We start from the raw sequence: 220789 nt of genomic DNA, 5'->3' as shown, positions 1-220789 counted from the left end.
GTACGGGTAGCTCCCGTGGTCGACGTCGATGAGCGTTCCCTGCGCGCCCTCGAACATGACGGAGTTTCCGGCGTCGCGCTGCCGGTGGAGGAAGTCGCTGCAGTTCACGGTCATCTCCTCCTCGCGGAGCCGTTCGCCGATGGCGGCGAACTCCTCGTGGAGCGCGTCGACGTCGCACTCCTCGCCCGCTTCGAGGCCGTACACCTCCTCGATGAGCGCGCGCTTCTGCGGGACGACGTACTCCAGCCGGTCGCGGAGCACGTCCGGGTCGAGCAGGTCGCCGACGCGGACGCCGCGGCGACCGGCCTTGTCCTGGTAGGTCGGGCCGATGCCGCGGCCGGTCGTGCCGACCTCCATGTCGGAGTCCGCCTTCGCCTCCTCCTCGATGCCGTCGAGCCGGCGGTGGTACGGAAGGATGACGTGCGCGCGGCGTGCGACGCGGACGTCCGGGTCGAGTCCGCGGTCGCGGAGCGTGTCGAGTTCGTCGAACAGCGTTCGCGGATTGACGACGCAGCCGTTGCCGAGCACGCCGACGTTGCCGCGGACGGCGCCGGACGGAACGAGCGAGAGCGCGTACTCCTCGCCGCCTTCGACGACGGTGTGGCCGGCGTTGTCGCCGCCCTGATACCGGACGACGACGTCGGCGTCCCCGCCCCAGAGGTCGACGAGCGCGCCCTTGCCCTCGTCGCCGAGTTGGGAGCCGACGATGGTGACAGTCATACCGTCGCTCCCTTCCGCTCCCCCCGGTAAACCGGTTACGGTCCGCCGCCGACAGATGGGCACGGATACGCACACATACCGCGTCTCCCCTCGCGGTGAATCCGCGTGCGTGTATCAAACCGCGGTCAGTGCCGACCGAAGCGCTGCCTCCCTCCGGCGGCAGGGTGTCGAGCCGCGGCGGCGCCCGGCCCCCGTGCCGGCTGGCCGTGAGCGGAACCGTTAACCTTTCTCATGCTGTACACCGTGACAGCACTCTTCGGCGCTCCGCGTCGGCGGTCTGGCGTGACAGCGCGCTGACCGACCGCCGGGCGGAGGGGAACGTTTAAACCCTGTACGCACGAGTTAACATGTGGCATGATAGATCGACTTGAGAAGGAGGTGGATATGCTCGAACGGCACCTCCAGGTCCTCCGGATGGTCATCGAGAACGAACCCATCGGCATCGTGAAGATGTCGAACGAAACCGGCTACCCCCACCACAAGGTGCGGTACTCGCTGCGCGTCCTCGAAGAGGAGAACCTCATCGAGCCGTCCAGCCAGGGAGCCATCACGACAGAGCGCACCGGCGAGTTCGTCGACGAACTCGACGACAAACTCGACGAGATCATCGACAAGATCACCGGGATGCGCATCGAGTCCGCGCCGGAAGCCGAGAACTGATCGACCACCCGGAGCGGCCCGTTCTCTCCGCAGTCTCTCCTCGCGGACGCAGCCCCGATTCCGACCGAAAATGACGCGTGCCGGCCGGCTTACAGCTCCGGCACGGTGACGTGGAACTCGCTCTCGCGGGACTCCACGAGACAGAGGTGGAAGCCGCGCTTCCGCGCGAGCTTCACGAAGCTCTTGCGTTTGCTCCGGCTGAGCAGGCCGCCGCCGGTCGCGTCCGCGGCGGCTTCGAGCGCGCCCGGCTCGAAGAACGACGCCGTGACGTAAAACGCGGCGCCGAGGTCGTCCTCCTGGTCTGCGACGTCGCTCGCGTCGCCGACGAGGCCGTCGAGGTCCGACTCGGTCGTCGCCTCGCGCGAGTCCGTGACGTCGGCGACGACGAGCGGGTTGCCCATGCGGTCGCGGAGCACGACGTCGAACTCGCGGCTGCCGGCCTTCTTCCCCTCGTCGTCGGTGAGCGTCACCGCGCCGTGCAGCTCCGCGCGGTCGACGTCCGGGATGGCGTCGAACAGGTCGCGCATCGACCCCTCGTTCCCGGTGTCTTGAATCTCGTAGAGGAGCCGCCGGACGACCCACTCGACGAAGCTGTACTCGATGGTGCCTTCGAGGAACGCCGTGAACGGTTCGCCGTCGACGACGACGCCGTCGGCGTCGAACTCGGTGTGCTGCTCCAGCCGGAGGTTGTCGTTGACGTCGCCGCGGTCGGCGCCGCCGGCGTGCGCCTTCTCCAGGGTGGCGCCGCCGCGGGAGTCGTACCGGACGAACAGGTTCGTGCCGGCCAGCACCTCCTCGGGCGACAGCGACCGGCCGCTCGGCGCGTCGGGCGCCCGGCTCCGCGCCTCCGCGAGCTCCGTCTCCAGCTCCTCGACGCGCTCGCGGAGCCGTTCGGCCTCGTCGCGGAGCTCCGCCGCCTCGGACTCCGCGGATTCGAGCTCCGCCGCCTTCGACTCCAGCTTCTCGCGCGCCTCGTCGCGCTCGCGTTCGGCCGCGGCGAGTTCCTCGCGGAGCGACTCGACCGCCTGCGGCGACTCGTCGGCGGACGGCTCCGCCTGCTGCGGGTCGGCCGCGGGCTCGGCGGACTGCGCCGACTGCGGCTGCGTCCGTGTCTGCTCGGCGCTCGCCGCGCGGCCGTCCGCGTCGGTCGACGACCCTGAGTCGGACGTGCTCGCCTGTGCGCGTCGGCGTTCCGCCCGGTTCCGTTCGGCGCGCTGCCGCCCGGCCGACGACGACGTCGAGGACGCAGAATCGGCGGAGCCGGCCTCGCCGTTCGTGCTCGTCCGGTCCGGGTCGAGCGACGGAATCGACCGCGTCTCCCGCCACTGCTGCTCGGCGGAGAACGGGTCGCCGTCCTGCGACGCCGCCGCGTCTGCCGAGGTTCGGTCCGCCCGCGGGCCGTTCGAATCGTCGGCGGAGCCAGCGCCCGGCGCGTCGGCCCCGGCCGGTTCGGCGTCGTCGACAGCGCCGGGCGCGGCGTCGACGGCGCTCGGCCGCTCGGACTCGTCGACGTCGGCCGGCTCCGCCGCGTCGGCGTCGGCCACGACGTCGCTCGCGGTCTCCGTATCCGCGTCCGTCGCCGCTTCGTCGTCGTCCGCCGCGTCGACCGACTCCGTCGCGGCCGCGTCCGCGTCGGTGGACCGCGACGCCGACGCCGACTCCTCGTCGGCGATGTCGCCGGCAGCGTCCGCGTCCGCGACCCGGTCCGACGAGCCGATGGTGATGCTGTCCGGCGACTGCTCGCCGGCAGCGGCGTGCCGGTCGTCAGCGGCGTCAGTATCCGCGTCGGCGGCGGTCGCAGCGTCGGATTCCGCGTCAGCGTCGGCCGCGGCCGACGCGGTTCCGGCGGCGGTCGCCTCGGTTTCTGCGTCCCCGGTGTCGTCGGCGTCGCGGTCCGCCGAAGCGACCTCCGACGCGGCGCTCGCAGCGCCGGCGGCTCCGGCGCCGCCGAACCCGGCCGAACCGCCGACGGCGTCGTCGCTTCCGGCGTCGTCGCCGCGGTCGTCGCGGTCGCCGCGGTCGTCGCCCGCGTCGCCCGTCGGTTCCGGTTCGTCCGGTTCGGACGGCTCCGGGACGTCGACGACGTCGATGTCGACGTCGTTGACCTCGTAGATGCCGACCTCGTCGTCGGCGCGGTCGAACGCCTCGTCGCCGGTGAGCGTCTCGCGGCTGTTGCCGACGAACGCGCACGGCAGCGCCCGGCCGCCGTAGTAGACGACGTAGTAGTCGCCCGAGAGGACGTTCTCCGAGAGTTCGACGTAGCCGGTGAAGTTCCCGGCCGAGAGCTTCTCGTTCGCCGCCGACAGCGGCGTGTCGTTCGTGTAGTACTTCGCGCGGGTCTCGCCGCCGGCCGCCTGCATCGCGAAAAGCAGCGGGAGCGACGGGTCCGGAGCCGTGTACGCGGTCCCGTCTGCGTCCTCGAACGACTCGATGGAGCCGTCCGCGGCGCCGACGACGCGGCCGTTCAACACGAACAGCCACGCCGCCCCGTCGGTGACCGCGCCCGTGAAGCCGCGGTCCGCGAGCGACCGGAGCCCCGCGTACCCGCCCGAGAACGGCTCGGACTCCCACCCGGTCACCGTCTCGACTGTCTCGCTGTCCATTGCCGGTATCTCACTGCGTGCCACGCAAATACTTTCCGCTCGGTGTGACGGGCGTCTTGCGCCGCGAGCGACACGAACGGCCGCCGTCGCCGCCGGTCGGCGCGCCCGGCGCGTCAGTCGCGTCGGTCGGTCAGTCGCCGTCGGTCGGGTCGGCACGCCGAACGCGGCGCGCACAGCGAGGCGCCGCCGCGACGACGAGCAGCAGCGACGAGGCGGCGTCGGCGGATTCGCCGCCGAGGCCGCTGAGCGCGTACAGGAACAGGAACCCGAAGTACAGCAGGACGAGCAGCCCGAGCCCGACGATGCGGAACCGCCGGAGGTCGTCGGCTTCCGCGGCGGCAGCGTCGTCGTAGGCGGCGCGTTCGGCGTCGCCGAGGTGGTCCGGGTGCGCGAGTCCGCGGTGGAGGTCGCGCGGCCGTTCGCGCGCGAACACGTCGCCGCAGTACGGGCAGTCGTACCGGTCGGCGTCCGACGGAACGACGTGGTCCACGCCGCGGACCGCCGACGCGTCGTCGCCCGCGCCGTCGGCTGCGCGGTCTGGGGCGTCGTCTCGAGTCGCGGTGTCAGTTCGGGTCATCGGTGGTGCGGTGGTCAGATGAACGGCGGGGCGCCGGCGGGCCGGGTGACGATCCAGAGGCTCACCATCGTGTACGCCACCATCGCGGCGGTGACGCCGTACTGGCTCCGAATCGCCTGCAGCCGGTCCGGGAACAGGTCGTAGGCGGTGGCGTGGGCGACCCAGACGGCGAGCAGGTGCCCGGCGAGCACCGCGGCGATGCCGACGCCGCCGAACCACGCCGGTACGACGAGTTGCGGCAGCGTCGCCGGCGGCGACAGCGGCGCGGTCAGCGCGACGAGCAGCGTCGGGGCCAGCGCGACCGCGGTGGCGGCGTTGTGCGCGAGGTGGTAGCCGGCGGCGATGGCGAGCAGCGACGGCGCGAACCGCCGCGCCAGCGTCGCCGCGGAGACGAAGGTGTCTGCGGTTCGGCGCGCCGACCGCGCGGCCGCGAGGTACAGCGCGAGGAAGGCGGCGTAGCCGACGAGCAGCGCGCCGAGGTACGCGACGCGCGGCGGGACGCCGGCGTCGACGACGGGCGTCGCGACGGTCCGCCAGAGGCCGGTTCCGACGAAGCCGTCGTACGTCGTCACGAACACGACGGCGACGACGAAGCCGACGTCGCTTCGGTCGCGCACCCAGTCCGTCTCCGTCAGCCCCATCCCGGGGACGCGAAGCCGGAGCCGCCGGGCGTCGTCGCCCCGGTCGCCGTCGACGGCGGTAATCGGCGCGACGCGGCCGTAGGCGGCGAGCAGCCGGGACACCGGGTCGGCGTTGCCGAACCAGTCGTCGGCGCCGAAGACGGCGCTGCCGGCGACGGACACCGCGAGGTAGGCGGCGACGACGCCGGCGAGCAGCCGCGGGTCGTCGGCGAGCGGCGTCACGACTTCGAGGAACACGAGCGCGAGCAGCCCGGCGACCGCCGGCCACCGGGCGAGCCCGTCCGGGTAGGGCCGGTTCAGCGACGGCACGGCGGCGGCGACGGCTCTGAACGGGTTCACGGCCGGCCACGCGTCGCCGACGAGGTAAGCGGTCGCGACGAACGCGCCCCACCAGCCGACCCAGACCAGCATGACGGCGGCGTTTCGGCCGGCGCGCTCCGGGCCGGCGACGCCGACGACGATGACGGCCGCGAGGCCGGCGACGCCGAGGACGCGGCCGGCGAGCACCGCGGCGCGGCCCGGCGACGGCAGCGGTCGTCGCCACGCGTCGACGGCGCGGATGAACGCGCGGTCCGTGACGAACGACGCGAGCAGGAACGACGCGCCGATGACGGCGCCGCCGGTGGCGAGAAACAGCCACGTCGGCACCGCGAGCGACTGCTCGGCCGCGCTCCGGATACCGCCGGCGTGAGCGGCTGCGACGCCCGAGAACGCGAGTATCGTCGCGGCCGCGGTGACGGCGGCAGCGACGCTGCGGGTCGACCGGCGGAAGGCGGTGATCGGGCGGTCGGGGCCGCGGCGCCAACGACTCATCGGTCGGGGTTCGGCGAGGCGCCGCCTGTACCTTGCGGAACGTCGCCGCGGACGCGGTCCGCCGAATCAGCCAGTCAGTCAGGACGGATCGAGGGCGTGAGAAACCGTCCGGGGGCAGCGGGAGCGGCGGCGTCAGCGTTCGAGGTACTCCCGGAGCGTCGTGCGGTGACAGCGCTTCTTCGCGGTGTTCTCGTAGCAGACGAGCGCGACGTCCTCGTCGCGGTCGAGCGCCGCCCGCAGGTCCGACAGCGCCGCGGCCGCATCCGGCGACGAGTCGAGGTGGTCGCGGTAGCGGTCGTCGAAGTCCACCTCCTCGAAGGCGGCGTTGTGCGCCTCCTCCTCGCACATCCCGGCCATCTTCAGGTCGTCTTCGGTCCGCTGGGCGTCGTCGAGCAGGTCGTCGGGCGGGGCGAGCGCCGGCCGGTTCTCGTCGACCGCGGCCGAGAACCACGACGTCGGCCGGCGGACGACGCCGACGAGCCGCGCGTCGTCGGGGAGGTCTGCCAGCCCGTGCTGGAGGGCGGCGACGTAGGTGTCGAACAGCGCCATTACTCCGAATGCGGGCCGAGCCAGCAAAAAGTCGGTGCCGAGTTCAGACCCGCTTCGACCGCGCTTCCCGGACGCTCGACCCGTCGCGAACCATGTCCTCACACGACGGGCAGACGCGGACGTCGCTCATTCCTTCCGGTGCGAACACGGCCACGTATCGTTCGGTGACGAACGAGCTGCAGTTCCGACACTCCGGCATACGGTGCCACCTCGTGACCGGATTGCCCTATGTTTGTCGGCCGACCCCATGTCAACGATTGCCGGCCGGCCCGGCGCAGTTGGGAGGATTTTTGGTGCCCGGCCGGTTATCCGCGGCCATGGCTACCGAAACGGACGACGCCCACGACGACGGGCACCACCTCCCGGCGGTGCAAGACTGGCCGCGTGGCTTCGGGGAGGCCTCGTGGTGGCCCTTCGTCACGGCGCTCGGCGCCGCGGGCATCTACGTCGGCGCGGCGCTGTTCTTGATGGGCCACGGCGACACGAACATCGTTCCGGCGATCACCGGCCCGGCCGTCGTGGTCGGCAGCATCGCCCTGTTCCTCGTCGGGCTGTACGGCTGGCTGTACCACGCGTTCGTCGCGCACTTCTGGGAGCGCGGCACGGACGAACACAGCGCGAACAAGCTCCGGTGGGGGATGCTCGGCTTCCTCGGCTCCGAAATCGCGACGTTCAGCGCCGGCTTCGCCTACTTCTTCTTCATCCGGACGAACTGGCCGCCGACCGGTGCCGAAATCCCGGACCTGCTCGGGTCGCTCGTCATCGTCAACACGGCGCTGCTGCTCGCGTCGTCGGTGACGCTGCACTTCGCACACGAGGCGATTCGGGAGGGCGACCGGAACCGGTTCATCGGGCTGCTCACCGCGACGCTGCTGCTCGGCGTCGTGTTCATCGGCGGCCAGGTGTTCGAGTACTACGAGTTCATCGTCCACCACGGCTTCACGCTCACGTCCGGCGTGTTCGCGTCCGCGTTCTACGGGCTCACCGGGCTGCACGGGCTGCACGTCTCGATGGGCGCGGTGCTGCTCGCCATCGTCCTGTTCCGCGCCTTCCAGGGGCAGTACTCCGCCGACCGCCACGTCTCCGTGACGACGGTGTCGATGTACTGGCACTTCGTCGACGCGGTCTGGGTGTTCCTCGTCATCGTCCTGTACGTCGGCGCCGACCTCGGCACCCCGGGCGGCGTCCTGTAACCGGCGGCGACCGCGACACGACCCGCCCCAGTATTCCGGCTGCTCTGACCGCACTCTGACCGTACCCCGACCGTACTCCGACGGCGGTTTTGCTGCTGGAGACGCTCGCGGGAAGCGACGTCGGCGAGCCGTCGGGCTTTAACTCGGCGCAGCCGCTACAGCGGATATGACTTCGGCGAGCCGACGCGCGGCCCAGTACCTCCTCGGGGCGCTCGGCGTGATGCTGGCGCTCGGCTTCGTCTACCAGTGGGGGTTCGAGACGTTCGAGGGGCGGCAGGTCGACTACGTCCACTCGCTGTACGTCGTCGTCGAGACGTTCACGACCACCGGGTTCGGGCTGCACGCCGGCGAGTGGACGAGCGACCGGATGCTGCTGTTGATGATCGTGATGCAGCTCGTCGGCGTCGGCCTCATCTTCCTCGCGCTGCCCGCCGTCGTCGTCCCGCTGGTCGGCGACGCGCTGTCGGCGTCGCTGCCGACGGAGACGTCGCTGACCGACCACGTCGTCATCTGTTCGTTCACGCCGCGCGGCGAGACGCTCGTCGACGAACTGAAGGCGCGCGGCCAGCCGTACGTCGTCGTCGAGCCGGAGCGCGACCGCGCCGAGGCGCTCGCCGACGAGCACGACGTGGTGTACGGCGACCCGGAGGAGGTGGAGACGCTTCTGGCGGCGAACGCCGACGAGGCGGCGGGGCTGGTCGCCGACGCCGACGACGAGACGAACGCCAGCATCGTGCTGTCCGCGCGGGAGGTGTCCGAGGAGCTGTACGTCGTCAGCCTCGTCGAAGACGAGTCCACGGAAGACTACCACCGGTACGCCGGCGCCGACGAGGTGGTGTCGCCGCGGCGTACCCTCGGCGAGAGCCTCGGCGCGAAGGCGACGACGACCGTCTCGGACGAGCTCGGCGAGAGCATCGAAATCGGCGAGGACTTCCAGCTCGCCGAGCTGCTCGTCCACCACGGCAGCCCGCTCGCCGGCCGGACCGTCGCCGCGAGCCGCGTCACCGAACGCACCGGCGCGAACATCCTCGGCGTCTGGAGCGGCGGCGAGTTCGAGTCGCCGCCCGCGCCCGACCGCCGCATCGACGAACACACCGTGTTGCTGGTCGCCGGCCGCGAATCGCAGCTCGAAGAGCTGAAGGAGCTGACGCTGTCCGAGACCCGCGAACACCGCCGCGGCCGCGTCATCGTCGCGGGCTACGGCGTCGTCGGCCAGGCCGCCGCGGCGGAACTCGCCGCCAGCGAGGACACGCTCGTCGTCGACGCCGAGGACAAGCCCGGCGTCGACATGGTCGGCGACGCCACGGACAGCGTCACGCTCGAAGAGGCGAACGTCTCCGACGCCCGCGCGGTCGTGCTCGCGCTCGACTCGGACACGACGACGATTTTCGCGGCGCTCGCCGTCCGGAACGTCGCGCCGAACGTCGAAATCATCGCCCGCGCGAACGACGCCGACTCCGTCCAGAAACTGTACCGCGCCGGCGCCGAGTACGTCCTGGCGCTGTCGACGGTGTCCGGCCGGATGCTGGCGTCGCATCTGCTCGACGAGCAGGTGCTGCGCGCGGAGACACAGATCGAACTGGTCCGGATGGAGGCGCCGAAACTGGCCGGCCGGACGCTCGCCGACGCGGACGTCCGCGCCCGCACCGGCTGTACGGTCGTCGCGGTGCAGCGGAACGGCCACCTCATCACCGACCTCGACCCGGACACGGCGGTCCGCGACGGCGACACCCTCGTCGTCGTCGGCACCGACGACGCCGTCAACCGGTTCACCGAGCAGTTCGGCTGAACCGCCGTTCGCGGCGTTCGTCAGTTCGACCTCGGCCGGCCGCTCTACCCGTCGAGCGGCGCGACGGGGGAGAGCGTGACGACCCAGACGAGCAGCGCGACGGAGCCGACGAGTTCCGGGATGGCGAGGCCGGGGCCGAGCCTGACGCCGGCGCCCCACAGCAGCCAGTAGCCGAGGTGGACGACCGCGAGCGCCGCGGACACCCGGCCGGTGGGCGTGTCGCGTCGGAGCGCGCCGTCGACGGCGAGCGTCGCCGTGATTCCGAGGAACGCGCCGATGGCGACGGGGGCGTGCAGCGCCGTGTCGGCCGGGAACGCGCCGACCCCGGCGAGCAGCAGCGCGGTGGCGGCGAAGCCGACCGGGACCGCCCGGTCCGCGCCGTCCGCGGCGTCCCACAGCGCCCAGGCGTACGGCAGCGACGCGACGCCGCCGACGAGCAGCGCGCCGTTGAACAGCGCCGCGCTGCCGGCGGTGACGCCGAGGTCCGACAGCGCGTTCGCCCGCCACGAGAACCACGGCGCCAGCATCGCCGCTGTGACCACGCCGACGAACGTCGCGACCGTCGCCGCCGTCCCGACACCGACCGCGACCGACCGCGCGTCTCGGCTCATCGTTCGTTCGTGTACCGTCCGTGATAAAATAGTCGCGGTCACGGGTCGACGGAATCGTACGGCGAGGGCGGGGAGGCGGGAGGGCGGTGGCGGGGAAACGGAGCCAGAGGCGGTGGCGGGGAAACGGAGCCAGAGGCGGTTGCGGGGAAACGGAGCCAGAGGCGGTGGCGGAGAGGCGGCGACGGCCGCCGAAACCGTCGAGCGCGTCGCCGCACCGACCGCCGAGCGCGTGGGCTGTGCGGCTCGTTTCACCGCGTCGTTCGGTGTGCTTAACATCGCGCCGTGCGGACGGTCGGCCATGACGAGTCGACGGGCGTATCTCGCAGCGGTCGGCGGGGCAACGGCGTCGCTGACGGGCTGTCTCGGTCTCGGCGGCGACGGGAGTAGTTACAGCTGTTCGGGGAGCGACCCGGACACGGTCGAGGAGCTTCCGCAGCCGACGATGGGGAACCCCGACGCCGACGTCGTGGTGAAGGCGTGGGAGGACTTCTCGTGTCCGCACTGCCGGACGTTCAGCCTCCAGGTGCTGCCGAAACTGAAGTCGGAGTACGCCGACCCCGGCACCATCCTGTTCGAGCACCACGACTGGCCGATTCCGGTGCGCGAGTGGGCGTGGGAGGCCGCCAGCGCCGCGCGGAGCGTCCAGGACGCCGCTGACGACGCGGCGTTCTTCGACTTCGCCCACCAGTTGTTCGAGAACCAGGACAGCTACTCGACGGACCTGCTCGGCTCCGCCGCCGAAGCGGTCGACCTGGAGCCGTGTACCGTGATTCAAGACGGCACCAGCGGGACGTACCGGCCGGTGGTGGAAGCCGACAAGCAGCGCGGCACCGAGGCGGGCGTGCAGGGAACGCCGTGGGTGTTGGTGAACGGCGAGTACGTCTCGCCGACGTACGAGAAGATCAGCGCGAAAATCGAGTCTGCGCTGTAAGCCGCGGGTTTTTGCCGGCGCCGCCCCCAGTTCGTGCCATGACTGGTCTCGACCTGCCGCCGCTCGGCCTCGGCACCTCCGGCAACGACGACTTCGAGCAGTGCGCGGACACCGTCGCCGCGGCGCTCGACGTCGGCTACCGGTTCGTGGACACGGCGCAGATGTACGACAACGAGGAGGCGGTCGGCGAGGGAATCCGGCGGAGCAGCGTCGACCGCGACGACGTCGTCGTCGCGACGAAGATTCACCCGGAGAACCTCGCGTACGACGACGCCAAGCGCACCGCGAACGCCTCGCTTGACAGGCTCGGCGTCGACTCCGTCGACCTGCTGTACGTCCACTGGCCGACCGGTGCGTACGACCCGGACGGGACGCTCCGCGCGATGGACGAACTGTACGACGACGGCGTCACCGACCACGTCGGCCTGTCGAACTTCACGCCGCGGCTGCTCGACGAGGCGCTCGACCGGCTGGACGCGCCGGTCGCCGCCCACCAGGTGGAGTGTCACCCGCGGTTCCGGCAGGGTGAACTCCGGCGGTACGCCCGTCAGCACGGCCACGCGCTCGTCTGCTACTCGCCGCTCGGCCAGGGCGACCTGCTCGACGACCCGGTCATCGTCGACGTCGCCGACGAACACGACGCCTCGCCCGCCGCCGTCTGTCTCGCGTGGGCGTTCGCACAGGAGACGCTCGTCCCCATCCCGAAGGGGACCGGCGACCACGTCGGCGCGAACTACGAAGCCCAGTCGCTCACCCTCGACGACGACGCGCTCGCCCGCATCGACGACCTCGACGAGAACCGCCTCATCGACCCGGATTCGGCCGCCTGGAACCAGTAGGACCCGCCGTCGCCGGGGCGAGCGCGGTCCGAGTACAGCCCGAAACCGACCGGACCCCGAGTGCATTTACGCGGGGGCCGCGAAGCGGACGGCGTGTACCGGAAGGGCCACCTGGGAGTGTCGCTGCTGCTGTTCGCGCCGGTCGGCTACTGGCTCGTGACGGCGGGCTACGGCGCGCTCGCGTTCCTCACCGGGGCGACGATGCTGTACCTCGCGATGCTGCCGGACGTCGACCACCGCGTCCCGGGCGTTCCGCACCGCGGCCCGACGCACTCGCTGCTGTTCGCCGCCGCGGTCGGCGCCGCGTTCGGCTACGCCGCGACGCTGCTCGAACCGGTGTTCTCGGTGGCGGTGCCGGCGGGGCTGTCGATGCCGGCGTTCGGGTTCCTGCTCGGCTTCGGGTCGGTGACGGCGCACCTCGCCGGCGACGTCATCACGCCTTCCGGCGTGAACTTCCTGTGGCCGTACCCGTACGAGTGGTCGCTGAATCTGACGCGCGCGGACAGCACCGCCTGGAACCTCGGGCTGTTCGGCCTCGGCGTGTTCGCCGTCGCCGCCGCGGCCGCGCTCGCCTTCGGCGTCGTGTAGACGGCTGCCGGCCGACTCGGCCGGCCGTCCGGAGCCGAGTTTTATGCTGTCCGTCGGCGAACGCGGAGTCGTGACAGACTCCCAGTCGCCGACCCTGAACGACGACGCGCAGCGCCGATTCCCGGTGCCGGACTACGACGACCTGCCGGCGGACCTCCGTGACCGAATCGCCGAGGAGGCGGACCGCGCCGGGTTCACGCCGAACGTGTTCGCGGCGCTCGCGTACAGGCCGAGCCACTTCCGGGCGTTCGTGGCGTACCACGACGCGCTCGTCGACGACACCGCCCTCGACCGCGAGGAGGTCGAAATGATAATCGTCGCCGTCTCCGGGCGGAACCACTGCCTCTACTGCAACGTCGCCCACGGGGCGCTCGTCCGGATTTACGCGAAGGACCCCAAGCTCGCAGACCAACTGGTGTCGAACCACCGCACCGCCGACGTCAGCGACGAGCGGATGGCGATGCTGGAGGTCGCGGTGAAGCTGACGGAGGAGCCGGACGCCGTCACCGACGACGACCTCGACATGCTGGTCGAGGCGGGCTACTCGCGGGAGGAGGTGTGGGATATCGGCGCCGTCGCCGCCTTCTTCAACCTCAGCAACAGGCTGGCGACGTTCGCGGACTGGCGGCCGAACGAGGAGTTCTACACGATGGGGCGCTGACCGGCGCGAGCGGCCAGAGCTCGCAAAATCGGCCGACTCCGCCGAATCGGCCGGGTCAGCAGAATCGGCCGACTCAGCAGAACCAGCGGAATCAGCGGAGTCAGCCGAGCGGGGCGGTGGCGTTACTGCGTCGATTCGACTTCGTACGGCTCCGGGACGGCGGCGACGAGGTCGAGCGGGTCGGCGTCGCCCTCGACGGTCGCCGAGTCGGCTTCGTGGTCCGCGGACACCGACGTGACGCCGTCGACCTCGCTGAGCGCCGTCTCGACGGAGTCCTCACAGCCGCCGCAGGTCATGCCGCTGATGGTGAGTGTCGTCGACATAGCCGTTCGTTGGAGCCGCGGCTTGATGCCCGTTACGGTCCCGGTTCTCTGCGCGCCGCCCGGTTTGGATTCGAAGAAATTTCTCAGTATCACCCCTGGATTCCGAAGTCGAACCGCGGGTTCACTGAATCGGAACAGTGGAAAGCCGCTTGAACGGGGAGCACGTATCTGTTCGTAATGATCGACACGCACAGAGTGACAGTCGAGGTGCGCGGGATGACCTGCGCGAACTGCTCGGCCACCATCGAGGACGCGCTGGAGGGGCTCGACGGCGTCTCGGCAGACGCGAACTACGCCACCGACGAGGCCACCGTCGAGTACGACCCGGAACGGGCGTCGCTCGCCGACGTCTACGACGCCATCGAGTCCGCCGGCTACGACCCGGTTGCGGAGTCCGTCACGGTCGGCGTCACCGGGATGACCTGCGCGAACTGCTCTGCCACCATCGAGGACGCGGTCGGGTCGCTGCCGGGCGTGATTTCGGTGGACGCGAACTTCGCGACGGACGAGGCGACCGTCCGGTACGACCCGGCGGCGACCCGGCTGTCGTCGGTGTACGACGCCATCGAGGACGCCGGCTACGAGCCGATTCGTGAGGGCGGCGACGGGGACGCGGACGAGCGCCGGGACGCCGCCCGCGAGGCGGAGTTGGCGCGGCAGCGCCGGCTGACGCTGTTCGGCGCCGCGCTGGCGACGCCGCTGGTCGCGATGCTGCTGCTCGAACTGTTCGCGGCGGGGACGCTCCCGGAGCACGTCCCGGGGACGGCGCTGCCGTTCGGCTGGGTCGCGTTCGCGCTGGCGACGCCGGTACAGTACGCGCTCGGCCGCGAGTTCTACGAGAACGCGTACAAGGCGGTCGTCGTGAACGGCCGCGCCAACATGGACGTCCTCATCGCGCTCGGGTCGTCGACGGCGTACGGCTACTCCGTGCTCGCGCTCGTCGGCGCGCTCCCGCAGGCCGGCCTCTACTTCGACACCGCGGCGCTCATCCTCGTGTTCATCACGCTCGGGAACTACCTCGAAGCCCGCTCGAAGAGCCAGGCGAGCGCCGCGCTCCGCTCGCTGCTCGAAATGGAGGCGGACACCGCGACCGTGGTCCGCGACGACGGGACGGAGGAGGAAGTGCCGCTCGAAGACGTCGCCGTCGGCGACCGGCTGAAGGTGACGCCGGGCGAGAAAATCCCGACGGACGGCGTCGTCCGCGAGGGCGAATCCGCCGTGAACGAGTCGATGGTGACCGGCGAGTCCGTCCCGGTGACGAAAGAGCCGGGCGACGAGGTCATCGGCTCCACGGTGAACGAAAACGGCGTGCTGGTCGTCGAGGCGACGAAGGTCGGCGAGGAGACCGCCATCCAGCAGATCGTCCAGCGCGTGAAGGAGGCGCAGTCGCGCCAGCCCGAGATTCAGAACCTCGCGGACCGCATCTCGGCGTACTTCGTCCCGGCCGTCATCGGCAACGCGCTGCTGTGGGGCGCCGTCTGGTTCCTCGCGCCCGAGGCGCTCGCGTCGTTCGTCGGCGGCCTGCCGCTGTGGGGGCTCGCCGCGGGCGGCCCGGCGGCGGTCGGCGCCACCGAGTTCGCGGTGCTCGTGTTCGCCTCCGCCGTCCTCATCGCCTGCCCGTGCGCGCTCGGCCTGGCGACGCCGGCGGCGACGATGGTCGGCACCAGCATCGGCGCCCAGCACGGCGTCCTGTTCGAGGGCGGCGACGTGCTCGAACGCGTCAAGGACGTCGACGCGGTCGTCTTCGACAAGACCGGGACGCTGACGAAAGGCGAGATGACGCTGACCGACGCCCGCGTCGTCGCGCCGGCGACCGACGGCGCCGCGGCGACGACCGACGACGCCGCGGACGGCGCGTCGGCCGGCCAGGACCGCGACCGCAACGTCGACGGCGACGGTGACGCCGCGGCCGCCGGAGCCGTCACCGAGGAGTTCCTGCTCGCCGTCGCCGCGACCGCCGAGAGCGGCAGCGAACACCCGATCGGGGAGGCGGTCGTCGCCGGCGCACGCGACCGCGGCGTCGACGCTGGCGACCTCGACGTCCTCCAGAACGTCTCCGGGAAGGGCATCCGCGCCCGGACGGAGCACGGCACCGTCGTCGTCGGGAAGCCCGAGTTGCTCCGCGCGGACGACGTCGACCCGGCGCCGGCGCTCGACGCGATGGCGGAACTGGAGTCGGAGGGGAAGACGGCGATGCTGGTCGCGCTCGACGGCGAACTGCTCGGCGTGCTCGCGGTCGCGGACGAGGTGAAGCCGAGCGCCCGCGACGCCGTCGCCGCGCTCCGCGACCGCGGCGTCGACGTCCACATGATTACCGGCGACAACGAACGCACCGCCCGCGCCGTCGCGGAGTCGGTCGGCGTCGACGAGGAGAACGTCCGCGCCGGCGTGCTGCCGTCGGACAAAGCCGACGCCGTCGAGGCGATTCAGGCGGACGGGTCGCGCGCCATGATGGTCGGCGACGGCGTCAACGACGCGCCGGCGCTCGCCGCGGCGTTCGTCGGCGTCGCCATCGGCTCCGGCACCGACGTCGCCATCGAGGCGGCCGACGTGACGCTGATGCGGTCGGACCCGCTCGACGTCGTGAAGGCCATCAACGTCTCGGAGGGGACGCTCGCGAAGATCAAGCAGAACCTGTTCTGGGCGCTCGGCTACAACACCGCGATGATTCCGCTGGCGTCGCTCGGCCTGCTCCAGCCGGTGCTCGCCGCCGCGGCGATGGCGTTCTCGTCGGTGTCGGTGCTGGCGAACAGCCTGCTGTTCCGGCGGTACGACCCGGACGACCGGTACCGGCTGTTCGGCTGGCTCCGGTGACGGCGCGTCGTCGGACGGCGCGTCGCCGGACGCCTCAGAGCACGCCGAGCAGGAAGCCGACGCCCATGGCGACGAGGACGACCGCCGACACCGTGGGGAAGTGCTCGGAGTAGCGGTCCATCCGGTCTTCGAAGCGCGTGTAGCCGGCGACGAGCAGGAGCGTGAGCGCGGTGATGACGCCGACGACGGTGCCGGCGTACGCCAGCATCAGCCCGAGACAGTGCTGTGACCCGGCGCAGATGGCGATGATTTCGAACTCCTCCTCGTGGGCGAAGCCGAGCACGAACGCGGAGACCGCGATGCCGTACAGGCCGTCGTCCGCCGACAGCGCGTCGTGGTCGTGGCCGTGGCTGGAATCGCTCTCGTCGCCGCCGACGAACGGGAGCGCCGCGGTCAGCCGCCCGAACACGCCGCCGTCTCCGTGCGAGTGGTCGTGGTGGCTGTGGTCGTCGTGGGTGTGGCCATGGTCGTCGTGGTCGTGGGTATGGTGGCCGGAGTCGTCGCCGTGGCCGCCGTCACCGTGGCCGTCGTGGCTGTGCGAGTGAGCGACGTCGACGTCGCGGTGCAGGCGGCCGGGGCCGTCCGCCGGCTGCTCGTCCGCCGACGCGTCGCCGTGTGAATGGTTCTGGCCGTCTCCGTGGCCGTGCGAGTGGCCGTGTGAGTGCTGGTCGTCGTGGCCGTGCGAGTGCCCGCCGCCGCGGTACTCGCGGACGCCGAGCAGGACGAGGAGGACGCCGGCGAAGACGCCGATCGGGGACCCGATGGCGACGCCGAGCACGTGCAGCGGGTCGGAGAGGCCGTCCATCGGTATCTGCGTCTTGAGGAGGAAGAAGACGCCGACGACCGCGAGACTGGAGACGAGGTGGCCGACGCCGATGACGAGGCCGGCGGCGAGCCCGGAGAGCCAGCTGTTCGTGCGGTCGAAGGCGTACGCGGCGGCGACGGGCCAGCCGTGGCCCGGTTCGGCGCCGTGGACCGCGCCGAGCGCCAGCGCGCCGACGAGTAAGCCGGGAGCGACGTCGTGAATCACGACGGACCGTCGGCGGCACCGACGGAAAACGGCTGTTATGACCGAATCGCCGGGTCGGTAATACCGAAACGCCGAACCGGCGGCGGCACGGAGGAGGAGGCATGCGGACCAGCCTGAACGTCCCGGACGACGTGCTCGCGGCGTTCGACGACGTCGCCGACGCGGAGGGGTTCGACTCGCGGTCGCGCGCCGTCCGCGAAGCGATGCAGGAGTACGTCGAGCGCCACACGCGGCTCGAAGACGCCGCCGGCGACGTCACCGCCGTCGTCGCCTACGACTACCTCCACGACGACGTGGTCGGCCAACTCCACCGCGTCCAGCACGACTACCAGGACGTCATCACGACGACGAGCCACGTCCACCGGGAGGGCTGGTGTCTCGAAACCGCCTTCTGCGCCGGCGACGCCGCCCGCGTCCGCGAACTCGTCTACCGGCTCCGCGACTTCGACGAGGTGCAGCGCGTCCGCGTCCTCTCGCTCGTCGCCGACGGCAGCCAGAACGGCGACGACGAAAGCCACGACGACGACGGCCACAGCGACGAGAGTGACGGCCACGGACACAGCCATGGCGACGACGGCGACGACGGCCACAGCCACGGCCGAAGCGACGCTTAGAGGTCGCCGTTCGCGGCGTCGGCCCTGACGTCGGCGGCGCGGTCGCGGATGGCGCGCCACTCAGCGTCGTCTTTGTCGTCGACGTGGTGATAGACGAGCCCCATCCGGCCGGTGCCGCGCAGCGTTTCCTCGTGTTCGCGCAGGAAGTCCCAGTAGAGGCTGTTGAACGGGCAGGCGTCCTCGCCGGTCGTCTCGTCCGGGTCGTACGGGCAGGACGCGCAGTGGTCGCTCATCCGGTTCACGTAGTTCGCGGACGCCGCGTACGGCTTCGAGGAGACCAGGTCCGTCCCGAAACTCCCCATGCCGACGACGTTCGGCGTCGTCACCCAGTGGAACGCGTCGACGAAGCCGAGGTGGAACCACCTGTTGAGCGCCGCCGGGTCGACGCCGTACAGCAGCGCGAAGTTCGACAGCACCATCAGCCGCTCGATGTGGTGAGCGTAGCCGCGCCGCCGCACGTGCCCGACGGCCGCGGAGAGACACGCCATGTCGGTGTCGCCGGTCCAGTACAGCGGCGGGAGGTCGCGCTCCTGGCCGAGCTGGTTCGCGTCGGCGAGCCCCGGCATCGCCTCCCGGTAGGCGTGCCGCATGAACTCGCGCCAGCCGAGTAGCTGCCGGACGAACCCCTCGACGGACTGCAGCGGGACGTCCGCGTCGCCGTCGCGGTAGGCGGCCGTCGCGGCGTCGACCACCTCCCGCGGGTGGAGCAGGCCGAGGTTGAGCGCCGGCGACAGCAGCGAGTGCGCGAGCGCCCACTCCCCCTGCAGCATCGCGTCCTGGTACGGCCCGAACGCGGGGAGCCGCGTCTCGACGAACTGGTCGAGCGCGGCGAGCGCCTCCGACCGGGTGACGGGCCACGGGAAGCCGTCGAGGTCGGCGTCGCCCCAGTGGTCGCCGTACCGCTCGGTGACGAACGCGTGGACCTCGCGGGTGAGGTCGTCGGGCTCGAACGTCGGCAGCGGCGGCGCGTCCCAGTCGTCCGGCGGCGTCTCGCGGTTCTGTTCGTCGTAGTTCCAGTCGCCGCCGACCGGGTCGTCGCCGTCCATCAGCACGCCCGTCTCCCGGCGGACGTGCCGGTACCACTGCTCCTGGCGGTAGCCGTCGCCGCGGCCGTCGGTCCACCGGTCCCACTCCGCCGGCGTCGTCACGAACAGGTCCGAGGCGACGACCGAGAGGCTGCCGCCGCGCGACTCGACGAGTTCGCGGAGCCGGTCTGCGGCGCCGTGGCTGGACGGCCGCATCACGGTCAGCGACGCGCCCGGGTTCGCCGCGAAGTAGTCGTCGAGCGCGTCGCCGAACGTCGCCGCCCGCAGGTACGTCACGTCGACGCCGCGGTCCCGCAGGTCGTCGCGGGCGTGCCGCATCGCGGCGAACAGCAGCGTCAGCTTCTGCGGGTGGTACGCCAGCCGGTCGGCGAACTCGTGCGCCTCCACCAGCAGGACGGAGTCGTGTCGCTGGAGCGGGGCGGCCTCCGGGTACAACTGGTCGCCGAGGAGCCAGAGCGTCATTCGCGTCGACCGGCCGTCGAAGCCATTACTCCCGCGTCGGACGCCGCCCTCAAAACCGTTGAGGGTGACCCGGGACCGAGTGCGCGTGGCCGGGTCGCCGCCGGGGCCGCGCGAACCTCGCTCGGCAGCGCCGTCAGCGGTCGGTTCGGTCGTCGTCGACGTCGCGCCGGGCGGCGCGCTCGGCCGACTCGCGGTCCGAAACGGTCTCCGCGTCGCGTCGGCGTTCCTCGCGGACCAGCGCGTACAGCACGAGCGGCGCGCCCACCCCGAACAGCACGAACAGCAGGACGGCCGCCGCGGCTTCGACCATCAGCCGAGGAACACGTCGACGAGGTCGCCGCCGCGGGAGCCGACGTCGCGGTACAGCTCGGAGTAGCCGCAGTTCGTACACGACACCACCTTGAACTTATTTGTCTGAATATCGAACATTTTGCTGAGGCCGCCGCCGGTCGTCGACATCGTGCCGACTTCCGCGTCCGTGTGGCCGCACTTCGGGCAGCCGCTGTCGTCGCCGATGGAGGGCTCGGATGCCATACGGGGCCGACGTTCCGCGTCCGTGATAAGTTTTCTTCCGGCTTCGCGCCGGGACGGCAGGTATTCCCGGCTTCGGCACCGACAGACGGGTGATGTCTGCGGACGACGCGCTCGCGGCGGTGCTGGTCGACGACCCGGAGCCGGTCGACACCAACGGGAACGGCCTCGGCCGCTACGACGCCCACGGCTTCCTCTCGCGGTACGACCGACGCATCGGCGTCGACTCGCGCGGCCTCGTCGTCTACCTCGACGGCGACGACACCACCCAGACCGCGCTGCTGGACGCCGACGGCGGCATCACGAGCCTCGTCGAGGGCGACCTGTACGGCGAGTCGGCCGCGGCGCACGTCGTGAACGTCGCCGACGAGTACGGCGCGTGGCGCTTCCTCGAAGACTGGGTCGCCGACGAGGTCCGCGCGGCGTTCGGCGACGACCTCGACGTCGACGCCGGGGACGCGGCGCCGCACCTCTCCGGGCACGCCCGCGACCGGTGGCGCGAACGGGTCGGCGGCGACCCGCCCGACGCGGCGGCGCTGCTCGACCGGTCGGTCCACGTCGACGTCGACTACGACCGCGAGGTGTACGTGGACACCGAGACGGAGGCCGTGCTGCTCGTCGACCCGCCGACCGTCGTCACGGTGTACCCGCGGCTGTCCGGCATCGACGACTTCGACCTCCGCGACCGCATCCGGCGCGCCCTCGTCGACGCCGACGTCTACTGACGCCGGGAGAAACCGAACGCGGCAGAAGCCGAACGCGGCGGCGCCCGGCGGCTTACTCGCCGAACTTCCGCTCTTCGCGCTTCCGCAGTTCGATGCGGCGCGTCTTCCCGGACGACGTCTTCGGGAGTTCGTCGACGTACTCGATTCTTCGCGGGTACTTGTACGGCGCCGTCTCGGCTTTCATGTACGCTTGGAGCTCCTCGGTGAGCGCCTCGGAGCCGTCGCGGCCGTCGGCGAGGACGACGTACGCCTTCACGACGTTCCCGCGCTCCTCGTGCGGCGACGCGACCGCGGCCGCCTCCGCGACGGCGTCGTGCGAGACGAGCGCGTCTTCGACCTCGAACGGGCCGATGCGGTAGCCGGCCGAGAGGATGATGTCGTCGGCGCGGCCCTCGAAGAACAGGTAGCCGTCCTCGTCGACGCGGGCGAGGTCGCCGGTGCGGTAGTAGTCGCCGGCGAACGTCTTCTCGTCGAGCGCCGGCTTCTCGTAGTAGCCGTCGAAGATGCCGGGACAGTCGACCGGCACCGCGATTTCGCCGATCGTCCCCGGCTCCACCGGCTCCTCGTCTTCGGTGTCGATGAGCGTCGTGCCGAGCCCCGGCGTCGGCTTCCCCATCGACCCCTCCTTCACGTCGATTCCGGGGTAGTTCGTGACGAGCGCGACCGTCTCCGTCTGCCCGTAGCCGTCCCGCGGCGTGATGCCGAACGCCTCCTGCATCGCCTCGATGGGTTCGCGGTTCAGCGGCTCGCCGGCCGACACCGCCTCGGTCAGCGACAGGTCGTACGCCGAGAGGTCCGTCTGCGTGAACATCCGGTACTGCGTCGGGACGGCGCACAGCCGCGTCACGCCCTCCTCCTCCATCACGGAGAGGAACGTGTCCGGGTCGAACTCGCCGTCGTACAGCAGCTGCGACGCGCCGACCGTGAGGCCGACGCCGACCGGCGACCAGAACCACTTCGCCCAGCCGGTGCCGGTGGTCGCCCACAGCAGCTCCTCCGAGAGGTCGACGTCGCCGTCGCTGCCGGGCGCGGACTCGCCGTCGGCGGTGACGCCCCACCAGTACGGCGCGTTCACGAGTTCGAACGCGCGCAGCCACCGGTGCTTGTGGAGCACCGGCTTCGGCTGCCCGGTCGTCCCGGACGTGTAGTTGATGCTCATCGGGTCGGCTGCGCCGACGTCGGGGCCGTCGTGGCTCGTGGACTCGCCGTCGAGCAGCGCCGCGAACGACTCCCAGTCGCCGGCTCCGTCGTCGGCACCGTCGGCGTCGTCGCCGCCGAGCCGGATGAGTCGGTCGAGCGGCGTGTCGTCGACGACCGGCTCGACCATGTCGGTGAGGTCGGCGTGGACGACCGCCGTCGTCGCCTCGCAGTCCGACGCGCGGAACGCGATGTCTTTCGGCTTCAGCATCGACGAGCACGGGACGACGAGCGCGCCGCGTTTCAGGACGCCGAGCTGTACCGCGAACGCGTCCGGGTGCCGCGGGAACAGGTGCATGACCCGGTCGCCCTCGCCGACGCCGCGGTCCGCGAGCGCGTTCGCGAACCGGTTCATGTCGTCGCGGACGTCCGCGTACGTCCGCTGCTCGCGGGCGCCGTCGTCGTCGAGGAACGTCACGGCGACGCGGTCGCCGAACTCGTCGGCGTGCCGTTCGATGACCGACGGGAGCGTGTAGTCGTCCGGGATGTCCCACTCGAACTCCGCCACCGCCTCCTCGTAGCTGACTGCCATACCGGACAGTGGTTTCTATCCGGAATAATAATTTGGGTGGTGATGGCACGCCACAGGGGGACGAACCACCGGGCGACGCGTCGGGCCGAGCGGGCAGCGCGAAGAAGTCGGGGCGTCCGCGACGACGGCCGCTACTCGTCCTCGTCGAACAGCGCCGCGTCCTCGTCGGTCCCGTCGCTGTCGCGGTAGACGTAGACGTCGCTGCTCCCCTTCAGCCGCCGCAGTTGCTCGACGCTCAGGTCGTCGAGCGCCCGTGCGTTCGGTCCGGACGGCTGCCCCCCGCCGGTCGACGACCCGGAGCCCGACTGCCGTGACCCGTCAGCCGACGAATTCGGCGAGCCGTCCGACGTTCCGCCGGCCGTGCCACCCGACGTGCTGCCTGACGTATCACCCGATGTTCCCCCCGACGTATCTCCCGACGTTCCGCCCGACGTTCCGCCCGACGCATCTCCCGAGGAGCCACCCGACGACCCGTTCGGCGCGCCGTCGTCGGCGTGCCGCGAGGTGCCGGATTCGCCCGCCTGATACTGGTCGGCGTCCTGGTTCTCGCCGGTGTCGTCGAAGTTGTCGCCGTCCGGGCTGGTGCCGTGCTGGCGCGGCGCGGCCGCGCGCTCGACGACGGTGCCGCTGGCGCCGACGGCGACGTCCGTCTCGCCGAGCGACAGCGAGTAGAGGTCGGCGGACACCGGGGTGTGCACGCGCTCCCAGCGCTCGTCGCCGGTGCGGTGGAAGATGGCGCCGCTGTTGCCGAGCACCACCATCTCGCGGCTGCCGTCGTCGTGGGGTTCGACGTCGAACGAGCGGAGCGCGGTCTTGTCGGTCACCGAAATCGGCGTCCAGCCGTGGTAGGAGTCGTCGCGGCGGTACAGTCGGCCGTCGCCGCCGGCGACGTAGACGCGGTTCTGTCCGGCGTAGACGTCGTAGAACTTCACCTGGGCGTTGACGATGCCGATGTCTTTCCAGCCGTCGTCCTCGGTGGTTCGGTAGGCGTTGCCGGAGGTGTCGATGGCGTAGCCGACGCCGTCGGACGACGCCGCGAGCGCGGCGACCTTCGAGGCCTTCCCGGCCGGCGTGGCGACCTGCTCCCAGTCGACATCGAAGCCGTCGATGACGAACGGCATGATTTCGCCGGAGCCGTTCGCCATCAGCCCCTTCTCCGTGCCGGACTCGCCGGCGACGGCGATTCCCTCCCACGTCGACGTCTTCTGTTTCGGGTAGGAGTAGTCGTACTTCTTCTGCTGGGTGACGTCGTACATGCCGACGGCGCCCGACGAGCCGAGGAACCAGACGCGCTTCCCGTCGTCGGTGACGTCGAGCGCGCGGAGCTGGTTCTCGCGGGCGTTCGGGCCGTCGTCGAGGACGACCTCCCAGCCGTCGCCGCGGTCGGCGACCAGCGTGCCGCCCGCGCCGATGGCGTACGGGCCGTCGGTCGTGTCGACCACGTCGAACAGCGTCTGGCTGAACGGCGTCGGGACTTCGCGCCACTCCGGTTCGTCACGGTCGGGACCTGTTTCCCACATGACGGCTGAACGGTGAGGCGGCGCGTCCGTCAAGCCGGAAATTCCGTCGGCTCCCGTCCCCGGCCGCCGGCCGCTCACGGACGCCCGGGTTTTTGGGGACTCCGGCCGTCCGGCCGCCCATGGAGTACACGACGCTCGGCGACACGGGCATGGAGGTGTCGAAGATCTGTCTCGGCTGCATGAGCTTCGGCGACCCGGACTGGCGCGACTGGGTGCTCGACGAGGAGGCGGGAAAGGAACTGGTAGAGCGCGCAATCGACCTCGGCGTGAACTTCTTCGACACCGCGAACATGTACTCGGCGGGCGAGTCCGAGCGGGTGCTCGGCGAGGCGCTCGACGGCTACGACCGCGACCGGTTCGTCGTCGCCACCAAGGGCTACTTCCAGATGGACCCGGACAACCGGAACTCCGGCGGGCTGTCGCGGAAAGCCATCGAGCAGGAACTCGACGCGAGCCTCGACAGGCTCGGCATGGAGACGGTCGACCTCTACCAGACGCACCGCTGGGACGACGACACGCCCATCGAGACGACGCTGCGGGCGCTCGACGACGCGGTCCGGCGCGGAAAGACGCGGTACGTCGGCGCGTCGTCGATGTGGGCACACCAGTTCGCGGAGGCGCTCCACGCCAGCGACCGCCTCGGGCTCGAACGGTTCGTGACGATGCAGAACCACTACAACCTCCTGTACCGCGAGGAGGAGCGCGAGATGCTTCCGCTGTGCGACCGGGAGAACGTCGGCGTCATCCCGTGGTCGCCGCTCGCGCGCGGCTGGCTCGCCCGGCCCCACGAAGAGGCCGAGTCGACGACGCGCGGCAAGAGCGACTCGTACGCCCGCGAACACCCGTACCTGGAGGGCGGCGGCCGCGAAGTCAACGAACGCGTCCAGGAGCTCGCCGCGGAGAAAGGCGTGAAGATGGCGCAAATCGGGCTGGCGTGGCTGTTCCAGAAGGACAGCGTGGACGCGCCCATCGTCGGTACGACGAGCGTCGAACACCTCGAAGACGCCGTCGAAGCGCTCGACGTCACGCTGACGGCGAGCGACGTCGCCTACCTCGAAGAGCCGTACGAGCCGGTCCGCGTCTCCGGCCACGAGTGACCGCCGTGCGGCGAACCGCCGGGGTCGGCGCCGTCGCCGCGGCGCGAACCGGCGGATTCAGGGGCCGCGGCGGCGACGCGTCCGTATGAGCTGGGACTCCGTCGACGCCGACGGCGACTACGAGGAGTGGGAGCGCGACGACGGCTACGCCACGATTCGGCTCCGCGAACGCGCCGACGGCGGCTACACGGTCAGGGTCGACCGGCTGAAGCAGGCCGCAGACGGCGCCGCCTACCGCCACGAAACCGTCGCCGACCGGGACGCCGCGGTCGACCTCGTCGAGGCGTGGAAAGCCGAGTTCGACACCGAGTGACAGGCGACCGGTGAGCCGAAGACGACCCGCCTGACCTGCGCGCCGCCGCTCCGGGTTACTCCTGGAACCGCTTCGTGGTCTCCACCAGCGGGTGGCGCGCGTAGTCGACGACGTCGATGTCGTCGATGGTTTCGAGCCCCTCTTTCTCCGCGGTCTTCAGCATCCCGAGGTCGACGGCGTCGTCGATGACGATGACGTACGCGTCCATCTCGTCGACGTCGAGCCGCGCGGCCGCCTTCACGCGGTGGTGGCCGTCGGCGAGCACCAGCGTCCCGTCGTTGTCGATGACGACCAGCGGCTCCGAGAGGCCGCGTTCCAGTTCGTACCGCCGCCCCTCCAGTTCGTCGGCGTACACGCGCGCCTGCGTCGGCACCAGTTCGGACAGGTCGACGGTGCGGCGCTCCTCGTCCACCTCGATGCCGTGAATCTCCTCGAGCGTCCGCATCAGCTTCCCGACCTTCTCCGGGGTCGCCCGCTCGATCTGGCTGCGGATGACGTCCGTGTTCGAGATGATGCCGACGAGGTTTCCGGCGTCGTCCACCACCGGGAGCTTCTGGATGCCGGACCGCAGAATCACGCGCGCCGCGTCGTTCACCTTCATGTCCGGGTGCGCCACGATGATGTCGTCGGTCATCACCGTGAACAGCCTCGCGTCCTCGTCCGCCAACAGCAGGTCGCGCGCCGACACGAACCCGACGACGGTTCGGCCGTCGGTGACCGGGAAGCCGTTGTGCTCGTCGCTCTCTGCGATGCGCTCTGCGACCTCCCGCACCGAGTCGTCCGGCGACACCGTCGCGACGTCCCGAGTCATGTACTCGTCGACCGTCGGCCGCGACACCGCGTACCCGGAGTCACTCATCACGTGCCGGAGAGACGGCCCCGACGACGGTAATGGTTTCCGTACGGAGCAGCGCGTCGCGGCCGCCCGGAGCCGCCCGAACCGCGGCCGTCAGTCCTCCTCGGGGAAGGTGACTGCGCGGTCGGCCGCCGGGGTCGGCGCCGCCGGGGCGTCTTCGAGCGTCTCGAAGAACCGGCCGGCGATGATGTCGCGGACGACGTCGGTGAGCGTCTCCTTCGAGCCGTCCTCGACGTCCGCGAGGATGCCGAGCGGGACCTGCGCGCCCGCCATGTCGGCGTGGCCGCCGGCGGAGCCGATCTGGTCGAGCGCGTCCCGGAGCGTCTCGCCGAGGTCGACGTCGGCGCCGCGGGTCCGCCCGGAGACGTAGACGACGCCGTCGCGGTAGCCGTACACCAGCGTCGTGTTCACGCCCTCCATGTTCAACAGCTGCTCTGCGGCCTGCGCGAGCGCGTCGCGGTCGCGGAGTTCGCCGACGCAGGAGGCGACGGCGGAGCCGCGCTGTTCGCGCTCCTCGATTGCGCGCGCCAGCACGTCGAGCACCTCGGCGCTCACGCTCGGCGACTCCACCCGTTCGAGCACCGACTTGTCGGTGTGCGGCAGCAGGTACGCGGCCGCGTCGAAGTCCGCCTCGGACACCTCCCGCGTGAAGTCCTTCGTGTCGATTCGGACGCCGTACAGCAGCGCGGTCGCCGTCGTCTCGTCGAGGTCGACGCCGAACCGGTCGAGGTACTCCGCGAGGAGCGTGGAGGTGGCGCCGACCTCCGACCGCAGGTCGATGAAGCCGCCGGCGACGGGCTGACGCGGCGGGTGGTGGTCGACGACGACCGCCGGCCGGACGTCCTCCGGGAGGCTGTCGTTGACGCCGGGCCGGGAGTGGTCGACGAGCGCGAAGCCGCCGAACTCCTCGCGCGGGTCGGCGTCCGGGTCGAGCTGCCGCATCTCGATGCCGAGCAGGTTCACGAGCGCCCGGTTCTCCTGGTGGGAGATGTCGCCGTAGTAGCACGGCTCGGCGTCGACGCCGGCGAACGACGCGAGCCTGACCAGCGCGACCGCGGACGCGATTGCGTCCGGGTCGGGGTTGTCGTGCGCCATCACCGCGAGCTTCCCGGGGACCGACCGGAGCGCGCGGAGCAGCCGCCGCATCCGGCTGGCGTGCTCGCCGGTCGCCGCCGCCAGCACGCGCTCTGACGTCCGCGCCACCGGGTCGACGACGCGGTCAGCGTCGTCGTCGAGCGCCGCCAAGTCAGCGTCGTCGGCGTCGTCGCCGGCGTACGCCAGGACGAACGCGTCCGGGTAGCGGCGCCGCGCGTTCCGCGTCGCCGCGACGTTGACGGCGGCGCTGCTTCCGCCGACGACGACGACGTCCGCCCGGTCCGGGTAGTTCGACGGGTCGGACGGGTCGGCCTCGACGGCGCTGACGTTCTCGTCGCGCAGCGCGGTCGCCCGGCCGCTGTCGGCGGTCACGACGTGGAGCCGGCCGGACTGGCCGACCAGCGACTCCACGATGTCGTGGCCGACGGTGCCGCAGCCGAGCACGAGCCGTCGCATCACAGCGTGTCTGTGGGACGCGCCGGGAAAACCCTACCGTCCTCCGAGACGGGGCGAACGGGAACGGAGCGAAACGGACGGAAACAGAACGAACCGAACGGGAGAGCGGAACCGCGGCGGGTCAGCCGATGAGCGCCGCGGCGGCGGCCTGCGCGGTCTCGATGACCGGGCCGAACGCCGGGAGCAGCAGGACGGTGCCGACGCCGGCGAAGATGACCGCGGCGTACAGCGCCGTCGGGGTGCCGCCGAGTTCGCGCTCGGCGGCGGGCTCGTCGATCCAGAGCGCCTTCACGACGCGGCTGTAGTAGAACAGCGACAGCGCCGAGTTGACGGCGCCGACCGCTGCAAGCCACCAGAAGCCGGTCTGGATGGCGCCCATGAACAGGAAGTACTTCGAGAAGAAGCCGCCGAACGGCGGCAGCCCCGCGAGGCTGAACATGAAGACGGTCATCGCGACGCTCGCGACGGGCGCCTTCTTCGCCAGCCCGGCGTAGTCCTCGAAGGTCCGGCCGACCCCCCAGTGTTCCGCGAGCGCGACGAACAGGAACGCGCCGGTGTTCATGAAGCCGTAGACGAGCAGGTGCGCCATCGACGCGCCGAGCGCGTTCGCGCCGGCGGCGCCGCCGGTCCAGGCGGCGAGCCCGATGAGCGCGTAGCCGGCGTGGCCGATGGAGGAGTACGCGAGCATCCGCTTGACGTTCTCCTGGGTCGCGGCCGCGAAGTTACCGAGCGTCATCGTGACGACGGCGAGCACCTGGAACAGCAGCACCCAGTCGATGGCCGGAATCGGCGTGCCGGTGGCCGTCGTGAATCCGACCGTGAACACGCGGAACGCGAGCGCGAACCCGGCCGCCTTCGACGCCGACGACAGGAAGCCCGAAATCGGGGCGGGCGCGCCCTCGTACGCCTCCGGCGCCCAGAAGTGGAACGGGACGGAGGCGGTCTTGAACGCGACGCCGCCGGCGACCATCAGGACGCCGACCGCCGCGACGCCGGCGAGGCCGCCGCCGGCTTCCACTTCTGCGAGCGCCGTGGCGACGTCAGAGAGCAGCAGGCTCCCGGTCGCAGCGTACACCAGCGAGATGCCGAACGCGAACACCGCAGAGGAGAGCGCGCCGATGAGGAAGTACTTCAGCCCGGCTTCGACGCTCCCCTTGTTGTGCTTGAGGAACGCGACGAGCGCGTACGACGGCAGCGACGCGAGCTCCAGGGCGACGAACGCGGTCGCCAGGGAGTTCGCGGTCGCCATCACCGCCATCCCGGAGGCGGCGAACAGCACGAGGCTGTAGAACTCCGCCTGGTACTGCCGGCCGCGCAGGTAGTCGTAGCTCGCGACGACGACGAGCGCCGTCACGGAGGCGAACACGGCCTGGAAGAACAGCGCCATGCCGTCGACGACGATGGCGTCGGCGAACAGCGTGATGGCGCCGCCGGTGCTCGGCTGGCCGGTGCCGGCCGACAGGAACCAGCCGGTGAAGCCGAGCGACGTCAGCGACCCGACCGCGGCGACCGCGGCGAGCACCGCCGGGTTCGAGTCGTCCGGGTTGACGGTGTCGACGACGAGCAGCACCAGCGCCGTGACGCCGAGCGTGATCGCGGGAGCGAGCGCCGTCCACTCGGGGAGCGCCATCAGGCACCACCTCCGAGAATCGGAACCACTGCGTCCGTGATCATGTTGAAGAACGTCTCGGGGGCGACGCCGAGCCAGATGGTGCACAGCAGCAGCACCGCCAGCGGCAGCGTGTCGTGCAGGTCGGCCCGCGTCACCTCGTAGTCGGTTTCGAGGCTGAACTCACCGAACAGGGTGCGCTGCATCGCGTACAGCAGGTAGCCGGCGACGATGACGATGCCGAACATCGCGGCGGCCGTGAACAGCGGCGCCGACGGCAGCACCGTCGACGCGAACGCGCCCTTGAAGATGAAGAACTCGCCGGCGAAGCCGGCCATCAGCGGCAGCCCCATGTAGCCGAACGCGCCGGCGATGAGGATGCCGACGGTGACCGGCATCCGGTCGGCCATCCCGCTCATGTCGCCGACCATCCGGGTGTGGGTGACGTTGTAGATGACGCCGACCGCCATGAACATCAGCCCGGAGATGAGGCCGTGCGCCACCATCTGGAAGGTGGCGCCGCCGACCCCCCACGTGTTGTACGCGACGAGTCCGAGGATGACGTACCCCATCGACGACACGGAGGAGTACGCGACGATGCGCTTGAGGTCCTGCTGGGCGAGCGCGAGCATCGCGCCGTAGATGACGGAGACGACGGCGAAGATGGCGATGAGCCCGGCGTACTGGTTCGCGACGTCGGGCAGCATCGTGAAGTTGAAACGGAGCAGCGCGTACGTCCCCATCTTCAGCAGGACGCCGGCCAGCATCACGGACACCGGCGTCGGCGCCTCGACGTGGGCGTCCGGCAGCCACGTGTGGAACGGGACGACGGGCACCTTCACGGCGAACCCGGCGAACATGGCGGCGAACGCGGCGGTCTTCAGCGCCGTCGGCGTCAGCCCCAAGAACCCGTCGAGCGCGCCGTCACGGAGCGCCATCGCGATGGCGGGCATCCCGAAGCTCGACACGTCGAGGTTGAACACGAGCGCCATGAACCCGATGAACATGACGAGGCTCGCGATGTTCGTGTAGACGAAGAACTTGATGGCGGCGTACTTCCGGCGCGGGCCGCCCCAGACGCCGATGAGGAAGTACATCGGGACCAGCACGGCCTCCCAGAAGACGAACCAGACGAAGAAGTCCAGCGCGGTGAACACGCCGAGCAGGTTCGCCTCCATGAACAGCATCAGGCCGTAGAACTGGCTCTGCCGAGTGTCGATGGGCGTCCACGCGGAGACGATGGCGAGCGTCGTCAGCAGCGTCGTCAGCACGAGCAGCGGCAGGCTGATGCCGTCGAGGCCGACGAACCACTGGAGCGTGTAGCCCGACACTTCGAGCCACGTCACCTGCGACTTGAATGCGATACTGCCGCCGAGCAGCGCGTTCCCGGTCGCGTCGAACTGCGACCACAGATACGCCGCCCCCGCGACCGGGGGGAGGCTGAGCAGGAACGCCAGTTTCCCGGCGTATTCGTCGGGCGCCAACAGCGTGACGAGCGCCGCGACGAACGTGAATCCGATGAGTGCTTCGATTGGGCCAGCGATCATAGCAACCACCCCTCGTAGAGACCGAACGCAAGCAGCAGCGCGGTCAGGCCGAGCGTCAGCAGCGTCGCGTAGTTACTGACGACGCCGGTCTGGACGCGGCGGAGCCGCGACCCGCCCGAGAGGCTGACGCGCGAGACGGCGTTGACGACGCCGTCGACGACGCCCTGGTCGAACCGGTCCGCGGCGGCCGACAGCGGCAGCACGACGTTCCGGGCGAGGTACACCTGGAACTCGTCCTGGTAGTAGTTGTCGTACAGCAGGTCCTTCACGGAGCCGAGCTTGTCGGTGTGCTCCTCCGGCGTCGGGACCGCGTACAGCTTGTACGCGAGGCCGACGCCGCCGAGCGCGAGCAGCAGCGACACGGCGCCCGGCAGCAGCGGCGACAGCCCCGCGGCCGTCACGTGCGCCGGGTTCACCTCGTGCAGCAAGTGGTGGTAGTGCTCGGCGGACAGCCCCTCCATGACCGCGGACTCAGCCGGCCCCTGCAGCCACTGGTGCAGGAACTCGATGTGCGCGCCGGTGAGTTCCGCGACCGGCGTCATGTTGACGAGGCCGATTGTGGCGGCGAGCACGCCGAGGACGGCGAGCGGCGCCTTCACGTTCCACCGGACCGGCTTCGGGTCCTCCGCCTGCCCGGTGCGGGCGTCGCCGTGGAAGGTGAGGAACACCATCCGGAACGTGTAGAAGCCGGTGAAGAACACGGCGATGAGGCCGAACGCGTACGCGACGAGGAACACCGTGCCGAGGCCGCCGGCGGTGCCGAGGCCGTGGACGAGCGCCTCGTACAGCACCTCGTCTTTCGACCAGAAGCCGGCGAACGGAACGATGCCGGCGAGCGCGAGCGACCCGGAGAGGAACGCGTAGTAGGTGACGGGCATCCGGTCTTTCAGGCCGCCCATGTCCCACATGTTCTCGTTGTGGTGCATCGCGATGATGACCGAGCCGGCGCCGAGGAACAGCAGCGCCTTGAAGAAGGCGTGCGTGAGCAGGTGGAACGTCGCGGCCACGTAGCCGCCCGCGCCGAGCGCGAGCATCATGTAGCCGTACTGGCTGATGGTGGAGTACGCGAGCACCTGCTTGATTTCGCGTTTCACGACGCCCATCGTCGCCGCGAACAGCGCCGTGAAGCCGCCGATGAGCGCGATGACCGCGAGCGCCGTCGGCGACACCGCGTAGAAGCCGTACATCCGGGCGACGAGGTAGACGCCGGCCGCCACCATCGTCGCCGCGTGGATGAGCGCCGAAACCGGGGTCGGACCCTCCATCGCGTCGGGGAGCCAGGTGTGCAGCGGGAACTGCGCGGACTTCCCGACGACGCCGCCGAGCACGAGCAGCCCGACGACCGTGAACCACGCCTGCGGGTCCAGCCCGAAGAACGTCGTCACCTGCGCCGGCACCTCGCCGGACACCGCCTGCTCTGCGAGGTGCGGGAAGGCGTGTTCGCCGGCGAACTGCGCCGTGCCGAACGTCGCGAACACCGCGGCGACGCCGACGAGGAAGAAGTAGTCACCGAACCGGGTGACCAAGAACGCCTTCTTCGCGGCGCTCGGCGGCGCGTCCTCGCGGAACCAGAAGCCGATGAGGAGGTACGAGCACAGCCCCACCAGCTCGAAGAACATGAACGCCATCAGGAGGTTGTCGGCGACGACGAACCCCAGCATGGACGCCGTGAACAGCCCGAGCCCGGCGTAGTACCGCGGCAGCCCGGTCTCGTTCTCGTCGTTCATGTAGCCGAGCGAGAACACGTGGACGAGCAGCGCGATCGTCGAGACGATGACGAGCATCATCGCCGCGAGCGGGTCGAGCAGCAGACCGAACGACAGCTCGACGCCGTCGGCGGCCGCCCACGTGTACAGCGTCTCGTCGTACACTTCGCCGCCGCTCACGGTGAGGAAGACGGCGATCGACAGCACCAGTGAGCCCGCGGTCGCCGCGATGCCCGGGATGGCGCCGCCCTTCGGCAGCAGGTCCCGACCCCAGATGGCCGAGCCCAGCGCGATCAGGAACGACACGAACGGGAGCGCGACGATCGCCGGCGCGAAATCGAATACACCTGCCATCTTACCACCTCATTGTCGTCGGGGACGTCACGTCGACGCCGCTGAAGTTCCGGTACAGCACCAGGACGATGCCGATGCCGACCGCGACTTCGGCCGCCGCGAGCGTCATCGTGAACAGCGCGAACGTCTGCCCGGTCACGTTCCCCCAGTACTGCGAGAACGCGACGAAGTTGATGTTCGCGGCGTTCAACATCAGTTCGACCGACATCAAGAACAGCAGCGCGTTCCGCCGGGTGAGCAGCCCGAACACGCCGATGCAGAACACGGCTGCGGCGAGCACCAGGTACCACTGGACGGGCACCATCAGCGCTCACCTCCGCGGAGCCGGTCGGCGACGTCGCGGCCGCCGTCGGTGAGCGCCGTCTTGACGTCGCCGGCCGCCTCGGTGCGGCCGAGCATCACCGCGCCGGTGAGCGCCGCGACGAGCACGACGTCGACCAGTTCGAACACGGCGAGGAACCCTTCGCTGGCGACGTCGCCCCGGCCGATGTTGAACATCGCGTAGCCGATACTCGAGATGATGGCGGCGCCGTCGGGGAACCCCCGGGCGGCGTCGAGCGGGAACGTCGAGCTGAGGAACACCACCGCCAGCACGACGAACAGTGCGACGGCCGCGAGGCCGGGGACGAGGTGCGAGCCGAGCTTCAGCGACGGCGTGGACACGCGGCGGCTCACGTCCGCATCACCTCCGAATCGGTTTCGTTCCGGTCGGTCCGCACGAGCATCACGGCGAACGTAATGAGGATGAGCACCCCGCCCACGTAGACGAGGATCTGCATGGCGGCGTTGAACTCCGCCTGCAGCCTCACGTAGTGCACCGCGACGCTCAACAGGGCGCCCCCGAGCAGGAGTGCGGAGTGCCACACGTCCTCGACCAGGACGACGCCCAGGCTGCAGCCCACGGTGATGAGGGCGAACAGCGCGAACGCGATAGTCTCTACAACCATTACGCGACACTCCCGTCGGAGGGCGTTTGAAGGTTTCGAGACTGTTCGCGCGGACGCGTCCACGTGAACGAATTAGCGGCGGCTCCCCGACCGTCCGTCGAGCCGTCGAGGCGAAAAGCGAGCCGCGGCGTGCCGGCTGAGCGGCGGGCGGCGCTACTGGTAGTCGATTTCGCCGTCGCCCTCGCCGATCCACGCGCCGCGGTCGGGCTCCCGCGAACTGAGCGGGTCGATGCCCTTGTACCACGGGACGTTCTTCAGCTGCTCTTTGTTGTACACGAAGTCGTCTTTCGTGTCGGCGGTGAACTCGAAGTTCTGCGTGAGCAGAATCGCGTCCACCGGGCACACCTCCTCACAGAGCCGGCAGTAGATGCACTGGCCGATGTGGAGGTTGTACTGCTCGCCGTTCCGCTGGTCGTCCTGCACGATCTGAATCGTGTCGTTCGGACAGACGTTCTCGCACTGGCGGCACCAGATGCACCGCTCTTGGGAGAACTTGTGAACCCCGCGGAACCGGGGGCTGACTTCGGGGGCGACGTCCGGGTACTCCACCGTGAACGTCTTCCCGTCCAATGCGTGTTTCATCGTCGTCGCCATGCCTTTGAGGATTCCAATCATGGTTATGCGAGCACCCCCACGATGACCGCGGTGAGGACGAGGTTCGCGAACGACAGCACCAGCATGCCTTTCCAGCCGACCTCGATGAACTGGTCCACGCGGAGCCGCGGCACCGCGGCGCGCAGCCACTGGGTGAACACGTAGAACGCCCAGATTTTCGCGGTGAACCAGACGATACCGAGGATGGCGGGGCCGGGGCCGGCCGGCCCGCCGAGGAACAGCGTCGCCGTCAGGGCGCCGCCGAGGAAGATGTGGATGAACTCACCGAGGTAGATGAGCACGAAGTACACCGAACTGTACTCCGTCTGGTAGCCGGCGACGATCTCCGTCGGCGCCTCCGGGACGTCGAACGGGTTCCGGCCGACCTCGGCGACGTTCGCGACGAGGAACAGCGCGAACGCCAGCGGATTCACGAACGCGAACCACTGCGGAATCGTGACGCCGGCGACCGTGACGAGCGCCTGCGTCTGCTGAGCCACGATTTCGCTGGTCTGCAGCGACCCGGCGAGCAGCACGACGGAGACGCCGGTGATGACCAGCGGAATCTCGTAGGCGATGTTGGACGCGACGGCGCGCAGCCCCCCGATGAGGCTGTACTTGTTGTTCGACGCGTACCCCATCATGATGAGGCCGATGGAGGCGATGGAGGAGGCGGCGAACGCGAACGCGATGCCGATTTCGGGGTCGGCGACCTGGATGCCGCTCCCCATCGGGATGACGGCGAACCCGAGCATCGCCGAGAACGGGATGAACAGCGGGCCGATGTCGTACGCCGGCCGGTCGACGCCCTCCGGGATGACGAGCTCTTTCGACAGCAGCCGGACCGCGTCGACGACGATGGTGAGGATGCCGGCGGGGCCGACGCGGTTCACCGAGATTCGGTCGGTGAACGCGGCCGTGATCTTCCGTTTCGCCCACGGCCCCGCGACCGCGGTGTTGATGAGCAGGAAGTTCGCGACGAGGAACGTCGCGATGAGCGCGCCGACGACGTCGGCGGCGAGCCCGCCGAACGGGAGCATGCCGGCGATGGTGTCCGGCAGCATCTGCAGCGGCGCGACCATTACCGGTCCACCTCGCCGAGCACGATGTCGAGGCTACCGAGCGCCGCGACGAGGTCCGGGACGTACTCGCCTTCGGCCATCTCGGGCAGCGTCTGCAGGTTCGAAAAGCACGGCGACCGGATCTTGAACCGCGCCGGCTTGTCCGTGCCGTCCGACCGGATGTAGATGCCGAGTTCGCCTTTCGCGCCCTCGACGGCGCGGTACACTTCGGCGTCGTCGTCCGGGCGGAGCGTCCGCGGGACGTTCGACTGGATGGTGCGGTCCTCCTCGGGCCAGTCCTCGAGGAGGTCGACGCACTGCTCGATGATCTTCGCGGACTCTTCGACCTCGCGGAGCCGGACGAGCAGCCGGCTGTAGTTGTCGCAGCCGTCGTCGGTGACGACGTCCCAGTCGAGTTCGTCGTAGTAGCCGTACGGGTCGTCGCGGCGCAGGTCGTAGTCGATGCCGGAGCCGCGGGCGACCGGGCCGGTGGCGCCGTAGTCTTTCGCGACCTCCGGCGGCAGCACGCCGGTGTCGACCGTCCGCATCTGCAGGATTTCGTTCGCCGAAATCAGGTCGTGGAACTCCTCGAGCGCCTCCGGGAGGTCGTCGAGGAAGTCGCGGGTCTTCTCGAAGAAGTCCTCCCGGGGCTCCGGGAGGTCCCAGACGACGCCGCCGAGCCGGAAGTAGTTGAACATGAGCCGCTGGCCGGTCAGGTCCTCCAGCAGGTTCTGGACCTTCTCGCGCTCGCGGATGCCGTACATGAAGATGGCGGTGAAGTCGCCGTACACGTCGAGCGCGAACGTCGCGACCGCCAGCATGTGCGAGGCGATGCGGCACATCTCCGCGCCCATCGTCCGGATGACCTGCGCGTACTCCGGCACCTCGATGTCCGCGAGGTCCTCCGCGGCGCGGGCGTACGCCCACTCGTTGAGCAGCCCCGCCGAGATGTAGTCCCAGCGGTCCGGGTACGGCATGATCTGGTGGCGGTACGTCCCGTTCTGACACATCTGCTCCTCGCTGCGGTGGAGGTAGCCGATGTCGGATTCGACGTCCGCGACCTGCTCGCCGTCGAGCGTCGTCTTCAGGTGGAGGACGCCGTGGGTCGCCGGGTGGTGCGGACCGATGTTGAGGAACATCGTGTCGGCGTCCTGCTCGGCGCGGGTGTCCTCCTGCAGCGGGTTCGCGTGTTCGCGCAGCGGGACGACCTGCGGCCGGTTCTGGTCGTAGCTCTCACTGAGCGGGTGGCCCTGCCAGGTCTCCGGCAGCAGGATGCGGCGGAGGTCCGGGTGGTCGTCGTACTCGACGCCAACGAGGTCGTACGCCTCCCGTTCGTGCCAGTCGGCGGTGCGGAACACGGGCTCTGCGGACTCCGACACCGGGTTCTCGCGGTCGGTCGGGACGACGACGCTGACCTCCTGGGTCGGGTCGTCGAACTTCTTCAGGTGGTAGATGGACTCGTAGCGGTCCTCGTACTCCTGGGCGGTCACGCACGAGAGGTGGTCGAAGCCGGCCTCCCGTTTCAGCGTCGACAGCGCGTCCTGCACCGCGTCCGGCCGGACGACGTAGCCGGGCGCGTTCAGGTGTTCCTCGCGGCCGATGACGGCGTCACCGAGCAGCGCCGCGAGCTCGTCCGCGGACTGTTCTTCGACGACGTCGGGCGCCGTGGGTTCCGGTTCTTCGAGACTCATTGTTAGGGTGAATCAGCCCAGTTGTACCGCATGACGAGGTCCTCCTCGTCGATGTCGTCGGCGAGCTGGTCGATGACTTCGTCGCTGTCCAGGTCCCCGAACTGTTCGAGCTCGTACGGCTTCACCGTCACCGGCGACGACTCGCCGTTCGCGATGCGCTCTTGGAGCTTCGCGACGCCGTAGACCAGCGCTTCGGGGCGCGGCGGGCAGCCCGGCACGTGGATGTCGACCGGGATGACCTCCTCTGCGCCCTTCACGACGTTGTACCCCTCCTGGAACGGGCCGCCGGAGATGGTGCACGACCCCATCCCGATGACGAACTTCGGCTCGGGCATCTGGTCGTACACGCGCTTCATCCGCGGCGCGAACTTCGAGACGATGGTGCCCGGCACGATGATGACGTCCGCCTGCCGCGGCGACGCCCGCGGGACGCCGGCGTGGAAGCGGTCGAGGTCGTGTTTCACCGAGTAGGTGTGCATCATCTCGATGCTGCAGCACGCGATACCGAACTGCAGCATGAACATCGACGAACCCCGCACCCAGTTCATGAACTTGTCGAACTTGGTGAGGATGAACGGCGAGGAGCCGAACGCTTCGCGCAGCTTCGAGTTGAAGCGGTCGTCCGACCCCGCCATCCGGGCGTCCCGGGTGTCGGTCAGTACCTTCGAGTCGTCCGTGTTGAACGGCCTGTTGTCACTACTCATGATTGACGCTCCGTTTTCTGTCGTGTGGCACGCGGACTCTCCGCCCACTGAATCGCGCCCTGCCGCCAGGCCCACACGAGGCCGACGACCAGCACCGCGATGAACACGAGCATCGGGAACAGCACCGTCGCGAGCCCGACGCCGGCCTCGAGAGCGGGGCGGTAGATGAGCGCCCACGGGAAGATGAGGACGGTCTCGATGTCGAAGACGAGGAACAGCAGGGCGACCATGTAGTACTGGATGTTGACCTGGACGCCGATTGCTGACTCCGTGGGGACCTCGCCGGACTCGTACGTGGCACGTTTCCCCTGTTCGGGCACGCTTGGGCGAAGAATCCAGGACGCAGCCATCATCCCCAGCGGGATACCTACGCCCATCAACGCCAACGCGCCGATCGCTATCCATGAATTCATACCGGGTTCTCCTATCGTTCGACGGTTTGGAGGCCCAGTACATAAGCGCTTCACCTTTGCGCGCCCCGATTCCGGGCGGAGCCGCGCGCCCGCGCTACTCGTCGCGGTCCGCGCGGAAGCCGTCGACGCCGCGGTCGTGCAGCGCCGCCGACACCGCAGCGACGTCGCCCTGCAGCCCGTCGTGGTAGTCGACGAGGCGGTCGCGCAGCGTCTCGTGTTCGCGCGCCAGAATCTGTGCGGCGGACAGCGCGGCGTTGAACGACTTGCCGGCGTCGACGGCGACGATGGGGGCGCCGGTCGGCATCCCGATGACCGAGTCGACGGACTTCTCCTGGACCGGGACGCCGACGACCGGAATCGGGTAGGCGATGCTCGCGGTCATGTTCGGCAGGTCGGCGGACTTCCCGCCGGCGCCCGCGATGACGACGTCGAGGCCGCGGTCGGCGGCGGTCTCCCCGTAGGCGTACAGCAGCTCCGGGGTTCGGTGCGCGGAGACGACGTAGCTCTCGTAGGTGAACCGGGCGTCCGGCGGGTCGGCGAAGTCGGTCTGTTCGGCGAAGCCGAGTTCGTCGAGCGCGTCGAAGGCGCCCTGCATCACGTCGAGGTCGGAGTCCGACCCCATGATGACGCCGACGTCCGGCGTCGTCGCCGGGTCGGCGTCGCGGTCGGCGTCGGATTCGAGTCGGTCGACGAGCTCGTGAACGGTCGGCGGTGTCGAGGAGGTCATTGTGGTGAGTCTGGTTCCGCGCGCTGGTCGGCGGCGGCGTCGGAGTCGGTGAACGTCAGTCCGTCGCGGAGCCCGCGGACCGCGTCGAGGAGCTCCGTCGGGTCGGCGTCGGCGCGAGACACCGTGACGTGCCCCATCTTGCGGAGCGGCCGCGCCTCCCGCTTCCCGTACCAGTGGAGGTGCGCGTCGCCGGCGTCGTAGACGTCTTCGACGCCGCGGAGCGCCGCCGTGGTCGGGTCGGCGACGTCGCCGAGGAGGTTCGCGGAGACGGTGGTGCCGCGGAGCCCGGTGTCGCCGAGCGGCCAGCCGAGCACGGCGCGGACGTGCTGTTCGAACTGGGACGTGGTGGCGCCCTCGATGCTCCAGTGGCCGGAGTTGTGCGGCCGCGGCGCGACCTCGTTCACGAGCACGTCGCCGTCGGCGGTCTCGAACAGTTCGACCGCGAACACGCCGCGGCCGTCGAGCGTGTCGAGCGTTTCGAGCGCGACGTCGCGGGCGCGCGCCGCGACCGCGGTGTCGGTGCGCGCCGGCACCACGGTTTCACGCAGGATTTCCGCCTCGTGGACGTTCTCCGCGAGCGGGAACGCCCGGGTCTCGTCGGCGCCCGCGGCGACGACGACGGACAGTTCGCGCTCGAAGTCGACGAGCTCCTCCGCCATCGCGCCGCCGTCGCCGGCGCCGACCTCGGCGAGCTTCGCGTCGTAGTCGTCGCCGGGCCGGACCGGGACGTTGCCGCGGCCGTCGTAGCCGCCGGTGCGGGCTTTCAGCATGCAGCCGCCGAAGGTGTCGACGGCGGCCTCCAGGTCCGCGGCGTCGCCGACCGCGACGAACTCCGGGACCGGGACGCCGGCGTCCGCGAACGTCCGCTTCTGTACGAGCTTGTCCTGAATCGTGCGGAGCGACGCCGGCGACGGCTGCACCGGCACGTCGAGTTCGGCGCCGACCGAAGCCAGGACGTCCGGGTCGGCCAGCTCGATTTCGAGCGTGAGCGCGTCGGCCCGGTCGGCGAGTTCGCGCACCGCGTCCGGGTCGTCGAAGGCGCCCTCCACCTGGTCGGCGACGCGGGACGCCGGGCACTCCGGCGTCGGGTCGAGCACGACGACGTCGACGCCGAGCGGCGCGGCAGCCTCCGCGAGCATCCGGCCGAGCTGTCCGCCGCCGACGACGCCGAGCGTCGGGCCTGGACACGTCGGATTCACGTCCGCCGATTCGGCAACTCGGTGCATAACTCTTGCGTCCGGACGCACAGAGTGTACAGGAACGTGAGTATTCGGGCGGCCGGTGCGGACAGCACGGCGGCGGCGACCGGGGTGACGACGCGGACAGCGGACCGCCGGGCTACGGAGCCGGCCGGAGCCGCGCGCCCCGGTTCGGCTGCAGGTCCACCGGCAGCCCCGAATCGGTCGCCTGAACGTCCGTGGACGCTCGCAAGGCCGTCGGCGCCTGCAGTTTCGACGCCCGCGAATCCGTCGCTTCACGTGACTCCGTCGACGCCTGCGGCTGCGTCGCGGCGTCGAGCGCGGAGCGGTCGATGAAGACGACGACGTGTTCGCTCCACAGCCGGAACTTGTACTCCCGGGCCTGGTAGCCGTCGAGCCGGACTTCGAGTTCGTCGCGGTCCCACGGCTTCGCGATGACGACCGGCGGCGGGTCCTCGGGGAGCCCGTCGAACCGCGCCTCCGGCGCGGTCGAGTTCACGGTGGCGCCGTGGAGCTCGAGGTACCACGGCAGCGGCAGCCGCGAGTGCCAGCTCGGGCCGCCGGCCGGCATCCGGCTCGTGCTGGACTCGTTCGCGACGTAGAACAGCGTGTTGCCGCCGGACTTGGTGCCGACGAACAGCACGTCCGTCCCGTCGTTGTTCCGGGCGACGGCGCCGACGTCCGCCATCGCGCCCTTCAGGTCGTTCTCCGGCTGCGCCCACTGCAGCACGGCCTTGTCCTCCACGGACGCGGAGTTCCAGTAGTCGACGTTCGGGCCGACGACGCCGCCGACCGCCGCGAACACGACGAGCGCCGCGAGCCCGACGCCCACCGCGTCGTCGGCGCGGAGCGACGACTCGAACGAGTCGACGACGGCGACGAGGCCGACGGCGGCCGGCACGGCGAGCGGGAGCGTGACGTGGACGGCGGCCCACGGCGCCTGAATGTCGGTCGCGACCGGGTAGCCGACGACCGACGCCGCCGCCCAGTACGCCGCGAACGCGACGAGCGCACGGTTCCGCCCCGAGCCGTAGCTGTCCGAGAGGAAGCCGATGGCGGCGAGCGCCGCCGTGACGCCCGAGCCGTACGCGATGGTTTCGGCGATGTCGCCGAGGTACGGCAGGTACGGGTGGTCGGAGTGCGTCCCGGAGGCCCACGTCCCGTAGAACTTCTCGGCGGCGCCGATGGTCGCCTCCTCCAGCACCGACCCGGCTGACGCCGTCGGCGGCGTCGGGCCGGCGCCGACGAGGCCGCCGAGCGCCTGCCACAGTTCGGGCCGCGGCGCGTAGAAGAACGTCGTCACGGCGAGGAACGTCGCGGCGACGCCGACGGCGCCGAGCGGCACCCAGACGGCGAGGTGCACCACCAGGCCGACGGGGGAGGCCGACGGCGGCGTCGCGTCGCCGTCGGTCCGGTCGGCGACGAACCGCTCGACCGCGCCGCGCGTCCGCGAGCCGGCCGTCCAGTCGTCGAGCCAGCGGACGCCGCCGATAGCCGCGCCGACGAGCGCGTCGAGCAGCGACCCGGTCCGGGACGCCGTCCGGACGAGCCGGTGGTCGAACAGCAGGAACGCGGCGCCGGCGAAGCAGAGGACGTACACCAGCGCGTTCTCCTTGGCGGTGAAGCCGAGCGCGAGCAGCACCACCGCGGGGAACACCGGCCGGACGTCGCGCGTGTCGACGGCGTACACCGTCAGCGCGAACGCGGCGACGCAGAAGGAGCCGACGAGGACGTCCCCGCGCATGAACCGGGCGTAGTAAATCAGCAGCGGGTCGGCCGCGAGCACCAGCGCGAGCGCGACCTGTTCGCGGCCGCGGAGCCGGTGCCGGAAGCAGAGCGCGGCGAGCGGGAGCAGCGCGCCGACGACCGCCACGGGGAGCCGCGCCGCGAAGTCGGAGGCGCCGACGAGGTCGAACAGGACGTTGTTGACGACCGGCAGGAACGGCCCGTGGATGATGGGCCGGTAGAAGAACTCGCCGGTGACGTCGAACCGGAGAATCCAGTAGGCGACGCGGCCCTCGTCCCAGTGGAAGACCCGGCCGCCGAGGCCGACGACCCGGACGACGAGCGCCAGCGCGGTGACGAGCAGCACGCCGCCGGTCGCCGGCGACCCGGGCAGCCGCCGCGTCAGCGCGTCGAACGCCCCGGCCGTGTCGGCGTCAGCGACCCGCGAGGCGGCCGCCGGCGCCGACTCCCCGTCGTCGACCGGGGCGTCCGAACCGCTGGAGTCGACGCCGTGACTCATTGCCACAGGCTCGCTCGGCCCCGGTAACAACTCTTGTGATTGCTCGTGGGGGCTCGCGCCGTCCGCCGGTCGCGCGCCGGACACGTCCGTGCTCCGCCGGCGACGGCGACGGCAACGACACCGGAACCGCGGCAGCAACGACGCTGAAACCGCGGCAGCAACGACGATTGCCTGCGGAAGCGTTCGTCGCGAAAAGACGGTCGGGGGTCGTCGCCGGCGCGGTCAGTCGAAGAAGCCGCCGTCGGCGAGGCGGCTGATGCCTTCGCGGAGCCGCGCCTCGCTGGCGGCGTAGCTGATGCGGGCGTAGCCCGGCGAGCCGAACGCGGAGCCGGGGACGGTGGCGACGTGCGCCTCCTCGATTGCCCGCTCGGCCCACGTGGCGTCGTCGTCGTCCACCGGGAGCATCATGTAGAAGGCGCCGTCCGGCACCGCGACGTCGACGCCCTCGTCGGCGAGCAGGTCGACGACGAGGTCGCGGCGCTCGCGGAACGCCTCCGCCATCTCGTCGACCGCGGTGTCCGTGTTCTCGAGCGCTTCGACGCCGGCGTGCTGGACGAAGTTGACGGCGCAGGAGACGGAGTGGCTGTGGAGCTTCCCGGCCTGCCCGACCAGCCCGCCTTTCGCGTGCAGGTAGCCGAGCCGCCAGCCGGTCATCGAGTACGCCTTCGAGAAGCCGTTGACGGTGACGGTGCGGTCGGCCATGCCGTCGAGGCTCGCGAGGCTCGTCGGGTCGACGCCGTACGTGATCTGCTCGTATATCTCGTCGGAGATGACGGCGACGTCGTGCTCGACGGCGAGGTCGCGGACGCCTTCGAGCGCGGCGTCGGAGAACACGGCGCCCGTCGGGTTCGCCGGCGAGTTCACGACGAGCAGTTCGGTGTCGTCGGAGACGGCGTCGCCGAGCGCGTCGAGCGCCGGTTCGAGCTGGAAGTCGTGCGGCGCGAGGTCCACGCGCGTCAGGTCGCCGCCGGCGAGTTTCACCATCGCCTCGTACGACACCCACGCCGGGTCGAGCAGCACCACTTCGTCGCCGTCGTCGACGAGCGTCTGCACCGTCTCGTACAGCGCCTGCTTCGCCCCCGGCGTCACGATGACTTCGTCGGCGTCGGCGTCGACGCCCTGCCCGGTCAGCTTCGCCGCGATGGCCTCCTTCAGCTCCGGGATGCCGTTCGAGGACGTGTAGCCGGTGTGGCCGGCCTCCATCGCTTCCTCGGCGGCCCGGGTGATGTTGTCCGGCGTCGGGAAGTCCGGTTCGCCGACCGAGAGGTCGACGACGTCGACGCCGTCGGCCTCCAGCTCCGCGGCGGCGTTCCCGATGGCGAGCGTCGCCGACGGCTCGACGCGGCCGACGCGCTCGGTGAACTCGAAGCCGCTCATGCCGGGAGCCCCTCCACGAGGTCGACGGCTGCGTCGACGGCTTCGGCGCCCTTGTCGACGCGTTCGCGTGCCTCCGCGCCGCTCTGTCCGGGGCCGGAGACGCCGAACGTCACGGGCTTGTCGCGGCTGAGGCTCACGTCCGTGAGCTTCTGGGCCGCCGCGTTCCCGATGACTGCGTCGTGGTCCGTGTCGCCGGCGACGATGGCACCGACGACCGCGACGGCGTCGACGTCCTCGCGGCGCGCGAGCCGGTCGGCGGCCAGCGGCGTGTCGTACGCGCCGGGGACGCGGACGGTGTCGGTCACTGCGGCGCCGCGTTCGGCGGCCGCCTCCTGTGCGGCTTCCTCCATCGGCTGGGTGACGGACGAGTTGTACCGCGCCACCACGAGCCCGAGTGCGGGGTCGCTCATACACGAGCGGTCGGCGGGCCGCGTCAAAGGCGTACCGCTCCGGGCCGATGTCGCACGAACAGCGTCCCGCGGACCGGCGAGGGTTTTTATCCGAGAGCGGCGCAGGGACCGACGAGCACCGATGCGAGTCGCCGAGTTGCCGCTGGCCGACGAGTACGTCGCCCACTTCGAGGGCCGCGGTATCGACGAGCTGTATCCGCCGCAGGCGGACGCCGTCGACGCCGGCGTCTGCGACGCCGAGAACGTCGTGGCGGCGGTTCCGACGGCGTCCGGCAAGACGTTCGTCGCGGAGCTGGCGCTGCTGACGGCGGACGGGCCGGGGCTGTACATCTGTCCGCTACGCGCGCTCGCACGAGAGAAGTACGAAGAGTTCGCGGCGCTGCCCGGCGTCGACGTCGGGATTTCGACCGGCGACTACGACTCGTCGGCGGCGGAGCTCGGCGAACACGACGTCGTCGTCGCGACCTCGGAGAAGGTCGACTCCGCGATTCGGAACGGCGCGGCGTGGGTGGATTCGCTGGCGTGCGTCGTCGTCGACGAGGTACACCTGCTCGGCACCGAGGGGCGCGGGCCGACGCTGGAGGTGACGCTGGCGACGCTGCGCCGCCGCATCGGCGACCCGCAACTGGTGGCGCTCTCGGCGACCGTCGACAACCCCGAGGACATCGCCGAGTGGCTGGACGCCGAACTGGTGGAGTCCGACTGGCGGCCCGTCGACCTCCGGACCGGCGTGTACGCGGACAGAGCCGTGTCGTTCGACGACGACACCGAACTGTCGCTCTCCGTCGAAGCCGCCGCCACCCGCGACGGACGTATCGACGACGACGGCAACGGCGGCGACAGCGACAGCGACGGCAACGCCGATGGTGATAGCGGCAACGACAGCGACGGCGTCGACGATGGCGGGAGCGGCGCGGACGACACCGGCGACGAGGACGTCGAGCCGGACGACACCGACGCGACGGCCGCGCTGGTCCGGGACGCCGTCGACGGCGGCGGGCAGGCGCTCGCGTTCGTCCGGTCGCGTCGGGAGGCCGAACGGCTCGCGGAGCGGCTCGCCGGCGAAGGACTCGCGGCGGCGGCGGACGTGGAAGCGGGCGCCGCGGCGACCGCCGACGAACTCCGCGGCGTCGACGGTACCGACACCGCAGCGCGGCTCGCGGCGGCCGCGGACGGCGGCGTCGCGTTCCACCACGCCGGGCTGCGGTCCGCACACCGCGCCGCCGTCGAGGAGGCGTTCCGCGACAGGCGGCTCGCCGTCATCTGCGCGACGCCGACGCTCGCCGCCGGCGTCAACGTCCCCGCGCGGCGCGTCGTCGTCCGCGACCAGCAGCGGTACACCGGCTCCGGCACCGAGTGGCTCCCCGTGCTCGAGGTCCACCAGATGTGCGGCCGCGCCGGCCGACCCGGCCTCGACCCGTACGGCGAAGCCGTCCTCGTCGGCGACGCGGACACGGCGGCGGAGCTGTACGACCGGTACGTCACCGCCGACCCGGAGGCGGTGGAGTCGAAGCTCCGCGACCGCGCCGCGCTCCGCACGCACACGCTGTCGCTCGTCGCCAGCGGCGTCGCGGACTCGCAGGCGGAGCTGCTCGACGCGCTCGGCGAGACCTTTTACGCCTCGCGGACGCCGAACCCGGACCTCGGCGGCGTCGTCGGCGACGTCGTCGCCGAGCTCATCGACGAGGAGCTGCTGGCGCCGAGCCGCGACGGAGACGGCATCGAGGCGACCGAACTCGGCGCCGCCATCTCCCGGCAGTACGTGAAACCGGAGACCGGCACCAGAATCGTCGACGCGCTCCGCACCGTCGCCGCCCGCGACCCAGCGTCCGTCACGACGCTCACCGCGTTCGAGCTCGTCTGTGACACCCCGGACATGCAGGACACCTACCTCGGCGAGCGCGAGCGCGCCGACATGTATCAGTTCGCGCGGCGCCGCGGCGACGAGCTCGTCACGTCGATGGCGGACGCCGAGGACTTCGAGGCGTGGCTCGAATCCGTGAAGACCGCGCGCATCCTCGCCGAGTGGGTCGACGGCGCGTCGCTCGCCGACCTCGTGGACGCCTACCGAATCGGCCCCGGCGACCTCGAATCGCGGGTGGAGCGCGCCGAGTGGCTGCTGGGCGCCGCCGACGCGCTCGCCGACGTCGTCGGCGTCGACCTCCCGGTTCTGGCGGCCACGCGGTCGAAGCTCTGACCGGCCGCGGCGCGCCGCGTCCCGCGTCAGTCACCGCCCGCGGACCCCGCGCCGTTCTCGTCGCGGACGCGCGGGTCCAACACGGCGTGGAGGACGTCCTGCAGCCACGACCCGGCGACGCCGACGAGGACGATGACGAACGTCGTGCCGAGGACGAACGGGACGTCGCGTGCGCGGATGGCGCTGTAACTCAGCGCGCCGATTCCGGGGATACCGAACGCGTACTCGACGACGTAGACGGTGACGACGAGCGCGGCGAGCAGGTCGCCGTACAGCAGCGTGAACAGCGGGACGACGGCGGGCCTGACGAGGTGGCGCGCCGTCGCGACGGAGCCGGCGCCGGTCGCAGCCACCAGCTTCGCGTAGTCGTCGTCGCGGCGCGCGAGCGCGTTCGACCGCGTGTGGCGGTGGGCGGCCGCGAGCGTCCCGGTCGCGGTCACCAGCGCCGGGAGCGCCATCCGGAGCCAGTACTTCGCCGGCCACGGCCCGGACTCCCAGCCGGTCGCGTCCCAGCCGAACGCGGTGCCGACGAGCGCGAGCAGCACCGCCGCCAGCCAGAAGTTCGGGACGCCGGACGCCGTGTACGCGACCGCCGAGACGACGCGGCCGACGCGCTCGACACCGGGTCGTCGCTGACCGCCGACGAGAACTGACCGACGCGGCGCACGGGCAGCGGGACCGGGGGCAGACGGCTCCTGCGCTCACCGGTCGGTCGTGCTGCCGCGTTCGTCGAGCAGCGTGGCGGCGCGGCCGAGCCAGTCGGCCCGGCTCACTCCCCAGGCGGAGACGGCGAGCATCAGGACGTAGCAGGCGACCAAGCCGGCGTACGCGCCGACGACCCCGAGGTGGAGGCCGCGTGCGAGCGCCCAGGAGACGCCGACCATGCCGCCGACCATGCCGAGGAGCCGCGACGCGAGCGGGATTCGGGTTTCGCTGCCCGCGTCGAGGACGGCGGACGCCGTGACGTTCGTGATGCCGACGGCGGCGACGACGCCGTGAACCGCGATGAAGGCGGCTGCGGACGCGACGACCGCGGCGTCGTCCGTGAGGAGCGCGGCGAGGGGGCGGGCGGCGAGAACGGTGCCGGCGCCGAGCGTGACCGCGACCGCTGCGCCGAGCGCGAGCAGCGCGCGAACCGCCGTCCGGGTCTCCTCGCGGTCGCCGCTTCCGACCGCCTGCCCGACGATGACGCTCGTGGCGGTGCCGACGCCCGACCCGACCGGGCCGATGAGCTGCGAGTAGACCCGCCACGCGAGCTGGTAGCCGGCGTTCACCGCGGTGCCGAACCCGAGCAGCAGCGTGTTGAACGGGAACACGGCGAGCGTCGTGACGGCGCCGGCGGCGCTCTTGGGGGCGGCGAGCCGGACGAGCTGGCTCGCGACCGTCCAGTTCGACGGCCACACGAACTCGAGCGGCGAGCGGAACACGGCGTATGCGACGAGTGCGACCGCGGCGAGCGCCGTGGAGACGAGCGTCGCGGCCGCGACGCCGGCGACGCCGAGCCGCGGCGCGCCGAGGACGCCGAGGCCGAACACGACGGAGCCGGCGGCGTTCAGCGCGTCCGTCGGGACGCTGACGTACATCGGCGTCTTCGTGTCGCCGGTGCCGCGGAGCGCGGCGGCGACGGTGCCGCGGACCGCGTTCATCGGGAGCGTCGGCGCGATGACGGCGAGGTAGACGCCGCCCTTCCGGGCCGCCTCGGCGTCGGTGCCGACCAGCCGCAGGATGCCGGCGCCGAACCCGAATCCGACGACGGCAAACGGGAGCACGACCGCCGCCGAGATGAGCGCGGCCTGCGTCAGCGTCTCGTCGCGGTTCGCGTCGGCGCCCGCCCCGGTGTCCTGCGCCGCGAGGATGCTCGCCGCGCCGACGACGCCGCCGCCGATTCGCTCCGGGAGGCTCGTGTAGAGGTCCGCGATGCCGATGGCGACGACCGCGGCGGGGGAGAGCGCGGCGGTGACGACGACGTCGATGGTCCGCATGAGTTCGTGGGCGACGGACTGGCCCGTCGCGGGGACGCCGAGTCGGAGGGCGCGCCGCCAGAGGCGACGCCACGCTGCGGGAATCATCCGAGGATTCGTGTCTGTCGCGATACGTTAACGGTTTTGCTTGACCGTCGAAGGCCGCCGGAAGTGGCGGCGCGGCCCACTGCACGCGAGCCGTCGGGTGCCGTCGCGTACCGTCAGTTTGGCGTGCCGCACTGGGGGCACACCGGTGGGCCGGCTTCGGGGAGCGCCAGCCCGCAGTTGGGGCAGGCACCATCGCCGTCGGGTGACCTGAGTTCGTCGACGGCGTCGGCGGTCGTCCCCCGGATTCCCTCGACAGTTCCGATTTCGTCGGGCGTCGTCTCCCGGTTCTCCCGGGCGGCCGAGGCGGTCAGAGCGAAGCGTGCCCGCGACCTGACGAACGGCTCGTCGTCGTCTTCCAGCGCCGCGAGCGCCGATTCCGGGAGCGACGCGCCTCCGGCGTCCGCACGGGCCAGGACGCCGAACGCCTCGGCGGCTCGGCCCCGAACGAAGGCGTTCTCGTCGCCGAGCCGCCCGCTGAGCTCCGCTCGCACGTCGTCGAGCGCGGCCGGATACTCACAGCCGACGACAGTCGCGGCCGTACACAGGTGGTATCGGACGAGTTCGTTCCCGTCGGCGACGTGTTCGAGGAGAGCCGAGACCTGATGACGGAGTCGGCGCGGACTGCCGAGCGCCACGTATTCGAGGGCTTTCGCCAGCTTCGCTTTCACCTCGGGTTCGTCGAACGAGAGCCCGACGCGCAGGTCAGCGACCATCTCCGGCGACGCGACCGCGTCGGGGTGTTCGAGCGCGACGTACCCCAGCGCCTCCGCCGCCCGGGCGCGGACGTAGTAGAATTCGTTCTCGTCGGCGAGCCGCTCGGCGAGCGCCGAAACGGCGGGGACGACCGCGTCCGGCTCGCCGTCCGCGACGGCGACGAACAGCTTCGCGGTGGTGAGACGGACGGGCCGCTCGTCGTCGGTGAGATACGGCGTGAGCGCACCGCAGAGCCGGGAGAAGGCGGTCGGGCGGTCGTCGACGAGGCGCCGAAGTTCGCGGAGCGCCTCCTTCCGGTCCGCTGGGCCTTCCGCTTCGAGTCGGGCGAGATACGCCCGCGCGCCCTCGTTTGCGCCCTCCTCGACCAGCTCCAGGAGGTGCTCCGCCGGCGAGTCGGGGTCAGAGTCCTCCATTTGGTGGTTCTCCTCCTCGGAGCGTATCGCCGTGGAACGCGGATAAGTGGCGGTGGTCGGCGCGCCGGCCGCGCCGAGTCCGTCGCCGGCCGCAAGACAGTTCCCGACGCGCCGATGATTGACGCCAAATTCCCGCCCGCTCGGTGGCTCCGAAACGTTCGACAAGTTCGGATTCTCGGGGCAGCGACGGCCCGTATCGGGACCCGAACGATTCGACCCGGAGGTGACTCCCGCTCCGCCCGACGACCGGCTTCCGGGTGTTCCCTCCTCTAGATGTCCCCATTTCGGATGTCTGCGATCCGCTGGCGGTCGAAGAGCCGTTCGTCCCGACCGAACTCCTCGGAGAACAGCTGTTTCGCGGCTCGCTCCGTCTTCGAGAGGTTGATGATCGGCCCCTGATACATCCCGCCAGCAGGATAGACCTCGCCGTTCTGCACCGCCGTCAGTTCACGAGCCGTGTCGTGGTTCCGAAGGAACTCCAGGTACTGGCCTCGGAACTCCGTCCGACTCCAGTGTTTGTCGGTGTAAAACATCAGCACTTCCGGGTCGACCTCCAGCAGCGCCTCGTAGTCGATGGTGCCCCGGTTCGAGGTGAAACTCCGAATGTCCGTTCCGTCCAGCGCGTCCGCAACCCCAAGGTCGTGCCAGTGTTTGTACGCGGTCGTCTCGCCGAGCCGGTACGGATAGAACTGTTCGGGCTCGGTGGACCCCGGGGAGAGGAGCGCGATTGCGGGCCGCTCGCTCTCCGGGGGGAGCCGCTGTTGAATCCGCTCGAGGAACTGGCTGTGTAGTTCGACGAGCGCGCGATACCGGTCCATTCGTCGGAAGACGCGAGCGACCTTCTCGGTGGCCTCGTACAGGCTGAAATACGGATAGTTCTCGTGCCAGGGGTACGTCGAGAAGCTCGTGTTCCCGCAGAACGGACCGACCCGGTCGCTCATCTCTTCGACGTCCGCGCGCTCCCACTTCGGGATGAGATTGACCATGTAGTTCGGGTCGATGAAGTGGACGCCAGCGTCGATTTCCAAGAAGAGTTCCTTCGCGATTCCGTCCTGCCAGAGGGAGACCATGTCGTCTTTGCTCGCGGAGAGACCCGGGACGTCCGCGTAGTGCCAGGTTCGGTACTCGCTGGTGAGCACCACCGCACTCGGTTTGTCGAGCCCGAGGGCGACGCCCATGTCGGCCCAACTGGCGTTTTCTGCGACCCACGTTTCGGGGACGGACTGAAAGGTTACTTCGCCAGCGGGCTCGATTGTCACGGAGTACGGCGTGTCTGCTGCGGTCGTTTCCCCGGCCTCACCGGTCGTCGTAGTCGCGGACTCGGCGCCGGTCGCCGTTCCCGGCGTCGACCCCGCCGGTGCTGTCCCGGAGCCAGACTGTCCCAGACAGCCGGCGAGACCTCCGCCTGCGACGAGCGCAGCGCCGTATTTCAGGTACTCGCGTCGGGCGACTCCCTCGTTCGAGTCGTCAGGTTCGGACACGAGGATTAGGCTAGCCTAAACAGATGTAAAAACCACCGATTTAGGCACGCCAAAACGGAGAGGGGCGAGAAACGAGCAGTGGTGGCTGCGCGCTTCGCCCTCGTAGCCTGAAAAATCGGGTCGAAGCGTCCGAGTAGCTCAGCGCGAAGTCAGAACTGGTGCCGCTTCGAACAGCCGCTGTACCAATCGTCTTTGATATCGCGACATACGGTTTACTACGTCTGAGTAGACCCGGCGCTCCGACGGACGAAGGACGGCCTCATTCGGCGGAAAACGGCGGTTCGGCGCGCTACTCCCCGGACTCCCGGCCGTGCGGGTCCGTCGCGTCCGGATTGTCGACGGCAGGGTCGTGGCGGTCGTACCACGCGAACAGTTCGTCGAGGCGGTGAATCGCGCGGTCCGGCGTCCCGATGTTGTGGTGTTCTCCCTCGTACAGGACGAGTCGGGCGTCGACGCCCTGCTTTTTCGCGGCGACGTACAGCTGCTCTGACTGGCCGGGCGGGCAGCGCCAGTCTTCGGTGCCGGCGGTGACCAACAGCGGCGTCTCGATGGCGCCGGCGTCCGTGATGGCCGACGAGGCGTCGATGGCGTCGGGGTTCTCCCACGGCAGGCCGTACTCGTTCTCCATCCAGATGTGCGAGTCGTCGGTGCCGTACGCCGACCGGAGGTCGTAGATGCCGTGTTCGGGGGCGGCGGCGGTGAACAGGTCCGGTTCCTGCGTGACGAGGAACCCCTGGGCGATGCCGCCGTAGCTGAAGCCGTAGCCGAACACGCGGTCGTCGTCGACCCAGCCGCGGTCGGTCAGCGACTCGACGCCGTTCGTGATGTCTGTGACCTCGTGGGTGCCCCACTTGCCGCGGAGCGCCTCCGCGAAGTCGCGGCCGTAGCTGGAGCCGCCGCGGTAGTTCGGCCGCAGGACGACGTAGCCGCGGGACGTGAGCGCCGCGTGGTCGAAGCTGAACACCGGCTCGTCGTAGCTGAGCGGGCCGCCGTGGATGGCGACGACGAGCGGGTGGTCGCCGGCGTCGAGGTCGACGTCGGGGTCGTGGTAGACGACGCCGGAGATGTCGTGGCCGTCGCTCTCCCACTCGACGCGCCGCACCGCCGGCATCGAGTACTGGTCGATGAGGTCGTCGTTGACGGCGGAGAGCCGGGTCAGCGACGACGGCTCGTCGCCCGCATCGCTCGCGGCGGCCGCGTCGCCTGTACCGGTCGCGTCGCCGTCCGCGACGTCGACGTGGTCGGCGTCGACGGCGTACACGTCGCGGCCGTCCGACGGGTGGCTGAACACGAACGCGCAGCGGTCGTCGTGGTAGTCGAAGGCGGCCATCGCGCGGTCGTCGCCCTGCGCCTCGAAGACGCGGGTGACGCCGCCGTCGGCGTCGACGCGGCAGAGCCGGGTGCGGGCCTCGTCGGCGAACAGCGCGTACAGCGTCTCCTCGTCGGCCCACTGCGGGGCGGCGCCGCGGGCGAGCGTCCGGTCGAACGCGGCGGTCACGGAGCCGTAGTCGCCGCCGTCGTAGACGTACACCTGCGTCGGGACGCACCAGTTCTCGGGGTCGCCGGCGGCGAACGCGAGCCGGTCGCCGGAGGGCGACCACGCCGGGCTGTTCGCGGAGCGGTCCGAGTCGGTGAGCTGCCGCAGCCCGGTGCCGTCGGGGGCGATGGTGAACACGTCGCGGACGAGCGTGTCGTCCGGGTCGTCCGCGCGGCACGACGTGAACGCGATGCGGCCCGAGTCGCCCCACGCCGGCTCCATCCCGGAGAGGTCCTGGTAGGCGCCGCCGCCGTAGGCGTCGTCGAGCCGGTCCGCGTCGCCGGTGTCGACGTCGACGACGTGGAGGTACGTCGTCACCGAGTCGGTGTAGCCGACGCCGTCGAGCTTGTGCTGGAGCCGCTCCGTTTCGACGGGCTCGCCGTCGGTTCTGCCGTCGAGGTACCGGCGTTCGGCGTCGGTCGGGTCGCGCGCCGCGACCACGAGCCGGTCGCCGTCGGGGCTCCAGTCGAACTCCGCGGCGCCCTCCTCGAAGTCGGTGACCTGGCGGGCGTCGCCGCCGAGCGCGAGGTCGAACAGCCACACCTGCGGCGTCGGCTCCTCGTCGCCCGCGGCGCCGTCGCTCGATTCGTCGGCTTCGTCGGTTTCGTCGGCGGATTCGCCGTTCTCGTCGGCGTCGTCGCGGCCGACGCGGCGGTCCACGTCCTTCTCGCGGGCGGCGATGAAGGCGAGTCGGTCGCCGTCGGGACCCCAGGTCGGGGCGGAGGCGCCGTCGACGCGGGTGAGTCGGTGCGGGTCGCGGGCGCCGTCGGTCGGGGCGACGAACAGCGACGCGACGCGGTCGTCCTCGTCGGCGTCGAACTCGTGGGCCGTGAAGGCGACGCGGTCGCCGGCGGGGTCGACGGCGACCGACTGAATCTGCGTGAGGTCGGCGAACGCCTCGGTCGGAAGTGCTGTCACGGCCCTGCGTGCCGCTGCCGCCGGGAAGTAGCTTCTCCATCCGGCCGTCCCGGCCGGCTCTCAGCGGCCGGACGACGCCGAACACGGAGAAACTGGCCGGCGAATCGTCAGCGCCGCGCCGGCGACGTCGCGGCGTCCGGTGCGGCTGCCGACCGAACGGCGGGCGACGGCAAGCCGGTGCCACTACGGCAGGTCGATACGGTTACTGCAGGTCGATGCGGCTACGGGAGGTCGATGCCGCGCCGGTACAGCAGGACGGCGGCGAGCGTCGGAACGGCGAGGACGGCGAGGTACGGCAGCGCGTACGCGGCGAGCACGACGGCGGCGCGGCCGGCGACGACGACGCCGTGGACGGATTCGACGAACGCCTGCGTCACCGGCGTGTCGTACCAGTTCGTCGTGTCGCGCGGCTCGGGCTCCGGCCGCGGCTCGCGGAGTTCGACCGTGATAGTGGCGTACGCGACGCGGTTCTGGAGGCTTTCCAGCCGTGCCTCGATGCGCTCGATTTCGGTCTGCACCTCGGACAGTTCACGCTGGACCGCGAGGACGTCCTCGGTGTCGTTCGCCTGCTCGTACAGTTCGCGGAGCTTCTTCCGCTCCGCCTTCAGGCTCTTCAGTCGGGCGCGGAGGTCGACGACCTGCCCCGTGACGTCTTTCGTCTGCTGGGCGGACGACAGCACCGTGCCTTCGGCCTCGATTCGGGCGAGCGCGCCGGAGTAGTTCCCGGCGGGGACGCGCAGCGTCAGCGTCCCGGTCGTCCAGGTGTCGTTGCCGGAGCCGTGGACCTCCTGGGTCGCGCTGCCGACGTAGCCGCCGTTCCGCCGGACGAGCCGCGTGAGGTTCCGCCGCGACTCCTCGAACTCGTCGACGCGGACCGTCAGCTGCGCGGTCCTGATGAGCTTCCGCGTGTCCACCTGCGCGTTCACGCCGCCCGAGCCGCCCCCGGAGTCGCCGGCCGCGGGCGTCGGCGTCGCCTCCGCCACCTCGGTCGCAGCCGGGGTGCCTCCGGCGAGCTGTGTGCCCGCGTCGCCGGCCGACCCGCCGGCTGACCCGCCGCCCGCCGAACAGCCCGCGAGCGCCACGAGGACGACGAGCGCGACCGCAGCCAGCCCGTGTTCGTGCGTCTCCATACCACACCCTCAGCCGGCCGCCCCTGTAACCGTTCGCGAAGGTCAAAGGGCCGTTTGAGCCTCGGGCGCCGCCGAAACGACGTCGACGCCGAGTCGCTCCGTCTCGCCGCGCAGTCTGCCGGTTCGTCTCAAAAGTAGGTGCCAGCCAGATTCCCGGCGCAGTGCAGGCAGAGCGAGGCCCGGTTCGTCGAAACACGAACCCGCGTCGGCCGTCGGGAGGGGTCGTCGCGCGGGCGGTCAGTTCCGGGCGTCTTCGATGACGGCGCGGAACTCCTCGGCGCGCGCGGTGAGTTCGTCGAAGTCGCCGCGGTCGACGGCGTCGCGGTCGACGAGCGCGGAGCCGGCGCCGACGCACTCGGCGCCCGCCTCGATGTAGTCGCCGGCGTTCTCCGGGGAGACGCCGCCGGTCGGCATGATGGGAATCTGCGACAGCGGGCCCTTGATGGCGGCGACGTGGTCGGGGCCGACGGTCTTCGCCGGGAACACCTTCACCAGTTCGGCGCCGGCCTCGAAGGCGTCGACGGCCTCCGTCGGCGTCATGACGCCCGGGGCGACCGTGACGCCGTAGCGGTTGCAGGCGTCGACGACGCCCTCGTCGAACGACGGCGCGACGACGAACTCGGCGCCGGCGGCGATGGCCGACTGCGCCGTCGGCTCGTCGAGCACGGTTCCGGCGCCGACGAGCGCCTCGTCGCCGAGTTCCTCGCTCAGCGTCCGAATCATCTCGGTCGACCCGGCGGTGTCGGCGGTCACTTCCAGCGCGGTGACGCCGCCGGCGACGAGCGCCTCCGCGGTGTCGACGACCGTCTCCGGTTCCGCGCCGCGAAGCACCGCCACGACGCCGCTCTCCCGTAGTTCCTCCAGCGTACTCATGGCCGAGTGAAGATTCTCGGCTCGCTTAAAGCCGGGTGGTCGCGGCCGCACGCACAGCGTACCGCTTCCGTCAGCGCTCCGACTCCTTCCGCCTCCATCAGCGCTCCGACTCCTTCCGCCTCCATCAGCGCTCCGACTCCTTCCGCCGGTACCCGCCCCGGTTATTCTCCGAATCGTCTCTCAGTCGTGCAGTTCCACGCTGATTCTGGTTTTCGAGAAACCACTGTACAGTACGCCGAATCGGAGCGTCAGTCGGTCCGGGGGATGGCGTACGCGCCGGCGGCGAAGAACAGCGCGGCGAGCGCGGCGAGCGGGACGCCGTAGTCGGCGACGATGCCGAGCGCCGACGGGTCGGCGGCGGCGACGCCGGCTGGGTAGACGACGGCGCGGACGCCGCGGGCGAAGTAGGTGAGCGGCGAGAGGTTCATCGCCGGCAGGAACCACGACGGCAGCAGTTCGGGGCCGACGAAGGTGTCCGAGAGGAACAGCAGCGGGAGCGCGATGGTGTTCGAGGCGGCGATGACGCCGTCCTGTGAGTCCGCGAGGCTGCCGAGGACGGCGCCGAAGCCGCAGAACAGCACGACGGCGACGACGACGAACGGGACGAGCAGCAGCAGCGTCGGCGTCAGCGGCAGCGTCGCGCCGGTGAGCAGCAGCGTCAGCGCGAGGATGAGCGCGGCGGCGACGCCGATGACGCCGACGTTGACGGCGGTGTGCGCCAGCAGCCAGTCCGCCCGGGTGAGCGGCGTCGTCGCCAGCTTCTCGAACCGGTTGCCGTCGCGGTGCCGGGCGATTTCGCTGCCGACGCGGGACAGCGGCGTGAACAGCACGACGGTCCCGAGGTAGCCCGGGACGTAGTACGCCGCGGGCTGGGCGAACAGGCCGCCGCCGCCCGGCCGCGTCCGGACGAGCGCGCCGAAGATGACGACCAGGATGACCGGGAAGAAGAACGTGAAGAACATCGCCGTCTTCCGCCGGAGGAACGACCGCGCTGACGCCGTCGCCTCCGCCCGAACCCGGTCGATTCGGCTCACTCGTCCACCTCCGCGGCGCCGGCGGCCGCCTCGTGGGGCGTCTCGTCGCGGCCGCCCTCGACGACCGTCGCGCCGGGCGTGTAGGTGCCCTCGAACTCCTCGCCGGTGAGCCGGAGGTAGACGTCCTCCAGCGACGGCTCGGTCCACGTCAGCGAGTCGTAGTCGACGCCGGCGTCCGACAGCGCGTTCGCGGCGTCGCCGACGCGGGTCGGGTCGAGCCCCTCCACGACGAGTTCGTCGACGCCGACGTCGACCGTGAACCCGGCGTCGCGCAGCGGGTCAGCGCCGGATTCGACGGCCTCGCCGCCGACGACGAGCCGCGCCGGGCCGCCGTGCTCCGCGACGAGTTCGGCGGGGGTGCCGGAGGCGACGATTCCGCCGTCGCGAAGCAGCGCGACGCGGTCGGCCAGCCGCTCGACCTCGTCCATCGAGTGGCTCGTCAGGAACACCGTGGTGCCGCCGTCGGCGAGGTCGTCGAGCAGCCGCCAGAGGTCGCGGCGGCCCGCCGGGTCGATGCCGGTCGTCGGCTCGTCGAGGAACAGCACGTCCGGGTCGTTCACGAGCGCGAGGCCGACGCAGACGCGGCGGCGCTGCCCGCCCGAGAGCCGCTCGTACCACGTGTCGGCGTCCGCGGCGAGCCCGACGTCCGCGAGCACGTCGTCGACGGGGCGGCTCCGGTCGTAGAGGCCGCCGTAGTAGTCGAGGAGTTCGCGGGCGGTGAGCCGGTCCGGCGGGGAGAACTCCTGCGGCAGCAGGCCCAGCGCGGCGCGGTCCACCTCGGCCGGCGGGTCGCCGAGCACCGCGACGTCGCCGTCGACCGCGGTGGTCCCGGTGAGCGCGCGGACGAGCGTCGTCTTCCCGGCGCCGTTCGGCCCGATGAGCCCGAACACCTCGCCGCGCTCGACCGCGAGGGACACGCCGTCGAGCGCGACCGTCTCCCCGTACGTCTTCCGGACGTCTGCGGCGTGAACCGCCGCGTCGTCGCTCATGCGGAACCGTCGGGACGGTTCGACCGTAAGCGCGTCGAACCCGGGACACCGCCTCCACGTCCGAAACAAACCCGGGGACTGCGCCGGAGAACGGAGCGAAACGGAACGAGACTGGGAGCGGTAGTCGAAGCGCCGTCGAAGCGAGTCGGAGCGCGTCAGAGCCGGTCAGAGTCACTCGGCGGCGGCGTCACCGCGTGGGTGCGGCGGCGCGCATCGTCCCGCGGAACGGTCCGTAGCCGGCGGCGGTTCGCTGCGCGCGGTGCGTGGCGGCGCCGCGTCCTGGGCCGCGGTCGGCGGCGTCGCGGTCGCGGACCCACAGCAGCAGCCCGGTGAGGAACCGCGCGGCGACGACGAACAGCAGCAGCGCCCCGACCGCGTTCTCGGCGAAACCGAGCCCCCCTGCCCACTCGGAGACGGTCGGAAGCGCCGGCAGCGACAGCGGCGCCGTCACCGCCATCACGGCGCCGGCGAGCTGACGAGACACGACGTTCGGTCCGATTCCCATATGAATACTTTGTGGTGACGCCAGGGACTAAAAAGTTCGGCGTTCGGCCGATTCCGACGTCTCCGGAGCCGTTCGCGCCGATTCGGCCGAAGACACTTACCGCGCTCCCGTGATTTCCGAGCGATGACGGACGACGACCGGAGACAGCGGGCCGCGGTCCGTGACGGCTACGACGCGATGGCCGACGACTACGTCGCCGAGCGGGAGGACGACCCGACGGACGTTGCCGTCGTCGAGTCGTTCCTCGCGGGCGTCGACGCCGGCGCTCGGGTGCTGGACGTCGGCTGCGGGCAGGGGTCGCCGGTGCTCGACCGGATGCCCGCCGGCGTCGACGGCGTCGGACTGGACTTCTCGGCGGCGCAGTTGGCTCACGCCCGCGGGCGGACGGACGCGGCACTCCTCCGCGCCGACATGACGTCGCTCCCGCTCGCCAGCGACGCGTTCGACGCGGCGACGGCGCTGCACTCGGTCATCCACGTTCCGACCGCCGAACACCCGTCGGTGTTCGACGGGCTGGCGCGCGTGCTCCGGCCGGGCGGCCGACTGCTGCTGACCGCCGCCGTGGACGACGAGGGCTGGGCCGGCGCGAACGACGACTGGCTCGGCGGCGGCGCCCGGATGGAGTGGTCGTTCCCGGGGCGGACGACGACGGAGTCACAGCTCCGCGACGCGGGGTTCCGCGTCGACGCCGAGCGCGTCGTCGACGAAGGCGTCAGCGACGCCGACGAAGATGCCGAGTGGCTGTACCTCACCGCGGAGCTGGACGGGTCCCGAGAGTAGCCAGAAGCGGAGCGACGCGGAACGGAGTGGAGAATCAGCGCGGCGGCCACGCAGCACCGACGAGACAGTGACATGTCGCCGCGACGGCCACGCCGAGTCGGCCGCCTGCCCGAACTCCGAGAGCACGGCCGCCTGTCCCTCCCGTGCGCGGTCCAGCATGGCGCACGGAACGCAGTACTCGATTTCTACTGTGGTCGTGAGTCCCGATTCGTGGCTCGACCGCACCGTCTATAAACCACATGCCGCGCTATCAAATCCGGATTCGGCCGGTCGAGGCCGGAATCAGGCGGCACAGCAGCGGCCAGTCACGGCCCGGTCGCGTGGCGGAGCAGCGGCTGCCGCGGTCGCGAACGTCGCGAAAAAGCCCGGATAGCGTCGCCGTCGGCGGCGACGCGCCGGCAGAGGGGTGCCCAGGTCGCGGTCGACGCGGGAGTTACTCGAACAGTTCGACGGCGTGTTCGTAGCGGTCGGCGGGTTCTTCCCAGTCGACGACCTCGAAGAACGCGTCGATGAAGTCGCCGCGCGCCGGGCCGTAGTCGTGGTAGTACGAGTGCTCCCAGACGTCGAGCGCGAGAATCGGGTGGCCGCCCCAGATCGCGCCGTTGTCGTGGCCGTCCACCACGACGTTCCGCAGCTGGTTTGAGAAGCTGTCGTACACCAGCAGCGCCCAGCCCGACGCGTCCTTCGCGGCCGCCTCGAACTCCGCCTTCCACGCGTCGTACGACCCGAAGTCCTCCTGAATCGCCGCCGCGAGCGCACCCGAAGGCTCGTCGCCGCCCTCGGGGCTCATATTCTGCCAGAACAGGTCGTGCAGAATGTGCCCCGACGAGTTGTGCGTCACGTCCCGAATCGCACCCGCAGACGACGACACGTCCCCGGACTCACGGTTCGCCTCCAGCGTCTCCTCCGCACTATTCCAGCCGTTCACGTACCCCTGATGGTGCGTGTCGTGATGCCACGTCAGCACCTGCTCGGAAATGTGCGGCTCCAGCGCGTCGTACTCGTACGGCAACGGATCAAGTTCGTACTCGCTCATGTGCAGTTGCACCAACGGCCCTCCGCACAAAGAGCGTTTTCTGAAGCCCGATTTAGTACAGGAGTTGACAGGTGTGCGGAGCGGCTCGAAGTGCCGGCTCGGCCGCCATCTCAAACGGCGGCTGGACGCGGTCGACTACGCCGGCTGTCCAGTCAGTCCCGACCGGGATTGGCCAGCCGGCTGCGACACGAATTGTCCGGCCGGCCGCGTCCGTCGTCCGGACCTATCCGCGCGTGAAGAAGCCGGCACCGGGGCGCCACCAGAGGAGCGCGACGGTGACGAGGAAGACGAGCGTGGACGGCCCGTAGCCGAAGCCGGTGGTGGCCGCGACGAGCGCGCCGCCCCCGCCGAGCAGCGTCGCGGCGGCGCCGGCGACGAGCGGGAGCGTACAGGAGACGCAGGAGAACAGGCCGAGCACGCCGGCGACACCGGCGCCCGCGGCGTCGGCGACGGCGCCGTACAGCAGCAGTGCAAGCGCGGCGTAGCCGAGCACTTTCGCCGGCATCAGAATCGCGTCGACGCCGAACCCGGTGACGAGCAGCGCCGGCCCCCAGCCGGGCGGGAGGAGCGCGACCGAGAGGCTCGGCGTCGCGTTCGCGGACGCGGCGCCGACGACGCCGCCGACGGCCGCCAGGACCGCGAAGTACGCGACGGCGACGGCGGCGGCGCGGCGGCGCGTCGACCGGGCCGCGTCGGGGGCGTCGAACCCGGCGAACACGACGAGGGCGGTGTTCACCCAGACCAGCCCGTACAGCGTGAACGCCGGCGAGGTCATCGCGGCGTTCGTGAACGTGAAGTAGGCGACGACCGCGGCGAGTTCGACGTTGACGACGAGCGTGCCGAGCAGGACGGCGCGCCGGGAGAGCGAGACGTCGCGGCCCGCGAGCGAGACGGAGACGACGGCGTCGGTCATGGCGGGTCAGACGACGAGGGCGTCGACGACGACCGCGAGCAGGACGGCGCCGAGGTAGGCGTTCGACGCGTGGAACGCCCGGAACGCGGCGCGTTCGGTCTGTTCGTAGTGGAGCCGGACGACAGTCCAGAGGAAGACGGCGCCGACTGCGGCGCCGGTGAGCGCGTACAGCCAGTCGAGTTTCCCGATGCCGACCATCGCGGCGCCGACGGCGAGCGTCGCGCCGAAGTACCAGACGATGTGTCGCCGGGTCGCGGTCTCGCCGCGCACCACCGGCATCATCGGGAAGCCGCCGCGCTCGTAGTCGTCCTTGTAGGCGAGCGCGAGGTTGTAGAAGTGCGCGGGCGTCCACAGGAAGATGAGCGCCGCGAGCGCGAGGCCGCCGACGCCGACGCTGCCGGTGACGGCCGCCCAGCCGATGAGCGCCGGGAGCGCGCCGGCGGCGCCGCCGATGACGGTGTTCTGGACCGTGTTCGGCTTCAGGACGACCGTGTAGACGACGGAGTAGAACGCGATAGCGACGAGGCCGAGGACGGCCGCCAGCAGATTCACGGTGGCGAACAGACCGACCGACACCGCGGTGAGCAGCAGGCCGAACGCGACCGCGCTGCGCACCGAGACGAGGTCAACCGCGAGCGGCCGGTCGCTGGTGCGCTGCATCTTCCGGTCGACGTCGCGTTCGAGGACGTGGTTGAACGTCCCGGAGGCGCCGATGCTGAGCGCGCCGCCGGTGAGCGTCGCGGCGACGACGCCCGGGGAGAGCGCGTCGCCGCCGGCGAGCGCCATCGCGGCGGAGGCGACGAGACAGAGCAGCCACATCAGCCGCGGCTTCATCAGCCGGAAGTACGCGGCTGCGGTGAGGCGGCCGCGGCGGAGCGGCGCGTCGGCCCACGACGGGACGTCCGGCGCGCCCGCGTCCGCGGCGTCAAGGTCGTCGGCCTGCTCCGGGTGGCCCGTCGCCGGCGCGTCGTCGGCGCCGGTTTCGGCTTCGAGTTCCCACGCGAGCGCAGCGAGCAGCCCGGCGAACAGGGCGAGGCCGCCGAGCAGGTGAATCGCGGAGACCGTGACGGCGACGCCGGCGACGGTGAGGAGCGTCCCCGCGCCGCCGGTGGCGACGTAGGCGCCGAGCAGCGACTGCGCCGGGTACAGCGCGGTGGAGGCGGCGAGCGCGGCGGCGACGCGGCGGGGCGGCCGGACCCGAATCGCGGTGACCGCGGTGGCGACGACGAGCAGGCCGACCGCGGCGGCGACGACGCGGTGCCCGACGGCGACCCATCCGGCGCTGGTCGACGGGGCGGTGAGGCCGTCGCCGCAGGCGGGCCACGCGGCGCAGGCGGACGCGGCGTCGGTGACCGCCGTCGTCGCGCCGACGACGAGCAGGAGGTACACGCCCATCGCCGTCGCGGCGAGCAGGGCGGACAGCCGGGACCGGTTCATTGCTTGAGACTACGTGCGGCGACATATCAACCCCGCGTTTCCGTCGTGAAACACGGCGACGGCCGTTCGAACCAGGCGACAACAGCAGCTATTTACGTCCCCTATTCCAAGCCGCCGGTAATGAAGGGCAAGCGTCTCGGGACCCTCTTCGCGGCGCTGGTCGGCTCGCTGCTGTTCGCCGGTACGGCGGCCGCGCAGCCGTCCTCGACCGCGGGACTCATCAACGAACTCAACGTGGAACTGCTGTGGGTCGCGGTTCCCGTCACGATTTTCGTGGAGGCCGTCCTCATCTACACCGTCCTGAAGTTCAAGGACGCGGACGAGGCCAAGCCGACGAAGGAGAACCGCCGGCTCGAAGTGACGTGGACCATCGCCACGGCCGTCATTCTTCTGTTCGTCGGCGCCGCCTCCTACGGCGTCCTCGCGGACCCGGCCGTGACCCACACGAAGGACATGGAGATCGCGCCGGACGAGAACGACGTGCACGTCGAAGCCGTCGCCTACCAGTGGAACTGGCGGATGAACTACCCGGAGCACAACATCACCGAACTCACCGCTGAAGAAGTCAACGTGAAGCGGGCGCAGGGACTCGAAGGCCCGACCATCGTGGTGCCGAAGGGGCAGCAGGTGTACTTCACGACGACCTCCGAGGACGTCATCCACTCGATGCACGTCCCGAAACTCGGGCTGAAACAGGACTCCATCCCCGGGCAGCGGAACACCATCATGACGACGCCGCTGAAGACCGGCGTCTACCAAGGCTACTGCGCCGAGTACTGCGGCGTCGGCCACTCCCGGATGTACTTCAACGTCGTCGTGGTGACGCAGGACACGTACGACACGTTCATCGAGAACCAGACGCAGCCGGCGTCCGGCGGCAACAGCACGTCCACGTCCTCCGACCTCGCCGCGCCGTCCGGCCTCACCGCGTAACGCCGCCCGCTGTTCTCTTCGACGCCAGTTCCGAACGTCGGCTCCGCGACCGCTTCAGCGGCGCCGCCGAGGCGACCTTCCGGGACGACCCGCCGACTCGGCTGACCGGATTGAAGTCCGCGTCCGCACAACGTGGCGCTATGCGAGACGAAGAGGAGATCCGCGAGCAGTACGAGTTCGTCCAGGAGCAGTTGGCGTCCGAGGAGATGCGCCACGAGGGCGTCAGGCAGATGTTTACGTACTACAAGCGGGCGCTCGGCTGGGTGCTCGAAGAGGAGCACATGTAGCCGCGTCGCGATACCCCGATATCTTTATCCGTGTACCGTCGATACGGAGAGGTGACGCTTCGCTTTGGAGGGCCGAAGCGTCAGCGGGGACCAGAAGGGCGACTGCGCCGCGGATTCGCGGCGCACTCCCTTTCACTTTCACTTTCACTTTCACTTTCACTTTCACTTTCACTTTCGCTGGTTCGACGCCGTTGGTGACGCTACTCGATACGGACCGGTGAGTCGTCGGTGTCGGCGTCGCCTTCGTGCCACTCCAGTTCGAATTCGACGCTGAGTTCGTCGGCGCCGCCGGCGCCGGTTTCCCGTTCCGCTTTCACTTCGAAGTCGACGGTTCCGGGGACGTCGAGGGTCAGCGAGTCGTCGCCGGCCGCGAGTGTCACGGTGCCGTCGTCGAGGCGGTCGGCGGCGTCGCGGAGCAGCGCCGCGGTGTCGGTTCGGTCGAGTCGGTCTTCGCTCTCGAAGAGGACTTCTTCGGGCATACGCGTCACCAGGGGCGGCGACGTGATAACGTCGTTGGCGTGTCGACTCGCGGATACTCCGGCTCGCCGAATCGTTTCAGCGTGCGTAGTAGTTCGATGTGCCTCGGAGCGCCGGTTCGAACGGGGGAGCGGACGGTACGTCCGCCCAACTCCGATATACTTATTTCGAGCCGACACGAATCGGGATGCAGACAGTACAGATGTACGACCTGACAGGGTTCCAGCGAGACCTCCTGTACGTCATCGCTGGGCAAGACGAGCCGCACGGCCTCGCCATCAAGGACGAACTGGAGGACTACTACGAGAAGGAGATTCACCACGGCCGACTGTACCCGAACCTCGACACGCTCGTCGACAAGGGCCTCGTCGAGAAGGGGCAGCGCGACCGCCGCACCAACTACTACACGCTGACGCGGCGCGGCCGCCGCGAAATCGAGGCGCGCCGCGACTGGGAGTCGCAGTACGTCGACCTCGAATAGCCCGGCTCACCACCGCCTTCTCTCCCGCCCTCCGCTGCCTGCCGTCTCTGTTCCCCGCCGTCCCCGGTCCCTCCCGTCTCTGTTCCCGCCGCCTGCGTCCTCTTCCGTCCCGCTCGCCGCCCTTACTCCTCTTCGACGTCGCCGAAGCGGAACGGCCCCTCCGCGGTGAGATACGACGGGTCGACCGCGTACGGCTTGATCGGTTCGCCGGTGAGCAGCTCCGGGAGCACGATGCGCGCGAAGTGCACCGCGAGCACCAGCAGCATCGGCATCAGGAAGATGCCGTACCAGCCGAACAGCAGCGGGCCGAGCGTGTACGCGAGCATGACGGCGCCGACGTGCAGCGACCGGCCGGAGACGTACGGCCGGAGCACGAGGTCCGGGATGGTGTCGACGACGACGAACGACGCCAGCGCGAACACGGCGACGAACCACAGCGTCCCGACGTCGCCGTTCGCGGCGGCGCGAATCGCCATGAAGCCGGCGACCGGGAAGTACACGAGTTTCATGCCGACGATGGGGACGAGGCTCGCGACGCCGGCGAGCAGGCCGACCAGCGCCGCCGCCGGGATGTGGTTGCCGGCCGGCGCGGCGACGTTGAGCAGCGAGTAGACGATGACGCCGATGGTGCCGGTGAGCATCGCGTTCAGGATGTTGCCGAAGAAGATGCTGCGGTAGTCCCGGTCGACGGCGCGGCCGTACGCCTGGATGACGCCGTGCTGGTCGGCGAACCGCGTGAAGAACCGGGAGAGCCGGCCGCCGTCGCGGAGGAGGTAGAACGCGAGCGCGAGCATCACGAACAGGTGGATGGCGCCGGTGCCGAAGAACGCCACCGCGTCGAGCACGTTCGAGACGGACCCGGCGAGCCGACTGATGGTGTCGACGGTGAGATACTGCCCCCAGTCGAGCGCGAGAATCGCCTCGGGGTCCGACAGCGTGTCGAGCAGCTCCTGGTCGATGCCGGGGATGCGCGTCGGGTCGAACACGCCGCGGTTCGTGAGGTCGTACAGCTGGTTCGCGACGATGAGGAGGGCGTAGCCGACGAGCAGCATCGCGGGGAGCGCGAGCGCGAAGATGGCGACCGCGGCGGCGACGCTCGGCTGCGGAATCCGGCGGCGGATGCGGTTGAACACAGGCCGGGTGGCGTAGTAGATGAAGACGCCGAAGACGAACGTGCCGACGAACGAGTAGACGACGTAGGTGAGCGCCGCCACGAGCAGGCCGCCGACCCCCCACCAGACCGCGCGGGACCGGTCGACGTCGTTGAAGGGCATACCGTGACACCTCCGCGGAACCGACTAAAGTGTATCGTGGCCGAGAACCCGGCGGCGTCGACGAGCGGTCTCGGAGCGGCGTCGACGAGTCACGTCTGCAGCGGTGTCGGCGAGCCGCGTCTGCGGCGGCGTCACAGAGTCGCGTCGTCGCCGGCGGCGAGTCGCCACGGCCCAATTTTAAATACGGTGGTCGAGTCAGACACAGCCCATGGCCACGGTGGAGACGTTCCTCGCGGCGCCGCTGTCAGAGCCGGTCGTCAGGCTCGTGTTAGCGGCGGCGCTCGGGCTGTTCTTGGGGCTCGAACGGGAGTGGTCCCAGAAGTCCGCCGGCATCCGGACGTTCTCGCTGACGAGCCTCGTCGCCGCCGTGTTCACGCTGCTCGCCGAGCAGTCGACCGTCGGCGAGTCGCTGCTCGTCGTCGGCGGCGTGCTCGTCATCGTGCAGGGCGTGCTGCTCGCCGCCCGCGGCCTCCGGATGGGCTCGGAGTACGAGTCGCTGTCGCTGACGACCTCGGTGTCGCTGCTGGCCGCGTACGGCGTCGGCGCGCTCGTCGCCGCCGGCTACATCCTGGAGGGCGTCACGGTCGCCGTCGTCTCCTCGACGCTGCTCGTGTTGAAGCGGGAGCTGCACGGCTTCGCCGGCGGGCTGCGACGCGAGGAGCTCCGGTCGATGACCGAGTTCGCCATCCTCGCGTTCGTCGTCTACCCCTTGCTGCCGGCGGGCGAGATGGCCGTGTACGGCGTCCCGTTCGAGCCGCGGGTCGCCTGGCTGATGGTGGTCACCGTCGCCGGCATCGGCATGGCGAACTACGCGCTCATCCGGACGTACGGCGGCCGCGGCATCGCAGTCACCGGGTTCTTCGGCGGGCTGGCGTCGTCGACGGCGGTCGTCGGGTCGATGCTCGACTACGTCACCGAACGCGAGGACGCCGTCTCGTACGCCGTCGCCGCGGTGCTGTTGGCGGACGCCGCGATGGCGCTGCGGAACCTCGCCATCGCCGTCGCGTTCACCGTCGGCACCGACGCGCCGGTGCTGGCGGGCGCGCTCGTCCCGCTCGGCGTCGTCGTCCTCGGCAGCGTCGCGGTCGCCGCCGTCACCGCGGACTGGCGCGAACACGTCGACGTCGACCTGGAGTCGCCGTTCTCGCTGCGGAACGCGCTCGCGTTCGGCTCCGTGTTCCTGTTCATCCTCGCGGGCAGCACCGTCGCGCAGTCGGAGTTCGGCACCGCCGGCCTGTACGTCACCGCCGCCGTCTCCGGGCTGGTGTCGTCGTCGGGGGCGACGACGTCGGCGGTGCTGCTGTACCGCGGCGGCGCCATCGACTCACACACCGCGGTCGTCGCCGTGCTGCTGGCGACCGCCTCGAGCGTCGTCGTGAAGGCCGGACTCGCCGCCGCGGGGCCGCGGACGTTCGCGCGCCGCGTCGCCGCCTGGAGCGCCGCGCTCCTCGTCGCCGCCGGCGTCGCCACCGTCGTCACCGGGCTGCCGTAACCGGGTCTGCGTGCGGTCCGCGCCGGCAACATTTACCACGGATTTATCCGGGGGCCACGCCTGCGGTCGGTATGGACCGCGACACTGCCGAACCTCGGGTGACCGAGATGCCCGGCGAGCGCGCCCGCGAGTGGGCCGACTACCACCGCGACGTCGCCGCGACCAGCACCTACGTCTACGACTTCGTCTGGGACATCACCGCCGACGCCGAAGGACCGTTCTGCACCGACGTCGACGGCAACGTCCTCCTCGACTTCACGAGCCACGTCGCCGCCGCGCCGCTCGGGTACAACAACCCGAAAATCGTGGACAAGATGGCGGAGTTCGACCTGACCGACCCGACGAAGATCGCGGGGCAGGACTTCTACGTCTCCGACGGCGCCGACCCCGGCGAGTCGACGCTGCCCGGGCCGACCGACCTGATGCACCGGCTCACCGACCGCACCGGCCACTACGGCCTCGACACCGTGTTCCTGTCGAACTCCGGCGCCGAAGCCGTCGAGAACGCCATCAAGATCTGCTACGACAACAGCGGCGGCGGGAAGTACGGCGTCACGTTCGACGGCGCGTTCCACGGCCGGACGCTCGGCGCGCTCTCGCTGAACCGCTCGAAGTCCGTCTACCGCCGCGACTACCCGGAGATTTCCGGGGTCAGCGACGTCCCGTTCTGCGACTCGCGGACCTGCGGCGACGACGCCGGCGACTGCACCTGCGGCTTCTTCGTCGACGGCGGCGACAGCTCCGCGCTCCGCGAGAAACTCCACCCGGAGCGCGGCAACGTCGACCCCGACGACGTGTCGTACATCATCGTGGAGCCGATTCAGGGAGAGGGCGGCTACCGGTTCCCGTCGGACGCCTTCATGGAGGAGCTCGCCGCCGTCAGCGACGAGTACGACGTGCCGCTCGTCGCCGACGAGATCCAGTCCGGGATGGGCCGCACCGGCGAGATGTGGGGGTCGGACCACTACGCCATCGAGCCGGACGTCATCACGGCCGCGAAGGGCGCCCGCGTCGGCGCCACCATCGGCCGCGACGACCTGTTCCCCGACGAGCGCGCGCGGCTCTCGTCGACGTGGGGCGCCGGCGACGTCGTCTCGGCGATGCAGGGCGCGTTCACCCTCGACGCCATCGACGAGTACGACCTGCTCGACAACGCCGTCGCCCGCGGCCGGCAGTTCATCGAGACGGTGCGCGACGCCGACGCCGCCGGCGTCGACGACGTCCGCGGGAAGGGGCTGATGCTCGCCGTCGAGTTCGACACGAAACAGCGCCGCGACGCCGTCCAGGAGGCGGCGCTGAAACGCGGCCTGCTCACCCTCGGCTGCGGCCGGTCCGTAATCCGCATCCTCCCGCCGCTTGACGTCCGCGAACGCGAAATCGACATCGGCGCGTCGATGCTGCTCGACAGCATCGCCGACGCCGCCTGAACGCGACGCTCGTTCGCTCCGGCCGCACCGACATCCCGCCTCGCGTCTCCGACCGCGTCGCCGCCGCGGACCGCTGCGCCGTTACTGCTGGTAGCGCCGCTCGTCGCTGCGCTGCGGGTACTGGTCGGCGCCGGTCATCTCGTCGTACGTCATGCCGGCGAGGTACTCGTCGTAGGTGACGTCGAACGCCTCCCGGAGGTGGAAGTCGAGGTCGCCGGTGTCGACGGTGCTGCGGAACAGCTGGTGGATGCCGCGGCGGAACAGTTCGTCGCGGTCGCCGCCGAACGCGGCGACGAGCAGCGCGAGTTCGTTTTTCGTCTCGCGGTCGAGTTCCACGTCGACCTCGTCGTCCATGTCGCCGTACGCCTCCGCAACCGCTTCGTCGAGCGCGTCGAGTCCCATACCGGGCCGAGCGGCGGACGCCGGATACCGGTTACGCTCCAGAATCCGTCCCGTCAGCCGTCGATGGTGAGCGCCGCCGCGACGGCCGCGGAGCCGGCGAGTCCCGCGAGCACGCCCGCTGCGCCGAACGCGACTCCGGCGGCGAGCGTGAGCGGAGCGCCGAGCGCACCGACGCCGGCACCGAACGAGACGGGAGAGTCAGACACGTCCGAGAGGGAGGCGCCGCCACTGGTAAGTCTTGTGCGCGCGGCCGACGCCGACCCCGGCGCCAACCCCGACGCCGACGCCGCTTCGACCGCTCCGCCCCCGGACCGAGAGCCATAAACGCCGGGCGGCGTACCTCCGCGTATGACCGACCGCCTCCCCGACGGCGCGGAGCGCGACCGGGTTCGCGAGGCGCTGGTGTCGTGGTACGAGGCGGACCACCGCTCGTTCCCGTGGCGCCGCACCGACGACCCGTACGCGGTGCTGGTGTCCGAGGTGATGAGCCAGCAGACCCAGTTGAGCCGGGTCGAGCAGGCGTACGAGGCGTTCCTCGACCGGTGGCCGACGGCGGCGGACCTCGCGTCGGCCGACCGCGGCGACGTCGTGTCGTTCTGGTCGGCGCACTCGCTCGGCTACAACAACCGCGCGAAGTACCTCCACGAGGCGGCCGACCAGGTCGTCTCGGAGTACGGCGGCGAGTTCCCGGAGTCGCCCGACGAACTGCAGGAACTGATGGGCGTCGGCCCGTACACCGCCAACGCCGTCGCGTCGTTCGCGTTCAACAACGGCGACGCCGTCGTCGACACGAACGTCAAGCGGGTGCTCCACCGCGCGTTCGACGTCCCTGACGACGACGACGCCTTCGAGCGCGCGGCCCGGGTGCTCATGCCGGACGGCGAGTCCCGCGTCTGGAACAACGCCGTCATGGAGCTGGGCGGCGTCGCCTGCGGGAAGACGCCGAGCTGCGACGAGGCGGGCTGCCCGTGGCGCGAGTGGTGTCACGCCTACGAGACCGGGGATTTCACGGCGCCGGACGTCCCGGAGCAGCCGAGTTTCGAGGGGAGCCGCCGGCAGATGCGGGGCCGCGTGATTTCGACGCTGAAGGAGTACGACGAGCTCCCGCTGGACGAGCTCGGGCCGCGCGTCCGCGTCGACTACGCGCCGGACGGCGAGTACGGCCGGGAGTGGCTGCGCGGCCTGCTCGACGACCTCGACGGCGACGGCCTCGTGGACGTCGACGACCGCGGCGACGACGCGGTCGCGAAACTCCGGCGGTGAGCCGTCGCAGCCGGGCGGCGGCCGCCCCTCGAAGTTCGTTGTGTGACGTTGAGATGTTCGGTCGCCGGGCGCGCGGTTCGGCCGTGTCAGCGCGACCCAAGTGACGGCGTCACACCGGCGCCGTGGACCGGAAACGGTTTATTCGGCGTGTTCCCCGGACGTGGTATGCCGACCTGCCAGAACTGCGAGTCGTTCGTCACCGAACGATACGTGAAGGTGTTCGAACCCGAGGGAATCACCCGTCCCCGCGCCTGCCCGCACTGTGAGGACATGGTTCGCCGCGGGAAGGACGTCCGCGCGAAGAAGAACTGACGCCGCTGCCGACGCCGACTCGACCGCGCCGCCGACTCGACCGCGCCACCGACTCGACCTGACTGCCCCATCAACTCGACAGCCACGTCACCCCGAACGCCCCGTCGACTACCGCACCGCTCTCCGCTCCCGGTTCTCTCTGCTTGGCTCGGCGAATCGACGCCCGACCGACACCTATTCGTAGCGGTCCAGACAACGCTCAGACATGTCCGGTCCCCCCTCCAGCGACCAGTCTGCGTTCGGCAGCCTCCACCGACTCGTCGAGCACTACACGCCGGACGGCACCCTCGGCCGGCTGCTGCTCGGCGTGCCCGCGCTCCTGTGCGCGCCGGTGCTGTTCCTCGGCGGCATCGCCACGATGGGCAGCGCGGTGTCGTTCGTCCTGTTCCTCATCGGGGCGCTGTCTCTCGCGGCGTCGGTGCCGGCGCTGGTGGTCGGCGTCGCGACGCTGTGGCCGGTGTACCTCTCGCTCATCGGCAACGTCGACTCGCCGGCCGACTACCCGCAGCGGTCGGCGCCGAACCGCCAGCAGCCGTCCTCGAATCCGCAGGCGCCGTCGCCCGCCGGTCGCGACGATGACGAGCAGGGGCCGGAGGCCGAGTTGAAACGCCGGTATGCCGCCGGCGACATCGACCACGATGAGTTCGAGCGCCGGCTCGACGACCTGTTCGGCGCCGGCGAGGACGGCCGGCGGAGCGGGGTCGGCGAGGGCGCCGAATCCGAGCAGGAGTCGTCCCGCGACAAGCAGCGAGAGCCGGAGCGGTAGCGGAGGTCGACGGACCGAAGCGGTAGCGACGCCGGCGGACCGAAGCCACAGCGGCGCCGTCAGACCGAAGCAGCAGGACGGCCGACGGGCCGGTGAAAAGTCGGCGTCGAGACGCGGTCAGCCGGTCAGGGTTCGATGACGAGTTTGCCGAGGAAGCTGTCGGCCATGACGTCGCGCTGGGCCTCGACGGCCTCGACGATGGGGTAGGTCCGGGCGACGTCGACGGTGAGGTCGCCGGCGGCCCACAGCGCGGCGACGTCGGCGAGCGGGTCGGCGAGCCGCGGCGTGTTGAACATCGACAGCAGCGTCACCTGCAGGTCCTTGCCGCGGGCGGCCGAAGAGCGCGCGAGCCCGATTTCGTCGTCGTTCTCGCCGATGCCGACGACGCGGCCGCCGGCGGCGGCGACGTCCGCGTCGAACTGGAGGTAGTCGTCGAGCCGGTGGTCGAGCGTCACGTCGACGCCGTCGCCGCCGGCGGCGTCGGTCACGGCGTCCGCGAGGTCGTCGCGGCCGTAGTCGAAGACGGCGTCGGCGCCGAGCGCTTCGAGCCGGTCGTGGTACTGCGGCGCCGCGGTGGTGATGACGCGGGCGCCGGTCGCGGCGGCGACCTGGACGGCGACGTGGCCGACGCCGCCGGAGCCGCCGTGAATCAGCGCGGTCTCGGCGGGCCGGAGGCCGCCGTGGTCGACGAGCGCGCGCCACGCGGTGACGGACGCGACGCCGGCGCCGCCGGCGGCCGTGAGGTCCGCGCCGTCGGGGAGGACGGCGATTCGGTCCTCGGGAACCGCGACGTACTCGGCGTAGCCGCCCGGCCGGTCGCTGGACAGCCCGGTCGCGAACACGGCGTCGCCGGCGGCGATTCGGTCGACGTCGGCGCCCACCTCGACGGCCTCGCCGGCGGCGTCGACGCCCGGAATCGCGGGGAGGCCGTACGGCGTGTACGACCCCTCCCGGAAGTACGTGTCGACGGGGTTGACGCCGGCCGCGGCGACCGCGACCAGCACCTCGTCGGAAGCCGGCTCGGGCCGGTCGACGTCGTCCACCTGCAGTACCTCGGGTCCGCCGTGCTCGTGGAAGCGTACAGCGCGCATCACCGGACGATGGGCGGCAGGCGGCATAAATCCGGCCGCGCCCCCGACGAAGACCGCTCGGCTGACTGCACGGGAACGGCTTACTGCACGCTGCCGGCGGCTCGCGCGGGGTCGGGAGCGAACGGCCGAGTCGCGCCCGGACGCCGCGGTGTGCGGGAACCGACGGAGTGAACCCGGAGGCCGCAGAACGGCCGCCCATGACCCTCCGCCGCGTTGGCTTGACGACGTTCGCGGCCGGTTTGCTCGTCGCGACGGTGCTGTTCGTGCTCGGCCCGGTCGTCGCCGCGACGCAGGCGTACTGTCCGGGGCCGGAGCCGCTGAGCGCGTACGCGCTCCAAGGCGTCCAGCTGTGGCCGCCGCGGGTGACGTACACCAACGGCTGCAACGACTTCGTCGTGAGCGGCCTGCTACTCGTCGCGTCGGCGGCGTCGCTGCTCGGACTCGCGGTCGCCGCCGGGTCGCAGGCGGCGGCGTCGCTCCGGGCCGACTGAGCCGGGACGCGGCGGACCGAATCGGACCGGACAGCGTCGGGCGGGCCGAACAGCGCCGAGCGGGCCGAACACGACCGGGGCGTCCCGGGAATCGGGCGACTGCGGGCGGACTGGTTCTGGGGGTGTGACGGCGGGGCGTGGGACGGCAGCACGTGACCGAATCGGCGGGATTTAAGCGCGCGTCGTCCCGGTTTACGGACGCATGAAACTCCACGAGTACCAGGCGAAGGAGATCTTCGCCGACGCCGGGATTCCGGTGCCTGACTCGCGGCTCGCGTCCACCGTCGAGGAGGTCATGGACGCGGTCGACGACATCGGCTACCCGGCGGCCATCAAGGCGCAGGTCCACGTCGGCGGGCGCGGCAAAGCCGGCGGCATCAAGATCGCGACCGACGCCGAGGAGGCGCGCGACGCCGCCGAGTCCATCCTCGGGATGGACCTGAAGGGCTACACGGTCGAAGAGGTCCTCGTCGAGGCCGGCGTCGACTTCGAGAACGAACTGTACGTCGGCATCACGATGGACCGCGGCGAGGGCGAGCCCGTCGCGATGGTGTCCACCGAGGGCGGCGTCAACATCGAGGAGGTGGCCGCGGAGACGCCCGAGGCCATCGCGCGCGAACACATCGACCCGGCGTTCGGGCTGCACCCGTACCAGGCCCGGAAGGTCGTCTACGACGCCGGGATTCCGCGCGACGTCGCCGGCGACGTCGCCGGCATCCTCACGACGCTGTACGACCTCTACGAGGCGCGCGACGCCTCCGAAATCGAGATCAACCCGGTCATGATTACGGCCGACGGCGACGTCGTCGCCGCCGACGCCGTCATGAACATCGACGAGGACGCGCTGTTCCGGCAGCCCGAACTCGCCGAGATGGAAGACGAGACCGCCGGCGACGAACTGGAGGCGAAAGCCAACGAGTACGGCTTCGACTACGTCCGGCTCTCCGGGAACGTCGGCATCATCGGGAACGGCGCCGGCCTCGTCATGACGACGCTCGACCTCGTGGACTACTACGGCGGGTCGCCCGCGAACTTCCTCGACATCGGCGGCGGCGCCAAGGCCGAGCGCGTCGCGAACGCGCTCGACATGGTGTTCTCCGACGAGAACGTCGACTCCGTCGTCTTCAACATCTTCGGCGGCATCACGCGCGGCGACGAGGTCGCGAAAGGCATCAACGAGGCCCTCGAGCGGTTCGACGAGATTCCGAAGCCGGTCGTCGTCCGCCTCGCCGGCACGAACGCCGAGGAGGGGATGGAGATCCTGAACACCGACCTGGTGCAGGTCGAAGGGACGCTGGAGGACGCCGTTCAGCGTGCGGTCGAGAACGCAGCGGAGGTGAGCCAGTCATGAGTGTATTCGTCGACGACGACACCCGCGTCGTGGTGCAGGGCATCACCGGCGGGGAAGGGAAATTCCACACCGAGCAGATGATCGAGTACGGGACCAACGTGGTCGCCGGCGCCGTCCCCGGGAAAGGCGGGCAGGAGGTCCACGGCGTCCCGGTGTACGACACGGTCCACGACGCCGCCCGCGAGGAGGACGCCGACGCGTCCGTCATCTTCGTGCCGCCGGCGTTCGCTGCCGACGCCATCTTCGAGGCGCTCGACTCGCCCGTCGACCTCGCCGTCGCCATCACGGAAGGCGTCCCGACGCAGGACATGGCGAAGGTGAAAAAGCGGCTCTCGGAGGTCGACACGCGGCTCATCGGCCCGAACTGCCCCGGCATCATCACTCCCGGCGAGGCGAAACTCGGCATCCTCCCCGGCAACATCTTCGAGTCCGGGAACGTCGGGCTCGTCTCCCGGTCGGGGACGCTGACCTACCAGGTCGTCTCGAACCTCACCGAGCGCGGCATCGGCCAGACCACCGCCATCGGCATCGGCGGCGACCCCATCATCGGGACGTCGTTCGTCGACGCCCTCGAGGCGTTCGAGGCCGACCCCGACACGGACGCGGTCGTGATGTGCGGCGAAATCGGCGGCGAGGACGAGGAGGACGCCGCCGCGTTCATCGCGGAGAACATGGACACGCCGGTCGCCGGCTTCATCGCCGGCCGCACCGCGCCGCCGGGCAAGCGGATGGGTCACGCGGGCGCCATCGTCAGCGGCTCGGGCACCGGCACCGCCGAGTCGAAGATTTCGGCGCTCAACGACGCCGGCGTCCCCGTCGGCGACACCCCGAACGAAGTCGCCGACCACATCGAAGACTTCCTGTAAGCCGGCCGCAGCGCCGCAGACACCCGGTTTCTTTTCGGACTCGCGACCCGGCAGCGCCGTCTGCGGCGTCAGCGTCGCCGCCGCGACGACGCGGAGACGACGCGACGACGGACTCGGCGTCCTCGTCGACGCGGCCTCGTCCGCGACCGTGCCGCCGCTCGCCCGGACGTGTGAGCCGTCCGTCAGTTATTCCCACCACGTATTTACCGTCGAATCCCTACGTGCGGACATCACGGTTCGTACATCCATGACGGCAACACGCGTTGGCCGCGGCGCGCCGGCCGGTGACGCCGGTGAGTGACGCCGCCCGCATCACGGTGCTGCACGTCGAAGACGACGCCGGCTTCGCCGACCTCACCGCCGAGTTCCTGCGGCGGAACATCGGCGACGTGGAGGTCGTCACCGCCGCGTCGCCGGCGGAGGGCGCCGACGTGCTCGCGGACCGAGCGGTGGACTGTCTCGTCAGCGACTACGACATGCCCGGGCGGACCGGCATCGAGTTCCTCGAATCCGTCAGGGAGACCCACCCGGACCTGCCGTTCATCCTGTTCACCGGGAAGGGAAGCGAGGAGGTCGCGAGCCGGGCGTTCTCGGCCGGTGCGACCGACTATCTGCAGAAGGAGCCCGGGACCGACCAGTACATTGTGCTGGCGAACAAGGTGACGAACTACGTCGAGAAGTACCGCACGGAGCGGCAGATGTCGCGGCGCGCGCAGGCGATGGAGACCGCGAACGATGGAATCGCGATTCTGGACGCCGACGGCCGGTACACCGAGGTGAACGAGGCGTACGCGGAGCTGTCCGGCAGGACGCCGTCGGCGATGGTCGGCGACCACTGGACCGTGACGGTTCCGGACGCGGAGGCCGAGCGGCTCCGCGCGGAGGCGTTCCCGGAGATGGAGGAGACCGGGTCGTGGACCGGCGAGGCGCTCGGGCTGCGCGCCGACGGCGACACGTACGCGAAACTGCTCTCGCTGTCGGCGCTCGAGGACGGCCACGTCTGCGTCATCCGCGACATCACGCGGCGGAAGGAGCGCGCGACGGTCATCGAGGAGCTCCACGAGACGGCGCGGTCGTTCATGGCGGCGCGGACCGCCGAGGCCGTCGCGGAACGCAGCGTCGACGCCGTCCGCGACGTCCTCGGCATGCCCATCAACGGCGTCCACCTGTACGACGAGGCCGAAGACCGGCTGCTTCCGGTGGCGTGGACCGACGAGGGCGAGGCGCTCGTCGACGAACTCCCGTCGTTCGCCCCGAACGAGGGCATCGCCGGCTCGGTGTACGAGTCCGGCGAGGAGCGGCTGCACAACGACGTGTCGTCGGACCCGGACCGGTTCAACCGGGACACAGCGGTGCGGAGCGAAATCTACCTGCCGCTCGGCGACCACGGCATCCTGCTCATCGGGTCGAGCGAGCCGAACGCCTTCGACGAGGCGGACGCGTCGCTCGCCCGGATTCTCGCCGCGCACGCGACGACCGCGCTCGACCGCATCGACCGCGAGCGCAAACTCGAACGGCAGAACGAACGGCTGGAGAAGTTCGCGTCGGTCGTCAGCCACGACCTCCGGAACCCGTTGAACGTCGCCGAGGGCCGGCTCGCGCTCGCCCGCGACGACCCCGACGGCGGCCACCTCGACGGCGTCGCCGACGCGCACGACCGAATCAGGGCGCTCATCGATGACCTGCTGTCGCTCGCACGCGCGGGCGAGCGACCGGAGGACGCCGAGGAGGTGTCGCTGGCCGCGCTCGCCCGGGACTGCTGGCAGCGCGTCGACGCGCCGGAGGCGACGCTCGTCGTCGAGACGGACCGGGTCGTCCGCGCGGACCGCAGGCGGCTCCAGCAGGTGCTGAGGAATCTGCTTCACAACAGCGTGGAGCACGGCGGCGACGCGGTGACGGTCACCGTCGGCGACCTGCCGGATGGCTTCTACGTCGCCGACGACGGCGTCGGCGTCAGCGACGCGGACCGCGACAGCGTCTTCGACACCGGTTTCTCCGGCAGCCCCGACGGCACCGGCTTCGGGCTGAGCATCGTCGAGGAGGCGGCGCGGACGAGCGGCTGGACCGTCTCGCTCGCCGACGGTGACGGCGGCGGCGCGCGGTTCGAAGTCACCGGCGTCGACCGCGCCGATTCAGTCGAACCGGCCGAGTAGCCGGGGCTCGCGACGGGCGTCGTTACTCCGCGGAACGGGGTCGGTTCCGTCGAAAGGGGGAGACGCGAGCAGGGGGGCTCGCGTCCGGTGCCGCATGTCAGAGACGTTCACGTGTGGATGACCCACCAGTGAACGGGACAGTGTACCGCGACTGTCCCCGTAAATCTATGGTCACGCTGGTGACCTGACCGGACCCGGCCCGACCGTGTCTGACCGGGTCCGCCGAGTCGGTCGCACCTCAGCGACCGTCCGGGTTGGTCCCGGTCCGCACGGGAGTCACCCCCACGCCGTATGCGGACTTTCCGCATTCGGTTCCGACGGCCTCTTTACAGCCAGACCGGTAGGGCGCGGTACACGTCGACGCGACTGCGTCGATGCACGACTACCAATGAAGGGACGCTATCTGCTCTCCGCGATGGTACTGCTCTCCGCGCTGACCGTTCTGGCCCCCGCCGCTGCGGCCGCCGACACCGCGACCGCGACGCCGGCCGCCAACGAGTCCGCGAGCATCGACTACCCCGACCAGCAGGCGACCGAGTCGGTCACCGTCGAGTCCGCGACGCTGCCCGACGGCGGCTACGTCGTCGTCTACAACGAGTCCGGGCAGCCGGTCGGCCACACCGGCTACCTCGACGCCGGCGCCCACGAGAACGTCACGGTGGAGGTGACGCCCGCGTTCTCGCGCAGCCAGATATCCGTCGCCCAGGTCCACGCCGACGACGGCGACCAGACGTACGAGCAGGCGAACGACACCGCCTACGGCACCGGCGCCGGTGCGGCGGTCGCCGACACGGCGTTCATCCGCCTGAGCGACTCCGCGCGGACGACGACCGCGGCAGCGACGACGTCCGCGGACGCGGGGACGACCGCGGCCGCGACGTCCGCCGAGACGACGTCCGCCGGCACGACGACGGCGACGACGCCCGGCTTCACCGCCGCGCTCGGCGTCGTCGCGCTCGCGGGCGCAGCGCTGCTCGCCCGCCGGTAACGGCGACGCAGCGCCCGCCGTCGACGGCGAGACACCGCCGCAGGAACCGACTGTTCTTCGCGAAGACTATGGACCGCCCGTGAGAGCGCGGGATTGAACCGGCCGCGGCCGCTACCGGACGGTATGACCACGAACGGCGACGCCGCGGCCGACGCGGAGACGGTCGGCGCGGCGGGCGACGCGGACTGGGAGGCGCAGATTCGCGCGAACCGCGACGAGAAAGACGAGTTCTTCGCGGAGCACCCGCAGTCGCCGCTGGACGCCGCCGACCGCGACGGCTTCGACGGGCTGGACTACTTCGAGCCGGCGCCGGAGTACCGCGTCGAGGCCGACGTCGCGGTCCACGACGACCCCGAGCCGCTCGAACTCACCGTCGACGACGCGCCGAACCAGCGGTTCCTCCGCGTCGCGACGTTCACGTTCGAGCTGCCGAACGCCGACGGCGAGCCGGTGGAGCAGTCGCTGTGCGCCTACCGGCAGGAGGGCGCGGACGCGCTGTTCGTCCCGTTCCGCGACAAGACCACGGGCCAGCAGACGTACGACGGCGGCCGGTACATGGACCTGCATCCGGACGGCGACCTCGGCGACGACGACCCGGTGACGGTCGACTTCAATCTGGCGTACACGCCGTTCTGCGCGTTCAACGACGCGTTCGCCTGCCCGCTGCCGCCGACGGAGAACTGGCTGGACGTCGCCGTTCCCGCCGGCGAGAAGGCACCGTAGCCCGGCGGCCGACGGCGGCGCCGAGGACGCGGTGAGGCGACACCGCCGCGGCTCGCGGCGGGCGACAGCAAGTCTCATTAGCCACGCGGACGGCACACCGGGTATGAACCGTCAGGTGCTCATCGGCGTCGCTCTGATGATCGTCGGCACGGCGCTGTTCCTCCCCAGCATCCAGCCGCTGTCCAGCCAGCTCACCGCCGTCGCGCTCGCCCCGGCAGCCATCCTGCTCACGGTCGGCACGTACCTCGTCGGCACCAGCGAAGGCGGCCGGCCGGTCTGAACGGGGCGCGTCCGGCGCGGTCGACAGTGCGGTTCGACCGCGGACCGCACCCGGAACCGCGACGGCAACCACACCGACTCAGTACCGGTCGAGCGACGCCGCGACGCCGCGGGCGAGCGCGTCCGCGTCGGTCGCGACGATCTGGTAGTCGAAGCCGAGTTCCTCCCAGTAGTCCACTTCGTCCGGCGCCGTCGCCAGCGTCCCGACCGGCACCTCGCTCTCCGCGAGCACCTGTTCGACCGCGGCGACGAACCGGTCCGACTCGTACGCGCCGAAGACGCCGAGCGACGCCGACAGGTCAGCGGGGCCGACGAACAGCGTGTCGACGCCGTCGACGCGGCTGATGGCGGCCGCGTTGTCGACGGCGCGCCCCGACTCCACCTGCAGGACGGCGGCGACGCGGTCGTTCGCGGTCGCGACGTAGTCGTCGAGGTCGCGGCCGTACGCCGACGCGCGGGTGCCGGCGACGCCGCGGCTCCCCTCGGGCGGGAAGCGCGTCATGTCGACGACCGATTCGGCCTCGGCGGCGGTGTCGACGTTCGGCACGACGATGCCGCGGGCGCCGGCGTCCAGCGCGTACTTGACGCGGACGAGGTCGTCTTCGGCGACGCGGACCAGCGGCGCGACGCCGCCGGCGGCGTCGACGGCGCGAATCATCGACTCGACGGTCTCGGTGTCTGTCGGCGCGTGCTCCGTGTCGACGACGACGAAGTCGACGCCGGTCAGCGCCACCTGTTCTGCGACCTGCGGCGACGGCACGGAGAGCCACGCGCCGGCGGGTCGGCCCTCGCGCAGCGCCGCGCGGATACCGGAGTCATCGGTCATACAGTCGGGTTCGTCGCCGGCGGCGTAAAGCGAGGGGTGACGGTCGTCCGTGCCGGAACGTCGGCGGCCGGCCGCGACGCTGGGCGGGCGGACGCGGGAAACAGGGGTACTCGCGGTGGCCGCCGAGTCGGCCGGCTACGACGCGGAGGCGTGTCTGACGAGCCCGGCGACGAACGCCGCGCCGCAGACCGCGACGACGACGACCGCGGCGGCGACGACGACCTCCGGGGAGTTGTCGATGTACGCGACGACCGCGGCCGCGGTCGAACGCAGCCACTCACGAATCGCCGGGCGGAACGGTAGGTGGAGGTACGCGAGCGCGGTGACGGCGCTCACCAGCAGATAGTCCACGACGTCCCGCTCCCGAACCCACATGCGTCTCCGTCCCGCTCGGGCGGGCAAAAGGGTTCGCTCCGGGTTCTCAGCCGCGAGAAGCAGACGTGACGGCGCAGCGAACGGATGCGGCGGCGGGACGTGGGGCGGCGGAGAGAGCGGTGGCGCGACGGAGCGGCGGCCGTTGGAGCGGTGAAGCGGCGGTCAGTTGTCGCCGCCGTCGTCGTTGCCGCTGCCGTCGCCGCTGCCGCTGCCGTCGCCGCTGCCGTCCCCGCCGTCGTCGGACTGGGCGGCATCGACGCGGTCCGCGTACGACTCCAGTTCGGCGGCGAGTTCGCGGGCCTCGTCGGCGGACAGCGTGACGCGGTCGGCGTGCGCCGGGAGCGCCTCCAGCCCGGTGTTGTCGAGTTCGAGTTCGAGCGTGACGTGGTCGGGGTTCTGCCGCGGCGCCGTGACGTTCAGGACGGCCGGCGCGGACTCCTCGAATCCGTGGCCGGTCGCCGTGCCGTCGAGCAGGTCGAACGTCGTGTAGGCGTTCACGCGGATGAGCCGGTCGGGCATACTGCCCGGTCAGTCGTCCGAGGTGATGGGCGTTCCGTCCGCCGTCGCCGGCGCCGGGCTGCTCCCCATGTCGTCGTCCTCGGCGTACGGGTACCACGTCATCTTCGTGTTGTGCATGTACGGGTCGTCGTAACTCGTCTCCTCCGGGTCGATGAACGCTTCGAGCGCCTCCTCGTCGTGCCGCTCGACGAAGTCGCGGAACGTCTCGTCGCCCTCGCGGTGCTCCGTGAACGTCTCGATGAGGTTCGCGATGGCGCCCGGCACCTCGTCGGCGGGGACGCGCTGGCCGACCCAGTCGACGAACCGCGGGTTCTCGCCGAGGCCGCCGCCGAGGCCGATGTCGAGCGCCTCGACCGGTTCGCCGTCCTTCCGGGTCTTCATGCCGCGGAGGCTGATGTCGGCGATCTGCGGCTGCGCGCAGGAGGCGGTGCAGCCGGACAGGTGGATGTGGAAGTCCTCGACGCCATCCGGGAGGTCGACGTTCTCCTTCAGCCAGCGGGCGTACCGCACCTGCCGGTTCTTTGTCTCCACGATGGACAGCGAGCAGAACTCGGTGCCGGTGCAGGCGATGGAGCCGCGCATGAACGGGTGCGGGTCCGGCGAGTAGTGCTCCAGCAGCGGCTCGTCGAGCAGCGCGTCGAGGTTCTCCTCGGGGACGTCGGTGACGATGACGTTCTGCCGCTGGGTGAGCCGGACTTCGCCGGAGCCGTACTCGTCTGCGAGTTCGGCGAGCTCGTACACGTCGTCGACGCCCATCCGGCCGACGAGGACGTTCAGGCCGACGTAGTAGTTGCCGTCGTTCTGCTCGTGGACGCCGACGTGGTCGTGGTGGCCGCCGGTGGCGCGCCCCGAGTTGTACGAGTAGCTCTCGCGGAGGTCGTCGCCGGCGGTCTCCAGTTCGAAGTCGACGAAGTCCTCCTGAAGGACGCGCCGGACCTTGTCGGCGCCCCACTCGTCGACGAGGAACTTGATGCGGGCGGAGTAGCGGTCGTCGCGGTTGCCGTGTTCGCGGAACAGCGCGGACATGCCGCCGGCGACGGCGTCGGCGTTCTCCGGCCGGACGAACACGTCGATGTCGCGGGCGAACCGCGGCTCGTTGCGGGCGAGGCCGCCGCCGACGCGGACGTTGAAACCGCGGACCTCCTCGCCGTCGATCTCCTTGGTCGCCGGCTCGAACGCGAGGTCGTTGATGTCGCCCTGGCCGCAGCCTTCGCGGCAGCCGGTGACGGCGACCTTCCACTTCCGCGGGAGGTTCGAGTGGTCGTCGTCGCCCTTGAACGTGTCGTGGAGGTCCATGGCGACCGGGAGCGCGTCGACGTGCTCGTGTTTGTCCTTGCCGGCGACGGGGCAGCCGACGATGTTCCGCCAGGAGTCACCGCAGGCCTGCTGGGTGGAGAGGCCGGCGGACTCCAGTTTGTCCCAGATCTCCGGGATGTCTTCGAGCCGAATCCAGTGGAGCTGGATGGACTGCCGGGTGGTCCAGTCGCAGTAGGCGGCGCCGAACTCGGGGTTCTCGCCGGGGCCGCGGGCGTACTCGTCTGCGACCTCCGCGACGACTTCGAGCTGGTCGGGCTTCAGCACGCCGTTCGGCGTCCCGATGCGCATCATGAAGTAGCTCTCCTGGCCGGAGCGCTGGTGGTACAGCCCCCACCACTTGAAGCGCTCGAACCAGGCGTCGTGTTCGTCCTCCGGGATGGAGTCCCAGCCCTGCTCGGCGAACTCGAGCAGGTGCTCTCGTATCTCGTTGCCGTACGTCTCCGACTTCCACCGCTCCACGTCCGTGGGCATGTTCGGTCACACGCGCCCGTCCCCGGTAAAGCACGCCTCGGCGTCAAACCTCCCCGGTACACCCCCATACAGGACAGTGTTGCCCCTTCTCAGTTGGTCGGCGGAGAACGGACGGCTCCGGCCGCGAACGGCTCGAATTCGCCGTCCACGATGCGGCCGACCGGGAGCGGACCGGTGGTGACGGCCTCGCCGCACTCGATGCACTGGCCGTACGTCTCGGCGGCGACGGTGCGGCCGTCGACGGCGACGTCGGTGAATCCCTCCACGACGAAGTCGGTGAGCTGGCAGCCGCACAGCCCGTCCACGTACCAGAGTTCGCTGACGCTGACCCGGCGGGAGTCGTCGACGGACACCCACGCACCGTCGTCGAGGACGCGAAGCGAGACAGTCATGACGCGACGGTACGCGCTCCGACCGGGTAGGGGCGTCGCCGAGCGCAACGCAGTCGTTTTCCGGTGACGCCGCCGTGCATCAAACCCCGTCGGTGTCGGGCGATTCCGGCCGTCTCGACGCGAACCAGATAGCGGCAACAGTATCCTGTACCGGGGAGCGCCGGTAGCGATTGTCCGGGTGGGCCGCCTTATGCGTGCGGGACCCGTGGACTACACTGATGACCGACGCCACCACCACGACCGACGCCGCCAGGGCGGTTCAGCAGGCGTCCGCCGACGTCGCCCCCGAACTGCTCGACAGCGACGAGGTGCGGACGGAATGAGCGCCGACGCCCCCGACGAAGACGGCGACGACGTCGACGACGCGACGGCCCACCTCGACGACGTCCCGACCGGCGCCGGCTGCACCGAAATCTGGGAGACGCTCAGCGAAGGCCGCGACGAGGACGCCGACGGCGACGACGCCGACGACTGACCGGCGACCCACCGCGGACGCGGACGGGACAGCCACGATTTTCTCGTGGCCACAGCACCAGCGCCGTGTTCGACAGCAGTAGTCGACGATACGGTTTCTTTACTCAGTGTACTAGGTGAAACAGCCGGTTAGTTCAGGTGAACGAGTTAGTAGCCTACTCTCAGATTCCAGATGAATTGAGTAAACTTCGACTGTCGAAATCGCCCGCTGCTACCAGGATTGAGCGACGATCTGGTACGTGGGAGTCCGCGATATCTTGGTTCTGGGGAGTAGCAGCGTACTGTCAGTCCGAGTCGTTGTCTGTCAATGCAACGACGGTCCCCTGTTGGCCACCGACGTAGAGCCGGTTGCCTGTTCTCATTACGTCTTGGGGTGCAATCGAGAGAGTGGAACGCCACTGGACTTGGCCCGCCGCACGCGAGAGTGCAACTACCTCGCCATGGCCTGTCCCCTGCTCAGGATTCGTTCCGTATCCGACGACGAGCGTCCCCCCGGTAACCGCAGGCTGGCAGAGCCTGAATTCATCACCAGCACCGACCGACACGTTCCGGTCCACGAGTGATTCACGGTGGAGCCACTCCAGTTTCCCCGTTGCCGCCTGCAACGCGAACACGACCAATTGCTCCTGCTGTTCGTAGCTCGCAGCAACGAACACGTGATCGCCGTCAGTCGCCAACGGTGAGTAGGCTGCCGCGCCCTCGCCCGCATACCCGGGGAACTGCCATTCAACGTCCTCGCCAGCTACACCGACGGCCAACGTCTCCTGGGGGCTCGTCGCCCACACAATATCGTGTGTGAGGACCGCTTCTCGGTCACCAGTAACCACCGGATGCGACGGGAATTCGAGCGGCAGACCCGTCCGCTCAATTTCGAGGGTCCCGTCAGACAGTCGGACCGTGAACAGCGCCTGAACGTTGCCACCGTAACTCGCCCACACCCGCCGGGGAGTCACCGCTAGGCCGTAGGGATACTCAAGGGCAGCTTCGTCAATTTGATCCCCCAGATACAACCGCCACCGTTCGCTTCCATCGCCGGGGTCGATCCCGTGCAACCCGTAACTACTCTGAATATACACGGTCTCCGGCGTCGCTACTGGAATGGGGGAAAAATCCACCGCAGAGTTAGACGGGGATAAGAACCTCTCGGGCACGGCGTCGGCGACCTGGTCGTAGAGGTTTCGTCGCCACTGAATCGTGCCGTCACTTGCATTCACGGCGATAACATCGGTGCCGCCGTCAGTCATGTAGAGCGATCCATTGACGAGGCCACCGAATCGCGGTACTCGACGCCCCGACTGATACTGGATACGGCGGTTCCATTGGCGCTTGCCATCGATGGCATCGTAGGCACGCAGGTGGAGTTCGCTGTCGAACCGACCCACAGTAATCACCTTGTCCGGGGTTGCAGCGACGAGTTCGCCAGAGATCAGGGGGGCGGCGGAGGTATCAGTAATGCGGTCCTGCCACTTGATGGTCGGTGGCGTCTGAATCTCCTGGGGGCTCCTTGCTGTGTTCTGTAAATCAGCGTACTTGAAGCGCCAGGTATCCGTTGAGGCCGACCAGGAGGTTCCTAGTGTATCTGGTGGGCGTTCGTTCGGGCCATTTCTGAGTGGTAACGAACTGCACCCAGCGACGCTCGCTACACCGGCGAGACCGATTGTTCGGAGGGCATCACGACGAGAGAGGGAGGGCATTCATAGTTGGATTCACACCAATTGGCAAAATATCTGGTGAAGGCCGTACGTATGAGTACTATCGCCAGTTAGTGCGCACACCTTCGTACCGATTTAGCCGTTTCAGGCACCTTTTGAATACAGAAGTCGCGCTAACAACTACTGATAGCCGACCGCCCCCGTCAGCGACCGCGACACGGAGGTATCCGCGACGAACAGCCACGGGCTGGTGGCGCGCGGCGGCCGCGCTGCGTCGCGGCCGGAAGCGCGAGGGGCGGCGCCGCGACCGAGCGGCAGCGAGGCCGCGGCGGCGTCGGCTGGGGAGGGCGAAGAATCGAGCACCGACCAGCCGCAATCGACAGTCGAGCGAGACGCACCGCTGCTCAGAAATCAGTCACAGACGGCGGTCTCGGCTCTCGGAGTCCAGGTGTCGACGGGAACGAAGAGTGACGGTTGCTGCTCCGAACCTGAAGGAGAGTGCCGGGGGTGGGCTCCGAACCCACGATCTCCGCATGGCCCAGGTACGAGGCTCGGCGGGCCCCGTTGGGGCGGAGGCTTCCAAGGCGTTCCGCACCGAATCTCGAAACCCTATGAGTGCGGCGCTATGTCCAGCTAAGCCACCCCGGCTCGTTCGAACGTGGCGCGGTGAGACTCTTGAAGCTTCCCATCCGGATTGGGTGCGGGAAACCGACACACGCTGTCCGGGTCGGTGCCGCGGCGCGGCAGCGAGACCGGGCGGGTCGCAGCGACGCCGCGGCGACCCGGCGGTTTTAAGCGTCGGCGACGGCGAAACGGACGCATGAGTCTGCCGGAACTGGTTCAGGGGGAGCTCGGAGACGAGCAGCCAGTCGCCAGGGTCCACCTCGGCGGCGACGACGAGCTGTTCGTCACGCCGACCCGCACCCTCATCTACCGCGCGGACGGGCTGCTGTCCGACGAGTCCGTCGAGGAGTACCCGCACGACGCCGAGCGCGTCTCGCTGTCGGAGTCCCGCCGGAAGGCGAAGCTGACGCTGGACTACGGGCTGGACGGCGAAGAGAGCTTCACGATGCCGCGGAAGAAGCTGTCGAGCGTCCTGCACCCGGTGCTCGCCGGCGTCATGTCCGCCTCGGACATCACGGACCCCGGCGAAACCGTCGAGCGCACCTTCCGGTTCTCCGAGTTGACGCTGCTCGTCACGTCGTCGCGGCTCGTCAAGCACGTCGGCGCCGCCGTCTGGGACGACGACTACGAGGAGTTCCACTTCGACGACGTCACCGACCTCACCTTCGAGGAGGGGAGCGTCGCCACCTCCATCGTCCTCACCGTGAACGGCCGGCAGGAGCGGTTCAAGGCGCCGACCGAGGACGCCCGCGCCGTCAAGGAGTCGCTGACGAACGCGCTGCTCGCCTACTACGACGTCGAGTCGCTCGACGAGCTGCGCGCGCTCGCCGCGGAGGCGGAGGGCGACGCCGAGGAGGGCGAGGCGTCCAGCAACGTCGACTTCGGCGACGGCCCGGACCCGCTGTCAGCGGAGCCGGCCGAGGTCGACGACGCCGCCAACGGCACCCGCGAAGAGCCGATGGAGGCCGCCGCGCCCGGCACGGGAACCGACAGCGGCAGCGGCGGCGCGCAGCACGAACGCGCCGCAGCGGCGGAGTCGACCGCGGACGCCGAGCCGGCGGCGCAGAATGCCGACGACGGCGCTGCGGGAGCCGCACAGGGCGGCACGAGCTTCGAGGACTCCGGGTTCGAGGCGGCGACCCCGACCGACGACGCCGCCGAGGAGATCGCGTCGCTCCGCGCCGCCGTCGAGCGGCAGGGCGAGCGGCTCGACCGGCAGAACGAACTCATCGAGCAGCTCATCGAAGAACTCCGCCGCGGCCGCTGACCCGCCGGCCGCGACCGCGACGCCGCCAGTTCCGCCGTCTCGTCCGTCTCCCCGTTCGCCCGTCCGTCCGTCGGTGTCCGCCGGCTACTCCGATTCTCTCCCGGTCACTTTCCTGACGCAGGACGAGCCGAACGGTCCGAGTTCTCCGGACTCCAGTCGGACGAAGTGACCCGTCGAAATCCCGGCGCCGCAGCGCCGACACTCGAAGTCGCCGTCGCGCTGCACCACCTGCGAGTCGAACCGGACGAAGCCGCCCGTCCGCACACGGACGGTCGCGTTTTCGCGGTCGATGACGCCGCGCCGCTCCGCCTCGTCGAGCACGGCACGGGTGACCGCGGGGCTGGTCGACACCGTCTCGATGCGGTCCATCGCGTCCGCCAGCGAGAGTTCGTCGTCGTCGAGGTGTGCGAGCAGCTCCACGCCGAGCTCGATCTTGTCCTGGCGGCTCCGGTCGTCGTCGGCCACGTCGTCGTGCGGTTCGGCGCGGCCGCGCTTAAGCGTGTTCCGCGAGCGGCGCCCGAACGCCGTCGGACGCCGCCCGAGCGCCGCGGGGCTCGCACGGGTGACCGCCGTGCTTTTGCCGGCGGCGAGGGGAACGCCGGTGTGAATCGACGGGTCGTCGCCGGCGCCGCCGCGGCGCTGCTGGTGCTGGTCGCGGCGCTCGCCGTCCCGCCGGACGTGGCGTTCGCGCGGCTCGCGTGGCTCGCCGCCGACCCGGTCCGGCTGGTCGCGGCGCTGCTCGTGCTCGCCGCCGTCCGGCCGTTTCTCGCGTGGCCGACGACGCTGCTGGCGGTGCTCGCCGGCTACGGCTTCGGACTCGCCGGCGCGCCGCTGGCGCTGGCGCTCATCACGCTGACGTCGGTGCCGACGTACCTGCTCGCGCGGCGCGGCCGGACGGACCTGAGCGCGGCGGCGACGTCCAGCCGGCTCGCCGCGGGCGCCGTCCGCGCAGTCGACGCGGGCGAGCGCGCGGTCGCGGTCGCGGGCGACACCCGCGCGGTCGCCGCGAGCAGGCTGGTCCCGGCGCCGTCGGACGTCGTCTCCGTCGGCGCCGGCCTCGCCGGCGTCCCGCTGTAGCCGTTCCTCGTCGGCACCGCGGTCGGCGAAGTGCCGTGGGCGGTCGCCGGAACGGTCGCCGGCGCGTCCGCCGGTCGGCTGGCCGCGGGCGGCGTGGCCGCGGTGTTCGACCCGCGGCTGATTCTCGCCGCCGCGGTCGCCGCCGTGCTGCTGGTCGCGGGGCCGGCGTACCGACACTACGCCTCCCGCGACGTCGACGCCGACGGCGAGGCAGCCGTCGACACCGACACGGACCTCCGCTACGACGGCCGCGACGACGAAGCGGCGTCGGAGTCTGAGTCTGAGCCGGAGTCTGAATCAGAATCAGAAGCGGAAGCGGAAGCGGAAGCAGAATCGGAAACAGAGTCGGAATCGGAGCCGTAGTCTGCGGCGTCGCGCGCCAGCAGCAGCGCGTCGGTGTCGCCGCCGTCGTAGAAGTCGGGGCGGCGCCGCCGGATTTCGAACCCGAACTCGTCGTACAGCGCGATGGCGGCGTCGTTCTCGGGGTGGACGAGCAGCGTCACGCGTCCCGCCGACGCGCGGCAGACCGCGTCCAGCAGGGCGCGTGCGCGGCCCTCGCGGCGGTGGTCGGGGTGGACGACGAGCTCCGCGAGGTGGCGGTTGCCTGGGTCGCCGGTCGCGAGGAGGTAGCCGACCGGGACGCCGCCGGCGTCCGTCACGAACACCGAACTGGTGGTGAGACCGTAGCGGAGCAGGTCGGGGCTCGGCTCCCGCAGGTGCGCCTGAAGCGCCTCCAGTGCCGCGGCGTCGCCGACGGAGCCGTATCTGACCGAGTGGCGAGCGGCAGGCGCATCGGGCGCATCGGGCGCGTCGGGCGGCGACTCCGGCGGCACCGTCACAGCGCGCCGAGCAGCGACGCGAGCAGGCCGAAGACGATGCCGGCGAGCGCGCCCGAGAGCGTCGCGGAGAAGTTCACGGCCTGGTTGCCGACGGTGTCGCCCTCGACGGTGGCGCCGAGGACGCTGTCGACGGTCATGCCGACGACGCCGGCGGCGACGACGACCGCGACGGCGCCGACGGACGCGTCGACCGGCATGAACAGGACGGCGACGACGGCGACGAGGAGCGCGCCGAGGACGCCCGCGACCTCGCCCTGCCACGTGACGGCGCCGTCGGTGCCGGGTTCGACCCGTTCGAGCGTCGTGACGAGCCGCGGCTCGTCGAACAGCCCGCCGATCTCCGACGAGAGCGTGTCGGCGAGCGCGACCGCGACGGAGCCGGCGAACGCGTACGCGAGCAGCGTCGGGACGCCGACGCCCGCGACGTCGACCGACGGCACGAACCGGACGGCTGCGGCGTACGCGACGACGGCGAACAGCGCGACCGCGGCGTTCCCGAGGACGTTCCCGGAGCCGCGCGCGCCCTCGTTCTCCTCGGCGACGCCGCGGCGCTCCTTCTGCTCGTACCGGAACTTCGTGGAGAGCGCGCCGACGCCGAAGAACGTGAGCAGCGTCGCGAACCAGCCGTAGTCGCCGAGCACGACCGTGAGGACGCACAGCAGCACGCCGGTCAGCATCCCGGGGACGGAGGCGGCGTCGAGCGCGTACGACAGCCAGCCGAGCGCGACCGCGACGGCGAGCCCGGCGGCGACGACCGACGCGGCGGCGGTCGGCGTCAGCGCCGACAGCAGCCACAGCAGGAAGCCGACGGAGACCATCACGAGCGGGTCGTCGCGGGTGAACAGCATCGACCGCAGCAGCGCCGCGGCGAGCCCGCCGACCACCGCGAGGAACGCGTACTCGGGGACGGCCGCCACCGCGAAGGCGTCGGCGACGAACGCAGTTGCGGCCTGCGCGGCGGTGCCGGCGACGAACCCGGCGGCGACGAAGCCGGCGGTCGTCGCGAACTCGTCGGCCGTGTACTGCCGGACGAACTCCCGGCCGAGGTTGCCGTACGCCAGCGTGACGACGGCGGCGGCGTACACCGTCGTCGGCAGCGGCGGCGTGTTCGGGCCGCCGATAGCGGTGAGAATCCCGAGTCCGGTCGCGGCGAGCGCGAAGCCGGCGAGCCCGTTGAGTCTGCCGTCCTCGAAGTCGCCGGGGCGGGCGAACAGCTCGAACAGCCGGCCGTCGTCGACGACGAACGCCGCGAGCACGGCGACGACGGCGAACGGGACTGCGGCCGCCGAGCCGAGCGCGGGCGCCGCCACCGCCAGCGTGGAGACGGCCGCGAACCCCCCGGCTCGCCGGAGTCGGTGTGTCACGCCGAGGGATTCCGCGGACGGTCACTTAACGGTCCCGACTGGGGTGTTCCGCGGCGAGCGGCGTGTGAGCCGGCGGACACGAACCGGGTCGGCGCCGAGAGACAGCCTTTTGAGCGACAGCGGCGCAGGTGCAGCAAACGTGGGGCTGTACGACACGTACCTCGCGGTTCGACACCGGCTGCACGAGGCGTCGCCGCCGCGGCACGTCGCGGTCGTCATCACGGAGCGCGACCTGCTGGAGCAGGGCGCCTACGAGACGCTCGAGACGTTTCTGGGCTGGGCGTTCGAGTACGGCGCCGACCGCGTCACGGTCTCCGTGTCGGTGCTCGACGAGGCGGTCGTCGACACCATCGCCCGCGAACTCGCGGAGGTCGACGCGCCGCGCCGCGTCGCGGTGCGGACGCCCGGCGACACCGAGCGCGCAGACGCCCCGATTCGGGTCAACATCGGCCTCGGCGGGAAGCGGGAGTTCGCCGCCGCGGTCCGCGACGTCGCCGAGGCGGTCGACGCCGGCGACCTCGCCCCCGAGGACGTCGACGAGACCGACATCGAACGGCGGCTCGTCTTCCCGGAGGAGCCGGACCTCGTCATCAAGACCGGCGCTGAGCGGCTCTCCGACTTCCTCATCTGGCAGTCGGTCTACTCGGAGCTGTACTTCACCGACGTGAACTGGCGCGACTTCCGCCGGCGCGACTACCTCCGCGCAGTCCTCGACTTCCAGAACAGACAGCGCCGCTTCGGCCGGTGACGCCGACGCCGGTGCCGGCCCGGTGAAGACGTCGGCCACCCGGCTCCCCGTCCGGCTTCGCTGCCGGCTTCGTCGTCGGCTTCGCTTCCCGCGTCAGTCCGCCGTCTCGGCGGTCTCCGCGGCGGCGTCGGCGTCGAGCGCCTCGTCGACGGCGTCGGCGTCGCCCGGCAGGGTTTCGCGGAGGCGGGCGGCGACGCGGCGCGTCTCCGCGACCTCGACGTCGGCGAGCGCCCGGACGAGCGCGGCGGCGCGCTCCGCGCGGCTCCGGCGCCACGACTGCTCGCGCGCCTCGTACGTCCGGATGCCGCGGAGCAGGTCGAGCTTGCTGAACTCCGGCCAGTACGGCGTGCAGAAGTAGACGGCGGCCTCGTTGCCGTTGGCGTGCCACGGCAGGAAGTTCGAGGTGCGCTCGTCGCCGCCGGTGCGGATGATGAGGTCGACGTCGCGGACCGGCCGGCGGTACAGCCGCGACTCCACCTCCGCGACGTCGACGTCGTCCGGAGAGAGGGTTCCGGCGTCGACGTCGCGGGCGACGTCGCGGACCGCGCCGAGCAGTTCGTTCCGGCCGCCGTACGCGAGCGCGACGTTCAGCGTGAACTCGTCGTAGCCGGCGGTGCGGCGTTCGGCGTAGTCGACGGCGTCGCGGACGCGCTCGGGCAGCATCGCGACGTCGCCGAGCGCGCGGACGCACACCTCCTGGTCGTGGATGCGGTCGGCGTCAGCGAACTCCCGCAGTTTCGCCTCCAGCAGGTCGAACAGCGGCTCCAGTTCGTCGTCCGGCCGGTCGAAGTTCTCGGTGGAGAAGGCGTACAGCGTCAGCTCCGCGACGCCGAGGTCGGCGCACCACTCCAGCACCTGCTCGGTGGTGTCGGCGCCGGCGCGGTGGCCGTCGGGGGCGTCGCCGCCGCGTTCGCGGGCGTACCGGCGGTTGCCGTCCTGGATGATGGCGACGTGCGCCGGCGCGCCGTCGACCTCGCGGCGGAGCACGGCCTCGTAGCCGCGGTCGACGGCGTCGCGGAGACGCGAACGGAGGCTCACTCTGCGTCCCCCTGGGGCGTCACGGAATATGTGTCTTGTGAGACCCGCGCGGCCGGCCGAGAGGGCGCGGCGCCGCTACGGCTCGTCGGCGACCTGTTCGAGCACCTCGACCTCGCCGGTGAGCTGCCGGTAGACGTACGGCATGTCGATGCCCTCCTCGTCGAACCGCTCCTTGACGGCATGGACGTACTCCGAGCGGACCCGGACGAAGTCGCCGCGGTCGGGGTCGTCGATCCAGAAGCGGCTCTGCAGGCCGACGGCGGAGTCGCCGAGTTCGGTGACGCGGACGGACGGCGCGGGGTCGTCGAGGATTTCGTCGTGCGCCTCCGCCTCCTCGACGAGGCAGTCGGTGGCGTGGTCGATGTCGTCGTCGTAGCCGATGCCGAACGTGAACTTCTGCCGGAGCGTGTCGTACGCGACCGGGTTCGTGATGGCGTTGTTCGCGAGGTCGCCGTTCGGCACCGTGATGCGTTCGTTGTCGAAGGTGCGGACGCGCGTGACGCGCAGGTCGATGTCCTCGACGCGGCCGCCGTTGCCGTCCCACTCGATCCAGTCGCCGACCTCGAACGGCTCGTCTTTGATGATGAAGACGCCGGCGACGAAGTTGCCGACGAGGTCCTGCGCGGCGAAGCCGACCGCGAGCGCGAGCGCGCCGCCGAGCGTCGCCGCGGCCGTCAGGAACCGCGGGAACCCCGCGGCCATGAACCCGATGGAGACGGCGAGGACGACGACGACCGCGGCGACGAGGCTGTCGGTGAGGCCGCGCATCGACTCGTCGAAGCCGCGGGCCGCGAGCACCCGCCGAATCAGCGGCGCCAACACGTACCGCCCCAGGAGGTACGTGAGCGCGAAGCCGACGACGAAGCCGACCGCGTTGTCGACGTACCCCTGTAGTTGCCGGCTCAGTGCAGCGACGTCGACGCCCGCCTGCAGCACAACTGGCTCCATTCGCACATCCGTACGGGAGTGTTTTTAAAGAAACTACTGGCGGCGGGCCGTCGCCCGCGACCGGACAGCCTCCGCAGCGGCCGACACGGACGAATCCGACACGGCGCTCCCGGTCACCCGACGCCGCTCCCGGTCACTCCTCGGCGACGACCGAGCCGTCGCGCGCCGCGCCGAGGTCCACCGAGAGGTCGCCCGAGAGGACGCGCTGCGGCCCCGGCATCTCGTAGCCCTCGGCGTCGAAGCGGCGCTGCACGGCGACAGCGAGGTCGGTCTTGACGCGGGCGACGTGGTCGCCGTCGGGCGTGTCGACCCAGAAGACGGCGTTGAGTTCGAGGTACGACGGCGCGAGCGACTCGACGCGGACCTCCGGGGCGGGGTCGTCGAGGATGGCGTCGACGCCGGCGGCCTCCTCGCCGATCGCCGCCATCAGCTCCGCGGGGTCGTCGTCGTAGTTCACCTGGAACAGGAACTCCTCGCGGAGCCGGCCGTACGCGACCGGGTTCGTCACCTCCTGGTTCGCGAGCCGGCTGTTCGGCACCGTGATGCGCTCGTCGTCGTACGTTCGGACGCGCGTGACGCGCAGCCCGACGTCCTCGACGCGGCCCTCGCGGCCGTCGGCCCACCGGATCCAGTCGCCGACCGCGAACGGCTCGTCTCTGATGATGAACGCGCCGGCGACGAGGTTCGACAGCAGGTCCTGCGCGGCGAAGCCGCCGGCGAGCGCCGCCGCCGAGCCGAGCGTCGTGAGCGCCGCGAGGAACGTCCCGAAGCCCGCGACCGTGAAGCCGACGACGGCGGCGGCGACGTAGCCGGCCGCGCGGCAGACGGAGACGAGCAGGCTCCCGGCGGTCTCGTCGACGCCGCGGGCCGCCGGCGTCGCGACGATGCGTCGCACCACCGGCCCGGAGAGCGCCCGAGCCGCCGCAGCGACGACGAGCGCCGCGACACCGCCGGCCGTCACGCGAACCGCGAACGCGACGGGGGACGCCGGGAGCACCTCGGGCGGAGTCATCCGTGGCTCCGGCTTCGTCGGCCGCGGAAAAGGCGGTGTGTGAACCCACGGATTCGGGGTAGCGCGGCCGGAGTCCGCAGAGAGAGCGCGGGGCGAGGCGGCGCTGTCCCGACGGCAGGCTACTCGTCAGCGGCGGCGCCGGGATCCGTCGAGAGCGGGCCGTCGCGGCGGGCCACGTCGCGGACCCGGGCGGCGTGGACGTCGTCGCCGGCGAGCGCCGCCGGGACGTCGCCGTGGAGCCACCGGTCCGCGTCCTCGCGCGTCGAATCAGCGTCCTCGCGGGGCGAGTCGGCGTCTTCGCGCGAATCGGCGGCGGGAACCGTCGCGGCGGCGACGTCGTCGCGGCGGAAGCGGTCTGGGAGGAAGCGGTCGTGGACCGGGAGGCGCTCGTACAGCGGGACGCCGCCGGCGTCGGCGACGTCGCGGAGTTCCCGAAGCGCCGGCCACGCGTAGTCGGGGTTGATGTAGTCGTCCGTCACCGGGGAGACGCCGCCGAGGTCGTCGACGCCGCAGTCCAGCAGGTCCGCGACGGGCGCGAGGTTCGGCGGGGACTGCACCGACACCGACTCCGGTAGCGCCGCGCGCGCCATCGCCGTGACGCGGCGCATCGTCTCGGTCGACGGCGCGTCGAAGTCCGAGCGGTCGTTCGGGACGACCGGCTGGACGATGACCTCCTGGACGTGGCCGTACCGCTCGTGGAGCGCCCGAATCGCGAGCAGCGACTCGGCGCGGTCGCGCCAGTCCTCGCCGATGCCGACGAGGATGCCGGTCGTGAACGGGACGCGCGCCTCGCCGGCGGCGCGAATCGTGGCCAGCCGCTGGGCGGGCGTCTTCCGCCGCGAGCCGCCGTGGGCGTCGACGTCGGCGGTCGTCTCCAGCATCACGCCCATCGAGGCGTTCACGTCGCGGAGCCGGCGGAACGCCGCCTCGTCGAGGTCGCCCGGGTTCGAGTGCGGCAACAGCCCCTCCTCCAGCGCGATTTCGCAGGCGCGGACGTGGTAGTCGAGCAGCGAGTCGAACCCCCAGTCGTCGAGCCGGTCGAAAATCTCGGTGTAGCGCTCGTCGGGCCGGTCGCCGAACGTGAACAGCGCCTCCGTACAGCCCGCGTCGGCGCCGACGCGGCACTGCTCGCGGACCGCCTCCGGCGACATGAGCGACGCCTCCCCCGGCGGGTCGTAGTAGGTGCAGTACGTGCAGGTGTACCGGCAGGCCGTCGTGAGCGGCAAGAACACGTTCCGCGCGAACGTCAGTTCCGCGGCGGCGTCGACGTCGGCCGGCGTGACGGACAGCAGGCGGTCGACGGCGTCGTCGTCGACCGCGACCGAGACGCCGCCGCCGGCGTCCGCGCTCACGGTGACCGCGTCCGCCGCGTCCGCGACGCCGTCGAGAGACACGACTGGAGGTGGCGCAGCGACCGCCAAAAACTGGTCGGTCCCGGAGACGCGGCGGCGGCGGCCGGCTCCGGTCGCCGAGCCGGCGGTTCGGCCTGCGGAAGCGTCCGGGCGCCCGGTGACACGGACGTCACCGGCTAACGGGCGGGTCAGCGAGTACTTATCCCGGGGAGCGCCGTACGTAGTATCATGACGCAACTACAGCCCATCGACGGGCTTCACCACGTCACGGTGATGTCTGGCGACCCCGAGGCGAACGTCCGGTTCTTCCGGGACGCGCTCGGGCTCCGACTCGTCAAGCGCACCGTGAACTTCGACGACGCCGGCACCTACCACCTCTACTACGGCGACGAGACCGGCCAGCCCGGCACCGCCTACACCGTCTTCCCGTTCGGCGAGGGCCGCCGCGGCCCGAGCGGCACCGGCGAGGTGTCGGCGACCGGGTTCGCCGTCCCGGCGGGCAGCATCGACTACTGGCGCGACCGCCTCGACGACGCCGACGCGTCGGTCCGCGAGCCCGAAACCCGGTTCGGGAGCCGCGTCCTCCCGTTCACCGACCCGGACGGGCAGGAGCTCGAACTGGTGGAGACGGACGCGTTCGGAAGCGTCGAGCCGTGGGACGGCTCCCCGGTTCCAGCCGAACACCAGATTCGGGGGTTCCACAGCGTCTCGCTCCGGCTCGCTGACGCCGAGCCGACCGCCGACCTGCTGGAGTTCATGGGGTTCGACCGCGTCGACGAGGCGGGCGACCGCGTCCGGTTCCGCGGCGCCGGCGACCACGCCGCCGTCGTCGACCTCGTGGAGCGGCCCGACGCGGGCCGCGCCGGCAACGGCATCGGCTCCGTCCACCACGTCGCCTTCAGCGTCCCCGACGACGAGACGCAGGCGGCGTGGCAGGCGGCGCTCCGCGACCGCGGGCTGCACGCCACCGAGGTGAAAGACCGCCAGTACTTCCGCTCCATCTACTTCCGCGAGCCCGGCGGCGTCCTCTTCGAGTTCGCCACGGACGGCCCCGGCTTCACCGCCGACGAGTCCGTCGCGGAACTCGGCTCCGCGCTCCGGCTCCCCGAGTGGCTGGAGGACGACCGCGACCGCATCGAATCCGCGCTGCCCGAACTGGACGTCTTCGAGGCGAGCGACGACGGAGACGGCGACCACGCCGGCGACGATGAGGCCGGTGACAGCGCCGGCGACGATGCCGACGCCGGCGACGAGGAGGTGCCCGCCGATGACTGAGCCGTCGCTCGACGGCGTCAGCGGCCCGCACGGCGGACAGCCCGTGACGACCGCCGGCGCCGACCTCGACGAGGCCCGCGCGGCCGTCGTGCTCGTCCACGGCCGCGGCGCGTCCCCGCACAGCGTCCTCGGGATGGCCGAGGAGTTCGGCACCGACCACGTCGCCTACCTCGCCCCGGCCGCGGCGCAGAACACGTGGTACCCGCGGTCGTTCATGGAGCCGCTGGCGGAGAACCAGCCGTGGCTCGACTCCGCGCTCGACGCCGTCGGCGCGCTCGTCGACGACGCCGCCGCGGCGGTCGGCGCCGAGCGCGTCGCGCTGCTCGGCTTCTCGCAGGGCGCCTGTCTCTCCTCGGAGTTCGTCGCGCGGAACGCCCGCCGGTACGGCGGCCTCATCGCGTTCTCCGGCGGCCTCATCGGCCCCGAGGGAACGGCGCGCGAGTACGACGGCAGCCTCGACGGCACCCCGGTGTTCCTCGGCTGCTCCGACGTCGACCCGCACATCCCGCTCGAACGGGTCCACGAGACCCGCGACGTCCTCGACGACCTCGGCGCCGACGTCGACGAACGCATCTACGAGGGCATGGGCCACACCGTCAACCGCGACGAACTCGGCGCGGCGAAAGGCGTCGTCACCAGCCTCGAATCCGAGCGCTGATTCTCAGCGGCGCGTCCGCGTCGCCGTGACGCGGCCGCCGTCGGCGTCGAGTTCGAAGCCGGCGTCCCGCAGCCAGTCGCGGGCCGCACCGTCGCCGTGCAGCAGCACCTCCGCGAGGTCCGCGCGCTCGTCGACGTCGACGGCGAGCCGCCGGGAGTCGAGTTCGCGGACGGAGGCGCCGACGCGGCGGGCGGCCCGGAGATGGTCGAGGAAGGAGGCGCCGTGGTAGTCCACGCGGAACGCCGGGTGGCGAACGGCGAGCGCGTTCGTGCCGCCGCCGCGACCCGCCGCGACGACGACGTCGCCGCCGGCGGACAGCCGGGAGACGGCGCGCGGCGTCGCGAGCGCGAGGTCCGCCATCACGACGCCGACCGGGTCGTCGGGGCCGGCGCCGTGCTCCGCGAGCGCGTCGTTGACGGCGGCGGTGAGCGGGCGCTCGTCGACGGTCTGTGTGACGTCGCGGTCAACCCGCTCGGTCGTGAGAAGCTCCGGCGAGAAGCCCGCGCCGCGGAGCGCCGCGAGCACGTCGTCGAGCATCGCGGCGGCGAACGACCGGCGCTCCGGCCGCGACAGCGCGTCGGCGAGCCGCGTCTTCGGCCGCTCGGCCGCGAACGGCACGAGGACGCGCATCGCGTCAGCCGAGTTTGTCGTAGCTGTCCTGCTGGGAGCGCCAGTACAGGACGCCGCCGACGACGAGCGCGACGACGACGAGCGCAGCGACGCCGTACATGATGAGCCGGTTCCGCTGCTGGGCGCTCTGAGCCTGTTTCGCCTGCTTCTCGGCGGTGTTCGCCAGGTCGATGGCGTTGTCGAAGTTACCGGCGTTGTACGCCGAGACGGCGTTGTCGAACGTCTTCGACGCCTCCGGCGCGTTCCCGGCGGCGTCGATGGCGGCCGCCGCGGCGTCGAGCGCCTGCCGCGCCTCCCTGCTGTCTTCGGTGTAGTGCGTCGCGGTCCGCGACAGGATCTCGTTGGACGTGCCGCCGGACCGGGTCTGCTGCAGTTCGACGAGCAGGAACTGCTGTTGCGGCTCGTAGCTGAACTGCTCGATGGCCGGGACGGTCCCGGTCACCTTCACCTGCACCTCGGCGTGGTTCTCCGCTGCGCTGACGGTGGCGCCGGAGAAGTTCCCGCCGTCGAACGACTGCTGGTTCACCTTCGCGCCGGTCTGGTCGTACCACGTCACGGTCCACGTGACGTTGTTCAGCCCGGTGGAGCCGGCGAGTTGCCACTGTTCGAGCGACGGGTCCTTGTACAGCGCGTCGAGCGTGACTGTCGCGGTCACCTGCGTGCCGACCTCACCGGTGTCCGGCGCGTCCGTCGACGCGACCGAAACCGCCGCAGCCGGGGCGACGGCAGCGGTGAGGAGGGCGAACGTGGCGAGGGCCGCGAGCAGTTTAGAAGAGTGACTCAAGTTCGTCTTCGTCATCACTGACCAGGTTATCGAGGTTGTCGTCGCTCTCCTCGCGGATCTCGTCGATGTTGTCCTGCGCCTCGATAGCCACCTGCTGCAGCTCCTTGATGCGCGGAACGTTCGTGACGCCCGACAGCAGGATGACGGCCGCGACGAACCCGGAGCCGCTCACCGGGTAGTCGCCGCCGCGAACCTCCATCGAGCCGGTCTGCTCTTCGAGCCACTTCCGGCCGCGTTCGATGCCCTTCCGGTTCAGGTGCTCGGGCGGCCCCGCCATGACGAGCAGCGCGCGCTCTGCACCCTCGATTTCGCACGGCAGCGTGAGCCGGCCGAGCGCCGCCTTCCGCACCAGCGACGTGATACGGTTCGTCGTGTGCGCGGTGTCGAGGCTGTCGTCGCTCTCCTCGCTGCCGGTGAGCCGCGAGAGCAGCCCGCCGGAGGACGACTCTTCGACCTCCTCGGAGGCGTAGCCGACCGTCGAGACGCCGCCGCCGCTGAGCGTGTTGATGATTTCGCTGGAGTCGACGACGGACTCGGCGACCTCCTGGCCGGCGTCGACTTCGCCGGCGCCGAACAGGATGCCGAACCGCTTGACGATCTCCTCGTTGATCTCGTCGTAGCCGCCGGAGACCGACTCGCCGGTCTTCCGCCACGCGTCGTTGTCGAACACCATGAGGTTGTCCACCTCACGGACGAACGTCTGGAACGACCGCGCGGCGTTCAGCGTGTAGATGCCGCCCTCGTCGCTGCCGGGCAGGATGCCGAGTCCGTAGACGGGTTCGGTGTAGATGCGCTTGAGGTGCTTCGCGAGCACCGGCGCGCCGCCGGAGCCGGTCCCACCGCCGAGCCCCGAAATCACGAGGAACGCGTCGACCTCGTGGACCGGAATGGAATCGACGGCCCCCTGAACTTCGTCGATGTCCTCCTCGGCGATCTCCGCGCCGAGTTCGTTGTCCGCGCCGACGCCGTGCCCCTTGACTCGACTCTGCCCGATGAGGACCCGCTGGTCCTTCGGGATGTTTTCGAGCCCCATCAGGTCCGCTTTCGCGGTGTTGACGGCGACCGCGGCACGGACGATGTCCGAGCCCGTGCGCTGGTCGTAGGCGACGAACTTGTCGACGATCTTCCCCCCCGCCTGGCCGAAACCGATGAGTGCCAGTTTCATGCGTCTCCCCTCCTCATTAGCCGAGGAACAGTCGGAGCGCGGATAAAAGGTTTGTGATGCGGGTATCATCCATGAGACGCCGAAACAGGGGTGAACCGCCCCCGAAACCGCACGACAGAACCGACCCACACCGTGGCATTCCCACGCACGAACCGGCCGGCCGCCCGGCACCGACCTGTCATTTATACCTTTCGTCAGACAGCACCCAGAACTGACTCGTTCCGGTCCGCGACGACCAAATCGGGGCGTCGCGCGCGCCGCGGTCCGGTCGCGCGCGCAGAGACAACGAACAGCCGTTGGTCCCATCACCGACCCCGTCTCGTCGGCCGCCGACCACCGGCCGAGTTCGGCTCGGCGGCGTCAGTCCGATTCGTCGGCGACGCCGAGGTACGCCGCGAGCGACGTCAGGTCCGCCTCGGAGACGCCGAACGCGTCGACGTCGTTGTCGTCGGTCGTGTTGTCGAACTGCAGCGACCGGTACTGGTCCGGCCCCATCGGGAAGCCCAGCGCGCCGAGGACGGTCAGCCCGAGTTTCGCCATCGGCATCGGGAGGCCGACGACGGTGACCGACTTCCCCTCCGACTCGTACACCAGGTTCGTGATTTCGCGGAGCGTCAACACCTCCGGGCCGCCGAGTTCGTACGTCTCGTTGCGGTGTTCGTCCTCCGCGACGGCGTCGGCGATCATCGGCGCGGCGTCGCCGACCCAGATGGGCTGGAACCGGGTCTTCCCGCCGCCCGGCAGCGGGTACACCGGGACGCCCGGCGCGAACAGCCCCTTCAGCCGCTTCGTGAACGAGACGAACTCGCCGCCCTCGCCGAACACGACCGAGGGCCGCAGGATGACGTGCGCGAGTTCGGACGACCGGACCGCCTCCTCGGCGCGCCCCTTCGCGCGGATGTAGTGCGTGTCGCCGTCCGGGTCCGCGCCGAGCGCCGACAGCTGGACGAACCGGTCGACGCCGGCCGCCTCCGCGGCGCGCACGAGGTTCTCGGTCCCCTGCCGGTGGAGCACGTCGTGCATCTCGTTGCCGCCGTCCGGCGTGAACAGCGGCGAGAGCGCCACGAGGTTCACGACGACGTCGGCCGACTCGACCGGCCCGACAAGCGTGTCGTAGTCGGTCACGTCGCCCGTCTTCTCGACGACGCCGTCGGGCAGGTCGGCGTCGCCGGGCGAGCGCGACAGCGCGACGACGTCGTGGCCGCGGTCGTCCAGTTCGGTACACAGGTGCGTCCCGATGAAGCCGGAGCCGCCGGCGACGACTACTCGCATATCGTCTACAGGTGGGGCGGAGACACCGTAAAGGTGCGGGCGTGACGCGCAGCCGCGGTCGGCGGCGTCCGCTTTCCGAACGGCTTTGCCGCCGGAGCCTCTCGGACGGCCCATGGTCGTCGACGGGAAGGAGGCGCCGCCGAACCCGGAGCAGCCGTCCGGGCCGCGGACGGCGCTCCGCCGCGCGTGGACGTGGGTGTTGCTCGACGGGTCGCGGTGGTGGGTGACGGCGGCGCTGCTCGCGTTGCTGTTCGTCGTGCTCGGCCCGGTCGGCCACGCGCTGTTGGCCGTCGTCGAAGTCGAGACGGCGCTCGCTGAGCGGCACACCGTGGTGCCGCTGGTGTCGACGTTCCTGTCCGGGAACTTCCTCCTGGTCTCCATCGTCGTCTCCGTGAGTTCGCTGTTCGTGAGCCAGGAGCAGAACACGCTGCCTCAGCAGTTCGGTCGGGTGCAGAGCGTCGTCGAGTACCGCCGCCGCCTCGAAGACGTCGCGGGGCTGGACCACGCGCCCGCCGCGCCCGAACGGCTGCTGCGGGTGCTGTCGGCGGAGGTGCTCGAACGCGCCCAGCAGCTGCAGGACGAACTCCGCGCCGTCGACGTGGACGTCCGGGCCGACGTCGACGCGTACGTGTCGTCGCTGTCGGCGGAGACCGGCGAGATGAACCAGGAGCTGGACGGCGGCGCGACGACGTTCGACGTGATGCTGGCGACGATGGACTACGACCACGACCGCCAGATAAACGACCTCCGGGGGCTGCGCGCCGAGTACGGCGACGCGCTCGACGAGCGCGCGGAGGACCGCATCGACGAGCTGCTGACGCTGCTCCAGTACTTCGCGACCGCCCGCGAGTACTTCAAGACGGTGTACATGCGCCAGGAGTTCGCGCGGCTCTCGCGGAACCTCGTCGTCGTGAGCCTGCCGACGATCGGGCTGGTGTCGTTCGCGCTGCTGCACCTGAATCGGCTGCCGCAGAGCCACTACCTCATCGTCACGGTGCACGTCGTCGCGCTCGCGCCGTTCACGCTGCTGTCGGTGTACGTGCTGCGCGTGAGCGCGGTGAGCAGCCGGACGCAGGCGGCCGGCCAGTTCGTCGCCGGCAGGAGCGGCGGCGACATCCGCGGGCCGCGCGAGGACTGACCCCGGAAGACGCGGTGCCGTGGTGCTGCGGCCGGTGGCCGGCCGGCGGTCCGACCGTTCGGCCAGTTCCGTGCTCGCTCCGAAACGGTTTTCCTGAACCCTGACGCACGGTCAGTATGCCGACAGAGGAGACGGGGTACGACCCGAGTCTGGGTCGCAAATTCATCTTCGTCACCGGCGGGGTGATGTCCGGGTTGGGCAAGGGCATCACCGCCGCCTCCACCGGTCGCCTGCTCGCCAACGCAGGCTTCGACGTAACGGCAGTCAAAATCGACCCGTATCTCAACGTGGACGCGGGCACCATGAATCCGTATCAGCACGGCGAGGTGTACGTGCTGAAAGACGGCGGCGAGGTCGACCTCGACCTCGGGAACTACGAGCGGTTCCTGGGCGTCGACATGACCTCCGACCACAACGTCACCACCGGGAAGACGTACAAGCACGTCATCGAGAAGGAGCGCGCCGGCGCCTACCTCGGGAAGACGGTGCAGGTCATCCCGCACATCACCGACGACATCAAGCGGCGCATCCGCGAGGCTGCCGCCGGCACCGACGTCTGCATCGTCGAAATCGGCGGCACCGTCGGCGACATCGAGGGGATGCCGTACCTGGAGGCGCTCCGGCAGTTCGCCCACGAGGAGCCCGAAGAGAACGTCCTGTTCACGCACGTCACGCTCGTCCCGTACTCGAAGAACGGCGAGCAGAAGACGAAGCCGACACAGCACTCCGTGAAGGAGCTGCGCAGCATCGGGCTGCAGCCGGACGTCCTGGTCGGCCGGTGCGAGGACGAACTGGACGACAGCACGAAGGAGAAGATCGCGCTGTTCTGTGACGTCCCGACGGACGCCGTGTTCTCGAACCCCGACGTCGACGACGTCTACCACGTCCCGCTGGTCGTCGAAGAGGAGGGGCTCGACGAGCACGTCATGGACCGGCTCGGCCTCGCGGACGAGGCGCTGCCGGAGTCCGAGCGCGAGTCGCGGTGGCGCGAACTCGTGACGCGCGAACGCACCGGCGAGGTCGACGTCGCGCTCGTCGGCAAGTACGACCTCGAGGACGCCTACATGTCGGTCCACGAGGCGCTGAAACACGCCGGGCTGGAGCACGGCGTCGACGTGAACGTCGTCTGGGTGAACGCCGACAAAGTGGGCGGCGAGCACGCCGACCGGCTCCGGGAGGCGGACGGCGTCGTCGTCCCCGGCGGCTTCGGGTCGCGCGGCACGGAGGGGAAAGTCGAGGCGATTCGGTTCGCCCGCGAGAACGACGTGCCGTTCCTCGGGCTGTGTCTCGGCTTCCAGATGGCGGTCGTCGAACACGCCCGGAACGTCCTCGGCTGGGAGGAGGCGAACTCCGCCGAACTCGAGCCGGAGACGCCGTACCCGGTCATCGACCTGCTGCCCGAACAGGAGGACGAAGAGGAGATGGGCGGCACGATGCGGCTCGGCGCGCACGACACCGACATCGAGCCGGGGACGCTCGCCGCGGAGGTGTACGGCGACGACTCCTGTACGGAGCGGCACCGCCACCGCTACGAGGTGAACCCCGAGTACATCGACGAACTCACCGCCGGCGACCTGACGTTCTCCGGGACGGCCGGCCGCCGGATGGAGATCGTCGAGCGCGACGACCACCCGTACTTCATCGGGACGCAGTTCCACCCCGAGTTCCGGTCGCGGCCGGACCGGGCGTCGCCGCCGTTCGTCGGGCTGCTCGACGCCGTCCTCGACGACACGGACCCGCGGGACGGCGCCGCCGCGGCCGACGAGGAGGTGAGCGCCTGATGGTGGACGTCGAGGAGTTCATCGCCGACGCCACCGCGGAAATCCGCGACGAGGTCGGCGACGCGAACGCGGTCATCGCGCTGTCGGGCGGCGTCGACTCGTCGGTCGCGGCGGCGCTCGCTTACCGCGCCATCGGCGACCAGCTCACGCCGGTGTACGTCGACACCGGGCTGATGCGGAAGGGCGAGACCGCCCAGATTCGCGAGACGTTCGCCTACATGGACTCGCTTCGCGTCGTCGAGGCGCAAGACCGGTTCCTGGACGCGCTCGGCGGCGTCACAGACCCGGAGGAGAAGCGGCACGTCATCGGCGAACAGTTCATCCGGGAGTTCGAACGCGAGGCGAAAGACACCGACGCCGACTACCTCGTGCAGGGCACCATCTACCCGGACCGCATCGAGTCCGAGGGGAACATCAAGAGCCACCACAACGTCGGCGGGCTGCCGGACGTCGTCGACTTCGACGGCATCGTCGAGCCGGTCCGTGACCTGTACAAAGACGAGGTCCGCGAGGTCGCGCGCGCGCTCGAGCTCGAAGCCGTCGTCTCCGAGCGCATGCCGTTCCCGGGGCCGGGGCTCGCCGTCCGCATCGTCGGCGAGGTCACCGAGGAGAAACTGGAGGTGGCGCGCGAGGCGTGCCACGTCGTCGAAGCGGAGACCGAAGAGCACGAGCCGTGGCAGGCGTTCGCCGCCGTCATCGGGAAGGCGACGGGCGTGAAAGGCGACAACCGCGTCCACGGCTGGGTCGTCTCGGTCCGGTCGGTCGAGAGCCGCGACGGCATGACCGCCCGCGCCCAGAACCTCCCGTGGGAGACGCTCCAGCGCATCCAGAGCCGCATCACCGGCGCGAACAACAACGTCGCCCGCGTCGTCTACGACGTCACGCACAAGCCGCCGGCGACCATCGAATACGAGTAAGCCGCCGCGACCATCGAAGAGGAGCACGCCGCCGGCCGCCACGGACACCAGTACGCCGCCGCCACTACGCCGACGGACGCCGGCCTGTGCCACCGTGCCGCACGGCGAAGGCGGTCAGTTTTTCCGCGCAGCCGCGCTGTGTACAGCCATGACAACGATTTCGGCCGTCGTCGCCGGCCCCGACGAGGACGGTATCGGCGCGGCCCTCGAATCGGTCGGGGTCGGCGTGACGCGGCTGGAGGGCGTCGTCAGCGGCGCCGACCTCGACGACGCCGGCATCGCGGACGCGGCGCTGTACGTCCTGACCGACCTCGAAGAGGCGACGAGCATCGCGGTCGCGAAAGACCGGAACCCGGACGTCCGCGCCGTCGTCTACGCGCGTGAGTCGCTCCCGGAGTTCGCGAAGGGGCAGACCGACCTCGCCGTCGACCCGGGGCTGCTCGCCGCCGACGTCGTCGCCGAAGAGCTCGCGGAGTAGCCGGGGGCGCGCCGGCGCCAACCGCCTCGGCCGACGGTTAATCGAGCTTAATCCGGCTTTAGACGCCCGCGAAACCCCTGAATCCAGGTTCGGCGTTTACCCCCTTCAAGGGGTCGGGGGTCGTGGCATCGACCGCGATGAACGTCCGACGACTGCTCGCGGTCACCGTCGCTGCGCTCCTGGTGAGCGCCGGCGCCGGTGCCGCAGCGACCGGAACTGGAACAGGAACCGTGTCAGCGGACACGTCCGCGGACGCCTCCGACTACGAGGCCGACGCGAGCATCGACAACGGGACCGTGACGTTCGTCGTGACGGCGAACGGCTCGGCCGCCGAGGGGGTCGCCGTCAGCGTCGAGGGCGACTCCGTCGGGACGACCGGCGCCGACGGCGCGGTGACGTTCGAGACGAACGCCTCGGAGTTCACCGTGACCGCGGCCGCCGAGAACGTCACCGGCGAGTTCACGTACGCCGTCGAGAACGGCACGCTGAGCCTCGTCGAAGGCGGGTTCCAGGCAGTCGAGGACGACGCCGCCGAGAACGAGACGGACAACGAGACGCGCGGGCCGCCGACCGACGTGCCCGCCGCCGTCCCGGACCGCGTCGAGCGCATCCACGCGGTCATCAACGCCTACCTCGCGGGCGACCTCAACACGTCGCTCGGGACGGCCGTGAGCGCGGCCGCCGCCGGCGACGCGCGCCCGGACCACGCAGGCGGTCCGACGAACGAGTCGGCAAACGCGACTGACGAAGACGACGAGCACGAGCGCGGGCCGCCCGCGAACGGCACCGACTCGGCGAACGAGACCGAGTCCGACGACGAGCGCGGGCCGCCCGAGCACGCCGGACAGTCAGACTCGGACGACGGCGACGACGCCGACGACGGCGAGGGGAGCGAGGGCAGCGACGCGGAAGACGACGGGACGGACGAGGCTGACGGCGCGGAAATCGAGTCCGGTGACAGCCCCGGAAACAGCGGTTCCAACGGACACGGCAACGGCGACGGCCGGCCGTGAACTGACGCGCCGACGAACGGGCGGCGAATCGAGACGCGACAGGGGCCCCGGCCGACCGGGGAGAGGCACACGACGCACGGACGACGGGTGACCGCGGGGCTGGGGGGCCTCGCGGACGCACCCACCGACGTTTTTGCTTCGGCGGAGCCGTCCACGTACGTGGACGAACTCACCGACGTACCCGCGGAACTGGACCCGGCGGACGGCGACGTGGCCTCCGCGGAAGTCGTCGTCACCGACGACGTGCTCGTGAAGGCGTTCGTGCTCGGGGCGGGCGCGGCGCTCAACCCGCACGAACACGGCGACAGCACGAACGTGTTCCACGTCGTCGAGGCACCGTCACGGTGCTCCGCGGCGACGAGGAGGCCGACGTGTCGGCGCCGGGCGTCGTACACCACGAGCGCGGCGCGGTCCACGGCGCCCGCAACGACACCGACGAACGGGCCGCGTTCACCGCGAGCCTCTGCCCGCTCCCCGGAAGCGGCTGAGTCTGAGCGGCGAGAACCGGAGACGGCGCAGTCACGTCGCCGGCGCAGCCGCTACGGTGTCACGGTGTCGGCGACCCGGAAAAGCGGCGCGGCGATTACTCGTCGTCGACGACGACGGCGTTCACCTGCCCGGTCTGGCCGGGGCGGGAGGTGACGCGGGCGCGGCCGGCGCTCGTCTCGATGACGGCGCCCTTCGTGATGATGTTCCGGCGGACGTAGTTGACGTTCGACGGGTTCTCGACGACGTCCTCGATTTCGGCGGTCTCGGTTTCGCCGTCCGTCGCGACCTGCGCGGTGTCGGCGGAGAGCGCGCGAATCTTCTCGTTGTCGCCGCGGGCGTCGATGGTGCGGAACCGAGGTTCGCCGACCGTCGTCTCGGTCGGTTCGCGCCCGAGGCTGTGTCGCTTCTTGTTGCGGAACGTGCGGCGTCGGCCGCCGGTGCGCTTGCGCTTCTGGCGACCACTCTGGTCTTTCATACGTCGGTGCAGGCCCGGCGCATACTTGAATCGCTCGACTCTGCCGTCGCCGGCTCTCGCGGCCGTTCCCGGCCGTTCACCGACGGCTGACGGCGATTCGCGGCGGTGAGCCAGTCCGGACTGCCGGGATGCCCGCGGTCGGGGCGGTACCGCCCCGCCGCTGACTACGGCTCCTGGACGTCCTCGATGCCGGCGTCCGTGATTTCGAACCGCGCGGTGCCGCCGGCGGGCTGAGAGCGGTGCTTCTCGATGGTGGCTCGGCGGTTCCCGCCGCGGAACCGTTCGAGCCGGACGACGACACCCGTCCAGTGTTCGAGCGTGTTGCCGCCGAGCGGCCGGGTGCGGTCGGCGTCCGGGTCCGTGAACACCTGGTTGGTGAGAAGCACTGCGAGGTCGTGTTTCCGGGCGAGCGACAGCAGGTGCGTCACCTGCCGGGCGACGGCGCGGAGCGCGTCGCCGGCGGCGGCGTCGCTGTTGCGCTCCAGCCGGTAGAAGCCGGTCGCGGAGTCCAGCACGACCAGGTCGACGCTGTCCGCGAACTCCTCGGCGTCCTGCACCGCCTCGCCCTGCTCGTCGAAGCTCATCGCCTCCGTGACGATGAGCCGCGAGGCGACCTCCTCGACCGGCTCGGCCGTCCGCGCCTCCGAAATCTGTCGGAACCGCTCCATCGACAGGTCCTCGGTGTCGATGTAGAGGACGGAGCCGCCGGCCGCGGCGACCTCGACGGCCGCGGTGAGCGCGACGTTCGTCTTGCCCGCGGCCGGCGGGCCGTACAGCTGCGTGACGACGCCGCGTTCGATGCCGCCGCCGAGCAGGTCATCGAGCGCCGCGCAGCCGGTGGAGAGAGGGTCGGGCACGGTGGACGCTGGGGCGTCACCGCATATGAACTCCCCGACCGGCCGCTCGCCGACCGCCGCCGTCGGCAGCGACACGGTAAAGCGTCCGAGCCGCCCTAGAGGCAACTGTTGATCGTCGTCGTCACCGAGGATTTCGGGCTGTATCACGCCGCAGTCGGCGAGCTGCGCGACCGCGGCGCCACGTTCACCACCGCGGAGCCGGACGAGCCGCTCCCCGAGCGGGCCGAGGTCGTCATCTCGGCGGCAGACGAAGGCGTCACCGCCGCCGACGACGTGACCCACGTCACGACCACCGCGGACGACGTCCGGGCGGGCGTCGACGCCGCGCTCGGCTCGCTCCGCGGCGGCGACGACCGGCTCGTCGTCGGCGTCGACCCCGGGGAGCGCCCCGGAATCGCGGTCTGCGTCGGCGACACCGTCGTCGCGGCGTTCCACGTCCCGCTCGCGGACGCCGTCGCGACGGTCCGCGAAGAGGTCGCCGGCGAACCGGACGCGCTCGTCCGCGTCGGCGACGGCGCCCGGCTCCAGGGCGCCCAGATCGTGAACGAACTGGAGGACGTCGCCGTCGAACTGGTCGACGAGACCGCGACGACGCCCGCGCTCGGCGCCGGCGCGAGCGGGAAGGGGATGGCGGACGTGCTCGCCGCCGTCAACATCGCCCGCCGGGAGGGCGACCCGGTGGAGACCCGCGACGTCGACCCGACGCCCGGCGAGATTCAGCGCGTCAAAAACGAGTCGCGCGAGCGCTCCGACGGCGAACTCACCATCGACGCCGACCTCGCCCGCCGGGTCGCGCTCGGCGAACTCACGATGACCGAGGCGCTCGCGAGCTACCGCGGCGACTAGGACCGGTCAGTCCAGCCGGTCGTGGACGGCCGCTTCTGCGCGCCGCAGGACTTCGCGGGTCGGCACGCCCGACTCGCCGGCGACCGCGGCCGCGTCGTCGTACTCGGCGCTCACGTCGTAGACGTCGCCGTCTGCGTCGGAGGCGACCTTGACGGACACCTCGTAGCTGTCGCCGTCGACGTCCAGTTCGGCGGTTTCGAAGCGCCGCTCGGCGACCCAGCGGTGGCTGGCGCCGCCCTCGCGGACGCCGAGCGTCCCGGTCTCCTCCGCGAGCCGCCGCGCGACCGCCTCCGCGTCGTCCGGTTTGCAGATGACCTTCACGAGGTGGCCGGGCCGGGACTTCTTCATCGTCGCCGGCAGCACCGATACGTCGCGCGCGCCGGCCGCCCGCAGCGACTCGTGGAGGCCGCCGAGCACCTCCGGGGCGGCGTCGTCGAGGTTCGTCTCCAGCACCGCGATGTCGTCGCGGACCAGGTCCGTCGCCGCGTCGCCGCCGCCGTCGGTCGTCGCCTCGCCGACGGTGGCGCGGACGACGTTCGGCCGGTCCGGGAAGTCGCGGTCGCCGGCGCCGTAGCCGGAGTCGTCGACGCGGAGCGACGGGAGCCGGTCGACGCCGTCCGCGAAGTGCGCGAGGACGGCGGCGCCGGTCGGCGTCAGCAGTTCGGCGTCGGCCGGGCCGCCGCGGACCGCCCAGTCGGCGCGCTCCGCGATTTCGACGACCGCCGGCGTCGGCACCGGGTAGACGCCGTGGCTGAACTCGACTTCGCCGTCGCCGGTCGCCACCGGCGTCGTCACGACCCGGTCGGGGGCGAGGTCCGCGACGAGCAGACAGCAGCCGACGACGTCCGCGATGGCGTCGTCCGCGCCGACCTCGTGGAAGTGCGTGTCCGCGAGCGGCTGGCCGTGCACGGAGGATTCGGCCTCGCCGAGTATCTCGAAGACGTCGAGCGCGTCGCCTTTCACGCCCTCGGGCACCGCCATCGCCTCGACGAACTCGACGACCTCGGCGTAGGTGCGCTGGGAGCCGTGGCCCTCTGCGCCATGCTCGTGCGCGTGGTCGTGCCCGCGCGGACACCGGTCGTCGGCGTCGCCGTCGCCGTGGCTGTGCGAGTGGTCATGGCCGTCGCCGTGGTCGTGTTCCGCCGCGTCGTCGCGGGGCGCTTCGTCGTGGACGACGCGGGCGCTGGTGGCGGAGATGCCGCACTTGTCGACGGTTTCGAACTCGACCGTGACGGGCAGGGCCTCCTCCACGGGCTCCAGGACGGCGGGGTCGGCGCCGGCCGCGACGAGCGCGGCGAGCAGCATGTCGCCGGCGGCGCCCATCCGGCCGTCGAACGCGAGGGTACGCATACCGTGACCGTGGGCCGCCCCGCGAAAAAGCGTTCGGAGCGACGACCGGCGGCGAGCGCGGCCGCTGACCCGGACGAAGCCGCCCGCCGGAGCGCCGGCTATCCGGGGCGGTGTGCCGACGGCGTCTGACGGACCCGGTGGTGTTTTCCGTGCCGCCGACGTACCGTGTTATCGTCTAGCACTCGGCCGGGCGCCGAGGTCGCGAACCGTCGGTAGCGTAGCACTTAACCCCGGCCGTGGCAGAGACACCGCACACGAACACCCCGCCTCCCAAACAATGAACGAAGTCCAACTCGAAGTGGCGAAGGCCTACCCGAACGACTCGGGGCGCGGCATCGCGCGCCTCGACCCCGACACGCTGCTGCACCTGAAGCTGTCGCCCGGCGACATCATCGAGATCGAGGGCGCCGAGACGACCGCCGCGAAGGTGTGGCGTGCCGACCGGCAGGACTGGAACACCGACACGGTCCGCATCGACGGCTTCACGCGGCAGAACGCCGACGTCGGCATCGGCGAGCGCGTCACCATCCGGAAGGCGGAGGCGAAGAAGGCGGAGTCGCTGACGCTCGCGCCGCCGGAGGAGGCGTCCGTCCAGTTCGGTTCGGACGCCGCCGGCATGGTGAAACGGCAGATCCTGAAGCGGCCGGTCGTCGAACGCGACATCGTCCCGGTGATGTCCAGCACGAACCACCCGTTCATGCGGTCGCCGGGGCAGGCGATTCCGCTCATCGCGGTCGACACCGAGCCCGACGGCGTCTGTCTCATCACGGAGGACACGGACGTCGAACTCCGCGAGGAGCCGATATCCGGGTTCGAGAAGACCGGCGGCGGCATCACCTACGAGGACATCGGCGGCCTCCAACAGGAGATTCAGCGGGTCCGCGAGATGGTGGAGCTGCCGATGAAACACCCCCAGATATTCAAGAAGCTCGGCATCGAGCCGCCGCAGGGGGTGCTGCTGCACGGCCCGCCGGGCACCGGGAAGACGCTGCTGGCGAAGGCGGTCGCCAACGAGACCAGCGCGTCGTTCTTCTCCATCGCGGGCCCCGAAATCATCTCGAAGTACTACGGCGAGTCCGAACAGCAGCTCCGCGAAATCTTCGAGGACGCGAAAGACGAGTCGCCGAGCATCATCTTCATCGACGAACTCGACTCCATCGCGCCGAAACGCGAGGACGTCACCGGCGAAGTGGAGCGCCGCGTCGTCGCGCAGCTGCTGACGATGATGGACGGCCTGGAGACGCGCGGACAGGTCATCGTCATCGCGGCGACGAACCGCGTCGACAGCGTCGACCCGGCGCTGCGCCGCCCCGGCCGCTTCGACCGCGAAATCGAAATCGGCGTCCCGGACGAGACCGGCCGGAAGGAGATTCTGCAGATTCACACGCGCGGCATGCCGCTCAGCGACGACGTCGGGCTCGACCGGCTCGCCGACGAGACGCACGGCTTCGTCGGCGCCGACATCGAGAGCCTGACGAAGGAGGCGGCGATGAAGGCGCTGCGGCGCTACCTCCCCGAAATCGACCTGGACGAAGAGGACATCCCGCCGAGCCTCATCGACCGCATGATCGTGAAGCGCGAGGACTTCCAGGGCGCGCTCGCCGAGGTGGAGCCGTCGGCGATGCGGGAGGTGCTCGTCGAGCTCCCGAAGATTTCGTGGGACGACGTCGGCGGCCTCGAAGACGCACAACAGCAGGTGAAGGAGGCGGTGGAGTGGCCGCTGTCAGACCCGCAGAAGTTCGAGCGGATGGGCGTCGAAGCCCCGAAGGGCGTGCTGCTGTACGGGCCGCCCGGCACCGGGAAGACGCTGATGGCGAAGGCCGTCGCGAACGAGACGAACGCGAACTTCATCTCCGTCCGCGGCCCGCAGCTGCTCTCGAAGTGGGTCGGCGAGTCCGAGAAGGCGATTCGGCAGACGTTCCGGAAGGCCCGGCAGGTGTCGCCGACCATCATCTTCTTCGACGAGCTGGACAGCCTCGCGCCGAGCCGCGGGCAGGAGATGGGGAACAACGTCTCCGAGCGCGTCGTGAACCAGCTGCTCACCGAACTCGACGGGCTCGAAGAGATGGGCGACGTCATGGTCATCGGCGCGACGAACCGCCCCGACATGATCGACCCGGCGCTCATCCGCTCCGGCCGGTTCGACCGGCTCGTCATGGTCGGCCAGCCGGACGAGGAGGGCCGCGAACAGATCCTGCGCATCCACACCGACGACACGCCGCTCGGCCCCGACGTCAGCCTCCGCGAACTCGCCGAGACCACGGACGGCTACGTCGGCTCCGACCTGGAGTCCATCGCCCGCGAGGCCGCCATCGAGGCGCTCCGCGAGGACGACGACGCCGAGGCGGTGTCGATGCGGCACTTCCGCGCCGCCCTTGAGAACGTCCGGCCGACCATCACCGAGGACATCCTCGACTACTACCAGAACGTCGAAGAGCAGTTCAAAGGCGGCGGCAGCGAAGGCATCCGCCGCGAACAGGGCGGCGGCCGCATCGGCTTCCAGTAGAACCTCTTTTGCGGGGGCCCTCCCTCGTTCACTTCGTTCACTCGGTCGAACCCCCGTAAAACCCGTTCATGCCAAAACCGCCGCGCTCTCACTGCGTTCGAGCGCGGAGAACCGCTCGCTTCGCTCGCGGATGCCCGCAGCACACTTGCGGGCCTATCGAACGACGTTTACTCCGCCAATTCCGCGATTCTCAGCCCGCAGCACGAATCCGCAGTGTGAATCACTGCAGCCAGTGCGGTCGGCGCGAGCGCACCCGCCGTGAGCGAGGGAGCGAAGCGACCGAGCGAACGGAATTTTGGCATCGACGGGTTTTGCGGGGGTTCGACCGAGTGAACGAAGTGAACGAGGGAGAACCCCCGTCAAAAGAGGTCGGTTAGTAGATGAGTTCGTCGTCGTTTTCGAGCATGTACAGCGTCCGCGCGGCGATGTTGACGGCGTGGTCGCCGACGCGTTCGAGGTCGCGAATCGTGAGCAGCAGCCGGGAGACGTCCTGCATGATCTCGTCGACGTCCTCCTCGGAGTCGACGCCCTCCTGCTGGATGAGTTCGCGGACGACGGTGGCGCTGGCGTCTTCGCACATCTGGTCGAGTTCGTCGTCGGTGTCGGCGACTGCGTAGCAGGCGTCGACGTCCTCGTCGGCGTACGCCGCCATCGCGGCGTCGATCATGTCGAGCGTGAACTCGCCGATGCGCTGGACGTCGACGTCGGGGAACACGTCGTGTTCGGCGTCGAGCGTGTACTCGCCGAGGTTCGTCGCGAGGTCGCCGATGCGTTCGAGGTCCGTGATGATTTTGAACGACGACGCGATGAACCGCAGGTCGCCGGCGACCGGCTGCTGGAGCGCGAGCAGGTCGACGCAGTCCTGCTCCAGTTCGAGGTAGAGCTGGTTCACTTCGCTGTCCTCCTCGATGACGCGGCGCGCGAGCTCCTCGTCTTTCTGTTTGAGCGCGTCCATGCCGAGCCGCAGCCGGTCGGCACACAGTTCGCTCATGTAGAGCACGTCCTCGCGGAGCTCTTCGAGGCGCTCCTGGTACTGCTTCCGGGGCATACCGACTCTGCCGCCCGACGCGGGGTAAGCGTTACTCTCGTCGGTCCGCCGCGCGCGTCCCGAGACGGGTCACCGCGGCGGCTACAGGTCGTCTTCGACGTCCGACGTGCTCGACAGCGTCGACGCGAGCACGTCGACGACGCGCTCGCCGAACGCGAGCCCGCCGAGCGCGACGACGACGACGTACGCGGCGAACAGCGTCTGCGTTTCCATACCGAATCGTCGGTGCGCAGAGAGATAAGCCTCGTGCCCGGCGTTCGGCAGTGAGACCGGACTCGGGAGAGGCCGGTCAGGTGAGCATCGGGACCGTGACGACGCCGACTCGGTCGGCGAGCGCGAGCACCAACACGGCCGCCCCGACGACGGCGAACGCAGCGTCGCCCGCGCCGAACCGACGTTCGTTGGTGGCGGGCGGCCGCTCCGTGAACGAGTAGCCGCGCTGCTGGAGCACCGCCATCATCGTGTTGGCGCGTCGGACGACCGTGAACACGACCGGGATGAACATCCGCGGCAGGTTCCGCGCGAGCGTCAGCGGGTTCCGGGTTTCGAGTTTGACGCCCTTCAGCTTCGTCGCGTCCGCGATGCGAATCATGTCGTCGACCGTGAGGTACAGCAGCAGCAGCGTGTACTGCCACGCGAAACAGAACACTTCGGGCGCGCCGAGTCCGCGGAAGCCGTCGGCCATCTCCTCGACCCGCATCGTCGAGAACAGCGACACCGACGTCACCAGCGCCGCGGTCCACGCCAGCGCCAGTTTCAGGCCGGCCGCGAGCGCGCCGCCGTCGAGCGACCACGTGAACGTCCCTGCGACGATCTCGGGGAGCGACGGGAAGAACACGATGGAGAGGATGTTGATGAGCTGCAGCCCGTACAGCGCGCCGAGCCACAGCGGCGGGACGCGCGCCAGGACGGCGACCCCGAGGCCGACGACGGTGAGCGCCGCCATCCACTGCCACGTCGGGGCGACGTAGATGAGCGCGACCAGCACGAGGAACACGAATATCTTCGCCCGCGGGTCGCGCCGGTGGACGAGCGTGTCGCGGTCGTTGTACAGCGTCGGGACGCGGAGTTTCACGCTGACACCTCCGTGAGCACGTCAGTGAGTCCGCGCCGGGAGAGCGCGTCGACGTCGACGTCGTCTGCGAGGCGGGCGGCTCGCGGCGGCGCGACGTCCCACTCGACGAGCCGCTCCCAGTTCGAGGGCGCGAACACGGACCGCGTCTCGCCGGTCGTCGCGACCGCGCCGTCGACGAGGACGGTGACGGTGTCGGAGGCCGAACAGACGAGGTCCATGTCGTGTTCGACGAGCACGACGGCCTTCCCGGCGTCTCGGAGCCGCTCGATGGTCTCGTGGACGCTGTTCCGCGCGGCCGCGTCCAGCCCGACCATCGGCTCGTCGAGCACGACGACGTCCGGGTCGAGCACGAGCGCCTCCGCGATGGTGACGAGTCGGCGGTGTCCGCGCGGGAACAGCGTCGGGTCGCGCTCCATCAGTTCCTCGTCGAGCCCGACGAGTTCGCGGGCGTACTCGACGCGGGACTCGATTTCGTCGTCGGTGAACCGCGTCTCCTTGGAGAACCAGCCGGTTCGCTCGTACCGCCGGCGTTCGAGCGGGTAGGCGAGTTCCTCGCGTACCGTCGACTCCGAGAGCTGCTCGTCCGGGTTCTGAAACGCGGTGCCGACGTCCCACGCGAGGTCCATCGCGGTGGAGTCAGTCGTGTCGGTACCGCAGACCGTGACGGTACCGTCGTCGGGCTTCGACAGGCCGGCGAGCAGCTTCGTGAGCGTCGTCTTCCCGGCGCCGTTGCCGCCGACGACCGCGCGCACCTCGTTGGCGTGGACGTCGAGCGAGACGCTGTCGACCGCCCGGGTTCCGTCGCCGTACTCGTAGACGGCGTCGTCGACCGACAGCTGCGTCGGGCCGAAGCCGTCCGGGACGACGGTCTGCCGCTGTACGTCGCCGACGCCCGCGTCCCGGACCGTTCGCTCGAACTCGCCGTCCGTGAGCGGCGCTCCGGGCAGCCCTGCTCCGTCCGCGACGTGGAGCGGCGTCGGCGGGTGGACGCCGTCGGTGTCGAGGAAGTCGTCCGAGCGCAGCACCGTCTCCGTGGGACCGATGGTCCGGAGGTCGCCGTCGTCCATGACGCCGAGGCGGTCGACGCGCTCGGCGAGGAAGTCCGGGTCGTCGTCGACGACGATCACCGAGGTGTCGCCGGCGAGGTCGTCGATGATGCCGCCGAGCCGCTCTTTCCCGCGGGGGTCGAGCATCCCGGTCGCGTTGTCGAAGATGACGACGTCCGGGTCCATCGCGAGCACCGCGGCGACGGCGACGCGCTGCTGTTGGCCTCCCGACAGCTCCCAGGTCCGCTTGGACGAGGCGTCGAGGTCGCCGAGCCCGACGCGGTCGAGCAGTTCTCGGGCGCGGGCCGCGGCCTCCTCGCGCGGAACGCCGCTGTTCCGCAGCGGCGCCATTACTTCGTCGAGCGCGTACACCTGCGTCATCTGCGCCCCGAAGTCTTCGAACACCATGCCGACGCGGCGGCCGTCGGCGGCGTCGTTCGCCTCCGACAGCGGCACGCCGTCGAGTTCGATGTCGCCGGCGAGGGTGCCGCCGGTGACGGACGGGACGAACCCCGCGAGCGCCATGCACAGCGTGGTTTTTCCGGCGCCGACGGGGCCGGCGAGACCGAGTGCCTCGCCGGGGTCGACCGACACCGAGACGTCGTTCAACGCGGGGTCTGGTTCGCCGGCGTACGTGAATGTGAGCGAGTCAGCGTGTAACATCGGACGGTGGAGTGTGAGGCGGGGACCGAGCGGTCGGTGAGCGAGCGATGCGTGTCGCGGTCATCTCGTCAGTTGGCCGACGAGGAGCCCTGCGGAGCGAATCCGAGGTAGCGCTCGATGCGGCCGTGCAGCAGCGGGTAGACGATGACGAGCGGGATGGCCCCCAGCACGATTCCGTGCGTGACCGTGTTCCCGACGACGTTGATGGCGTAGAACGTCGCCGTCTCGCCGTCGATGACGAGGTACGCGACGCCCTCGATGGCGATCTGAACGAACGCGCCGACGACCGCGGCGATGGACATGTGGGTTTTGTTCGTCGGGTCGCCCCAGCGGTGGAGCACGTACGCGAACGCCCACAGGCCGACGACGTAGCCGAAGAAGCCGAACGCGTCGTCGGCGGCGTACCCCTCGACGACGTCGAGGATGCCTTCACCGAGCGCCATCCCGAAGCCGACCGACAGCGTGGCGGCGCCGTACGGAAGCAGCGCCGCGAGCAGGTACGGCAGGAAGAACGGTTTGAAGTCGGTGTCCCCGAAGAACTCCGGAATCCCTGCGAACTCGGTGAGCAGGAGCCCGCCGACGAACAGTACCGCCGTGATTCCCGTGATGACCATCAGCTTGGCCGGTGGAATCTGCTGTGACTGGTTCTGCGACATCGACTGTTCGTCGGGAGAGCACCCCCAAAAGGCGTGCTAAGAGGTGTACTGGGCGCTCGTGAGCGGTTCGGAACGATATATAGCGCTACCGAGCGGAACCGAATCGGGACACGCCGCCCGGCGGCGCCGGGTCGCTCGCGAGTGACGCGGCCCCGCGTCGATGCGCGACCGTCGGGCGGGAGTGCAGACGGCGACGAACGGATGCTTCGGCGGCGCGGCGGGAAAGCGGGGCCGCGAAGGCCGTCGTCGTGGCGGGCCGGCGGAGTCGCGGAGTCGACGGGCAGGCCGTCGCCGGACTACCCGAACTTCCCGGTGATGTAGTCTTCGACGCGCTGAGACTCGGGGTTCTCGAATATCTTCTCGGTGTCGTCGTACTCGACGAGTTCGCCGCCGGTGAGGAACACCGCGGTCTTGTTGGAGATGCGGGCGGCCTGCTGCATGTTGTGGGTGACGATGACGACCGTGTACTCGTCGGCGAGGTCGGCGATGAGGTCTTCGATCTGGCTGGTGGCGACCGGGTCGAGCGCCGAGGCGGGCTCGTCCATCAGGATGACCTCGGGGTCGACGGCGATGGCGCGGGCGATACAGAGCCGCTGCTGCTGGCCGCCGGAGAGTTCGAGCCCGGACTCGTCGAGCCGGTCTTTCACTTCGTCCCACAGCGCCGCCGCCTTCAGCGCCTCCTCGACGCGCTCGTCGAGGTTCTCGGTGCGGTCCTGGATGCGGAGGCCGTAGGCGACGTTGTCGTAGATGCTCTTCGGGAACGGGTTCGGGTGCTGGAACACCATGCCGATGCGGCGGCGGAGCGCCACCGGGTCGACGTCGTCGTCGTAGACGTTCTTCCCGTTGAACAGCAGTTCGCCCTCGACGCGCGCGGCGTCGATGAGGTCGTTCATCCGGTTGATACACCGGAGGAACGTCGACTTCCCGCAGCCTGACGGCCCGATCATCGCGGTGACCTGGTTCTCCGGGATTTCGATGGAGATGTCGTCGAGCGCCTGGTCGTCGTTGTACCAGACGTCGAGGTGTCGGCTCTCGATGGCCGTGTCGGCTGCGGCGACCGGTTCGGCGTCGTCGGACTCTGAGAGGCCGCCGCGGCCGGGGTCGGTGTCGACGAGCTGGTCCGGACTGGAGTCTGTCGGGTCCGTGTCGCTCATCCGTACATCACCTGGGGCGCTCCCGCGGATAGGTGTTCCGTACCGAGCGGTCGGCCGCGCTGTTCGCCCCGGAGGCCGCGTGTCGAGGTGGTGTCTGTCGGTGGAGTCATTGCTGGAACCTGTTGCGGACGACGATGGCGATGGAGTTCATCGTCAGCATCGCGCTGAGCAGCACGACGATGCCGGCCGCCAGCACCGTCGTGTAGAACTTCGGGCTGGCGTACGTGGACGCCCAGACGTACAGCTGCAGCGGCATCGCGCCGATGGTGGAGTTCCACGAGTCGGGGACGCCGAACACCTGGGCGGCGCCGATGACGAGCAGCGGCGCGGTTTCGCCGATGGCGCGCGACAGCGCCAGGATGGTGCCGGTGAGGATGCCGGGGAGCGCCCGCGGCAGCACGACGTCGCGGGTGGTCTGCCACCGCGTCGCGCCCATGCCGTAGGAGGCCTGCCGGAGCGAGTCCGGCACCGACCGGATGGCTTCCCGCGCCGAGATGATGATGATGGGGAGGATGAGCAGCGCGAGCGTCGCGCCCGCGACGATGAGCGTCCCGGAGTTCATGCCGCCGTACCTGATGAACAGGCCGAGGCCGAGCAGGCCGTAGACGACCGACGGGACGCCCGAGAGGTTGTTGATGTTGATGTCGATGATGCGGGTGACGGTGTTGTCGGGCGCGTACTCTTCGAGGTAGATGGCGGCGCCGACGCCGACGGGGAACGAGAGGACGCCGACGACGATCATGATGAGGACGGTGCCGACGATGCCGGGGTAGATGCCGACCTCGTCGGGGTCGCCGCTCTGGACGACGCTGGTGAGGAACGACCAGTCGACGTACGAGTCGGGGCCGGTGAAGCCGAGCGTCGAGACGACGACGGTGCCGACGACCGCGCCGGCGACGACGACGACCGGGAGCGCCAGCCCGGGTCGCTGGACGGGCCGTTCTCGGAGCACCGTCGCGGCGTACACCGCGGTCGGCACGCCGGCCATGACGGTCATGATGACGCCCGGGAGCTGTCCGACGCCGACGGCGGCGCCGACGAACGCGCCGGCGACCGCGGCGGCGACGGTGGCGGCGCCGGCGACGAGCGGCGCGCGGCCGCCCCACCGCTCGGCGTACTTCGCGACGAGGTACGCCTCGGGGACGCCGAGCGTCAGCGCCATCACGAGCCAGTCGGACGGCACCGTCGTGAGCCCCTGGACGACGCCGGGGACGACGAGCAGCGACGCGGCGCCGACCGCGACGACCGAGCCGACGCGCGCGAGGAACGGGAGGCGCGTGTCGACGCGGCGGAGCGCGACGACGAGCAGCGCCGGCACCGCGAACGCGACGACGAACGACAGCCAGACGAGCGTCGGGATGACGTCGAGAAAGATGGCGGCGAGCCCGCCGGCGTACAGCAGGCTGACCGCCGGCAGGAAGAACGCGAGGAGCCCGGTGGTGAGCGCCGAGTAGCTCCGGCGGTAGAGCCACGCGCCGGTCGCGAGCGTCGGCGCGACGAGCGTGAGCAGGTAGGTGACGTGCCAGCCGGCGTCGGCGGTGAACGGCTGGAAGGCGTCGTTGGCGACGTACAGCAGCAGCGCGGCGAGCACGACCAGGCCGGTGAGCGTCGCGGCGAGGATGGCGTACCGGAACACGATGCCGGCGCGCCGACTGACCTGTCCGAACCCGGAGTCGCCGGTGCCGCCGGTGCCGCCGGTGCCGCCGGTGTCGCTGGCGTCAGCGGCCATTATTCGTACACCTCGCGGTAGCGTCGGGCGATGACGTCGCTGATGATGTTCATGACGAGCGTGATGCAGAACAGCACGAGGCCGATGGCGAACAGGCTGCGGTAGGCGAGGCCGCCGCCGGTGATGTCGCCGAACAGCAGCTGAATCATCGCGGCGGTCATCGTCATCCCGGGTTCGAGGTACGCCTGCGGGTTCAGCGGGTTGTGGAGGATGGCGCGCGACCCGGTGGCGAGCGTGACGGCCATGGTCTCACCGATGGCGCGCGAGAGCCCGAGGATGAACGACGAGATGATGCCGGAGGTGGCGGCCGGGACGACGATGCTGACGGAGACGTCGAACTTCGTCGCGCCCATGCCGTAGCCGGCTTCGCGGAGTTCGTCGGGGACGGCGCTCATGGCGTCCTCGCTGACCGACGCGATCATCGGGATAATCATGACGCCGACGACGACGCACGCGGAGACGATGTTGAAAAAGCCGATGGAGGGGAAGACCGTGGAGAGCGCCGGCGTGATGTACGCGACGGCGAAGATGCCGTAGATGATGGAGGGGACGCCGGCGAGCACTTCGAGCGCGGGCTTCAGGTACGACCTGGCGCGTTCGCTGGCGTACTCGCTGAGGTAGATGGCGGTGGCGACGCCGAGCGGGATGGCGATGACGGCGGAGCCGAACGTCACCATCAGCGTCGCGGAGACGAGCGGCAGCACGCCGAGTTCGGGGCCCGAGAGGTTCCACGAGGTGCCGGTGAGGAACTCCGTGATGGACGCCGTCGCGCCCTGGACGCCGCCGACGTACGGCGCCGTGACGGTGAAGAACTTCGCGGCCTCGTGGACGAGCAACAGCACGATACTTGCCGTCGTGACGACCGAAATCGCGGCACAGGCGAAGAAGAACCAGCGTGCGAGCAGTTCGCGCGAGGAGTTCTCGGTTCGCCGTGTGAGGTCGCCGGTGCTCCGGTCGCCGCTCATTTCAAGTCGTGCATCGGGTGGGGTGCGAAAAAGCGCTTCGTTGCCGTCTCACCGTGCGACACCGTCGCTCGGTTCTCACGGGGCGCTGTCAGTTCGAGTTGGCTTCGTCGATGGCGGTCTGGAGCCGCTTCATCGCCTCCTCCTTCTCCGCTTCGGAGTTCGGGATGTAGCCGACTGACTGCGCGACGATTTTCTGGCTCGTGGACTGTTCGATCCAGTACTTCGCGAACTCGGCGACCTGGTCTTCCGACAGCGAGGACTTCGCGGCGTAGGTGAACAGCGGCCGGGAGAGCGGCGCGTACTCGCCGCTTTTCGCCGTCTCGATGGAGGGTTTCACGCAGCCGTCGCCGTTGTCGACGGCGAGCGCCTTCACGCGGTCTTTGTTCTCGGTGTAGTAGGCGAACCCGAGGTAGCCCATCGCGTACTCGTTCTGGGCGACGCCGTTGATGATCTGGTTGTCCTGTTCGGTCGCCTGGTAGTCCGAGCGGGAGGCGCCTTCCTCGCCGACGATGACCTCGGTGAAGTAGTCGTAGGTGCCGGAGGCGTCGGTCGGGCCGAACAGCTGGATGTTCTCGTCGGGCCACTCGGAGTTGACGTCGCTCCACTTGGTCGGCTTCGATTCGGGCGACCAGATTTCGGCGAGCTGTTCGACGGTGATGCAGTCGCCGTCCTTGAACCAGTCGGCCTTCGGGTTGACGACGACGGTGAGCGCGTCGGTCGCCACCTTCATCTCGACGGGCGAGACGCCGTTGTTCGCACACTGCTGTTTCTCCGCCTGCTTGATGGGGCGGGAGGCGTTGTTGAAGTCGGTTTCGCCGGGGCAGAAGTAGTTCGCGAAGCCGCCGCCGGAGCCGGTGGACTTCACGGAGATGTCGACTTTCGGGTGCTTCTCGACGAAGCGCTTGCGCATCGCGACCGCCAGCGGGAACACCGTCGAGCTGCCCGCGATGTCGACGCTGCCGGTGAGTTCGCCGCTGTTGCCGCTCCCCGAGCCCGGGTTGCTGGTGCAGCCCGCGACGCCGACGGTGCCGACCGCGCCGGCCGCCGCGAGGAAGTTCCGCCGCGAGACGCCGCCGCCGTTCTGCGTGTCCGTCATCACCTGAACCGTGCCGGTTGCCGCGTAAATACCCTACTATGAAATCTATATATCCCTCCCCTTGTGAACCACTGACTCGGTTATAGAGAATCGAGAGAGACATCAATATACCGTATTGGGGCATTTACCGCCGATATTTTGGCTTTTCGGAGAACGGGCCGGTGAGTGGATAGTCTCCTGACACCACCGAATCCGGTCGTCTCGGCCGGCGTTACCCGGCGAATATCTGTAGAATAAATATACGGCAGTAGATTTATGGTGTCCGTTCCCCGTATCCGTACTATGGTCGAAACCCGGAAAGTCCAGGTGACCGGCGGTTCCACGTACACCGTCTCGATTCCGAAGGACTGGGCGACCGAAAACGACGTCAGCGCGGGGAGCACCGTCGAGTTCTACCCGGAGGGGGACTCGCTGTTCTTGACGCCGAAGACCGAAGAGGAGCGCACCGAGGGGACGCTCGACATCGGCGACCTCGGCGGCGAGGAGCTGACGCGCGCGGTGATGACGATGTACGTCTCCGGGTTCGACATCATCGCGCTGGAGACGGGGCGCATCTCGAACGAACAGCGGCGCACCATCCGCGACTCGGTGCAGAGCCTCGTCGGCCTGGAGGTTCTGGAGGAGACGCGCGACCGCGTCGTCATCCGCGACCTGCTGGACTCCTCGGAGCTGTCGATTCACAACGCCGTGACGCGGATGCGGCTCATCGCGCTGTCGATGCTGGAGGACGCCGTCGCGGCGCTCGCCGAGGACGACGACGACATGGCGAAGGACGTGATTCAGCGCGACGACGACGTCGACCGGCTGTACATGGTCGTGAGCCGCATCTTCCGCGCGACGCTCCGCACGCCGAAGGCCGCAGAGGAACTCGGGCTGGCGCGGGAGGTGTGTTTCGACTACCACTCGAGCGCCCGGCAGCTCGAACGCATCGGCGACCACGCCACCAAGATCGCGCACCTGACGCTCGAACTGGACGAGCGCAGCGGCGACGACGACGTTCCCGACGAGGTGCTCGACGCCATCCAGGAACTGGAGGTGGAGGCGCGCGACGTCGTCGACCGGTCGATGGACGCGCTGTTCGCCGAGGAGAACACGGAGGCGACGCGGAACGCGAACGACGCCCGCGCCACCGTCCGCAGCGTCGACCAGGAGGCGCGCAGCATCGACGAACTGCTCCGCGGACTCGACCCGGCGCGCGCCCAACTGCTCGGGCTCATCGTCGACTCCGTCTCGCGGTCCGCCGACTACGGCGGCAACATCGCCGAGACCGCGCTGCAGAAAGCCGCCCCGACGCCGTAATCCGGTTTTAATGTAGTTTTCTTCAGTACGTGGCTTTCCGGGTCGTGGCGGCGGTTCTTGCCGAGATGGGGTTTTTCGAATCCGGTGCGACGACTACCGCGACTACCGCGACTACCGCGACTGCCACGACCGCGACCGCCGCGACCGCCGCGACCGCCGCGACCGCGCTGCTGCTGGTGCGGCGAGACGCCTCGCCCTCCCCAGCCGACTCACTCGTCGCTTCGCTCCTCGTTCGCCCCTCGCGCGCGTCCGGCGCGGACGGAGCCGCGCCGGCACGCGCCACGCGGGAGAACAGTACCAGAACAGCCGTACCAGAACGACCGAACGTAGCAGAACAGTCGAAAACCGTCTTCGTCCGCGGTGGCTATTCGTCGGTCAGGGGTGCGTAGCCGGCGAGGTCGCGGAGGACGTCGTCGGTGGCGTCGAGTTCGTCGCGGAGCGCGGCGACGCCGGGCTTGCCGAGTCGGTCCGGGTTCCCGTGGACGCGGACGGCCTGTGTGCCGAGCGGGACGAATCCGAGGCCGAGGCGGTCGGCGGTGGCGCGGAGGCCGAGGCCGGCGTCGGCGTCGCCGTCGAGCACGGACCGGGCGGGCGACTCGTGGGCGCGGACCGTGAAGTCGTAGCCGTCGACGGCGTCGGTGAGTTCCTGCCGGGAGACGCCGCGGTCGGCGGCGAGGTCGGCGACGTGGTCGCGGAGGCTGGCGCGCAGCCCGGAGCCGCTGTCGCGGTTGACGAACCGGAGGTCGCGGTCGACGAGCGCCGCGAAGCCGTCGACGTCGTCGGGGTTGTCGGCGGGGACGACGAGCCCCCAGTCGCGGCGCCAGCCGCCGAGCGGGTCGGCGTCGAGGTCGTCGCCGACCGGGCCGGCGGTGACGGCGACGTCGGGGACGCCGTCGCGGAGCCGGCGGGTGGCTTCGCGGGAGCCGACCGGGAGGTAGCGCGGCCGGGGGAGCCGGTCGAGGAGCCGTGACAGCGCGGGGTCGTCCTCGCCGACGCCGAAGAGTTCGGGCGGGCGGACGTCCGGCGAGAACAGGTCGACCGTGACCGGTTCGCCGGCCGCGAGGTACTCGGTGTCCGGGTCGACGGCGACGACGCCGTCGGCGTCGACGAGGCTCGTGGTCGCGCCGGAGCCCTTGTCGACCGGGTAGGCGAGCGTGCCGCCGTCGCCGTCCTCGACGAGACCGACGGGGAGCAGGCGCATCCGGCCCTCGCTGTACCGTTCGCGGACCGCCATCTCGGCGTCGACCGACGCGGTCTGCGGGTCGGGCTTCCCGGCGGCGTCGCGGACGGCGGGCGCGACGAAGGTGCGGAAGATGGTGAGCGCCGACACCGGGTAGCCCGGGAGGCCGACGTAGGCGGCGTCGCCGACGGTGCCGACCAGCATCGGCTTGCCGGGCTTCAGCGCGACGCCGTGGAGCAGCAGATCGCCGCGCTCCTCGATGACGCGGTACACCACGTCGACGGCCGAGGCGGACGTCGACCCGGACGACAGCACGAGGTCGCACTCCTCGCTGGCGTCGACGAGGACGCGCTCCAGTTCGTCGTAGTCGTCGCCGACGTGCGGGTAGAGCCGCGGCTCGCCGCCGGCCTCCTCGACGCCGGCGGCGACGGTGTAGCTGTTCACGTCGTATATCTGGCCGCGTTCGCTGTGCAGGTCGCCGCCCGGCCGGACCAGTTCGTCGCCGGTGGAGACGATGCCGACCGTCGGCCGGCCGCGCACCGGCACCTCGTCGACGCCGAGCGCGGACAGCAACCCGATTTCGCGCGGCGTCAGCTCCGTCCCGGGGCCGAGCGCCCGCGACCCGGCGGCGATGTCGGCGCCGGCGACCATCACGTGCTCGCCCGGCGTCACCGACGACCGAACCTCGATTTCGGTGGCGTCGCCGTCCTCGTCCCCTCCCCCGCCCGCGCCCTCGCTGCCGTCGACTTCGGAGGTCCGTTCGACCATCACGACGGCGTCGGCGCCGTCCGGCATCACGGCGCCCGTGGAGATTTCGGCGCACGTCCCCGGCTCCACCGTCACGTCCGGTTCGGCGCCGGCGTGGACCGCGCCGACGCGGTCGAGCACCGCCGGGTCGGCTTCGTCCGCGCCGAAGGTGTCGCGGGCGCGGACAGCGTAGCCGTCCATCGCCGCCCGGTCGAACCCGGGGACGTCGAGGTCGGCGTCGACGCGCTCGGCGAGCACGCGGCTGCGCGCCTCCCGGAGCGGCACGGTCTCCGGGTCCGGCGCGAGGTCGAGCGACTCGACGGCCTCGCGGGCCTCGGCGGGCGACGCGAGGTCGCGGAACTCCTTCCGGTCGCTCATCGGCTCACCTCCCACAGTTCGACGTCGACGGGCTCGCCGGCGTCGAACCCCTCCCGCGACTCGGGGACGACGACCCAGCCGTCGGCGCGCGCCGCCGACGAGAGCACGCCCGCCCCCGACGACCGCGTCGGCGTCGCCGTCGTCGCCGTCGTCGCGGACTCGGCGTCGTCCTCCCGGGTCGTGGCGGCGTCGCCGTCCGTTTCTGCTCCGCGTTCGCCCGGCTCGTCGCCCGAGTCGTCGGCCGAGTCGTCGAGCCTCACGCGGGCGAACGTCCTGACGCCGGGTTCGCTCCGCACTTTCCGGGTGAGCGTGGCGCGCCGCGTCAGCGGCGGGTCGGCCGGGAATCCGCCGACTGCGGCGAGGAGCGGCCGGAGGAACTGGACGGCGCCGACGATGCAGGCGACCGGGTAGCCGGGCAGCATCACGACCGGCGTGTCGTCGACGCGGCCGAGGGCGACCGGGTGGCCGGGTTTGATGGCGACGCCGTGGACCAGCACCTCGCCGGCGTCGGCGACGACGTCCGGGACGAGGTCGCGGTCGCCGACGGAGGAGCCGCCGGTGGTGACGACGACGTCGTGGTCGGTGTCGCGGTCGACGGCGGCGGCGAGCGCGTCGGCGTCGTCGGTGACGACGTCGCGGTGCGTCGCCGCGGCGCCCCAGCGCTCGGCGAGCCGCGACACCGTCAGCCCGTTCGTCTCGATGACCTCGCCCGGCGACGGGTCGGCCTGCACGAGTTCCTCGCCGGTCGGAATCACGGCGACCGTCGGCGGCTCCGCGACCGCGACCTCGGTTTCGCCGACGGCTTTCAGCAGCCCGAGGTCGGACGGCCGGAGCCGGTGTGGCGGCTCGACGACTGCGTCGCCGGCGGCGACGTCCTCGCCGCGTTCGCCGACGTTCTCGCCGGCCGCGACGGCGCCGAACACGGACAGGTCGTCGCCGCGGGCCTCCCCGTCCTCGCTCCGGACGACCGCGTCGGCCCCGGGGGGGAGTTCCGCTCCGGTGTCGACGCGGACCGCTTCGCCCGGCCCGACCTCGACGCAGTCGGCACCGTCGTCGCCGGACTCGCCGCCGACGATGCGCAACGCGGCGGGCGACCGGTCTGACGCGCCGAAGGTGTCCTCGGCGCGGACCGCCCAGCCGTCCATCGCCGCCCGGTCGTAGCCGGGGACGTCGACCGACGACGTGACCGCCTCGGCGACCGCTCGGCCGTCCGCGGCCGACAGCGGAACCGACTCGGTGCGGCCGTGCGGCGTCGCCGCGGCCAGCAGCCGCTCGCGGGCCGCAGCCAGCCGCGTCCGGCGCTTGAATCCGGCGTGCGTCCGTTCTTCGCTCATACCGTGTGGTTACGGCGGCGAGGGTAAAAGAGCCGTACTCGCGGCGAACCGGCGGCCGCCCGGGACGGTCGGGACGAGCCGCCGCCCGTGCCGTCAGTTCGAGCCGCGGCGGGAGAGCAGTCTGCGGGCGCGGGTGCCGCGGCGCCGGACGCCGTCGAGCAGCCCGCGGACCGTGGCGACCGGCCTGACGGGCGCGATGACCTCCTCCGGCGTGTCCGGCGGGACCGCCGCGACAGACACCGGGACGTCGGGCGATTCGGCGTGCACTGGCGGCGACGCGTCCGTCTCCACGCTCCCCTCCTCGGACATGACTACCGGCAACGTAGGCCTCCTTTCTGATAAATCATTGGGAGAGGATAGCACACAGAGCTGTTCGCGGTGGGCGGTCCGCGGTCAGCGGTCGGCGGCACCGCGGCCTTTTTCGACCGCCCGGCCCAACGACGGTGTATGTCGAAGCTGCGCGAGGCGCTCCGGGAACTCCCCGAGGCCGTGTTCGCGGACCTCCTCGAACGCGACGACGCCTACCTGCTCGTCGTCGACCTGCCCGGCGCGTCCGCCGAGACGACCGACGTGGTCTTCGAGGGCGACCGGCTCCGAATCGAGGCGCGCCGCGAGAAGAAGCCGCCGGCCGAGTTCGACTACGTCGAGGAGAACCGGTCGCTGTTCCTCGAAGCGACGCTGCCGCTGCCGCGGGACGCCGCCGGCGACGGCGACGCCTCGATGGACCGCGGCGTGCTCGAGGTGCGGCTGCCGAAGCGCACCGCCGCCGAACACGCCGTCCCCGTCACGGACGAGTAACGCGGGTGGTGACGCTGGCATTCCTCCGCGCCTACAGGCGGTTCCCGGTCGTCGTCTACCAGTTCCTGCCGCTCGTCGTCGCGTACCTCCGCGACCGACGCCGGTTCCTGCTGTTCGGCCGGTCGCGCGACGTCACCCCCGAGACGCGGGTGCGGCGCGCCGAGGTGCTCCTGGAGACGCTGCTGACGCTCGGCCCGACGTTCATCAAGCTCGGCCAGATTCTGTCGACGCGGCCCGACGTGCTGCCGCCGGAGTACGTCGACGTGCTGTCGTCGCTGCAAGACGACGTGCCGCCGGCGCCGTGGAGCGACGCGGAAGCCGTGCTCGAAGCGGAGCTCGGCCCGGTCGACGACGCGTTCGACGAGTTCGACACGGAGCCGATTTCGGGCGCCAGCCTCGGGCAGGTGTACGCCGCGACGTTCCGCGGCGAGCGCGTCGCCGTCAAGGTTCGGCGGCCCGGCATCGAGGAACTGGTGAACGCCGACCTCCGCGTCATCAAGTGGCTGCTCCCGGTCGTGACGTGGTTCGTCGGCAGCGGCCAGGCGTTCTCGCTGTCGAACCTCGCCGACGAGTTCGACCGCACCATCAACCAGGAGATGGACTACCGGCGCGAAAAGCGGATGCTCGAAGAGATCCGCGGGAACGTCGGCGACCACGACCGCATCGTGATTCCGCGCACCGTCGACGACGCCTCCACCGGCCGCGTGCTCACGATGGAGTACCGGCCCGGCACGAAGATTTCGGACACCGAGGCGCTCGACGAGATGGGCATCGACCGGACGGAGCTCGCGTCGACGCTCGAAACCGTCTACCTGCAGATGATAATCGACGACGGCGTCTTCCACGCGGACCCGCACCCCGGGAACCTCGCGGTGACAGAGGAGGGCCGCATCATCTTCTACGACTTCGGGATGAGCGGCCGCGTCGACCCGTTCATCCAAGAGCGCATCGTCGACTTCTACGTCGCCATCGCGAACCAGGACATCGACGGCATCCTCGACGCGCTCGTCGAGATGGGGACGCTCAGCCCGGAGGCCGACCGGGACGTGATGGCCGACGTGATGGAGCTCGCCATCGCGGACGTCCGCGGCGAGGACATCGGGCAGTACCGCGTCCAGCAGGTCATCCAGCAGGTGGAGTCGACGATGTACGAGTTCCCGCTGCGGCTCCCGCAGAACATGGCGCTGGTGCTGCGGGTCGCCACCGTCGTCGAGGGCGTCTGCGTGACGCTCGACCCAGAGTTCGACTTCATCGACGTCGCCACGGACTACCTGAAAGCCGAAGGCTACCTCGAACGGTCCGCCGAGCGGTTCGCGAAGGAGGCCGGCGAGCAGGTGCGCGACACCGCGGAGGCGATGGTGACGGTGCCGCCGAAACTCGACAGCGTCCTCGACTCGGTGCAGCGCGAAGACCTCACCGTGAACGTCAACATCGAGGACGGCAACGACGTGCTCGACGACCTCGCGAAACGCATCTCGTACGCGATTCTGACCGCCGTCGGGCTGCTGTCTGCGGCCATCATCTACTCGTTCCGGACGCCGGCGACGGCGCTGCTCGACACGTACGTCGCAGCCGGAATCGTCGTCGCGACGCTGCCGATGCTGTTCTTCCTCTACCGGTCGTTCCGGCGGACGCGCGAGCGCGGCATCCAGGCGAGCCCGCAGTTCACGCGGCAGAAGATGCGGCAGCGGCAGAGCCCGGACGACTCCGACGGCGGCGCCGCCACGGGCATCGAACGCTCCGTCGACCGGGACGTCGGGGCGGGCGGCGACCGCAACGGCGGGTCGGACGACGAGAAGTAACGGCAGGCGGCCGGCGACCGGCGACCGGCGGCCGCCGCCCGACGACCGATGGCCGGCGACGGCCTATTCGAGTTCGTCGAGTACCGCGTCGGCGACGTCGACCGGGCGCTCGTGGTGGACCCAGTGGGTCGCGTCGTCGAACGTCGTGAGCCGCGCGTCGTCACAGCGGTCGGCGCTCTCGTAGGCGAGTCGCTTCGGAAGCACGCGGTCCCGGCCGCCCCAGACGACGCGCGTCGGGACGGTGACGCGGTCGGCGTCGGGCGTCGGCCGGTACCGGGCGGCGGCGCGGTACCAGTGCAGCATCGACCTGAGCGCCGCCGGCCGGCTCCACGCGTCGCGGTACCGCGACAGCGCCCGGTCGGAGAACGTCCCGGGGAGCGACGACCAGCGGAGCAGCCAGGTGAGCAGCCGCCAGTTCAGCGCGCGGCAGGCGGCCTCCGGCAGCGCCGGAAGTTGGAAGAACGCGGCGTAGCTCTGCCGGAGCAACTGGACCGGGTCGCTCGTCAGCGCGTCGCGGAACACCCTGGGGTGGGGCGCGTTCGCGGCGACGAGCGCGGAGACGCGGTCGGGGCTGTGGAGCGCGACCCACCAGGCGACGAGGCCGCCCCAGTCGTGGCCGACGAGCGCGGCCTCCTCGCGGCCGTACGCGTCGACGACGCCGGCGACGTCGGCGGCGAGCCGGTCGACGTGGTAGTCGCGGACGGCCGACGGCTTCTCGCTGCGGTTGTAGCCGCGCTGGTCGAGGGCGACGACGTGGTGGCCGGCGTCGGCGAGCGGCCGGAGCAGGTCGCGCCAGGCGTACCAGAACTCCGGGAAGCCGTGGAGCAGCACGACGAGGTCGCCCCGCGTCGGCCCGGCTTCGACGGCGTGGAACCGCCGGCCGTTCGCCTCGACGAACCGCGACTCGCCCGGGACGTCGTCCGGGAGGTCGGGCGCGCCGTCCGTGACGGGCGACGAGTCGGTCACGGGCGGGCGTACCAGCGGGCGCGGCGAAAACGTAGCGGCTCCCGCAGCGCGCCCGGCCGGCGACCCGCCTAGCTGCGGTTGCCCGCGGCGAGGCTCCACACCGCCGTCACGCCGAGCAGCAGCGCGGGGATGAACGGCAGCACGAGCATCGCGGCGAGGAAGTCGAGACCGAGTTCGTCGGGTGTGGTCGGCCGGAGGTAGATGATTCCGGGGACGACGAGGAACGCGACGACGACGACGGCGACGAGCACCCAGCCGGCGCGGCCGAGGTCCTGTTGCTCGTCGTCGTCCGCGTCGCCGTCCGCCGCGGCAGCGTCGCCGCCGTCGACGGCGCCCGGTCGGTGGACGTAGCCGCCCGGCTCGTCGCCAGCCGCGTCGGCGGTAGCCGCGTCGGCGTCGTCGCTGGCGCCAGTGCCGGCGGCAGCGCCGGCGTCCGCGTCGGTCTCCGCGGCGCCGGTGTTCGTCTCCTCAGAGTTCACTGTCTGGTTTCACCACCACCTTCCCAAAGCCCTCCCGGTTTTCGATGAGTTCGTGCGCGGCCGCCGGCTCGGACATCGGGACGACGTCGCGGACGCGCGGCTCGAAGGTGCCGTCCCAGACGAGTTCGAGGACGTCGTCGACCTCGCCGGGCGTCGCCATCGTGGAGCCGATGACCGACAGCTGGTTCCAGAAGATGCGGTTGATGTCGGTCTCCGGGCGGCCGCCGGTGGTGGCGCCGCATGTGACGATGCGGCCGCCCTTCGCGAGCGACTTCAGCGAGTCGCGCCACGTCGCCGCGCCGATGTGGTCGACGACGACGTCGACGCCGCGGCGGCCGGTCTCGTCGCGGACCCAGTCCGCGAGGTCCTCCTCCTCGTAGTTCACGACGTGGTCGGCGCCGCACTCCTCGGCGTACCGCAGTTTCTCCTCGGAGGACGCCGTGGCGTACACCTCGGCGCCGAGGTAGTCCGCGATCTGGACGGCGGCGTGGCCGACGCCGCCGGAGGCGCCGAGGACGAGGACGGACTCGCTCGGTTCGAGTTCGGCGCGGGTCACCAGCATCCGCCACGCGGTCTGGAAGACGAGCGACGCGGAGCCGGCGGTCTCCCAGTCGACGTGGTCCGGCACCGCGACGAGGTTGTCCTGCGGGACGGCGGCCTGTTCGGCGTGGACGCCGCGGACGTGTTCGCCGAGGATGTGGAAGTCGACGCACATCGACTCCTCGCCGTGCCGGCAGAACTCGCAGTCGCCGCAGGCGACGCCGGCTGAGACGGCGACGTGGTCGCCCGGCTCGAACCGGGTGACGTCGTCGCCGACCTCGGTGACGACGCCGGCGGCGTCGCTGCCGGGGATGTGCGGCATGTCGAGGTCGATGCCGGGCATCCCTTTCCGCGTCCAGATGTCGAGGTGGTTCAGCGCCGCGGCTTTCACGTCGACGAGGACGTCGTCCCGTCCCGGCTCCGGGTCGGGAAACTCGCCGTATTCGAGGACGTCTCGGTCGCCGTGCTCGGAGAACTGAACGGCTTGCATGATTGTTGATGACACCGCGGGGGTCAAAACGCTACCCCCGACTGTCGGCGGGTGGACGGCAGTGGTCGGCCGGCGAACGTCGACAGTCGGAGGGCGCACGAAGAGAGGGGGGACGCGGACTGCTGCCGGCTGGAGGGCGGTCAGCGGGGTGCCAACGTGGCTTGCTTTCGCCGCGGGCTACCTTACCCCACCGGTCGGGAATCTTCCCGCGTCGCGGGCGACCCCGGAGCCGGCGGGCGGCTTCCCGGAAGCGCAACACAAATGCGGGAGGAGCCGAGTTATCGGACAGATGAACGGTGCGGACACGGAGACGGTCGCCGACGTCCTCGCGAAGCGGCGCGACTGCCTCGACGCGCTCGCCGACGGCCCCGTCGAGAAGCGCGACCTCGTCGACAGGCTCGACACGCCGCGGACGACGCTCGACCGCGCGGTCGGCGAACTGACCGACGTCGGCCTCGCCGAGGCGGCGAACGGCGGCTACCGCGCGACGACGTTCGGCCGCGAGGCGCTCGCCGTCCACGACGACTACCGGAGTCGACTCGGCGGCCTCACGGACGCCGCCGAACTGCTCGACGCGCTCCCCGCGGACACGGCGCTGTGCGCCGACTTCCTCGACGGCGCCGACGTCCACCTGTCGTGCCCCGACGCCCCGGACGGCGTCGTCGACGTCCTGCTCGACAGCGTCAGCGACGACGCCCGAATCCGCGGCGTCGCGCCCGTCGCGCTCACCGGCCACGTCGAGTCGTTCGGCGACGCGGCGGGCGGCGGCGCAGAGCCGCCCGAGCTCGTCGTGACGCCGGGCGTCCTCGACCACCTCGTGGAGACGCTCGGCGACGGCGTCAAGCAGTCCGTCCGCGACGGCGAGATGCGGCTGCGGTGCGGCCGCGTGCCCGCCCGGTTCGGCCTGTGGCTCACCGGCGACGACCAGGCCGGCGTCGTCGTCTACACCGACACCGGCGTGCGGGGCGTCGCGCTCAACGACGACGAGGACGCCGTGGAGTGGGCCCGCGACCGGTTCGCGCGCGTCCGCGACCGGAGCGCCCCGGTCACGCCGGCCGTCGTGGACGACGTCGCCGCGGGCGACTTCGACTTCTCGGCCGACCGCGCCGACGCCGACGTCGACGCCGACGCCGCCGGGTAGGCCCGGAGTTTTGTGACCCGCGGCCGTACCGCGAGCCGTGACCGACGAAGCCAGCCACGGCGGCGGACGCGACGCAGACGGCGAGCACGCCGACGACAACGGCCATCGAGGCGCGGACGGCGACCACGCGACCGACGACGACCACGACCACGCGGACGGACACGACCACCACGGCGACGACCACCACGGCGACGACCACCACCACGAACACGACGTCGACACGGTCGGGTACGCGGTCGTGACGGTGTCGTCGACCCGCCGCATCGACGACGACCCGTCCGGGGACGCCGTCGTGGCCGCCGTCGAGGACGCGGGCGGCGAGGTGGCGACGCGGGACCTCGTGAACGACGACTACGACGGCGTGCAGAGCGCGGTGGACCGGCTGGTGGAGCGCGACGACGTCGACGTCGTGGTGACGACCGGCGGGACGGGCGTGACGCCGGACGACGTGACCGTCGAGGCGGTGCGGCCGCTGTTCGAAAAGCGGCTGCCGGGGTTCGGAGAACTGTTCCGGACGCTCTCGCGGGCGGAAATCGGGACGGCGGTCGTCGGCACCCGCGCCACCGGCGGCGTCGCCGACGGCGTCCCCGTGTTCTGCCTGCCGGGCAGCGAGAACGCGGCGCGGCTCGGCGCCGAGGAGATTATCACGGCGGAAGCGGGCCACCTCGTCGGGCTGGCCACCCGCGGCGAACACGACGACGAGAACGGCGACGACGAGAGCAGCAGCGGGACCGGCGACGGGAACTGAGTCGCGGCGGTTCGGCCGGCGTCGGCGACACGGGAACGCGGCGCACGGGGGCGCGGGATGGACACCTTCTTGGGTGCGAGCGGCGGAGTGACGCTATGTTGATTACGGTCTCCGGCCCGCCGGGCAGCGGGAAGAGCACCACGGCGGCGTCGCTCGCGGAAGCCTTCCAGCTGGAGCACATCTCCGGCGGCGACATCTTCCGCGAACTCGCCGCCGAACGCGACATGACGCCGGTGGAGTTCAACGAACTCGCCGAGGAGGACGACCAGATCGACCGCGACCTCGACCGGCGGCTGCGCAGCGTCGCCGTCGACCGCGACGACGTGCTGCTGGAGTCGCGGCTCGCCGGCTGGCTCGCGGCCGAACACGCCGACCTCCGCATCTGGCTCGACGCGCCGCTCGGCATCCGCTGTGAGCGCATCGCCGACCGCGAAGGCAAGCCGGTCGAGCAGGTCCGCGAGGAGACGCGGCGCCGCGAAATCAGCGAGGCGAAGCGGTACCGCGAGTACTACAACATCGACATCGGCGACCTCACCATCTACGACATCAGCTACAACACGGCGCGGTGGTCGCCGGAGGGCGTCCTCGGGATGTTGACGACCGCCATCGACTCGTACGACCCCGACACGGACGAGGGGAAGGCGCCGGTGGAGAACGTCGACTACGACTTCTGACCGATGCGTCCAGCACCCGACGACCGGAGCGTCGACGACCTGCTCTCGTTCGGCGTCGTCAACCTCGACAAGCCGCCGGGGCCCTCCGCCCACCAGGTGAGCGCGTGGGTCCGCGACGCCGCCGGCGTCGACCGCGCCGCCCACGCCGGGACGCTCGACCCGAAAGTGACGGGCTGTCTCCCGGTGCTGACGGGCGATGCGACCCGGCTCGCGCAGGTGTTCCTCGAAGGCGCCAAGGAGTACGTCGCGGTGCTGGAACTGCACGGCGGCGCGCCGACCGACGCCGAGCGCGTCGTCGCGGAGTTCGAAGGCGACCTCTACCAGAAGCCGCCGCGGAAGTCCGCCGTGAAGCGCCGGCTCCGCACCCGCGAGGTGTACGCGCTTGACGTGCTGGACTCGACGGACCGGCAGTTGCTGCTCCGCGTCCGGTGTGAGTCCGGGACGTACGTCCGGAAACTGTGCCACGACGTCGGGCTGGCGCTCGGCACCGGCGGCCACATGGGCGACCTGCGCCGCACCGCGACCGACCCGTTCGACGACCGCGACCTCCACGCGATGACGGACCTCGTCGACGGCCTCGCGTTCGCCGGCGCCGGCGCGGTCGACAAACACGACGGGGGGGACGGCGACCGCGACCGCAACGACGACCGCGACCGCGACCGCAACGACGACCGCGACGGCGACGACGCCGAGCCCGACGAGTCGCTGCTGCGCGACGTGGTTCAGCCGGCCGAGCGGGCGCTGACGCATCTGCCGCGGGTCACGGTCGCGGAGAGCGCGGCCGCGGAAATCGCGAACGGCGCGCCGGTGTACGCCCCCGGCGTCCTCGACGTCGCGCCGGCGACCGACCCGGTGCCGGAGTTCGCCGGTGACGCCCCGACAGTGGGCGACCTCGTGGCGTGCTACACGCCGAACGGGTCGGCGGTCTGTCTCGGCACGCTCGTCGGCGACCCGGAGGCGTCGAGCGGCGAGGTCGTGTCGCTGGAGCGCGTGCTCGTCTGACTCGGCGCGGCGTCGCGGTCGGCGACGTCCGTCCACCGTAGCGTGCCGGTGAGCCGAGGTTTTTCCCGCCCAAGAGCGACGGTGCGGTATGGACGAGACGCTCGAAGTCGGGTCTACGGCGGCTGCACCGGGCGAATCGGCCGACGGCTGGCTGGTGGCGGCGGACCACCCGACGGGGCGCGCCGAGCGCCTCCCGGTGGTGGTCGTCAACGGCGCGGCGGACGGGCCGACGCTGTGGGTGACCGGCGGCGTGCACGGCGACGAAGCGACCGGCGTCGCGGTCGCGCAGGACGTCGCCGTCGAGGCGCGGGGGCTGGCGGCCGAACTCGCCGGCGCCGTGGTCGTGGTGCCGACGGTGAACCCGGCGGGGCTCCGGCGGAACGAGCGGACGTCGTACTACGGCGACCACGACCCGAACCGGTACTTCCCGGACGTGGAGCGCGAGTCGACGCGGCCGCCGGAGACGCAGGAGCGAATCGACAGCCGGCTGTACGAGGCGTTCGCGGAGACCGCGGACCTGCTCGTGGACTGCCACACGGCGCAGGTCGGCTCCGTCCCGTTCAGCATCCGCGACCGGGTGCTGTACGGCGACGAGCGCACCGAAGCGGAGGCCGAGGCGCTCTCGGAGGAACTCGGCCGGCTGGTGTCGGCATTCGGGCTGCCGGCGCTCCGGGAGTACCCCGCCGAGGAGTACGTCGAGGAGTCGCTGCAGCGGTCGCTCGCCGGCGCGGCGCTGAACACCGCCGGCGTCCCGGCGTTCACCGCGGAGCTCGGCGGGCACAGCGTCGTCGAGGAGGACGCCCGCGCGGCCGGCGTCGCCGGTGTCTTCGGGGTCGCCGTCGAGTTCGGGCTGCTCGACGCGCCGCCGGCCGACGTCGGCGAACCGGGCGACGGCGTCCCGGACGCCCCGGTCGACTACCCGGTGCGTCGGTTCGTCGGGCCGCGCACCGACACCGCGGGGCTGGTTCGGCACCGCGTCGAACCCGGCGACGAGGTGTCCGCCGGCGACGTCGTCGCCGACGTGGTGTCGCCGCACGGCGCGCCGCTCGCCGAAGTCGAATCCGACCGCGACGGCTACGTCGTCGCGCACGCCGAAGGGCTCGCAGCCTACGAAGGCGAGGCGGTGGCGAGCATGGCGGTCCGCGACGACGGGCCGCTCGTCGTGCCGCGCGACCCCGACGGCGGAGACGACGGAAACGGCGGCGGCGACGACGGCCGAGCCTGACACGGCAGGAGACAACTCCGGCGGCGGCCGCTGAAACGGCGAATCCGAACGGCCAGAACCGAGGTTCTGCGTCGCCGCCGACGTCTGCGGTGCTTCACACGTCGCCGTCACCAGCAGCGGCGTCGCCGTCGGCGTCGTCTTCGTCCGGGTCAGGCGCGTCCGATTTGTCGGGCGCGTCCGGGCTATCCGGCGGGTCGCTGCCGCTCTCGGCGCCGTCCGCGTTCGACGCCGAACCGCCGCCCGTGCGCGCGTCCCGGGTCGAACCGTCATCGTCGCCGTCGAGGAAATCGAGGCCGTCGTCGTCGCGGTCGCGGTCGGCGCCGCCCGAACGGCCGGCGCTCCCGGCGTCTGAGTCGGCGCCCGAATCGGGCGGGTCTGACGCGTCCGGCGCGTCGTAGCCCGGCGGCTGCTCGTCCTCGTTCGGGCCGACTCCGTCCACGAGGTCGTCGTCGCCGTCAGTGAGTTCGTCGACCGCGCCCTCCGGTTTCGGTTCGGCGGCGCTGCTGTCCGCGTCCGGTTCGTCGGGAGCGTCCGGCGCGTCGTACCCCGGCGGCGTCTCCTCGTCGCTCCCGACCCCTTCGACCAGGTCCGCGTCGCCGTCGGTGAGTTCGTCGACGGCGGACTCCGAGCGCCCCGGCCGAGCCGCGTCTTCGGGGTCCGGCTGGTCCGACGGGTCGCCCGACCGCGTCGCGGGGCGCCCGAACGGCGGCGTGAGCGCCGCAGCGACCGACGCGAACACGCCGCGGCCGCGGGCGATGTCGGATTCGTCCGGCTGGTCGGGGGCGTCAGACTGCGGGCTCCGCGCCGCCGACGCCCCGAACAGGAACCGCTTCGCGCGGTCGACGACGCCCAGCCGACGCGTCCGGTCGGGCGGGTCCGGCGCGTCCGACTGCGGCGACGACTCCCCGCCGGTCGGCAGTTCCTCCGGAAGTTCCTCGGGCAGCGCCGCGTCGATGTCGGAGCTGATGGCCTCGAGCGCCGCAGCGTCCGTCAACTCCTCCACCGGGCCATCGGCGGTCGTCTCCCGCGTCCGCTCCGCACCGGCCGACTCGTCCGTGGACACTGAGAGCTCCGGCCGCGTCACGGTGTCGACGTGCGACGGCGAATCCGCGTCGTCGCCGTCGACGCGAGTCACGTCGAGGTTCCCGACGAGCCGCCGGTGCGGCACCGGCATCGTGATGCCGCGCTTCTGGAACCGCTCTTTGACGGCGTGTGCGAGCGCCGACCGGGTCTGGACGACCGCGGCGTGCTCCGGCGGCTGAATCCAGACCGCCGCCCGCAACACGACCGCCGACGCCCCGAGTTCCGCCGTGAACACGGACGGCGACGGCGTCTCACGGACCGTCTCCAGCCGAGCCGCCTCCTCCAGAATCACGTCCGACGCGGCGCCGATGTCCTCGCCGTAGCCGACGCCGACGCTGAACGTCTCCTTCACGTAGTCGTTGTTCGAGTGGTTCGTCACCGCCGCGTTCGCCAGGTCCGAGTTCGGCACCGTGATGGTGCGGTTCTCGAACGTCCGCACCCGCGTCGTCCGGAGCGACACCGACTCGACGACGCCGGCGTACTCCCCCCACGCCACCCAGTCGCCGACCTCGAACTGCGGGTCCGAAATCATGAACAGGCCGCTCACGAAGTTCCCGATGACGTCCTTCGCGGCGTAGCCGGCCGCAATCGTCCCCGCCGCACCGACGGTCGCGGTCGCGCTGACGACGTCGTCCAGCCCGGCGAGCGTCAGCCCGGCCCACAGCGCCGCGACGTACACCCCGACGCCCACCACTTTCTGCGCCAGCTTCCGCACAGCCGGGTCGCCGAGCGCCTCCCGCCGCCGCAACACCCAGTCGGCGGCCGGCTCAATCAGGAAGTTCCCGACGAGGTACACCGCAGACGCACCGACGACGAACCCGACGACCGCCTGCACCACCGCGTCGACCGGCACCGACGGCAGCAGCACCCCCCACGGCAGCAGCGCGTTCATGGCCGAACCGACGCCCGGCCGCCACTAAACGCCGGATCTATCGTCCCCCCAACCCGGAATCAGCCCCGCACCGACCGAATCCACCCCGGCCACGAAGACCACCTCCGGACCGCCACGGACGACGACGGCACCCGACGGCTCTCCCTCCCCCGAAACGAAGCGCTTAACCGACGCCCTCGCCTCCCTCTACCTGCGGGACCGTAGGGTAGTGGTATCCTCTGCCGATGGGGTCGGTAGGACCTGAGTTCGAATCTCGGCGGTCCCACTTCTAACTTTCTCGAGCCTCACATACGGCGTTCTCCCAGCGTTTCCGTGAACCACACCTAACCAGAGCCATCCGCCTGACCCGGTTACGTGCCGAACTCCAGATGGACGGTCGGTTCTCATGACCGGCGTCTCCGATGCAGAAGCCTGGTTCTCTCTCGGCGTCGACGAGCAGATGGTTACATTCATGCACCGGTGGCCTTCACGAATCTACTGATGGAGCCCGAGTTACGCACGCATTTGCTGTTCGTGGAATTTCTCCTGGTTGTGGTCGTCGCGATCGGGGTGTTCATCTACGGGCAGCTGGTTCCGCAGTCAGGTGTGCTCGGGCTTGGGCTCCTCGGCGCCGTCGGGCTGCTGTATCTGTACGTGTACGACTCTACCGAGTAGTACCGACAGCGGGGACGGGAGAACCCAGGGGCTGTGGCTGAGGGGCGCGGAGCAGGAAATCGGTGACCGCGGGATTTGCATCCGTCGAAACGACGTGCCGAATCGCCAACCGAACTCTCGCCGGGCGGTGTCAACCTCACGTAGTCACATCACGGACTCGATACCTGCCGCTAGGCGGTGACGAGTCTTGCTTCGGACGGCGGTACCGGTTCCCGAAAAGAACGGGTCAGCTGGCGCTTACGACGGCGTCTGACCTTTCGCGAGCGTCTGAGACGTCTGTCCGGTGGAGGACGTCCAGATCACGCGGACGTCGGTGTCGGACGGAACAGCGATTTCGTCGTCGGCTGTCCCAGTATTACTCCCGTTTAGAGTAACCGAGTCGCCTGCTGAAACGGGCAGGCTGAAGTTGACTGTGCCCGCGGATGAGCTCAACTGGACGTTCTTCGAGTTGTCCGAGTTCAGTGTCGCCCCTCCCTGGTGAGTAGCGGTAACGAGATAGTCCGTGTTGGAATTTGTGGTCCCCGTCGCGTCTGTGTAGTCGAAGCCGAACGATGCCTGTGGCGGACTCGTCTGCAGGTTCTGGCCGAGCCCGAGCACGAACGTCCCGATGACGGCCGCGAGGATGACGGTGATCGCCACCATCAGGATGACCCCGATGACCGGCGACACCGCGCGGTCGTCCGAGATGAGCCGCTTGAGTTCCATACGGTCACGGGCACCGACGGCGTAGTGAAAAAAGCAGTTGCCGAGGCCGAAGAGTTAGCTCCTCGCTGATAGTTCTTCGGGTGGCACCTCGGAGACTCCGGTGGGTTCACGGGTCGCCGAGGAGCCGTAAAACCGGTCCGTGTGAGCGTCGGGTGTCAGGCCGCCCGCGTACTGTCAGCCGTCGAGGATTAGTTCGAGCGGTTCGCGTCAGTTGTCCGACGCGAGCGGGACCGCGTTCGTCGCCTCCAGCACCGTCCCGGACGAGCCGACGGCGACCGCGGGGTCGGAGAGGGCGACGCCGTGGAGCGTCGCGTCCGTGGCGGTGTCGGCGACGACGTAGCCGTCGAGGGTGCGGCGGTAGACGCCGCCGGAGCCGCCGACCGTGACGACCTCGGCGCCGTCGGTGGCGACGTCGCTGACGTCGGTGCCGGCGAGGCTGTCCAGGAGGACGTCGCCGGCGGCCGTGACGACGCAGCCGTCGCCTTCGTGGGAGACGGCGACCGTTCGGTCGGCCGCTGCGGCGCCGGCGGCGACGGTAGTTTCGAGCGCTGTGCCGAGGTCGGTGGTCGACCAGTCGCGGCCGTCCGCGGTGCGGCAGAGGAAGCCGTCGCCGGTCACGACGACCGCGTCGTCGCCGCGGGCGCCGATGCCGACAATTTCGTCGCCGTTCGGCGGACGCGTCGTGCGGTCGACCGTCGGCGAGCCGCCGCCGGGCGTGATGACCGTGACGGCGCCGTCGTCGTCGCCGACGAACACGGTTTCCGAGCCGGCGTCACCGACCGCGGCGACCGCGACGAACGTCGTCGTGTTGCCGCCGGGCGCGGAGTAGTCGTGGGTCCGCGCGCCGCCGAGTTCGTACGTCCCGAACGCGCCGGATTCGCCTGCGACCCAGACGCGGTCGCCGGCGTCCGTCGCGTCCGCGGCGCAGAGCGCGTAGCCGTTCGCGGCGACGCCGTCTTCGAGGACCGCGTGCCAGTCGCCGTCCGCGCGGCGGAGCGCGGTGCCGCCGCCGCCGACCGCGACCGGGGTGCCGCCGGCGTCAGCGGCGTCGTACAGCGTCTCGTCGACGGGCGTGTCGACGCGGCGCCACGCCGCCGAATCGGGCTGGTCCGTCATGGGCGGGTGCTTCGAGCGGACGCCGGATAAGCCGCGGTGACAGTCCAGCGGTCTGAAACGTCGGCGAGCACAGCAGCCGCCGAGTCGTGTCGAATCGAATCTGGCCGGCAGCCCGGATGGGTCGAGTCGTGCCGGCTCCGAGTGGGTCGAGTCGAACCGGCTCCGAGTGGTTTTGGTCGGCGAACAGATTGAAGCCGCTCACCCGGGACGGTGAGATATGGACGACGAGGCGTACTACGAGACGGTTCTCGACCAGCTCGACGAGGACGACCTGGAGGCGGTCGCGTCGGCGGCGGCGGCGCTGCACAGCGCGGCGGCGCGGCTGGAGGAGTACGAGGCCGAAAACGGCGCGACGGACGTGGCGGAGCAGTACGGCGACATCGCGCGGAGACAGGAACGCATCGAGCGGCTCGCCGTCGAGAAAACGGAGTGACGTCGCCCGCCGCAGCGACGAGCCGGAGCGGGTCGTCTCGGCTCAGTCCTCTTTCGCTTTCGGGTTCGTGACGGCGCCGTTGGCGGCGGAGCCGAAGTCGCGGGCGTACTTCGCGAGGACGCCGCCGGTGTACGGCGGGTCGTTCGGCTCCCAGTCGTCGGCCCGGCGCGCGAGCTCGTCGTCCGTCAGGTCGACGGAGAGCTCGCGGTCCGGGATGTCGACGGTGATTCGGTCGCCGTCTTCGACGAGCGCGATGGGGCCGCCGTCGGCGGACTCCGGGGCGACGTGTCCGACCATCGGGCCGCGGGTGGCGCCGGAGAAGCGGCCGTCGGTGAGCAGCGCGACGTCGTCCTCGTGGCCGGCGCCGACGACGGCGGCGGTGACGCCGAGCATCTCGCGCATCCCGGGGCCGCCGCGCGGGCCCTCGTTCCGGATGACGATGACGTCGCCCGACTCGATGCCGCCGGACTGGACGTACTCCATGGCGTCCTCCTCGTTCTCGAAGACGCGCGCCGGGCCCTCGTGGCGGAAGGCGTCGTCGCCGGTGACTTTCAGGACGGCGCCGTCTGGCGCGAGGTTCCCCGTCAGGACCTTGATGGCGCCCTCCTCCTGGTACGGCTCGTCGACGGTGTAGACGAAGTCCGCGTCGATGAGGTCGTCCTCGGGGATGATGGCGGCGTCTTCGAGGTGTTCGATCTCCTCGGCGACGGTGCGGCCCGTGACGGTCATGGCGTCGCCGTGGAGGTAGCCGCCCTCCAGCAGGCGGCGCATCACGACCGGGACGCCGCCGACCTCGTGGAGGTCGAGCATGACGCGGGTGCCGCCGGGCTGCATGTTCGCGATCTTCGGGGTGCGGCGGGAGATCTCGTCGAACTCCTCGATGTCGAGGTCGACGTCGGCTTCGGCGGCGAGCGCGAGCAGATGGAGGACGGCGTTCGTCGACCCGCCCATCGCGACCTGGACCGCGATGGCGTTCTCGAACGACTCCTTCGTCAGGATGTCAGACGGCCGGCGGTCCTCGCGGACGCACTCCAGCGCGAGTTCGCCGGCGTGCCGCGCGACGTCGTACCGCTCTTCGGACTCCGCGGGCGGCGACGCGGAGCCGAGCGGCGCCATGCCGAGCGCCTCCGCGATGGACGCCATCGTGTTCGCGGTGAACATGCCGCCGCAGGAGCCGGCGCCGGGGCAGGCGTTCCGCTCCAGCGAGTCGAGTTCCTCGGCGGACATGTCGCCTTCGGCGTAGGTGCCGACGCCCTCGAAGACGTTCTGGACCGTGACGTCGCGCCCCTCGTGTTCGCCGGGCATGATGGAGCCGCCGTAGAGGAACACGGACGGCAGGTCGGTGCGGATGGCGGCCATCAGCATCCCCGGGAGGTTCTTGTCGCAGCCGGCGACCGTCACCAGCGCGTCCATGCGTTCGCCGAACGAGACGAGTTCGACGGAGTCCGCGATGACCTCGCGGCTGATGAGGCTGGCTTTCATCCCCTCGGTCCCCATCGAGATGGCGTCGGAGATGGTGACGGTGCCGAACTCGATGGGCATGCCGCCGGCGTCCTCGATGCCGTCGCGGGCCGCGTCCGCGACGTCGTCGAGGTGGACGTTACACGGCGTGATGTCCGCCGCCGGGTTCGGGATGCCGATCATCGGCGACGACAGGTCCGCGTCGTCGTAGCCCATCGCCCGGAACATCGCGCGGTGCGGCGCGCGCTCGGCGCCCGACGTGACCTCGTGACTCCGGAGCTCCTCGGACTTCTCGCCCGCGAACTCCTCGTGCTCACCGCCTCGGCCGCGACGCTGCTGCTCGCTCATAGTCGGAGGGTCGGTGCGCGCGCTGATAAACCGTCGCCCGCGGACAGTTCTTGCTGTCGATTCGAAAGCCGCGCCGCGGCGACGACGCGGCGCCGCGGCTCGAACGGAAACGCGAGCCGCGAAACCGCAAGAGAAACCGGACCGGGGAGCGCGGTCAGCGAGCGCCGCTCAGCACTCCGACCAGCCGCAGGACTCGCAGGTCTTGCAGCCTTCGGAGTAGTACAGCGTCATGCTGCCGCAGTCGGGGCACTCGGGGGATTCGCCGTTCGCGATGAGTTCGTCGACGGCGTCGGACTCCTGGGCCGCGCCGCCGCCTGCGGCCTCGGGGCCGCCGGCCGCGGGTTCGGGGCCGGCGTCGGTGTCGACGTCCGCCGCGTCGACGTCGACCGCCGCGCCGCCGTCGGCCTCGTGGCTGTCGGCGGCGACCGACACGTCGTCGAGGTTCTGCTGTTCGGGGTAGCCCTTCTCGACGTCGCCGTCGAGGTAGCGGCGCATCGCGGTGCCGATGGCGTCCGGGATGGACTGGATCTGCTCGCCCTTGTCCCACGCGATCTTCGGCGACCGGGTGCCCTGCAGTTCGTCCACGATCTCCCGCGGGTCAACGCCGGAGCGCAGCGCCGTCGAGATGACCTTCGCGAGCGACTCCGTGAAGCTGTTCGTGAAGCCGCCGGAGTGGCCGATGTTCGCGAACAGCTCGAACGGCTCGCCGGTCTGCGGGTCCTCGTTGATGGTGACGTACATCTTGCCGTAGCCGGTCTCGATGAGCTGCGTGATGCCGTGCAGCGAGTCCGGCCGCGGCCGCTTTTCGGTGTAGTCGATGTTGACGGTCTTCTGGTCGGCCGCTTCGAGCAGCTCGTCGATTTCGGCGTCGACGGCGGCGCGGACGTCGTCGTTGTCGAGGAACGCCTCGATGCCGCCGAACACCTCCGAAATCTGCTCGACGATGGTTTCTGCGGCCTCGCTCTCGTCAGCGAACTCGGCGTTGTCCGCGCGGGTCGTCAGCACCTGCTTCGACCGGGTGCCGTCGCGGTAGTACGTGACGCCCTTCCCGCCGTGCTCGTAGATGTACTCGAAGACCTCCTGCGCGTCCTCGACGGTGGAGTCGTTCGGCGCGTTCACCGTCTTCGAGATGGCGGAGTCGACGCCGGCCTGACAGGCGACCTGGACGCCGGCGTGGTCCTTCGCGTCGAGGTCGCCGGTGACGACGAACAGTTCGCCGATCGCGTCCGGCACCGTCTCCAGCCCGTCGACGCCGTCGAACTCGTTGTTCGCCATCTGCTGTTGGGCTTCCTCCTTGACGGCGTCGACGTCGATGTCGTTCGCCTCCAGCGTGCGGAGGAAGTAGTCGTCGAACTCGACGAGCATCTCGTCTCCCTGCACGTCGTCGGAGACGTTCTTGTAGTAGGCGACGTTGTAGATGGGCTCGCAGCCGCCGGTGGTGTTGCCGACCATCGACGTCGTCCCGGTCGGCGCGATGGTCGTCGTGTTGTGGTTCCGGATGGAGAAGCCGTCCGCCCACTCGTCGGCGTCGAGGCCGACGTACTGCTCGAACCAGTCGCGGTACTCCGTCGGGTCGGCGTACTTCGAGTCCGCCCAGTCGTTGAACGAGCCGCGCTCCTCGGCGAGTTCGTGGCTCGCCCACTTCGACTCGTGGTTGATGTGGGTCATGAGCTGCTCTGCGATCTCGTTGCCGACGTCGCTGCCGTAGCGGACGCCGAGCTGGATGTACAGCTGCGCCAGCCCCATGACGCCGAGCCCGATCTTCCGCATGTCCCGCACCTTCTGCTCGATTTCGGGGACCGGGAAGTCCGACATCGTGACGACGTTCTCCAGGAACCGCGTCCCCATCTCGACGCGGTAGTCGAACTCGTCCCAGTCCATCGCGTCGTCGAGGAACGCCTCGACTGCGGCCTCCGTCGAGTCGTACTCGTCGGCGTGCTCGTCGCTCCAGACGCGCCAGTCGGGCGCGTCGAGGTCGGCGAGCGTGGAGAGGTTGATGTGGCCGAGGTTACACGCCTCGTACTCCTCGAGCGGCTGTTCGCCGCAGTTGTGAACCACGAGGCCGTTTGCGACGAACGAGTGCGTTTCCGGTTCGGTCAGATCGTACACCGGTTCGTGCCCGTCGGACTCGACCGACTCGACGGTCGCCTCGAAGCGCTCGGCGTACGGTCCGCGGTCGTAGTCGTCAAGGCGCTCGTCGAGTGCCTCGTTCTTCGAGTCGAGCAGGAAGCCGATCTCCTCGCGGAACCGAACGAGGTTGTCCTTGGCGACGACGAGGTCGTGGTCGGCTTGACGCTCGTACATCGCGGTGTCGCCGGTCCCGTCGGGCATCTCCTGCTCGCCCGCCTCGTGGCGCTCCTCGTAGATCTTGCTCGCGATCCCGAAGTTCAACAGGAGCTGCTGTGCCTCCTTCAGGAGACTCGTGCTCGTGCTCGTGAGGCGGACCGAGTTACCCTTCTCTTGTGTTCCCTGCACGCCGCCGTCAGCAGTGAACAGCGCACGCAGGAACGCACGGGCCATCTCCTCGCTTCCGCGCATCACCGCATCGGGAATCCGAAGCTTCTCTTCCGTGAGCCCCGCCTCCTCGGCGTACTCGTACAGCCGGGTCGACCGGACTCGCTGTTCGATCGCCTGTGCGCCGCGGTAGTCGTCGCCGCGGGCAATGTCAGAAACACCGACCCCGTAGTCGGCGTTCCCAGTCGGCTCGCGAACCACGTCGTTCACGTCCGCAGCGAACGACTCGGAGAGCTCGCTGTCCCCGTCGTAGAAGTTGAGGACCGCTCGCTCCTCGCCGTGCTTGAGGTGACCGTCGCCGACGAGCCACCCGAGAACGCGACCCTCCGCCGCAGAGCCGTGCTGACCGAATGCGCCCTTCCGGTTCTGGATATGGACGGTGTCGCCCGAATCGAGTTCACCGGCCGCAACCCAGCCTTCGTCCGTCATTACGCGGTGATCGGCGGTGAGGCGGAGTTCGTACCCCTCCTCGGTCGTCAGCTCGAACACGTCCTTCTCGCCCGTCTTGTAGACGCTGCTCGCCTCCTTGACCGTCTCCTCGCTGAGGCGACCGTCGACGACCACGTCGCGGGCGACGCCCTGCTCGTACAGTTCCTCGGCCGGGACGAGCCCGTTCTCCGTACTGATGAGCGTCTCTCCGGTGACACACGGGTTCGTCGCGAGGATGCGGTGGTCCGGGTGCTCGTCGACGTCGAAGCTGTGGAGCTTGTTCACCCGTTCGAGGTAGATGACGCCCGGTTCGCCGTTCTCGTGGGCGCCCTCGACGATCTGCTCCCACAGTTCGGCGGCGGGCACCGACAGCACCTCGCCGACCTCGACGTGTTCGCCGAGCCCGAACATGTCGTACAGCTCCTTCGTCTCCGGCGTCGCGACGTGCGGCTCCTCGGTGCGCGGGTTCGTGAACGTGAACTCCTCGTCGTTCTGGAGCGCCTCCATGAAGTCGTCGGTGACGCCGACGGAGATGTTAAAGTTCGACAGGTGGCCCTCGACGGCGTTCCGGAGGTGCTTCGGGACGCGGCCGTCCTCGTCGATGAGCTCGCGCGCCTCCTCGAGCGCCTCCTGGAAGCTGGTGTGGGTATAGTCGTCGGGGTCGTTCAGCCGCAGCGTGTTCGCCAGCGAGACGTCCTTGTTCTTCGCGTGGAGGAACTGGATGACGTCGGGGTGGCTGACGCGCATCACGCCCATCTGGGCGCCGCGTCGCGCGCCGCCCTGCGCGATGGTTTCGCACATCTGGTCGAACGTCCGCATGAACGTGATGGGGCCGGACGCGATGCCGCCGGTGGAGCCGACGGCGTCGCCGTACGGCCGGAGCTTCCAGAACGCGTAGCCCATGCCGCCGCCGGACTGGAACACCTGCGCGGCCTCCTTGGCGGTCTGGTGGATGTCGTCGATGTCGTCGTCGGGCGAGTCGACGAAGCAGGCGGAGAGCTGCTGGAGTTCGTCGCCGGCGTTCATCAGCGTCGGCGAGTTCGGCATGAACGACAGCCGCTCCATCAGCTCCTGGAACTCGTCGGCGACGTCGGCGACGTGCTCGCGGACGTCCGTCGGCAGTTCGGGGACGACGGTGTCGTACGCGAACTTGTTGACGTTGTAGACGGAGAGCGTGGTTTCGGCGTCGTCCTCCGGGGTGACGCCGGCGCCGAACACCTCTTCGGCGAGCTCGTCCCGCCGCGGGTGGTCGGGCTTGAGCTGGTCGGGCGTGACCTCGATTTCGACGCCCTGGTTGTCGGCCTCGTAGACGGCTTCGGCGAGCGCGACGTTCTTCGCGACGCGTTCGAACAGCTCCTCTTGGGTCTCGGTGAGGTTGCCGTCGGCGTCCTTGCGGAGGTAGCGCGCCGGCAGAATGTTGTCGTAGGCGTTGCCGGTGAGCCGCTCCTGTAGCGTGTCTCCTTCGGTCCGCTTGATCGGCAGTTCGAGTTCGTCGGCGCCGAGGTCCGCGCGGCTCATTCGTGAGATACCTCCCCGGTACAGCCCCTGAGCTGACCGGATTCCGTGGTGATGTAGTGGTGTTCCATGGTGAGTTTCGGACGGAATTCTCCTTCCGGATGCACACGCATAAGCAGTGCGGGTCCGGGTGGAGTTGTGTTAGTTCAAGCGAGCTTGTCCGGCGGCTCGCTGAGCGACGCTGGGGCGAAGATGCCCCGTGTGGTACACACAGAGGCTAACGGACGAGCCACCATAAGAGTGTGCAGAGCGGAGCGAAAGTGTCGCCGTCCCCGGATTACGCGCGAAACCGCACGACGCGACCGCTGAACAGACTCGTGTATAGTACGCGGTTCCGAACGTCGTACCAAACCGTCAGCCCCGGAGTCGGCGGCCCGGCTCGACGCGGCTGGTCGGGGACAAGCGGTATGTGGCGGGGGTGAGAACGCCGGGGTATGACCGCATCCGCGCTCGCCGCACCGACCGTCGCTTCGCTCGCCGCTCCGCTCGCCGCCGCGCTCCTCCAGCTTCCCGAACCGCTCAACACGACGCTCGGGAAGGTGTTCCTCGCGCTCGTCGCCTTCCTCGCGGTGCTTCTGGTCGGCCGCATCGTCATGAAGGTCGCCTGGAAGCTCGCGCTCGTCGCCGCCCTCGTCGTCGGCGCGTTCCTGCTCGTCACGACCTACCTGCTGTGAGCGGGACTCGCAAGCGGTAAACCGTCCGCGCGAAACCGCCATAGCATGCTCATCACGCTCGAAGGCCTCGACGGCAGCGGGAAGACGACGGCGTGGGAGGCGCTCCACGACGTCTACCCGGACGCCGTCTTCACCCGCGAGCCGACCGATTCGTGGTACGGCGACGCCGTGAACCGGTCGCTGAACGAGGACGACTCCGACCCGCTCGCCGAGCTGTTCCTGTACACCGCCGACCACGCCGACCACCTCTCGCGGGTCGTCCGGCCGGCGCTGGCGGACGACGAACTCGTGATTTCGGACCGCTACACGGACTCGCGGTACGCCTACCAGGCCGCGTCGCTGTCGGGGACCGACCTCCAGCGGCCGCTCGAGTACGTCCGCGGCATCCACCAGGCGTTCACGCGCGAACCGGACGCGACGCTGTTCTTCGAGGTCGACCCGGAGACCGCGGCGGCGCGCGCCGGCGCGACCAACAAGTTCGAACACGCCGCGTTCCTCGCGCAGGTCGAATCGAACTACGAGCGGCTCGTCGACGCCGAGCCGGAGCGGTTCGTCCGCATCGACGCGACACGCTCACCCGAGGAGGTGCTCGACGCCGTCGAGGACGCCGTCGCCCGCCTCGTCGACGCCGACTGACCCGCATACCCGAGTTCCGCCGCCCGCGGCGACGCGGCGAACGGACGTTTATCACCGATGACGACCGACACACAGCCATGTCTCAGAGTGGCATCGCGGCCGCGGTCGCCGTCGCGGTCCTCGTCGTCACGGCGGGGTGCGGCGCCGTCGGCGGCCCGGGCGGTTCCGGCGACGACGCCCGAACCGTGAATCCGGCGCTGCGGGAGACGCCGACCGCGACGGCGACGCCGACGCCGGGGCCGCCGCCGGGCGTCGGCCGCGGGAACGTCAGCGTCTGGGTGGTGACGAACGCCCACGAGGACGCGCTCGACGGCCGGAGCGTCACGGTGCGGTACCGCCGGACGGTGGTGGCGGCCAACGGCACCGCGCTGGCGACGGTGACGGAGACGCGGCGCCGCGACGGCGACGCGCTGCTGTACGAACTGCGGACCGGCGGCGCGAACCCGAACGCGGTCGCCGTGCCGTCGTGGAACGCCTCGGTGTGGACGAACGGGACGTGGACCGCCACGCGCCGCGTCTTCGGCGAGCGCGGCCCGCCCGGCGAGGACGGCAGCGGCGGCGCCGTGCGGTACGGCACCGTGGACGGCCGGCCGGCGTGGAGCGGCGTCGACGGCACCGGCGCGGACCTGCTCCGCGCGACGCTGGCGCCGCTGACGCTCGAGTACGCCGGGACGACCACCCGCGGCGGCGAACGGCTGTTCGTGCTCCGCGCGACCGACGCGTGGGCGGCGGACGGCTACCCGAGCGGCGTCTCGAACGTCTCGCTGGCCGCGTTCGTCACGGCCGACGGCGTCGTCCGGTCGTACCGCCTCCGCTACGACGCGGTCTACGGCGGGGTTCGGGCGACGTCGACGGCGCGGTTCCGCGTGACCGGCGTCGGGACGACGACGGTCGACCGGCCGGCGTGGGTGGCCGACGCCGTGGCTGCGGCGGCGAACGGCTCGCAGAACGTGACCGCCGACTGAACCGCTCAGTCCGCGGATTCGGGGAGTTCGTACTCCTCCGGCGGCGGCACGTACAGCACGTCGATGGTGAACCCGAGCGCGAGCGGGACGCCGACCATGACGGCGAGCAGCAGCGGCGCGCTCGTGAACACCGGCGGAATCACCATCCCGGAGACCATCGTCAGGAACACGAGTACCAGCGGCGTAATCATGAACGAGTACGCCACCCAGCCCCACCGGGTGTTCAGCCGGATGCGGAAGAACCGTGCGAGCACCGCGGCGACCAGCGTGTGAACCGCGACGGCGACCGCGAGCAGCCCGAACGCGAGGAGCGACGCCATACCGGACGGTCGGGCCGCGGCGCCTTTCACGTTGTCGGGTAGCGCGGCGGAGGCGGTGGCCGTGCGGCGGGAACGGCGAAAACCTTGATTGGGCTCTCTCCTGTGTCTCGCCGCATGACAGTTCGGGGGCGCGTCAGTCGGCTGTTCGGTCCGTGGGTCGTGAGCGCCCTCGGCGTGGCGCTGCTCGGCGTCCCGCTGTACGACATGTACGAGGACGCCTACGTGCCGCCGCAGAAGTCGCTGCACTCCACCGTCGTCGAGAACAGCGTGCTGATACTGCTCGCGCTCTGTATCGCCGCGGCCGGCGTCTGGCTGGCCCGGCAGCCGTGGAGCGACGACCGGAAGCGCAGCGTCGTCCGCTGGACGGTCGCCGGCGCCGCCGCGGTCGGCCTCGTGTTCGGCTGGATTCTCGGCGTCCAGTACTTCGCCCAGCACGACCTGAAGCCGGTCATCATCGCGATGGACGCCGTCGTCGTCGGGTCGCTGGCGACGTTCGGCGTCGGCGTCTACCACAGCCGCGAGCAGCAGCGCCGCGAGGAGCTCGCCGAGAGCGAGCAGCGCTACCGGTCGCTCATCGAGGACGTCCTCGACTCCCAGGAGGTCGCCCAGCTCATCGTCGGCGACGACGGCCGCGTCGTCTGGGCGAACGCCGCCATCGAGGAGTACTTCGGGCTTGACCGCGACGCCGTCGTCGGCCGCGACCGGCTGGACCTGCTCGGCGAGCGCGCCGACCTGTTCACGGTTCCGGGCGACGGCGACTTCGGGCGTCTGCTGCGGGACGCCTACGACGAGGACGAGGTCTGCGAGTTCGAGTTCCGGATGGATCCCGGCGTCCGCGGCGACGCCGCCGGCGACGCGGTCGCCGACGGCGGCGTCGACCTCGCGGACGCGCCGTCGGACGCCAAGTGGTTCGAACACTGGAGCAAACCCATCGAGACCGGGCTGTACGCCGGCGGCCGCGTGGAGCGCTACGTCGACATCACCGACCAGAAGCGGCGGGAACGGGAGCTGGAGCGCCGCGAGTCGATGCTGCGGGAGCTGTACGACGTCATCTCCGCGAAGGACCGCGAGTTCGACTGGAAGGTCAGGGAGCTGCTCGAAATCGGCGAGCGGCTGCTCGACACCGAGGTGTCGGCGTTCGCGACCGTCGACGGCGACGACTTCCGGTTCGAGGTGGTGCGCGCCGGCGGCGACGTCGACGAGGACGCCGTGTTGCCGCTCGCGGAGACGCACTGCGCCGAGACGGTCGCCTCCGACGGCGCGATGCGGTTCGACGCGCCGGCGAAACTCTCCGAACACGACGGCGGCGACATCGAGTCGTACCTCGGCGCGCCCGTGACGGTCAGCGGCGAGCTGTACGGCACCGTCTGCTTCATCGCGCCCGGCGAGCGCCGCGACTTCGAGAACTGGGAGCTGACGATGGTGGATCTGATGGCGAGCTGGCTCGGCTACGAGCTGGAGCGCCGGCAGCGCGAACAGCAGCGGGAGGCGGAGCTGCGCGAGCAGCGCAGCGTCTACACGTCCGTCGTCGAGGCCGTCACGGAGTACGCCATCTTCACGCTCGACGAGGACGGCCGCGTCACGAGCTGGAACGAGGGCGCGCGCCGCCTCAAGGGCTACGACGAGGAGGAGGTGCTCGGCGAGCACCTGTCGACGTTCTACCCGCCCGAGTACCGCGAACAGGGCCGCGCGGAGACGCTGCTGGGGACGGCCGCCGAGAACGGCCACGCCGAAGACGAGGGGTGGCGGGTCCGGAAGGACGGCTCGCGGTTCTGGGCGAACGTCGACCTGACCGCGCGGTACGACGACGACGGCGACCTCGTCGGCTACACGAAGATCACGCGCGACATGACCGAGCGGCGCGAACGCGAACAGGCGCTCACCGAGCAGCGCGAACAGCTCGAGTTCATGAACCGCATCCTGCGGCACAACCTCCTGAACGGGCTGAACGTCGTGAACGCCCGCGCCGACATCCTCGGCGGCCACGTCGACGACGACTACGAGGAGCACCTCGACACCGTGACACAGCGCGTCGACGACATGGCGGACCTCATCGAGACGATGCGGTCGTTCGTCGAGACCGTCGTGGAGGGCGACGAGCGCGAACTCGAAGCGGTCGGCCTCCGCGACGTGCTCGCGTCAGAGGTCGAAAAGACCCGGACCGGCTACGACGACGTCGACGTGTCGTTCGACGAGCCGCCGGACGTCGCGGTGCTGGCGGACGACCTGCTCGGCGAGGTGTTCGAGAACGTCCTGACGAACGCCGTCGTCCACAACGACGCCGACGTCGCCGAAATCGACGTCTCCGTCGACGTCGACCCGGAGACGGTCCGGGTCCACGTCGGCGACAACGGCCCCGGCATCCCGGACGACGAGAAACGCGAGGTCGTCGAGAAGGGCGTGAAGGGGCTGCAGAGCCCCGGCAGCGGCTTCGGCCTCTACCTCGTGAAGGAGCTGCTGGAGGCGTACGGCGGCGACGTCGACATCGCCGACAACGACCCGCGCGGCACCGTCGTGACCGTGACGCTCCGGCGCGCCGACGAGGAGCCGACGAGGGAGTCGGAAGACGGCTCGGCCGCCGGCGGCAGCCCCGACGCGGACGCGGATGCGGACCCGGACGGCGACGGCGACCCCGACGCGGCCGGCGAGTCCACCGCCGGCTCCGCACCCGAATCCGGGGCCGAGTCGGCCTGAGCGGCGTTCGAGGCGGCGGGGCGGCGGCGGCGACGCGGACGGAACGACTTTTCCGCGTCGGCCGCCGAGACGGAGCCATGAGTGACGACCTGCCGACGGCGACGCTGCACACGAACCACGGCGACATCACCGTGGAGCTGTACGCCGACCGCGCGCCCCGCACCGTCGAGAACTTCATCGGCCTCGCGGAGGGCGCCGACGACTACGAGAACACGGAGGTCGCGCCCGGGACCGGCGCCTGGGAGGACCCCGACTCCGGCGAGAAGCGCATCGACCCGCTGTACAGCGACGTCGAGTTCCACCGCATCATCAGCGACTTCATGATTCAGGGCGGCGACCCGACCGGCACCGGCCGCGGCGGCCCCGGCTACGAGTTCGACGACGAGTTCCACGACGAACTCCGCCACGACGACGCCGGCGTACTCAGCATGGCGAACTCCGGCCCGGACACGAACGGCTCGCAGTTCTTCATCACGCTCGGCGCCCAGCCGCACCTCGACGACCGCCACGCGGTGTTCGGGAAGGTCGTCGACGGCATGGACGTCGTCGAGGAAATCGGCTCCGTCCCGACGGGCCGCAACGACGAGCCCCGCGACGAGGTCGTCCTCGAATCCGTCGACGTCGACCGGTAACCAAGGACGCGACGCCGACGTCGACTCGGCGACTCAGCAGCGACTCGGCCACTCGGCGACCCGGCGACCCGACGGCGGACGGCCGGCGGCGAGCACGGCCGCGACTCGGCGCTGTTCTTCGGACCCGCAGCGAAGCCAGCGGCGGCGCCGGGACGCCTCGACGCGGAACGAATCGCGCGCCGCGCCGCGGTCAGCGCGCCTCGGCGCTGGTGGCGCGGGCCATGAAGTAGACGGCGACGCCGCCGAGCGCGAGGTCGAGCGCGCCGAGGACGGCGACCGCGGGGACGAGCGTGTTCCAGACGCCGCCGAACGCCGTGACGTCGATGACGGTCATGACGTCCTGCCCGAACATCAGGGCGCGGGCGGCGTCGACGCCGTACGTGATGGGGTTGAGCGCGGCGACGGTCTGCACCCAGCCGGGGAGAATCTCCAGCGGCAGGAACGCGCTGGAGAGGAACAGCAGCGGGAACTGGAGGATGTTCACCGAAATCATCGTGGACTCCTGGTCGCGCGTGACGAGCGCCATGATGTTCGAGAACGCCGTGAACCAGACGGCGAACAGGATGCCGACGAGGACGATGCCGACGCCGCCGAGGAGGCCGGTGGCGACGTACTCGCCGGGGTTGCCGCCGGTGTCGAACCACAGCAGCACGTAGCCGAACGTCAGGATGATGCAGATCTGGACGACGATGCGGAGCACCTCCGAGAGCGACTTGCCGAGGAAGACGGCGCCGCGGTGCATCGGCGAGACGAGCGCCTTCTCGAACATCCCGGACTCGATGTCCTCGACGAGGCCGATGCCGGAGGTGGTGGCGGCGATGAGCGACACCTGAATCGCGATGGCGGGGACGAGGTAGGTGACGTAGCTGACGTCCGCGCCGAGGCTCTGCCCGATGGCGCCGCCCGTGATCTGCCCGAACACCTCGGTGAACAGCACGAGGAACATGACGGGGTTCAGCAGCGAGAACGTCATCACGAACGGGTTCCGGACGGTCTTGAGAATCCACCGGCGGAGGTTCACCCAGGTGTCCGTCAGGAACCCGTTCCCCGCCGACTTCCGCCCGCGTTCGGCGCTCATCGGGACACCTCCGTCTCCGCTGCGTCGCGGTCGGCGTCAGCGGTATCGGTGCCGGCGGTACCGGCGTCAGCGGTGTCGGCGGCGCCGTCAGTGGCCGCGTCCCGGGCCGCGTCGCGGTCGGAGGTGCCGCCGGCGTCCGAATCCGCGTCGTCCGCGTCGGCGTCCGGGTCGGCGTCGTACTCCTCGCCGGTCACCGCGAGGAACACGTCGTCCAGCGTCGGGCTTCGGACGTTGAAGCCGACGATGGTGAGGCCGGCGTCCCGGAGCGCGACGAGCAGGTCGGTGCCGTGTCGCCGCGCCTCCGAGGACGTGACGAGGACGCCGGTGTCGGTCGGTTCGACGGCCCCGGGGGCGTCGACGAGCCGCGAGTCGACGGCGATGTCGCGGGCGCGTTCGACGTGCTCGTCGGTCGGGTCGTCGAGTTCGACTTCGAGCACGTCGCCGCCGACGCGGGACTTGAGTTCGGCCGGCGAGCCGGTGACGGCGATTTCGCCGTCCCTGATGACGGCGATGCGTTCACAGAGCTGGTCGGCCTCCTCGAGGTACTGGGTCGTGAGGAAGATGGTGGTGCCGCGGTCGTTGATGCGCTCGAAGTAGTCCCACAGCCGGTTCCGGGCCTTCGGGTCGAGCCCGGTGGTCGGCTCGTCGAGGAACACGATCGGGGGCTCGTGGACGAGCGCGGTCGCGACGTCGAGCCGCTTTTTCATGCCGCCGGAGAAGTCCTTCGCCTGCTTGTCGGCGACGTCCGCGAGGTCGACGAGCGCGAGCAGGTCGTCGATGCGGTCGCCGCGTTCGCTGCGGGGGACGCCGTAGGCGCCGCAGGCGTACTGGACGTTCTCGCGCGCCGTGAGTTCGGGGTCGATGCTGGTCTCCTGGGCCATGTAGCCGATGGATTCGCGGACCTTCCGCGGCTCCGACTCCACGTCGAAGCCGTTGACGGCGACGCTGCCGCTCGTCGGCTTCAACAGCGTCGTCAGCATCTTGATGGTCGTCGTCTTCCCGGCGCCGTTCGCACCGAGAAACCCGAAGAACTCGCCCTCCGGGATGTCGAACGAGACGTCCGTGACGGCCTCCGTCCCGTCGGAGTACGTCAGTTCGAGGTGCTGTGCGTCGATTGCGTTCACGGTCGCCGGAACGACACTCGGACACCTAAACCTTTTGAATGAACGTTCAATCAGCACGCCGTCCGGCGATTATCCACCGACGCGTCCACCGTCGATCCCGGTACCGCGGCGGCGACCGGGACGACGGTCCCGGAGGCGACCGCGACCGCGACCGCGACGACGCCGATGAGACCGCGACTGCAGCGACCAGAGAGACGATGACCGCAGCAGCGACGACGGCAGAAGGAACCGCAGTTACTGGTGGCGAAGAGAACAGCGGAAGAACCGGGCGGGCGGCGGGCGACGGCCGCGGCTCAGACGCACTCGACGAGGAAGTTCCGGATGACGTCGTGGCCGAAGGCGGTCAGCACGGACTCGGGGTGGAACTGGACGGCCTCGATCGGGTGCTCGCGGTGGCGGACGCCCATCACGAGTTCGGTGCCGTCGTGGTCGGTGGTCGCGGTCACGTCGAAGCAGTCCGGCACCGCGGTGGCGACGAGCGAGTGGTACCGGCCGGCCTGAAACCCCTGCTCCAGGCCGGTGTAGACGCCGCGGCCGTCGTGTTCGACCGGGTACGCCTTCCCGTGAATCGGCTCGGGTGCGTGGCCGACGTCGCCGCCGTACTCGTAGACGGCGGCCTCCAGTCCGAGGCAGACGCCGAGCGTCGGGACGTCCGGCGAGAGTTCGCGCAACACCGGCATCGTGACGCCGACGTCGCGGTCGTTCCGCGGGTGGCCGGGGCCGGGGCTGACGAGGATTGCGTCCGGGTCGGTCGCGGCGACGTCGTCGAGCGACGCCGCGTTCTTCAGCACCGAGACGGTCGGCGCGCCGTCGTCGAGCCGGAGGTCGGAGACGTACTCGACGAGGTTGTAGGTGAACGAGTCGTAGTTGTCGACGACGGTGACGTTCATCCGTCCACCTCCGGGTCGCCGCCGTCGGTCGCGGCGTCGCCGGCGAGCGACTCCGCGTCGACGGCGACGCGGTCGACCGCGTCGAGCACGCCACCCATCTTCTGTTCGGTCTCGGCGTACTCGCTCGCCGGGTCCGAGTCCGCGACGATGCCGGCGCCGGCCTGCACCGTGAGTTCGTCGCTGACGGCCGCGTCCTCGCGGGCCGCGTCGTCGCCGGCGGCGTCTCCGCCGGCCGCGACGTCGACGCCGTGGTCGACCGTCGCGGTCCGGATGACGATGGCGAAGTCGGCGTCGCCGCTCCACGAGTAGTAGCCGACGCCGCCGCCGTAGACGCCGCGCGGCGACCGTTCCAAGTCGTCGATTATCTCCATGGCGCGGACCTTCGGCGCGCCGGTGAGCGTCCCGGCGGGGAACGTCGCGCGCGTCGCGTCGAAGGCGTCGGCGTCCGCGGCGAGCGTCCCGGTCACCGTGGACTCGATGTGCTGGACGTGGCTGTACTTCAGGACGTTCATGAACTCCTCGACGCGGACGGAGCCGGCCTCGGAGACGCGGCGGACGTCGTTGCGCGCGAGGTCGACCAGCATCGTGTGCTCGGCGCGCTCCTTCCCGTCGGCCAGCATCTCGCCGGCGAGCCGGCGGTCCTCGACCGGCGACGCGCCGCGCGGGCAGGTGCCGGCGATGGGGTTCGAGACGACCCGGTCGCCCTGCACCGACACCAGCGTCTCCGGCGACGCGCCGACGACCGACCGGTCGCCGTGCCGCAGCAGATACATGTACGGCGAGGGGTTGACGTCGCGCAGCGACTCGTACAGCGCGAGGTCGTCCACGTCGCCCTCGACGGTCCGGGTCCGCGAAATCACGCCCTGGTAGATGTCGCCGTCGAGGACGTGCGACTTCGCCTCCCGGACCGCCGCCTCGTACTCCGGTTGCGGGCCGGCGGTCTCGGCGGTCCGCCGGATGCCGTCCGGGTCGGGCGGCGACGCCGACGCGAGCGTCCCCGCGACGTCTGCGGCCTCCGCGGCGAGTTCGTCGTAGACGGCGCCGGCGTCGGCGTCCGGCGCGACGACCGGCGTACACACCAGCGTCACCGTCCCCTCCCGGTCGTCGAACGCGACGGTCTTCGTGGTGAGGACGAACTCGGCGTCGGGCACCACCGGGTCGGGCCGGTCGACGCCGACCTCCTCCAGCCAGAGGTCGTAGACGGCGTCGTACGCGAGGAAGCCGACGAGGCCGCCGTCGAGGAACTGCCGGTCGGCGTCCGGGAAGCCGACGCGCTCGACGTCCGGGAGCGCGGCGCGTACGCGGTCGACCACGTCGCCGTCCGCGACGTCGACGTAGTCTGCGGCGGGGCCGAGCCGTTCGACCTCGGTGCGGTCCGGGTGGACGGTCACGACCGCCTCGGGGTCGTAGCCGACGAACGAGAACCGGGCGTGGCGGTCCGCGCCGGTGTCGGCGTCGCCGGCGTCGCGGCCGCCGTCCGTGGACGCCGAGAAGGCGCCGGCGGGGTCGCTGGAGGCGACTTTCTCGGCGCTCTCCAGCAGGAACGAGTGCGTCGAGCGGTCGGCGAGCGCGGCGTAGGCGGTGAGCGGCGCGACGTCGACGTCGAGGTCGGCGGTGAGGTGGGCGACCGCGGCGCCGTCGGCGTCGTCGACGAGCGCGACGAACTCCTCGCGGTCGGGGCGCAATGACGGCGTCACTCGTACACCTCCTCGGCCTCGCCGAGCGACCGGCCGGCGTTCCGGACGAACCGGGCGACAGCGGTGTGGTCTTTCACGCCGCCGTCGCGCTCGACGCCGGTGGCGACGTCGACGGCGAACGGCTCGACGGCCTCCGCGGCGCTCGCGACGTTCTCCGGGGTGAGGCCGCCGGCGAGCACGACCGGCGAGACGAGGTCGCGCGCGAGGTCAGCGGTCGCCGCCCAGTCGTGCGTCTCGCCGGTGCCGCCGGCACCGGATTCGTCGGTGGAGTCGACGAGGATGGCGTCGGCGGCCTCGTCGAGTTCGTGCGCCCGGTCGGGGTCGTCGGCGTCGACCACCGGGACGACCTTCGTGTCCGTCTCGGCGCGCAGGTAGCCGATGTCGGTCTCGTCGACGTCGCCGTGAATCTGCACCACGTCGGGCGTGACGAGCCGGACGGCGTCGACGGCCTCCCCGACGGAGTCCGGCATCGTCACGAGCGTCGTCGTCAGGAACGGCGGCGCCGCGGCGGTCAGGGTCGCGGCGTTCGACAGCGACACCTCCCGCGGCGAGTCGACCGGGACGTCCGCGATGACGCCGACCGCGTCGGCGCCGGCGTCGGCGACCGCGCGGAGGTCGGTCTGGTTCGTGACGCCGCAGATCTTGACGCGCGTCATGCCTCCCGCATCGCGTCGAACGTCTCGGCGGCGTCGCCGTCGTCGATGGCGGCGGCGGCGCGCTCGACGCCCTCGGCGATGCTGTCGGCCTCGCCGGCGACGTAGACGGCGGCGCCGGCGTTCGCGAGGATGACGTCGCGTTTCGGCCCGGTGACGTCGCCGCGGACGATGCCTTCGAGGTCCTCGGCGTTCTCCTCGGGCGTCCCGCCGGCGATGGCCGAGACGGGCGCCTGCTCCAGCCCGAGGTCGTCGGGGGTGAGCGTGAACTCGGTGACGTCGTCGCCGTCGACCTCCGCGGCCGTGGTCGGGCCGTGCAGCGCGATTTCGTCGGCGCCGTCGCCGTGGACTACGAGCGCGTGCTCGACCGGCATGTGCGTGAGCGCCTCGGCGATGACCGGGACGAGGTCGGGGTCGTAGACGCCGAGCACCTGCGCGTCGGCGCCCGCCGGGTTCGTCAGCGGCCCGAGGACGTTGAACAGCGTCCGCATCCCGAGTTCCTTCCGCGGGCCGATGACGGCCTTCATCGCGGGGTGGAACACCGGCGCGAGCATGAAGCCGATGCCGTCGCGCTCGATGGCCGCCTCGACCGCCGGCGGTTCGGCGTCGACCTCGACGCCGGCGACCTCGAGGACGTCCGCGCTCCCGGACGAGGAAGAGACGGAGTAGTTGCCGTGTTTCGCGACCGTGACGCCGGCGCCGGCCGCGACGATGGCGGACGTCGTGGAGACGTTGATGGTGTTGTAGTCGTCGCCGCCGGTGCCGCAGGTGTCGACGAGCGGGTCGCGGTCCGGGTCGATGGTGCGGGCCGCCTCGCGCATCCCCTGGGCGAACCCCGCGATTTCGGCCTCGGTTTCGCCTTTCGCGCGGAGCGCCGCGAGCAGCGCGCCGATCTGTGCCTCGGTCGCGTCCTCGAAGACGAGCGTCGACGCCTCCCGCGCCTCCGCGACGCTCAGGTCCTCGCCGTCCGTCACCCGCCGGATGTAGTCTTGTATCGTCATGAGTGGAACACTGGTAGACGAGTTCGTCGTACGATGTACAAGTGTGTTCATCAACTTAACCCTGTCGCGACCGTGCGGACCCGTGACAGCCCGCCGCCGGCACCGGGTCGAAAATTGGTGGAGTCGCCGGCGACGACGCCGGAACGAGCCCAGCCGTCCGGTTCGGCCGGCGAGGGACGCACCGCGTCCCGCCGGTCAGCGACAGGGGAACCGGTTAGGGGGAAGTCGCATCGGCGCCCGAGTCGGGACGCACGCAGCCGTGGCGTCACCGGCCGGAGTCGAAGCCCGCATCGGCGTCGATGCCGGCGTCGGCATCCGTGCCCGTGTCGGCTCCGGCGGTCGTGTCCGCGTCCGCGCGGGTCCTCGCGTCGCCCTCGCGTTCGCGCGCGAGGAGCAACCGTATCGCCGCTCGGATGGCGGCCGCCCGGTTCGGGTAGACGCCGTCGTCGACCAGCGCCTGGAGCGCCTCGGTCGTGGACCGAGGGAGTCTGACCGTGACGCGGTCGACACAGGGCTCGTCAGATTCGGGGGGAACGTCGACAGACATGTGAAACCAGCCCGCTGCTGAGCGGGCGCGGACTTCTCTACAGCGGCTGCGAGGGTAAATACCCGCCTCAAGGTGGAAGTAATCAAACCCCGGAAGCGGCCGGCGGACGCCGCCCGAAACCGTGACCGTGCCGCGGTTCTCGCCACCGGTTTCCGTTCCGGTGGCTACGTCCCGTCGGTCGCGTCGCCGGCGGCGTCGCGTTCGAGGATGACGCCGCCGGCGCCGACGGCGACGTCGAGGCCGTCGGAGACGGCGACGTCGAGGAGGTTCTGCTCGGTCATCGTCGCCTGCGGCCGCCAGCCGACGACGGGCGCCCGCTCGTAGATTCGGCCGTCGTCGGCCGCGACGGTGAGGTCGTCGCCGGCGGCGTCGACGGCGTTCAGGTCCGCCTCGCCGACGCGCACCGGCGTCCAGTTGTCGCGGCCGCGGTCGTAGCGGTGCGCGAGGCCGTCGCCGCCGACGACGAACAGTCGGCCGTCGGTGCCGACGACGTCCGCGAAGTCCGTCTGCGCGCCGTCGACGCCGATTTCGACCCAGTCGTCGTCGCGCCGCGCGTACGCCTTCCCGTTCGTGTCGATGGCGTACGCGACCGCCGCGTCGCCGCCGCGGCCGCCGGAGTCGTCGGAGGCGCCGGAGACGTCGGCGTCGCCGGGGCCGTACGTGACCGCGTAGATGGAGGAGCCGCCGCCGGCTTTCACGACGTCGCGCCACTCCGGGGCGTCGTCGTCGCCGATTTCGGCCTCCAGGAGTTCGCCAGAGCCGTTCGCCGCGACGACGCGCTCGTCGCCGCGGACGCCCGCGACGGCGACGTCCTCCCACGTCGACGTCTTCTCGCCGGGCGCGGAGTAGTCGATGGTTCGGCCCTCGACGAGGTCGTACGCGCCGAGCGCGCCCGAACTCCCGGCGAACCAGACGCGCCGCCCGTCGTCCGTCACGTCCATCCCGAACAGGGTGTCCCGCTTCGCGTTCACGCCGGCGTCGAGCACGACGACCCACTCGCCGCGGTGCCTGAACAGCACCTGCCCGTCGCCGCCGGACACCATCGGCCCCTCGGCGGTGACCACGACGCCGTACAGCGTCTCCTCCGTCGGTGACTCCACGCGCCGCCAGTCCCCGTCGAAGTCGGCGTACTCCTCGCGCCAGTCCGGCGGGTCGGCGTCGCCACCGGCGGCGTCTGCGGTTCCGGCCGCGGGTCCGTCTGCGTCGCCTGCGGCGGTCATCGGGCGCCTCCGCGGGCCTGCCGCGCGGCGGCGACCCGTTCGAGCGCGAGCGCGCCGGCCGCCTCGCGGTACCGGAGGTCGTCCGCCTCGGCGCGGGCGTGGACGGCGTCGAAGGCAGTCCGCAGCCGCTCGTCGAGCTCGTCGACGACGCGCTCGCGCGACCAGTAGTTCCGGGTGCGGTTCTGCACCCACTCGAAGTAGGAGACGGTGACGCCGCCGCTGTTCGCGAGCACGTCCGGGACGACCGCGACGCCGCGCTCGGCGAGCACGTCGTCGGCGTCGGGCGTCGTCGGTCCGTTCGCGCCCTCGACGACGACGTCCGCGCGGACCGCCTCGGCGACGTCGTCGGTGATGACGCCGCCGAGCGCCGCCGGAATCAGGACGTCGACGTCCAGCCGCAGCAGGTCGGCGTTGCTGATGCGGTCGGCGTCGTGGTCCGTGACGGCGGTCGGCCGCTCGGCGAAACTCGGGACGGCGTGCGCGTCGAGCCCGTGCGGGTCGAAGACGCCGCCGCCGGCGTCCGAGACGGCGACGACATCCGCGCCCCAGTCGTCGAGGAGCCGCGCGGCGTTCGCGCCGACCGCGCCGTACCCCTGCACGGCGACCCGGGCGCCGTCGACGGAGCGGCCGCGTTCGCGGAGCGCGTGCCGGGTCGCGAGCGCGGTCGACCGGCCGGGTGCGCTCGCGCGGCCCTCCGAGCCGCCGGCGACCGGCGGCTTCCCGGTGACGACGGCCGGCTCGTACGGGTCGGCGTACTGGTCCGCGAACCAGCCCATCTCGCGGGCCGTCGTCCCGACGTCGGGCGCCGGGACGTCGCGGTCCGGGCCGACGACCGGCGCGAAGGCGTCGGCGACGGCTCGGGTGAGCCGCTCGGACTCGGCGGCCGAGAGCCCCCCGGCGTCGACGGCGACGCCGCCTTTGCCGCCGCCGAACGGGACGCCGGCGATGGCGCACTTCCACGTCATCCACGTCGCCAGCCCGACGCACTCGCCGCGGTCCACCGCGGGGTGGAACCGGATGCCGCCCTTGTACGGACCGCGAGCGTCGTCGTGCTGCGCGCGGAACGCTGGCAGATGCTCGATTCGGCCGTCGTCGCGCTCCAGCGGCACCGTCGTCTCGAACACCCGGTCCGGGCGGCGCAGGCCGCGCAGCACCGCCGGGTCGACGTCGACGTGGCGGGCCGCCCGGTCGAGCTGTCGACGCGCCGCGCTGGCGGCGTCACTCATCGGTCGCCTCCGGCGGATTCGCGGCACCGACGGTTCCGCCGGCCGCCTCCTCGGCGCCGGCGGCGAGCAGACACTCGGCCTCCCACTGGTGGTGAGCGGCGAGCGCGCGCCGGCCGTCGTCGGTGACGCTGTACGCGTTCGTCCGGCCGTCCACGGGGCGCTTGTCGACGAGGCCGGCGTCGACCAGTTCGCCGAGGTTCTGGTACAGCCGGCCGTGGTTGATGGCGTCGTCGTAGTGCGCCTCCAGCGCCGCCTTGAGGTCGAGACCGTGCGGTCGTTCGCCGTCGAGGCGGGCGACGCCGCGGAGGAGGTTCCGCTTGAAGCCGGTCATGTCGGTGAGCGGCGCCGGGTCGAGGCGCTCCTCGCGGGGCGAGACGTCGATGGGCGTGCGGGTGTCGTGGGTGTCCATGGATGGAGGGGCGGGACGGCGGCGGGTCGCCGTCGAAGCCGCGGCCGGGGGTCGAACCCGGCGTCGGGCCTGCGTACCCGGCGCGGCGTCGCGGAGCACGGCGGGAAGGCGCGGGAGGGGCGAAGCGGATAGCGCGGAGCGGACGGAGGGCGGAGCGGACGGAGGGCGGAGCGGATGGCGTGGAGCGGACGAGCGGCGGGTGCGTCAGCGGGGGTCACCGACGAGCGCGGCCGCGAACGTCGCCGCCGCGAATACGCCGGCGTCGAAGCCGGCGCCCCAGAGCGCTGGGGCGGCGACGACTGCGGCCAGCCCGGACGCGCCGGCCACGCCGGCGGCGACGACCAGCGCGGCGCGAGCGGCGCGTGGGTTCGACGTCGGTGGGGATGGAGCGGGGTGTCGAGTCACGGCGAGTCGGTCGGAGGCGGTGAGCGGGCGGAGCGACGGAACGGCGGAGCGGCGGGGTGGCGAGGTGGTGGAGCGGCGGGGCGGCGGGACAGCGATGTGGTGGAGCGGTGGAACGCTCCACGCGGATAGACAACCGGAGGGGAAAAAGCGGTTCAGAATCCCGCTTCTGCCGCCTTTCGAGCAGTACGGTCGGCGGCGGCCGACGTCTGCCGCCGGCGTCCGAGCGCGTCACGGCGACGCGGGCCGTGGCCCGTCAGCCACCGACGGAGTCATCGGAGCGTCAGCGGGTCGTGGTGCAGGCTGTACGCGGCGCCGACGCCGGCGACCACGAGGAACGCGCCGCGCACCGACGCAGGGACGCGTCCGACGACCGTCAGTCCGACCGCGGCGGCGAGCGTCACGCCGGCGACCGCGGCCGCGACCCGGCGCCTGTACGCCCTCATCGGTCGTCGCTCCCCGGATTCGACGCGTCACCGCGACGAGCCGCGTCGCCGCGGTCGCCGAAGTCGGGCGCGGCGCCGTACAGCCCCGCGAGGGCGACGCCGAACCGTGTCGCGTCGCGCTCGTCGAGGACGGCGACTCGCTCGGCGGCGTCGTCGCGGCATCGGTACAGTTCCCGACGGCCGTCGCGGCGGACGACGGCGACGAGTGACTCCGCGGCCGGCGTGCCGTCTGTCGCGTCGTCGGCGTCCCCGACTCCGTCGAGCGTGAATCGTCGGCCGACGCCGGGGACCGTGGTGGAGGTGAACGTCATGGAGGGCTCTCGTCCGTCCGTTCGGCCCGGCGGCCGGTCGGCGTCCGGATTTCGCGAGTGTCCCGGGGACGCCGACGGCGACACCCCGGGGCCGTCCGCGGTCGCCGGTCACCGACGTGAGTCGCCGTCGCCGGTGTCCCCGTCGGTGTCGTCGCTGTCGTCGGCGGAGCGGTCGGCGTTCTCCGGCGTCGACGTGGTCGGATGCGTCGCACGCGGCGGCTCGGCGGCGGTGTCGGCGGCGTCCGTGGCGTCGTCCGCGGCGTCGGCCCGCGCCCGTCGGCGTTCGGCGAACCACGCCCACTCGCGGCTGTACTGGCCGTGCTCCGCGAGGTCCCACGGGTCGGCGCTCGTCACCGGGTCGCCCGCGATGGCCGACCGAAGCACGTTCCACAGCCACAGGAGCTGGGCGACTCCGAGGACGAACGCGAACACGGTGACGAGCTGGTGCAGCGGCGCGAACCGCGGGAGGTACGTCGCGTACCGGCGCGGGCCGCCCATGGCGCCGACGACGAACATGGCGTCGAAGGCGACGAACACGCCGACCGACGTCGTCCAGAAGTGGAGTTTCGCGAGCCCGCGGTCGTACCAGCGGCCGGTGAGCAGCGGGAACCAGTAGTACGACGCGGCGAAGGCGGCGTACACCGTGACGCCGACGAGCAGCAGGTGGAAGTGGCCGACGACGACGTAGGTGTCGTGGTAGAGTCGGTCGACGGGGACGGCGGCGAGCAGGACGCCGGAGACGCCGCCGAGCACGAAGAAGAAGACGGCGCCGACGCAGAACAGCATCGGCGCGGTGAGCCGAATCCGGCCGTTCCACATCGTCGCGATCCAGTTGAACGTCTTCACCGCAGACGGGACGGCGATGGCGAGCGACACCGCCATGAACGACGCCTGCAGCCGCGGGTCGATACCGGTCGCGAACATGTGGTGCGCCCAGACGCCGAACGACAGCACGCCGATGGCCAGCGTCGAGTAGACGACGAACGTGAACCCGAACAGCTCCCGTCCCGAAAACCGCGGAATCAGGGTGCTCAGCACGCCCATCGCCGGCAGCACGAGGATGTAGACTTCGGGGTGGCCGAAGAACCAGAACAGGTGCTGCCACAGAATCGGTCCGCCGCCGCCGACGGCGAAGAACGTCGTCCCGAAGTTCCGGTCGAGCAGCAGCATCAGCAGCGACGACCCGAGCATCGGGAACGCGAACAGCGCGATGCCGGCGGTGGTCAGCATCGTCCACGAGAAGATGTCGAGGCTCGCCCACGGCACGTCGTCGCCGCGCTCCTCGACGACGGTGACGACGAAGTTGATGGCGGCAGCGACGGTGGAGACGCCCGAGAGGTGGATGCCGAGCAGGAGCAGGTCGACCTCGACGTTCGGCATCCGGACGCTCAGCGGCGGGTAGAGCGTCCAGCCGACCGCCGGCGGGTGGAACGCCGTATCGGGCGCGACGACCGCCCCGGCCAACTCGGCAATCAGGCCGGCGCGCATCAGCAGCGCCGCGGGCGGCAGCAGCCAGAAGGCGACGGCGTTCACCCGCGGGAACGCCATGTCGTCGGCGCCGACGAGCGGCGGGACGACGACGTTCGCGAACCCGAACAGCGCCGGCGTCGCGAACAGGAACAGCATCGTGAGGCCGTGCGTCGTGAACAGCGCGTTGTACGTGGCGGCGCCCCAGACGTCGGCCTGCGGCGTCACCAGTTCGGCGCGGAGCAGCATCGCGTCGAGCGCGCCCCACAGCCCCATCGTCGCCGCGAACGCGAGGTACAGCACGCCGATGTCGCGGTGGTGCAGCGTCGTCAGCCACCGCGTCGGGTTCGACGGCACCGCGTCTGGCGCGTAGTGGTACGCGTCCCGGGCGGCGCGCCGGGCGCGCTCGACCAGCCGCTCCGCCCGACTGCTCATATCCGGGCCACGGCGGACGGCCACTTCACGGCTCGCAATCCGTGAACCGCCCACCAGGCCCGTGTTCGGCCGTCGGCGACCGGCAATCCGCGGTCCGCCCCGCGGCGACTACTCGGCTCGGACGAACCGGACGTACAGCCAGAGGCCGGCGGCGCCGACCAGCGACGCGAGTCCGAACGCGGCGAGGGGGCTGGCGCCGTACAGGACGCCGGCGGCGAACGCGGCCGGGACGGCGGCGCCGCGCCGGACCAGCCGGGAGGCGCGGAGCGCGTCGCGCACGGATTCGTCGTCGCCGAGCGCGGCGCGGAGCCGGCCCGCGAAGAGCGCGTCGCGCGCGGGCCGGCCGACGAACCGGGCGCCGTAGGCGGTGAACAGCGCGAGCAGCAGCGGCGGGTTCGACGGAGCGAGCACGAGCGCGGCGGGGAACGCCGCGGTCGCGGCGGCGCCGGCGGCGACGACCGGGACGGTGCCGGCGGCGCGGACGAGCCGCGACCCGAACGCGAGCGATGCGAGCGCCGCGGTCGTCTCGGCGGCGACGAGGACGCCGAAGAAGGCCGTCGGCGGCACGTCGACCAGCGGCGTCGCGAGGCCGACGGCGTGGTACTCGACGACGACGATGACGAGGAACGCGGACACCATCCCCTCGGCGGCGGCGACGAGGCCGCCGGCGGCGACGCCGCGCCACAGCGGGACGGTGAGGTCGTCGAGCGCGGCGCGGACCCCGCCGAGTTCGGGGCGCGGCCGGTCGACGGCGGGAGTCTCGACGTCGCCGGAGCCGCCGAGCACCGCGAGCGCGACCGTGGCCGTCGCGCCGAGCGCGGCGACGACCGCGGCGTAGACGCTGAACGCCGTGACGAACAGCGACACCGCGGTGAACAGCGCGGCCGTCGGCGCCAGCACGGCGAGCAGCCCGGCCTGCTTCAGCGCGCCGACCTCGGTGAGCATCTCGGTGACCCGGGCGTGTTCCGCGTCGACGAGGGCGTCGTCGAACAGCGCGCCGGGGCCGTGGGTGCCCCAGGTGCGGGCGAGCAGCGACCCGGCGGTCGCGACGACGACCCCGGAGACGCCGAGTAGCGCGCCGGCCGCCCCGGCGAACAGCCAGAGGAACGCGCCGATCGTCGCGGCACAGCCCGCCGCGAGCAGCGCCGCGACCGGGTCGACGCCGCGGCGCTCCGCCGACAGCGCCGGCACCGCCGCCTCGACGAGCAGCGCGAGCGCCGCGTAGCCGCCGAGGGAGGCGGCGGAGGCGCCGAGCAGATTCAGGTACTGCGGGACGTACAGCTCCGCGACCCGGACGGCGACCGTGAACAGCAGCGTCAGTCCGCCGAGCGCCGTGACGGCGGGCGAGCGGTCGCGGAAATCGCCGACCGACGCCGGCCACCGCTCCACGGCTACACACCGTCCGTCGCGCCGCCGGTGCCGGTGTCGGCGTCGGCGTCGCCGGAGTCAGTGTCGGCGTCGGTGGCAGCTGAGTCACCGGATTCGGCGTCGGCGCCGGCGGTGCGCACGTCGAGGTCGACCGAGCGGTCCGAGTCCGGGTTTGGGTCCGAGTCCGGCTCCGGCTCCGGGTCCGACCCGGCACCCGGCTCCGGCTTCGCGTCGCCGGGTGCGGCGCCGGTAGTCGCGGCCGGCCCGCCGTCGTCACCGGCTGCGTGGGGTTCGGCGTCGACCGCGGCGTCGGTCACTGCGTCGCCGACGAGGTCCGCGGCGGCCGCGGCGCCGGTCGCGACGACGCCGGCGGCCGTTCGGAGCGCGGCGGCGAGCAGCAGCAGGAGTTCGCCGACCGGTCCGACGACCCGCTCGACGCGGTAGTACCACGTGCCGAAGCGGCCGATGGCGTCGAGGAGCCAGTTTCCGACGGTTTCGCGGCCGTAGGCGGCGGTGAGCTGCGCGACGAACACGGCCGTGAACAGCAGATTCAACACGACCGTGTACTCGCCGGGCGCGGTGCCGCCGGTGACGCCGTGCGGCGGAATCAGCCCGAGCAGGCCGAAGACGTAGTGGACGACGACGCCGGCGACGACCGCGGCGCCGGCCATCGCGCCGAACAGCACGGCGGCGATGCGGCCGCCGTAGTACGTCCGGTAGGCGTTGACGATGGGCGGGATGACGAGGTCGGCGAAGACGAACGACAGCACGGCGCCGAACGGGACGCCGTTCGCCCACAGCACGAGCGCGAACGGGACGTTTCCGACCGAGCAGATGAACGTGACGACGCCGACGAGCGTCGCCATCAGCGCGCCCCAGAGCACCCAGAGGAACCCCTCGTTCGTCGTGAAGACGACGGCCCAGGCGCTCCGCGGGACGACGCCGGCGATGAGCCCGGCGAGCAGGAAGCCGACGGCGATGTCGTCCCACAGCATGTCCCACTCGCGCATCGACGCCGAGGCGGCGCGGACCCAGCCGTCCCGCGACAGCCAGCTCGGCGACTCGTCGTCGCGGACGGCGGCGTCGGCGTCGTGCATCGCCTCCCAGGCGTTCAGGCAGCCGCCACAGCAGAAGTACAGCGTCTCGTCGCGGTGGGCCGCGACGACGGTTTCCTCCTCCTCGGGCGGCGCCGCCATGCCGCACGCTTCGCACTCGTGCTGTTCGAGTTCGAGGACGTTCCGGTAGGCGACGTCCCACCACTCGTCGGGGACGCGCCGGTAGGCGAGCGTGAGGACCGCGATCGCGACGAGGCCGCCGAGGAAGTCGGCGGCGACGAACTGCCAGCCGAGCAGCACCCACATCACGAGGCCGAGTTCGACGACGAGGTCGGTCGCGGCGAACATGAACGCGCCGAGCGCCGCGACCGGCGAGGCGCCCTTCTTGAACAGCTTCCGCGCCATCGCGATGGCGGAGTAGCTGCACGACGACGAGGCGACGCCGAAGGCGGTTCCGTAGCCGACTTCGCGCCAGCCGTCGCCGCCGAGGTAGTCGGTCATGGCGTCCTCGGAGACGAACACCTCGACGGCGCCCGTGATGGCGAAGCCGAGCACGAGCGCCCACCAGGAGTCGAACGCCATGTCGAACGCGAGCGTGAGGCCGTGGAAGACGGAGCCGATGAGTCCCATGGAGTTGTCGTGAGAGATTCGTCGCCGACCGTTCGGGTCGGTCCGCCGCGCCGCTCCGGCCGGACCGGTCGGGCTACCGCGAGAGACGGCCGGGAGTGAAAAGTCGGTTCAGAATCCGGTGGCTCGGGTGGTCGTCCGCCCCGATTTCGTGGCGTTCGGGAAACACCGCGCGTCCCCGTCTCCCGCCGAGGGCTCCCGACGAGGTCCGACGGCGAAGCGGGCGCCGGCGGAGTGGACGCCGGCGGAATAGACACCGGCAGATCGGGCGCCGGAGTCGTCGAGGGCGACGGGCGCGGCGACTGGCGCAGCGACCGGCGCGCCAGCGGGTCAGCCGTCGTCGGTGGCGCCGAACCGCTCGACGATGGTTCCGTCGTCGCCGACGGCGACCTGTGGGGAGGACGCGGTGCCGAACGCGACTCCCTCCAGGGCGTCCGTGGCGGGCCGGGCGTGTTCGTCCCACTCGCCGGCAGCGTAGACGTAGACGGCGCCGGCGGCGTCGACGGCGTAGCCGCCGCGGTCGGCGTCGAACACGAGGGCGTTCACGTCGGCGTCGCCGGCGCTGAGCGTCGTCCACGTCCGGCCGTTGTATCGGTAGATGTCGCCGCCCGCGCCCGCGACGTGGACGTGCCCCGGGCCGGCGGCCGCGACGTCGAACAGCGCGCCGCCGGCGCCGTGGATCCCGATTCGCCGCCAGTTGCGGCCGCCGTCGGCCGTCGCGAACACGGTGCCGGCGCCGGTGGCGAGGAAGCCGGTGTCGGCGTCGACGAACTCGGCGGCCGTGAACGAGGAGCCGGCGCCGGGCTTCCGGACGTCGAACCAGTCGACGGCGACGCCGTCGAGGCGGCCGCGCAGCACCTGCCCGGAGCCGTTGGCGACCCAGACGGACTCCCCGCCGGCGGCGCCGGCGGCGGCGACGTCCGCCCACGAGGAGGTCATCCCCATCGGCGCCGAGTAGTCCCGGAGCGTCAGCGTGTCGAGGTCGAACACGCCGAGCGCGCCGGCGTCCCCGGCGAACCAGACGTGCCGACGGTCCGCGGTGAGGGCGGCGCCGTACAGCGCGTTGCTCGTCGCCGCGACGTCGCCCTGCCCGACGAGCTCCCACAGGCCGTTCGCGCGGGCGAGCAGCGCGCCACCCTCGCCGACGACGTACGGGCCTTCCCGCGACAGCACGACGTCGTACAGCGCGGCGTCGGTCGGCGGGTCGGCGCGCGTCCAGCCCTCCTCGGCGCCGTCGGCGAACGACTCGCTGTCGTCCGGCGTCGTCGACCCGACGTCGGTGCGTTTCTCGTCGTCCCGCGTCGCGGCCGCGGTGCCGTCGGCGTCGGCGTCGCCGGCGCCCCCGTCGCCGCCGTCACCGCCGTCGAGACAGCCGGCGAGCCCCGCGAGGCCGGCCGGCGCGCCGCCCGCGGCGACGAGGTAGGACCGGCGAGTCGCGGTGCTCGCGTCACCTGTGGCGTCCGAGTCGCTCATGCTCGGCGCGTCGGCCGCTGCGGCGGTTAGTGTCGTGAAAAAGACGGATGCCGCGGTGAATCGTCGGCGACTGTCGGACGAGGCCGGGAGCCGTCCGCGTCCGCGCTACATCCCCATCGACGTCGCGAAGCGGAGGCCGAGGTCGGGGCGGACGGCGAGGACGACCAGGCCGGCGAGCAGGCTGACGACGCCGGTCGCGGTCGCGACGTCGTCGCCCCAGACGGGGAGCCGTTCGACGGTGACGACCGCCGTGAGCGCGACCATCCAGAAGAAGTTCATCTCGCCGAAGAACGGCATGAGCAGGAAGAACGGCCCGAAGCAGATGGTGACGCAGCGGACGCCGTGGCCCAGCCCCTCCTCGACCGCCTCGGGGACGGAGTCGGTGTGCGGGGCGACGCGGGCACAGCAACTGCGCAGCAGCGACTGCTTGAACTCGGTGAGCTGGTACAGGCCGGTGAGGACGAGGACGCCGCCGACGACGAGGTGCGTGTGCGCCGCGGTGAATCCGAGGATGCCGCCGGGCAGCAGCGCGTGGAACGTCAGCGGCACGACGCCGGAGAGCAGCCAGACGGCGTGGTAGCCCGTCATGAACGACGCGAGCGACAGCGCCGCGCCGCCGGCGCCGCCGCGGTAGGCGTCGGCGTACTCCCGGGTGAACCGGGTCATCGCCGGGTGCATCATCGCCCACATCATGACGCCCCACACGACGAGGTAGCCGGCGAAGGCCTCGACGGTGCCGACGTGGAACGCCGCGAGCTCCATCGCGCCCGGCGCGGCCATCGGAACCCCGGCCTGCTGCATCAGCCACGACGCCCCGGGCATCGGGACCGCGCCGCGGTACAGCAGCACCCAGAGGACGGCGTCGACGCCGAGCATCGCGACGACGACGGCGGTCGCCCGGTCGACGTCGGGCGCCGACAGCGCGTCGCGCGCGGCGCGGACCGCCGAGTCGACTCGCGTGCTGGAATCGTCGCGTCCGGCGGAGTCAGTTTCGTTGTCGGAGTCGGTTCGTGCGTCTGGTTCGGTGTCGGAGTCGGTGGAGGGCATTCGTGGAGGGCGGTCGGATTCGCGGCTCGCGGCCGCGGGCCGCGCGGTGACCAGCCGGTGCGTCTGTCGGTCGATCGGGGGCGGTGCGGAGATGCTGCGGGGACGATGCGGGAGTCGGCCGAGCAGCGGCGGCGGCCAGTCGCTCACGGCGGCCGCCGGGCGGAACCGCGCCCACACCGGGCCGCAGCACAGCAGCGGATTGCCGCAGCGGCCCGTCACGGTTGCTCACCGTTCGGCGTGAACGCGCCCGGCGCGGAGGTGCGCTTGATGACGGTCGCGATGCGGACGACGTACGCGAACAGGATGGCGAACGGGAGGAACGCGACGGTGAGGCCGACGGCGACGAGCAGCAGCACCGGCGTCGCCGGGCCGCCGGGCGGGAAGCCGCCGGCGAACACCATGATGACCATGACGGAGCCGACGAACGCCGCCATCCCGGAGTAGGCGATGAGCCGCGAGAGGTTCGCGAGCTCCTGCTGGAGGTACATCGTCTTGAAGTAGTGCCGCGTGACGTCGAGCACCGTCAGCAGCTTCTGGAGTTCGGCGACGCCGGCGTCCGCGTCGGCGGGCAGGTCGTGCCGGAGCTTCGCCGACCGCGTCCGGTTGACGTACTCGGCGTAGTCCTGCCGCATCATCGGGACGAGCAGGTCGAACACGGCCGGGTTCCGGCCGTCGAGCGCCTCACGGATGGCGCGGGCGGTGCCGCGGGACCGCGACAGCAACGCCGCCACCTCGCGGTCCGCCGGGTCGTCGAGGTCCGCGGCCGCCGCCTCGACGTCGTCTGCGGCGTCGACGAGCAGCTGCGTCACCACCTCGACGAACGCCGCCGGGTTCGTCGGCGTGACGTGCAGCTCCGGGTCGAGCGCCGCGATCTGTTCGCGGAAGTCGGCGACGTTGTCGATGCGTTCGGTGATGCCCGCCAGCGACTCCGAGAGGCTCGACATCGCGAGGCTGTTCACCGTGATGACGATGGGGACGAACGAGAACAGCCCCGCGATGATGGTGGAGAACATCGTGGAGACGAACCCGGAGTTCTGGACGCCGATGACGTTGACGAACGCCAGCCCGAGCGCCGCGATGAAGAAGGCGACTTCGAGCGCGCCGATGATCGCCCACCGGCTCCCCGACAGCAGGAACCAGTTCGCGAACGGGCCGTCGCGCTCCCCCTCGCTGAGGAAGCCGGCGACGACCGTGACGCCGATGAACACGACCCGCGCGAACACGCGGAGGAACTGGACGGCCACCGACACCACGCGGCCGAGCAGCGACAGCGCGTCCCGCGCCGACGCGGACACCTCCGGCGCGTCCCGCGCCGACGCGGACACCTCCGGCGCGTCCCGCGGCGCGTCGCCCGCACCGCCACCGTCGGCAGCGACGTCGCTGCTTCGGTTCGCGTCGCTGCCGGCGTCGCTGCCGCGGTCGACGTCGCTGTCGCGGCCCGCGTCGTCGCCGTCGGCGGCGCGGTCGGCGGAGCCGGTTCGTCTCCGTTCGATGCGGTCGAGTGTGCGGTCGGGTGTGCGGTCGGGTGTGTCGTCGGTCATAGCAGTGGGAGGACGTCGAAGAACGGCCGGAGCGTGCTGCCGCGTTCGACCCGGGAGAGCACCATCGCGGTGACGGCGATGAGGGTGAGCAGGGCGACGGCGCGCCGCAGCAGGACGCCGCGGGCGCGCTTCAGTTCCTGCCACTCGGTCGGCCGGTAGCCGAGGTACCACAGCGACGTGATGCCGGCGAGGTTGATGGCGGCGATGTTCGCGGTGATGACGGCGAGCGAGCCGACGATGACCACCGGCTCCATCCAGGCGACGCCGACGCCGAGGACGCCGATGGGCGGCATCAGCGCCGCGGCGACCATGACGCCGACCAGTTCGGTGGAGCCGCTCGTCGACAGCGCGATGGCGCCGGCGACACCGGAGCCGACCGCGATGGTGACGAGCAGGAACGCCGGCGAGGTGTGCTGGCTGATGCTCAGCACCGACCGGACGTCGACGGTGATGTCGCCGACGGTCTTGGCGGTCCACGCGAAGATGACGGCGACCAGCACCGACACGGCGAGCCCCTTCAACTGGAAGTCGATGCCGCGCCGGAACAGGCCGCGGTCGTCGATGACGGTGGAGACGGACGTCGCCATCGCGGGGCCGAGCAGCGGCGCGATGACCATCGACCCGATGAGCACCGACGTCGACTCGAGCAGCACCCCCGAGGTCGCGACGACGGAGCTGATGGCGGTCATCAGCACGTAGATGACGAAGTCCGGGATGAGGTCGGCCGCCTTCGAGTGGAGTTCGCGGCGGGAGATGCGGCCCGGGGCGAGCGCGCCGACGTGCTCCGGGCCGGTCTCGTTGACGAACCGGTCGGAGACGATGGCCTCCGGGTTGTAGACGACCGTGTAGATGGAGTCGCGGATGCCGATTTCGGTGAACCGCTCCTGTATCGGCTCGACGCCGTGAGCGGGGAGCGGAAACGAGATTTTCGCGGACGCCTCCGGCTTGTCCGAGCGGTCGTTGAGGCTGTAATCGAGCCCCTCGTCGTCGAGAACGCCGAGTACGGCCTCCCGCGCTTCGGGACTCAGGATCATGACCTCCACCAGCCGCATGTCCTGCCGAGCCATGCTAGTCTCCACGGGGGGAGGGCGCTTCGGCCGGCTGTGTGTGTGCGTGAATCATCGTCGGTCGACTGACGCCAGCGCAGCGCAGACGGTTCGGCGTCACCGAATCGCGGCGACGCGAGCGAGCGGGCGGCAGACGGACGCCGGCGGTCACTCGCCGACGCCGTACCCGGTTTCGATGACGACCTGCTCGACGCGGCCCCGGTCGACGTCGTCGCCGGCGACGCGGACGGTCCCGGCGACGTGGTCGGCGTCGACGGACGTGACGCCCTCGACGGCGCCGACGCGGTCTTCGAGGAGCTGTTCGCAGCTGCCGCACGACAGTCCGGTCACGGGAACGACGAACGACGTCATACCCGAACCGACGCGCCGCCGCTACCTCAAGGCCGGAAAACCGTGGGGGTCCCGGCGAACCCGGCGACCGAACGGACGGGCCGGCGGCGACCGGTCGACGGCCAGCATCGCCCGACTGCGACCGCCCCGAGCGAACCGGAGCGCGAATCGCGTCGCGGAGGCTGCGCGGTCGTGCGGGAGCCCCAGGCCGTCGCCGACGCGGTCGCTGCGGGGTTACAGCGGAAGAAATCGGAGGGCGTGGCTGACGGGAGCCGGTCGGCGTCGTCGCCGACGCGGAGCGGGTCAGCCGTCGACCGTGTAGCCGGTTTCGGTGATGGCCTGCTCGACGCGGTCGCGGAGCGAATCGTCGGCTCGCTCGTCGTCCGCGCGGACGACGACGCGGTCGCGGGCGGCGTCCGATTCGACGGCCGCGACGCCGTCGAGGCCCGTGACGGCCTGCGTCACGAGGGCTTCACAGCTCGCACACTGCATGCCGGTGACGGTGAGTTCGTGCGTTTCCATCGCACCTGCGACGTGCGTCGCCGCGACAATCAATCGCGGAAATCCGCCGCGGCCCGGCGGCGGCGGTCGGACTCCGCCACGGCAGGGTCGTTCCGGGCGGCGCTCGGTGGCGACGGGCGGTGTTCGGCGGTTCTGCGGCCTATACCCGGCGAGGCGGCGTATCGGGAGCCATGTCGCCGTCGCTGTCCCGTTCGGCCGACGCGGACCGACCCGGTAACCGCTACTGGCTGGCGCTCGTCGGCTACCTGGCCGTGACGGTCGTCGGCGCGGCGCTGCTCGTCGCCGTCGTCGTCGAAACCGGCTCCGTCACCGACTTCGGCGTCGCGCTGGTCGCGGTCGCCGGCGTCGTGGTCGTCGCGGCCGCCGCGTCCGTCCCGGCGCTCGTCGCCGACGCGGTCGGGCTGGCGCGCGACGGCGCGTGGGTGCCGCGGTGGTACCTGTACGTCGCCGCCGAGACGGCGCTCCCCGTCGGAACGTACCTCGTCGCCGACGCCGCCGTTCCGTCGACGGTCGCCGCGCTCGCCGCCGCCGCGGCGCTCGTCGCGGTCACGGTCGTCGGCTCCGGCCAGTATCTCGCTCACCGCCGCCGCAACGTCGGGCTTCGCTGAGCCTCGGCTACTCCTCGCCCGGCAGCGTCGACAGCGACTCCACCTGGCTCGCGAGCGCCGCCGCGTCCGCCGCGACGGCGTCGTAGTCGGCGCCCGCGTCGTCCGCGACGACCCGGAGGTGCGTCGCCAGAAGCGTCAGCGCCTCCAGTTCCGGGCGGTCGTCGCCGCGGTCGTCACCGTCGCCGCCGACCCGTGCGGCCGCCGTGTCGACCTCGCCGCCGCGGACGACGCCGAGGTGGAACGCCGTGACGTCGTCGCCGGTGAGGGTCCGCCGGGCCGCCGCGCGCGCCGCGTCGAACTCGGCGGTGCCGGAAGTATCGAGAGTGTCGTCGGTATCGTCGGCGTCCGTGGATTCGGCGGCCGCGGCCGGGTCGTCGCCGGAGGAGTCGGTGCTGGCGCTGTCGGCGGGGGAGCCGTCGCTCATGGGTGGCGGTGGTGAGCGGCGCGAGAAAAGCCCGGCGGCGCTGCGGCGGGCGGCGAGCGGCGTTACTCGTCGGGCCGCGGCCGGGAGGTGAACAGCGTCGTGACGATGCTGAACGGCTCGTACACCGACTGGTGGCACGGGCAGTACACTTCGTCCGCGGCCGCGAACTTCGCGGAGCCGGCGTTCTGCTTGAAGCCGGGGACACAGCAGAAGTGCGTGCACTTGTTGAGCCACGCGATGAACCCTTTACTGGTCGACGCCTGCAGCCACTTCTGGACGTCCGAGGGGACCTCGTACGTCTCGCCGTCGGCGCCCTGCGCGGAGCCGGTCGCGGCGAGTTTCTCGATGATGGGCGAGCGGAGAATCTGGACCGGGATGGTGTCCTCCGCTCCCTTCGACCGCCAGTTCGCGGTCGCCGGCTTCCCGAGGCCGCTGACGCCGATGCCGTTCCCCCACGTCTCGTAGTCGGAGAACATGTCGACGGTGAACTGGTCGCCCTGGCTCATCACTTCGGACTGCCACTCGTAGCCCGGGTTCGCTCCGACGTAGAAGTAGTTCCCGCCCTCCGGCTCGTACCCCGGCTGAATCCCGGTGTACGTCTCGACGCCGCAGTACTGAAACCACTCCGAGGAGTACGTCTTCCCGCCGAGTTCGGTCTGTGCGACCTTGATGGAGACGCCGCCCTGCTCGACGGTCTTGACGTCCGGCCAGACGCCGCGGATGAAGCCGTCGCTGTCGATTTCGATGGGGATCTGCGGCATCCCGCGCGGCGCCGGGCCGTCGGTGTTCTCGATGGCCATCGCCTCGGTCGCGCCGCCGCCTTTCCCGGGCGAGGTGGTGACGCTGTTGACGGAGGCCGACCCTACCACGCTGACTCCCGCGAGGGCCGCGCCGCCGACGACGCCCTTCACGAACCGGCGACGCCCCGAGTCGCCGGGGTACTTGTCGTCGTCTACGCTCATACGTCGGAGTCGGAAGCCGCCACGCAAAAGCCTGACGAAAGGCCGAACACGGCCGCAGACGCCGGGTTTCCACCGGCACGTACCGCTCCATAGCCGTCCGGACGGCTCATAGCGAACTACTTCCGTCCGTCCGACCGTCGCTGAACCGGCGCGAGCCCCTGGGAGTCCGCGCCAGTCTGCGCGAGTCTGCACCGATTCCGTGTCCATCGCGGCCGCACCCCTGCGGCCGCACCGTTCATCGCCCGCACAGCGCCGGCTCTCGTCGGTTCCACCGTCGACCGCTGGCCGCGTCGCCGCGCCGCCACCGCCGCCGCGTTGCCACCGCCGCTACCGCCGCTACCGCCGCCACCGCCGCCGGTCGTTCCGGATTCGGACCGCTCTTGTCGTCGGCGCCCGTTCCTCTCGGCAGTGAGACTGTCCCGCGTCCCGCGTCGGCTCGGCGGCGGCGAGCGGCGCGGCGTCCTCGCGTCGGTCGCGTTCGGGTGGTTCCTGACGCTCGGCCTGCGGTTCCTGCTGCCCGCGCTGCTCCCGCAGATTCAGGGCGCGTTCCGCATCGACGACAGCACCGCCGGCGTCGCCATCACGGTCGTCTGGGCCGGCTACGGCGTCATGCAGTTCCCCGCGGGGCTGCTCGTCGACCGGCTGGACGAGCGGACGCTGCTGAGCCTGAGCCTCGCGCTCGCCGCCGGCAGCCTCTGTGTCATCGCCGCGGCGCCGGTGTTCGCGGTGTTCCTCGTCGCCTGCGGGCTGTTCGGGCTCGCGACCGGGCTGTACGGGACGACGCGCGGCATCGCGCTCTCGCGGTTCTTCCGGTCGAACAGCGGCCGGGCGTTCGGCATCACGCTCGCCGCCGGCAGCCTCGGCTCGGCGGCGCTCCCCGTCTTCGGCAGCACCGCGACCGACCACGTCGGCTGGCGGGCCGCCGTCGGGCTGACCGTCCCGCTGTTCGCCGTCACCGCGGTCGGCGCCTGGCTGACCATCCCCGGCGGCGACGCCGACGACGCAGACGCCGACGACGACGCAGCCAGTGTCGGCAACGACGAGGACGGCGATGGCGACGAGGACGGCGATGGTGACGAGGACGGCGAAAGCGGGAACGGCGAGGTGAGCGTTCGGCGGACGCTTCACACTGTGTTCACGGACCGGACCATCGTGGTCGCGTTCGTCGGGATGACGCTGATGCTGTTCACGTTTCAGGCGCTGACGGCGTTCCTGCCGACGTACCTGCTGGAGGAGAAGACGCTCGCGGAGGGCGCGCCGAGCGCGCTGTTCGCGCTGCTGTTCGTCGGCGGCGCCGGGTTCCAACTCGCCGGCGGCGCGGCCGTCGACCGGGTCGGGACGCGCCGGGTCATCCTCGTCGTCGCCGCGGTCGGCGTCGCGACGCTCGCGCTGCTCCCGCACGTCTCCGGCCTCGTGCCGCTCGCGCTGCTCGTCGTCGCGCTGTCGTCGCGAATCGCGGTCTCGTCGGTGCTGAATCCGTACATCATCGACGCGCTGCCGGACGAGGCCACCGGGTCGACGTGGGGGCTGCTCCGCACGCTGTTCTTCCTCATCGGCGCCACCGGCTCCACGATCGTCGGCGTCATGTCCGACCTCGGCCTGTTCGACGAGGCGTTCTACCTGCTGGCGGGCGTCACCGCCGTCGCCGCGGTGCTGTTCGTGCTGCTCCCGAAGCGCTGACCCGCCGCAGCCGACCGGCGTCTTCACGCTGAAAACGGCTCGCCGGGACGGCTCGACCGAGAATCGTCCGACAGCCGTCGATTCGCGCCGGATTGGCCGCGAAGTCACGTTCGTTTTCTGAAAAATTCGGTTCCGAGGTAATTCTTCGTCGAACCGGAACTACTGTGGCCCCCGGGGCAGTCTTGGTAGCGTATGACGAGCCACGAGCGGGACGTCCGGCAGGACGTCCGCGAACTCGGCGCACTGCTCGGCGACGTCCTCGAACGGCAGACGTCGACGGCGGCGTTCGACACCGTCGAGGACGTCCGCACCGCCTCCATCGACTACCGGCGCGGGGAGACCGACAGCCGCGACCCGGTCAGGGAGCGACTCGACGGCCTCGACCCGGAGACGACCCGCACCGTCGCGCGGGCGTTCGCGGCCTACTTCGAACTGGTGAACGTCGCCGAGGAGCGCGAACGGGTCCGCGCGATTCGCCGGCGACGCGAGAAGGGCGCGCTCGAAGACGGCGTGCAGGCCGCCGCCGCGGCGCTCGCCGAAGCCGACCCGGAGGACGCCGCGCAGGCGCTCGCTGACACGCGCGTCGTCCCGACGTTCACGGCGCACCCGACGGAGGCGCGCCGCAAGACCGTGAAGGCGAAGCTGCGCCGCGTCGCCGAGGACCTCGCCGACCTCGACGAGCGCCGCCTCATCGACGAGGAGGAAGACGACCTGGTCGACGACGTCGAAGCCGAAGTCGAGTCGCTGTGGGCGACCCGGCAGGTCCGGCCGCACCGGCCGACGCCGACCGACGAGGCGCGCGACGTCCGCTGGTACCTCGAAGAGACGCTGTTCGACGTCGTCTCCGACGCCTACGAGTCGCTGGAGGACGGCCTCGACGCCGCCGACGCCGACGTCGACGGGGACGTCCCGCAGCTGCTGGAGTTCCGGTCGTGGGCGGGCAGCGACCGCGACGGCAACCCGTTCGTGACGCCCGACGTCACCACCGACACGCTCGACGCTCAGCGCAACGCGGTCCTCGACCGGTACGACGGCGAACTGCAGGCGCTGCTCGGCGACGTCAGCCAGGAGGGCGACCGGCTCACCCACACCGACGAGTTCGAGGCGCGGCTCGCCGCCGAGCGCGACGCGGTGCCGTCGGCCGCCGAGACCGCCGACGAGCGCTACCCGGCGGAGCCGTACCGGCGCTACGTCGAACTGGTCCGCGAGCGCGTCGCCCGCGTCGACGACCTCCGGTCGGGCGAGTACGGCGACCCGGACGAGTTCGTTTCGGCGCTCGAAACGCTCGCCGCCGACCTCCGCGCGAACGGCCACGACGCGGTCGCCGCAGAGCGCGTCGACCCGCTGGTCCGCCGCGTCGAGACGTTCGGGTTCACGCTCGCCGCGCTCGACCTCCGCGACCACCAGGAGAACCACACGGAGGCCGTCTCGGCGCTGCTCGACCGCGAGGGCGTCGACTACGCCGACATGGACGAGGACGACCGCGTTGACGTGCTGACGCGGTCCATCCTCGACGACGACGGCGTCGGCAGCCTCGACGTCGACGACGACCTCTCCGACACCGCCGCGCGGGTGTGCCGCCGGTTCGACGCGCTCGGCGACTGGCACCGCGAGTACGGCGCCGACGCCATCGACACGTACTGCATCTCGATGACCGAAGCGCCGTCGCACGTCCTCGAAGTGCTGTACCTCGCGGACCTCGCCGGCGTCGTCTCGCTCCCCGAACACTGCGGGCTGGACGTCGTTCCGCTGCTCGAAACGGCGTCGGCGCTCGCGAACGCCCGCGACATCCTCGGGACGCTCGTCGACAACGACGCCTACGGCGCCGCTCTCGACGCCCGCGGCGACGTCCAGGAAGTGATGCTCGGCTACTCCGACTCGAACAAGGAGAACGGGCCGTTCGCGGCGGCGTGGGACCTCCACCAGAACGCCCGGCGGCTCGCGGAGGTCGCCGACGACGTCGGTGTGGAACTCCGGCTGTTCCACGGCCGCGGCGGCTCCATCTCCCGCGGCGGCGGCCCGATGAACGAGGCGCTGCTCGCGCTGCCGCCCGAGACCGCCACGGGCGAAGTGAAGTTCACCGAGCAGGGCGAAGCCATCGCCGAGAAGTACGCGAACCCGCGGGTCGCAGAGCGCGAGCTGGAGCAGATGCTGGACGCGCAGATCCGCGCGCGGCTCCGCCGCATCCAGGGCGACACGCCGGCGGTCCACGACGAGTGGGAGGCGGCCATGGACGTCGCCGGCGAGGCCGCCCGCGACGCCTACCGCGACCTGCTCGACACCGACGGCTTCGTCGAGTTCTTCGAGGCCGCGACGCCCATCACGGTCATCGAGGACCTCAACATGGGGTCGCGGCCGGCGTCCCGGTCCGGCGACCGCACCGTCGAGGACCTCCGCGCGATTCCGTGGGTGTTCTCGTGGACGCAGAGCCGCGCCATCCTCCCCGGCTGGTTCTCCACCGCCGCCGGGCTGGACGCCTACCTGGACGACGGCGGCGACGTCGAGACGCTCCGGGAGATGTACCGGCAGTGGCCGTTCTTCCGGACGACCATCGACCACATCGCGCTGTCGCTCGCCCGCACCGAACTCGACATCGCCGCCGAGTACGCCGACCTGGCCCCGGAGGACCTCCGCGCGGAGTTCTTCCCGCGCATCGAAGCGGAGTACGACCGCGCCGTCGAACTGGTGAAGCAGGTCACCCAGCGCGACTCGCTGCTTCGCCGCGAGTGGCTCGCCGAGAGCCTCGAACGCCGGAACCCCTACGTCGACCCGCTGAACCTCCTACAGATAGACCTGCTCGGCCGCAGCCACCGCACCGACGCCGAAGAGCGCGCGCTCCGACTCACCGTGAAAGGAATCGCCGCCGGCATGAAGAACACCGGGTAGCCGCCGCGGACGTGCTCGACGGCGGCTCGACGGCCTACGCGAAGTCGGCTTCGAGACGCCGGCGCATTCTGTCGCGACCGTTCAAAAGAAGCCTCGATACCAAGCCATCAGCGGTAAGCGGGTCGTGGACGAAGGGACGACGCAGTTCGGACCGGTTCTCGGACTGCGATTCGGGGGAACGCCTCGCATTCCGGCACTCCTGACAGGAGGCACGCGGGCGGCGCACCCGAGCCGCCCGTTTCCGCGGCGCCGACTTTCTGCGGCTCCGCACCATCGAGTCAGGAGCCGTTGCCGTCGCAGTTTGCGGCCCCGTTCGCGCTGTTCCCGTCCGGTTCGCGTGGTCCGTCCGGTCTCAGCGACAGCGCAGCGTCGCCGCCGCGGATGGGCGAGCGGTTGGTCGCCGAGAAAACACGGGTGCCGACGCAGCCCGCTCGGTGCAGTCAGTCGACCTGGTTCCAGGGCGCTTCCTCGAAGTCGACGAGGCGGCGCTCCTCGTCGATGTCGTCGATTCGGGCGACGTCTTCGGCGTCGAGTTCGAGGGCGGCGCCGGCGAGGTTGTCGCGGATGTGCTCCTCGCTGGTTGCTTTCGGGATGGCGGCGACGTTGTCCTTCGCGAGCAGCCACGCGATGGAGACCTGCGCGGGGGTCGCGTCGTGCTTGTCGGCGACGTCACGGACGACGTCGACGTCGGCGACGTCGTTGCGGGCGATGGGGCAGTACGCGACGAGCCAGTGGTCGTGTTCGACGGCGTACTCGCGGAGTTCGTCCTGCTGGAGCAGCGGGTGGCACTCGACCTGGTGGGCGAACAGCGGGACGTCGAGCGCGTCGCGGGCGGCGTCGAGCTGGTCGACGCGGAAGTTCGAGAGGCCGACGCGGTCGACGACGCCGTCGGCGACGAGTTCGTTCAGCGCGCGCGTCGTCTCCTCTACGTCGTAGGTGTTGATGGGCCAGTGGACGTACAGCAGGTCGATGCTGTCGACGCCGAGGCGCGCGCGGCTCTCGTGGGCCGTGGCGACGGCGTCCTCGTAGCCGAGGTTGTCGGTCTGCAGCTTCGTCGCGACGAACAGGTCGTTCGGGTCGGCGCCGGCGCGCTCGATGCCCTCGCGGACGAGCGCCTCGTTCTGGTAGCCCTGCGCCGTGTCGATGGCGTCGTAGCCGGCGTCGACCGCGGTGGCGACGCTCTCGGCGCACTGTTCGCCGCGGAGCTGGTACGTCCCCTGACCGAACCGCTGGAACTCGGACATGCGTGTCGCGTCCGCGGCGCGGCCCGTGAAGCCGTCGGTGTGCCGCGGTCGACGTACCGCCGCCGGTTCTCGTCGCTGAGAGCCGGCGCGTCGCGGCGGGCGCGTCTATAAAACGGTTGTCGGTAACGCTTAACACGGTAACGTCCCGCATGGTCGAGTGCGCAGCATGTTCGAACGGTTCTCCACCGGCTACTACCTGGGGCGGCTGTACGTCCAGCCCCGCGACACCGACAGCGCGGCCATCAAGCGGGCCGACCACGAACGGGTGAACGAGCAACTGTACGCCACCGGCGAAGGCGTCGAGCGGCTCGACAGCCCGCTGGTGATGAAGCTCGGCACGAAACACTTCCCGGTCGTCGGCGACGACGACGTCCCGACCGGGACGCTCACCGTCCCGCGAGAGACGGTGCCGGAGGACCTCGCGTACGAGCTTCCGGGGCGCCGCGAGGTGTTCCTCGCGAACCCGGACCGCGCCGACGAACTGCTGCAGTACGCCGGCTGGGAGCCGGCCGACGCCGCCTGAACGCCGGCCGTCGGCAGCCCACGGCGTCGCCGCCCGCGGACCGCCGCGTCGCCGTCGGCAGACCGCGGCTCGTCGACCGGAACGACCGGCGGCTTCGGCCGGAGCGCCGACGCGACCCTTTTTAGTTCGGCACGTCACCGGTGCGGTATGCTCGACCGACTGCTCGGCCGCGCGAGCCTGAAAGAGCGCGTCGCCGAGCTCGAATCGGAGCGCGACTCGCTGCGCGCCCAGCTCGACGCCGAGGAGGAGCGCCGCAGCGAGGCCGCGCGGAAGCGGCAGGAGGCCGAAGAGCGCGTGAACCGGCTCGAGGACCGAATCGAGGAGCTGGAAGACCGCGTCGGCCGCGCGGAGGCGGGCGTCGACCGGGAGGCGACGGTTCGCGGCACGGAGGAGCTCCGCCGCGACCGCCGGGACGCCGTGCTCGACCGGCTCCGCAGCGTCGACGCCGGCGTCGAAGGCGCGCTGTCGGCGTACGTCGACGACGCGGACTCGCTGCCGGACGCCGTCGCGGACGCGTTCGGCGACCGGGCGCCGCTGGTCCGGCGCGCCGCGCCGACGCTGGTGTACCGCGACGACGCCGGCATCGTCGCCTGCGCCGTCGACCCGCCGGTGGCGCCTGCGCCGTTCTGCGAGTGGCGCGACGGCTTCCGCGTCCGGGACGAGTGGTTCCGGCCGACCGGCCGGTTCGCGTTCGGGCTCGCCCGGTCGGACACATTCGCCGTCGGGGTGTACGAGGGCGACGAGCGCGTCGACCTCCAGACGGTGGAGACGGACGTGATGGACGAACACGACAAGGGCGGCTTCTCGCAGGGCCGGTTCGAGCGGCAGCGCGACGCCCAGATCGACGCGCACCTGGAGGAGTGCGAGGCGGCGCTGGCGTCGCTGCCGGACGACCTCGACCGCGTCGTCCTCGTCGGCGAACGCACCGTCCTGCCGGAGCTCCGGGAGTACGCGGACGTCACCGCCGGCAGCGACGCGACCGGCCGGGCGGCGGACGCGCTCGACGACGCCTTCGACGACTTCTGGACCGCGACGCTGCGGCTGCTCTAGCCGGCCGGTCGATGCCCGGCGCGGTCAACAGGAGCAGTAGTAGTCGCGGTCGGTGAACTCGCCGTCGAGCAGTTTCGCGGCCGGCGCCGGGTCGGACGGCCGGTACAGCCCGGTGGTCAGCCGGTCGTCCGCCTCGAAGTCGCCGGACAGCAGCGCGGTCCAGTCGTCGCGGGAGAGGACGTCCCAGAACGCCGAGTCGGTGAGGCACAGTTCGAGGTAGTCGCGGAGGTACACCCAGCGCGCCTCGCCGGGTTCGCCGGGGTCGTACTGGACGTCGGCGGCGTCGAGGTCGGCGACGGCGTCGCGGTACGCGGCGAGCGGGAGGTTCGCGCCGGCCTGCACCGGCATCGAGACCCACTTCCACGGCCGCGTGTTGATGTCGAGCAGCACGTACTCCTCGCGGTCGACGTCGTAGACGAACTCGGACTCGCTGATGCCGTGGTAGTCCGTCGCCTCCAGGACGGCGAGCGCGCGGTCGCGGACCGCCGGTTCGTCGACCGTTTCGACGAGACACGACGTCCCGAACTCGCGCGGGAACCGGACGGCCGCGTTGGCGACGACGCCGAGCGCGTCGCCGTCCGGCGACACGTAGCTGCCGAACGACGCGTCCGCGCCGACTTCGACGTTCACCTTCTCCTGGAGGAGCACGGTCGCGTCGGCCGCGGCGGCGTCGGCGACGACCCGGTCCAGTTCGTCGCGGCCGTCCACCTCGATGACGTTCGTGCCGAACGCCTCCTCGAACTTCCGCTTGTGCGCCGGCTTCACGACGAGCGGGAAGCCGAGCGCGTCAACCGCGGCGTCGACCGCGGCGTCGCGGTCGTCGTGGCCGTCGAGGCGGTGCGTCTCCGGGTACGGGACGCCGAGCTCCTCACAGCGCCGGTAGAGGTTGTCCTTGTCGAGCACGCGCTCGATGCCGTCGTGGTCCGAGAAGGGCAGGACGACGCCGTCCGGTTCGGTCTCGGCGAAGCCGCGCACCCAGTCGTCCATGCACGGGAAGGCGACGCAGGCGACGCCGGCGGCGTCGGCGACGCGCTCCACGTCGCGTCGGAAGCCGTCGAGGTCGTCGAGCGGATACGTGACTTCGCCGGCGAACGCCACCGCGTCGGACGGCGGCGCGTAGCCGTCGCCGTTCCGGTCGAGCGCGATGACCGGAACGTCGCGTGCGGCGAGCGCGCGAGCGACGCTGACGCCCGTGATGTGGGCGTTCGCGACGAGCGCGGGCGGCCGGTCGAAGTCGGCCGCCTCCACCGCCGCGACGAGGCTGTCGGTGTCGAGGAACGAATCTGCCATGCCGACGCAAACGGCGTCCCGGCCTAAAGTGTCGCGTTCGGCGGCGCGCTCTGCCGTCGACTGCGACGTTCCCAGCGGCGTCGAGTCGCGCTGTCCCCCGCGTCAGTCGCCGGGGTTCGCTGACGCGTCCGCGTCGGCGCGGTACACCCTCGGGTCGTTCAGGCGCCAGTGCATCCCCAGCCCCGCCGTCGCGGCGAACGCGACGACCAGCAGGAACGTCCCCGACGAGTGCGCCGTCCACGCGTCGGCGGCGCCGAGCAGGGCTGCGGCGGCCTGCAGGAGCCACGGCGTGACGACCGCGACGAACGACGCGACGACGAGATACGGCGACGTGACGGCGTCGGCGGACGCGACCGCGTCCCGCCAACTGTCGCTGTGGGCGTACATCGCGTACAGCCGGCTGACCAGCCCCGCGAGGCCGAGGAGCTGCGCGGCCGTGAGTTTCCCGGCCAGCCGCGCCAGCGCGCCCTCGACGGCGAACCCGAAGCCGATGGCGCAGAGCCCGGACAGGACGAGCGCGAGCTGCTCCGTGTTCGGCGTGCCGGCCTGCTCTTCGGGGAGGGAGACGGCGAGTTCGACGAGCGACGTTTGACATCCTCCCCGCGCTAAAGCGCGAGGATTCCTCCGTTGGGGGTTCGGCTACCGACCCACGGAGCCAACTTGCGGGTTTGTGCGCACTTCTTTGGGACCCGGGACGAGAATCATCGGGTCGACGGTCGGCCGCCGCCGGGAAAACGGCGCGCGAACCGTTCGACTCCGGCGGCTCCCGTCTCCTGTTCCAGCGGCGACCTGTGCAGTTCCAACGGCACCGTGGGTGTTCCAGCGGCGCCCGTGTACCGCTGCGTCGACGCTGCGGAGCCGGTGAGCGGTGGTGCGCGCGCGGCGGACCACGACTCATTTGTCCGTTCACCGGGAACGCCGGGTATGGAGCTCCCCGAACGCATCGTCGTTGCCGAGTCGGCGTCGCCGCCGCCCGAGTACCTCCGCGAGTCCATGTCGGACCTGCCGGTGCCGGTCGTCGTCGGGGCGCCGGCGGACGTCCGCGACGGCGACGCGGTCGTCACGTTCAGCCACGACGACGCCTTCCTGCGGGCGGACTGGGTGCACTGCGTCCGCGCGGGCTACGACGAGTTCCCGGTCGACGACTACGAGGCGGCCGGGACGGCGCTGACGAACAGCACCGGCATTCACGGCACCGCAATCGGCGAGACCGTCGCCGGCTACATGCTGTCGTTCGCGCGGCGCCTCCACCGCTACCGCGACGCGCAGGCGGACGCCGAGTGGTCGCCGCCGGCGTACGACGCGCCGTTCACGCTGGAAGGCGAGCGGCTCTGCGTCGTCGGCCTCGGCACGCTCGGCCGCGGCATCGCGACTCGGGCGAACGCGCTCGGCATGGACGTCGTCGGCGTCAGGCGCTCGGCGGAACCGGTCGACGGCGTCGAGACAGTGTACGAACCGGACGACCTGCAGACCGCCGTGGCGGACGCCCGGTTCGTCGCGCTCGCGGTGCCGCTCACCGACGAGACGGAGGAGATGGTCGGCGCCGCCGAACTCGACGCGATGCGGACGGACGCGTACCTCGTGAACGTCGCCCGCGGCCCCGTCGTCGACACCGATGCGCTCGTCGACGCGCTCGACAGCGGCGGCGTCGCCGGCGCCGCGCTCGACGCGTTCGACGAGGAGCCGCTCCCCGCGGAGTCGCCGCTGTGGGGGTACGACGAGGTCATCGTGACGCCGCACTGCGGGGCGTTCACGCGCGACTACCACGAGGACATCGCGGCGCTGGTCCGCGAGAACGTCGACCGCATCCGGCGCGGCGACCCGCTGCACAACCGCGTCGCCTGAGCCGCGGACGCCGCGTCAGCGGCCGCCGACGGCCGTCCCGGCCGCGTCGCCGTCGGTTCCACAAGATACACAAGCCCCTAATTACATGTTATTACCGTGCTGCCGAGCGACTCCATCGACCGCGCCGACGCGCTGCTGACGGTGATTCCGGCCGCGTTCGTCGTCGCCGCCGCGGTGACCGCGGCGACCGCGCTGCCGTTCGTCGCCGCCGCCGTCCTCGGCTCGACGGTCGCCGGCGCCGCGATGGTCGACGGCCTGCTCGTGAATCCGCCGACCTCGGAGTGAGCCGCGCCGCGCGGCGACGCCGCGCGCAGTGGAATCAGTTCTCTCGTCGCCTCCGCCGCCGCCAGCACCGTCGCCGCTGACAGCCGCCGGCCCACAGCACCGTTACTGCGGCCGCTGCCAGCACCGTTACCGCGACCACTGCAAGCACCGTCACCGCGGCCGCGACGCTGCCGTCGCCGTTCTGGTCACGAAACCGCGCCGGTCAGAGCCGGTCGAGTCCGGCGTCGAAACGGTGCGGAGCGGCGTCGCTGCCGAATGTAAGCGAAAAAGCGGGGTGCGAGCCGCGGAAAGAGAGCGGCTCGCACCCCGCTCGAATTGGTCCCCGCTGACGCTTCGGCCCTCCAGACGAAGCGTCACCAGAGAACAGTGGCTACTCTCACTTAACGATGACGCCAACGGCGGGAAGCCCCGGCTCGAATCCGTCCGCGGTTGTGCGGTTCCGTCGCCGAACCGTCGCGGGCTACCGGCGCGCCGGGTGGTCCGCGGGGAGCCGCGGCCCCTCGCCGAACAGCCGTTCGCGCAGCGTCTCGTCCGGGTCGGCGTCGCGGAGCAGGCCGCGCCGCCGGAGTTCCGGGCAGACCAGGTCGACGAAGTCGTCGAGGCTCCCGGTCCGCACCACCTCCTTGACGTTGAAGCCGTCGACGCCGACCTCGCGGTACCAGTACTCCAGTTCGTCCGCGACCTGCTCGGGCGTCCCGACGACGACCGGCGACGTCGTTCCGAGCCCGGAGAACTCCGCCACCTCGCGGACGGTCCACTCGCGGTCCGGGTCCGACTGCGTGAACGCGTTCATCGTCCCCTGAATCGCGTCGGTCTCGATGTGCTCGATGCGCTGGTCCGGGTCGAGCGCCGAGAGGTCCATGTCGAGGAAGCCGGAGAGCAGCGCGAGCGTCGCCTCCACGTCGACGCCGTCTTTCAGCCGCTCGTGTTTCGCCTCCGCGGCCGCCTCGGTTTCGCCGACGACCGGGACGACGCCCGGGAAGAACGCCAGCGAGTCCGGGTCGCGGCCGCGGTCGGCGGCGCGGCCGCGCAGGTCCTCCATGTACTCGCGGACGCCGTGTTCGGTCGGCTGCGAACAGAACACGGCCTCGGCGTTCGCCGCCGCGAACGCGCGGCCGCGGTCGGACGACCCCGCCTGGAAGACGACGGGGGTGCGCTGGGGCGACGGCTCACAGCCGTGCGGCCCGGGCACCGAGAAGAACTCGCCGTCGTGGTCGATGTCGTGGACGCCGTCGGGGTCGGTGAAGACGCCGCTGTCGGCGTCGCGCACCACGGCGTCGTCGTCCCACGACTCCTCCCAGAGCTGGTAGCAGACGTCGAGGAACTCCGCGGCGCGGTCGTACCGCGTCTCCTTGTCCATCCGCTCGTCGAGCCCGAGGTTCCGCGCCGCCGACGCCAGATACGACGTGACGACGTTGAACGCGACGCGGCCGTCCGTCAGGTGGTCGAGCGTCGAGAACTCCCGCGCGAGCTGGTACGGATGGGTGTACGTCGTCGACTTCGTCACGGCGAACCCGAGCGTCTCCGTCACCTCCGCCATCGCCGGCACCAGGTAGCTCGGGTCGTTCGACGGCGTCTGCACCGCCTTCTCGACGGCGACGTCGCGGTCGTCGCCGTACACGTCGTAGATGCCGCGGACGTCCGCGAAGAACACGGCGTCGAAGCCGCCGCGCTCCGCCGTCCGCGCCACGTCGGTCCAGTACTCCCGGTCGGTGTACGCCGCCGACCGGTCGCCCGGGTGCCGCCACGACCCCGGCGACACGTGCTCGACGGAGTTCATCGTGAACAGATTGAGGCGCATCCCGCCCTCGTCGTCGCTCATACCGCACCGTCGTCGCCCCGGGCCGTAAGCCCCGGCGGAATCGGCCGTCTGTGCCGGCAGTGGGCCGCGCCGACGTCACTCCCCGCGGACCGAATGGACGTCACTCTCGGCGGACCGCGGGGGCGACCAGCCCGACGAGCGCGAACAGCAGCCCGAGGCCGACGGCCACGGCGCCGACGTTCACGGAGTGCGGGTCGATTATCGAGCCGGACGCCGCGACGACGAGGTCGCGGAGGCCGCCGGCGAGGACGAGCGCGATACCGAACAGTTGGAGCCGCGTCGCTGTGGAGGGCACACGCCACGGTACGGCGAGTCGTCACGTATGCTTTGGGCCGACGGATGCCGTGCTCGAATCGGCGCGGATCGGCGCCGCCGGCAGGCACGAATCAGCGCGACCGACTCGCGCGGGTCTCGGCGCCGGTCTCGGCGGGACCGGCCGGCTGGGAGCGATTTAAGCCGCGGGTCGCCGTTGGCGGAGCCGTGAACGAACGGGTCGTCATCCTCGCACACGAGAAGTTCCCCGGGCGGTCGAAGACCGCGAACGGCGTCCTGCGGTACGGCGACCGCGACGTCGCCGCGGTGCTCGACCGCGACCACGCCGGCGAGCGCGTCGCCGACCACCTCCCCGACGTCCAGGACGCGCCCATCGTGGCGTCGTTCGGCGACGTCGACGGCGACGTCGACGCGCTCGTCATCGGCGTCGCGCCAATCGGCGGCGGCTTCGACGAGTCGTGGCGGCCGGACGTCCGCGCGGCGCTCGAAGCCGGCTGCGACGTCGTCTCCGGGCTGCACTACTTCCTCCGCGACGACGAGGAGTTCGCGACGCTCGCCGCCGAACACGGCGCGGAGCTCCGCGACGTCCGGCGGCCGCACGAGGGGCTCACGGTCGCGGAGGGCCGCGCCGACGAGGTCGACGCCGACGTCGTCTGCACGGTCGGGACGGACTGCTCGGTCGGGAAGATGACGGCGACGATGGAGCTCGCGGAGGCGGCCGCGGACGCCGGCGTCGACGCCTGCGTCGTCCCGACCGGCCAGACCGGCATCATGATCGAAGGCTGGGGGAACCCGGTCGACCGCGTCGTCGCCGACTTCGCCGCCGGCGCCGTCGAGGAGATGGTGCTGGAGAAGGGCGACGACCACGACCTGCTCGTCGTCGAGGGGCAGGGGAGCGTCGTCCATCCGGCGTACTCCCCGGTCACGCTCGGCATCCTCCACGGCGCGATGCCGGACCGGCTCGTGCTGTGCCACGAGGCCGGCCGCGACGCGATTCACGGCTACGAAGACACCGCGATTCCGCCGATTCCGGAGTACGTCGACCTGTACGAGTCGCTCGCGGCGCCGGTGCACGACGCCGACGTCGTCGCCGGCGCGCTCAACACGTCCGGCATCGACGACGACGCGGCGGCCCGCGACGCCGTCGACGACTTCGCGGCGACGCTGGACGCGCCAGCGACCGACCTGCTCCGGTTCGGGCCGGGCGGGCTCGTGGAGGCGGTTCGGTGAGCATCGACGCCGCGTTCGAGCGCGTGTCGCTGCCGCTCGAACACGACTTCACCATCGCCCGCGGCACCACGACGACCGCCGAGAACGTCGTCGTCCGGCTCACCGACGAGGGCGGCATGACCGGCGTCGGCGCCGCCGCGCCGTCGGCGCACTACGGCGAAACCGCAGCCACCGTCGAGGCAGTCATGCCGGACCTGCTCGCGGAGGTCGAGGCCGTCGGCGACCCGCACGCGTTCGCCGAAATCGAGTCGCGGCTCCGCGGCGTCGTCGCGGACAACCCGGCGGCCCGCTGCGCCGTCAGCGTCGCGCTGCACGACCTCGCGGCGAAGCGGCTCGGCGTCCCGCTGTACCGGCTGTGGGGGCTCAACCCCACGGCGGCGCCGGAGACGTCGTTCACGGTCGGGCTCGACGACATCGACGCGATGCGCGAGAAGACCCGCGACGCCGTCGACGCCGGCTACGGCACCCTGAAACTGAAACTCGGGACGGACCGCGACCGCGACGTCGTCGACGCGGTCCGCGAGGAGGCGCCCGACGCGACCATCCGCGTCGACGCGAACGAGGCGTGGACGCCGCGGGAGACCGTCGAGAACAGCGAGTGGCTCGCCGACCACGGCGTCGAGTTCATCGAACAGCCCGTGCCGGCCTCGGACCCCGACGGGCTGCGGTTCGCCTACGAGCGCTCTGCGCTCCCCATCGCCGCCGACGAGTCGTGCGTCACGCTCGCGGACGTCCCGGCGGTCGCGGACCGCTGTGACATCGCGAACCTGAAACTGATGAAGTGCGGCGGGCTGCTGGAGGCGAAACGGATGATTCACGCCGCGCGCGCCGAGGGGCTCGACGTCATGCTCGGCTGCATGGTCGAGACGAACGCCGCCATCGCCGCCGCCCACCACCTCGCGCCGCTGCTCGACTACGCCGACCTGGACGGTAGCCTGCTGCTCGCCGACGACCCGTTCGACGGCGTCCCGCTCCCGAACGGCGAAATCCGGCTCGGCGAACTGGACCGGCCGGGGACGGGCGCCGTCGAACGCTGAGTGAAGGCGAACGGGGGCCGGCCAGCGCCGCGTCGGTCGTCCGGAAAAGCGAGCGCAGGCGTCAGTCGTCGCCGACCAGGTCCTCGTACTGCGCGCCGGTCTGTTTGAGGGTCTCGGTGGAGTAGAGCCGTTCGTGGTCGAACGGGAGGTAGTCGGCGGCGAGCTCGTCGATTTTGGCGTCGACGACGTCGGCTTCGCGGCCGTGCACCATCGTGAACAGGCTGTAGTTCCAGCCCTGCTCGGGGCGGCGCGGCCGGTGGTAACACAGCGTCACGTACGGGAGTTCGCCGACGCGTTCGCCGAGTTCGTCGAGGCGGTCGTCGGGGACGTCCCACACGACCATGCAGTTGTTCCGGAAGCCGGTGACGACGTGGTTGACGACGCAGCCGATTCGCTTGATGCAGCCGGTGTCGGCGAGCCGTTCGACGGCGGCGAGCACGTCCGCGACGTCGGCGTCGACGGCGTCGGCGACGTCGCGGTACGGCGTCGCGGTGAGCGGGAAGCCGTCCTGGATTTCGAGCAGCAGCCGCGCCTCCAGCGCCGAGAGGTCGCCGACGGCGTCCTCCGAAATCCGGGTCGCCGACGCCTCCGTCGCCGCGTCCGCGGCGGTTCCGGCGCCGCTGCGCGTGACGCCCTCCCGGGCGAACGCGTCGTCGTTGAACACCGGGAACTCCAGGTCGATGTAGTAGTCCGTCAGCATCGGGAGGTTCAGCACGTCGCAGTCGGTCCGCTCTTCGACGTCCGCGAGGATTTCGTCGCGACGGCCGCGGGTGCCGGCGGTGACGACGAACCACATGTTCCACTCGTGGTCGCGGCGGTAGTTGTGGTTCACCTGCCGGTAGCCGTTGACGACGGCGGCCACCTCGTCGAAGCGGTCTTCGGGGGCGCGGACGGCAGCGAGCGTGGACGACCCGATGACCGGCGGATTCAACACGGCGCCGAACCGGCGGAAGACGCCGCGGTCGCGGAGCCGCCGGACGCGGTCGAGGACGGCGGACTCGTCGACGCCGAGGTCGGCGGCGACCGCGCGGAACGGCCGCTGTTCGACCGGGAAGCCGCTCTGGTACTCGTCGACGAGTCGCGCGTCGACGCCGTCGAGGCCCTCGCGCCAGTCGTCGACCGCCGGGGAACGCATCACCCTGAGTTCGTCGTCGTCGTACCTACGGTTTTCGTTCCCGGCGTTCCGGCCGGCCGGGCGAAGCGCGGCGGGGCGCGCCGCGTCGCATCGGGCCGCACCGGGACCCGCCGCGCCGCACTGGGCGGCCGTCCAGTTCCGCGCCGCGAACGGGACGTTTTTGCGCCGACAGGTCGAAGCCTCGCGTATGGCTCACGCGACGCAGGAGCTCGGCGACTGGCCGCTGAAACGGCTGATGACGGAGGTCTGCGGCTCCGGGCCGAAGTCGGCCGACGACATGACTCGCGCGCAGGCGACGGAGGCGCTCCGGCGCATCTTCGCCGACGAACCCGACCGCACGACGCTCGGCGCGTTCTGGCTCGCGAACCGCTGGAAGCGCAACAACCCGGAGGAGCTGGCGGCGTACGTCGACGAGATGTGTTCGCGCGTCGAGTACGCCGAGCCGGACGCCGACCCCGTCGACTGCGGCGCGAACTACGACGGGAAGGGCGAGACCGCCATCCTCGGCGTCGCCGCCGGCATCGTCGCCGCCGGTGCCGGCACCCCGGTCGTCGCTCACTCCGGCGACCGCGTCCCGACGCAGAAACAGGACGCCTACAAGCACGTCCTGGACGAACTCGGCGTCGCGACCGAGTTGACGCCGAGCGACTCCGCCAACATGGTCGACGAGACCGGGTTCGGCTTCTACTACCAGCCGACGTTCAACCCCGACGTCCACGCGCTGGCCGAGCGGCGCGACGCGATGGGCGTCCGGACGTTCGTGAACACCGTCGAGACGCTCGCGAACCCCGCGAACGCCGACGTCCACCTCGGCTCCTTCTACCACCTCGCGTTCGCGAAGAAGGTGGTCGACACCTTCGAGCGGAGCGAGCACCACGACCTCCACCGCGTCATCATGTTCCAGGGGATGGAGGGGTACGACGACATCCGCCCCGGCTACACGAAGGTGGCCGAGTGGACCGACGGCGACTTCGACGACTACGAAATCGAGACGCCGGAGTACGGCATGGACTTCGAGGAGGCCGACCTCGAAGTCGACGACGTCGCCGCCGACTCCGCCCGCATCGCCGAGGAGGTCGTCGCCGGCGACCGCGACGACCACTGGCGGGACGCCGTCGCGCTGAACGCCGCGTTCCGCATCTACGCCCGCGAGGACGCCGACGACCTGCAGGACGGCCTCGACCAGGCGCGCGCCGCCATCGACGACGGCGCCGCCGAAGCCGTCCTCGACGACCTCCGCGCGTTCTGACCGCGACCCCCGATTTCTCGGCGCTGATAGCCGGCACGAGACAGTTATGTAGGAGGTCGGGCGAGACGCACGCGTGACGGTCGGCCCAGAGAGCTGGTACGGGCTGTTCTTCCTGGCGGCCAGCGCCGTCGTCGTCCTGCTGGCGCTGTCCACGCACGTGCTCGGCCGGATGGTCGGCCACGAGCGCGCGCTCCCCGCCGTGCTCGGGCTCGTCGGCGGCTTCACGCTCGTCGGCGCGCTCGGCGGCCTCCCGGCGAGCGCCGCGACGCATCCACTGCTGCTCGGGTTCGCGTTCCTGTACGTCCCGGTCGGCGTCGGCGCGGTCGTCGCGAAAGGCGTGACTGCGCGGCGCTGGCGGGCGGTGTGCCGGCTGCTGCTCGGCGGCTGGATGGCGGCGCTGGTGTTCGCGCTGGTGACGCAGGCCGCCGGCGCCTCCCTCGACGTCGTCATCGGCTGGACGCCGGCGCTGTTCGGCGTCGACTGGTACGTCGGCTTCCTCGGCTACATGACGCTGCTCGGCGTCGTCGCCGGCGCCGCCACCGTCGGCCTCTTACGGCGCACCGACGGCTCGTCGCCGCCCCCCGTCTCCGCCGGGCAGCTCGACTCGTGACGGCGCAGCCGGAGCCGGATTCGTCTCGTTGTGCGCCCCGGATTCAGTCGTCGAGCCGGAGCGCGACGCCGACGAGCGTCTCGCCGGCCGTGACCGTCGCCTCCCGCGTCACGGAGTAGACGACGCCGGCGCGGTCCGCGGTCGCCTCCTGCAGCGTCTCGTACGTCGTCGGGTCGAACACCTCGCCGACGACGTCGCCGTCGCTCACCTCGTCGCCGATTTCGAGCCCGTCTGCGGCGCGGAACAGCCCGGAGTCTGCGGCTTTCACGCGGCCAAGGTGGTTGCGGGCGCGGACGCCGTCCCACGGCGGCACCGACTCCGGCGCGCCGTCCGCGTCGGCGGCGAGCACGCCGGTGTGCCGGAGGACGCGCCGCAGCCCGGAGACGCCGGCGTCGATGGCGTCCTCGACGAGCTCCTTGTTGTGCGCCAGTTCGGGCGTGATGGACGGGATGCCTTCGCGGGTCGCGGCGACGCGGAGCTTCCCGCCGAAGCTGCGCTGCTCCCACTCCTCGTCGGCGTCCTCGCCGGCGGGTTCGGCGAGCAGCAGGTCCGTGCCGAACGCCTCCGCGAGCCCGCGGCTCGCCTCGTCGCCTTTCAGGTACACTGTGTGGGTCAGCATGTCGCGGCTCCCGGTGTGCAGGTCGACGATGAAGTCCGCGTCGCCGGCGTACTCCCACAGCGCCGCCGCCATCCGCTCGTGCAGCGTGCCGTCCGGGTCGCCCGGCCAGCACCGGTTCATGTTCGCGTTCACCGAGTCGTACGCCTCCGGCGTCGTGTACGACACGAAGTCGAAGGTGAGCGGGTCCGCCACCGGCACCGCGACCAGCGTCCCGTCGAACGGCGCGTCCACGAGGTCGTCGTGGAGCCGCCGCAGCACCGCCGCGCCGTTGATTTCCCGGCCGTGCTGGGCCGCCTGCGCGTACACCACCGGGTCGCCCGACCCGTACACGTGAACGGTGGTTTCGACGGCGACGCCGGACGGCAGTCGCGCGAGCGTCACCCGCTCGCGTCGGTAGTCGGCCATGCCGCGAACCAGGTGACGTGGCGGCTTGTAGCTACTCCCCGCGGCTCCAACAGCCCCCCACACCCCAACAGTCTCCGCAGGCGCAGCCGCGCGTCCCGGCGCCGAGTGTGTGCGTCGCAGCGAGTTGCCGCAATTTATGCCGGCCGGGGCTGTCCTGCCGATATGAACCGCATCGTCGGCGAACGCGACATCGAGGAGTCGCCGTTCGACGCGGCGGACGCGCGAGCGGCGCTCACCGACATGGTCCGGACCCGCCGGTTCGACGAGCGCGCCGTCGCGCTCCAGCGCCGCGGCTGGATGAGCGGCTACCCGCCGTACGAGGGGCAGGAGGCGGCGCAGGTCGGCGCGGCGCACGCGATGCGCGGCGACGACTGGCTGTTCCCGACCTACCGGTCGAACGCGCTCCAGATCGCGCGCGGCGTCCCGATGAGCGACATCCTGCTGTTCCGCCGCGGCTTCCCCGAGTACCACTCCGACCACGACGTCCCGGTGTTCCCGCAGGCCGTCCCCATCGCGAGCCAGCTCCCGCACGCCGTCGGCGCCGGCATGGCCGCGAACTACGCCGACGAGGACTACGCGTCGCTGGTGTGTTTCGGCGACGGCGCCACCTCCGAAGGCGACTTCCACGAGGCGCTGAACTTCGCCGGCGTCTTCGAGACGCCGACGGTGTTCCTCTGTGAGAACAACGGCTGGGCCATCTCGCTCCCCCGGGAGCGGCAGACCGCCAGCGACTCCATCGCCGTGAAAGCCGAGGCGTACGGCTTCGACGGCGTCCAGGTCGACGGCAACGACCCGCTCGCCGTCCGGGAGACCGTGGAGGCCGCGCTCGACGCCGCCCGCGCCGGCGACCCGGTGCTGGTGGAGGCGCTGACGTACCGCCGCGGCGCACACACCACCGCCGACGATCCGTCGGCGTACCGCGACGAGGAGCCGGACCTGCCGGAGTGGCGCCGCCGCGACCCGCTCGACCGCTTCACCGAGTGGTGCCGCGAACAGGGCGTCATCGACGAAGGGTTCGTCGACGACGCGACCGCCTCCGCGAACGAGGAACTCGCCGAGGCGGTCGCCGTCGCCGAGGACGTTCCGCGGCCCGAGCCGGCGGACATGTTCGAGCACGCCTACGGGTCGCTGCCGCCCGAAATCGAGCGACAGCGGGACGAGGCGGAGGCGTTCGCGGAGACGCACGACACATACGAACTCGACCGGTAGCGACCGCTCGCTGCGTCCGCGTCGCCGCGGCGGATCCGGTGCCGCGGCGGATGCGGTGCTGCGGCGAACGGAGTTCTGCGTCAGTCGCTCATCGCGACGTACGTCCGGGTGTCGGTGACGCCGTCGACGCCGCCGATGGCCGTCGCCGCGGTGTCGAGCACCTCCCACACCTCGTCGGCCGCGACTTCGGCGACGAGGTCGTAGTCGCCGGCGACGACGTGCGCCTCCGTCACCGTCGGGAGGCTCCGGATGGCTGCGGCGGCGGCCTCGGCGCCGCCGGCCCCCGTTTTCACCATGACGAACGCCTGAACCATACGTATGCTAACTTCTACCACGACCTAAAGCCTTCCGAGGGTTCGGGGGCAACGTTAATTCCGTGGGTCGCCATAGCACACCACATGCGTTTCGTCATCATCGGCGCCGGCCGGGTCGGCCTCCGCACCGCACGCGTCCTCCACGAGGAAGGCCACGACGTCGTCATCGTCGAGCGGGACGAGGACCGCGCCGCCCGCGCCCGCACCGAGTCGTTCGAGGTCGTCGAAGGCGACGGCTCCCACGAGGCGACGCTCGTCGACGCCGGCGTCGACGACGCCGACGCGCTCGGCGCGCTCTCGGGCGACCTGAACGCGAACTTCGCGGCGTGCATGATCGCGAAACACCACGGCTGCCGCACCGTGATGCGCATCGACGAGGACTACCGCGAAGAGATCTACCAGAAGTACGCCGACGAGGTCGACGAGGTCGTCTACCCGGAGCGGCTCGGCGCCATCGGCGCGAAGAACGCGCTGCTCGGCGGGAACATCCAGGCCATCGCCGACATCGCCGAGCACCTCCAGGTGCTGCTGTTCACGGTGACGGAGTCGTCGCCGATGCGCGGCTACACGCTCAGCGAGGTCGCGCTACCGAGCCAGGCGCGGCTGCTCGCGTTCGGGAAGGAGGGCGAACCGATGGGGCTGCCGTTCCCCGACGACTCGCTGGAGGTCGGCGACCGCATCGCAGTACTCGCCGACTTCGAAGTGCTCGGCGACGTGAGGCAGTTGCTCGTCGGCGACGACGCCGGCGAGACGCTCGCGTCGGCCGCCGGCGGAGCGCCCGGCCCGGGCGGCGCCGACGGAGGTGACGCCCGATGACGGTGACCGCGTACGTGATGGTGAAGGCGTCGAGCGGCGACGCCGACCGCATCCGGACGGCCATCGCCGACCTCGACGGCGTCGAGGAGGTCCACATCGTCGCCGGCGACATGGACCTCATCGCGAAGGTCCGCGTCGACGGCCCCGGCGACGTCAAAACCGTCGCTGCGACCGGGATTCAGGGCATCGACGGCGTCGAGGACACGCAGACGTACATCGCGATGGACTGACCCGGAGAACGCGAGGCGAGCGAAGGACGGGTCGTCCGCGACCGCGGCCGCGACGTTCCGCTCTCCAATTGTGGTTCCTCTACCGTTCTCCGGTCAGATGCCGTCGCTGTTGGCGGCGGCGCGGGCGGTGTCGATGAGGCCGCTGACGGGCTCCTCGTAGTCGTAGCCGGGGATGACGCCCTGGACGTAGGTCCCTCCGACGTAGTCGATGACGGCGGCGGCGTCGTTGACGCCGCGGCGCTCGTCGAGGTCCGTGAACGCGGCGGTCACGGTCGCGTCGCCGTCGCCGCGGACGGTCGACGGCGAGAGGTCGCGGTCGGCCTCGGTGACGGCGCCGATGTCGGCGACGCGGCGCTCGAACGTCTCGTACCAGCCGTCCGCGACGACGTCCGCGACGTCGCCGGCCGTGACCGCCTGCAGCGTCGGCACCGTGACGGTGACGTCGAACGCGACGCGGCCGTCGTCGCGCTCGGCGGCCGTCACCACCGCGTCGAACGCCGTGCTCGTCGACTCGTAGGCGCCGTCGACCGGTTCGTCCGCGAACGCGTCGTGGTCCCGGAAGGCGCGTCCCACGCGCCCCGAACTGTCGCTCATACCCGTTCGTGAGGCGGTCCCGGCGGATAAGCGGCGCGGCATCGCGGCGCCGCGGCGTCGCGGCATCGCCGACGGAGCGGCAGAAGCAGCGGCGGCTTACCGGGTGAGCGGCGCGCCGAACGACGGCTCCTCGGAGACGACGAGCTCCCAGGTGCGTTCGCAGTCGCACGACACCTGCTCGAACACCGACGGGTCCTGCCGGAGGTCGAAGTCCTTGATGGCCTTCTGGACGCGGTCGTCGCAGTCGCCGCAGTTGTGCGGGCCGCGGTCGGAGCCGTGGCCGACCGGGTCGGAGACGACGATGGCGTCGGCGTCGGCGGTGCGTTCGAGCACCGCGGCGACCGACCAGAGCCACGGCGGCCGGTAGCCGCCCCGGAAGTGGAGTTCGTCGACCATCGTGTACCGCTGGACGTTACACGGGTTCATCGAGACGGTGTGGCAGTTGTCGACGGCGGCGCAGCGCTCGACCGACGACACCATGTCGTCGACGGCTTCGCCCTCGGTGAGGAACGGCGGCTTCATCAGCAGGTACGCCTTCACGCCGGCGCCGGCGTCTCCGGCCTCCGCGCAGGCGGCTTCGAAGTCCGCGAAGTCGAAGTACTTGTTCACGCAGTCGTGCCGGACGCGGTCGGTCGCGGTTTCGAGGCCGACGGCGACGTCGGCGTCGAGGCCGCGGTCCGTGAAGTCGCGGAGCTTGTCGGCGTCGACGAAGTCCGGCAGCGACTCCAGCACGACGCGTTCGCGGTCCGCGAACGTCTCGGCGACGGCGTCGCGGGTCTCCGCGGCGACCTCGCGCTCGTCGAGGAACGACCCTGAGGTGTATATCTTGACGAGCGGCGCCGGCTCGTCGGCCTCCTCGGCCTCGTGGTCGAGACACGCCTGAATCTGGTCCATCATGGCGTCGTGCGGCACCGACCCGCCCTCGACGGACTCGGCGACGTAGCCGCACATGGTGCAGCCGCCGGCGCGCGCCCACCGGCAGCCGCCGGTGTTGAGGATGATGGTGAGACTCCGCTTCACGCCGCCCGGCGTGTTGTCCTCGTCGAGCCACACCCGCGTCGGCTCGTGCGGGTCGTACTCGGCCTCCTTCTCCGACCGGATGTTGCGCATCACCTGGTTGTGCGCGTCCATCCCGCGTCCCCGCTCGTACACTTCGGGGCTCGGCTTACTCATTGCTGAGACGTGGGCGGCACCAGCGGAAAACGGCTTCGTTCGGCTCACGCGCCCGGACGCGGCCCCGCCCGCCCGCCGCGGAGCCGCAGCCACGCAGCCCGACCCGCCGCACCGACGACGGCGCCGGCGCAGTTCACGGCGGCGTCGACGGCCGACGGGTGCCGCGTCGGCACCGCGAACTGGAGCAGTTCCACGGCGCCGCCGAGCAGCGCCGCGGCGGCGACGACGACCGCCAGCCCGGCCGCAGTTCGGACGCGGGCCGCCCACGCGACCGACGACGCGACGGCCGCGTAGCCCGCCGCGTGCAGCAGTTCGTCGCCGACGCCCGCGAGCAGCGACGACGCGCCGCTCCCGCCGCCGACCGGCGCCAGCGACGCCCCGACGACGGCCCCGCAGACCGCTCCCGCGACCATCAGCCGACGATTCACACCGACCGTCGACCCCCGACCACCGAAAACCGCTCGGTGCGACCGAACCACAGACGACGACCGCCCACCCGGCCGCACAGCGATGACTGCTCGTCCGGCCACGCAGCGACGACCGCTCGTCCGGGCATCGGGTGGGACTGGAAGGGGCCGAGCGGTCGCGCGGCGAGACCCCGCAAGCACCGCAGCCGCCGAGCGAAGCGAGGCGGCGAGGCGCGCAGCGCGGGGCGCAGCCCGCGAGCGCGAGGGGGCTTCCGCGGTCGGTGTCGCCGCCGGATTCGCCGTCGTCGCGTCGCCGCGCGGAAGCCGCCAAGTCGCCGGCGCGGATACGACCAAGTCTCCGAATCACTCGACACGGCAGCAGACACGCCGCCGCACCACGCCACAAAACCGCCGATACCAGACCTCTCAAACCGCAGGGATTTATGCGGGCGGCCGAGACAGGTCGCCGCATGAGCGAGTCCCCGCAGTCCCTCCGAGAGACGCTCGGCGGCGGCGTCGGCTTCGCCGCGGCCGCACTGTTCGTGCTGCTCGTGTTGTACTCGTTGCTCGTCGCCGGGAACGTCTTGCTGCCGTTTTCGCTGCTGTTACCGGCGCTGTTCCTGTATCTCGCCTACCGGTTCGTGCTCGCGCACGAGCGCGTCGCGGCGGCGCAGGAGCGCCGCGCCGACGCCGCAGAACACCGCGCAGGGCTGGCCGACGACGAGGAGGAAGCGGACGAGACGGAAGCGGACGAGGAAGCGGACGGCGACGGCCTCGCGGCCGACCGCGACTCGGACGAAGAAGACGCAGACCGCGACCGCGGCGACGACGCGGACGAAGAAGACGCAGACCGCGACCGCGGCGCCGGCGAGAAGACGGACTGACGGTTCGACGAATTACAGCAGGAACCGGGTGACGTGGAGCGCGGCCATGCCGGCGGCGACGGTCCACAGCACGTCCTCGGTGTACCACGCCGCGACGACTGCGGCGGCGCCGCCGACGATTCGCGGGTCGAGCACCGCGGCGACGGTCGGCGCGGCCGGGACGAACGACGGCGCGACGAGCGCCGCGAGCACGGCCGGCGGGACGTACCGGAGCGCCAGTTGCAGCCGCGGCGGGACGGCGTCGATGTCGCCGAACAGGTGGATGAACGACAGCCGAATCAGGTATGTGGCGACGCCGGCGGCGACGATGACCGCCCAGATTTCGGCGGCGCCGTACGTCGTCGTCACTCCCCCACCTCCGCGTCGTCAGTTCCGCCGCGGTCGCCGGGCGCGCCCCACGCCCACTCGGCGACCAGTCCGGCGGCGACGCCGGCGACGGCGCCGACGAGCAGCCCCGCCTGGAACGGGAGGCCGGCGCCGACGACCGCGACCGCGGCCGCGACCGCGCCGGCGACGAGGCTGTTCCGGTCGCCGACCGCCGGGACGAGCAGCGCGAGGAACACCAGCGGGACGGCGAAGCCGAGCCGCCACGAGTCGGGGACGCCGGCGCCGAACACGACGCCGACGACCGTGCCGAGCTGCCAGACGACCCAGAGCGTGCCGCCGACGGCGAGGTAGTACAGCGGCCGGCGGCCGTCGACGTCGTCGTCGGTGTAGCGGGCGAGCGACAGCGCGTACGCCTGGTCCGTGAGCAGGTAGGCGCAGCCGGCGCGGAGCCGCGCGGACAGGCCGCGGAAGTGCGGCGCGATGCTCGCCGAGTACATCAGCATCCTGAGGTTGATGACGACGGCCGTCAGCACCACCACCCAAAGCGCCGCGTTCTCGCCGAGCAGGTTCATCGCGGCGAGCTGGGAGGCGCCGGCGAACACGACGACCGACATCCCGACGGTCTGCAGCGGCGTCAGCCCGGCGTCGATGCCGGCGACCCCGGCGACGAGCGCGAACGGCACGATGCCGAGCAAAAGTGGGAGCGTGTCCCGGACGCCGTCGCGGACGTCCGGCGGAAGCGGGTCCATACTCGGTCGGCGGGCCGCGGCCGTGAAACGACCGTCGATTCCGCAGCCGTCGTCCGCGCGGGCGCCGCGGCGGCGCTCGCGGCGCGAATCGCCACCGGTAAACCCCCGAGCGCCCCAGTTCCACCGATGAGCGACACCGTCGACCGCGACCTGTACGAGCGGACGAAGGCGCTGTTGGAGCCCGGCGACATCGAGCTCGTCGGCGCCGTCGTCCACACCGACCTCGCGAGCGACCAGGACCTCGAGATGCACGAGCTCACCGTCGACCTGAACGAGGTCGTCGCCGAGCGCGCCGACCGCGGCGAGACGTACATCTACGCCGGCAACGACGACCCGGAGTTCGCGTCGAACCAGTTCCAGGGGCTGACGCTGGAGGGCGAGGAGTTCGTCTGGGAGTGCCAGCAGCTCCTCCGGAACGGGACGTTCGACATCGTGTTCTACTACGAGGCCGACGTCGACCAGGCCGCCGTCGTCGACGCCATCGCGGCGCTCGACCACGTCGACCGCGTCACGCCGGTCCCGGACGATAGCGTCGAATAGCGGCCGGCGACGCCGCGGTACCGCCGGCCGCGAACCCGGCGGCCGCGGTGCCCCGAGCGCGACGCTTATAGGCGACGCGTCCCGACCGACGGGCATGCACGAAGTCGGCGCTGACGCGTCGCTCTCCACGCTGGAGCGCGCCGTCGTCAACGCGTTTCAGGGCGGCTTCCCGGTGGTCGAATCGCCGTGGGAGCCGGCGGCCGCGGCGCTGGCCGACCGCGGAGTCGACGTGGACGGCGACGAGCTGCTCGCGACGGTGCAGTCGCTCGACGACCGCGGCATCCTCTCGCGGTTCGGCGCGCTCGTCAACGCCGAGGAGATCGGCGGCACCGCGACGCTCGTCGCGATGCACGCCCCCGAATCGCGGTTCGACGAGGTCGCGGAGACGGTCAACGGCTTCCGGGAGGTCGCGCACAACTACGAGCGCGAACACCCGCACCTCAACATGTGGTTCGTCGTGTCGGTCGCCGACGAGGCCGAGGTGGCGCGCGTCCTCGGCGACATCGAGGAGGCGACCGGGCAGGAGACGTACAACCTCCCGAAGCAGCGCGAGTTCCACGTCGGCGCGAAGTTCCTGCTCGACGGCCCGGTGGCCGACGGCGACCTCGACCTGTCCGGGCTCGGCCCGGACGTGACGCCGACCGACCGGCGCGGGCTGACGCCGGCCGAACGCGACCTCGTCGTCGAGATTCAGGGCGGCCTCCCGGTCACGGCGACCCCGTACCGGGACGTCGCCGACGCGGTTGGCCAGCCGGTCGAGTGGGTCGTCGAGACCGTAAAGCGGTTCGAGGCGGAGGGGAAGGTGCGCCGCGTCGGCGTCATCCCGAACCACTACGCGCTCGGCTACACGGAGAACGGCATGACCGTCTGGGACGTCCCGGACGACCGCGTCGACGAGGTCGGCGAGGCGGTCGCGTCGCTCGGGTTCGTCACGCACTGCTACCGGCGGCCGCGGCACGACGGCGTCTGGCCGTACAACTTCTTCGCGATGACGCACGGCCGCGACGAGGCGGAGAGCGAGCGGCGGGTCCGCGAGGTCCGCGACGTCATGGCTGACCACTGGGACGTCGGCGACGACGACTGGGACACGCTGTTTTCGACGCGCATCCTCAAGAAGACGGGAATCCGAATCGACGACCGCGCCGACGCGCAGGTCGACGCCGACGGCGACGCCGACGACCCGGACGCCGAGTCCGCCGCCGCGGACCCGGAGGCGTGACCCGGCCGTGACGACGCAGCCTCCGGCCGAGCGAACGCCGGCGACAGCGGCCGCGACGACGACGCGGACCGCGGCGGCGACGCGCACCGCGACAGCAACGACGACGCAGACCGTGACCGCGACCGCGACGTTGCCGCCGGCGGCAACGTTGCCGGCGGCGGGGACGGCGACGGCCGGGGTTCGGCGGTGGTCGGCGTGATTCCGCTGCTGCACGACTTCGTCGGCGAGACGGTGCTGGTGGTCGGCGGCGGCCCGGTCGGCGCGCGGAAGGCGCGGACGTTCGCCCGCGAGGCCGACGTCGTCGTGGTGAGCCCGGCGTTCGACGGCGACGACTTCGGCGGCGCGGAACTGGTCCGTGCGGCGCCGACGCCGGCGGACGTGGCGGAGTGGGTCGACCGGCTCTCGCCGGCGCTCGTCGTCGCCGCGACGGACGACGCCGCCGTCAACGACGCGGCTGCCGAGGCGGCGCGCGACCGGGGGGCGCTCGTGAACCGCGCCGACGAGTCCGGCGGCCGCGACGCCGGGAGCGTCGTGGTGCCGGCGACCGTCCGCGACGACCCGGTCGTCGCCGCGGTCGCGACCGGCGGCGTCGCGCCGGCGCTCTCGGCGGAGCTCCGGCGGCGCATCGAGGGGGAACTGGCGGGCGCCGGCGCGATGGCGGAACTGGTCGGCGAGATTCGCGAGGAACTGAAGCGGCGTGACGTCGACGCGTCGGCGCGCCGTGATGCGGTTCGGGCGGTCGTTTCGAACCCCGCGGTTTGGAAGGCTTTACAAGACGGCGACGCCAACGCTCGGGAAGAGGCTGACAACGTAATGGAGGCGGGACTCGATGACTGAGACGGGCGTCATCTCCGGGGTGAGCGTGAGCCATCCGCACGCGGACGTCGAGGAGATCGAATCCGCGCAGCGCGACTCCACCGTCGGCGTCATCGCGGACCTGCTCGGCCGCGACGGCGTCTCGGAGGCGTTCGCGATTCAGACGTGCAACCGGGCGGAGGCGTACGTCGTCACGGCGGACGCCGCCGACGGCCGGGAGGCGCTCGCCGGGTTCGCGCCGGAGGTCCGCGACGGCGTCGTCACGACCCTCGACCACGAGGCGTCGCTGCGGCACCTGATGCGGGTCGCCGCCGGGCTGGAGTCGCTGGTGCTCGGCGAGGACCAGATTCTCGGGCAGCTCAAGCGCGCGCTGTCGGAGGCGCAGGCCGCCGGCGGCGTCGGCGACGTGCTCGGCGACGCGGTCGCGAAAGCCATCCACGTCGGCGAGCGCGCCCGCACCGAAACCCGAATCAACGAGGGGTCGGTGTCGCTCGGCTCGGCCGCCGTCGACCTGGCGCGCCGCGAAACCGACCTCGACGGCGCGGCCGCCGCGGTCGTCGGCGCCGGCGAGATGGGGACGCTCGCGGCGCGGGCGCTCGCGGACACCGAGGTGTCCCGCGTCGTCGTCGCGAACCGGACGGTGCCGCGCGCAGAGCACGTCGCCGCGGACCTCGCCGCTGACGCCGCCGCGACGGGGCTGGACGCGCTGCCGTCGGTCGTCGCCGACGCGGACGTCCTGATTTCGGCGACCGGCGCCGCAGGGCACGTCATCGGCGCCGACGAACTCGCGGACGCCGGCGACACCGTCTGCATCGACCTCGGGCAGCCGCGCGACGTCGACCCGGCGGCCGAGTCGGTCGCCGACGGCGTCGACCTGTTCGACATCGACGCGCTGGAGGCCGTGACGGCCGAGACGGAGCAGCAGCGGCGGGAGGCCGCCGAGACCGTCGAGTCGATGATCGACGACGAGTTCGACCGGCTGCTCGAGTCGTTCAAGCGGAAGCGCGCCGACGAAGCCATCTCCGCGATGTACGAGGCCGCCGAGGCGACGAAGCGCCGCGAGCTCGACGAGGCGCTCGCGAAACTGGAGGCGCAGGGCGGGCTGAGCGACGAGCAGCGCGACACCGTCGAGGGGCTGGCGGACGCGCTCGTCGGGCAGTTGCTGGCGGCGCCGACCCGGAGCCTCCGGGAGGCGGCCGCCGAGGACGACTGGACGACGATTCACACGGCGATGCGGCTGTTCGACCCCGAGTTCGACGCGGCGCCGAACGTCGCCGAGGGCGAGTCGGGCGCGCCGTCGCGGCACGTCCTCGAAGAAGCGTCAGACGACTGACGACGGCAGTTTTCTCCGGTCGTCGCCGCGGGGGAAAGGGTGATGTGTGATGCGGACACACACTGTGGTATGTACGGTTCGAGCAGCGGCGTCGGTCGGCTGTCGACTGTGCCCGTCGAACAGCGGGTGGAGTCCATCTGCCGCGTCACCGACTGCGGCCACCCGGAGCTGGCGGCGGCGCTCGTCGTGCTCGCGCTGACCGCGGCGTTCCTGCTGCTCGCCGGCGCGGTGCTGGTTCGGCTCACGGACGCCCGCGACGCCATCGACGTGGAGCGGAGCAGGGCGCGGACCGAACGGGACGCGTTCGAGCGGTTCCGGCGGCGGCTCGCCGGGCTCGACGCCGCGGCGCCCACGCCGCCGAGCCCAGACCCGCCCGGCGGCGGCGCGCTCGCGGTGAGCGGCAGCGCGGCGGGCCGCAGCGGCACCGGCGGCGCCGACCTGCAGGCGGCGCGGGACGCCTACCGGGACACCGTGATGGCGACGCCGCACTACGACGAGGAGTACGACGAGTCGCTCGCGGAGAACCTCGCCGCCGAGTACAACGCGACGGTCGCCGGCGCGGTCGTCGACGGCGACGGGCTGACGCCGCAGCTGCACGCGACGCTCGCGAGCGGCGCCGTCCGCGCCCGCGAGGAGCGCGACGACCTCCTCGGGTCGCTCGACGCCGAGGAGACCGACGTCGAGGAGGCGGAGCGGACGCTCGCGCCGGCGGTCGAGGCCGCAGACCGCGTCCGCGACGCCGACGTCGACGACGCGACCTACACGGACCTCGTCGCGGACTACGAGCGGCTGGAGTGGCACGAGCGCCGCGTCGAGTCGCTGCTCGCCGACCGGCAAGACCGGATTCACGACCGCGAGGCGGAGCGGCCGCACTGGTACGACTACCTGTTCGAGTCGCTGCAGTCGCCGTATCCGGTGCTGTCGGCGGCGACCGGGGCGCTCGACCGGCTCGAGTCGGCGCGCGAGCGGCTCGCGCACGCGGCGAGCCAGCGGTAGCGGACGCCGCGAGTACGCTTTTCCCGTCGGCGCCCCACGTCCCGGCCATGAGCGACGTGCTCTCCGCGGACGAGATCGACGACCGGCTCCCGGACGGCTGGAGCCGCGACGGCGACGAAATCGTTCGGACGTTCGAGTTCGACTCCTACCTCGAAGGCGTCGGCTTCGCGGCCGGCGCCGGCGGCCTCGCCGAGGAGGCGTTCCACCACCCGACGATGACGGTTGAGTGGCGCGAAGTCGAGGTCCGGCTGACCACCCACGACGCCGGCGGCGTCACCGAGAAGGACCTCGACCTCGCCGGCCGGCTCGACGAACTCGCGGACTGACCGCGGATGGACGCGAGCTACGTGTTCCGGGTCCGGTTCACGGTGGCCGTCGGCGACGGCCGAATCGACCCGGAAGCGTTCGAGACGGTGCTGCGGATTCCGGCGGCCGACCCGGGCGAGGAGGGGTGGCTGCTGTTCCGCGACGCGCTGTGGCGCGGCGAAGCCAACGACGCGGCGCACGCGCGCCGGCTCGCCGAGGAGCGGTTCGGCGCCGGCGTCGAGGTGCTGGACGCGGCGTTCCGCGAGTTCGAGACCGACGACGAGTACCTCGACGCGCTGAAAGCCGAAATCGAGGCGGACCTCGACCCGTTCCGGGCCGACTCGGTGCGCGAGGTGCTGCACAAGTACTTCGGGTCGTCCATCCACGTCCAGTAGCCGCCGGGTCCGGCGCGCCTGCCCGGCCGCGACAGGTGACGAGGGGCGGCCGACGACAGGCGACCGACAAGGGACGGCCGACGACGGACAGGTGAGCGGTTCGGCGCACGGGAAGACACTTATCCGAGAATCACGTACTGCTCATCCTCGATGGTTCCCGACGAGTACGACTTCTGGCTGTTCGACCTCGACGGGACGGTGGTGGACGCCGAGTGGTCGTACACCCGCGAGGTGTTCGACCGCGTCGGCGACCGCCTCGGTCGGGAGTTCTCCGACCGCGAAGCGGAGACGCTGTGGCACGGCCTCGGCGGGTCGCGCGACCCGATGCTGCGGGAGTGGGGCGTCGACCCCGAGGAGTTCTGGCCGGCGTTCCACGCCGTCGAGGACCCGCAGGCCCGCGCGGAGGCGACGTACCTGCACGACGACGCGGCGCGGCTGGTGGAGTCGCTGCGCGGCCGCGACCGGCCGGTCGGCGTCGTCACGCACTGCGCGGAGTTCCTCGCGACGCCGGTCGCGGAGCACCTCGACATCGCCGACTGGTTCGACACGTTCCTGTGCTGTTCGGCCGACACCGGCTGGAAGCCCGACCCGGAGCCGCTCCGGGTCGCGATGACGGACATGGGCGTCGACGCCGACGGCGGCCGCGGCGTCTACCTCGGCGACGGCGCCAGCGACGTCGGCGCCGCCTGGAACGCCGGCCTCGACGCGGTCCACGTCGAGCGGCACGCGCCGGACCGCCGCGGGCGGTGCGTCCGCGCCGACCACCGCGTCACGTCGTTCGACGACCTCCCCCGCGCCGGCGACGTCGACTGGGACGTCACCGTCGACACCGTCGGCGCCGGCGGCGTCGAAGCCGGCGACCGCTCCGACTGAGTCGGCGGCGTCAGACGCCGCGTCGAGGCGGCGGTGTGCCGCCGAGACGCCGCGGTCAGTCGTCGGCGGGGGCGTCCGCGTCGTCGCCGGCCGCTTCTTCGTCGTGGATGCGTTCGCCGCGCATCAGCCGCGCCGCGATGCTGAACGTCTGTTCGCGCTCGCGCCGCGTCGGGTAGTGCGCCGCCATGTAGCGCGCCGCGGCGACGAGCATGTCGCGCTGTTCGTCGGTGACGCCGGCGACGCCGTCGGCCGCGCGCAGGTCGAACTGGCGGCACGCCGCCTCGTACGCCTGGAACGTGTGGAAGCCGGTGTCCTCTTTCAGCAGCGCGTTCCCGAGTTCGGCTTTCAGCCGCTCCGGGTCGCCGCCGGCGTCGAGGTAGTGGGCGGCGTGCCGCCCGGCGTCGTTCACCTTCCCCTGCTGTTCGAACGCCAGCCGGAGCGCCTCCAGTTCCTCGTCCGGGTCGGCGTCCGGGTTCGGCGACGGCTCGGGCGCCGGCGGCGTGTTCAAGAACCGGTCGAGGTAGACGTTGACGGCGACGTCGAAGACGCCGCGGTACAGTTCGGTGGCGTCGGTGCGCTGGGCGGCGCGGTGGACGGCGTTGGCGTACGTGAAGGTGTGGTGGACCGTGTTCCAGTCGTTGAACTCGTTGCTGGTGGCGAACAGCGCGACGCGGCGGCCCGCGGCATACGCCAGCGCCGACGCGAGCTGCTCGACGGTCGCGCCCTCCCGGATGGCTTCCTCGACGGCCGCGAACACCTCCGCCGGGTCTTCGTGGTGGAGCCGCTCGGTGAAGTCGTCGGGCTGGTCCCACTGTTCGTCCTCGCCGGCGGCGACGAGCTCGTCGAGCCGGTCGAAGCTGTCCTCGCACATCGACGCGAGGTCGACGGGCTGCCGCCACGACGACCGCTCTTCGGCGCGGTCGGCGGTCGCGAGGTTCCGGACGGTCGAAGCGAGGACGTCGGCGGCGTGGTCGTGCTCCCAGCCGACGAGGTCGAGCGCCTCGGTGGCCTTGTTGACGTAGTCGAAGGTGTGGCCGGTGTCGAGGTAGCGGTGGTCGGTGCCGGCGGCGACGAGCAGCTCGGTGAGCTGGGCGGGCGAACAGCCCTCGGCGACCGCGGTGCGGAGGACGCGCTCGGCGCCGTCGGGGTCGCGGACCTCGACGTTCTCGCGGAACCACGACTTCAGTCGGCCGAACGGGACGTCGCGCGCCGCGAACTCCTCCTGGTCGAACTTCGGCGGCTGGTCGGCGCAGTCGCCGGCGACCTCGGTAAGCCCCTGGTAGAGCGCCCGCTTGCGGTCCTGGTCGTCGAGGTCGTCGAGGCGGTTCGCGAGCGCGACGAGGATGGTGAGCCCGGAGCTCCAGCCGCCCTCGCGGTAGCGCGTCCCGAACAGCACCCCGGTCTCCACCTGCTCGGCCGGGTCGACGCCGGCGTCCTGCAGCGCGACCGCGGCCTTCGCGAGGACGAGCCGGAGGTTCTGTTCGAGGCCGTCGTCGAGCCGGTCGCGCCAGTGGACCGACGGCGGCTCGGTCCGGTTCGGCTCCGGGTTCACGTACACGTCGCCGTCGCGGACCTCCGTCGGGTACGTGTCGACGTCGTCGGCCCACGGGTCGAAGGTGTCGCCGCAGGACAGCTCGAACCGGGCGTGGTGCCAGTGGCACGTGAGGACGCCCTCCTCGACGCTGCCCTCAGTGAGCGGGAACCCCATGTGCGGGCAGCGGTTGTTGACGGCGCGGATTTCGCCTTCGTGGTAGAACAGCGCGATCGGCGTGCCGTCGGCCGCCGTGAGGGCGCGGCCGTCTGCTCGAAGCTCGTCGAGCGACACCGCCTTCTGGAACGGGTCGTCCATACCGACGCATTGGCACGGAGTCACATGAAGGCTCTCGGAAGCCGGTTTCTGTAACCGTCCTGATTAATCGTCCGGGTCGTCCGCGTCGTCAGCGTCAGGCGTGTCGGCGACGGGCGTCCCGGACACCGCCTCGACGCCGTCGGGGCCGGTCGTCCCCGGCCGCTCCGCGTCGCGTGCGGCGTCGGAGTCGAAGTCGGCGTCGGCCGGAGTGTCGGCGTCGCCGTCGGCCGGAGCATCGGTGCCGCGGCGGCCGGCCTCATCGTCGACGTACGCCTCGGAGTCCGGGTGGACGTACGCGAGGTTGTCGTAGGGGACGAAGCCGACGTGTTCGCCGTCCTCGTTCAGCAGGAACGCGCCGTGTTCGCCTTCGGCGACGTCGTGGACGCGGACCGCGGCGGACGACTCCTCGATTCGGACGATGAGTTCCGACATACGGGGACGGTCGGCGCGGACCCGAAAAAGCAGGGGCGACGTTCAGAATCGGCGACACGTCAGTCGCGGCGCGGGCCGCCGCTCAAGCGGGCGTTTCGTCGAGCGCTTCGAGCGTCATCGTCCCCATCGCGGCGGCGAGCAGGATGCCCCAGAGGAACGCGAGCATGCCGAGCGGCTGGACGCCGGTGACGGCCTGCAGGACGAGCGTCCCGGGGAGGAGCCACTGGCCGAGGACGTAGCCCCAGACGACGACGGTTTCGCGCGTCCCGCTGGTGCCGTAGTGGTCGACGGCGAACCCGGTGGCGACCGCGAGGATGCCGAGCACGCCGAAGTGGGCGTGCGCCCCGACGATCTGCGCCCAGTTGTCGGGCGTCCCGACCATGTGGCTCGCGACGTTCCCGATCCCCCAGAGCATCTGCACGGTCAGTCCCAAGAATCCTGATACTTTGAGCGTTCGTGACATGGACGATTCATGTGCCGAGACTATAATAAATGTTTGTGTCTATTGATAGAACCCGGCCAGCCCGGATTACGTCCTGCGTTTTTATTGGCGAGGAGGCCAGTTTCTTTCCATCAAAATTCTAGGCAATAGAGTCGGGTCGGCGCGAAAACTTCGGCTGGCGGTCCGGCTTCGCGGCGTCGACATCCGCGCGCGGCCGCCGCTCCGGCCGCCCCGATTCCGCGGTTCCGGTCAGTTGTACTCGCGCCACCGGTTCCCGCACTCGGTGCACTTGAAAAATCGGGTCGGCGGTTCGTCGGCGCTGCCGGTCTGCTTGATGGTGTACCAGGCGACGCCGTTGCCGCACTCGTCGCAGGTGACGTCCTCGGAGGTGGGTTTCCCCTCGAAGTTCGCGCCCTCCTCGGTCTCGATGACGTCGTCGGTGCTCTGGGCGTCCGTGGACACGAACTGCTCGGCGCGCTCGGCGTCGCGCTCCTGGGTGGCGCCGCAGCTCGTACACACCATCGTGCCGTCTTCGTTCACCATCATCGACCCGCAGTCGTCGCAGAACTGCATCGCTTCGACGTCGGTGGTCCAGCCCCGTAAATCAGCCGTTCCGGAAGTCCGGCGCGCCGCCCTCCTCGCCGACCATCGGGCAGCCCCGCACCCGGAACTGGTCGCCGTCGAGCACCTCCACGATGTCGGTGCCGTCGTGGGTGCACCGCACCGCCGGCGGCTTCGAGAGGTGCGGGCAGCGCTGGCAGTACTCGCGTTTGTCGACGACGTGCTCCGGACGGGTGTCGTCGCCGCCGACGCGCTCCGCCTCGCCGCCGACCGGCGCCGCCTCGTCGGGCTCGCTGGCGAGCAGCGACTCCCACACCTCCTCGCTGTCCAGTTCGGACACCTCCATCTGCTCGAACGGGTCCTCGCCGGAGTCGCGCCGGCGCCGCTCGCCGACCTCCGCCGCGAGCGACCCGAACGGCGCGTCCGCCCGGTCCTCGGCGTCGCCGCCGGCGTCGACGTCGCCGGAGCCGACTCCCTGCCACGCCGCCGACGACCCCGACGGCTCCGCGCCCGATTCGCCGTCCGGCTCCGCGAACGGATTCTCGACTCGCGGCGTCGACTCGGTCCGCTCCCGGGAGCCGTCGGCGTCGACGCGGCTGTCGTCGGTGCCCTCGGTGTCCGTGTCGCCGTCGGTGTCGCGGTCGACGTCGTCGCCGGCGTCACCGCCGCTACCGGCGTCGTCGTCGGTGTCGTTCGGCGGCGCGTCGTCGGTCATGTCAGGAGTGCTCCTCGAAGACGTCCTCCGGTTCGAGTTCCTCGGCGACGTCGCCTTCGAGCGCCGGGCGCTCCCCGACGGTGAGCGTCGCGGAGCCGAAGAAGCCGGAGGCCGGCTCGATTCCCTCGAAGGTGCCGCCGCAGTGCGGGCACTCCGGCGCCGTCAGGAGGCCGAGCCGGACCTTCGAGTTGCAGGCGGCGCAGGCGGCGGCTTCGACGCCGGCGCGGTTCGCCTCTCGTTTCAGTTCGTCCGCGGCGCGGCGGCGCGCCTCCCGCGCCTCCAGCTTCCCGAACCGGTTTTTCACGTCGGCGTACACCGACGCCAGCCGCAGCAGCTTCTCGTCGTGTTCCTCCGCGGTGTCCGTGAGGTACTCGAGGACGTCCTCGTAGTTCGCGAAGCCGTCCTCGAACTTGGTTTCGAGCGCGTCCAGGTCGTCGCGGAGGTCCTCCAGGTCGTCGGCGAGCACCGTCGCCGTCTCGGCGGCCTGCCGGAGCTCCGGGTGGTCGTGGTCCGCCTCCGCCTTCGCGTCCGTCTCCCGTTTCACCTGGACGATGCGGTCGCGGACGTCGTCGATTTTCTCGTCGAGCGTCGCCTCCACGCCGTCGACGCGGCGCTCGACGTGGTTCACGCGGTCCGCGAGCTCGTCGACGGCGGCGGCGTCGGCGCCGGACGGCTCCGGCAGCAGCTCCTCGTGCTCGTCGAGGAGGCGGTACGCGGCCGCTGCACGCACTAACACTTCGTTGGGGTCCCGTCCGGTCTCCGCGGCGCGCGACTCCACCCACTCGCGGAGCGCGTCCGGAAGCCCCTCCACCTGCTCACCGGCCATTCGACTGTTCTGAGAGCGGCGTAGGTAAAATAGCTCCGCAAGACGCCACGTTCGCGCCGGCGGCGCCGGCAGCCCCGGGCGAGCAGCACGCCGCCTCACGACTGAGCCGCCGTCCGAGCCGAGTCGGGCGGGCGCAGTCACCGGATTTTCCGGACGTCGCTGATGTCGAGGCCGCTGTCGTGAATCTCGGTTTCGAACCGGACGATGTTCTCCGATTCGAGCTGGGAGAGCACGCCGCGGAACTCCCGGACGACCATCGTCCGGGCGCGCTTGGAGCCGCCGGTCTCCCAGCTGAACTGCAGCGTCCCGCCGCCGCCGTCGACGAGCTGGCCGAGCTGCCGGTCCGTGATGGTGTCGGTGTTCACGAGCGCGAGCAGCATGCCGCCCCACGAGTGCGCCGCCTTCCCGAGCCCGCGGACCAGCGTCGCGACGTCCTCCCACTCGACGTCGCCGCCGCTCGCGCCGATGAGGTCCGTGATTGAGTCGATGACGACGAGGTTCCCGGCGGCGTGCTCGCTGAGGTACTCGCCGAGCGTCGTCAGCACGTCCTCGCGGTTCCCGGCCTTCCCGAGGTCCGACAGCGACGTCGTCTCGCCCATGTACCACTCGCGCGGAATCGACGAGAGCTGGAAGTACTCCGGCGCGAGGTCGACGAACTCGATTTCGGGCGCCGCGGCGTCGACGATTTCGTCGGCCATCGTGTAGCGGAGCTCCCGCTCCAGGTAGTCCTGCCCCGCCGTGAACGACAGGTAGTGGACCGCAGGCGGCACCTCGGCGTCCGGGTTCAGGTCGCCGTAGTAGAGGTCGAACAGGTCCTCGTCGGCCCGCGCGAGCGCGTTCATCGCCGCGCTCGTGTACACGAACTCGCGGCCGCCGGCCCCGGACTCCTCCGCGACCAGCACGACGTTCCCCGCGGGAGCGCCGCCGCTCAGCACCGAATCCAGCTGCGAGACACCGAACGGGACGCGCGTCATGCACCACCGTCGCGCCCCGGCGCGCTTAGTCGTTGTGCCGCACGCACGACGGCGGACGAGGCGGCCGGTCGACGGCGCGGGCGGAGGGTCGGCGGTGATGACGGACGGCCAGCGGTTCGCGGCGGCGACGACGCCGTCGGCGTCCGTATTGTCCGCTGTCGAAACCGACACGGCCCGGGGCGGTGAAGCGTGCGCCACGCACAGATGACGTCGGACTCCGGGGCGGGTCGCGTCGAGGTGGCCGCCGGCGCGCGGCTGCACTTCGGCTTCGCGAACCTCTCGCTGGCGCACGAACGGCTGTACGGCGCGGCGGGCGTCGCGCTCGACGAGCCGCGGGTCCGCGTCGAAGCCGCGCCCGCCGCCGGCGTCGACTGCGAACACGGCGAGGCTCGCGGCTACGCGGCCGCCGCCTGCGACCTGCTCGGCGTCGACGGCGCCCGCGTCCGGGTCCGCGAGCCGCTGCCGCGACACATGGGGCTCGGCAGCGGGACGCAGCTCGCGCTCGCGACGCTGACGGCGGTCGCGCGGGCGCACGGCCGCGACCCGGAGGTGAGGGCGCGGGCGCCCGACCTCGGCCGCGGCGGCCGCTCCGGCGTCGGCGTCGCCGCGTTCGAGCGCGGCGGCGTGCTGCTCGACGCCGGCCACCCGACCGAGCGGTTCACCGCGGAGCCGCCGGCGCAGGGCGACTGGACGGTGCCGCCGGTCGTCGCCCGCCACCCGGTGCCGGACGACTGGCGGTTCCTGCTCGTCGTCCCGGACGCCGACCCGGGGCGCTGCGGCGGCGACGAGGACGCCTCGATTCGCCGGGTTGTCGAGGCCGCGGACCCGGCCGTCGCCGACCGCGTCGCCGGCGTCCTCCAGCGGAAGCTGCTTCCCGCCGTCGTCGACGGCTCCGTCGAGCGGTTCGGGGACGCCGTCCGCGCCGTCGGTCGGCTGAACGGGACGTGGTTCGCGGACGCGCAGGGCGGCGTCTACCGGCCGCCGGTCGGCGACCTCGTCGCGGAGCTCGGCGACGCGCCGGCCGTGTTCGGCGCCGGTCAGTCCTCGTGGGGGCCGACGGTGTACGGCGTCACGGACGCCGCCCGCGCCGACGACGCCCGGGACGCCGGCCGCGACGCGCTCGACGCCGCCGGCGTCGACGGCGACGTCGCGGTCGTCCGCGGCCGCAACGACGGCGCCGCCGTCGCCGGACTCGACGGCGAATAGTGGCCGGCTACGGCTACCGCAGAGGCTGGAGGCTGGAAGCTGGCCGCGACCGGCGGCAGCGGACGTCAGGCGATGAGGATAGCCACCGAAACACTGTTCCGCGGCGGCGGCAACGACGAACCGTCCCGACATGACGCCGCCGTTCCTCCAGTCGCCGTACAGCTACGTGTTCTGGGCGACGTACGCCGCCTGGGTGGTCCCCGAGTTCGTCGACGCCCTGCGTCGCGACGGCGGCGGCGCGGACCACGACGCGAACTCGAAGTACGTGCTGTACGCCACCTTCGGCGTCGCCGCCGGCGTCGCGTTCGTGCTCGGCTTCGTCGCGCCCGAGTGGGCGACGTTCGACGCAGCCGCGGTCCCGCTGTTCTGGGTCGGCATCGCGTTCCAGGTCGGCGGCGCCGCGCTCCGCTGGTACACCGTGGCGCTGCTCGGCGACGCCTTCTCCCGGACGGTCACGGTCTCGGCGTCGCAGGGCGTCGTCGACTCCGGGCCGTACGCCGTCGTCCGGCACCCGACGTACACCGCCGGCGTCCTGCTGTACGTGGGGCTGAGTCTCGCGCTCGGCACGTGGCCGGGCGTCGCCGTCACGGTCCCGGCGGTCCTCGCCGGCTACGGCCACCGAATCCGGGTCGAAGAGCGCGCGCTCCGCCGGCACCTCGACGGCTACGACGACTACTGCGACCGCACGCCGTACCGCCTCATCCCCGGCGTCTACTGAGCCGACCGGCCGGTGCAGCGGCGCGGCAGCGCGGCGTCCCCGTCTCGGCGCGGCGGCGCGGCGGAGAGCCTCTCGGCGACGCGGCGCGTTCAGCCACCTGAAACGTTTTTACGGGTACGCCGCCCATCGCCGACAAATGGTGTACGATGCAGTCATCTTCGACAACGACGGCGTGCTCGTCGGCCGGACGAGCTACGACGTGCTCCACGAGGCGGCGTGGGACACGTTCGAGTCGCTGTCGGTCGAAGACCCCGACCCTGACCACGTCGAGTCGATGGTGGTCGGCGTGACCCCCGAGCAGGTCGAGCAGGTGTGTGCGACGTACGACTTGACGCCGCGGGAGTTCTGGGCGGCGCGCGACCGGACCGCCTTCGAGGCGCAGCGCCGCGAGATTCACGCCGGCCGGAAGCGGCTGTACGACGACATCGACACGCTCCGGGAGCTGTCGGCGCCGCTCGGCGTCGTCTCGTCGAACCAGCAGGAGACCGTCGACTACGTCCTCGACCACTACGGCGTCGACGACCTGTTCGGGACGGCGTACGGCCGCGAGCCGACCGTCGAGAGCCTCCGCCGGAAGAAGCCGAACAGCCACTACATCGACCGGGCGCTCGCCGACCTCGACGCGGAGACGGCGCTGTTCGTCGGCGACAACGAAAGCGACGTGGAGGCGGCGCACAACGCCGGCGTCGACTCGGCGTTCATCCGCCGGCCGCACCGCCGGAACTACGACCTGTCCGTGTCGCCGACGTACGACATCGACGACCTCACCGACCTCCCCGCCATCTGCCACTGACGGCCGTTGCGAGCGCGGGCGCCGTGGCGGACGCCGCCGGGGCTGCATTTACCCGTTCTCGCGCCCCACGACAGAGTGTGAGCGACGCCGACACACCGACCGACCGTGACGACGCGGCCAGCGACGACGCCGCCGAAGCGGCGCCCCGCGGCGAAGCGACGCTCCCGGACAGCGACGAGGAGTGGCGCGACCGCCTCACCGACGAGGAGTACGAGGTGCTGCGCGAACGCGGCACGGAGGCGCGGTTCTCCGGGGAGCACGTCGACCGCGACGACGACGGCGTCTACCGCTGTGCGGGCTGTGGCGCCGCCGTCTTCGACTCGGAGACGAAGTTCGACGCCGGCTGCGGCTGGCCGAGCTTCTACGCCGCCGACGAGGACGCCGTGACGCTCCGCGAGGACGACCGCCACGGCATGCAGCGCGTCGAGGTGCTGTGTGCGAACTGCGACGGCCACCTCGGCCACGTCTTCTCCGACGGCCCCGAGCCGACCGGCGAACGGTTCTGCATCAACTCGGTCGCGCTCGACTTCGACCCGGCGGACGAGTGACGACGCGGCGACGAACGGCGACGCGCAACGGGTGACGACGCGGCGACGAACGGCGACGCGCAACGGGTGACGGCACCGTGACCGGGCGCGTCCGCACGGCACCCGCGGACTGCCCCCCGGCGTCCGTCGGTCGCCGTCCCTGCTCGCCGTGGTCCGCCGCGTCTCCTCGGTTCTCGCGGCCTTACGGGGAGCGCGGCCGACCGTGGCGCCATGGGCGAGCAGACCGAGTCGGCGGCGACGCCGACCCCGTTTTCGACGCGGCTCCGCGACGGCGCGGCGGCGCGGCTCCACCGGGTCGCTGCGACGCTCGAAGGGCTCCTCCCGGAGACGCCCGACCCGGACGTCGTCCGGCGGATAGACGAGGTGTTCAGCCGGAAGATGCTCGGCTCCGTCGTCGTCGGCTCCACGGTGTCGCAGATGCTCTCGAAGAGCGTGCTGCTCACCGTCGGCACCGACTACGGCGCCCAGCTCGTCGCGTGGGCGGCGCTGTTCGTCGCGGCGCTCGCACTGTTCGTCTACTGGGAGCACGTCGAAGAGAGCACGTCGAAGACGGCGCAGCGAACCGCCGAGAAGGCCTCGGAGGCCGCGAAGAAGGCCGCCGAGACCGTCGCCGACGACGCGGAGGCCGCGAAGGAAGCCGCCGCGGCCGCGACCGACGAGACGTCCGGCGACGGCGGCGGCGACGAGCCGGACGAGGCCGACGAGTCCGACGAGCCGGACTGAAAGCCGCGGCGCCGTCAGTGC

At 71.2% G+C, this 220789-nt stretch carries 218 protein-coding genes, 2 tRNA genes and 4 pseudogenes (2 of these 224 only partly in view); 87 read left to right on the top strand and 137 right to left on the bottom strand.

Annotated features, from left to right (window positions below; translation table 11 throughout):
* A protein-coding gene (locus tag ACQUST_RS03330) for an adenylosuccinate synthase (RefSeq protein WP_435124905.1) crosses the window boundary here: on the bottom strand, window positions 1–720 show its 5' portion. The gene continues 618 nt to the left of window position 1, outside the view; the window shows 720 of its 1338 coding nt (coding positions 1–720); its start codon is at window positions 718–720; its stop codon lies off the left edge, out of view.
* A 354-nt stretch (window positions 721–1074) separates the two neighbouring features.
* Between ACQUST_RS03330 and ACQUST_RS03325 the strand changes: the two genes are divergently transcribed.
* Window positions 1075–1380, top strand: coding sequence for a hypothetical protein (locus ACQUST_RS03325; RefSeq protein WP_435124903.1), 306 nt, complete (start codon window positions 1075–1077; stop codon window positions 1378–1380).
* An 89-nt stretch (window positions 1381–1469) separates the two neighbouring features.
* On the opposite strand, the gene ACQUST_RS03320 is transcribed toward ACQUST_RS03325, so the two are convergent.
* The 5 genes from ACQUST_RS03320 to ACQUST_RS03300 all read right to left on the bottom strand — a co-directional run bounded on the left by ACQUST_RS03320 (window position 1470) and on the right by ACQUST_RS03300 (window position 6762).
* On the bottom strand, window positions 1470–3983 hold the full coding sequence (locus ACQUST_RS03320) for a DUF7527 domain-containing protein (protein ID WP_435124900.1): 2514 nt from the start codon (window positions 3981–3983) through the stop codon (window positions 1470–1472).
* Window positions 3984–4113: 130 nt separating this feature from the next.
* Window positions 4114–4560: a DUF7410 domain-containing protein gene (locus ACQUST_RS03315; protein ID WP_435124897.1), complete on the bottom strand. Its 447-nt coding sequence runs from the start codon at window positions 4558–4560 to the stop codon at window positions 4114–4116.
* A gap of 14 nt (window positions 4561–4574) precedes the next feature.
* Window positions 4575–6014 (bottom strand): hypothetical protein, encoded by a 1440-nt coding sequence (locus ACQUST_RS03310; RefSeq protein WP_435124894.1) that lies wholly within the window; start codon window positions 6012–6014, stop codon window positions 4575–4577.
* Between the two features lie 132 nt (window positions 6015–6146).
* On the bottom strand, window positions 6147–6563 hold the full coding sequence (locus ACQUST_RS03305; RefSeq protein WP_435124892.1) for a DUF488 family protein, N3 subclade: 417 nt from the start codon (window positions 6561–6563) through the stop codon (window positions 6147–6149).
* 43 nt (window positions 6564–6606) lie between these two features.
* Complete coding sequence (locus tag ACQUST_RS03300; RefSeq protein WP_435124889.1) at window positions 6607–6762, bottom strand: DUF7563 family protein; 156 nt, start codon at window positions 6760–6762, stop codon at window positions 6607–6609.
* Between the two features lie 118 nt (window positions 6763–6880).
* On the opposite strand from ACQUST_RS03300, the gene ACQUST_RS03295 reads away from it, so the two are divergent.
* Both ACQUST_RS03295 and ACQUST_RS03290 read left to right on the top strand, forming a co-directional pair.
* Window positions 6881–7756: a cytochrome c oxidase subunit 3 gene (locus ACQUST_RS03295; RefSeq protein ID WP_435124887.1), complete on the top strand. Its 876-nt coding sequence runs from the start codon at window positions 6881–6883 to the stop codon at window positions 7754–7756.
* 166 nt (window positions 7757–7922) lie between these two features.
* Window positions 7923–9545, top strand: coding sequence for a potassium channel family protein (locus ACQUST_RS03290; protein WP_435124885.1), 1623 nt, complete (start codon window positions 7923–7925; stop codon window positions 9543–9545).
* Window positions 9546–9589: 44 nt separating this feature from the next.
* Here the strand turns inward: ACQUST_RS03290 and ACQUST_RS03285 are convergent, their stop codons facing one another.
* The gene (locus ACQUST_RS03285) at window positions 9590–10156 is read right to left on the bottom strand and encodes a DUF998 domain-containing protein (RefSeq protein WP_435124882.1); all 567 of its coding nucleotides are present in this window, start codon (window positions 10154–10156) and stop codon (window positions 9590–9592) included.
* A 298-nt stretch (window positions 10157–10454) separates the two neighbouring features.
* Here ACQUST_RS03285 and ACQUST_RS03280 point away from each other — a divergent pair, with 298 nt between their 5' ends.
* The 4 genes from ACQUST_RS03280 to ACQUST_RS03265 all read left to right on the top strand — a co-directional run bounded on the left by ACQUST_RS03280 (window position 10455) and on the right by ACQUST_RS03265 (window position 13175).
* Window positions 10455–11087: a thioredoxin domain-containing protein gene (locus ACQUST_RS03280; RefSeq protein ID WP_435124880.1), complete on the top strand. Its 633-nt coding sequence runs from the start codon at window positions 10455–10457 to the stop codon at window positions 11085–11087.
* 53 nt (window positions 11088–11140) lie between these two features.
* Window positions 11141–11926, top strand: coding sequence for an aldo/keto reductase (locus ACQUST_RS03275; protein WP_435126100.1), 786 nt, complete (start codon window positions 11141–11143; stop codon window positions 11924–11926).
* A gap of 93 nt (window positions 11927–12019) precedes the next feature.
* Window positions 12020–12514 (top strand): metal-dependent hydrolase, encoded by a 495-nt coding sequence (locus tag ACQUST_RS03270; RefSeq protein WP_435124877.1) that lies wholly within the window; start codon window positions 12020–12022, stop codon window positions 12512–12514.
* A 70-nt stretch (window positions 12515–12584) separates the two neighbouring features.
* A complete protein-coding gene (locus ACQUST_RS03265) occupies window positions 12585–13175 on the top strand; it encodes a peroxidase-related enzyme (protein WP_435124874.1) in 591 nt (196 codons plus the stop codon).
* 122 nt (window positions 13176–13297) lie between these two features.
* On the opposite strand, the gene ACQUST_RS03260 is transcribed toward ACQUST_RS03265, so the two are convergent.
* Window positions 13298–13498, bottom strand: a complete 201-nt coding sequence (locus tag ACQUST_RS03260; RefSeq protein ID WP_435124871.1) for a heavy-metal-associated domain-containing protein — start codon at window positions 13496–13498, stop codon at window positions 13298–13300.
* Between the two features lie 180 nt (window positions 13499–13678).
* On the opposite strand from ACQUST_RS03260, the gene ACQUST_RS03255 reads away from it, so the two are divergent.
* Window positions 13679–16312, top strand: coding sequence for a heavy metal translocating P-type ATPase (locus ACQUST_RS03255; RefSeq protein ID WP_435126096.1), 2634 nt, complete (start codon window positions 13679–13681; stop codon window positions 16310–16312).
* Between the two features lie 34 nt (window positions 16313–16346).
* On the opposite strand, the gene ACQUST_RS03250 is transcribed toward ACQUST_RS03255, so the two are convergent.
* A complete protein-coding gene (locus ACQUST_RS03250) occupies window positions 16347–17342 on the bottom strand; it encodes a hypothetical protein (protein ID WP_435124869.1) in 996 nt (331 codons plus the stop codon).
* A 101-nt stretch (window positions 17343–17443) separates the two neighbouring features.
* Between ACQUST_RS03250 and ACQUST_RS03245 the strand changes: the two are divergent.
* Window positions 17444–17821: pseudogene (locus ACQUST_RS03245) on the top strand (CopG family ribbon-helix-helix protein); the annotation flags it as partial.
* A 131-nt stretch (window positions 17822–17952) separates the two neighbouring features.
* Here ACQUST_RS03245 and ACQUST_RS03240 read toward each other — a convergent pair.
* The 3 genes from ACQUST_RS03240 to ACQUST_RS03230 all read right to left on the bottom strand — a co-directional run bounded on the left by ACQUST_RS03240 (window position 17953) and on the right by ACQUST_RS03230 (window position 19998).
* Window positions 17953–19464 (bottom strand): cryptochrome/photolyase family protein, encoded by a 1512-nt coding sequence (locus tag ACQUST_RS03240; RefSeq protein ID WP_435124866.1) that lies wholly within the window; start codon window positions 19462–19464, stop codon window positions 17953–17955.
* Between the two features lie 133 nt (window positions 19465–19597).
* A complete protein-coding gene (locus ACQUST_RS03235) occupies window positions 19598–19774 on the bottom strand; it encodes a hypothetical protein (RefSeq protein ID WP_435124863.1) in 177 nt (58 codons plus the stop codon).
* Entirely contained in the window at window positions 19774–19998 is a 225-nt protein-coding gene (locus ACQUST_RS03230; RefSeq protein WP_435124861.1) for a zinc ribbon domain-containing protein, read from the bottom strand. The genes ACQUST_RS03235 and ACQUST_RS03230 overlap by 1 nt, the downstream gene beginning before the upstream one ends.
* 92 nt (window positions 19999–20090) lie before the next feature.
* Here ACQUST_RS03230 and ACQUST_RS03225 point away from each other — a divergent pair, with 92 nt between their 5' ends.
* Complete coding sequence (locus ACQUST_RS03225; protein WP_435124859.1) at window positions 20091–20720, top strand: hypothetical protein; 630 nt, start codon at window positions 20091–20093, stop codon at window positions 20718–20720.
* A gap of 52 nt (window positions 20721–20772) precedes the next feature.
* Here ACQUST_RS03225 and ACQUST_RS03220 read toward each other — a convergent pair whose 3' ends face one another.
* Both ACQUST_RS03220 and ACQUST_RS03215 read right to left on the bottom strand, forming a co-directional pair.
* Window positions 20773–22449: an acyl-CoA synthetase gene (locus ACQUST_RS03220; protein WP_435124857.1), complete on the bottom strand. Its 1677-nt coding sequence runs from the start codon at window positions 22447–22449 to the stop codon at window positions 20773–20775.
* A 131-nt stretch (window positions 22450–22580) separates the two neighbouring features.
* Window positions 22581–23969: a hypothetical protein gene (locus ACQUST_RS03215; protein WP_435124854.1), complete on the bottom strand. Its 1389-nt coding sequence runs from the start codon at window positions 23967–23969 to the stop codon at window positions 22581–22583.
* A 119-nt stretch (window positions 23970–24088) separates the two neighbouring features.
* On the opposite strand from ACQUST_RS03215, the gene ACQUST_RS03210 reads away from it, so the two are divergent.
* Entirely contained in the window at window positions 24089–25066 is a 978-nt protein-coding gene (locus ACQUST_RS03210; RefSeq protein WP_435124851.1) for an aldo/keto reductase, read from the top strand.
* An 85-nt stretch (window positions 25067–25151) separates the two neighbouring features.
* Window positions 25152–25379: a DUF7543 family protein gene (locus ACQUST_RS03205; protein WP_435124849.1), complete on the top strand. Its 228-nt coding sequence runs from the start codon at window positions 25152–25154 to the stop codon at window positions 25377–25379.
* A gap of 55 nt (window positions 25380–25434) precedes the next feature.
* On the opposite strand, the gene ACQUST_RS03200 is transcribed toward ACQUST_RS03205, so the two are convergent.
* The 18 genes from ACQUST_RS03200 to ribH form a co-directional block, all read right to left on the bottom strand.
* Window positions 25435–26238: a CBS domain-containing protein gene (locus ACQUST_RS03200; RefSeq protein ID WP_435124846.1), complete on the bottom strand. Its 804-nt coding sequence runs from the start codon at window positions 26236–26238 to the stop codon at window positions 25435–25437.
* 90 nt (window positions 26239–26328) lie between these two features.
* The gene (locus ACQUST_RS03195) at window positions 26329–27789 is read right to left on the bottom strand and encodes a DHH family phosphoesterase (protein ID WP_435124843.1); all 1461 of its coding nucleotides are present in this window, start codon (window positions 27787–27789) and stop codon (window positions 26329–26331) included.
* Between the two features lie 118 nt (window positions 27790–27907).
* On the bottom strand, window positions 27908–29416 hold the full coding sequence (locus ACQUST_RS03190; RefSeq protein WP_435124842.1) for an NADH-quinone oxidoreductase subunit N: 1509 nt from the start codon (window positions 29414–29416) through the stop codon (window positions 27908–27910).
* Window positions 29416–30942, bottom strand: coding sequence for a complex I subunit 4 family protein (locus ACQUST_RS03185; RefSeq protein WP_435124839.1), 1527 nt, complete (start codon window positions 30940–30942; stop codon window positions 29416–29418). The genes ACQUST_RS03190 and ACQUST_RS03185 overlap by 1 nt, the downstream gene beginning before the upstream one ends.
* The gene (gene nuoL, locus ACQUST_RS03180; RefSeq protein ID WP_435124837.1) at window positions 30939–33002 is read right to left on the bottom strand and encodes an NADH-quinone oxidoreductase subunit L; all 2064 of its coding nucleotides are present in this window, start codon (window positions 33000–33002) and stop codon (window positions 30939–30941) included. The genes ACQUST_RS03185 and nuoL overlap by 4 nt, the downstream gene beginning before the upstream one ends.
* 1 nt (window position 33003) lies before the next feature.
* Window positions 33004–33306, bottom strand: coding sequence for an NADH-quinone oxidoreductase subunit NuoK (gene nuoK, locus ACQUST_RS03175; RefSeq protein ID WP_435124835.1), 303 nt, complete (start codon window positions 33304–33306; stop codon window positions 33004–33006).
* Window positions 33306–33677, bottom strand: coding sequence for a proton-conducting membrane transporter (locus tag ACQUST_RS03170; RefSeq protein ID WP_435124832.1), 372 nt, complete (start codon window positions 33675–33677; stop codon window positions 33306–33308). Before ACQUST_RS03170 ends, nuoK begins: the two co-directional genes overlap by 1 nt.
* The gene (locus tag ACQUST_RS03165; protein WP_435124830.1) at window positions 33674–33949 is read right to left on the bottom strand and encodes an NADH-quinone oxidoreductase subunit J; all 276 of its coding nucleotides are present in this window, start codon (window positions 33947–33949) and stop codon (window positions 33674–33676) included. Before ACQUST_RS03165 ends, ACQUST_RS03170 begins: the two co-directional genes overlap by 4 nt.
* 153 nt (window positions 33950–34102) lie before the next feature.
* Complete coding sequence (locus tag ACQUST_RS03160; RefSeq protein ID WP_435124827.1) at window positions 34103–34564, bottom strand: NuoI/complex I 23 kDa subunit family protein; 462 nt, start codon at window positions 34562–34564, stop codon at window positions 34103–34105.
* 2 nt (window positions 34565–34566) lie between these two features.
* The gene (locus ACQUST_RS03155; RefSeq protein WP_435124824.1) at window positions 34567–35625 is read right to left on the bottom strand and encodes a complex I subunit 1/NuoH family protein; all 1059 of its coding nucleotides are present in this window, start codon (window positions 35623–35625) and stop codon (window positions 34567–34569) included.
* Window positions 35625–37295, bottom strand: a complete 1671-nt coding sequence (locus ACQUST_RS03150; protein ID WP_435124821.1) for an NADH-quinone oxidoreductase subunit D — start codon at window positions 37293–37295, stop codon at window positions 35625–35627. The genes ACQUST_RS03155 and ACQUST_RS03150 overlap by 1 nt, the downstream gene beginning before the upstream one ends.
* Before the next feature lie 2 nt (window positions 37296–37297).
* Window positions 37298–37999, bottom strand: coding sequence for an NADH-quinone oxidoreductase subunit B (locus ACQUST_RS03145; RefSeq protein WP_435124819.1), 702 nt, complete (start codon window positions 37997–37999; stop codon window positions 37298–37300).
* Window positions 37996–38412 carry an NADH-quinone oxidoreductase subunit A gene (locus ACQUST_RS03140; protein ID WP_435124817.1) on the bottom strand — a complete coding sequence of 139 codons (417 nt, stop codon included), beginning with the start codon at window positions 38410–38412 and terminating at the stop codon, window positions 37996–37998. The genes ACQUST_RS03145 and ACQUST_RS03140 overlap by 4 nt, the downstream gene beginning before the upstream one ends.
* Window positions 38413–38506: 94 nt before the next feature.
* The gene (gene purE / locus ACQUST_RS03135; RefSeq protein WP_435124815.1) at window positions 38507–39139 is read right to left on the bottom strand and encodes a 5-(carboxyamino)imidazole ribonucleotide mutase; all 633 of its coding nucleotides are present in this window, start codon (window positions 39137–39139) and stop codon (window positions 38507–38509) included.
* Complete coding sequence (locus ACQUST_RS03130) at window positions 39136–40338, bottom strand: 5-(carboxyamino)imidazole ribonucleotide synthase (protein WP_435124812.1); 1203 nt, start codon at window positions 40336–40338, stop codon at window positions 39136–39138. Before ACQUST_RS03130 ends, purE begins: the two co-directional genes overlap by 4 nt.
* 139 nt (window positions 40339–40477) lie before the next feature.
* Entirely contained in the window at window positions 40478–42583 is a 2106-nt protein-coding gene (locus ACQUST_RS03125) for a flippase activity-associated protein Agl23 (protein ID WP_435124809.1), read from the bottom strand.
* A 222-nt stretch (window positions 42584–42805) separates the two neighbouring features.
* Window positions 42806–43960: a pyridoxal phosphate-dependent aminotransferase gene (locus ACQUST_RS03120; protein ID WP_435124807.1), complete on the bottom strand. Its 1155-nt coding sequence runs from the start codon at window positions 43958–43960 to the stop codon at window positions 42806–42808.
* Window positions 43957–44370 (bottom strand): 6,7-dimethyl-8-ribityllumazine synthase, encoded by a 414-nt coding sequence (gene ribH, locus ACQUST_RS03115; protein ID WP_435124804.1) that lies wholly within the window; start codon window positions 44368–44370, stop codon window positions 43957–43959. The genes ACQUST_RS03120 and ribH overlap by 4 nt, the downstream gene beginning before the upstream one ends.
* 121 nt (window positions 44371–44491) lie before the next feature.
* Here ribH and ACQUST_RS03110 point away from each other — a divergent pair, with 121 nt between their 5' ends.
* Window positions 44492–46567, top strand: a complete 2076-nt coding sequence (locus ACQUST_RS03110) for a DEAD/DEAH box helicase (protein WP_435124801.1) — start codon at window positions 44492–44494, stop codon at window positions 46565–46567.
* A gap of 26 nt (window positions 46568–46593) precedes the next feature.
* Here the strand turns inward: ACQUST_RS03110 and ACQUST_RS03105 are convergent.
* From ACQUST_RS03105 to ACQUST_RS03060, 10 genes and pseudogenes are all read right to left on the bottom strand, one after another.
* Window positions 46594–47169 (bottom strand): annotated as a pseudogene (locus ACQUST_RS03105) (ABC transporter permease subunit); the annotation flags it as partial.
* A 99-nt stretch (window positions 47170–47268) separates the two neighbouring features.
* Window positions 47269–48636: an MATE family efflux transporter gene (locus ACQUST_RS03100; RefSeq protein WP_435124799.1), complete on the bottom strand. Its 1368-nt coding sequence runs from the start codon at window positions 48634–48636 to the stop codon at window positions 47269–47271.
* A gap of 113 nt (window positions 48637–48749) precedes the next feature.
* Window positions 48750–49763, bottom strand: a complete 1014-nt coding sequence (locus tag ACQUST_RS03095) for a hypothetical protein (protein ID WP_435124796.1) — start codon at window positions 49761–49763, stop codon at window positions 48750–48752.
* A 269-nt stretch (window positions 49764–50032) separates the two neighbouring features.
* Window positions 50033–51244, bottom strand: a complete 1212-nt coding sequence (locus ACQUST_RS03090) for an ABC transporter substrate-binding protein (protein ID WP_435124793.1) — start codon at window positions 51242–51244, stop codon at window positions 50033–50035.
* 289 nt (window positions 51245–51533) lie between these two features.
* Complete coding sequence (locus ACQUST_RS03085; RefSeq protein ID WP_435124791.1) at window positions 51534–53699, bottom strand: prolyl oligopeptidase family serine peptidase; 2166 nt, start codon at window positions 53697–53699, stop codon at window positions 51534–51536.
* A gap of 221 nt (window positions 53700–53920) precedes the next feature.
* A complete protein-coding gene (locus tag ACQUST_RS03080) occupies window positions 53921–54829 on the bottom strand; it encodes a DUF4349 domain-containing protein (RefSeq protein WP_435124790.1) in 909 nt (302 codons plus the stop codon).
* Window positions 54830–55066: 237 nt separating this feature from the next.
* The gene (locus tag ACQUST_RS03075; RefSeq protein ID WP_435124788.1) at window positions 55067–55702 is read right to left on the bottom strand and encodes a bifunctional 4-hydroxy-2-oxoglutarate aldolase/2-dehydro-3-deoxy-phosphogluconate aldolase; all 636 of its coding nucleotides are present in this window, start codon (window positions 55700–55702) and stop codon (window positions 55067–55069) included.
* Window positions 55703–55950: 248 nt separating this feature from the next.
* Complete coding sequence (locus ACQUST_RS03070; RefSeq protein WP_435124786.1) at window positions 55951–56736, bottom strand: ABC transporter permease; 786 nt, start codon at window positions 56734–56736, stop codon at window positions 55951–55953.
* Window positions 56733–57725 carry an ABC transporter ATP-binding protein gene (locus ACQUST_RS03065; protein ID WP_435124783.1) on the bottom strand — a complete coding sequence of 331 codons (993 nt, stop codon included), beginning with the start codon at window positions 57723–57725 and terminating at the stop codon, window positions 56733–56735. The genes ACQUST_RS03070 and ACQUST_RS03065 overlap by 4 nt, the downstream gene beginning before the upstream one ends.
* Window positions 57726–57912: 187 nt before the next feature.
* Window positions 57913–58230: a hypothetical protein gene (locus ACQUST_RS03060; RefSeq protein ID WP_435124780.1), complete on the bottom strand. Its 318-nt coding sequence runs from the start codon at window positions 58228–58230 to the stop codon at window positions 57913–57915.
* A gap of 123 nt (window positions 58231–58353) precedes the next feature.
* Between ACQUST_RS03060 and ACQUST_RS03055 the strand changes: the two genes are divergently transcribed.
* Window positions 58354–59010, top strand: a complete 657-nt coding sequence (locus tag ACQUST_RS03055; RefSeq protein WP_435124778.1) for a class I SAM-dependent methyltransferase — start codon at window positions 58354–58356, stop codon at window positions 59008–59010.
* Window positions 59011–59443: 433 nt separating this feature from the next.
* Here ACQUST_RS03055 and sod read toward each other — a convergent pair whose 3' ends face one another.
* From sod to ACQUST_RS03040, 3 genes are all read right to left on the bottom strand, one after another.
* Window positions 59444–60046, bottom strand: coding sequence for a superoxide dismutase (gene sod, locus ACQUST_RS03050; protein ID WP_435124777.1), 603 nt, complete (start codon window positions 60044–60046; stop codon window positions 59444–59446).
* A 223-nt stretch (window positions 60047–60269) separates the two neighbouring features.
* Window positions 60270–60959, bottom strand: a complete 690-nt coding sequence (locus ACQUST_RS03045) for a DUF7546 family protein (RefSeq protein WP_435124775.1) — start codon at window positions 60957–60959, stop codon at window positions 60270–60272.
* Window positions 60960–60965: 6 nt separating this feature from the next.
* Complete coding sequence (locus ACQUST_RS03040) at window positions 60966–62396, bottom strand: heme o synthase (RefSeq protein WP_435124772.1); 1431 nt, start codon at window positions 62394–62396, stop codon at window positions 60966–60968.
* Window positions 62397–62516: 120 nt separating this feature from the next.
* Between ACQUST_RS03040 and coxB the strand changes: the two genes are divergently transcribed.
* The gene (gene coxB, locus ACQUST_RS03035) at window positions 62517–63329 is read left to right on the top strand and encodes a cytochrome c oxidase subunit II (RefSeq protein ID WP_435124770.1); all 813 of its coding nucleotides are present in this window, start codon (window positions 62517–62519) and stop codon (window positions 63327–63329) included.
* Between the two features lie 140 nt (window positions 63330–63469).
* Window positions 63470–63616: a hypothetical protein gene (locus tag ACQUST_RS03030; protein WP_435124767.1), complete on the top strand. Its 147-nt coding sequence runs from the start codon at window positions 63470–63472 to the stop codon at window positions 63614–63616.
* Window positions 63617–63816: 200 nt separating this feature from the next.
* On the opposite strand, the gene ACQUST_RS03025 is transcribed toward ACQUST_RS03030, so the two are convergent.
* Window positions 63817–64095 (bottom strand): amphi-Trp domain-containing protein, encoded by a 279-nt coding sequence (locus tag ACQUST_RS03025; RefSeq protein WP_435124765.1) that lies wholly within the window; start codon window positions 64093–64095, stop codon window positions 63817–63819.
* 200 nt (window positions 64096–64295) lie between these two features.
* On the opposite strand from ACQUST_RS03025, the gene ACQUST_RS03020 reads away from it, so the two are divergent.
* Window positions 64296–64574: a PadR family transcriptional regulator gene (locus tag ACQUST_RS03020; protein ID WP_435126093.1), complete on the top strand. Its 279-nt coding sequence runs from the start codon at window positions 64296–64298 to the stop codon at window positions 64572–64574.
* Between the two features lie 122 nt (window positions 64575–64696).
* Here ACQUST_RS03020 and ACQUST_RS03015 read toward each other — a convergent pair whose 3' ends face one another.
* Complete coding sequence (locus tag ACQUST_RS03015; protein ID WP_435124762.1) at window positions 64697–65848, bottom strand: AI-2E family transporter; 1152 nt, start codon at window positions 65846–65848, stop codon at window positions 64697–64699.
* A gap of 208 nt (window positions 65849–66056) precedes the next feature.
* Here ACQUST_RS03015 and ACQUST_RS03010 point away from each other — a divergent pair, with 208 nt between their 5' ends.
* Together ACQUST_RS03010 and ACQUST_RS03005 are read left to right on the top strand one after the other, a co-directional pair.
* Window positions 66057–67340: an MgtC/SapB family protein gene (locus tag ACQUST_RS03010; RefSeq protein ID WP_435124760.1), complete on the top strand. Its 1284-nt coding sequence runs from the start codon at window positions 66057–66059 to the stop codon at window positions 67338–67340.
* Between the two features lie 71 nt (window positions 67341–67411).
* Entirely contained in the window at window positions 67412–68767 is a 1356-nt protein-coding gene (locus ACQUST_RS03005; RefSeq protein ID WP_435124757.1) for an aminotransferase class III-fold pyridoxal phosphate-dependent enzyme, read from the top strand.
* 81 nt (window positions 68768–68848) lie between these two features.
* Here ACQUST_RS03005 and ACQUST_RS03000 read toward each other — a convergent pair whose 3' ends face one another.
* A complete protein-coding gene (locus ACQUST_RS03000) occupies window positions 68849–69169 on the bottom strand; it encodes a hypothetical protein (protein ID WP_435124755.1) in 321 nt (106 codons plus the stop codon).
* A gap of 53 nt (window positions 69170–69222) precedes the next feature.
* Entirely contained in the window at window positions 69223–69375 is a 153-nt protein-coding gene (locus tag ACQUST_RS02995) for a hypothetical protein (protein WP_435124752.1), read from the bottom strand.
* Between the two features lie 142 nt (window positions 69376–69517).
* Here ACQUST_RS02995 and ACQUST_RS02990 point away from each other — a divergent pair, with 142 nt between their 5' ends.
* The 3 genes from ACQUST_RS02990 to ACQUST_RS02980 all read left to right on the top strand — a co-directional run bounded on the left by ACQUST_RS02990 (window position 69518) and on the right by ACQUST_RS02980 (window position 71510).
* Window positions 69518–70432: an A/G-specific adenine glycosylase gene (locus ACQUST_RS02990; protein WP_435124749.1), complete on the top strand. Its 915-nt coding sequence runs from the start codon at window positions 69518–69520 to the stop codon at window positions 70430–70432.
* Window positions 70433–70597: 165 nt separating this feature from the next.
* On the top strand, window positions 70598–70744 hold the full coding sequence (locus tag ACQUST_RS02985; protein WP_435124747.1) for a DUF7563 family protein: 147 nt from the start codon (window positions 70598–70600) through the stop codon (window positions 70742–70744).
* Between the two features lie 205 nt (window positions 70745–70949).
* Window positions 70950–71510, top strand: coding sequence for an SHOCT domain-containing protein (locus ACQUST_RS02980; protein WP_435124744.1), 561 nt, complete (start codon window positions 70950–70952; stop codon window positions 71508–71510).
* 125 nt (window positions 71511–71635) lie between these two features.
* On the opposite strand, the gene ACQUST_RS02975 is transcribed toward ACQUST_RS02980, so the two are convergent.
* Window positions 71636–72601 (bottom strand): NADPH:quinone reductase, encoded by a 966-nt coding sequence (locus ACQUST_RS02975; RefSeq protein WP_435124742.1) that lies wholly within the window; start codon window positions 72599–72601, stop codon window positions 71636–71638.
* 197 nt (window positions 72602–72798) lie between these two features.
* On the opposite strand from ACQUST_RS02975, the gene ACQUST_RS02970 reads away from it, so the two are divergent.
* The 7 genes from ACQUST_RS02970 (at window position 72799) to ACQUST_RS02940 (ending at window position 79453) form a co-directional block, all read left to right on the top strand.
* Window positions 72799–73092 carry a hypothetical protein gene (locus ACQUST_RS02970; RefSeq protein ID WP_435124739.1) on the top strand — a complete coding sequence of 98 codons (294 nt, stop codon included), beginning with the start codon at window positions 72799–72801 and terminating at the stop codon, window positions 73090–73092.
* Window positions 73093–73294: 202 nt separating this feature from the next.
* Complete coding sequence (gene sucC, locus ACQUST_RS02965) at window positions 73295–74443, top strand: ADP-forming succinate--CoA ligase subunit beta (RefSeq protein ID WP_435124737.1); 1149 nt, start codon at window positions 73295–73297, stop codon at window positions 74441–74443.
* Window positions 74440–75309: a succinate--CoA ligase subunit alpha gene (gene sucD, locus ACQUST_RS02960; RefSeq protein ID WP_435124734.1), complete on the top strand. Its 870-nt coding sequence runs from the start codon at window positions 74440–74442 to the stop codon at window positions 75307–75309. Before sucC ends, sucD begins: the two co-directional genes overlap by 4 nt.
* 293 nt (window positions 75310–75602) lie before the next feature.
* Window positions 75603–77462: a GAF domain-containing protein gene (locus ACQUST_RS02955; RefSeq protein ID WP_435124732.1), complete on the top strand. Its 1860-nt coding sequence runs from the start codon at window positions 75603–75605 to the stop codon at window positions 77460–77462.
* A gap of 388 nt (window positions 77463–77850) precedes the next feature.
* On the top strand, window positions 77851–78450 hold the full coding sequence (locus ACQUST_RS02950; RefSeq protein WP_435124731.1) for a DUF7282 domain-containing protein: 600 nt from the start codon (window positions 77851–77853) through the stop codon (window positions 78448–78450).
* 123 nt (window positions 78451–78573) lie between these two features.
* On the top strand, window positions 78574–79173 hold the full coding sequence (locus ACQUST_RS02945; RefSeq protein ID WP_435124728.1) for a DUF1684 domain-containing protein: 600 nt from the start codon (window positions 78574–78576) through the stop codon (window positions 79171–79173).
* 103 nt (window positions 79174–79276) lie between these two features.
* A complete protein-coding gene (locus ACQUST_RS02940; protein WP_435124726.1) occupies window positions 79277–79453 on the top strand; it encodes a hypothetical protein in 177 nt (58 codons plus the stop codon).
* Window positions 79454–79531: 78 nt separating this feature from the next.
* Here ACQUST_RS02940 and ACQUST_RS02935 read toward each other — a convergent pair whose 3' ends face one another.
* From ACQUST_RS02935 to ACQUST_RS02915, 5 genes are all read right to left on the bottom strand, one after another.
* Window positions 79532–80278 (bottom strand): HpcH/HpaI aldolase family protein, encoded by a 747-nt coding sequence (locus ACQUST_RS02935; protein WP_435124723.1) that lies wholly within the window; start codon window positions 80276–80278, stop codon window positions 79532–79534.
* Between the two features lie 135 nt (window positions 80279–80413).
* On the bottom strand, window positions 80414–80653 hold the full coding sequence (locus ACQUST_RS02930) for a hypothetical protein (protein ID WP_435124720.1): 240 nt from the start codon (window positions 80651–80653) through the stop codon (window positions 80414–80416).
* Between the two features lie 162 nt (window positions 80654–80815).
* Window positions 80816–81172, bottom strand: a complete 357-nt coding sequence (locus ACQUST_RS02925) for a DUF6360 family protein (RefSeq protein ID WP_435124718.1) — start codon at window positions 81170–81172, stop codon at window positions 80816–80818.
* Between the two features lie 9 nt (window positions 81173–81181).
* Window positions 81182–82960, bottom strand: coding sequence for a nitrite/sulfite reductase (locus tag ACQUST_RS02920; RefSeq protein WP_435124715.1), 1779 nt, complete (start codon window positions 82958–82960; stop codon window positions 81182–81184).
* 89 nt (window positions 82961–83049) lie between these two features.
* Complete coding sequence (locus ACQUST_RS02915; protein WP_435124712.1) at window positions 83050–83352, bottom strand: hypothetical protein; 303 nt, start codon at window positions 83350–83352, stop codon at window positions 83050–83052.
* 319 nt (window positions 83353–83671) lie between these two features.
* Here ACQUST_RS02915 and ACQUST_RS02910 point away from each other — a divergent pair, with 319 nt between their 5' ends.
* Window positions 83672–83827 (top strand): hypothetical protein, encoded by a 156-nt coding sequence (locus ACQUST_RS02910; RefSeq protein WP_435124711.1) that lies wholly within the window; start codon window positions 83672–83674, stop codon window positions 83825–83827.
* A gap of 283 nt (window positions 83828–84110) precedes the next feature.
* Here ACQUST_RS02910 and ACQUST_RS02905 read toward each other — a convergent pair whose 3' ends face one another.
* A complete protein-coding gene (locus tag ACQUST_RS02905) occupies window positions 84111–85520 on the bottom strand; it encodes a PQQ-binding-like beta-propeller repeat protein (protein WP_435124708.1) in 1410 nt (469 codons plus the stop codon).
* A 457-nt stretch (window positions 85521–85977) separates the two neighbouring features.
* Window positions 85978–86126, bottom strand: a tRNA-Met gene (locus ACQUST_RS02900).
* A gap of 172 nt (window positions 86127–86298) precedes the next feature.
* On the opposite strand from ACQUST_RS02900, the gene ACQUST_RS02895 reads away from it, so the two are divergent.
* Window positions 86299–87369: a DUF7115 domain-containing protein gene (locus tag ACQUST_RS02895; protein ID WP_435124705.1), complete on the top strand. Its 1071-nt coding sequence runs from the start codon at window positions 86299–86301 to the stop codon at window positions 87367–87369.
* A gap of 84 nt (window positions 87370–87453) precedes the next feature.
* On the opposite strand, the gene ACQUST_RS02890 is transcribed toward ACQUST_RS02895, so the two are convergent.
* Window positions 87454–87834: a DUF5830 family protein gene (locus ACQUST_RS02890; protein WP_435124702.1), complete on the bottom strand. Its 381-nt coding sequence runs from the start codon at window positions 87832–87834 to the stop codon at window positions 87454–87456.
* A 138-nt stretch (window positions 87835–87972) separates the two neighbouring features.
* Here ACQUST_RS02890 and ACQUST_RS02885 point away from each other — a divergent pair.
* Window positions 87973–88632 (top strand): annotated as a pseudogene (locus ACQUST_RS02885) (VTT domain-containing protein); the annotation flags it as partial.
* 53 nt (window positions 88633–88685) lie between these two features.
* Here ACQUST_RS02885 and ACQUST_RS02880 read toward each other — a convergent pair.
* Both ACQUST_RS02880 and ACQUST_RS02875 read right to left on the bottom strand, forming a co-directional pair.
* Window positions 88686–89285, bottom strand: coding sequence for a GNAT family N-acetyltransferase (locus ACQUST_RS02880; protein WP_435124701.1), 600 nt, complete (start codon window positions 89283–89285; stop codon window positions 88686–88688).
* Window positions 89282–90649 carry a DUF92 domain-containing protein gene (locus ACQUST_RS02875; RefSeq protein WP_435124699.1) on the bottom strand — a complete coding sequence of 456 codons (1368 nt, stop codon included), beginning with the start codon at window positions 90647–90649 and terminating at the stop codon, window positions 89282–89284. Before ACQUST_RS02875 ends, ACQUST_RS02880 begins: the two co-directional genes overlap by 4 nt.
* 139 nt (window positions 90650–90788) lie before the next feature.
* On the opposite strand from ACQUST_RS02875, the gene ACQUST_RS02870 reads away from it, so the two are divergent.
* On the top strand, window positions 90789–91397 hold the full coding sequence (locus tag ACQUST_RS02870; protein WP_435124697.1) for an undecaprenyl diphosphate synthase family protein: 609 nt from the start codon (window positions 90789–90791) through the stop codon (window positions 91395–91397).
* Between the two features lie 93 nt (window positions 91398–91490).
* Here ACQUST_RS02870 and uppS read toward each other — a convergent pair whose 3' ends face one another.
* The 4 genes from uppS to cofG all read right to left on the bottom strand — a co-directional run bounded on the left by uppS (window position 91491) and on the right by cofG (window position 95747).
* A complete protein-coding gene (uppS, locus tag ACQUST_RS02865) occupies window positions 91491–92435 on the bottom strand; it encodes a polyprenyl diphosphate synthase (RefSeq protein ID WP_435124694.1) in 945 nt (314 codons plus the stop codon).
* 75 nt (window positions 92436–92510) lie between these two features.
* Window positions 92511–93383: a mechanosensitive ion channel family protein gene (locus ACQUST_RS02860; protein WP_435124692.1), complete on the bottom strand. Its 873-nt coding sequence runs from the start codon at window positions 93381–93383 to the stop codon at window positions 92511–92513.
* Between the two features lie 133 nt (window positions 93384–93516).
* Entirely contained in the window at window positions 93517–94395 is an 879-nt protein-coding gene (locus ACQUST_RS02855) for a mechanosensitive ion channel family protein (RefSeq protein WP_435124689.1), read from the bottom strand.
* Window positions 94396–94514: 119 nt separating this feature from the next.
* Window positions 94515–95747, bottom strand: coding sequence for a 7,8-didemethyl-8-hydroxy-5-deazariboflavin synthase subunit CofG (cofG, locus tag ACQUST_RS02850; protein ID WP_435126090.1), 1233 nt, complete (start codon window positions 95745–95747; stop codon window positions 94515–94517).
* 228 nt (window positions 95748–95975) lie between these two features.
* Here cofG and ACQUST_RS02845 point away from each other — a divergent pair, with 228 nt between their 5' ends.
* Together ACQUST_RS02845 and ACQUST_RS02840 are read left to right on the top strand one after the other, a co-directional pair.
* Window positions 95976–97022, top strand: coding sequence for a ring-cleaving dioxygenase (locus ACQUST_RS02845; RefSeq protein ID WP_435124687.1), 1047 nt, complete (start codon window positions 95976–95978; stop codon window positions 97020–97022).
* Entirely contained in the window at window positions 97015–97680 is a 666-nt protein-coding gene (locus ACQUST_RS02840; RefSeq protein ID WP_435124684.1) for an alpha/beta hydrolase, read from the top strand. The genes ACQUST_RS02845 and ACQUST_RS02840 overlap by 8 nt, the downstream gene beginning before the upstream one ends.
* A gap of 3 nt (window positions 97681–97683) precedes the next feature.
* On the opposite strand, the gene cofC is transcribed toward ACQUST_RS02840, so the two are convergent.
* The 4 genes from cofC to ACQUST_RS02820 form a co-directional block, all read right to left on the bottom strand.
* Window positions 97684–98310 (bottom strand): 2-phospho-L-lactate guanylyltransferase, encoded by a 627-nt coding sequence (gene cofC, locus ACQUST_RS02835; RefSeq protein ID WP_435124681.1) that lies wholly within the window; start codon window positions 98308–98310, stop codon window positions 97684–97686.
* A 4-nt stretch (window positions 98311–98314) separates the two neighbouring features.
* Window positions 98315–99109: a hypothetical protein gene (locus tag ACQUST_RS02830; RefSeq protein WP_435124679.1), complete on the bottom strand. Its 795-nt coding sequence runs from the start codon at window positions 99107–99109 to the stop codon at window positions 98315–98317.
* Complete coding sequence (locus tag ACQUST_RS02825; protein WP_435124676.1) at window positions 99078–100259, bottom strand: tubulin/FtsZ family protein; 1182 nt, start codon at window positions 100257–100259, stop codon at window positions 99078–99080. The genes ACQUST_RS02830 and ACQUST_RS02825 overlap by 32 nt, the downstream gene beginning before the upstream one ends.
* Window positions 100260–100619: 360 nt before the next feature.
* Window positions 100620–101531: a complex I NDUFA9 subunit family protein gene (locus ACQUST_RS02820; protein WP_435124673.1), complete on the bottom strand. Its 912-nt coding sequence runs from the start codon at window positions 101529–101531 to the stop codon at window positions 100620–100622.
* A gap of 112 nt (window positions 101532–101643) precedes the next feature.
* Here ACQUST_RS02820 and ACQUST_RS02815 point away from each other — a divergent pair, with 112 nt between their 5' ends.
* The 6 genes and pseudogenes from ACQUST_RS02815 to ACQUST_RS02790 all read left to right on the top strand — a co-directional run bounded on the left by ACQUST_RS02815 (window position 101644) and on the right by ACQUST_RS02790 (window position 107346).
* On the top strand, window positions 101644–102669 hold the full coding sequence (locus ACQUST_RS02815) for a hypothetical protein (RefSeq protein WP_435124671.1): 1026 nt from the start codon (window positions 101644–101646) through the stop codon (window positions 102667–102669).
* A 116-nt stretch (window positions 102670–102785) separates the two neighbouring features.
* Window positions 102786–104450 (top strand): CTP synthase, encoded by a 1665-nt coding sequence (locus tag ACQUST_RS02810; protein ID WP_435124668.1) that lies wholly within the window; start codon window positions 102786–102788, stop codon window positions 104448–104450.
* Window positions 104450–105367 carry a glutamine-hydrolyzing GMP synthase gene (guaA, locus tag ACQUST_RS02805; RefSeq protein ID WP_435124666.1) on the top strand — a complete coding sequence of 306 codons (918 nt, stop codon included), beginning with the start codon at window positions 104450–104452 and terminating at the stop codon, window positions 105365–105367. Before ACQUST_RS02810 ends, guaA begins: the two co-directional genes overlap by 1 nt.
* A 148-nt stretch (window positions 105368–105515) precedes the next feature.
* A complete protein-coding gene (locus ACQUST_RS02800) occupies window positions 105516–105845 on the top strand; it encodes a DUF7126 family protein (protein WP_435124664.1) in 330 nt (109 codons plus the stop codon).
* Window positions 105846–105982: 137 nt separating this feature from the next.
* On the top strand, window positions 105983–106858 hold the full coding sequence (locus ACQUST_RS02795) for a hypothetical protein (RefSeq protein ID WP_435124661.1): 876 nt from the start codon (window positions 105983–105985) through the stop codon (window positions 106856–106858).
* A gap of 159 nt (window positions 106859–107017) precedes the next feature.
* Window positions 107018–107346: pseudogene (locus ACQUST_RS02790) on the top strand (cupin domain-containing protein).
* 95 nt (window positions 107347–107441) lie between these two features.
* Here the strand turns inward: ACQUST_RS02790 and ACQUST_RS02785 are convergent.
* A complete protein-coding gene (locus ACQUST_RS02785) occupies window positions 107442–107822 on the bottom strand; it encodes a 30S ribosomal protein S8e (RefSeq protein ID WP_435124658.1) in 381 nt (126 codons plus the stop codon).
* Window positions 107823–107986: 164 nt separating this feature from the next.
* The gene (radB, locus tag ACQUST_RS02780; RefSeq protein WP_435124656.1) at window positions 107987–108679 is read right to left on the bottom strand and encodes a DNA repair and recombination protein RadB; all 693 of its coding nucleotides are present in this window, start codon (window positions 108677–108679) and stop codon (window positions 107987–107989) included.
* A 108-nt stretch (window positions 108680–108787) separates the two neighbouring features.
* Here radB and ACQUST_RS02775 point away from each other — a divergent pair, with 108 nt between their 5' ends.
* Window positions 108788–109525: a hypothetical protein gene (locus ACQUST_RS02775; protein ID WP_435124654.1), complete on the top strand. Its 738-nt coding sequence runs from the start codon at window positions 108788–108790 to the stop codon at window positions 109523–109525.
* 6 nt (window positions 109526–109531) lie between these two features.
* Here ACQUST_RS02775 and larC read toward each other — a convergent pair whose 3' ends face one another.
* Window positions 109532–110875: a nickel pincer cofactor biosynthesis protein LarC gene (gene larC / locus ACQUST_RS02770; RefSeq protein WP_435124652.1), complete on the bottom strand. Its 1344-nt coding sequence runs from the start codon at window positions 110873–110875 to the stop codon at window positions 109532–109534.
* A 277-nt stretch (window positions 110876–111152) separates the two neighbouring features.
* Here larC and ACQUST_RS02765 point away from each other — a divergent pair, with 277 nt between their 5' ends.
* Complete coding sequence (locus ACQUST_RS02765; RefSeq protein WP_435124650.1) at window positions 111153–113381, top strand: CDC48 family AAA ATPase; 2229 nt, start codon at window positions 111153–111155, stop codon at window positions 113379–113381.
* Between the two features lie 373 nt (window positions 113382–113754).
* On the opposite strand, the gene phoU is transcribed toward ACQUST_RS02765, so the two are convergent.
* From phoU to ACQUST_RS02720, 9 genes are all read right to left on the bottom strand, one after another.
* Window positions 113755–114429 (bottom strand): phosphate signaling complex protein PhoU, encoded by a 675-nt coding sequence (gene phoU / locus ACQUST_RS02760; RefSeq protein ID WP_435124648.1) that lies wholly within the window; start codon window positions 114427–114429, stop codon window positions 113755–113757.
* A gap of 81 nt (window positions 114430–114510) precedes the next feature.
* Window positions 114511–114642 carry a hypothetical protein gene (locus tag ACQUST_RS02755; protein WP_435124646.1) on the bottom strand — a complete coding sequence of 44 codons (132 nt, stop codon included), beginning with the start codon at window positions 114640–114642 and terminating at the stop codon, window positions 114511–114513.
* 76 nt (window positions 114643–114718) lie between these two features.
* Complete coding sequence (locus tag ACQUST_RS02750; RefSeq protein WP_435124643.1) at window positions 114719–115504, bottom strand: energy-coupling factor transporter transmembrane component T family protein; 786 nt, start codon at window positions 115502–115504, stop codon at window positions 114719–114721.
* On the bottom strand, window positions 115501–117213 hold the full coding sequence (locus ACQUST_RS02745; protein WP_435124641.1) for an ABC transporter ATP-binding protein: 1713 nt from the start codon (window positions 117211–117213) through the stop codon (window positions 115501–115503). The genes ACQUST_RS02750 and ACQUST_RS02745 overlap by 4 nt, the downstream gene beginning before the upstream one ends.
* A gap of 68 nt (window positions 117214–117281) precedes the next feature.
* On the bottom strand, window positions 117282–117869 hold the full coding sequence (locus tag ACQUST_RS02740; protein ID WP_435124639.1) for a hypothetical protein: 588 nt from the start codon (window positions 117867–117869) through the stop codon (window positions 117282–117284).
* A gap of 296 nt (window positions 117870–118165) precedes the next feature.
* A complete protein-coding gene (pstB, locus tag ACQUST_RS02735; protein ID WP_435124636.1) occupies window positions 118166–119023 on the bottom strand; it encodes a phosphate ABC transporter ATP-binding protein PstB in 858 nt (285 codons plus the stop codon).
* A gap of 106 nt (window positions 119024–119129) precedes the next feature.
* Window positions 119130–120752, bottom strand: a complete 1623-nt coding sequence (gene pstA / locus ACQUST_RS02730) for a phosphate ABC transporter permease PstA (protein WP_435124633.1) — start codon at window positions 120750–120752, stop codon at window positions 119130–119132.
* Window positions 120752–121717 (bottom strand): phosphate ABC transporter permease subunit PstC, encoded by a 966-nt coding sequence (gene pstC, locus ACQUST_RS02725; protein WP_435124630.1) that lies wholly within the window; start codon window positions 121715–121717, stop codon window positions 120752–120754. Before pstC ends, pstA begins: the two co-directional genes overlap by 1 nt.
* A gap of 88 nt (window positions 121718–121805) precedes the next feature.
* Window positions 121806–122813, bottom strand: a complete 1008-nt coding sequence (locus ACQUST_RS02720) for a phosphate ABC transporter substrate-binding protein PstS family protein (protein WP_435124627.1) — start codon at window positions 122811–122813, stop codon at window positions 121806–121808.
* Between the two features lie 282 nt (window positions 122814–123095).
* Between ACQUST_RS02720 and ACQUST_RS02715 the strand changes: the two genes are divergently transcribed.
* Entirely contained in the window at window positions 123096–124112 is a 1017-nt protein-coding gene (locus ACQUST_RS02715; RefSeq protein WP_435124625.1) for a PhoU domain-containing protein, read from the top strand.
* 364 nt (window positions 124113–124476) lie between these two features.
* On the opposite strand, the gene ACQUST_RS02710 is transcribed toward ACQUST_RS02715, so the two are convergent.
* The 3 genes from ACQUST_RS02710 to ACQUST_RS02700 form a co-directional block, all read right to left on the bottom strand.
* The gene (locus ACQUST_RS02710; RefSeq protein ID WP_435124622.1) at window positions 124477–126417 is read right to left on the bottom strand and encodes a molybdopterin biosynthesis protein; all 1941 of its coding nucleotides are present in this window, start codon (window positions 126415–126417) and stop codon (window positions 124477–124479) included.
* Window positions 126414–127751: a molybdopterin molybdotransferase MoeA gene (locus ACQUST_RS02705; RefSeq protein WP_435124619.1), complete on the bottom strand. Its 1338-nt coding sequence runs from the start codon at window positions 127749–127751 to the stop codon at window positions 126414–126416. The genes ACQUST_RS02710 and ACQUST_RS02705 overlap by 4 nt, the downstream gene beginning before the upstream one ends.
* Before the next feature lie 93 nt (window positions 127752–127844).
* Window positions 127845–128060, bottom strand: a complete 216-nt coding sequence (locus tag ACQUST_RS02700) for a hypothetical protein (protein ID WP_435124616.1) — start codon at window positions 128058–128060, stop codon at window positions 127845–127847.
* A gap of 138 nt (window positions 128061–128198) precedes the next feature.
* On the opposite strand from ACQUST_RS02700, the gene ACQUST_RS02695 reads away from it, so the two are divergent.
* Complete coding sequence (locus tag ACQUST_RS02695; RefSeq protein ID WP_435124613.1) at window positions 128199–128549, top strand: Hsp20/alpha crystallin family protein; 351 nt, start codon at window positions 128199–128201, stop codon at window positions 128547–128549.
* Window positions 128550–128554: 5 nt separating this feature from the next.
* On the top strand, window positions 128555–130351 hold the full coding sequence (locus tag ACQUST_RS02690) for an ABC1 kinase family protein (protein WP_435124610.1): 1797 nt from the start codon (window positions 128555–128557) through the stop codon (window positions 130349–130351).
* 63 nt (window positions 130352–130414) lie between these two features.
* Here ACQUST_RS02690 and ACQUST_RS02685 read toward each other — a convergent pair whose 3' ends face one another.
* The 3 genes from ACQUST_RS02685 to ACQUST_RS02675 all read right to left on the bottom strand — a co-directional run bounded on the left by ACQUST_RS02685 (window position 130415) and on the right by ACQUST_RS02675 (window position 132826).
* Window positions 130415–131317: an alpha/beta fold hydrolase gene (locus tag ACQUST_RS02685; RefSeq protein WP_435124608.1), complete on the bottom strand. Its 903-nt coding sequence runs from the start codon at window positions 131315–131317 to the stop codon at window positions 130415–130417.
* 68 nt (window positions 131318–131385) lie between these two features.
* Entirely contained in the window at window positions 131386–131796 is a 411-nt protein-coding gene (locus ACQUST_RS02680) for a hypothetical protein (RefSeq protein WP_435124605.1), read from the bottom strand.
* Window positions 131786–132826, bottom strand: coding sequence for a zinc-binding dehydrogenase (locus tag ACQUST_RS02675; RefSeq protein WP_435124602.1), 1041 nt, complete (start codon window positions 132824–132826; stop codon window positions 131786–131788). The genes ACQUST_RS02680 and ACQUST_RS02675 overlap by 11 nt, the downstream gene beginning before the upstream one ends.
* 289 nt (window positions 132827–133115) lie before the next feature.
* On the opposite strand from ACQUST_RS02675, the gene ACQUST_RS02670 reads away from it, so the two are divergent.
* The 5 genes from ACQUST_RS02670 (at window position 133116) to ACQUST_RS02650 (ending at window position 137616) form a co-directional block, all read left to right on the top strand.
* Window positions 133116–133967: a helix-turn-helix transcriptional regulator gene (locus tag ACQUST_RS02670; protein ID WP_435124599.1), complete on the top strand. Its 852-nt coding sequence runs from the start codon at window positions 133116–133118 to the stop codon at window positions 133965–133967.
* Window positions 133968–134004: 37 nt separating this feature from the next.
* Window positions 134005–134715, top strand: a complete 711-nt coding sequence (locus ACQUST_RS02665; protein ID WP_435124596.1) for a MogA/MoaB family molybdenum cofactor biosynthesis protein — start codon at window positions 134005–134007, stop codon at window positions 134713–134715.
* A gap of 95 nt (window positions 134716–134810) precedes the next feature.
* Entirely contained in the window at window positions 134811–135389 is a 579-nt protein-coding gene (gene cmk / locus ACQUST_RS02660) for a (d)CMP kinase (protein ID WP_435124594.1), read from the top strand.
* A 3-nt stretch (window positions 135390–135392) separates the two neighbouring features.
* Window positions 135393–136391, top strand: coding sequence for an RNA-guided pseudouridylation complex pseudouridine synthase subunit Cbf5 (locus tag ACQUST_RS02655; RefSeq protein WP_435124592.1), 999 nt, complete (start codon window positions 135393–135395; stop codon window positions 136389–136391).
* A gap of 88 nt (window positions 136392–136479) precedes the next feature.
* Window positions 136480–137616, top strand: coding sequence for a succinylglutamate desuccinylase/aspartoacylase family protein (locus ACQUST_RS02650; protein WP_435124589.1), 1137 nt, complete (start codon window positions 136480–136482; stop codon window positions 137614–137616).
* Window positions 137617–137710: 94 nt separating this feature from the next.
* Here ACQUST_RS02650 and ACQUST_RS02645 read toward each other — a convergent pair whose 3' ends face one another.
* Entirely contained in the window at window positions 137711–139591 is a 1881-nt protein-coding gene (locus ACQUST_RS02645) for a mechanosensitive ion channel domain-containing protein (RefSeq protein ID WP_435124586.1), read from the bottom strand.
* Between the two features lie 194 nt (window positions 139592–139785).
* On the opposite strand from ACQUST_RS02645, the gene ACQUST_RS02640 reads away from it, so the two are divergent.
* Both ACQUST_RS02640 and ACQUST_RS02635 read left to right on the top strand, forming a co-directional pair.
* Window positions 139786–139856 (top strand) — tRNA-Pro (locus tag ACQUST_RS02640).
* Window positions 139857–140071: 215 nt separating this feature from the next.
* Window positions 140072–140245 (top strand): hypothetical protein, encoded by a 174-nt coding sequence (locus ACQUST_RS02635; RefSeq protein ID WP_435124584.1) that lies wholly within the window; start codon window positions 140072–140074, stop codon window positions 140243–140245.
* A gap of 237 nt (window positions 140246–140482) precedes the next feature.
* Here ACQUST_RS02635 and ACQUST_RS02630 read toward each other — a convergent pair whose 3' ends face one another.
* Window positions 140483–140950, bottom strand: coding sequence for a type IV pilin (locus tag ACQUST_RS02630; protein WP_435124581.1), 468 nt, complete (start codon window positions 140948–140950; stop codon window positions 140483–140485).
* 207 nt (window positions 140951–141157) lie between these two features.
* Entirely contained in the window at window positions 141158–142066 is a 909-nt protein-coding gene (locus ACQUST_RS02625) for a hypothetical protein (RefSeq protein WP_435124579.1), read from the bottom strand.
* Window positions 142067–142283: 217 nt separating this feature from the next.
* Here ACQUST_RS02625 and ACQUST_RS02620 point away from each other — a divergent pair, with 217 nt between their 5' ends.
* Window positions 142284–142499, top strand: a complete 216-nt coding sequence (locus ACQUST_RS02620) for a hypothetical protein (protein ID WP_435124576.1) — start codon at window positions 142284–142286, stop codon at window positions 142497–142499.
* A 42-nt stretch (window positions 142500–142541) separates the two neighbouring features.
* Here the strand turns inward: ACQUST_RS02620 and ilvD are convergent, their stop codons facing one another.
* On the bottom strand, window positions 142542–144308 hold the full coding sequence (gene ilvD, locus ACQUST_RS02615) for a dihydroxy-acid dehydratase (RefSeq protein ID WP_435124574.1): 1767 nt from the start codon (window positions 144306–144308) through the stop codon (window positions 142542–142544).
* Between the two features lie 168 nt (window positions 144309–144476).
* Window positions 144477–148769, bottom strand: a complete 4293-nt coding sequence (locus ACQUST_RS02610) for an LAGLIDADG family homing endonuclease (RefSeq protein ID WP_435124571.1) — start codon at window positions 148767–148769, stop codon at window positions 144477–144479.
* A gap of 431 nt (window positions 148770–149200) precedes the next feature.
* Between ACQUST_RS02610 and ACQUST_RS02605 the strand changes: the two genes are divergently transcribed.
* The 3 genes from ACQUST_RS02605 (at window position 149201) to ACQUST_RS02595 (ending at window position 151041) form a co-directional block, all read left to right on the top strand.
* Window positions 149201–149440, top strand: coding sequence for a hypothetical protein (locus ACQUST_RS02605; protein ID WP_435124569.1), 240 nt, complete (start codon window positions 149201–149203; stop codon window positions 149438–149440).
* 45 nt (window positions 149441–149485) lie between these two features.
* Entirely contained in the window at window positions 149486–150076 is a 591-nt protein-coding gene (gene tmk / locus ACQUST_RS02600) for a dTMP kinase (protein ID WP_435124566.1), read from the top strand.
* 77 nt (window positions 150077–150153) lie between these two features.
* The gene (locus ACQUST_RS02595; protein WP_435124564.1) at window positions 150154–151041 is read left to right on the top strand and encodes a hypothetical protein; all 888 of its coding nucleotides are present in this window, start codon (window positions 150154–150156) and stop codon (window positions 151039–151041) included.
* Window positions 151042–151046: 5 nt separating this feature from the next.
* On the opposite strand, the gene ACQUST_RS02590 is transcribed toward ACQUST_RS02595, so the two are convergent.
* Window positions 151047–151361, bottom strand: coding sequence for a hypothetical protein (locus ACQUST_RS02590; RefSeq protein WP_435124561.1), 315 nt, complete (start codon window positions 151359–151361; stop codon window positions 151047–151049).
* Between the two features lie 114 nt (window positions 151362–151475).
* Here ACQUST_RS02590 and ACQUST_RS02585 point away from each other — a divergent pair, with 114 nt between their 5' ends.
* Entirely contained in the window at window positions 151476–154055 is a 2580-nt protein-coding gene (locus ACQUST_RS02585; protein WP_435124558.1) for a PAS domain S-box protein, read from the top strand.
* A 77-nt stretch (window positions 154056–154132) separates the two neighbouring features.
* Window positions 154133–154687 (top strand): peptidylprolyl isomerase, encoded by a 555-nt coding sequence (locus ACQUST_RS02580; RefSeq protein WP_435124555.1) that lies wholly within the window; start codon window positions 154133–154135, stop codon window positions 154685–154687.
* 190 nt (window positions 154688–154877) lie between these two features.
* On the opposite strand, the gene ACQUST_RS02575 is transcribed toward ACQUST_RS02580, so the two are convergent.
* The 22 genes from ACQUST_RS02575 to ACQUST_RS02470 form a co-directional block, all read right to left on the bottom strand.
* Window positions 154878–155765 (bottom strand): ABC transporter permease, encoded by an 888-nt coding sequence (locus ACQUST_RS02575; protein WP_435124552.1) that lies wholly within the window; start codon window positions 155763–155765, stop codon window positions 154878–154880.
* Entirely contained in the window at window positions 155762–156889 is a 1128-nt protein-coding gene (locus ACQUST_RS02570; protein ID WP_435124549.1) for an ATP-binding cassette domain-containing protein, read from the bottom strand. The genes ACQUST_RS02575 and ACQUST_RS02570 overlap by 4 nt, the downstream gene beginning before the upstream one ends.
* A gap of 293 nt (window positions 156890–157182) precedes the next feature.
* Window positions 157183–157779, bottom strand: coding sequence for an anthranilate synthase component II (gene trpG / locus ACQUST_RS02565; protein ID WP_435124546.1), 597 nt, complete (start codon window positions 157777–157779; stop codon window positions 157183–157185).
* Complete coding sequence (trpE, locus tag ACQUST_RS02560; RefSeq protein ID WP_435124543.1) at window positions 157776–159476, bottom strand: anthranilate synthase component I; 1701 nt, start codon at window positions 159474–159476, stop codon at window positions 157776–157778. The genes trpG and trpE overlap by 4 nt, the downstream gene beginning before the upstream one ends.
* Window positions 159473–160132: a phosphoribosylanthranilate isomerase gene (locus ACQUST_RS02555; protein ID WP_435124541.1), complete on the bottom strand. Its 660-nt coding sequence runs from the start codon at window positions 160130–160132 to the stop codon at window positions 159473–159475. Before ACQUST_RS02555 ends, trpE begins: the two co-directional genes overlap by 4 nt.
* Window positions 160129–161130 carry an anthranilate phosphoribosyltransferase gene (gene trpD, locus ACQUST_RS02550; RefSeq protein WP_435124538.1) on the bottom strand — a complete coding sequence of 334 codons (1002 nt, stop codon included), beginning with the start codon at window positions 161128–161130 and terminating at the stop codon, window positions 160129–160131. Before trpD ends, ACQUST_RS02555 begins: the two co-directional genes overlap by 4 nt.
* 265 nt (window positions 161131–161395) lie before the next feature.
* A complete protein-coding gene (locus tag ACQUST_RS02545) occupies window positions 161396–161677 on the bottom strand; it encodes a ribbon-helix-helix protein, CopG family (RefSeq protein WP_435124535.1) in 282 nt (93 codons plus the stop codon).
* Between the two features lie 164 nt (window positions 161678–161841).
* Window positions 161842–162897 carry a hypothetical protein gene (locus ACQUST_RS02540; RefSeq protein ID WP_435124532.1) on the bottom strand — a complete coding sequence of 352 codons (1056 nt, stop codon included), beginning with the start codon at window positions 162895–162897 and terminating at the stop codon, window positions 161842–161844.
* Window positions 162894–164123 (bottom strand): Glu/Leu/Phe/Val dehydrogenase dimerization domain-containing protein, encoded by a 1230-nt coding sequence (locus ACQUST_RS02535; protein WP_435124529.1) that lies wholly within the window; start codon window positions 164121–164123, stop codon window positions 162894–162896. Before ACQUST_RS02535 ends, ACQUST_RS02540 begins: the two co-directional genes overlap by 4 nt.
* Window positions 164116–164532 carry a PadR family transcriptional regulator gene (locus tag ACQUST_RS02530; RefSeq protein WP_435124526.1) on the bottom strand — a complete coding sequence of 139 codons (417 nt, stop codon included), beginning with the start codon at window positions 164530–164532 and terminating at the stop codon, window positions 164116–164118. The genes ACQUST_RS02535 and ACQUST_RS02530 overlap by 8 nt, the downstream gene beginning before the upstream one ends.
* A 204-nt stretch (window positions 164533–164736) precedes the next feature.
* The gene (locus ACQUST_RS02525) at window positions 164737–164937 is read right to left on the bottom strand and encodes a hypothetical protein (RefSeq protein WP_435124524.1); all 201 of its coding nucleotides are present in this window, start codon (window positions 164935–164937) and stop codon (window positions 164737–164739) included.
* A gap of 269 nt (window positions 164938–165206) precedes the next feature.
* Entirely contained in the window at window positions 165207–165380 is a 174-nt protein-coding gene (locus ACQUST_RS02520; RefSeq protein ID WP_435124522.1) for a hypothetical protein, read from the bottom strand.
* On the bottom strand, window positions 165377–165691 hold the full coding sequence (locus ACQUST_RS02515; protein ID WP_435124519.1) for a hypothetical protein: 315 nt from the start codon (window positions 165689–165691) through the stop codon (window positions 165377–165379). The genes ACQUST_RS02520 and ACQUST_RS02515 overlap by 4 nt, the downstream gene beginning before the upstream one ends.
* A gap of 108 nt (window positions 165692–165799) precedes the next feature.
* On the bottom strand, window positions 165800–167593 hold the full coding sequence (locus tag ACQUST_RS02510; RefSeq protein WP_435124517.1) for a cbb3-type cytochrome c oxidase subunit I: 1794 nt from the start codon (window positions 167591–167593) through the stop codon (window positions 165800–165802).
* A 108-nt stretch (window positions 167594–167701) separates the two neighbouring features.
* Window positions 167702–168982, bottom strand: a complete 1281-nt coding sequence (locus ACQUST_RS02505; protein WP_435124514.1) for a hypothetical protein — start codon at window positions 168980–168982, stop codon at window positions 167702–167704.
* A 2-nt stretch (window positions 168983–168984) separates the two neighbouring features.
* Entirely contained in the window at window positions 168985–170646 is a 1662-nt protein-coding gene (locus tag ACQUST_RS02500) for a permease (protein ID WP_435124511.1), read from the bottom strand.
* Window positions 170647–170973: 327 nt separating this feature from the next.
* Window positions 170974–172116, bottom strand: coding sequence for a WD40/YVTN/BNR-like repeat-containing protein (locus ACQUST_RS02495; protein WP_435124509.1), 1143 nt, complete (start codon window positions 172114–172116; stop codon window positions 170974–170976).
* Between the two features lie 105 nt (window positions 172117–172221).
* Window positions 172222–173163 (bottom strand): DUF2182 domain-containing protein, encoded by a 942-nt coding sequence (locus tag ACQUST_RS02490; RefSeq protein WP_435124507.1) that lies wholly within the window; start codon window positions 173161–173163, stop codon window positions 172222–172224.
* Window positions 173164–173378: 215 nt separating this feature from the next.
* Entirely contained in the window at window positions 173379–174704 is a 1326-nt protein-coding gene (locus ACQUST_RS02485; RefSeq protein WP_435124505.1) for a hypothetical protein, read from the bottom strand.
* A complete protein-coding gene (locus ACQUST_RS02480; protein WP_435124502.1) occupies window positions 174701–175771 on the bottom strand; it encodes a TIGR00341 family protein in 1071 nt (356 codons plus the stop codon). Before ACQUST_RS02480 ends, ACQUST_RS02485 begins: the two co-directional genes overlap by 4 nt.
* Before the next feature lie 147 nt (window positions 175772–175918).
* Complete coding sequence (locus ACQUST_RS02475; protein ID WP_435124499.1) at window positions 175919–176122, bottom strand: heavy-metal-associated domain-containing protein; 204 nt, start codon at window positions 176120–176122, stop codon at window positions 175919–175921.
* 282 nt (window positions 176123–176404) lie between these two features.
* Complete coding sequence (locus ACQUST_RS02470) at window positions 176405–176623, bottom strand: heavy-metal-associated domain-containing protein (protein WP_435124496.1); 219 nt, start codon at window positions 176621–176623, stop codon at window positions 176405–176407.
* Between the two features lie 170 nt (window positions 176624–176793).
* Between ACQUST_RS02470 and ACQUST_RS02465 the strand changes: the two genes are divergently transcribed.
* Window positions 176794–177231 carry a hypothetical protein gene (locus ACQUST_RS02465; RefSeq protein ID WP_435124494.1) on the top strand — a complete coding sequence of 146 codons (438 nt, stop codon included), beginning with the start codon at window positions 176794–176796 and terminating at the stop codon, window positions 177229–177231.
* Window positions 177232–177238: 7 nt separating this feature from the next.
* On the opposite strand, the gene ACQUST_RS02460 is transcribed toward ACQUST_RS02465, so the two are convergent.
* Both ACQUST_RS02460 and ACQUST_RS02455 read right to left on the bottom strand, forming a co-directional pair.
* A complete protein-coding gene (locus ACQUST_RS02460) occupies window positions 177239–177655 on the bottom strand; it encodes a hypothetical protein (protein WP_435124491.1) in 417 nt (138 codons plus the stop codon).
* A gap of 62 nt (window positions 177656–177717) precedes the next feature.
* A complete protein-coding gene (locus ACQUST_RS02455; protein ID WP_435124489.1) occupies window positions 177718–178617 on the bottom strand; it encodes a ubiquinol-cytochrome c reductase iron-sulfur subunit in 900 nt (299 codons plus the stop codon).
* A 408-nt stretch (window positions 178618–179025) separates the two neighbouring features.
* On the opposite strand from ACQUST_RS02455, the gene ACQUST_RS02450 reads away from it, so the two are divergent.
* Both ACQUST_RS02450 and ppc read left to right on the top strand, forming a co-directional pair.
* A complete protein-coding gene (locus ACQUST_RS02450) occupies window positions 179026–180297 on the top strand; it encodes an MFS transporter (RefSeq protein ID WP_435124486.1) in 1272 nt (423 codons plus the stop codon).
* A 192-nt stretch (window positions 180298–180489) separates the two neighbouring features.
* Window positions 180490–183183, top strand: coding sequence for a phosphoenolpyruvate carboxylase (gene ppc / locus ACQUST_RS02445; RefSeq protein ID WP_435124483.1), 2694 nt, complete (start codon window positions 180490–180492; stop codon window positions 183181–183183).
* A gap of 440 nt (window positions 183184–183623) precedes the next feature.
* On the opposite strand, the gene ACQUST_RS02440 is transcribed toward ppc, so the two are convergent.
* On the bottom strand, window positions 183624–184427 hold the full coding sequence (locus tag ACQUST_RS02440) for an aldo/keto reductase (RefSeq protein ID WP_435124480.1): 804 nt from the start codon (window positions 184425–184427) through the stop codon (window positions 183624–183626).
* 166 nt (window positions 184428–184593) lie between these two features.
* Here ACQUST_RS02440 and ACQUST_RS02435 point away from each other — a divergent pair, with 166 nt between their 5' ends.
* Both ACQUST_RS02435 and ACQUST_RS02430 read left to right on the top strand, forming a co-directional pair.
* On the top strand, window positions 184594–184950 hold the full coding sequence (locus ACQUST_RS02435) for a DUF5802 family protein (protein WP_435126087.1): 357 nt from the start codon (window positions 184594–184596) through the stop codon (window positions 184948–184950).
* Between the two features lie 147 nt (window positions 184951–185097).
* The gene (locus ACQUST_RS02430) at window positions 185098–186000 is read left to right on the top strand and encodes a Vms1/Ankzf1 family peptidyl-tRNA hydrolase (RefSeq protein WP_435124477.1); all 903 of its coding nucleotides are present in this window, start codon (window positions 185098–185100) and stop codon (window positions 185998–186000) included.
* 24 nt (window positions 186001–186024) lie between these two features.
* Here ACQUST_RS02430 and ACQUST_RS02425 read toward each other — a convergent pair whose 3' ends face one another.
* Window positions 186025–187290 (bottom strand): carboxylate--amine ligase, encoded by a 1266-nt coding sequence (locus tag ACQUST_RS02425; RefSeq protein WP_435124474.1) that lies wholly within the window; start codon window positions 187288–187290, stop codon window positions 186025–186027.
* Window positions 187291–187392: 102 nt separating this feature from the next.
* On the bottom strand, window positions 187393–187677 hold the full coding sequence (locus ACQUST_RS02420) for a hypothetical protein (RefSeq protein ID WP_435124471.1): 285 nt from the start codon (window positions 187675–187677) through the stop codon (window positions 187393–187395).
* Window positions 187678–188214: 537 nt separating this feature from the next.
* On the opposite strand from ACQUST_RS02420, the gene ddh reads away from it, so the two are divergent.
* Together ddh and ACQUST_RS02410 are read left to right on the top strand one after the other, a co-directional pair.
* Complete coding sequence (ddh, locus tag ACQUST_RS02415) at window positions 188215–189135, top strand: D-2-hydroxyacid dehydrogenase (RefSeq protein WP_435124468.1); 921 nt, start codon at window positions 188215–188217, stop codon at window positions 189133–189135.
* Window positions 189136–189231: 96 nt separating this feature from the next.
* Window positions 189232–189420 (top strand): hypothetical protein, encoded by a 189-nt coding sequence (locus ACQUST_RS02410; protein WP_435124465.1) that lies wholly within the window; start codon window positions 189232–189234, stop codon window positions 189418–189420.
* A gap of 460 nt (window positions 189421–189880) precedes the next feature.
* On the opposite strand, the gene ACQUST_RS02405 is transcribed toward ACQUST_RS02410, so the two are convergent.
* Entirely contained in the window at window positions 189881–191242 is a 1362-nt protein-coding gene (locus ACQUST_RS02405; protein WP_435124462.1) for an LLM class flavin-dependent oxidoreductase, read from the bottom strand.
* A gap of 100 nt (window positions 191243–191342) precedes the next feature.
* Window positions 191343–191537 (bottom strand): hypothetical protein, encoded by a 195-nt coding sequence (locus tag ACQUST_RS02400; protein WP_435124459.1) that lies wholly within the window; start codon window positions 191535–191537, stop codon window positions 191343–191345.
* 185 nt (window positions 191538–191722) lie between these two features.
* Here ACQUST_RS02400 and ACQUST_RS02395 point away from each other — a divergent pair, with 185 nt between their 5' ends.
* Together ACQUST_RS02395 and ACQUST_RS02390 are read left to right on the top strand one after the other, a co-directional pair.
* Window positions 191723–192745 (top strand): DUF1611 domain-containing protein, encoded by a 1023-nt coding sequence (locus ACQUST_RS02395; protein ID WP_435124456.1) that lies wholly within the window; start codon window positions 191723–191725, stop codon window positions 192743–192745.
* Window positions 192742–193782, top strand: a complete 1041-nt coding sequence (locus ACQUST_RS02390; protein WP_435124453.1) for a dipeptide epimerase — start codon at window positions 192742–192744, stop codon at window positions 193780–193782. Before ACQUST_RS02395 ends, ACQUST_RS02390 begins: the two co-directional genes overlap by 4 nt.
* Before the next feature lie 61 nt (window positions 193783–193843).
* On the opposite strand, the gene ahbB (ACQUST_RS02385) is transcribed toward ACQUST_RS02390, so the two are convergent.
* Window positions 193844–194917 carry a siroheme decarboxylase subunit beta gene (gene ahbB, locus ACQUST_RS02385; protein WP_435124450.1) on the bottom strand — a complete coding sequence of 358 codons (1074 nt, stop codon included), beginning with the start codon at window positions 194915–194917 and terminating at the stop codon, window positions 193844–193846.
* A 187-nt stretch (window positions 194918–195104) separates the two neighbouring features.
* On the opposite strand from ahbB (ACQUST_RS02385), the gene ACQUST_RS02380 reads away from it, so the two are divergent.
* Together ACQUST_RS02380 and ACQUST_RS02375 are read left to right on the top strand one after the other, a co-directional pair.
* Complete coding sequence (locus ACQUST_RS02380; RefSeq protein WP_435124447.1) at window positions 195105–196166, top strand: anthranilate phosphoribosyltransferase; 1062 nt, start codon at window positions 195105–195107, stop codon at window positions 196164–196166.
* 73 nt (window positions 196167–196239) lie between these two features.
* A complete protein-coding gene (locus ACQUST_RS02375; protein WP_435124444.1) occupies window positions 196240–196776 on the top strand; it encodes a hypothetical protein in 537 nt (178 codons plus the stop codon).
* 43 nt (window positions 196777–196819) lie between these two features.
* On the opposite strand, the gene ACQUST_RS02370 is transcribed toward ACQUST_RS02375, so the two are convergent.
* Window positions 196820–197800, bottom strand: coding sequence for a succinylglutamate desuccinylase/aspartoacylase family protein (locus ACQUST_RS02370; RefSeq protein WP_435124441.1), 981 nt, complete (start codon window positions 197798–197800; stop codon window positions 196820–196822).
* A 162-nt stretch (window positions 197801–197962) separates the two neighbouring features.
* Between ACQUST_RS02370 and ACQUST_RS02365 the strand changes: the two genes are divergently transcribed.
* Window positions 197963–199009 carry a thiamine pyrophosphate-dependent enzyme gene (locus tag ACQUST_RS02365; RefSeq protein WP_435124438.1) on the top strand — a complete coding sequence of 349 codons (1047 nt, stop codon included), beginning with the start codon at window positions 197963–197965 and terminating at the stop codon, window positions 199007–199009.
* Window positions 199010–199089: 80 nt separating this feature from the next.
* Here ACQUST_RS02365 and ACQUST_RS02360 read toward each other — a convergent pair whose 3' ends face one another.
* Window positions 199090–199323 (bottom strand): Lrp/AsnC ligand binding domain-containing protein, encoded by a 234-nt coding sequence (locus ACQUST_RS02360; protein WP_435124435.1) that lies wholly within the window; start codon window positions 199321–199323, stop codon window positions 199090–199092.
* An 84-nt stretch (window positions 199324–199407) separates the two neighbouring features.
* On the opposite strand from ACQUST_RS02360, the gene ACQUST_RS02355 reads away from it, so the two are divergent.
* Together ACQUST_RS02355 and ACQUST_RS02350 are read left to right on the top strand one after the other, a co-directional pair.
* Window positions 199408–200139 carry a potassium channel family protein gene (locus tag ACQUST_RS02355; protein ID WP_435124432.1) on the top strand — a complete coding sequence of 244 codons (732 nt, stop codon included), beginning with the start codon at window positions 199408–199410 and terminating at the stop codon, window positions 200137–200139.
* A complete protein-coding gene (locus tag ACQUST_RS02350; protein WP_435124429.1) occupies window positions 200136–200369 on the top strand; it encodes an Lrp/AsnC family transcriptional regulator in 234 nt (77 codons plus the stop codon). Before ACQUST_RS02355 ends, ACQUST_RS02350 begins: the two co-directional genes overlap by 4 nt.
* A 93-nt stretch (window positions 200370–200462) precedes the next feature.
* Here the strand turns inward: ACQUST_RS02350 and ACQUST_RS02345 are convergent, their stop codons facing one another.
* The 3 genes from ACQUST_RS02345 to ACQUST_RS02335 form a co-directional block, all read right to left on the bottom strand.
* Window positions 200463–200963 (bottom strand): DUF5813 family protein, encoded by a 501-nt coding sequence (locus ACQUST_RS02345; protein WP_435124426.1) that lies wholly within the window; start codon window positions 200961–200963, stop codon window positions 200463–200465.
* 96 nt (window positions 200964–201059) lie between these two features.
* Window positions 201060–202136, bottom strand: a complete 1077-nt coding sequence (locus ACQUST_RS02340) for an archaeosine biosynthesis radical SAM protein RaSEA (protein WP_435124424.1) — start codon at window positions 202134–202136, stop codon at window positions 201060–201062.
* A 44-nt stretch (window positions 202137–202180) separates the two neighbouring features.
* Complete coding sequence (locus tag ACQUST_RS02335) at window positions 202181–202564, bottom strand: VanZ family protein (protein ID WP_435124421.1); 384 nt, start codon at window positions 202562–202564, stop codon at window positions 202181–202183.
* Between the two features lie 449 nt (window positions 202565–203013).
* Between ACQUST_RS02335 and ACQUST_RS02330 the strand changes: the two genes are divergently transcribed.
* Window positions 203014–203427: a hypothetical protein gene (locus ACQUST_RS02330; protein ID WP_435124418.1), complete on the top strand. Its 414-nt coding sequence runs from the start codon at window positions 203014–203016 to the stop codon at window positions 203425–203427.
* 12 nt (window positions 203428–203439) lie between these two features.
* Here ACQUST_RS02330 and ACQUST_RS02325 read toward each other — a convergent pair whose 3' ends face one another.
* Complete coding sequence (locus tag ACQUST_RS02325) at window positions 203440–203775, bottom strand: AzlD domain-containing protein (RefSeq protein ID WP_435124415.1); 336 nt, start codon at window positions 203773–203775, stop codon at window positions 203440–203442.
* Window positions 203772–204503 carry an AzlC family ABC transporter permease gene (locus ACQUST_RS02320; RefSeq protein WP_435124412.1) on the bottom strand — a complete coding sequence of 244 codons (732 nt, stop codon included), beginning with the start codon at window positions 204501–204503 and terminating at the stop codon, window positions 203772–203774. The genes ACQUST_RS02325 and ACQUST_RS02320 overlap by 4 nt, the downstream gene beginning before the upstream one ends.
* Before the next feature lie 126 nt (window positions 204504–204629).
* On the opposite strand from ACQUST_RS02320, the gene ACQUST_RS02315 reads away from it, so the two are divergent.
* From ACQUST_RS02315 to ACQUST_RS02280, 8 genes are all read left to right on the top strand, one after another.
* A complete protein-coding gene (locus ACQUST_RS02315; RefSeq protein ID WP_435124409.1) occupies window positions 204630–205043 on the top strand; it encodes a DUF5778 family protein in 414 nt (137 codons plus the stop codon).
* A gap of 94 nt (window positions 205044–205137) precedes the next feature.
* Entirely contained in the window at window positions 205138–206262 is a 1125-nt protein-coding gene (gene ahbB / locus ACQUST_RS02310; protein ID WP_435124406.1) for a siroheme decarboxylase subunit beta, read from the top strand.
* Window positions 206263–206457: 195 nt separating this feature from the next.
* Window positions 206458–207099, top strand: coding sequence for a precorrin-2 dehydrogenase/sirohydrochlorin ferrochelatase family protein (locus tag ACQUST_RS02305; protein ID WP_435124403.1), 642 nt, complete (start codon window positions 206458–206460; stop codon window positions 207097–207099).
* Window positions 207092–208411 (top strand): glutamyl-tRNA reductase, encoded by a 1320-nt coding sequence (gene hemA / locus ACQUST_RS02300; RefSeq protein ID WP_435124400.1) that lies wholly within the window; start codon window positions 207092–207094, stop codon window positions 208409–208411. The genes ACQUST_RS02305 and hemA overlap by 8 nt, the downstream gene beginning before the upstream one ends.
* Window positions 208412–208480: 69 nt before the next feature.
* A complete protein-coding gene (locus ACQUST_RS02295; protein ID WP_435124397.1) occupies window positions 208481–209407 on the top strand; it encodes a DUF7260 family protein in 927 nt (308 codons plus the stop codon).
* A 47-nt stretch (window positions 209408–209454) separates the two neighbouring features.
* A complete protein-coding gene (locus ACQUST_RS02290) occupies window positions 209455–209733 on the top strand; it encodes a 4a-hydroxytetrahydrobiopterin dehydratase (protein WP_435124394.1) in 279 nt (92 codons plus the stop codon).
* Window positions 209734–209739: 6 nt separating this feature from the next.
* On the top strand, window positions 209740–210108 hold the full coding sequence (gene lwrS, locus ACQUST_RS02285) for an LWR-salt protein (RefSeq protein ID WP_435124391.1): 369 nt from the start codon (window positions 209740–209742) through the stop codon (window positions 210106–210108).
* A 150-nt stretch (window positions 210109–210258) separates the two neighbouring features.
* A complete protein-coding gene (locus tag ACQUST_RS02280; RefSeq protein WP_435124389.1) occupies window positions 210259–210981 on the top strand; it encodes an HAD family hydrolase in 723 nt (240 codons plus the stop codon).
* Window positions 210982–211036: 55 nt separating this feature from the next.
* Here the strand turns inward: ACQUST_RS02280 and ACQUST_RS02275 are convergent, their stop codons facing one another.
* From ACQUST_RS02275 to ACQUST_RS02245, 7 genes are all read right to left on the bottom strand, one after another.
* Window positions 211037–212830, bottom strand: coding sequence for a Rieske (2Fe-2S) protein (locus ACQUST_RS02275; protein ID WP_435124387.1), 1794 nt, complete (start codon window positions 212828–212830; stop codon window positions 211037–211039).
* Window positions 212831–212893: 63 nt separating this feature from the next.
* Window positions 212894–213262 carry a hypothetical protein gene (locus ACQUST_RS02270; RefSeq protein ID WP_435124385.1) on the bottom strand — a complete coding sequence of 123 codons (369 nt, stop codon included), beginning with the start codon at window positions 213260–213262 and terminating at the stop codon, window positions 212894–212896.
* Window positions 213263–213344: 82 nt separating this feature from the next.
* The gene (locus ACQUST_RS02265) at window positions 213345–213725 is read right to left on the bottom strand and encodes a hypothetical protein (protein ID WP_435124383.1); all 381 of its coding nucleotides are present in this window, start codon (window positions 213723–213725) and stop codon (window positions 213345–213347) included.
* 228 nt (window positions 213726–213953) lie between these two features.
* The gene (locus ACQUST_RS02260) at window positions 213954–214277 is read right to left on the bottom strand and encodes a transcription factor S (protein WP_435124381.1); all 324 of its coding nucleotides are present in this window, start codon (window positions 214275–214277) and stop codon (window positions 213954–213956) included.
* A gap of 31 nt (window positions 214278–214308) precedes the next feature.
* Window positions 214309–214980: a hypothetical protein gene (locus tag ACQUST_RS02255; RefSeq protein ID WP_435124379.1), complete on the bottom strand. Its 672-nt coding sequence runs from the start codon at window positions 214978–214980 to the stop codon at window positions 214309–214311.
* A 1-nt stretch (window position 214981) separates the two neighbouring features.
* Window positions 214982–215806 carry a CopG family transcriptional regulator gene (locus ACQUST_RS02250; protein ID WP_435124377.1) on the bottom strand — a complete coding sequence of 275 codons (825 nt, stop codon included), beginning with the start codon at window positions 215804–215806 and terminating at the stop codon, window positions 214982–214984.
* Between the two features lie 137 nt (window positions 215807–215943).
* Window positions 215944–216780: an RAD55 family ATPase gene (locus ACQUST_RS02245; protein WP_435124375.1), complete on the bottom strand. Its 837-nt coding sequence runs from the start codon at window positions 216778–216780 to the stop codon at window positions 215944–215946.
* A gap of 204 nt (window positions 216781–216984) precedes the next feature.
* On the opposite strand from ACQUST_RS02245, the gene ACQUST_RS02240 reads away from it, so the two are divergent.
* From ACQUST_RS02240 to ACQUST_RS02220, 5 genes are all read left to right on the top strand, one after another.
* Entirely contained in the window at window positions 216985–217986 is a 1002-nt protein-coding gene (locus ACQUST_RS02240; RefSeq protein WP_435126084.1) for a beta-ribofuranosylaminobenzene 5'-phosphate synthase family protein, read from the top strand.
* A 130-nt stretch (window positions 217987–218116) separates the two neighbouring features.
* Complete coding sequence (locus ACQUST_RS02235) at window positions 218117–218704, top strand: methyltransferase family protein (protein ID WP_435124373.1); 588 nt, start codon at window positions 218117–218119, stop codon at window positions 218702–218704.
* Window positions 218705–218840: 136 nt separating this feature from the next.
* Window positions 218841–219497: an HAD family hydrolase gene (locus tag ACQUST_RS02230; protein WP_435124371.1), complete on the top strand. Its 657-nt coding sequence runs from the start codon at window positions 218841–218843 to the stop codon at window positions 219495–219497.
* 77 nt (window positions 219498–219574) lie between these two features.
* Window positions 219575–220045 (top strand): peptide-methionine (R)-S-oxide reductase MsrB, encoded by a 471-nt coding sequence (gene msrB, locus ACQUST_RS02225; RefSeq protein WP_435124369.1) that lies wholly within the window; start codon window positions 219575–219577, stop codon window positions 220043–220045.
* Between the two features lie 210 nt (window positions 220046–220255).
* Window positions 220256–220768 (top strand): hypothetical protein, encoded by a 513-nt coding sequence (locus ACQUST_RS02220; protein WP_435124367.1) that lies wholly within the window; start codon window positions 220256–220258, stop codon window positions 220766–220768.
* Between the two features lie 14 nt (window positions 220769–220782).
* On the opposite strand, the gene ACQUST_RS02215 is transcribed toward ACQUST_RS02220, so the two are convergent.
* On the bottom strand, window positions 220783–220789 hold the end of the coding sequence (locus tag ACQUST_RS02215) for a DUF7385 family protein (protein WP_435124366.1). 239 nt of this gene lie beyond the right edge of the window; only the last 7 of its 246 coding nucleotides appear in the window; the start codon falls outside the window, past its right edge; its stop codon occupies window positions 220783–220785.

The organism is Halobaculum sp. D14 (assembly GCF_051195135.1).
Classification (GTDB): domain Archaea; phylum Halobacteriota; class Halobacteria; order Halobacteriales; family Haloferacaceae; genus JBNTKA01.
The sequence above is the reverse complement of the archived record's forward strand: the minus strand, read 5'-3'. Positions and strand labels throughout refer to the sequence as shown.

What these genes read in the sequence shown, in the direction of transcription:
- ACQUST_RS02910 (WP_435124711.1), top strand. Translation starts at nt 83,672, where the DNA reads ATGAGCGCCGACGCCCCCGACGAAGACGGCGACGACGTCGACGACGCG.
- ACQUST_RS03305 (WP_435124892.1), bottom strand. Translation starts at nt 6,563, where the DNA reads ATGGCGCTGTTCGACACCTACGTCGCCGCCCTCCAGCACGGGCTGGCA.
- ACQUST_RS03260 (WP_435124871.1), bottom strand. Translation starts at nt 13,498, where the DNA reads ATGTCGACGACACTCACCATCAGCGGCATGACCTGCGGCGGCTGTGAG.
- ACQUST_RS02940 (WP_435124726.1), top strand. Translation starts at nt 79,277, where the DNA reads ATGAACCGTCAGGTGCTCATCGGCGTCGCTCTGATGATCGTCGGCACG.
- ACQUST_RS02295 (WP_435124397.1), top strand. Translation starts at nt 208,481, where the DNA reads ATGTACGGTTCGAGCAGCGGCGTCGGTCGGCTGTCGACTGTGCCCGTC.
- ACQUST_RS02945 (WP_435124728.1), top strand. Translation starts at nt 78,574, where the DNA reads ATGACCACGAACGGCGACGCCGCGGCCGACGCGGAGACGGTCGGCGCG.
- ACQUST_RS02470 (WP_435124496.1), bottom strand. Translation starts at nt 176,623, where the DNA reads ATGGAAACGCACGAACTCACCGTCACCGGCATGCAGTGTGCGAGCTGT.
- ACQUST_RS03065 (WP_435124783.1), bottom strand. Translation starts at nt 57,725, where the DNA reads ATGAGCGACGACGCGGCGGTTCACGCCGCAGACGTCCGGAAGACGTAC.
- ACQUST_RS02695 (WP_435124613.1), top strand. Translation starts at nt 128,199, where the DNA reads ATGTCGAAGCTGCGCGAGGCGCTCCGGGAACTCCCCGAGGCCGTGTTC.
- nuoK (WP_435124835.1), bottom strand. Translation starts at nt 33,306, where the DNA reads ATGGTGCCCGTCCAGTGGTACCTGGTGCTCGCCGCAGCCGTGTTCTGC.
- ACQUST_RS02605 (WP_435124569.1), top strand. Translation starts at nt 149,201, where the DNA reads ATGACCGCATCCGCGCTCGCCGCACCGACCGTCGCTTCGCTCGCCGCT.
- pstC (WP_435124630.1), bottom strand. Translation starts at nt 121,717, where the DNA reads ATGAGCGGCGACCGGAGCACCGGCGACCTCACACGGCGAACCGAGAAC.
- ACQUST_RS02555 (WP_435124541.1), bottom strand. Translation starts at nt 160,132, where the DNA reads ATGACGCGCGTCAAGATCTGCGGCGTCACGAACCAGACCGACCTCCGC.
- ACQUST_RS02315 (WP_435124409.1), top strand. Translation starts at nt 204,630, where the DNA reads ATGAGCGACACCGTCGACCGCGACCTGTACGAGCGGACGAAGGCGCTG.
- ACQUST_RS02345 (WP_435124426.1), bottom strand. Translation starts at nt 200,963, where the DNA reads ATGAGCGACAGTTCGGGGCGCGTGGGACGCGCCTTCCGGGACCACGAC.
- ACQUST_RS02265 (WP_435124383.1), bottom strand. Translation starts at nt 213,725, where the DNA reads ATGTCACGAACGCTCAAAGTATCAGGATTCTTGGGACTGACCGTGCAG.
- ACQUST_RS03080 (WP_435124790.1), bottom strand. Translation starts at nt 54,829, where the DNA reads ATGGAGACGCACGAACACGGGCTGGCTGCGGTCGCGCTCGTCGTCCTC.
- ACQUST_RS02435 (WP_435126087.1), top strand. Translation starts at nt 184,594, where the DNA reads ATGTTCGAACGGTTCTCCACCGGCTACTACCTGGGGCGGCTGTACGTC.
- ACQUST_RS02920 (WP_435124715.1), bottom strand. Translation starts at nt 82,960, where the DNA reads ATGCCCACGGACGTGGAGCGGTGGAAGTCGGAGACGTACGGCAACGAG.
- ACQUST_RS03300 (WP_435124889.1), bottom strand. Translation starts at nt 6,762, where the DNA reads ATGCCGGAGTGTCGGAACTGCAGCTCGTTCGTCACCGAACGATACGTG.
- ACQUST_RS03150 (WP_435124821.1), bottom strand. Translation starts at nt 37,295, where the DNA reads ATGAGTCTCGAAGAACCGGAACCCACGGCGCCCGACGTCGTCGAAGAA.
- ACQUST_RS02515 (WP_435124519.1), bottom strand. Translation starts at nt 165,691, where the DNA reads ATGACGTTCACCTCCACCACGGTCCCCGGCGTCGGCCGACGATTCACG.
- ACQUST_RS02980 (WP_435124744.1), top strand. Translation starts at nt 70,950, where the DNA reads ATGTCCGGTCCCCCCTCCAGCGACCAGTCTGCGTTCGGCAGCCTCCAC.
- ACQUST_RS03120 (WP_435124807.1), bottom strand. Translation starts at nt 43,960, where the DNA reads ATGAGCGGCTTCGAGTTCACCGAGCGCGTCGGCCGCGTCGAGCCGTCG.
- ACQUST_RS02745 (WP_435124641.1), bottom strand. Translation starts at nt 117,213, where the DNA reads ATGTTACACGCTGACTCGCTCACATTCACGTACGCCGGCGAACCAGAC.
- purE (WP_435124815.1), bottom strand. Translation starts at nt 39,139, where the DNA reads ATGACCTCCTCGACACCGCCGACCGTTCACGAGCTCGTCGACCGACTC.
- ACQUST_RS02925 (WP_435124718.1), bottom strand. Translation starts at nt 81,172, where the DNA reads ATGCCCGACCGGCTCATCCGCGTGAACGCCTACACGACGTTCGACCTG.
- ACQUST_RS02950 (WP_435124731.1), top strand. Translation starts at nt 77,851, where the DNA reads ATGAAGGGACGCTATCTGCTCTCCGCGATGGTACTGCTCTCCGCGCTG.
- ribH (WP_435124804.1), bottom strand. Translation starts at nt 44,370, where the DNA reads ATGAGCGACCCCGCACTCGGGCTCGTGGTGGCGCGGTACAACTCGTCC.
- ahbB (WP_435124406.1), top strand. Translation starts at nt 205,138, where the DNA reads ATGCACGAAGTCGGCGCTGACGCGTCGCTCTCCACGCTGGAGCGCGCC.
- ACQUST_RS02460 (WP_435124491.1), bottom strand. Translation starts at nt 177,655, where the DNA reads ATGAGCGACGGCTCCCCCGCCGACAGCGCCAGCACCGACTCCTCCGGC.
- ACQUST_RS02530 (WP_435124526.1), bottom strand. Translation starts at nt 164,532, where the DNA reads ATGGACACCCACGACACCCGCACGCCCATCGACGTCTCGCCCCGCGAG.
- ACQUST_RS02250 (WP_435124377.1), bottom strand. Translation starts at nt 215,806, where the DNA reads ATGGCCGGTGAGCAGGTGGAGGGGCTTCCGGACGCGCTCCGCGAGTGG.
- ACQUST_RS03240 (WP_435124866.1), bottom strand. Translation starts at nt 19,464, where the DNA reads ATGACGCTCTGGCTCCTCGGCGACCAGTTGTACCCGGAGGCCGCCCCG.
- ACQUST_RS02795 (WP_435124661.1), top strand. Translation starts at nt 105,983, where the DNA reads ATGAACGTCCGACGACTGCTCGCGGTCACCGTCGCTGCGCTCCTGGTG.
- ACQUST_RS02755 (WP_435124646.1), bottom strand. Translation starts at nt 114,642, where the DNA reads ATGGAAACGCAGACGCTGTTCGCCGCGTACGTCGTCGTCGTCGCGCTC.
- ACQUST_RS02765 (WP_435124650.1), top strand. Translation starts at nt 111,153, where the DNA reads ATGAACGAAGTCCAACTCGAAGTGGCGAAGGCCTACCCGAACGACTCG.
- ACQUST_RS03200 (WP_435124846.1), bottom strand. Translation starts at nt 26,238, where the DNA reads ATGAGTGACTCCGGGTACGCGGTGTCGCGGCCGACGGTCGACGAGTAC.
- ACQUST_RS02860 (WP_435124692.1), bottom strand. Translation starts at nt 93,383, where the DNA reads ATGGAGCCAGTTGTGCTGCAGGCGGGCGTCGACGTCGCTGCACTGAGC.
- ACQUST_RS03290 (WP_435124885.1), top strand. Translation starts at nt 7,923, where the DNA reads ATGACTTCGGCGAGCCGACGCGCGGCCCAGTACCTCCTCGGGGCGCTC.
- ACQUST_RS02425 (WP_435124474.1), bottom strand. Translation starts at nt 187,290, where the DNA reads ATGGCAGATTCGTTCCTCGACACCGACAGCCTCGTCGCGGCGGTGGAG.
- ACQUST_RS02720 (WP_435124627.1), bottom strand. Translation starts at nt 122,813, where the DNA reads ATGACGGACACGCAGAACGGCGGCGGCGTCTCGCGGCGGAACTTCCTC.
- ACQUST_RS03160 (WP_435124827.1), bottom strand. Translation starts at nt 34,564, where the DNA reads ATGATTGGAATCCTCAAAGGCATGGCGACGACGATGAAACACGCATTG.
- ACQUST_RS02895 (WP_435124705.1), top strand. Translation starts at nt 86,299, where the DNA reads ATGAGTCTGCCGGAACTGGTTCAGGGGGAGCTCGGAGACGAGCAGCCA.
- cofC (WP_435124681.1), bottom strand. Translation starts at nt 98,310, where the DNA reads ATGCGCGTCCTCGTGCCGTTCGCGGCCGAGCGGCCGAAGACGCGGCTC.
- ACQUST_RS02540 (WP_435124532.1), bottom strand. Translation starts at nt 162,897, where the DNA reads ATGACCGCCGCAGGCGACGCAGACGGACCCGCGGCCGGAACCGCAGAC.
- ACQUST_RS02455 (WP_435124489.1), bottom strand. Translation starts at nt 178,617, where the DNA reads ATGAGCGTAGACGACGACAAGTACCCCGGCGACTCGGGGCGTCGCCGG.
- ACQUST_RS02930 (WP_435124720.1), bottom strand. Translation starts at nt 80,653, where the DNA reads ATGTGGGTTCGGGAGCGGGACGTCGTGGACTATCTGCTGGTGAGCGCC.
- ACQUST_RS02590 (WP_435124561.1), bottom strand. Translation starts at nt 151,361, where the DNA reads ATGGCGTCGCTCCTCGCGTTCGGGCTGCTCGCGGTCGCCGTCGCGGTT.
- ACQUST_RS02820 (WP_435124673.1), bottom strand. Translation starts at nt 101,531, where the DNA reads ATGCGAGTAGTCGTCGCCGGCGGCTCCGGCTTCATCGGGACGCACCTG.
- ACQUST_RS02360 (WP_435124435.1), bottom strand. Translation starts at nt 199,323, where the DNA reads ATGGTTCAGGCGTTCGTCATGGTGAAAACGGGGGCCGGCGGCGCCGAG.
- ACQUST_RS03095 (WP_435124796.1), bottom strand. Translation starts at nt 49,763, where the DNA reads ATGGAGGACTCTGACCCCGACTCGCCGGCGGAGCACCTCCTGGAGCTG.
- ACQUST_RS02810 (WP_435124668.1), top strand. Translation starts at nt 102,786, where the DNA reads ATGCCGACAGAGGAGACGGGGTACGACCCGAGTCTGGGTCGCAAATTC.
- ACQUST_RS03075 (WP_435124788.1), bottom strand. Translation starts at nt 55,702, where the DNA reads ATGAGTACGCTGGAGGAACTACGGGAGAGCGGCGTCGTGGCGGTGCTT.
- ACQUST_RS03295 (WP_435124887.1), top strand. Translation starts at nt 6,881, where the DNA reads ATGGCTACCGAAACGGACGACGCCCACGACGACGGGCACCACCTCCCG.
- ACQUST_RS02260 (WP_435124381.1), bottom strand. Translation starts at nt 214,277, where the DNA reads ATGCAGTTCTGCGACGACTGCGGGTCGATGATGGTGAACGAAGACGGC.
- ACQUST_RS03205 (WP_435124849.1), top strand. Translation starts at nt 25,152, where the DNA reads ATGAGCTGGGACTCCGTCGACGCCGACGGCGACTACGAGGAGTGGGAG.
- ACQUST_RS02815 (WP_435124671.1), top strand. Translation starts at nt 101,644, where the DNA reads ATGGTCGTCGACGGGAAGGAGGCGCCGCCGAACCCGGAGCAGCCGTCC.
- ACQUST_RS02405 (WP_435124462.1), bottom strand. Translation starts at nt 191,242, where the DNA reads ATGAGCGACGACGAGGGCGGGATGCGCCTCAATCTGTTCACGATGAAC.
- ACQUST_RS02580 (WP_435124555.1), top strand. Translation starts at nt 154,133, where the DNA reads ATGAGTGACGACCTGCCGACGGCGACGCTGCACACGAACCACGGCGAC.
- ACQUST_RS02990 (WP_435124749.1), top strand. Translation starts at nt 69,518, where the DNA reads ATGACCGACCGCCTCCCCGACGGCGCGGAGCGCGACCGGGTTCGCGAG.
- ACQUST_RS02675 (WP_435124602.1), bottom strand. Translation starts at nt 132,826, where the DNA reads ATGCAAGCCGTTCAGTTCTCCGAGCACGGCGACCGAGACGTCCTCGAA.
- ACQUST_RS02365 (WP_435124438.1), top strand. Translation starts at nt 197,963, where the DNA reads ATGAACCGCATCGTCGGCGAACGCGACATCGAGGAGTCGCCGTTCGAC.
- ACQUST_RS02915 (WP_435124712.1), bottom strand. Translation starts at nt 83,352, where the DNA reads ATGACTGTCTCGCTTCGCGTCCTCGACGACGGTGCGTGGGTGTCCGTC.
- phoU (WP_435124648.1), bottom strand. Translation starts at nt 114,429, where the DNA reads ATGCCCCGGAAGCAGTACCAGGAGCGCCTCGAAGAGCTCCGCGAGGAC.
- ACQUST_RS03155 (WP_435124824.1), bottom strand. Translation starts at nt 35,625, where the DNA reads ATGGTCGCGCCGCTGCAGATGCTGCCGGACACCATCGCCGGCATGCTC.
- ACQUST_RS02370 (WP_435124441.1), bottom strand. Translation starts at nt 197,800, where the DNA reads ATGGCCGACTACCGACGCGAGCGGGTGACGCTCGCGCGACTGCCGTCC.
- ACQUST_RS02635 (WP_435124584.1), top strand. Translation starts at nt 140,072, where the DNA reads ATGGAGCCCGAGTTACGCACGCATTTGCTGTTCGTGGAATTTCTCCTG.
- sod (WP_435124777.1), bottom strand. Translation starts at nt 60,046, where the DNA reads ATGAGCGAGTACGAACTTGATCCGTTGCCGTACGAGTACGACGCGCTG.
- ACQUST_RS03230 (WP_435124861.1), bottom strand. Translation starts at nt 19,998, where the DNA reads ATGGCATCCGAGCCCTCCATCGGCGACGACAGCGGCTGCCCGAAGTGC.
- ACQUST_RS02240 (WP_435126084.1), top strand. Translation starts at nt 216,985, where the DNA reads ATGACGTCGGACTCCGGGGCGGGTCGCGTCGAGGTGGCCGCCGGCGCG.
- ACQUST_RS02630 (WP_435124581.1), bottom strand. Translation starts at nt 140,950, where the DNA reads ATGGAACTCAAGCGGCTCATCTCGGACGACCGCGCGGTGTCGCCGGTC.
- lwrS (WP_435124391.1), top strand. Translation starts at nt 209,740, where the DNA reads ATGGACGCGAGCTACGTGTTCCGGGTCCGGTTCACGGTGGCCGTCGGC.
- ddh (WP_435124468.1), top strand. Translation starts at nt 188,215, where the DNA reads ATGGAGCTCCCCGAACGCATCGTCGTTGCCGAGTCGGCGTCGCCGCCG.
- ACQUST_RS02705 (WP_435124619.1), bottom strand. Translation starts at nt 127,751, where the DNA reads ATGAGCGAAGAACGGACGCACGCCGGATTCAAGCGCCGGACGCGGCTG.
- ACQUST_RS03190 (WP_435124842.1), bottom strand. Translation starts at nt 29,416, where the DNA reads ATGGCGCTCCCCGAGTGGACGGCGCTCGCTCCCGCGATCACGCTCGGC.
- ACQUST_RS03315 (WP_435124897.1), bottom strand. Translation starts at nt 4,560, where the DNA reads ATGACCCGAACTGACACCGCGACTCGAGACGACGCCCCAGACCGCGCA.
- ACQUST_RS03165 (WP_435124830.1), bottom strand. Translation starts at nt 33,949, where the DNA reads ATGGTTGTAGAGACTATCGCGTTCGCGCTGTTCGCCCTCATCACCGTG.
- ACQUST_RS02740 (WP_435124639.1), bottom strand. Translation starts at nt 117,869, where the DNA reads ATGTCGCAGAACCAGTCACAGCAGATTCCACCGGCCAAGCTGATGGTC.
- ACQUST_RS02480 (WP_435124502.1), bottom strand. Translation starts at nt 175,771, where the DNA reads ATGGCTCGGCAGGACATGCGGCTGGTGGAGGTCATGATCCTGAGTCCC.
- ACQUST_RS02535 (WP_435124529.1), bottom strand. Translation starts at nt 164,123, where the DNA reads ATGAGTGACGCCGCCAGCGCGGCGCGTCGACAGCTCGACCGGGCGGCC.
- ACQUST_RS02465 (WP_435124494.1), top strand. Translation starts at nt 176,794, where the DNA reads ATGTCGCCGTCGCTGTCCCGTTCGGCCGACGCGGACCGACCCGGTAAC.
- ACQUST_RS02475 (WP_435124499.1), bottom strand. Translation starts at nt 176,122, where the DNA reads ATGACGTCGTTCGTCGTTCCCGTGACCGGACTGTCGTGCGGCAGCTGC.
- ACQUST_RS02490 (WP_435124507.1), bottom strand. Translation starts at nt 173,163, where the DNA reads ATGCCCTCCACCGACTCCGACACCGAACCAGACGCACGAACCGACTCC.
- ACQUST_RS02355 (WP_435124432.1), top strand. Translation starts at nt 199,408, where the DNA reads ATGCGTTTCGTCATCATCGGCGCCGGCCGGGTCGGCCTCCGCACCGCA.
- ACQUST_RS03320 (WP_435124900.1), bottom strand. Translation starts at nt 3,983, where the DNA reads ATGGACAGCGAGACAGTCGAGACGGTGACCGGGTGGGAGTCCGAGCCG.
- ACQUST_RS02845 (WP_435124687.1), top strand. Translation starts at nt 95,976, where the DNA reads ATGACGCAACTACAGCCCATCGACGGGCTTCACCACGTCACGGTGATG.
- sucD (WP_435124734.1), top strand. Translation starts at nt 74,440, where the DNA reads ATGAGTGTATTCGTCGACGACGACACCCGCGTCGTGGTGCAGGGCATC.
- ACQUST_RS02495 (WP_435124509.1), bottom strand. Translation starts at nt 172,116, where the DNA reads ATGAGCGACTCGGACGCCACAGGTGACGCGAGCACCGCGACTCGCCGG.
- ACQUST_RS02545 (WP_435124535.1), bottom strand. Translation starts at nt 161,677, where the DNA reads ATGTCTGTCGACGTTCCCCCCGAATCTGACGAGCCCTGTGTCGACCGC.
- ACQUST_RS02380 (WP_435124447.1), top strand. Translation starts at nt 195,105, where the DNA reads ATGGCTCACGCGACGCAGGAGCTCGGCGACTGGCCGCTGAAACGGCTG.
- ACQUST_RS03040 (WP_435124772.1), bottom strand. Translation starts at nt 62,396, where the DNA reads ATGAACCGGTCCCGGCTGTCCGCCCTGCTCGCCGCGACGGCGATGGGC.
- hemA (WP_435124400.1), top strand. Translation starts at nt 207,092, where the DNA reads ATGACTGAGACGGGCGTCATCTCCGGGGTGAGCGTGAGCCATCCGCAC.
- ACQUST_RS03055 (WP_435124778.1), top strand. Translation starts at nt 58,354, where the DNA reads ATGACGGACGACGACCGGAGACAGCGGGCCGCGGTCCGTGACGGCTAC.
- ACQUST_RS02710 (WP_435124622.1), bottom strand. Translation starts at nt 126,417, where the DNA reads ATGAGCGACCGGAAGGAGTTCCGCGACCTCGCGTCGCCCGCCGAGGCC.
- ACQUST_RS02785 (WP_435124658.1), bottom strand. Translation starts at nt 107,822, where the DNA reads ATGAAAGACCAGAGTGGTCGCCAGAAGCGCAAGCGCACCGGCGGCCGA.
- ACQUST_RS03210 (WP_435124851.1), top strand. Translation starts at nt 24,089, where the DNA reads ATGGAGTACACGACGCTCGGCGACACGGGCATGGAGGTGTCGAAGATC.
- pstA (WP_435124633.1), bottom strand. Translation starts at nt 120,752, where the DNA reads ATGGCCGCTGACGCCAGCGACACCGGCGGCACCGGCGGCACCGGCGGC.
- tmk (WP_435124566.1), top strand. Translation starts at nt 149,486, where the DNA reads ATGCTCATCACGCTCGAAGGCCTCGACGGCAGCGGGAAGACGACGGCG.
- ACQUST_RS02340 (WP_435124424.1), bottom strand. Translation starts at nt 202,136, where the DNA reads ATGAGTAAGCCGAGCCCCGAAGTGTACGAGCGGGGACGCGGGATGGAC.
- ACQUST_RS02275 (WP_435124387.1), bottom strand. Translation starts at nt 212,830, where the DNA reads ATGGACGACCCGTTCCAGAAGGCGGTGTCGCTCGACGAGCTTCGAGCA.
- ACQUST_RS02595 (WP_435124564.1), top strand. Translation starts at nt 150,154, where the DNA reads ATGTCTCAGAGTGGCATCGCGGCCGCGGTCGCCGTCGCGGTCCTCGTC.
- ACQUST_RS02975 (WP_435124742.1), bottom strand. Translation starts at nt 72,601, where the DNA reads ATGCGCGCTGTACGCTTCCACGAGCACGGCGGACCCGAGGTACTGCAG.
- ACQUST_RS02855 (WP_435124689.1), bottom strand. Translation starts at nt 94,395, where the DNA reads ATGACTCCGCCCGAGGTGCTCCCGGCGTCCCCCGTCGCGTTCGCGGTT.
- sucC (WP_435124737.1), top strand. Translation starts at nt 73,295, where the DNA reads ATGAAACTCCACGAGTACCAGGCGAAGGAGATCTTCGCCGACGCCGGG.
- ACQUST_RS02280 (WP_435124389.1), top strand. Translation starts at nt 210,259, where the DNA reads ATGGTTCCCGACGAGTACGACTTCTGGCTGTTCGACCTCGACGGGACG.
- ACQUST_RS02935 (WP_435124723.1), bottom strand. Translation starts at nt 80,278, where the DNA reads ATGACCGATGACTCCGGTATCCGCGCGGCGCTGCGCGAGGGCCGACCC.
- ACQUST_RS02485 (WP_435124505.1), bottom strand. Translation starts at nt 174,704, where the DNA reads ATGACCGACGACACACCCGACCGCACACCCGACCGCACACTCGACCGC.
- ACQUST_RS02230 (WP_435124371.1), top strand. Translation starts at nt 218,841, where the DNA reads ATGGTGTACGATGCAGTCATCTTCGACAACGACGGCGTGCTCGTCGGC.
- ACQUST_RS02220 (WP_435124367.1), top strand. Translation starts at nt 220,256, where the DNA reads ATGGGCGAGCAGACCGAGTCGGCGGCGACGCCGACCCCGTTTTCGACG.
- larC (WP_435124652.1), bottom strand. Translation starts at nt 110,875, where the DNA reads ATGCGTACCCTCGCGTTCGACGGCCGGATGGGCGCCGCCGGCGACATG.
- ACQUST_RS03005 (WP_435124757.1), top strand. Translation starts at nt 67,412, where the DNA reads ATGGACCGCGACACTGCCGAACCTCGGGTGACCGAGATGCCCGGCGAG.
- ACQUST_RS02905 (WP_435124708.1), bottom strand. Translation starts at nt 85,520, where the DNA reads ATGCCCTCCCTCTCTCGTCGTGATGCCCTCCGAACAATCGGTCTCGCC.
- ACQUST_RS02350 (WP_435124429.1), top strand. Translation starts at nt 200,136, where the DNA reads ATGACGGTGACCGCGTACGTGATGGTGAAGGCGTCGAGCGGCGACGCC.
- ACQUST_RS02290 (WP_435124394.1), top strand. Translation starts at nt 209,455, where the DNA reads ATGAGCGACGTGCTCTCCGCGGACGAGATCGACGACCGGCTCCCGGAC.
- ACQUST_RS02270 (WP_435124385.1), bottom strand. Translation starts at nt 213,262, where the DNA reads ATGTCGGAACTCATCGTCCGAATCGAGGAGTCGTCCGCCGCGGTCCGC.
- ACQUST_RS02245 (WP_435124375.1), bottom strand. Translation starts at nt 216,780, where the DNA reads ATGACGCGCGTCCCGTTCGGTGTCTCGCAGCTGGATTCGGTGCTGAGC.
- guaA (WP_435124666.1), top strand. Translation starts at nt 104,450, where the DNA reads ATGGTGGACGTCGAGGAGTTCATCGCCGACGCCACCGCGGAAATCCGC.
- nuoL (WP_435124837.1), bottom strand. Translation starts at nt 33,002, where the DNA reads ATGGCAGGTGTATTCGATTTCGCGCCGGCGATCGTCGCGCTCCCGTTC.
- ACQUST_RS03280 (WP_435124880.1), top strand. Translation starts at nt 10,455, where the DNA reads ATGACGAGTCGACGGGCGTATCTCGCAGCGGTCGGCGGGGCAACGGCG.
- ACQUST_RS02985 (WP_435124747.1), top strand. Translation starts at nt 70,598, where the DNA reads ATGCCGACCTGCCAGAACTGCGAGTCGTTCGTCACCGAACGATACGTG.
- ACQUST_RS02440 (WP_435124480.1), bottom strand. Translation starts at nt 184,427, where the DNA reads ATGTCCGAGTTCCAGCGGTTCGGTCAGGGGACGTACCAGCTCCGCGGC.
- ACQUST_RS02625 (WP_435124579.1), bottom strand. Translation starts at nt 142,066, where the DNA reads ATGACGGACCAGCCCGATTCGGCGGCGTGGCGCCGCGTCGACACGCCC.
- ACQUST_RS02620 (WP_435124576.1), top strand. Translation starts at nt 142,284, where the DNA reads ATGGACGACGAGGCGTACTACGAGACGGTTCTCGACCAGCTCGACGAG.
- ACQUST_RS03225 (WP_435124859.1), top strand. Translation starts at nt 20,091, where the DNA reads ATGTCTGCGGACGACGCGCTCGCGGCGGTGCTGGTCGACGACCCGGAG.
- ACQUST_RS02430 (WP_435124477.1), top strand. Translation starts at nt 185,098, where the DNA reads ATGCTCGACCGACTGCTCGGCCGCGCGAGCCTGAAAGAGCGCGTCGCC.
- trpG (WP_435124546.1), bottom strand. Translation starts at nt 157,779, where the DNA reads ATGAACGTCACCGTCGTCGACAACTACGACTCGTTCACCTACAACCTC.
- ACQUST_RS03100 (WP_435124799.1), bottom strand. Translation starts at nt 48,636, where the DNA reads ATGATTCCCGCAGCGTGGCGTCGCCTCTGGCGGCGCGCCCTCCGACTC.
- ACQUST_RS03285 (WP_435124882.1), bottom strand. Translation starts at nt 10,156, where the DNA reads ATGAGCCGAGACGCGCGGTCGGTCGCGGTCGGTGTCGGGACGGCGGCG.
- ACQUST_RS02700 (WP_435124616.1), bottom strand. Translation starts at nt 128,060, where the DNA reads ATGTCCGAGGAGGGGAGCGTGGAGACGGACGCGTCGCCGCCAGTGCAC.
- ACQUST_RS02320 (WP_435124412.1), bottom strand. Translation starts at nt 204,503, where the DNA reads ATGGACCCGCTTCCGCCGGACGTCCGCGACGGCGTCCGGGACACGCTC.
- ACQUST_RS02500 (WP_435124511.1), bottom strand. Translation starts at nt 170,646, where the DNA reads ATGGGACTCATCGGCTCCGTCTTCCACGGCCTCACGCTCGCGTTCGAC.
- ACQUST_RS02585 (WP_435124558.1), top strand. Translation starts at nt 151,476, where the DNA reads ATGACAGTTCGGGGGCGCGTCAGTCGGCTGTTCGGTCCGTGGGTCGTG.
- ACQUST_RS02655 (WP_435124592.1), top strand. Translation starts at nt 135,393, where the DNA reads ATGCGTCCAGCACCCGACGACCGGAGCGTCGACGACCTGCTCTCGTTC.
- ACQUST_RS02650 (WP_435124589.1), top strand. Translation starts at nt 136,480, where the DNA reads ATGGACGAGACGCTCGAAGTCGGGTCTACGGCGGCTGCACCGGGCGAA.
- ACQUST_RS02970 (WP_435124739.1), top strand. Translation starts at nt 72,799, where the DNA reads ATGACCCTCCGCCGCGTTGGCTTGACGACGTTCGCGGCCGGTTTGCTC.
- ACQUST_RS02825 (WP_435124676.1), bottom strand. Translation starts at nt 100,259, where the DNA reads ATGAAACTGGCACTCATCGGTTTCGGCCAGGCGGGGGGGAAGATCGTC.
- ACQUST_RS02715 (WP_435124625.1), top strand. Translation starts at nt 123,096, where the DNA reads ATGGTCGAAACCCGGAAAGTCCAGGTGACCGGCGGTTCCACGTACACC.
- ACQUST_RS02830 (WP_435124679.1), bottom strand. Translation starts at nt 99,109, where the DNA reads ATGACGAAGACGAACTTGAGTCACTCTTCTAAACTGCTCGCGGCCCTC.
- ACQUST_RS03015 (WP_435124762.1), bottom strand. Translation starts at nt 65,848, where the DNA reads ATGCCCTTCAACGACGTCGACCGGTCCCGCGCGGTCTGGTGGGGGGTC.
- ACQUST_RS03010 (WP_435124760.1), top strand. Translation starts at nt 66,057, where the DNA reads ATGGCCACGGTGGAGACGTTCCTCGCGGCGCCGCTGTCAGAGCCGGTC.
- ACQUST_RS03125 (WP_435124809.1), bottom strand. Translation starts at nt 42,583, where the DNA reads ATGAGTCACGGCGTCGACTCCAGCGGTTCGGACGCCCCGGTCGACGAC.
- ACQUST_RS03215 (WP_435124854.1), bottom strand. Translation starts at nt 23,969, where the DNA reads ATGTGGGAAACAGGTCCCGACCGTGACGAACCGGAGTGGCGCGAAGTC.
- ACQUST_RS02575 (WP_435124552.1), bottom strand. Translation starts at nt 155,765, where the DNA reads ATGAGCGCCGAACGCGGGCGGAAGTCGGCGGGGAACGGGTTCCTGACG.
- cmk (WP_435124594.1), top strand. Translation starts at nt 134,811, where the DNA reads ATGTTGATTACGGTCTCCGGCCCGCCGGGCAGCGGGAAGAGCACCACG.
- ACQUST_RS03025 (WP_435124765.1), bottom strand. Translation starts at nt 64,095, where the DNA reads ATGCCCGAAGAAGTCCTCTTCGAGAGCGAAGACCGACTCGACCGAACC.
- ACQUST_RS03325 (WP_435124903.1), top strand. Translation starts at nt 1,075, where the DNA reads ATGATAGATCGACTTGAGAAGGAGGTGGATATGCTCGAACGGCACCTC.
- ACQUST_RS02670 (WP_435124599.1), top strand. Translation starts at nt 133,116, where the DNA reads ATGAACGGTGCGGACACGGAGACGGTCGCCGACGTCCTCGCGAAGCGG.
- ACQUST_RS02255 (WP_435124379.1), bottom strand. Translation starts at nt 214,980, where the DNA reads ATGACCGACGACGCGCCGCCGAACGACACCGACGACGACGCCGGTAGC.
- pstB (WP_435124636.1), bottom strand. Translation starts at nt 119,023, where the DNA reads ATGAGCGACACGGACCCGACAGACTCCAGTCCGGACCAGCTCGTCGAC.
- ppc (WP_435124483.1), top strand. Translation starts at nt 180,490, where the DNA reads ATGACGAGCCACGAGCGGGACGTCCGGCAGGACGTCCGCGAACTCGGC.
- ACQUST_RS02840 (WP_435124684.1), top strand. Translation starts at nt 97,015, where the DNA reads ATGACTGAGCCGTCGCTCGACGGCGTCAGCGGCCCGCACGGCGGACAG.
- ACQUST_RS03220 (WP_435124857.1), bottom strand. Translation starts at nt 22,449, where the DNA reads ATGGCAGTCAGCTACGAGGAGGCGGTGGCGGAGTTCGAGTGGGACATC.
- ACQUST_RS02520 (WP_435124522.1), bottom strand. Translation starts at nt 165,380, where the DNA reads ATGAGGGCGTACAGGCGCCGGGTCGCGGCCGCGGTCGCCGGCGTGACG.
- ACQUST_RS03020 (WP_435126093.1), top strand. Translation starts at nt 64,296, where the DNA reads ATGTACGACCTGACAGGGTTCCAGCGAGACCTCCTGTACGTCATCGCT.
- ilvD (WP_435124574.1), bottom strand. Translation starts at nt 144,308, where the DNA reads ATGAGCGAGCAGCAGCGTCGCGGCCGAGGCGGTGAGCACGAGGAGTTC.
- trpD (WP_435124538.1), bottom strand. Translation starts at nt 161,130, where the DNA reads ATGACGATACAAGACTACATCCGGCGGGTGACGGACGGCGAGGACCTG.
- ACQUST_RS02645 (WP_435124586.1), bottom strand. Translation starts at nt 139,591, where the DNA reads ATGAACGCGCTGCTGCCGTGGGGGGTGCTGCTGCCGTCGGTGCCGGTC.
- ACQUST_RS02420 (WP_435124471.1), bottom strand. Translation starts at nt 187,677, where the DNA reads ATGTACGCCCACAGCGACAGTTGGCGGGACGCGGTCGCGTCCGCCGAC.
- ahbB (WP_435124450.1), bottom strand. Translation starts at nt 194,917, where the DNA reads ATGCGTTCCCCGGCGGTCGACGACTGGCGCGAGGGCCTCGACGGCGTC.
- ACQUST_RS02510 (WP_435124517.1), bottom strand. Translation starts at nt 167,593, where the DNA reads ATGAGCAGTCGGGCGGAGCGGCTGGTCGAGCGCGCCCGGCGCGCCGCC.
- ACQUST_RS02610 (WP_435124571.1), bottom strand. Translation starts at nt 148,769, where the DNA reads ATGAGCCGCGCGGACCTCGGCGCCGACGAACTCGAACTGCCGATCAAG.
- ACQUST_RS03000 (WP_435124755.1), bottom strand. Translation starts at nt 69,169, where the DNA reads ATGGGACTCGACGCGCTCGACGAAGCGGTTGCGGAGGCGTACGGCGAC.
- ACQUST_RS03110 (WP_435124801.1), top strand. Translation starts at nt 44,492, where the DNA reads ATGCGAGTCGCCGAGTTGCCGCTGGCCGACGAGTACGTCGCCCACTTC.
- ACQUST_RS03145 (WP_435124819.1), bottom strand. Translation starts at nt 37,999, where the DNA reads ATGAGTAGTGACAACAGGCCGTTCAACACGGACGACTCGAAGGTACTG.
- ACQUST_RS03060 (WP_435124780.1), bottom strand. Translation starts at nt 58,230, where the DNA reads ATGGGAATCGGACCGAACGTCGTGTCTCGTCAGCTCGCCGGCGCCGTG.
- ACQUST_RS02235 (WP_435124373.1), top strand. Translation starts at nt 218,117, where the DNA reads ATGACGCCGCCGTTCCTCCAGTCGCCGTACAGCTACGTGTTCTGGGCG.
- ACQUST_RS03235 (WP_435124863.1), bottom strand. Translation starts at nt 19,774, where the DNA reads ATGGTCGAAGCCGCGGCGGCCGTCCTGCTGTTCGTGCTGTTCGGGGTG.
- ACQUST_RS02800 (WP_435124664.1), top strand. Translation starts at nt 105,516, where the DNA reads ATGACAACGATTTCGGCCGTCGTCGCCGGCCCCGACGAGGACGGTATC.
- ACQUST_RS03310 (WP_435124894.1), bottom strand. Translation starts at nt 6,014, where the DNA reads ATGAGTCGTTGGCGCCGCGGCCCCGACCGCCCGATCACCGCCTTCCGC.
- ACQUST_RS03045 (WP_435124775.1), bottom strand. Translation starts at nt 60,959, where the DNA reads ATGACCGACGCCGTCGTCTCCGTCTCGCTCGCGGGCCGCGACGTCTCG.
- ACQUST_RS03030 (WP_435124767.1), top strand. Translation starts at nt 63,470, where the DNA reads ATGCGAGACGAAGAGGAGATCCGCGAGCAGTACGAGTTCGTCCAGGAG.
- ACQUST_RS02330 (WP_435124418.1), top strand. Translation starts at nt 203,014, where the DNA reads ATGAGCGAGTCCCCGCAGTCCCTCCGAGAGACGCTCGGCGGCGGCGTC.
- ACQUST_RS03140 (WP_435124817.1), bottom strand. Translation starts at nt 38,412, where the DNA reads ATGAATTCATGGATAGCGATCGGCGCGTTGGCGTTGATGGGCGTAGGT.
- ACQUST_RS03185 (WP_435124839.1), bottom strand. Translation starts at nt 30,942, where the DNA reads ATGATCGCTGGCCCAATCGAAGCACTCATCGGATTCACGTTCGTCGCG.
- coxB (WP_435124770.1), top strand. Translation starts at nt 62,517, where the DNA reads ATGAAGGGCAAGCGTCTCGGGACCCTCTTCGCGGCGCTGGTCGGCTCG.